Genomic DNA, 221188 nt, shown 5'->3' on the forward strand with positions numbered 1-221188 from the left:
CGGCGGGTCAGCCCGCCGCCACCAGGGCCCATGCGCCAATGGCGAAGCACAGCGCCGCCACGATCAGGATCGCGAGCGTGGCCTTCCGGGACGGTCCGGGGCGCCGCCGCGTCGCTGAGGGAACCCGCGGCCGCTCCGCGGTGTATGGACGAGTAGAAGGAAAGTCACGCGGGGGCGGCGCCGGTGTCGGGGTCGGAGTCGGCGTGGGTGTCGGCGTTGGCGTCGGTGTCGGCGTGTGAGCCGCGTTCGGAGCGGGAGCGGGGGTGGGCGTATGCGGGTGCGGGTGCTGCACCGGCTGTACGGGGTGTGGGGGCTGCTGTTGTGCGTGGTGCGGGTGGCGCACGGGCGGCTGTGGGGCCGGTGGGATCGGGGCCGCCGTCGAGGGGGTCGGTGGGGTCAGTGGGTGGGGTGTCGACGGCCGCTGGACCGGCGGGGGCGGAGTCGCGGGCTGTGCGGTCGGCGGCGGGGGCGTCGGCGTCGGTGGGCCCGCGGGCCGCGGCGGTGGGGTCTGGTGCGGTGGGGTCCGGTTCAGGGGCGTCTGAGCGGGTGGGGGTTCGGGGTGCCGGACTTCGGGGCGCTGGGGCTGGGCTGCGGGGTGCTGGACTTCGGCGGACGGGCCACCGGAGGACGGAGCGCCGGGAGTTCCGGGGGCCTCGGTGTGCGGGGCGCGCGGCTGTTCGTTCCGGGGGAGCGGCGGCGGGAGGGTGAAGCTGCCGGTGTCGGACATGGACGGCCGCGGGGCGGCCGGCTCCTGGGGCGCGGCCGGATCGGCCTTCGCGTGCCGGCGGCGCGGCCGGGTGGGGCCGTCGGGGCCGAATCCGTTGGGCAGCGGCCCGAGTTGGTCGAAGACCTCGATGGCATCGTCGTCCAGGTCGGCCTCGGGCAGCAGGTCGACCGCGGTCGCCAGCGCCTTCCGCGCGCCCGTGGCGGTGCGGAAGCGGTTCTCGGGATCCGGTTGCAGCAGCCCCGCGATCACCTGCCACAGCGGTTCGGGCACCCCGGTGGGCGCGTTCGGCACCCCCTGCTCGAAGAGCTTGACGAGCGCCTCCCCGTCCGGCTTCTGCCCGGTGATCAGATAGAGCGCCACCAGCCCGACGGCGAAGAGGTCGGCCGGGAAGTCGGGGTCGTCGCCCATCATCTGCTCGGGAGCGAAGTAGCCGGGCGTGCCCATTACGTAATTGGCCTCGGTCAGGCGCGGCTCGCCCTTGGTCAGCGCGATGCCGAAGTCGGACAGCCGGACGTGCGGCCGCCCGGTCCCGGTGGATTCCAGCAGGATGTTCGCGGGTTTGATGTCCCGGTGCACCACGCCCTCGGCGTGCACCGCGGCCAGCCCGGAGAGCAACTGGTCGATCAGGGTGCACACATAGCGGGCCGGCAGTGGGCCGTAGTCCCCGATCAGATGGGCGAACGAACCGCCGCCCACCAGGTCCATGGTGAACAGCACCTTGTCGTCGTCGGCCGCCCAGCTGGCCGGTGCCAGCACATGGGGGTGATCGATCCGCAGGGCCTGTTCCCGGACGAAGCGCAGCAGCGTATGGGCGTCGCGTTGCTGGAGCACCTTCGCTGCCACGTACCGTCGGCGGCGGTGGTCCCAGACGCGCCATACCGCGCCCACGCCCCCGCGCCCGATCGGGTCCACCAGCTCGTACCGGCCCGCGAAGATCTCACCCATCGCGCCGTGCCCGCCCCGTCATCGACTCGTCAGCAGTTCAGCCCGTCAGCTCTGGTGCGCCTCGTAGTGGGCGACCGCCTCGGCGGTCCGCCCGGCGCCGTACACACGGAGAAACTCTGCCAGCTCCGGGTGGGCGGGGGCGAGGGAGTCGGCGGCATCGATGATGTCCCCCGCGGCCGCCACGGACCGCAGCAGCGACTGGATCTCGCGCACCACCCGCCGTACGGTCGGGGCGCCCGTGCTCGCCGTGGTCTGGGTGGAGTTGAGGACCGAGCCGCCCGCGGACTTCTTGATCTCCTCCATGCGCTCGGCGGCCTCGGCGGCGCTGACCCTGCCGTCGGCCGCCTGACTGGACAGCTCCTGGAGCGCCTGCACCCGCTGAACCACGGCGGGGTTGCCGATTTTCGCCCGCTGGCCGCTCATGAGCTGCGAGAGCATGGGCGCGGACAGACCGAGGACAGCGGCGAGACGGGCTTGGTTCAGACCGAGATCGTCGATGAGACGGCGAAAGAGCGCCCCCAGCGGCTCCCCGTACCAGCTGCGCTGAAGCTCCCGTGCGCGCGCGGTGGCATCCTGCTGTGTTGCGTCCATCTCGCTCTCCCCTTCGCTTCGCTGCCGCGAATCTTGCGTGGCATCCTACGGAGAGCGCTACGCGCGAGCGATACCCGGTCGGGAATGGTGGTCGGTACCAGGTATCCTGATCGGCGAAGGGGCCTTAGCTCAGTTGGTAGAGCGCCGTCTTTGCATGGCGGATGTCAGGAGTTCGACTCTCCTAGGCTCCACCCCTGATGAGACGCCCTCCAGGTGATCACCCTGGAGGGCGTTTCCATGATCAGAGTCCGCATAGAGTCCACAACCCCAGTGGATCACCTAAATGAAACAGGGTGTAACCCTGGGCTACAGGGGTACGGAAATCGTAAAGTGAGACCCCGAGGGGCGGCCTGCTCCCCATCCAGCGTCGCCGATTCCTGCCTCAGCAGACCCGTGGGCAGTGGACGGGGAGGTTCACGCCACGGGAGAGCGCCCCCGCCGCGAATGTCGGCGGGGGCGCCTGCACGTAAACCTAACCGCCCCGGGGGTGACTCACCCCCGGGGCGGGACGCTTTGGCCAAAGCCTTAGCGTCTAACGGCGCACTGCGGCGGATTCCTGTACGCCGCCACCGCGCCGCTCCTGCGAACCCCGCGCGCCCCGAGAGCCGAGGCGCGGGGCTCAGCCTGCGATTTACCACATGTGGTAAAGACTTCCGCACGTGATCGCCCGAGCGTAAGAAGGTGCCACCGCCCGACGATCTTCCACCATGGATCCAGCAACACCGCTGGGCCGTTGGGCAGCGGCTCCGCACCCTGCGCCTCGACAAGGGGCTCACGCAGATGCAGCTGGGCACGCGGGCCGAGATCGACAACAAGACCATCAGCCGGATCGAGAACGGCAGGTACCCGACGTCGATCGACCAGATCGCCCGCCTGGCCCGCGCCCTCGGTGTCCCCTCTTACAAGCTGTTCCACGACTGTGATCCTTGAGCCTTGCTGATCCATGCAGTGCCCAATTAGATTCCGGCTAGGTCAGCGTCTACCAGCGGGTACCTGTTACGTGCAGTGGAACACCTTCGGAAGATCCATACGAGGGCCTAGTCCGGAAGTTGCCAGCTCACGCCATCCGGCTCGTCCAGCCACAACGTATGAGCGCCGTCCGGGGAGACCGTCAGGCCGTAGCGCTCATGCCCCGGTCGCCCGGCGTCCCGCCAGTGGGTGAGCAGCGGCTCCCGCTCCGCCCACAGATCGCGTGGTCCCCCGTGGTCGAGCCGAGCGGTCATCACCCCGGCCCCGGTCATCGTGATGCGCGCCCACGACGAGCTTTCCGGGTCGAAGAGGCACCGGATCTGCCGGCCCTCGTCATCCACCACAGCAAAGTCGTTGACCTGCGGGTGCAGTAGCGACGTGAGGAACTGCGCTCCGGGCGCGTCCAGGACCGCGGGGAGGATGATCTCCCTGGTCTCGCCGGACCACGTCATCACCGGCTGCACGAGCCGCCCTGCGGTGGTTCCCACCGTCTCGGGGGTCGGCCGGGCGTTCATGAAGGTGGCCAGGCCGCGGAGGAACCGGCCGCCGGCGGAGTGGTCATTGTGGACCACCAGGCGCACGATGCCGCAGCCGATGTTGGCCACGATCACCCCGCCCGGGCGCAGTTGATCCCGCCAGGGCGTCGGGATCCGGCCCACTCCGCACGTCGCCAGCAGCCGATCGTACGGCGCGCGCTCCGGGTAGCCGACCATCCCATCCCCCGCGACGAGGGTGGGCTCGTACCCGGCCGAGCGCAGCCGGGTCCGCGCCGCGGCCACCAGCTCGGGGTCCACGTCGACCGTCACGACATGCCCGGGTCCGAGGCGGTGTGAGAGCAGCGCGGCGTTGTAGCCGGTGCCCGCGCCGATCTCCAGCACGGTGTCCCCGTCCCGCACATCGAGGGCCTCGAGCATCTCGGCCATGAGGGACGGCTGCGTGGAGGAGCTGGTCGCGGTGCCGTCCTGGTCGAACTGGGTCAGGAGGGAGACGTCCTGGTAGGCCGCGGCCAGCCATGCGGGGTCGCCCTGGCTGTACCGGTGCAGGCTGCCCTGTGCCCGGACGGTGAAGTCGGGGACGAAGGCGTGGCGGGGGACGCTGAGGAAGGCGGCGCGCCACGGCTTGGACCGGATACTGCCGGTCCGCACGAGGTGGTCGGCCATGTGCTGGCGCAGTTCGTCAGCGGATGGTGCGTCGGTGATGCTCACGGATGGGCCCTCTCCAGTAGGTCAGCGAGTGCTCGGGTGATGGGCGCTCTCAGGTCGGGGATGAATCCCCACTGTCCGTTCGGGTTGACGTCGATCAGGTACCAGCGCCCTTGTGGGTTAACGAGGAAGTCCAGGGCGGCGTATCGCAGGCCGAACGTGAACGTGAGCATGTGGACGCCTCGGGCGATGCGCTTGGGGATCTCGCACGGCTTGTACGTCAGGCTGTCGTAATCCGCTCGGAAGTCGATGCGGGAGGCGTCTGAGCCTGCGTGGATCTCGGCGGCGAACAACTCGGGCCCAACGGCGGTGAGCCGCACCTCGTATGCCTTGTCCACCCACTCCTGGAACTGGTGCGCGGTACGTCGGACGGACTCATCGATCTCGCCGGGTCGGACCTGCGTGGTCCACAGGGCCTGTGGCCGGTCGCCGTGGTCGCCAGGGTGGGCGGTGCCGAGTGCCTTGTATGCGGCGACTTGGCCGGGCAGCGCGGAGACGAACTCACGGGCCTCGGCCGGGTCGTTGGTGATCAGCGTCCGGGGTATGGAGAGTCCGCTTCGGGCGGCCGCGGCCAGGGCGACGGGCGGGAACGCGGCCAGGGCGTTTCGGTTCGGGTGGTTCACCCACAGGGCGGGCAGCGAGTACAGCAGCCCGCTGAACCCGGCCTTCGCCTCGGCGAGCGCCCAGGCGGCATCCTGCTCGCCCATGTCCGGGTGCAGGTGGAACGTGCCGGGGCGCCGGTAGTACACCGACCGGATGTCGCCAAGGGACACGTCCCGGTGCTGGCCGCGTAAGACGCCCTCCCACAGCGTGTTGTGGAGGCCGATCCCCGCGGCCACCGTCATGGCCTCCGGAAAGTCCCGGGGGTCGAGGCGGCACACGGGAACCGATCGCTCGTTGAGCTCCGCTATGACCAGGTCAGCGGTCGCGTCAGTGGGCCGGGTCAGCACCAGGACGGTCATGATTCAGATCCCTCGGTCGCCGACGTCAGTCCGTGTCATTCTCGGTGTCAGTCGCCAGTTGGCTGTCCTCCCGGGTCTGCGTGGTGGTCGTCATCTGAGACTTCATCGACGGCTCGTTGATGAACGGGGCCCCGGCCGCAGTGACGTTGATCTGCCGCTCGGGGCAGAGGTGCAGGGTCGGCAGGGTGAGCGTCTCGTCGGCGACGGGGACGGCCTTGGACAGCCCGAACGGCCTCGCGGTCTGGGTGCGTTCCATGGTCAGTGTCATGGTGTTCTCCATTCGTATGCGGATCTTCTGTGAGGGGACTCCGGCCCGCGGTCCCGTTTTCGGGGCCGGAGTCCCTGCCCTGCGGTCAGCGGCCGCGCCTGGGCTGCACCGACCGCAGGGTGTCTAGGGGTGGGCCGCTGGCGCCGTCGTCCGGTACGGGGGCCCGGAACACCAGCGACCCACCCGGTCTATGGGGCTGGGGTGCTCACGACGCAAATCCAGACCGCGAGCACCAGCAGCGCGAGCAACAGCAGCGCGGGGACCATGGCGAGCAGCAGGCCCATCCGGGCGGCACGGAAGGCGAGCAGCCCGGCCCGCACTGCGAGGGGCCTTCGGCGGTGCCTCATCCGGTGCCTCCCGGACTCCGCCTCTCGCGGCGGGGTGGGGGCGGCTGCTCGCGCCGCACGTGCTTGCACTGGTCCTGCTGGGCACCCGTCACCGTGGGGTACCGGACGGTGTCGCACCCTGTGCACACCGCCGCCCAAGGGGAGTTTGCGAGGCCCGGATACGGGGCGAGCGGCCGGTACCCGGCATCCCGCAGGATCCGTTCGGCTCTGGCTGCCCGTTCGGCGGGAGTGGCCTTGCGGTGGCCCATCATGCGGCGCCTCCCGACCGGGCCTGCCGCGCGGCCTCCTCGTAGGCGAGGAGCAGCTGCTCCCCGGCCTCGCACCTGGCGCCGGGCGTCTGGCAGGTAGGGCAGCCCGCGGCGTGGTCCAGGGCCGCGCGCCACTCGACCTCGGCGGCTGGGCCCGGTCGCACGGTGGTCTGCTGGCTTCCCTTCATCGGCGCCCCTCGTGCTCGGTCGCGGTCGCGCTGGTGAGGGTCCGCGCGCGGCGCTTGGAATAGAGGGGCGCGTGTGGAGGGCAGGCGTACGTGATCTTGCCGACGTCGCTGCGGCCTTCCTCCGCCTCGACCGGGATGGGCTCGTCGGTGGGCAGCTTGCAGTGGTAGCAGAGTTGGCGGCCCTCGGGCGCGCGCCCGTACTCGGCGCGGTCGGCCTCGGCCAGCGCCCCCCACAACCTCTCCGCGTCCGTCAGGTAGCGGTTGGCCGAGAGCGGCACGCGCCAGTGGGTGCGCAGGCCATCGGTCCAAGAGGCCGGGGGTACGCCGAGGTATGTGATCTCGTCGGCCAGCTCGGCGAGGACGCGGACCTGCCGTAGATGCCAACTCGACGCGGAGCCCACGGGGACGAGCCAGTACAGAGGGCCGTGCTTGTCCTGGATGACGGCGCCGTTCTGGTCACCGAGGGTCTTCAGGGCGCGTTCGCCGACAGTCGGGGCTGCTCGGACGGCGTCCCACCATTTGCCTACCGGTAACGCCTCGACGTCCTCGGTGTTCGGCGGTGTCCACGGCAGGGCTTCGATACTCATGCGTCCCCTTCCCCGTTACGGGTAGTGAGGAGACGAAACCGCGCGTCATGCTGTATCGACCAGCGCTGACCCGCCACGCGCATACGCGTATGCAGCCAGCGCATACGAGTAGCGGGCAAATCGTGAGACCCAGGTACCAACAGGAGTAGGCATGAACTGGTCTTCACAGGCGATTCGGGACGCCGCCCGCCAAGGCGACTACGGGCGGGTCGTCAGCCTGGCCCGCCGCGACGCCAGCGTCTCCCAGAGCCAACTCGGCGACGCCTGCGGGATCAGCCAGTCCGCCGTCTCTCGTCTCGAAGGACGCGGCACAGCCTCATACGACATGACCATCCTGGCGAGAGCCGCCACGCACCTGCACATCCCCCCGCGTCTGGTTGGCCTCGCCGACCACACAGCGGCGCATGTCGCCGAGAATGGACCGCACGACGTGCACCGGCGCAACTTCCTCGCAGGGACCGCGGCGACGATCGCCGCGCCCGCCCTGCCAGCCCGTCATCCCGAACCGACAGACACCGGCCAGGCCGCTACCCTCCGCGTGGCCACCACAGCCTTCCGCCGACTTGACGGCACCACCCCCTCCCGGCAGCTCTCCGAGCCAGTCCTGGCCCACCTGCGGCTCACCCAAGCCATCACCAGCGCGGCCGCGGTCGAGCAGCGAGCCCGCTTGGCCGCCGTAGGCAGCGAAGCAGCCTCCCTCGCCGGTTGGCTAGCCTGGGACATGAACGACATCGGATCGGCCCGCACCTGGTACGGCGCAGCCATCAAGGCCGCGCGTACCTCCGGCGACCGGCTACTCCTCGCCTACCAGCTCGGCAGCCTGGCCGGATTCGAGGCAGACGCAGGGAACGCCCCCCAGGGGCTTGCCCTCGTCCGCAAAGCCCATCGCCAGCTGGGCGACGCAGCACCGGCTATCGCCACCGCGTGGCTCGCCACGGTCGAAGCGCTCGCACACGCGGCCGCAGGGGATCGTCCCGCCGCGGAAACCGCGCTCGACCAGGCCGCCCGGAGCACCGACGCCGTCCAGGACGAACAGGCGCCACCGTGGCCATGGGTGTTCACCTTCACCCACACCAAGGTCGCAGCCGCCCGGCTCACCTGCGGCGCACGGCTCGGCCTCCCCGAGTGGGTGGCCGCCTCCCAGGACGCAGCCGCAGCGGCCCTCACATCGAGCCACGAGAAGCAGCGTGCGCTGCTCATGCTCGACCTGGCCGCCGCTCAACTAGCGACTGGTCGACTGGATGGTGCATTCGCTCTGGCCGGGCGGGCACTTGAGACAGGCGCACGGTATCGGTCAGGTCGGATCATCGAGCGCGCCCGTGGGCTCCGACGGTCCTACACTTCGACGACTCCCCCCAGGGCTGTCCGCGAGTTCGACGACCGCCTACACGGCATCTACCTGTGACCATGAAAGGAGCGGCTATGCGCCTCGGCATCACCGGCCACCGCGGCCTGCCCGCAGAGACTGAGCAGTTGGTCCGCCGGGCCCTTCAAGAGGAAGTCGCGCGCCACGGGCCTGATCTGGTCGGAGTCTCGTGTATCGCTGACGGCCCTGACGCCTGGTTCGCTGAGCTGGTGTTGGAAGCTGGAGGCCGCCTTGAGGTGGTGGTGCCTGCGGAGAAGTACCGCGAGGGCCTCCCGGAGGAGCACCACCAGACCTACGACCGTCTCATCCAGCAGGCCGCCGACATCCACCGCACGGGCATGGTGGAGTCGGACTCCCAGGCGCACATGGCCGGAAGCGAGATCCTGGTGGGCGTAGTGGACGAACTGGTCGCTGTCTGGGACGGGCAGCCAGCCCGCGGGTACGGCGGAACGGCCGATGCCGTGGCCTACGCCGAGCGCACCGGTGTTCGTTCTCGGGTGATCTGGCCGGAGGGTGCTACCCGGGACTGACCGAGAGCGCGGCTTATCATCCAGCGCGTGGACATCCCTGACAGACTCATCGAACTCCAGACGGCGGCCGACGCCGAGCAGGCCAAGCTCAGCGGCCTCGTCGGCGACGAGCACGCTGCCCAGTGGGCGAGCTGGTTCACGGCCGCCGCGACGGTCCAGGCCGCCATCACCGAGCACGCCAAGGAGGCCGGGCTCAACCGCTTCGAATTGGAAGCCGCGGTCAAGAAGTCCGTACGGCACCCCGACGACGGCTGAGCATGACGAAGCGCCCCCTCCCGGCCGCAGCCGAGAGGGGGCATTAACGATCAGCGTGAAGAATCCACGCCCGGAATTAAGGTCAGAGACGCCGCCGATCGGGAGCGAGCGCGGCCGGCGTGCTCGGGCTGTCCGTCGGCTCCGGCTGCGGCGCACCGTCCTTCCTGCACACCAACGCATCCGGGTCCCAGCTCGGGGCCTCCAGGTGGTAATCGGCCGGGCAGGACTGCCCGTCCCGGCCATCGGCTCCGTCCCGGCCGTCCTTCCCGTCCACGCCCGGCGGACCCGCGGGCCCCTGCGAGCCAGCCGGACCAGGCTCACCCTGCGGCCCCTGCTGCCCGGCCGCACCGTCAACTCCGTCCACCCCCGACTTACCGGACGGCCCTGGACTCCCCTGAGCCCCGGCGTCCCCGTCCCGGCCAGCCCTCCCGGGGCTGCCAGCGGGCCCCCGCGGGCCGGGGATCGGCACCGGGACCTCAGCCCGTTCCGGAAGGTTATCCACCGCCCGGGTCGGGTCCGGCGCCACCGGGGTCTTCCCCTCGCTCTTGAGCTGCGTGCGCAGCCGCCGCACGTCCGTCGCCAGCGTCGACACCGCAGTGCCGCGCCGGTCAGCCTCCGCGCGCAGCTGCTCCGCACGCTGCGCCTCATGGTTGATGCGGGCCCAGATGACGAGGACCGCACCCGACAGCGCCACGAGCGCGCACACGAGGAGGACACCTCGCCATCGGCGGGCCAGGACTCGCTGAGTGCGGGTCACGGGGTCCCTCCAAGACGAGCGATCTCGATACGGAGCCGAGTGATCTCGGCCTGATCAGCGGCACGCAGTGCGTGCGCTTCGGCGAGCTGTGTGCGGAGCGCGTCGCGCTCCTCCTGCAAGTCGTTGGTGAGCGAGCTGTAGCCGGTGATTGCGTTCTCACCACGTTTACCGACGAACGCCACCACCGCGCCGATCACCGCAGCCGCTCCAGCGATGAGCGCGCCGAGGGTGGTGGCGTCCAACAGTCCTCCTACACGCCAGGCGCGGCACTCGCGCTGTTCTTGTCACCGAACGCGCGGGCCAACATCCCCTTCACCAGCGACCCAGCAGCAGCGAGGCCGCCCGCGCCGACCGACTCCCAGAACGAGGCGTGGAACATGTCCGCGGGGCCGGCCGCGATGGCGACCCCGGCTGAGGCGACGACGAATGTGGCCAGGACTCTCTCGGCGAGGTCCCGCGCATAGGTCTGGGCGGTCTTGGCGATCGTTGTGACGTGAGCCATGAGGTTCTCCTACTTCTTGATCCGGAGCTTGTCCCCCGGAGTGATCAGAGCGGGGTTGAGGTCGATGAGCTGGGTGAGCGTCAGCTTGTGCGCCGCGGCGATGCCGGACAGGGTGTCCTTCGCCTTCACGGTGTACGTCGTCGGCGCCGGGGTGGTGGGCGGCTTGCTCCCGCTGCCGGGCTTCCCGGCGAGCAGCTTGGCGACCCGGGTCCGGAAGTCGGGCATGGAGAACGTGGGGTCGATCTTTCCGGGCTGCCACTCCTTGTGGCCGATCACCGACCGCTCCGTCCAGCCGTGCGCCCGGCACAGCGCGGCAGCCCAGCGCGCCGCAGCGTCCACCTGCACCTCGGGCCACGGGTCGTGGCTGTCGCCGAGGTTGATCAGCTCGATGCCGTAGAAGCGGGCGTTCCCGTCGGTGTTGGCCTGGTTGTCCGCGGGCAGGGCCTTTTCGGCGATGACCGCCTGCAAGACATCGTTGTCACCCAGCCCGGCATGGTTCGCGCGCCCCCAGCCGACCATGTAGATCTGCCCGTCTTTGGCGCCCACGCTGTGGCACAGCGGGCCGGGCAGGTCGGCGTGGCCGTTGTAGCAGAGGGCCACCGAATCGGCCGTCTGCGCGGCGGTGGAACCGCGGGTGACGGTGTGGTGGATCATCACGCCGTTCATCGGGCCCCACGTGCCGTGACCTTCCCGATTGTGCGTGCGCCACGACTTGTACTCGGTGACCTTGCAGCCCTCTGCGCGCAGGGCCGCGAGGGCTGCGGCGGCGGTCAGTGGTGTGGCCATGGCCGGTTCTCCTTCGTAAGGGTGGTCAGGTGGTCAGGTGGAGTGGATGGCCAGCTTGAACTCGGCGAACACCAGCTCGCACGCCTGGTCAGAGGTGTGGGCGACCATCACGGACAGCGGCACGTCGTGGTACACGAAGATCTCGTGATGCTTGGTGAAGCACTGCATGCCCGGCGACGGGGGCCGGTGGTCGGTCGCTGTGGAGTCCGGCTCGCCGAGGGGGTCGCGGACGAACCGGTCCCGCAGCTCGGTGTAGTCACCCGGCGCCCACTGGATCATGGCTGTCAGCGAGCCCCAGCCGTCCGCCGAGGGCCAGATCAGCCCGGCCCGGTCGTCCGTGCGCCAGTCGGTGACCTCGCTCCCGTCAGGCTGGACCACCTGGTGCATGCCGTGCGCGTCGTACGACTCGGCCGAGCCGTACGGGAACCGCACCACGTGATACCCGCCGACCGGGATGAGCTGCGGGGTGTCGGTGATCAGTGAGCAGACCTGCACAGCCATCTGCGCCTCCCGTGTGCGGGCCGGGGCCGGTCCCCGGAGTGATCGGTCATGTGGTCTCATACGAGCCCCAGATGTTGATCCGGTCGCCGTTCGCCCAGGTGGTGCTGCCGGGCTGGACGCTGGTCGTGCTGGAGCCCTGCGCGGTCTGTGAGGGCATCTCCGCCGAATCCATGAACCCTCCATCCGCGTTGACGCAGATCGCGGTGAGGGTCTGGGTCGAGGCGTTGACGTAGGCGGATGCCTGCCAGCGGGCGGACGCCGAGGTGTCGAAGATCCACGCCTCCAGGGCCTGCCAGGTGTTGCCGTCGCCGGTGTACGCGGGCACCGGCAGACTGAAGCTCCAGTTGGAGTCGGAGACGGACTGGGTGGTCGTCGAGCCCCACTGGAAGCGCATGGTGAAGTTCACCGTCGGCCCCACGATCTGGTACCGGCCGCTGAGGAGACCGTCTCCGAGCGTGGTGGTGCCGGAGTCCGCGGTCCAGCTCGGGGTGTACGGCACCCAGTCACCGACCATCGCATTGAGACGGTCGGCCGTGATGCGCTGGCCGGGCTGCCACAAGGTGAATGCCACGGATCCTCCTACAGGGCGACGATGGCCGGGTTGGCGACGGTGACCGCGGTCCCTGCGGCATGGCTCTTGACGATGCCGTTGACGGCGCGGGTGACGGTGAACGACTGCGGCGCGAGCTGCTCGAAGTCGGCATACGAGGCCACCACCGGCAGGGTGTTGGTGTTGGCCGACGACAGGATGGAGCGGGTGCCGATCGACCCTGCCGCGGTGAGGCTGGTGTCCGTGGCGGTGACGGACCAGTCCGGCTCCGAGTCGCCCTCCTGCCAGATCTTCGCCCGCAGAGTGCTACCGGTGATCTGGAGCCGGAGCCAGAACATGCGGCCCGCGGCATGGGCCAGACCGGTGGTATTGGCGGCCGTCGCCAGCAGCGTCTCCACGCCCGCGACCCGCTTGCGCAGAGTCAACGTCACAGTCTGGTCGGTGTTGCACGCCAGCCTGGCCAGGTAGTTGTTGCTGGCGTCCTGGTACCGGCCCACCAGGTGCAAGAAGTGCGGGCCTCCGGTGGCCAGCTTGTCGGTGCCCATCGCACAGACGATGTCCACATCCGGCAGCGATGACGGCACGGTGGCCCACCGGCTGACGTTGATGCTGCCCTGAGAGACCTGGCCCTGCCCGAACACGGTCCGGATCGCGGTGACGTAGGCGTTGAAGGTGGTCGTTCGCTGCCCGGAGTCCCGCATGGTCCGGGAGGTATCGCCGCCCGGGAAAAAGGATTCCCGCAGGGCAGCGCTCATCTCCAGCTGGACGCCAGCCGAAATGGTCGTCTTGTTGCAGATGTTCGCCGGATCCGAGCCGCTGATCTCCTGGGCCGCCGAGATGACCCGGAACCCAGCGTCCTCAAGCGCGGCCTGCACGCGCGCGCCGGTGGTGGCGTCCAGCCCGCCCAGGGAGGTCTCGGCCAGACCGGCCGTGCCGGTGTAGCCGTGCATGGACAGGCACCGCCGTGAGCCGGTGACGATGCCCTGGGCAATCGGCTCGTCGAAGTTCGTGCTGGTGACGTGGAGGTCCGAGTTCCCGGACGCCTTGATCCCCGCGAACTCGTAGTGCGACATCAGCGACGCGCCCACCGCCCGCGCCACCTCGCCGGTGCCCGGCTCGATCGCGCCGCCGTGGATCGCGATCGAGCACCACGTCGACCCCGTCACTGGCACCGTGCGGCGCTCGTAATCCACGCCTTCGGTCTCGGCCGCGGCCAGGTCGGTGTAGCTCGCGTACAGGTCTGGCACGTCATCCCCCCTTCACGCTGAAGTCGGCCGCACTGCCCCCGGTGACCGTCCACGCCTGCCCGGTGTCCGCTGTGCCCCATCCGCTGGTGACGAGGCGCTGGAAGCGGTCGGATACGGGGCTCGCGATGCTGGTGACGGTCATGACCTCACCGCCGACCTGGATGTCCAGGGGGAACTCGTTGCCGTCGGTGGTCCACACCGGGCCCGCGGTGATGGCCACGGTGAGGGTGGTGTCGTCGGCGTCCACCGCGGCGGCCAGCTCGCTGCCGTCGGTGTCCACCCGGGCGAGCGGGGTGGTGGCCAGGGTCACCGCGAGGTCGTCGATGTACGCCGCGTCCTCCCCGGCCGAGGCGCTGTTGTCCTTGGCGTACCGGAAGGTCACCGTGGACTTCCCGGTGACGTCGAGGCTGGCGCGGGTCCAGGCCACGCTCGCGGTGCCCTGCGCCCGGAGCACCTGAGTGTCGTCCGCGTAGACCAGAAGCCGGTCACCCTCGAACCCGGGGCCAGACGCCTCGCTGCTCACCCGGTACCAGAACGACACCTCGGCGGCGTGCGAGGGCAAAGAGAGCACGGCATCCGACGTCTGGTTGTTGCTGATCGCACCGGAGCGCAGTGACCAGGACCCGCTGTGTGCCTGCTCGCTGGTGCGAGTCCAGGGGAGGGTGCCGCCGCTGGACATGGTGACGTCGTAGGCGCTGTCCTCGAACCCCTCGACGTACGCCGTCTCGGACACCGTCCACGGCCCCGCCGGGGTGCACGTGAAGTCCAGCAGCCACTCGTACTGAGTGATCGTCTCCGTGTACCCCTGCACCAGCAGATTCGCCCCGCCCGGCGGCATCCATGCAGGCAGGTTGGCGATGGTCATGCGGTCCCCGACATCCACCGCCACCGCGTCGTCCACCATCCCCGGCCGCCGCGCCAGGTTCAAGCTCACCCGCGGGTACCGCGCCTCATCCCACGTGCCCAGATGAACGCGCCACCAGGCGATCGGCTCCGCCTGCTCGTCCTGGAACAGGGAGAGCGTCACCGACTCGTCATAGACACCCACCCCATCGGGCGGGGCCAGCACGGACAGCGGGCCCTCCTCGAGGACCGCGCGCGCCGCGCTCCCGTCGGCGCGCTGCACGGTGACATCGTTGCGGGTGGCCTGGTCATCATCCGTGGGCTCCAGCGGCGGTACCAGGTCGTTCGCCGCGTAGTCCAACGCCAGGGCCGGGGGCTGGTTGTACATGCCCGCACGGTCCCGGTAGGCCAGCGCCGATGCCTCACGCTGCTCGAACAAGATCCCGCCGTCGGCGTCCGCCGCGTCCGAGAACAGATCGACCAGCGACTGAGGCCGCTGGGCACCCACCTGTTCCTGCTCACTGGCCAGCCCGTACACCGTGAGCGGGACGCTCTCCTCCCCGGAGAGCCGGACCATGCGCTCCCCGGCGGTCTCCCCGGCCCAGGCGTCCACGGCCCCCACGTAGGCGGTGGTGAGCGTCACCGGCCATGCGGAGATGTGGCCGATGGCCATGCCGTCCAGGTCCGGAGAGTAGCCGCCCGGCGGCGAGGAGACAGCGGTCGGTCGGCCGAGGGTGCCGGTGAAGGTCCCGTCGACGGCCCCGGCTTCGCCGCCGACGTCCGTCCAGATGATCGCCCACGTCACGGTGCTGCCGCTCTGGCTGATGCTGAGCTCGACCCGGATCCACTGCCCGTACAGGTCGCTGCCGGTGAGGAGATCCGTGGAGAAGAGCGTGTTCCCGTCGGCGTCCTTGCCGATGAGGCGTGAGAGGTCGTTGCGCTGCTGGATGTACCACTCGTTGACGGTGCCTGTGGACAGCACCCGCAGGAACGTCCGCATCGTGGTGTTGGCGGTGTCCAGCCGGTATACGTACTGCACGCACCAGCCGGTGATGGCGCTGGACGGGGCCGGGACCCTGCCGTAGATGGACGGCAGCGCGGCCCCGCTGGTGCTGGCCAGTGCCGGCAGCGCGCTGGAACTGGGCAGGGAGTCAGTCTGAGCCCAGGCCAGGCCGGAGACGAGCATCGGCTGCACACCGGCGATCGGGCTGTACGCCTGGACGGCGGTGGCCTGCTCCTCCATCGGCCAGTAGGCCAGCGGTCCGAAGGAGGGGATGCGGCGGCGCAGCGTGGAGGCGAGGGCTTTGGCGCCCTGTCCGAGGCGGCGCAGGATTCCGGCGGCCTGGATGGGCACGTACACGTCCTGGCCGGAGACGTCCCACCGTGCGGGCCAGGCAGAGACTTCGCCGACGAACCGGACGCGGCGGTCGGTGATTTCGGCGCCGCCGACCAGTGTCCACGCGCGCCCGGCGCCATCGGTGAATGACGTGGTGCCTGCTGCCAGGGCGGTGAAGTCCGCGTCGGCGGCCGGGGTGCCGTCGATGCCGTTGCGGACCTGGATCGCGTAGTACCGGCCGATGCCGGGGCTGAGGTTGATTCCGGCGATGTCGCCGATCTCCAGCGGCGCGGTGCTGTTGAAGATGCTCGTGGTGCCGCTGGTGGTCACCGTCTGGGCGCCGAGTTGGGCCCACGGGCCCGCGATGGTGGGGGCGGTGTAGAAGGCCACGGTGTAGCCCCCCTGGCCGTTGTCCACGTCCAGCGTCGCCCGGATGGCCAGGCGCCCGGACGGGGGCACGACGGGCACGATGGTGGAGTGCACGCTGATGCCGCTCGCTCCGGTCCCGGCGGTGGTCCAGGTCAGCTCAACGGTGCCGTCGGGCAGGCGCATGAGCCGCCATGACCGCTGGTCGGCCACCAGGTCCTGCTTGGCGGCCAGCTCCACGAACTGGGCACCTGCCAGGTCGTTCCAGTTGTCCAGGGCCAGGTCGACGCGGATGTCGATGTCGCCGGTGATGTCCAGCGCGGTGGCGTCCGGGGTCGTGGCCTTAGCGCCTGTGACCTTGGGGATCACCAGGCGGCGCGATCCCTGGTGCACGGAGACCCGGATGGGCGTGTTCCTGCCGAGCTGGCCATAGTACGGCGACAGCGGGTTACGGGGGCTGAACCTGCCGTCCCGGTTGTTGAGGGTCATCGTGCACTGGCCCGGGTCCACATCGCCGGCCTCAGCCGAGCGGCCGCGCGTGATGGTGATCGGGTCGCGGATGGCGTAGCCGGTGATGTCCGTCCACGTGCCGCCCACGTTCAGCTCGACGCGCTTATCGAGGATGTCCTGCGGCCACGCCATCTCAGGCCCCCTTCACGCCGAGGACACGCTGAACGTTGCCGCCCTTGACGCGGATCGCGCCGCGCAGCAGCTCCACCAGCAGGTCATCCATCCGGGAGCCGCCCGAGCGGATCTCCAGGACCATGGGTTCCGACTCGCCCGCGGCGCCCGCTGCCGCCGCTGCGGGCCGGGGCGCGCCAGCGGCGGCGAAGTTCTGGCGCGCGGCAGCAGCCGCCGAGCCCCACCACGCAGGCGCGGTGCCCCCGAGCATGCGCCGCGTGTCGGGGTTGGACCGCACCCGGGAGCCGGGCGCCAGGTTCACCAGCTCCGGGCCGTGCTCGCCCACCAGCGTCATACCGGTGCGCGGCCCGCCCTCGGCCGCATGGCCGCCGACCACGCCGCCATGGGCGAACCCGGCGTACCCTCCGAGTGCTGACAGGGCCGCGCGCGCCGCGGCCAGACCGACGGTGCGCACGTATACCGACACGGTCCGGTTGGGCAGCGACCACAGCTGCGACTTGGCCTGGGCGATCTTCTTCTGCAAGTCGGAGATCTGCGCCTTGATCGCGGCCTTGCGGGAGTCGGGGACCTTCTTCAGCTGGGACTTCGCGCTCCGGAGCTTGCCCTCCAGGTCCTTCAGGTCCGCCTTGATCATGGCGGTCTTGTCCGGCGTCTTGAGGATCTGGCTCGCCAGCCGCTTGGCCTCCGCGCGGTTCAGGCCCATCTGCATGGCGTTCTCGATCAGCTTCTGACGGCCCCGCTCGTAGACGGCGCTCACCTGGGTCCAGGACTTGCCCTGTTCACGGGCTGCCGAGGTGGCGGCGTCGGTCTTCGAGGCGAGGTCATTCAGCGCGGTGGCGGCGGCCTGAGCCTTGGGCGAGTTCAGGTCGAGCTCACCGTTGATCATGCGCAAGCTACCGGCGTTCTCCTTGGCCGCCTTGGCCGCCGCGTCGATAGCCGCCTCGAACCCGATCATCCCGCCCAAGCCCTGACGGTTGACCTCGTTCAGTGCCTGGATCGACTGCCGAAGTCCATCGGCGCTCTGCTTCTGCGCGTCCAGCTTCCGCTGGGTCGCCTGCGCCTGCTCGCCGAACAGCCCCATACCCTCGGCGGCGATCTTCTGCGCGAACGCCTGATCCGCGAGCGCCGACTTGTAGTCACCGAGGTTCTTCCGCAGCTCCTTCGTCGACAGCCCTTGGTCCCTCATCGACTTCGCGGCGCGCTGGAACACCTTCTCGGCCAGGTCGGCGTTCCCGCTCTTGACCAGATTGGCCAAGCTCTTGTCCAGCCCGTCGAGCGTGCTCTTCCACTGCTTCACCGGCGTGGAGTCCATGCCGATCAACGAGGTGAGGCCCTGCTGGACCTTCTCCAGATTCGAAGGCCGCTCCATGCCGCGCACAGCTTCGGCCAGCTTGCTCATGTCGGAGCCGAGGACCCTGGCGGCCTCGCCGCTCATCTTCCCGGTCTGCGCGAGCTTCCCGAGGCTGGTGGTCATCCGGTCCACGTTCGGCGGCGCCGACTTGCCGATGCCTGACAGCTTCGCCAGGGCGATCACCAGCACACCGATACCGGTAGCGACCAGCCCCACCTTGGCACCACGGGACAAGGCGCCGAACGCGGCCGTCAACGACGCCATGCGTCCGGTGGCGCCCGCGGCCGCGGTCGTCATCGCCGTGATCGCACCGCTGAACGCGGCGACCGCGCCCTGGACGGCGGCGGCCCCAGCCGCGGCGAGCTTCACCGCCTTGAACGCGAGGGCGAACTGGAGGAGCGTGCCGACTACCTCGGTGGGAAGAGCGTTGACCAGCTTGGCCAGAGCGTTGACGATCCCCAGCAGGCTGACGCCAGTGTCGGCCGCGGATGCGACCACATGCACCAGAGCCTTGGCCAAGTTGGTCAGGGTCTCGGCCACCTGCGGGCCGACCCTCTTGGCGTAGTCCATGAACTCTGCCAGCGGCCCGGCCCCGGCCCCCTCGTTCAGGCGGCGCAGCAGGTGCACCAGGCCGTTGTTGACGTCCCGCAGCGCGCCGGTGGCGAAGTCGCTGAACTGGCGCATGAGCTTGTCGAAGCCAGGGCTGGCGACGCCGCCGGCGGCGATGGTGACGAACCGATCGAGCTCCGCGCTCGCGCCCTTCACTAGGGGCGAGAGCTTGGGGAAGAGCGCGGAGAGCAGCTGCACGGAGTGCGTGACCGGGGCCATGGTGTTGCTCGCCAAGCTGTCCGACCAGCGCTTGTAGTTGTCCTTGAGTACCGAGACCGCCGCCGCGGCCTGCCTCGTGGCCGGCGGCAGCTTCTGCACCTGCTGGAGGTAGGCGTTCTCTGCCTCTGCGGCCTGCGTCGAGGTGGCCCCGTACTTGGCCACCGCCTCCTCGTACTTGCCCTGGGCGTCCGAGGCGGCGCCCATGGCCTTGGCCTGGGGGATGAGCGCGGCGGTGAACGCGCCGACGGCGACACCGGCGGCGCCCATCTGCGCGGCGATCGGCACGGTGGCGGCGGCGATCGGGATGAGCGCGGGTGCGAGGGAGAGGGCGGCGGTCTTGAGCTTGTCGAAGTCGCGGTTGACGGAGGCGATGCCGGGACCGGTCTGGTTGGTGACGTGGACGACGATGTTCACGCTGTCGGCCATGGCTCACCTCCGTCTCCGGTGTCGTCTGGGGTGCCGAGTCGTTCGATGGTCAAGAGGCGCAGCAGGCCGGCGTCCTCGGCGAGCAAGGCGCTCGGGAGGCAGTGGAACTGGCGGCAGAGGCCGAGGATGGTCTCGGCCTCGATCAGCTCGCGAGGCTTTCGGACAGGGCGTCCATCGGAATCGACGCCGCCACCGACGGCTCGCCATCGGGCGAGGTCTGCTCCAAAGGGCCCGAGACTCCGTACAGGGCGGTGGTCCACTCGGTGGCGACGTGGACCATGAAGTCCTTGTCCTGACGCATCACGGCCTCAGGGGTGGCCGGGATCGGCTCACCGGTCTCGGGGTCCTCCAGGTTCCAGGAGATCAGCGAGGCAGCGAACTTGGCGAGCATGTCGCTGATCGCGCTGGTAGTGACCTCGTCGATGCCGATGGCTTCCATGTACTCGCCGAGGGTCATCCCGCGTACGGTGCATTCGAACCCGGCGTACTCTGAGTCGCCTTCGAAACGCAGGGTGATGTTCTTCGGCTTGTGCTGGTATCCCACGGTCATCACGTCCAGGTCGGCACGGTGCCGTCGGCGAGGACGCCGGGGACCGCCCAGGTCAGCTCTCCGGAGTCGGAGCGGGAGAGCGGGTAGTCGGTGAACAGGCACTCGTTGGCGAGGCTCTGGCCGGACACGGTGAGCGACACGGTCCGGGCAACCGAGGTGCTGGTCACGGTCTTGAACACGTCGTGGCTGGCGCTGGCCGCGTCGTTGAAGACCCCGTTGAGGGTGATCGAGAAGTCCGCCAAGAGCAGCAGCCGCTCCATCGCCGACTTGTCGATGCCGGTGACGTCCTGCACCGCCCTCGGCGTGGCGAACTGGAGGTTCGTCACATCGTTCTTGATCGCCTGCGGGGTGCCGCTGGAGTCGTCCACGCTGCACGTGGTCCACCCGAGCCCGCTCTCTTTGGCCATCGCTGGTCATCCCTTCTGCTGCTGGTCGGCCAGCTTCTGCTGGTGCTCACCAAAGTCCTCGACCCAGTCCTGCGGCCGCTGGTGCTGCCGGACCCGGCCGGTCGGGTTTCCTCGCCAGTCGCCATCCCGGACCACGTACAGCTCCGGCCGGGTCCGGTGGTCGGCAAAGCACCGCTGCCCGGACTCGAACCGGAACACCGTCAGCCCGGTCTCCGTGCGCTGCTCGCGGAATGTGCGGCCCGAGCGCTGCCGGATGTACGCCGCCTGCTGCTGGCCCAGCTCGGTGGACTCATCGATAACCGACTCCCAGCCGCGGGCCCACGCCGCGCAACCCACCTGCTCACACACCGCCCGCACGCTGGTGTCCCGCGGCGAGGCGATGCTGTACGTCTGGTACGCCCCAATCGGCAGGGACGGGTCGATCCGGTTGACTGGCCGCTGCATCAGAACTGGACCTCCGTGTCGTTGCGGACCACGCTCACGGCGAAGACCGCGTTGGAGAAGGTGCCGGTCGTGACGATCCGCAGGTACCGCTCGACCGTCTGGGATCCCGAGGTGGCGATGCGCTGGCTGGTGACCCCGGTCGCCGCAGTGAACGCACCGCCGGTCACGTCCGCCCAGGCGTCCGCACCCCCGTCGTCCGAGCTCTGCTGGAGCTTCACGGTCACGCTGGTGCCGGTGACCGCGAAGACGTGCAGGTACGCCTGGAGACCAAAGCTGGTGGAGCCGGTACCGAAGTCGACCGAGGAGCCGCTCGTTCCGGTGGTGTCGGTACGCGGCCCCGCGGTCAGCGAGCGGCCCCACTCGACGCCGAAGCCGTTGGCCTGCGCCTCAACCGCGAACGTGAACTCCCCCGAGTCGCCTCGGGTGCCGTCATAGTTGATCTGCTTCGCCACGATGTTCGCCGACGCCCCGCCCAGCACAGTGCCCCGGAAGTACGAGCAGGCCACATCGCCGGTCGGGAGCGCCGACAGCCGCGGATGCGCCCGGTCGGTGTCCGGATTGAAGTACGCCACATACTGCAACCGGCCATCCCGCAGACCGCCGACCCGCTCCATCGCCGCCTTGTTGATCCCGGTCATATCGAGGGCCGCCGGGCCGCCGCCCACGTTGCCGATGCTGCCGATGTCGCCAGACAGCTCATACCCGGCGATGTACAGGTTGTCCCCGAGCCCCGACTGCTTGCCCACTACGGCACCTCATTCCACAAGTCGTTGACGATCGTGGGCAGCGTGATCGTGACCACCCGCAGGAGCGCCCCGTCCTGCTGGAGGTAACCCGCCCGCGCCTCCAGCCCGATGCCGTGCGTGCCTCGTACGTCGACCTCGCGGACCCGCCCGCCGAGGGTGAAAGAGCCGACGTAGGCGCGCATGAGCGTGTCCAGCGCGGTCACCAAGTTCGGGTCGATCGCGTCGGCGGGCTCCTGCACCATCGGCGTATACAGGCGCACGTTGAAGATCAGCCGTGCCGAGGTTGAGCCGAGCCCGGAGGACCGCACCGGGTCGATGCGGTCCACCCACACCGCAGCCGTCAGCCCGTAGCCTGGGGCGCGCTCCGGTTCGTGGCCGTTGACGGTCTCGAAATGCCCACTGGCCATGGCGTGCGAGGTGACCGCGTCGAGGATGCCGAGGATGTCGAGGGCCATCTCACATCCTCCTGATGTAGCGCTGGAGCAGGCGCTGGGCGATGCCGCCGGCGCGGCGGTCGATCATGGCCTTGACCCTGCGGAACGTCGCGTAACCGCGGAACCTCGTCACCGGGAAGTTGCGGGAGCCGGTGCCTTCCAGCCACGGCCCGTACACCACACCGCCGTCGGTGACCTCATAGGAGTTGCCCGCGCGCTCGACGCGAATGTGCGACTCGTAGTAGCCCGTGGGGTGTTTCAACACGGTCTGCAACCGGGCGCGCACCATGTCCTCTGCCTCGGTCGCGATGCGGTAGCGCAGTTGGTCCGCGTACTCGTTCGCCGCCCGTTGTGCCCGCCCGTCGAACATGGGGCCGTTGGTGTTGACGTTGGTGTTGATCCTGAAGCCGGGCATCGTCACACCGCCCTTGTGCGGGCCTTGCGGCCGTGGGAGGTGTAGATGCTGTCCCGCAGCGCTTCAAGGCTGCGGGTGTCCCGGGACCGCTCGCTGCTGCCCGCTTCGCCGGTGCGCAGCGCCCTGGAGTACGCGGCCTGCTCCAGGGTGAGGGTGTAGATGGCGTCGGCGATGACGAGCTGCCGCACCGGGCCGGGCGGGTCCCAGCGGTACACCGAGGCGCCGCTGGTGTGCGCTGCGGCGGTTGTGCCGAGTGCGCCGCGGGTGACGGTCAGGGTGCGGGCGGCGTAGATGCTGGTCCCGGTGGTGTGCGCGGCCAGCACGCTGCCGTCCCAGGCGCGCTTGACGACGAGCTGGTTGCCCGCGATGTCCTCGACGCGCATGCGCTCGCCGTCGACCAGGATCACCTCGTCCACCGCGAACTGCTCGCCGTCGGCCACCGCCACCGTGGTGTTGGCCGCCGAGGCAGTCAGGTCCCCGACGAGATCCTGGCCGGTGTCGAATTGCGACCGGCCCGTCACCAGCATGCGCTCGCTGTCGCAGCGCAGCACCGAGCCGACACCGAGCAGCGCCGAGGCCGGGCCGTCCACGTCCACGCCGGTCTCGGACGCGTCCAGTGCCTCGACTACCGTGCCCGCCGTGGTCTCGTCGGCGGAGTAGCCCCACAGGCCGGTGACGGTGATATCCCGTTGGGATGTGCTGCCCCCGCCGAACGCGGCATTCGAGTCGAGGTCGATCTCAATGCGCCGGTAGGGCGGCCCCGACCGGTTGGGCTCCAGGAAGAAGTCCGTGTCGGGGATGGCGACGCCGCCGGACGACAGGGAGGTGACCGAGATCAGCTCCGAGTCGTCCAGCCACAGCCGCCACGGACGCGCGCCCTGCTCGTTCGGCCAGTCGAAGAACCTGGTGGCCTGCTCGGGGTAGAACCGGCGGTGGCACAGGCCCTCAACGGCCCGCGAGGCGCCCTCCAGGACACGGCCGATCCGCCCGTTGCTGCGGGCCGTCTCCTTTGCGTCGAGCGCGTCCTTGACGTCCTCACGCGTCGCGTACCAGACACCCACCGCCGGTCACCTCCTCCCGTGGTCTCGTCGTTGTCGTGATGGTCAGTCGTCAGGGCTGTCCGACGTACGTCCCGTCGGGGCGCCACCCGCAGAAGCGGCAGAAGAGCTTCCCGTCCGGCCCTTCGCGGAGCGGTTCGCCGTCTTCCGGGCAGGCGAGCGGCCCCCGCTGCTGCTCGGCTCGTCGCTCTTCGATGGCTTCTCGGAGGATGTCTCGGAGCTGGTACCAGCTGATACGTCCTCACCGCCCTCCGCTGCGTCCGCCTCAGGCTCCTCACCGGCGACGCTCGGCCCGCCATGGCGGGTGATCTTCGGCATGGTGTCCTCCTCGATCTCGACAGGAACGCTCGCCTGAATGCCGAGTGCCTCCGCCGATCCCTGCTCGGCGTGCCGCTCCGACCCGCACTGGGGGCACAGCCGTACCCCCACCGCGAACGCGGTCGTGCAGTCCAGGCAGACCCGCAGACTCACAGCGACGCCGCCAGCGCGGCCGGGGCCCGCTGCGCGAGCAGGTCGCGTCGGAGGTAGAGGACCGCGCCGAGCTGCGCATTGGTGCCCACGTCGGCCACGTCGAGGGACACGTGCGTGTACCCGTCGGACAGCTGGGCCGCGTCCACCTCGATCGCGATGATCTGCTGGTGTTCCGCGGATGTGCCCGCGCCGCCCGGATCGGCGATCGTTGCGGCCGCAGACTGAGTGACCTTCGTCCACTGCTCGGTGCCCGCCAGCGTGGCGGCATCCTTCAGGTAGTAGTGGTCGATGATCGCCAGGTTCGACGTGGTGCCGGACGACGCGGCGGTGTGCTGCTTGAGCGTGAGCGTCGGGTCGTCGCCCGCGGTGCCGGCGCCCTTGAAGACGATGATGGTGAGGCCGCCTGCTCCCTTCAGGGAGACCCGCTTGCCGGTGACGGCCGCGCTGGACAGGTCGACGGGGGCTGCGCCGATGCACACGTCGACGAGGCGCCCCAGAGCTTCCATGGCCATGCTGGTGTTCCTTTCTTTCTGGTGCGCTCAGTCAGGCGGCGAGCTTGACGATCGGGGAGAGGGTGGACCCGCCGTTGGCGGGGGTGATCGCGGACTGGAGCCACGGCCGGCCGTCGACGCGCTCGATGATGCGGAAGGCGACCTCGTCGGTCTCGAAGTACCGCTCCTCGGACTGGCGGGCCTGCATCGCCTGCCGGTCTCCGATCAAGTAGAAGCCGAAGTCGATCAGGCTGATGTCCCCGGCGCCGCCGAGCGCGGGCACCTTCTCGCTGACGACGATGGGCAGCCCCATGAGGGTCATGGGCGGCGCGCCGATGGCCTGACCGCCGGAGAGCCACAGGCCCGGGGAGGCGGCGCCGACGTTCTCGGTCCCGGCGACGTTCTGCTGCACGATCCGCATGCTCAGCAGCTGCGGGAGGACGTTGTTCGAGACGACCCACACGGCGCGCGAGAGGGACTGCGGGAGCATCCGCGCGTACATGTTGATGACGTCCTCGAACTTGACCTGGCTCGAGGTGGTGCGCGTGACGGAGATGGCTGCGTTGCCGTTGAGGACACCGAGGGGCTTGCCGACACCGTCACCGGCCAGGAACGCAATGTCCTCGAAGAAGCTCAGGGCCTCGGGGAACATCTGGTTGATGAACGCCGAGAACGACACGAGGCTGTCCTGCATCAGCTCGGACGGCACCTTCGCGAACCCGGTGAGCTTCCGGGCCTCCAGCACGACGCGCCCGAACCGGGCCTGCGACTCGGTCAGCGTGCCGGACTCTTCCGTCCAGTAGCCGACGATGCCGCCATACACCGAGTTGACGTTGGTGGTGGAGTCGATCGCCGGGAACGGCACCCGCAGCGTCTCCATGGGGATGACGCGCGCCCGCGGCCGGACCACGGACGTCTCCAGAGAGACCCGCAGAAGCTCGGAGCGAAGTGTCTCGGGGATGAGGTAGCCGCCGTCCGAGGGGATGTCCGAGCTGTAGTTCTTCAGCTGCGCCAGCTTGGCGCTCGCCTCCGGGGAGAGGTCGTCGCGGCGGGCGATCGAACGGAACAGCTCCCCGGAGCTGTTGAACAGGCCGTCGACCTTGGCGCCCTCGGCGGCCTTGTTGTACAGGCCGCGCCCCTGAAGGGTCGTGTCCGCCTCGGCGTACGGGTCGGGGGTGGAGGCTCGCAGGTCCGGGCGCTTGATGTCCTCGGCGCCGTTCTCGCGGAGGAAGTCCGCGAAGCCCTTCTGAATGCCCTCGTCGACGAGCTTCTGAAGCTCGGTGCCGTCGCCCTGAGCCTTGTTGGCGTAGGAGTCGATGAACTCGGTCAGGGCCTCCGGGCTGGCGAGGATGTCCTTGCTCTTCGCCTTGTCGGTGAGCATCTCCTTCAGCTCATCCGAGTTGCGCGGGACGGTGATCGTGGGTGCCACGGGTGTGCCTCCTTCAGGCGTCCGTCGCCGCGGGCGACGCTTCGGGCTGGGTCAGTTGGGAGACGAGCGCTGACCAGTCGCCGGCGTCGTCCTGCTCGGTGGTGAGGTGAGCGGTCAGGGCCGCCCAGTCGTCGGCGGGCTCGTCGGCCATGGCCAGCGGTTCGGGCTCTGGCGCGGCCGGAGTGGAAGGCTCGGCGGTGGCCGCGCTCAGCCCGGGCTCGGCGTGGTCCTCCTCGCCTGCACCGCCGTCCTTCAGGTGAGCGCGCAGGTGAGACTCGACCGCGCCCTGCTCCCCCTCAGGAATGTCGGACTGCGGCAGCCGGGACAGCGCGTTGCGCACGCCGTTGAGCACGGCCGCGCCCGGGGCGCCGTCGTCGGAGACCTGGTGGTGCGGCAGCTTGCACGCCGACTTCGGGACCTTCCCGTCCTCGACCTGCTTGCCGTCGTACCAGCCGTACATCTTCTTGGCCGTGGCCACTGGCATCGGGGAGTCGAGCTTCTTCTCCTGCGCTCCGGCGTCCCATGTGCCGTCGGCGGTGTCCGTGTGGTGGGTCGGTGCTGCGGTGTTGGCCACGGCCGGGGCGTCCGGCGCGGGGGCCTCGGCGCGGCCGGTGTAGCGGAAGATCGACAGGTCCCAGGTGGCGGCCATGTTCGGCGCGGGCTCGTTCGGTTCGCCCTCGTCCGGGCGCTGCCGGGTCTCCGCGACCTCGTCCGCGAGACCGGCGGCCACGGCCTCCTTGGCGCTGTACCAGGTCTCGGCGAGCATGCGCTGCCGCCAGTCCTCGACGGTGCCGCCCGCGCGTTCGGCGTAGACCTCGGCGATGTTGTTGGACTGGCGGTCCAGCAGGTCGGCCATCTCGCGCATGTCGGCGGCGTTGCCGATGGCCAGCCCGCTGCCGTCGTGGATCATCATCTGCGAGTGCGGCTGCATGATGACCCGGTCACCAGCCAGTGCGATCACGGAGGCGATCGAGGCTGCGAGGCTGTCGACGTAGGTGGTGACCTGTGCGCGGTGGGAGCGCAGCAGGTTGTGGATGGCGATGCCGTCGAAGATCTCCCCACCCGGGCTGTTCACCCTGAGGGTGATCTCTCCGACATCGAGCCCGCGCAGCTCGGCCATGAAGTCCTCGGCGGTGACGCCGAACCAGCCGATCTCGTCGTAGATGACCACCTCGGCGGCACTGTTGCCGAGGTTCTTGATGCGGTACCAGTCGCGGCCCTGGCGCAGCGATGCGCGGGGGCGAGCTGTGCGGAGCCTGCCGGGCACGTGGCCTCCCTCGATCGCTCTGACAACGTTATCGACAACGTTGTCAGACCTCATTGTGCACTATCCCGGCGCAGCACGACCGTGCCCCGACAACGAACGCCGCCCTTGCAGTTCTGGTAGCCACCCGTCCCGTACGCCGCCCACGCCTCCGACGCACCCTCGAACACCGTGCCGTCGAGGGCCTGGCAGGGCTGACACGCGTTCGTGTCGTGCTTCTCGGAGGCCACCAGCCGCAGGCTCGACGACAGCGCCTGAGCCGCCGACAGCACCGTCAACCTGGCCATGTTGGCCGCCCGGTGCAGCGCCCCGCCGAGGGCGTCCCGAACCGGCCGATCCGGCAACTCCTCCAGGAACGTCCGTACCGCGTCAGCCACCGCACCAGCGGCCACGCCAGGCGTCAGCAGCCGTAGTGCCTCACGCCCGGCGGCCGCCGCCAGCCACGCCCCCAGCAGGACGACGATCGCGGTGCCGACCGGCCCCAAGTCGTCCGGCGGTTCCGGCTGCTCCACCGTCACATCCAGGGCCGCGGCCCCCTCGACTGCCTGCCCGGCCGCCGTGCCGTACATGGCGGTGAGCGCGGCGATCAGCTTGGCGGCCGCGTCCTCCGTGCTCACAGTCAGCTGGCTAAGGGCCTCGGTGTCCCCGTCCTCCACGGCAGCGCGCACTTGCTCCACTAGCTCGTCCCGCTGCGCCTCGGCGATGGGCCCCCACTCGTCGAGCAGCTGCTCCAGCGCCTCGGCCAGCGCGGCCCGTACTGCGTCCGGCTCGTCCTCCTCCGGCTCGTCCCCGGCGGCAGCACGGAGCGCGGCCCGCGGCTGGTGGTGCGGGGCGCGCGGCCGGGCACGGGCGATGTCGAAGAGGGACACGCTGCGCGCCTCCGGGGCCGCGGGCGGCTCGGCCGACGGCGGGGTCTTGGCCGGGTCCGGTGCTGGCGGGGCGGGGACGTCGATACCGAGCAACGGCAGGATCGTGCTCGCCAGCGCGGCCGGAGCTGATGTCACCAGCTTGATGAGCAGCTCACGGTCCGGGTCGGCATCCGGCTGGCCGAAGGGGATCTCAGGCAGCCCGATCGCCTTCAGCGCCTCCGGGCCGTACGCCCCAGCCTCGATCAGGTTGCGGGCCGCCTCGGCCTTCGAGGACAGTTCCTTCGCCTCCAGCTCCCGGTCAGCTGGCACCGGGTCGCAGTAGTCGAACTCCAGGCCCTTCGCGGCCGCGCCGAAGAGCGGCAGCAGGTCATGGTTGAGCGCGGCCTTGATGCGCTCCAGGCGGGGCTTGACGAGGTACCGGGCGAACATGACTTCGCCCGCCTCGGCGTTCGCCCTGTTGACGTCGTCAACGGTGCCAAGCATCCCCTTGGGCATGCCGAACGCCTCGCGGATGATCTCGCGCGAGACTTCGCGGAGCTCGGTGAACTGCATGTCGCGCATGCTGTAGTTGCGGTCGACCCAGTCCATGCCCTGCTCAAGGAGCGCCACGCGGTGGGCGTTGGCGACGCCCTTGTGCTGCTCCATCCACCGGGCGTTGAACTCGTCGAACTCGTCATCCGACAGGCGCTTGTCGACCTTGACGATGCCGTCCGGGCGGGCGCTGTTCAGGAAGAAGTTGCGGTTCCACTCGGCCGAGTAGCGGTTCGCGTCGATGTCGGCCAGCAGCGCCTGGACCGGGCCCATGCCACGGTACGGGTCGAGCGGGTTGGGGGTGCGGAGCTGGATGACATCCTCGCGTCCGAGCTGGACGCGCTCGCCGGACGGGCCGAGATACAGGTAGCCGGTCAGGAACTCCTGCGGGTCCGGCACCGGCTCCATACGGTCCGGGCGCACCGGCCACAGCTCCAGCGGCACAGCGGCGCGCGCGTTGCGGGCGATGACCCACCAGCCTTCCCCGGTGAGGTCGAGGTGCTGCTGGATCGTCTCCACGAACTCGCCGCGCGGCATATACGGGTTGGGCTTGTTCCACAGTTCCAGCGCGGCGTGTGAGGTGACCTCGGTGCGGTCCTCGTCCTTGCCGCTGCGGGCCGTGCGCCACAGCTTCCAGTCGACCTGAGCCACCGCGTTCGATGTCCGGTTGACGATGGCGAACAGCGTGCCCACCGAGCCCATCGCGCGCATCTGCGCCTCGGCGTCCCGCCGGTGCATGAACGGCATGCTGACGTGCCCGCGGGAGACGAACGGCACCGGGGCCTTGTTGAAGATCGTGCCGAGCGGCGACCTCATCGCGTCCTCCCGGTGGGCGAGGTCAGGTACTCCAGGGCGAAGCACGACACCCCGAGCACCACGAGCCCGGCCGGGACGGCGACCATCCACGCCGCGGCAGTGAAGGCGCTGAAGCCGCCGATGGCGAGCACCGCCGTCCGGGCTCGGCCCCAGAGGGGCATCAACTTCTCGATCATCCAAGCCACCTCATCCGTGGGCGTCCGCCGAGATCCCGCTCGGCGACCATGTACCTGAGCGCGTCCATGCCGTGGTCGTTCTCCTTCACCGGCTCCTCCTTGAGCACACCCCCGGGCTTCACCGCCCACACGTAGCCGGTGACCTCCTCTTCCGTGCATGTCGGGCGCTTCGCGTCCTCCAGCTCGCGGTCACGCTCGACCAGGGCGCCGCGGACGAGGAACAGGCGTGGCCGGCCGTCGGCCGCCATCTTCAGCCGGGACTGCACGGACTGGATGCCGTCGCTCACGGTCTTCTTCGCCGGGCTGGTGGACATGCCCAGGTGGCGTTCCAGCGTGGCGCGGTCCTCGGCGTCGTGGTCGCAGATCACCGCGCGGGGCCGGGGCTCCGTCCATTGGCCGTCGTCGTCGGTGACCAGCTTGAGGATGTGCTTCGCGTGGTCCTCGACCAGCCGCCGCGTCCGGTAGATCTCGCGGTAGAGGTAGAGCCTGCCGTCGCCGTCCTCGGCGAACCATTGGGCGCAGAAGGGGTTGGTGAAGCCGAAGTCGATCGTGAGCCACCGGGTCCACTCGGCGGGGATCGTGAACGGGTCGATGACGTGGAGCGTGTCGTCCCAGCCCTCGTAGATCAGGCCCTCGGCCGCCGCCCAAACGCCGTCCCGCAGGCGCAGCCTCCGGACACCGGTCAGCGCATCGAGCTTGGCCATGTAGTCCCGGCCCTTCTCGGTAAGGCTGCCGTCGGCGTTGACGTAGGCCGGGTTGTCGCGGTGGCGGGAGTGGAGCATCACCATGCCGCCTCGGTCCGCGCGCTGCTTGATCCAGTGCGTGGGGTGCGCCGGGTTGCAGGCTGCGATCTGCTGCTGCCACGAGAGCTTGCCGTTCCGTAGGCGGGTACCGAGGGTTTCCCAGTCCGTCTCCGTCAGCTCGGTTGCCTCGTCGATGAAGACCAGGTCGTACTCGGAGCTGAGGACCTTCTCGGGCTTGTCGAGGCCGCCGACGACGATGACGGAGCCGTTGCTGTACCGGTAGCAGGCGGCCTCTCGGGCGCTCCCGCCGTACCAGCGGACGATGCTGCTCGCGATGGCCTCCACTGCCACCTTCTTCTCGAAGGTGACCAGGGTGGTGGAGCCGAGCGAGACGGCTGTCTTACGGGCGATGAGGCAGCGGATGCCGGGGTTGTGGAGCGCGGCGAAGTGGACGCGGTAGAGGCAGGCCAGGCTCTTGCCGGTACCGGCCGGCCCGGCCATGGCAATCTCGGACTGCCGGGAGTGGAAGAGTTCGCGGGCTCCGCCTCGGGGCTCGTAGCGCACGACAGTGGTGGTCACTTGAGCTGCTCCGGGTCGATGCCGACCAGCTCGTAGCGCACGCCGCCAGAGACTTGGGTCTTGGTGGCGGCGTCGAGGCCGAGGAGCTTGGCGCGGCGTTCCTGGATGCGCAGGAGCCGGTCGATGGCTTGGAGCACGGGGCCGTCGTCGAGGAGCGGTGCATCCCCCTGGTAGATGATCTTCCCTTGGGAGACGGTGACGTGTTCCCGCTCCAGTACCTCTATGGCCTTCTCGTAGAGGAAGTCGAGGCGCTCCAGCTCCATGCGCCGGACGTCCTCGGCGGGTTCCTGCACGATCTCCTTGAGCGCTCGCTTCACGGCGTCGTGGACCGAGTGGACGTCCATGCCGAGTTCGGCGGCGATGGTGCGGTAGGTCATGCCGCGGGCGCGGAGGCGGGCGGCTTCGGCGTCGCGGGTGGCGGTTTCGGGCATGCGGATCCAGCGGCCGTCTCCGCCGCGGGACTGGTCTGGTGTCGGCTCGTCCATGGTCGGCACCTCCCGGGCGGGTTGACAACGTTGTCTTATCGTACGGTGCCGCCGCGATGTGGGCTGGGCATGCCGCCGCCCCGCCCCCGGCTTAGGAGGGGACGGGGCGGGGTGCTCCCGAGTAGCTGCGCAGCCCACGCAGTTCGGGTAGGGACGCATTCCACGGTACGCCTGAGGGCTGACATGGGGAGGCCCCCGCCACGACGGGGGACGCGGCGGGGGCCTCGGCGCCGGGCACTACCCAGCGTGAGCCTCCAGTGTGGCAGGCGACGCTACTTCCCGAAGGTGACCCGCTCACTGTCCAGCAGCGCCGTGTGCGTCGCCGCGGTGATGATGAACAGGATGAGAACGAGACCGGCGACCGGATGATCACCGTCGCCGAGGGCCACGACGACCCCGAACACGGCCAGTTCGGCCACGACGTAGACCGCTGGCACCACGGGCTTCACGACGCCCTTGACGGTTGCGGCGACCAGCGGCACGGCGCCCGCGAGGCCGAGGCTCACGATGGGCAGCAGGGTCCACAGGATCTGCGCGGCTCTGCTGTTGAACATCTTCGGGCGGCCCGTGGGCGGCATAGGTGTCGTCAGGTAGGGGCTGGGGCCGGGCTGGTATGGGTTGCTCATGGAATCCCCCCAAGAGTGTGGTGATGGGCATTTCAGCGCATGTGGAGCGGTGTGGGTAGGGGTGTGACGGGTCTGATACGTGGTGTTCGAGCTGTCTGTCACTTCGTCTTCGGCTTGCCGGGGGTGGGCTTCGGCTCGGGCTTGTAGTGCCCGCCGCGCGACGCCTGGTACGTGGTCGCGTACTTGGGGTCCGGCTTCGTCTCGGGCTTCATGGGCATGGTCTTCTTGAGTGCCACGATGGGGCTCCTCGTCTCGTGCTCGGGATGGGGAACCGGGGCGGTCGACGGCTTGGCGGCATGGCGGCCGCCCCGGGGTACGTCGCTACTTGGTGCGGTGGACCTTCATGGAGAGCACCTCCGCGCCGGGCCACCGCTGGCTCACCTGAGCCTCGGCGATGGACTCAGCAACGCCCTCCGACTGGTTTTCAGACAGCGCGGTCGTCAGCTTGTCTCGGGTCCCGTCCGCCTTCTTGACCTTCGTCACGACACACGGGGCGTGGGGGTGATTGCGCCTGAGCATGGGCCCTCTCTCGGGTGGTAGACCGCCGGGTAGACGGCGGTAGATGGCAGGTAGATGAGCGGTAGACGTGCAGGTAGACCAGGGGGTAGACGGTCACGCGGCCCGTTCGGCGGCCTCACCCGGGGAAGGGGTCTCAGCGGGCGTCGGGAGGTCGTCACGGTGCACCCCGTACGCCACCCGGCCGGCCACCTTCACCGACCTCCTGACCGGCACCCCCTGGACCTCCAGACGGGCCCTCAACTCGGCTACCTCCCAGCCCTCCCCGAGCCCCCTCTCCTGGAGGTGGGCGAGGACGGCCGAGAGGTGCACCCCGGGCCGGTCCCCGATGAGGTCAGCGAGGAGCTGCCGGACGGCGTCGGGGTCGACGGCCGACGGGCCTTTCTCGGACTCGTTCGCGGGGGCGTCCTCAGCGTCCTCCGCGTGGGCCGTGCGTCCGGCGTACCAGGCAGCCAGCAGCGCCCCCGGGACGAGGACCCACAGCAGCTTCGGCCACGTCCGCACCAGCCAGGCGAGACCGGCGGCCAGACCAAGGAGCAGCAGCGCCCGCAGCGCTGGCCCGGCCCCCGCCTTCCACCCGGTGAGATCGTGCCGGTAGCTCTTGCGGCACCATGCGGCCAGGGAAGGGCCGACTCGGCGGGCGATCCGCTCGCCCCCGGCGGGCACCCGGGCGACGTGACGACGCCAGCTCACAGCACACCCTGCCCTTCCAGCGCGGCCTTGAGCCCATCTCCCAGGTGGTTGGCGGCGCTGGGGAGGCCACCGAGCATCCCGGCTACGCCCGCGGTCATGCACAGCGTCGCGCCCACGAACGCCCCACCGGCCATGCGGCGCCGGTCCTGCTTGCCCGCGGCTTTCCACGCGGCAGCAACGACCATGGTCAGCAGGAAGACGACGACACCGCCCTCCGGGGTGAGCCGGTCGAAGGTGCCGCGGGACAGGCCGGTGTCCTGAGTGCCGGTGGTGCCGGGGACGGCCTTGTACCCGGCGGTGTTGGCGCTCTGGACGGAGCATCCGGCGAGCCAGCCGAGGAGGCCGCCGGCGCAGACGGTGGAGAAGGCGCCGAGTAGCGCCGATTGGGCAAAGGGCACGAGGTCTTTCAGGTTGCGCCCTCCGCGCCACCAGGGGCGCAGGTTGAAGTACAGCACGGCGAGGCTGATGGCGGCTCCGGCGAGGGAGAGGCGGTTGCTGGTCACGGTCGGACTCCGGTGAGCAGGGTGATGGGGTCGTACCAGCCGAGTGCGCCGGTGCCGCCGATGAGGGCGGTGGCGAGGAGGGTGCGGGCCCACCAGGTGTGGCGGCGGCGGTTGATCAGGACAGCGATGGTGAGCGCGACTCCGGCGAGGGTGTAGGCGCCTCGGATGGAGCCGGTGTCGCGGGCGTCGGAGAGCGTGGCGGCCCAGGCGGTGGCGAGGCTGTGGCCGTAGGCGGGGTAGGGGATGACGGCGGCGGCGAGGCCGATGATGGTCTGTCGGGGCCGGATCCAGGCGGCGAGGCGTTCCCAGATGGAGGGGCCGTCGGGCTCCGGTTCGGGCTCGGGCGCGACCACGATGTGGGTGTGGACGTGGTGGATCTCGATCGCGGCCGGAGGCGGGGCAGCGGGCGGCGGGGGTGGCGGTGTGGGGGTGCGCCAGGGTGGGACGAAGTCGGGCCCGAGCGAGGGCTGCGGGGGCGAGCCCGCGGCGGGCGGCAGTGGAGTGCCGGCGGGGTAGACACGGGCCGGGATGATCGGGTCGGTCATGGCTGTCCTCAGCGGAGTGCGGCCGTCACGACGACGGCGAGGGTGACGGCGGCGCTGGTGCCGATGAGGGCGGCGAGCACTGCGCGGGCGCCGGCGGTGGGCAGGCGGCGGGGCCAGATGGCGACGGCAAGCGCGGCGAGCCCAGCGATGCCCACGAACACGGAGGCGGCGGTCTGCACTCAGTCCTCCCGGGTGAGTTGTTGGAGGTACTGCGCCCGCTTCTGGCCGATGCCGAGTTCGGTCTTGAGGGTGCGGAGGGATGCGGGTTGTCCGAGTGCGCGGGCGGCCTCGACGAGCGGGTCCGTACTCGCGGGTGCGGGTGCACTCGGGTGCGCGCCTGCGCCGGGTGCGGGCTCGTCGGGGTCGGCCTTCTCGCGCTCCTCGGCGGCGCGGCGCTTGATGAAGTCGAAGATGTCCTCCGGCCCGGACTCGGGTACGCGGGCGTGGACTGCACTCCTGGGCTGAGCTGCGGCGGAGACGAGTGCGGGTGCGCGTACCTCGGGGTGCACCTCGGGTGCGGTGGTGATGTCGAGTACGAGCGGGTGTGCGGGTGCGGGTGCACTCGGGGTGCGAGTGCGGACAGGGTTTCCGGCCCGGATGGCGACCCGCGCCATCTGCTCGGAGACGACGACGCCGTGCTCCGTCATGAGGCTGGCGAGTGCGGCCGGGTGCAGCCCGGGGTGCGCCGAGTGCACCCGCTGGATGGCATCGAACGGGTGCAGGTGCACCAGGCTCTGCCGGGCGAGTGCGGTCGGGGTGCGCGGCTGCACCGGGCCGGGCTCGGGCTCCCACAGGGACGGCAGGTCGATGGTGCGGAGCTGGTCGGCGCCGCGGCGAGCGGCGAGCAGGCGCAGCATCTTGTGCCGCTGGTTCGGGTCATCACCAACGTGGGCACGGGCGACAGCGGCGGCCAAGCGGCGCTTCCCCCAGTCACGGAGCCCGGGGCGGGACGCGAGGCGCACAGCGCGGGCAGTGGCCCGGTCCCGGGCGATCTGCTCCGCGGTACGGTCCCGGACCGCCAGGCCGAGGCGGGACAGCAGACGCTCCCTCAGCTCGCGGCCGATGACCGCAGGCAGGCCGCCCGAGAGGGCGCCTGGTCGGACGATGCGCAGTTCCAGGCCCATCGCCAGGTGCCAGAGCAGCGCGGCGAGGACGGGGCCGATCATCGCGCGCACCGTGCCGCCGACCAGCCCGGACTCCGCGTAGGCGGGGATGATCTGCACGCCGGTGATGACCCACACGAGCATGCCGGGCGTACCGGGCGATCCGGCCGTGCTGTCGCTGGCGGTGGTGCGCATGTTGGCGCGGGCCATCAGGCCGCAGGCGAACAGGGCCAGTTCGGCGGCGGCGAACATCGCGGCCCGCTCGCTGATGTCGGCCATGCCAAGCCGGTGCTCGGCGAACCGCCAGCTGGTGTCCGCGCTGTACGCGGTACAGGCGGCGGCCGCGATCGCCGCGACGACCACAGCGGCCGACGGGCGGGCGGCTTGCCGGAGTGAGCGCACCGCGGCCCAGCCCGCGCCGGCCGCCACCACGGCCGCGCTCAAGGCGACGACGGTGGCCAGCCCCGGGTGGGTCGTGGCCCAGCCGGTGAGGGTGGTGATGCTCATGGTGGTGCTCCTGGAGCGGAGAGGAGGCCGGGCTCCGCTGGGGGGTTTACGGAGCCCGGCCGGTATGGGGGTCAGCGGTTGACGAGGTGGACCGTCGTCAGCAGCACGAGAGCGAGGACGACCTGTGCGAGGAGAGCAACGGCGAGGCCCAGCCAGAACTCGCGGGTCAGCGGCTCACGCACTGGGGCCTCCCTGCTGGGCGCGGCGTGCGGCGTCGGCGCGCTGGGACTGGCCGATCGCGTAGTCCTCGGTGCAGTCCTTGACCGTCACGTTGCGGTGCCGGGCCGCCGGGTTGGCGACGATGGGCTGCGCGGGGGCGGGCGTCTCGCGGCGCCAGAGGCCGATCATGCGGTCACTGCCGGGGCGGGCGCGGCGGGGGCGTGGCCCTCGCGGCGGACGGCGAGGCCGAGCGCGGCGGGCGGGGGCGGGGTGATGGCCCCGGTGACGCCGGCCGCGGTGGCGCGCACGGTGATGGCGCCGACCGCGATGGTGCGGCGGGCTCCCTGGGTCGGGGTGGTCTCGCTACCCTTCATGCGGGCTGTCCTTCCTGGTGATGCAGGTGGATGGCTGGCCCCAGCCGGAGGTGAGAGCTCGGCTGGGGCCGTGTTGTTGGAGCACGAGACCGAGAGGCGGCCTCGCAGGACCAAGCTAAACCCCGGGGTTGTAGTGGCGCAACCCCGGGGTTTAAGGTCGTGTCGGCCGCACCGCAGGAAGGAGCGCGGTAGTGGCAGACCAGCCCGAGGAGGTGACACGCCTGGTGGAAGCCATCAAGGCGTTCGAGGCCATCGAGGACGACGCGGCGTGCGCTGCCGCTGTCTCTCAGGCGTTGAAGGACTGGCCTGATCATCAGGTGAAGCTGCGTGAGCTGCGACAGCAGCGCGCGCAGGCGTTGAAGGGCCAGGGAAAGACGTGGGAGGAGATCGGTCGGCTCTGCGGCGGGGTCAGCGCCGCTCGGGCGCAGCAGATCGCGGCCGGGGTGAGCGGAGCGCAGCGCCGGAAGGCGGCCCAGGCGAAACAGGCGGAGGCATCGGATGGATGAGTTGGTGCGGTGGCTCGGCGAGCAGCTCGACGAGGACGCGGCGATCGCGGCCGAAGCGACGCAGGCGGCGACGGGCCGCTGGACGGCTCGCGAAACCGACTGGGGTGGCGGCATGGTCGTCGAGGACGACTGCGGCGCGCTGATCCTGCCGACTACGCACACGCGCGGCGCTACGCAGTACCCGCACATCGCCCGTCATGATCCGGCTCGGGTGCTGCGCGAGATCGACGCCAAGCGGCAGCTGCTCGCCCTCTACCTAGAGCACGAGCGAATGGACCGGGAGACGTTCGAGGCCGAGGGGGAACGCGCACGGTCCCTTGTGTCGCTCCGAGCGGCCTACTTCGACGCGGTGCGGCACCTCGCGGCCGTCTACGCCGACCGGCCCGGCTACCGCGAGGAGTGGCGGCCGTAGCCGCACAGCAGGAAGCCCCACCTCGCCGAGAGAGGTGGGGCTTCTTCGCGCCCGTGACCCCAGCCGCCCGGGGACGGTTGGGTAGCGCATGGACGAGGCGCGCCTATGGGCGCAGATCGAAGCGCCAGAAGAGCGGCGACCGCTGCTCACGATCGGCGAGGCGCGCGCCGTGGTACAACTGCTGCGCCGAGAGGGCTCGGACGCCGCGGACGAGCTGGCCGCCACGCTCGCCCGGCGACTGGCCGCCGAGGAGTAGCCCCGCATGCGCCCGGCCCCGGCCCGGCGGACGCTGGACGCATGGCAGCCCGTACCCCGCACGTCATCGTCCAGCCACCCTCACCCACCGGCGGCCGGACCGTGCGCGTGAACGGCACGATCCTCGGCACGGCGTACGGGCCGTCCGACCTCCGCGAGTTCCTCAGGCGCGCCGGCCTTGAGGACGCGGAGGATCTCGACCTCGCCGCGTCACCGTTGATCGAGTGGCGCGGCGGCGGCCCCGACGTCTGGTGATCAGCCGGTGCTGCCGGTCACCTTGTCGATCTCATCCCGTAGCTCGCCGCGCCCGGCCGCGTTGGCCTGCTGGGTGGCCTTGAGGACGGCGTCGGCGTACTGGCTGTCGTCCAGCTGAGCGCACGCCTTGGGCCGGTCGGCGCCGACGTCGCTGGACGGGTCTTCGGCGGCCTGGTCGACGAGGGCGGTGATGCAGCGGCTGACGATCTGCGCCTTGCTGAGCGGGGCCGCGGTGGGTGCGGCGGTGCTGTGCTTCGGCGTGGTGGGCTCGGCTCCGTCGTCGTTGCTGGAGCAGCCGACGAGCAGCAGGATGCCGGCGGTGATGGCGGCCGCGGTGGTGGTGGTGGTGGTGCGGATGTGCATGTGTCCCCCCATGGTGGTTGATGAGGGGCATCATGCGGGGCGCGGTGGTGGCGTGGGGGCGTTGTGATGGAACGGTGACAGGCGTTGGCGCCCCAAGTCCCGTGGGGCAGCAGGCTGGAGGTGACCGGGGCTATCCCTCGTCGGAGCCCTCTTTGGCGCGCTGTTTCGCTTCGAATTCGCGGCGCCGCTCGTCGTCCCACGCGGCGAGCTCCTCCTCGGTCATCGCGTCCGCCTGCGCCTTGGGAAGGGTCGCGATGACCCGGCAGTCGGTGTCGTAGCCGGAGATCTCGCGGGCGACATACTCGACGTCGGGTTGGTCGGCCGCCAGCGTCGCCTCTGCGGCTGCGCGGGCACGGGCGGCCAGTTGTTCGACTTCGGCTTGGGAGGTGCCTTTCGCGACGGCGATGAAGCTGGTCTCGTCGCCGTCGTGGATCTCATGGATCTCGTGGTCGCTCATGGCTGCCACCGTTCGGTCGAGTCCGGGCTGGGGAGGCTACTCGCCGGGGCCGGTTGGGTGAAGGGTATAGACAGCAAGGCCCGCTCCGTCCACCCTCCGGAGCGGGCCCGATCGCCGTGGTGCGGTCAGGCGGCCGGCGCGCCCGCCAGCTTAAGGACGGGGCCGACGAACGAGCGCACGACGTTCATGGGGATCGGCTCGCCCAGTTCGTCGCGATACGAGGACCAGACGTACTCGCGCGTTTGCTCGGCGAGGGTGACGATGCCGTCGTCGGCGTCGAGCTCGTAGTCGACCACGATGTGGGCGGCGGGGTGCGCGCCCTCGATGTCGAGGAGCTGGCCGTCGGGGGTGCGGACCATGTAGTGAAGGGCCAGGCCGTTGTTCACGGTCGCGGCGATGATGGGCCATCCGGTGGCGTCGTGGAGGGCGATGGCCAGGCCGCCGCAGCAACCGTTCATGAACGCGTGGGTGGCGGTCTTGTCGATGGCGCCGGGGGTGACCTGCCGCACGGCACTGCTCCTTGAGGGTGGCCCGGCCCTGGTGCGGGCCGGGCGGTGGGGTGGGATCAGGCGGCGGGTTCGACGTCGTAGCGGTCGGCCCAGTAGTCGCGGTCCTCGCGGGCCAGCTCGCGGCAGACCAGCTCGTCGACGGTGTTGACCGTGACGCGGATGCCGAGGTCGGCGGCGGTGGGGGTGGCGCGCTCGACGGTGTAGGCGGTGCGGTGGATCGTGTACGCCTGGATGCGGTCGACGCGGAAGGTGCGGGACTCGCCGCTGGTGCGGTCCATGGCCTTGATGATGACGTCGCCCTTGCTGGTGGTGCGGATGTCGTAGATCTCGATGGTGCGGATGGTCTCGGTGCCGTCGGCCTTGGTGTAGGTGATGGTGGCGGGGTGGTGGCGGTCCCATGCGCGGTGGAGGTCGGTGAGGGTGCGGGTGGTGGTCTGGCGGTTGGTGATCCTCATCGTGTCCCCCTGGCTCGAAACCGTGTAGCTACACAGTAGCGCTAACCGTGTGGCTACACAAGCTGTTCGTCGAGGGAATCCGTGTGGGAACATGACCGCATGACCGACGCCACCGACCACACCTTCATCACCCGCTTCCGCATCCCGAAAGTCATGTGGGAGGCATACGGACGCGTCACCCAACGACAAGGCACCGACCGCACCACCGACCTCGTCGCCCACGTCCGAGACACCATCGCCAAGCACGGCGACGCCCAAGACCTCGCCGACCTCGAGATGGCCGAGCAGGAGCTGACTCAACGTCGATCCCGCAAGGGCGGCCGGCCACCACGCCGCGCCGCTGCCGGGGAGTCGGCCGACCCGGGGAGCACCGTATGAACCACGAGCCCGGCGCCACCCCGCCCCGCAAGGTCGAGATCACCGCAGACACCCGCGGCCTCACCAACGCCGTGAACGACGCCAGGGCGACGCTCATGTTCGACACGCACCCCGACCTTCAAGAGCCCGGCCGCGGCGACGCGCAGCCGGAACCGGGGAGCAGCACGTGAGGGAACCCGACTACATCGTCATCCGCCCCGCCACCAACCTGCCGCCCGGCTTCCTCTCACCGCACGAAGATGGCCGCTGGTACGACGCCTCGACCATGCCGGAAATGGTGCTGGGGCCCTTGGCGCCAGGAGAGACGCGAGCCGTCGCCGTCCCGACCGGGCGCTTCGAAGTGCGCGACCACGACGGAGCGGTGGCCGAGGTCTGGGAGGTGCAGCCCCCGGCCTGAGTCGTGTGGCATCCGGTCGCCGCACCATGCCCGCGGCCTGTGGCACGCTGAACAGCGTTGGTGGATGGGCGCCGAGGGGCGTTCCCGGCCGGCCCCTGGCCCGGGAACGCCCCTCCGTCATGCTCAGCCAGCGATGCGCGCGACGTGCTCCAGGATCCGTTGGTACTTCACCTTGGTGCTGTGCCCGTCCCATTGGGCGCGGGGGTCGGTTGGCTCGACTTGTTCGACGTGGGTGAAGAGCAGCGCGTCGCGGGGGTGGATGTGCCAGCTCATTTGCCAGCCGCTGACGAGGAGGTACAGCAGCTGCCATCCGGGCTCGTCGATGTCGGTGGCGGTGGTGATGACGGCGTTGGCGGGGTGGAGCGCCGACAGCCAGGCGAGGAGGTGGGCGCGTTCGCGGTACGCCTGGTCGCGCTCGTCCTCGGCTCGCTTGGCGCGGACGGCCGCGACTTCGGCCCGGTCACGCATGCGGGCCAGGGCAGTCTCGTAGAACTCGGCACGCCCGCGCCACGTCGCGGCATCGGCGGCCGCGTACTGCTCGCGCAGCCCGTTGTCCGTGCCGTCGCCGCACACGCATACGTCAGCGAATCCGGCCGGGCAGTCGGCGCTGTGGCCTGTGGTCCGCTCGTAGCGCAGGGTGCTGTCGCGCACTTCGGCGTCCGGGGCGGTCGCGCCGTCCGCGGCGCCGATGCCGAGGATGTGCACCGGGTCCATGGGCGGGCGGCGCGCGGCCGGGTCGTCCGGGTGGATGGTGCAGTCGCCGCACCTGCCGCCGATGGTGGGCGCGCCGGGGTGGTCGGGGCAGGCGTCCGGGGTTGTCCGGACGCTGTCCGTGCTGGTCGTGGGGTTGTCCGTCTGGGTGTCCACCGTGCTGTCCGGCTCGGTGTCCGGGCTGTCTGTCCGGCTGTCCGGGGTGGTGTCCGGGTGGTCTTCAGCGAGGTGGTGGCGCGCCCAGCGCTGTGCGGACTCCTCGCTGTAGTGGTCGACGCTGAGCCAGCCGGGGCATGGTCCGTTGCCCCAGCAGCGGGCGGCCCATGCTTGGTGGCCGTGGTCGTGGCGGTAGGAGGCGACCTCGATGAAGCCGGGGAGGCGAACGGCTGTGCGCCCATCTGCGGCCCGATCACGGGTCGCTGCACCCTCGGGATTGGTCGAGGGCCTGTGAGGCGCCTGGTGCGTCACGGGGCCGCGCTGGGGTGGCTGTTCGGCGGTGGGGCTGGTGTCGGTCATCGGGTCACCTGGATCTCGGACAGCGGCACGTCGTTGGCGAGCTGGCTGTGCAGCTCGCGGAGCCGGGCCATGGCGCGGTCGTCGCGCTGGTTCAGGGCGCTGCGGGTGGGGCCGGGGATCTTGAACCAGCAGGCGCGGCAGAGGTATTGCCCAGGGCGGCGCGGGCGGCGGCAGGACAGGCACGGTTTGGTGGTGGGCATGGTGGTCTCCGGTGGTCGGGGCCCAGCCGCGTGGACGGCGGCCGGGCTGGGCGGGTCAGCGGGGGAAGAGCGAGGCGAGGAAGTCGGCGATGGCGTCGGCGAGGTCACCGATCCATGAGCGGTCGCGGCGGTGCCGGGAGCGGCGGCGTGCCATCAGGCGCGCTCCCAGCTGACCGTGCCGCGCTCGACGTGCCCGGAGGCGCGGCTGGTGCCGGTGCGCTCGCCGGTCTCCTCGTCGATGTCGGCGAGGTGGTTGGTCCAGAAGGAGACGCGGGCGCGGGCTGCGCCGATGCCGCCGTAGGGGCCTTCGTACTCGGTGCGGGTGGTGCCGTCGCGGTTGGTGAACTGGATGACGGCGCGGTAGACGGTGGCGTCGGCGGCCATGCCGATGGAGCGGGCCATCAGTGGTCGGTCCCCTCGGCCGGGGCGCCCAAGGCGGTCCGGGTGACGTGGTGCACGGCTTCGGCCGCGGTCGCCGTACGGATCGCGTCGGGCAGCTGGTCCAGCCACGCGGTGGCCATCTCGTCGAGGCGGGTGAGCGCGGCCTTCAGGCGGTCGATCTGGCACCAGGGGCAGGCGTGGTGGTCCGGCGAGTCGATCAGCCAAGTCGGGTGCTTCCCGGCCTGGCATCCCTGCTCGGTCAGTCCCTCGTAGGGCTCGTGCTCGGCCCGGACCCGGTCCAGCTCGGCGAGGACGGTACGGGTCGCGTTGTGTCCGGGCAGCCCAGCAGCCACGCGATCGCGGATATCGGCCTCGCGCTCCTGCGACAGCGGGACAGGCGCGGGCTTGTGCCAGCTGAGGGCGTCTCCGCACGTGGCGCAGAGACCCGGTGCGCGGGGCGTGTCAGGCACGAACTCGGCGCACCGTGAGGCCGGGGCGGGGGTGGTGGGTTCGGTCATCATCGGGTGCTCCTTGGTCTGGGATGGTGGGGTGGCGGCCGCCCGCTGGTTCGAGCAGCGGGCGGCCGTCCTGCTGGTGGGGGTCATGCGGTGGGCGGCGGCTGGATGCTGAGCGCGTCGAGGACCGCGTGCAGGACCGTGCCGGGGTCGGCGCCCGGCTCGCCCGCGGCGCCCTCGACCGCGTGCCAGGCGGCGCTGTACTCGTCCGGGGTAAGGACCCGTCGCGGCTGCGGGTACGCCTCGTCGAGGAACTTGCGGATCTCCGCAACATCCCGCGCGCTCAGCTCCTCCTCGATCAGCCGCTTTCCCGAGCCGTTGTACTTCGGTCCAGCGAGGCGGTAGCCGCTGCCGTGTCCGTTCTCGTCGAGGTTGGCGATCTGGAGTTGGAGGCCGTTGGTCCAGCCGTCGCGGTCGACGGCGAGTACGAGGCGGTTGGGCTGGTTGGTCATCGGTTGGCCTTTCGGTCGGTGTGGTGGATGAGGCGGAGCAGCTGCCGGTCCGCGCGGTGCCGGCCGCGGCGGCGGGGCCGGGACCAGATGCCGAGTGGGGCGCCGGCGGCGAGGACGATGAGGGCGGTGAGGAGGAGGCTGGTGGCGAGGGTGAGCACGGCGGTCTCCCGTTGGTTCGGGCTGGGGTTGGGGCCGGGTCAGGCGGCGGCTGGTGGCTCGTGCGCGCGTTCGCCGTCGGAACCGGGTGCGCGCGGCTGGTCGCCGAACGGGTACTGCGGTGGGAGCTGGTCGATGCCGGTTTCGAGTTCGGCGGCGATGTTGAGCCACTCGGCGGCCTGGGTGGTGCCGGAGCGGGCGCCGGCTGCTACGTAGAGGGCTTCGAGGAGGCGGTCGGCGGCGGCGACGTTGGTGAGGTCGATGCGGATCACGCGGTCTCCTGGGTGCGGTAGGTGGCAGCGGCGGTGGCCGCGTCGACCCTGGAGGGGTGCGGCTTGCGGCGGCGGCTGGCGGTGGCGGCGCCGTCCAGGTCGACGACGCGGGAGCGGCAGGGTTCGCCGATCGGGGCGTCGCACCATCCGCACTTGACCGAGAGCGGGTCGGGGCGTCCGGCGGCGACGGCGGCCTCGCGTTCGGCGCGCAGGGGCCGGTAGGGGGCGAGTTGTTCGCGGACGTGGTCGGGCACGTACCGGCCGATGCCTTTCAGGTGGCCAGCGAGGTCCGGGTGGGGGTCGCTGCTGGTGATGGCCCGGTATTCGGTCGGGCCGGTGTGGCCGGAGGCGACGGCGTGGCGGGTGCCCAGCAGCTCGGTGCGGTAGGCGGTGGGGTTGTCAGGGTCGGCGGATGGTGTCGGGTCGGTGTGGCGGTTGAGCCGTTCGCGGACGGTGGCGCGCCATTGGGTGGCGATGTCGGCGGGCAGCAGGGGGTATGGCGAGTTGGCGTAGTGCTGTTGGGCGGCGTGGATGGCGTAGTCGTATGGGACGTCGCGGAGGATTCCGGCCCACATGGCGACTTTGCCGCGGCGTTCGGTGGGGTCGTCGGGGAGGATTCGGGGGTCGGCGTAGCTGATGTTGAGCAGGAGTTCGGGGATCTGTTCGGGGGTCATGCCGTGGTGCCTCCGTTCATGGCTCGGAGTTCGGCGGCGATGGCGTTGAGGTCGTCGCGTGCGGCGCGGCGGGCGGCGGTCTTGGGGTCGACGGGCGGGGCCGTGGCGCCGCCGTCGAGGGAGACGAGGAACGTGCCCTGTTGGACCTCGGGGGTGGGGCGTTCGCGTTCGGCCCACTCCTGCCACCGCGAGCCCCAATTGGTGGCGGCGCGGCGGTCGGCGGCCTGGCGGCGGACGAACTTGCGGGTGACCTCGGCGAGCTGGGCGCCGGTGAGTGCGGGTTGCCCGTTGGTGAGGCGCGCGTTCTGGGCGGCGGCGATGTCGTCTTGGCCGGGCTGCCAGTCGGGCGGGATCAGAGAGAGAGCGGGTTCGTGCGCGCGCTCGTCACTACGGTCACTGTCCTCTCTCTCAGTACCACCCCTATCGGGTCGGGACGGGTCGGGACGGGACGGGGCGCCGTTAGTCGTGTCGTTAGTAACGCCGTTACTCGACCCGTTACTTGAAGGCGCTCCGGCGCCGTCCGGCGGGATTGGCTTGCCGCGCCTGCGCTGCCGGAAAGCCTCTTGACGTGCGGCGTTCTTCGCTCGCTCGGCGAGGACCTGTTCGCGGGAGGGGTTGTAGTCGAGGTAGTCGTGGATGACGTATCCCGGGCCTTGCAAGGGCGGGTGCGTTTCCGAAGTTTGATTCGACTTTGGATCGACTTTGGCGAGCAGATTCGCGTCACACAGGGACGCGAGGAGGCGCGGGGTGCCGTATGAGCGGGCGACGGAGGCGGGCACGAACCCGTCGGTCAGGTGCTGTCCGGCGTATGAGATGAGCCGGACGAACAGGCCCGTCGCGGCGTTGCCCACCTGCATGATCTTGGGGTGGGAGTGCAGCGAGTCATCGATGCGGGACCAGGCCACGGGTTGGTGCTCCTACAGTTCGAAGGTCACGGAAAAGGGCGCGGCGAAGTCGCAGGTCAGGGCGGTCTCTCCTGCCTCTGATCCGTACCCGAATTGTACAATGCGACGGACTGACGCAACGGTCGGACGTGTACCCTGAGCGCATGAGTGAGTCCGACGAGGTGCGCATGGGTGTGTCCGATGCCCGCGCCAACCTGACCGAGGTGATCGCTAAGGTGCGCCTGCTCGGGCAGCGCGTCGTGCTCACGCGGCGTGAAAAGCCGCAGGCCGTGATCGTCTCGGCTGACTACTACGAAGAGGCCGAGCGCGACCGGGCGTACATGAGGACGCTCGCGAAGCTCCCCGACGAGGAGCGACTGGAGCTGCTGAAGCAGGTGGCTCCCTACATCACGAAGTCCTGACCGCGTCAGCACAGAGCCCCCTCCGGCCGGCGCCCCGGCAGCGTGCCCTCAGGGCATTCGTGCTCGACCACATGCGGCCGCGGGCAGTCCCGGCTGTGCACGCTCGGCAGCACCTCCACCAGCCGCATCCCGCCCGCCGTCTCCCGCAGACACCAGGCGAGCCGATCCGGCGTCGTGAGCGCGGCGGCCTCGGCCGCGGTGTGCCGTACGTCGTCCGCGGTGACCGTGTATGGGAGGCCTGCGGTCTGGTGGAGCACGGGGGTGCCGCACCGGTCGCATGACCGGCGCGACGCCCCCAGGTTGGTTGCCCTGCTCACAGGCGCGCTCCGAGCCGCTTGAGGTTGGCGCGCATGTTGGCCAGTGACCTGTTGCCGCTGCTCGGGGTCTTCGGCGCGGTGATGGTCTCGCCGCTGGGTGAGGTGATGCGCCAGTGGTCCCGGCCGCCGAGGCGGACGGTGAAGCCTTGCTTCTTGATGCGCCGTATCAGCTGGTCGGCGTCCTTCTTGCTCACCGGGTGCCCCCTCTGAGAGCGGCTGCGGGCTTCCCGTGGTTCTCGAGCTCGGCGGTGGTCATGAGGTCGTGCGGGATGCGGCCGGTGTTCAGGACGTCGGCGACGTCGCGGGCCAGACGGCGGATGGTGTGGGCGCGGGCGTGGCCGACTTCGGAAAGGGTGCCGTTGGCGGCGGCGTCGGCGCGGGCCTCGGCGCTCGCGGCGATCTGCTCCCACCGCTCGGTGAGGGTGGTGAGGGTGTCGCGGAGTTCGTTGTCGGTGTGGGCCATGGTGGGCTCCTGGGTTGGGGCCCGGGGCGGTGGCGTGAGGTGGACCGCCCCGGGCCGGTCGGCAGGGCGGTTAGGTGGTGCGCTGGTCGATGGCGAGGCGGGTGATCCCGGCGACGTCGGCCAGGAGTGCGCACACCGAGTCGACGTACTGGTTGCCGTCGGAGTGCAGAGCGGCGTTGAACAGCGCGAGAGTCGTTTGCTGGTCGCCGTTGGCGTAGGCGATCAGGAAGCGGACCGCGAACGCCTTGGGCGGGTTCTCGTCGACCGCGCCGGGCTTGAGCGGTTGGATCGCCCACATGCCCTCGTCGGGGGTCTTGGGCGCGCGGTCGCCGTAGATCTTGCGGAGCATGTGAGCCCCGGCTTCGGCGATGGCGCAGCAGACGCCGTACATCTGGTTGTCGTCGGAGCCCTGACCGAGCGTGATCAGGTTGGTGGCGGCCTGGTCGGCTTCTCCGGCGACGGCGTGCGCGATGGCCTCGTAGGTGAGGCGTGCGGCCTGTTCCTGGTCCATCAGGCGGTGTCCTTCCTGGTGGCGACCGCGGCCTGTGCGGCGCGGTACGCGGCGGGGTGGGAGCGGCGCTTGCCGGAGGCGATCGCGCGGGCGTCGAACACCGCGCTGGCCGAGAGCGGCGAGAGGGTGGTCCAGGCGGCGGCCGGCCAGCCCGGCCCGGGCTGCGGCTCCGGACGGCCCGCCATCGCAGCGGGGGTGTGCAGCGGGCAGCGATCGCCGATGAGGTACGGGTGCACCTCGTCCTTGGCCAGGCAGTAGCGGCGGTCGGCGCCGATCCAGTGGCCGCACTCGGGAAGCGCCCGCTCCAGGCGTTCGCGGCCCGTCACGCCATCGCCTTCTTCCGGCCGGTGCCGGTGCCCCGGCCGCGTTTGCGGAGGGCGGTGCGGCGTTGGGCCTCGGTCAGCCCGCCCCAGATGCCGTGCTCGACCCGGCGCTCCAGAGCCCACTCGGCACACAGCTCCATGACCGGGCAGCGGTGGCAGACGGCCAGCGCCTCGTTGGTCTGCACGATGGCGTCGGGGGTGTTGCCGACGGGGAAGAACAGCTCGGGGTCCACTTCGCGGCATGCGGCGTAGCGGAGCCAGGTACCGGCGGCGTGGGCGGTGGGGGTCATCGAGTCACCGCCTGGCCGAAGAGGTCGAGCTGGTCGGCGCTGGAGGCCAGCCGCGGGGACGCCGTGGGCGTAGCCACGTCGGCCTGGTCGCCGCTCTCTTCGCCGAGGTCCCACTCGGCGAGCCACTTCTGGCCCGCCGGGCTGGCCTTCCAGTCGGCGAGCATGGTGCGGCCGAGGTCGGTGAGGACCATGCCGTCGGGCCCGTGAGCCAGCAACCCGCGCATCTCGGCGTCGACAGCGTTGTTCGCGACGCCGTGCACGCGGTAGCGGTCTCTGTTGTACGTGAGTGTCCCGGCCTCGGCGCACAGGAGCCACGGCAGGTGGTACCAGCTGAGCGTGGACGGTGGCTGTTCGTACTTCATCGGGCCACCTCCGCGAGGTTGGGCCAGCGGACCTTGGACAGCCGCGCCCTCTGCTTCTCCGGCAGGCCGAAAAGCGGCTGCCCGTACCAGTCGAGCCCGGCGGCGCGGAGCCACCAGGCGTCGCACTGGTCGCCGCCCGGGTCCTCGAGGAACTCGGCACCAGCCGCGAGGTAAGCGGCCGCAGCCATGCGGGCCTTGTCGGCGCTGCCGTGGTCGCAGGCGAATGCTTTGAGTGTGGCGGGGACGACGAGGGCGTACGGCACGTGCGCGTCGACCAGTTCGGCGCGGACGACGCCGTGGACCATGGCCACGATTCCGGCGCCCTTGCCGTGGCGAGGGAGGTCTTCGATGACAGCGAGCTGCGGGCGCTCCTCCCGGATGGCGGCACGGACGAGATCGCGGATCAGGTTCAGCCGCCGGTCGCCGTCCTTCTGGCGGGTCTTGATGCGGCAGGTGCTGCCGCTTGTGAGGCAGATGCCGGTGGAGGTGAGGGAGAGGTCGAGGCCGATGGTGCGGGGTGCGGGGCCCGCCCCGGCCACGGAGGCCGGGACGGGACGCGCGGGCTCAAGGCCCGGCAGGATCGGGGCGGTCACGACGCGCCGCCCTTCCGCCGCTGCTGGGCACGGCGGACCCGGTGCTGCTCCCGCGAGCGCTCACGCTCGGCAAGCAGGCAGTCCTCGCAGGGCGCCTCACCGCGGTACAGGTGGCGCTTGTAGCCGCCGGTCGTGCCGTGATTGGTGATCGGCTCCAGGGACTTCCCGGCTCCCGTCTGCTTGCGCTTCGCGGCGGTGTTGGCCTGCCGACATGCCTCGTCGATGGGCTCGTGCTTGCGGACGTGCCGCTGGTAGGCGGAGACGGTTCCGCAAGGGGCGAGGGGCCGGTGGCCTCGGCGGCGGGCGGGCTGCGTGAGGCCGATGTCAACCATGAGCTGGTCGAGCTGGGCGTCGGTGAGTTCAGGCATCGCGGCCCTCCTCGGTGGTGGTGCGGGTGAGGTGGGCGTCGCCGCGGTGCTGGGCGGCGTTCGAGCAGCGGAGCGTGCCGCCGGGGGTGGGGATCCACCGCGTGGTCATGTGTCCGCATGCGGTGTCGTGGCAGACGTGCCAGCACGTGCCGTTCGCCACCGGCCGGAAAGGTCCGGAGTGGGCCGGACGGGACGCGCGCCGCACACCGGCCGTACGCGCCAGGCAGAGAGCCCAGATGAACGCGGAGCCAACCAGCGTGCCGAGGAGGATGGTGATCACCGCGTCACCCCCGAGATCTTGTCGTGGCGCCGCTGCTGCCACTGCTCGCCCGCCGCGATGGCCGGGGTGTCGAGGCCGTAAAACTGGTCCAACAGATCGTTCTGGTTGCGGATGAGCCGGGCCTGGCCGTCCATCTCCTTGCGGTACTTCCGGACGGCGGCGCGCATGTTCTCCAGCCGCGTCTTGAGGCGGCGGGTCTCGGCGCCGTCCTGCTTCCCGCAGTTGGCCAGCAGCTCGGTGAGGTGCCGGACGCGGCCGGTCAGCCGCACGTTGGTGGCGTCGGCCTCGCAGAACTGGCGGACGGCGATACCGCGGGCGTTCCGCTCGGTCTTGACAGCGGCCTCGGCCGTCTCGGCGCGTGTGCGCATGCGGTCGAGCTGGGCGCGGAGGTCGGCGTTCTCCTCGCGGAGGCGACGCTTCGAGGTCCGCATCAGCGGTCACCCGCCTCGGTCTCCGGGACCGGGCGCAGCGGCCACGTCCCATCGACCACCGCATTCGCAACGTGCTTCTCCCCGGACTTCACCGGGTCCCGCAGCCGCGCCTGATACGAGGCGGCGTCCTCCCTCGCCCAGACGATCTGGCGGCGGTGCAGCTCCTCGACGGTGATGCCCGCCAGGTCGTTGAACCGCTCGTACGGGCCGCGCCGGTTCCGCAGGTTCAGCACCCAGTCGGGCCTGTCCTGCGGCACGGTGTGGGCGATGACGCCCATCTTGTACGCGGCCCGCGCAGACATCAGCGCGTCGTACTTGGCGCCGTGCGCCTGCTCCTCGTCCCACTTCAGGCCGTAGGTCTCGGCGGTCGTCCGCATCTGGTATGGGCCCTGGGTCTCCGAGACCCGGCGCCGGTACGGGGCGGCATGCCGGTCCAGGGTCATGGTGTCGATGACCCGGAGCGGTTCGCGACAGATCCCTTCGAGGCTGTCGCCGAGGTGACGGCGGCACTCGCGGTCGATCAGGTTGAGGTCGTAGCCGCCGATGTTGTGGCCCACGAGCGGCACCTGCGCGGCGACAACTTCGGCGAGCGCTTTGGCGATCTCGGCGACGCCCTGCTCGGCGGGCATGCCGTGGGCGGCGGCGTACTCGTCCGTGATCTTGTGCTTCTCGATGGCCCCGGGCTCCATCGGCACGCCCGGCGAGAGCAGCCAGGTGCGGGTGTCGGTGGGCAGGCCGCCGCCGACGAGGACGAGGGCGCAGGTGACGATGCGGGCGGTCTCGGGGTCCTTGTCGGAGGATTCGAAGTCGAGGGCGGCCATGCGCTGGGTGTGCCAGGGGATCATGCGCCACCGCCGGTGCGCTCGCGGTACATCCGGCCGCCGATCGAGTCGAGCGTCTCCAACTCGCCCGTCTCGTTCGTGACCTTCGAGTTCAACATGCCGCGCGTACGCAGCTCGTTGCGGATTTGGTTCAGCCGGGACGGGCTCGTCTTCGGGTCGAGCTGCTCGTCCCGGTACTCCTCCGCCGACGGGCCAACGGGCTCCGCGCGCTCGAAGTGGACGGAGTCTGCATCGCGGTCCTCTGTCGGCACGAGCCCGTTGTTGATGAGCAGCGTCCGCAACGCGATCGACTGGGCTTTCGGGGTGGACCGGCCGCCGGAATCCGATGCTTCGCCCGCAGCCTGCGAGTCGAAGTACGAGCCGTCCGGGCCGTAGATCCGAAAGGTGACCAGAGCGGTGCACTCACGCATCCGGCCACCCGAGCTGGTGGAGATGTCCCGGTACTCGGTTTCCACCTTGTGCTGGATCACCAACACGCCGTGCTTGCGGCAGGCCGGGCCGAAGGCGTTCAGCGCGGTCTCAATGCCGCGGAAGTTGAAGTTACCGGCGCGGCCGCCCTTGAACTCCTCGTGCTTGCCGATTGCCCTGACCTCGCCCATCACCCGCGACCACGCCACAGTGGCGCAGGTGGTGGGTTCGGCGTCCTTGCTGAGGTCGCCGAGGTCGGGCTCGGCCAGGTTCGGTGCCTCGCGCACCTCGGTCGCCTCGCCGAGCGGCTCGGCTTCGTCCAGCGTGCGGCCGGCGGCCGCGGCTGCGTTCTCGCGCAGGCCCATGTCAGAAATCCCCCTTGAACTGCTTGGCAATGTCGATGCGTTCGGTCGGATTCGGGGTGACGCACGCGGCGTAGGCGTCGGGCCAGCGCTCGGCGAGCTGCTCCAGGTCGACCTTCGGGGCGGCGTTGCTGGGCTCCAGGGCGTAGGCGCGTTCGCCACCGATGAGGGCCTCTTGCGCGTCGCCGAGGGCGGCCACCATGCGGGCCTTGGCCGCGGCCTTCGCCTTCTTCGCGGCGGACTCGGCGCGCTGGTGGCGGTTGTAGTCGGCGAGCGCGTCGATGGCGTCGTCGTGGCGGTCGATGTCCACCGCCCCGGAGCGGGTGGGGTGCAGGCGGCGGAACAGCTTCACCAGCGCGTCGCCGTTGCCGGTCGGCTCCGGGGGGACCTGCGCCTGCACGTGCTCGTGCCAGAACCGGTCGACGGCGACGGTGACGTCCGCCATGACGTCCTGGTACTGGTCGGCGCGGACGGTGCCCTGGTGGTACTCGTTGCCGCCGATGAGGACGGCGTAGTGCATGTGCTCGTAGCCGTTGACGATGATCTGCCACAGCATCTGGGCGAGGACGTCGTCCGGGGCTCCGGCGTGCCACTGCGCGGACTTGAACGCGCTGCGGGTCTTGACCTCCAGCGCGCACGGGGCCTGCTCGTCCTCGGAGAGCGGGCATTCGGTGACGCGCCGGTCGAGGGTGGTCATCCAGTGCGGGTGGTCGACGTGAGCGACCAGGCCGACGCGGCGGATCACGGACCGGTTCTGCATGGCCCAGCGGCGGGCCACGGGCTCCTCTTGGACGGTGCCCCAGTACGCAGCCTCGCCCGCGTCGTCCACGTCGCGGCCGATCTTGTCGTAGTAGACGGTCAGCGGCGGCTTCAAGTCGACGAGGCCGAGGATGGCGGGTACGTCTGAGCTGCCGATGCCGGAGCGGCGGGCGGTGAGCCAGGCGGCGCGGTCGGCGTCGGCGGGGAGGATGAGGCGGCCGGTGGGTGTGACCCGTCGGCCGGCGGCCGGGGCCGAAGCCCCGGCCTGCACGGTCGTCTCTGTCATGGGCGGTTCCCCCGGGGTGTGAGGAGGCGGGCGATGAGGCCGCGCCTGCGGGGCTGGTGGTCGAGGTAGGCCCGGTCACGGGCGGTGCGCAGCGACGGGGCGCGGCCGGAGCGGTCCGAGCGGGTCCAGTAGCCGCCGTCGCTGAAGGAGTCGCGGCGCTTCATGCGGCCCTCGCCTTCCGGGCCGCGCGCTGGGCCCGGCACCGGTCGGTGTTCGCAGCGACGCATGGCGAGCAGCGGCAGGCGTAGTTCTTGTACGTGGACGCCTTGCCATGGCCCGCCCGGTCCGCTGCGGACGGGTCCTGCCGGACCCGGGCCCGCCATTCGCGAGCGCTGGCCGTGAACGCGGCCGTGCACTCCTTGCACCGGCAGCCCTGGCTGTACCTGGCGGGGATGCCGTGGCCGTATTCGCCGCGCGGGCGGCCTCGGCGCTTGGGCGCGGGCTCGGCCAGGCCGAGGGCTTCGAGGAGCTGACGGCAGTCAGCGGCGTCCCGGGAGTGGTCGGCTACGACGAGCGCGGCCTTGCGGTGCTCGGCGATCATCGGTGGTCACCGCCCGCGTCGTTCACCACGTACGTCCGGCGGCCGCGCTCCTCGCGCACCGTCAGATCGCCGTGCTCGGCCAGACGACGGAGCAGAGCGCGGACGTGGGCGCGGGGCACGCTGCGGGTGTTCAGCCAGCGGTGCGCCTGGCTGACGGTGATGGCCCGGCCCCGACGGCGGATCTCGGCGAGGAGCTCGCGGGCCTCGTCGCCGAGGGGGGTGAGGAGTTCCTCGCCGAGGGCCTGGCGGTGCTCGTCGGTGAGGAAGAGCGCGACCGGGCGGCCATCGTCGGCCGTGCAGGTGATGACGGTGTGGTCGTCCTCGCCGGTCGGGGGCATGACGAGCCGGTCCCAGTGGACGACGAGCGGCGTGGTGTCGGCGGGCTGGGTGATCTCGCCCGCGTCGCCGTCCCGATCGGGACCGCACGGCCCGTCGTGGCCGATGCGGCGGTTGCAGGTGTACGGGTACTTGTCACGGCCCAAGTCGGCGCCGCAGTACCGGTACTCGCCCGCGTGGCGGGTGACCTTCCCGGCCTCGTCGGCCATCCGGTGGAGCAGCTGCACTGCCGCGTCGGCGCCGTCGTACCACGCGGACTCCAACGTGGTGGTGACGTTGGGCGAGCCTTCCCGGGTGAGGCAGTCGGCGGCCTCGGCCGCCTTGCGCAGCACCTCGGCGTCACGAGCAGCACGCGGGGCACGCAGCCTGTCCACCTCGGCCGCCAACGTCCGGCCGATCTCGGCAAGCGTGCTCTCCGCAGCGCTGCTGCCATAGGAAGCCGTGGACCACGTCGGCGCGGGGCGCTCCTGGTACTGGCGCAGGCGGATCAACGCTTCCTGCACGCTCATCGGCTCGCTCATCGCTGACCACCCGCCTCGGCCTGCGACGGCTGGATCAGAACGTCCCGGCCGCACTCCTCATGCGGGGCGCCGTACGTGCAGGTGCCGCCGTCGGGTAGGTCATCGGACCTGAGCGGGACCAGGCCCGCCCAACCGTCACCGTGCTGGCGGCAGAGCAGCACGCCCGGCCGGTCAGTGTTGCGGTAGGCGACGACGCCCTCGTGGTACTGCCTGATGCCCCGCTCGGCGCGGAACTCGGCGATCGCCTTGTCACAGCACACCGGCTCGCCCTCGACGCTGTACTCGTCGAGCCGCTCCTGCGGGTCGGCCGCCTGCTCGCTGGTCAACTCCTCCCAGCCGTAGCGGCAGTGCGAGCACGTGTGAGTCTCGGTGCAGGTGATCGTGACCTCGTCGACCTGCGGGCGCTGCCGCAGCTCGGCCGCGATCTCCTCGCAGCGGCGCCGGTAGTCGCCCTCGACGTCGCGGCTCGCGAGGCTGTCGCTCATGGACAGGAAGCCGAAGCTGCCGAGGCGGCGCGGGAGAACCGCGACCGTGATCGGCTCGGCCACGGCGACGAACTCGGCCAGGTCGTCGAGCCCGGTCAGCCCAAGGTCGGCGGGGCGGCGCGGCTTGAGAGTGACCATGACGCGCCACTCATCGCGATGCGTCTTCTTCACGCGGCAGCACCACCCTCGGCGGCACGCTGCGCAGGCACCGACGCCACCGGAGCGACCTCACGCAGCCGATCCGCCAGCCGCGCCACCTCGCCCCCATACAGCGGCAGCTCGTAGCCCAGGTCAGCCGACAGCCGCTCGACCAACAGGGACTCCGGCTCGTGCCCGTCGTACGCGGTCGCGGCCCCGCGCTCGTCGGCGATCTCCAGCAGAGTGGCCAACAGGTCGGGGTCGTCGGCGATCGAGGTGATCACGCGGGTCAGGTAGTGCTCGACGTCCAGCACGGCCCCGCCGGGGATGCGGTGGACGTACAGGCGGTACGGGCCGGTGACGGCCGGGCGGCGGAAGAGGCGCGCGAGCGCGCGGCGGATCCGGATCATCGGTGATCTCCAGGAAGAGCGGCCGAAGAGAGAGCGGCGCGAAGCTCCGCGCACGGGTCGGCGGGTGTGTCAGGGGCCGGGGTCGTGGCGGCGTTGACCGCCCAGCACACGGCCAGAGCGCCCAAATAGGCGGCGGTGAAGAGGAACAGGAACATCACGACCGCTCACCACCCGAGAGCGGCAGCGACCGGCGCAACTTCGCGGCCGCCGCCATCGCCGCCGACGTCACCACAGCCGGACCGTCCTGGTCCGTCAGCAGCACCGGCACCGGAACGTCGTCCACGACCGGGATCACCTGCGTCGGCGCGGCGTCCTCCAACCGCTCCGGAACCGCGGCCACAGGGATGTCAGAGGTGCCGACCAAGTACGCGGCGTCGTCCTCACCCACGGACCGCAGCCAGTTGGCCACGTCATCGATGGCCGACATCCGCGATTCGGCGGCGTGCTGCTCCAGCTCGGCGACCCGCTGCTTCAGCGCAGCCGTGTCGAACGTGTACGCACGCTCGACCTCATCCACCCGAGCCCGGAGCCGCTCGCACTCCGAAGGTGCACCAGCCTCACCGTGGCCCTGGAGCCCGTGCTCGGCCAGCTCCTCCAACGTGGCCATCACGAACTGCGGGCAGCCCGTCACACCCTCCGGCGCGTACAGACCCCGGCCGCCGCGCGTCACCGCACGACGCGTCCACGCGGTCCCGTCGTTAGTCGTCACCGTCAGCGGGTCACGAGTCGTCGGCGCGTTCACGCGATCACCGCCCACGCGGACGGCACCGGCGCGTCGCCCAGCTGGTGACGCTGCTCCGCCAACTGCCCCGGGAGGAACCGCGCCCCGCACAGGCCCACCGTCGCCGTGGCCTCCACCACGATCGGCACGTCGCGCCAGGTTGTCGTCAGCCGGTGCACCCGCCGCACCAGCCCGGCCGACTCGAACTCGGCACCGGGCGAGGTGTCCGGCCGGATAGATCCGCCGAACACGTCGGCGTACGCCCGCAGCACCTCGAACGGGTGGTCATCGGCGAACAACGCGCCCTTGAGCACGCCGTGGGTGCGCGGGACCGTCCATTCGACGGGCGGGAGTTCCGGGTGCTCGGAGAGGAGCTGCCCCAGCGCGGTGGCCGGAGCGATCTGCGGGCTAGGCTTCTTGCTCATGCCCGCTCCTTTCTCTGGTTGTGAGTGGGCTGGGGTCGTCCCGGGGCTGGCGTTTCGGGGCGGCCCCTTTTGTGCGTTTGGTCAGGCGGTCTGGGCGCCCTGCTCGACCTCGTCCATCCACCGCTCGACGGCGGCGAGGTCGAAGCGGAGAGCACGCCCGCCGGGGGTCCGGCGCTTCGGGCACCCCGCCTTGAGCCACTGGTCGACCGTCCAGTGCGAGACGCCGAAGTACGCCTGTAGCTCGCGCTTCTTGAGCAGCGGCCGAATGCCGGCGGGCAGCTCAGCCGCGCGGGCCGCCAGGTCAGTGCTGGCCATCGGATGTTGACCTTTCTTCAGTAACAGTTACAGGTTCGGGCACGCTGAAGAACTCGAAGAGGTTCTGGAGCGGCTCCCCGAGTGCAACCGCAATCAGCCAGGCCGTGCGGAGCCTGCACCGCTCTCGCTCGCTGAGGCCGGTTCCAGTCAATCGGCCGATGATCGCGGCGCTTACGCCGCGGCCGTCGGGGTCGACGCGTCTGGTGATCTCGGCGAGGGCGGGGCCAGAGAGTGCGGCGCGCTTCATGGCGTCGCGGATCTGCTGGCCGCCGTCTCTGCGGTGCAGGTTGGACATGTACGGGCCCCCGTGCGGTGGTAGCTGGGGCGGCGCCGGAAAGCGTCGCTGATGCAGTTTTACAGTTACAGTTACAGCCAGGTCAAGCCAGGCGCGCACAGTTTCTTTGAGGGTGGCGTGAATCGAATGCGCGTTCTATCTTGGGTTGGCCAGGGGAGTGGTATCGGCCATGCCTTCTACTTTTACTTGCAGAAAGTAGAAGGCGACCGGCACTCTTGCCCTGTGACCGCCAGCCATCACGCGCCCGACGAAGACCTCTCGCAGCTGATCGTCTGGATCAAAGACCAGACCGGCGACAGCGAGAGCGCCATCGCGCGCAGAATCGGCGTCTCCCCAGCCGCAGTGAACCAGTGGGTCCACCGCAAGCGCGGCGCCGGGCGCGGCCCGCGGCCCGGGAATCTCCGCAAGCTCGCCACCGAGTACGGCATCCCGGAGGTTCGCGTCTTCGAGGCCGCTGGTCGAACGGTGCCGGGCGAGCTGGCGCCGGATCGGAAGCAGCGGATCATGAATGATCTAGAGACACTCACGGCGGAGCAGCAGCGGATGATTGAGATGCAGATCCGCGCCGTGGCGGAGGGCAACCGTTCAGCGGACTCGTAGGTCTGAGCTTGAATGCCCTCCTCACCCTGTGTGATTGAGTTGTGAACTTTCTGTGTGCCAAGTGCTGGAGCCAGACGCAAAACGGGAGTAGCGTCACCTCACGCGCACCGTTGCCCTCCCCCTTCGGTAGCAGCGAGTAATCCTGTTCGGCATGCATGGGGGGCGCCATATGTGCGTAGCGGTCCAGCGGTGTTCTACACGCGTTACAGAGCCTTGGGACCGGACCCGGGTCACGATCAACATCCCGGCATCGCTCCCGGCCGATACCGCAACCCGCTTCGTGAGGCTTGTCCTTACCGAACTCGGCGTCAAACAGCCCGAGTCGGGTGCAGTCTGCTGGTGCGGGGAGGCGGTGCACGTCGCGCAGCCAGAGACCCCCGCTCAGCGACACACGAGTGAGGTGATCGTGCGTGGCGCGTAGAGCCACCAACAACCCGAGGCAGATGCGTAGCAAGACCTGCGGATGCAAGCTCTGCCTGGCCGAGTACCCGCCCGAGCAGCACGGCGAGCGACGCCAGCGGCGGGACTGCATCGGCTCCTGGCAGGCCCGCTACCGGGACTCGGCCGGGAAGCAGAAGGCCCGCAACTTCACGAAGAAGGGGGACGCGGACGCCTTCCTGGACGCCGTCAAGACGGCCGTCCGCACCCGCACCTACCACGATCCGGCGCGCGGGAAGATCACGCTGTCGAAGTGGTGGGAGCTGTGGTGGTCGGCGCAGTCGAAGAAGGGGCGGCCCACCACCAGGAACCGGAAGCTCAGCCTGTGGGGCCATCACATCGAGCCGAAGTGGGGCGGGCACAAGCTGATCGACCTGGAGTTCATGGAGCTCCAGACGTGGCTGTCCGAGGAGGTGAAGGGGCACGCCACGCAAGTCAAGGTGCTGCAACTGCTGCGCCGTCTGCTGGCCGACGCGGTGCGAGACGGGAAGCGCATCCCGTTCAATCCGGCGGCCGAGCTGGAGGTGACGGCGGAGGCCCCGGCGAAGCACCCGGACGACCTGCGGCCGCCGACGGAGGAGCAGTACGCGCTGATCCGTGAACAGTTGCCTCCCTACTACCGGCAGTTCGCCGACTTCGCGCAGGAGACGGGGATGCGGTTCGGGGAGTGGTCCGCGCTGCGCCGGTGTCACTACGACCGGGAGGGTCGCACTGTCAAAGTGAAGGAGGTGGTCATTGACGATCATGGCCGCCTCCGGAGGCAGGCCGCGCCCAAGACGAGCGCGGGGTTCCGGACCGTGCCGCTCACTGATAAGGCCGTCGAGGCGGTCGAGGTGATGATCCAGCGGTGGGACCAGGCGACCACCGAATCCCCGATCGGCGACGGTACCGACATGCACCCGGAAGAGATCATCTTCCGGGGGCCGAGCGGGGGAGTGCTGAACCGGAACAACTTCCGGCGGTACTGGATCCCCGCCATCCAGGACGCTGGCCTGGCCAGGAAGGTGAAGAACGAGGACACCGGCCGGTGGGAGTGGTGGCCGCGGGTGCACGACTACCGGCACGCGCTCGCCTCACGCCTGCACGCCGCCGGCGTCCCGGAGAAGGACGTGCAGCTGATCCTCGGGCAGAAGCGCGGGGGCCGGGTCACGTGGAACTACACCCACGGCAGTGAGGACTCGGTGGAGACGGTGCGGGCTGCGCTGGAGGGGAAGCCCCAGCGGGGGCTCCGTGCGGTCTCGTGAGGGGCGCCAGGGTGGTGGGGAATCCACATGGGATCCACAAACCCCGCTGCATTCCCCTGCGTTCCCCTGGCCTCTTGTCCGTTTCGTTCCCGGGAGGGTGCCTGACCAGGGCTGCAACTGCCTGGTGATGCCTGGTCGTTCCTGCGTTCGAGTGCACGCGATTTTGCATGGCGGATGTCAGGAGTTCGACTCTCCTAGGCTCCACCTCCATCACCAGCCAGGACGCCGAACCGGTGTCCTGGCTGATCCGTTTTCGCCCCTGATATCGGTGTTGCCACTCTTGTCATTGCCCGGCGCAACACCCGCGGGATGCTCCAGGGTGTTTTCCATAACTCGGGCAGATCGCCCGGGAGTCGTCTGATCGGCGCGGTGCGCCGTACAGGGGGACACGATGAGTGTGCTGCATCCACTGGGCGAGAACCTGCCCGAGGAGTGCCGGGCGTTCGCTGTGGAGCTGAGGAAGCTGTTCCTGGGGCTCGAGGTCTCGGTGCGCAGATACGCGGTGCGGCGGCACCGGGATCCGAGCACCATCTCGCGGTTTCTGAACGGCACCCGCATCCCGCCGTGGGAGTTCGTCTTCGATCTGTTCACCGATCTCGCCGAGCGGCGGGGCGTCGCCCCCACCCCGGCCGCCATAGAGCTGGTGCGGGAGCTGCACCGGGCCGCGGTCCGCACCAGCCGCTCCCCCGGGCATGCCATGGAGATCCTTCAGATCCAGCTGGCCGACGCCGACCGGGACGCGCGGGTCTCCATGGCGCACCAGGATGTGCTGGGTGAGGCGCTGCTGGACCTCAAGCACCGCATCGCCGATCTCGAGGTGCGGCTGAACCAGGCCGAGGCGGCATGGGCGACGGAGCGCGCCCGGGCGGACGCGCTGGAGCGGGACATCCCGGACCGGGAGGAGCTGATCAAGGAGCGGGATCTGCTTCAGCAGGAGGTGCGGCGGCTCACCGAGGAACTGGACGAGGTGCGGCTGCGGGGGCGGCTGGCGGAGGAGCGCTGTCTGGTCCTGGAGCGGCAGCTGGCCATGGTGGAGTCCCAGCGCCCGGCCGCGGTGCCACAGCAGGAGGAGGAGCCCATGGGACGGGAGGGGCCCGCGCCCCAGCGGGCCATGGGGCCGCGGCCGAAGATCCTTGTGGTGGACGACCAGCAGAACAATCTGCTGGCCATGGAGGCCGTGCTGGCCACGCTCGACCAGGAGCTGGTGACCGCGACCTCCGGGCAGGAGGCCCTCAAGGCGCTGCTCGACCACGACGACTTCGCGGTGATCCTGCTGGATGTGCAGATGCCCGAGATGGATGGCTATGAGACGGCGGCCCATATCAAGCGGCGCCCCCGTAACCGCGACATCCCGATCATCTTCCTCACCGCGATGGGCTCCGATCCCGAGCACTCCTCGCGGGGCTATGCGGCCGGTGCGGTGGACTACATGGCCAAGCCGTTCGACCCCTGGGCACTGCGGGCCAAGGTCTCGGTCTTCACCGAGATCTTCCTGGAGCGGCGGCAGCGCCGCTCCCAGGGGGAGGACCCGGCGGACTGAGCCGGAGCGGCCCCGGAGGGGGCGTCCCGGAGAAGGAGCCGCGTCGGAGAGAGAGCTGCCCCGGAGAAGAGGACGAGGGGCGGGAGGTCAGGAGATCCCCCGCCCCTCGTGGAGGGCTTGCGCCGGGCGCCGTGAGCGGCGCCGTCAGCGTTCGTCGTCCCTGCGGGCCTCGGCCTCGGCCTGCTTGGCCTGCACCTCGGGGTCGAGGGCGTCCTGGTCGCTGCCGTCCACCGCCGAGAGCCGCTCGCGGTCGCCCACCTCGGTCGCCGCCGGGGGCTCGACCAGCCAGTCGGGGTTGGCCTGCTTGTCCCACCACTTCCACGCGGCGTAGACGCCCGCGCCGACCAGTCCGATGAAAGTCGCCCGCTTGGCGAAGAGGGCGGCCCGGGCCCGGCGGCGGTGCTTCCGGGCGAGCTTCTCGATCTCCGCGGCCGTCACATGGGTGCGCAGCGCCGCGATGGCCGCCGCCGTGCGGACGGTCGCCTCCTCGCGGGCCGGTCCTGCGGCGGCGCGCACCCCGGCCATCGCCTGCCCCATCCGCGGTGCGGTGTAGTCGGCGGCGTGGCGTGCCGCCTTACGGGTCCGCTTGGCGGCTCGTGTGGCGGCCTGGTCCACCTTCGGCGGCAGGGTGCCGCGGGCCTGGTCGAGCCGTGGCGCGATATGGGCGTGGTACTGAGCACCGGCCGTGCACCGGGCCTGGTGCGCCGCGGTCGAGACCTTCGGCGCCAGCCGGACGCGGGCCTCGTGCGCGTAGCGCGTCGCGGTGTCCTTGGCCGTGCCGGCATAGGGCGCCACCGCCTCCGCGGCGTGCAGGACGCTGCCCTTGGCTGTGCCGGTCGCGGCTCGCACGCTGTCAATGCGGGTCACGGGATCCTCCTCCTCGGTGGCGTGGTCAAGCTCCGGGGTTCAGAGTCGTGCGTTCTCGTTGCGCGCTCTATTTGCCCAGTTTCGTGTTTCCATCCAAAGAAAGATCATGCCTGTTTGTGGAGATCATGCCCCTTCTATCCATGGCCAGCATGTGTGATCGGGCATCTGGGTCATAGGGAGGATTCTCGGGGAAACCGCGCGGATCGGCGCGCCGGGTGCCGCCGCAGCGGCTACTCGTCCACCTTGCGTCCGTGCGAGGATCAGGAGACGTAAGTGAAAACGATGGAAGGTTGATCGTGGCCGAGCAGCTATACGCCACCCTGAAGACGAACAACGGCGACATCGTGGTCCGGCTGCTGCCGAATCACGCGCCCAAGACGGTCAAGAACTTTGTCGAACTGGCCGAAGGCAGTCGCGAGTGGACTCACCCAGCCACTGGCAAGAAGGCCAAGGAGAAGCTCTACGACGGCACCGTCTTCCACCGGGTGATCAGTGGCTTCATGATCCAGGGCGGTGACCCGCTGGGCAACGGGACCGGTGGTCCCGGCTATGAGTTCGGCGACGAGTTCCACCCGGACCTGGCCTTCAACAAGCCGTACCTGCTGGCGATGGCCAACGCCGGCCCGGGCACCAACGGCTCGCAGTTCTTCATCACGGTCTCCCCGACCGCGTGGCTGACCGGTAAGCACACCATCTTCGGCGAGGTCGTCGACGAGGGCAGCAAGAAGGTCGTCGACGCGATCGCGGGCACCGCTACCAACCCGCGCACCGACCGTCCGCTCCAGGACGTCGTCATCGAGTCGGTCGTGGTGGAGACGCGCGAGGGCTGAACCCGTACGGGGGCTGAACCCGTACGGGGAACTTTCATGCCCCGCTTGTCCGTGTGAACAAGTGTCCGTGTGAACAAGCGGGGCGGGGGAACGCCCGATCAGAAGTGGACAAGGGGCGAGGGGACACCATGGAGGACCAGGCGGTCTGTTGCTACCGGCACCCTCAGCGGGAGACCGGCATCAGCTGCACCCGCTGTGAGCGCCCGATCTGCCCCGAGTGCATGATCAGCGCGTCTGTGGGGTTCCAGTGCCCCGAGTGCGTGAGCGGACGGTCGCCCGTCGGGTCCGGGGCCTCGGCCGCCGGCCCGCCGCCGCGCGCCGCCCAGCCGCGCACCCTGGCCGGCGGCACGATGGCCTCGGACCCCCGGCTGATCACCAAGATCCTGGTGGCCATCAACATCGCGGTATGGCTCGCCGCGCTGTCCGCGGGCGACCGGCTGGTGAACGATCTCGACCTGGTCGGCCGGGCCTACGACCCCGGCACGGTGCAGATCGTCGGCGTCGCCGAGGGCCAGTGGTGGCGGTTGGTGACCTCGGTCTTCCTCCACCAGCAGCTGATGCACATCGCCTTCAACATGCTCTCGCTGTGGTGGATCGGCGGCCCGCTGGAGGCCGCGCTCGGCCGTGTCCGCTTCATCGTGCTCTACATGCTGTCGGGGCTGGGCGGCAGCGCGCTGTCGTATCTCCTGGCCGCCCAGAACCAGCCGTCGCTGGGCGCCTCCGGCGCGATCTTCGGCCTGCTGGGCGCCACCGCCGTGCTGATGCGTCGGCTGAACTACGACATGCGGCCGGTCATCGCGCTGCTGGCGCTGAATCTGCTCTTCACCTTCACCTGGTCCGGCATCGCCTGGCAGGCCCATGTCGGCGGCCTGGTCGCGGGCACGGTGGTGGCGTACGGGATGGTGCACGCGCCCCGGGAGAAGCGGGCGCTGGTGCAGCGGGGGACCTGTGTCCTGGTGCTGCTCGCGATCGTTGCGATGGTGTGGATACGGACGGTGCAGCTCACCGGCTGAAGCCGTCGATTGGAGCTCAGGCTGGAGCTCATGAGCGGTCGGCCATGGGCCACCTGGGACGAGCTGCACCCGGTCGGTTGTCCACAGCGCGTGGCGGATCTTACGCAACCTGTGGAGAACTTGCGTACGCCCCCCGACTGACCTGCGTTTTCGCAGGAAGGCGGGGGTACGAACGATCGAACAGGTGCCCGGAACCGGTCACACCGGCGTCAACACGGCAGAGGTTATCCACAGATCTTCTGAGTTTTCCCCGGCTGTGGATAACTCTGTGGACAACCTGGGGACGGGCGTGGGAACCGCCGGGTCACTTCCACTGGGTGGAGACGACGAACCCCGCGGCGATGAAGCCGAAGCCGACCACGATGTTCCAGTTGCCCAGCGATTCGACCGGCATGTCCCCCGTGGTCACGTAGAAGATGACGATCCACGCGAGGCCGATCAGGAACATGGCCAGCATCAGCGGCGCCACCCACCGGCGGCCGCTGTTCAGACTGATGCTGGCTGCCTGCTTCGCCGGCGGCGGCGTGAAGTCGTCCTTCTTGCGGATCCGTGACTTCGGCACGAGGAACTCTCCTGTCGATGCGCTGCGTGACCGCGCGGGGATGTGTACGGACGGCGCCGGGGCGGGACAGCGACGGGGACCACGTCCCTCCCCCACACGTCCGTTAGCGTAGTCCTTCCGCGGCGTCGTAAGGAGTAAGGGTACGTTGAGCAATTCCGCTGACTCCCCCACCCCGGCGTCCCGCCGCCCCCGGTTCCGCCCCGTACGGCTGCTGACCGGAGCGGTCTTCGCACTGGCCGGGGTGATCTTCTGGACCAGTTTCAACACGGCCCAGGGCACCAATCTCCGCAGTGATGAATCGATGCTGCGGCTCTCCGACCTCATCCAGGAGCGCAGCCGTAAGAACGGCACCCTGGACGACAGCACCGCCAAAATACGCTCCGAGGTCGACGCCCTCGCCCGCCGGGACAACGGCAGCACCCAGGCCGAGCGCCGCAAGCTGGCCGAGCTGGAGGAGACCGCCGGCACCAAGAAGCTCACCGGCCCCGGGCTCACCGTCACCCTCACCGACGCCCCGCCGAACGCCACCCCGCAGATCCCCGGCGTCCCGGATCCCCAGCCCAACGATCTCGTCATCCACCAGCAGGACCTCCAGGCCGTGGTCAACGCGCTGTGGCAGGGCGGCGCCGAGGGGATCAAGGTCATGGACCAGCGGCTGATCTCCACCAGCGCGGTGCGCTGCGTCGGCAACACCCTGATCCTCCAGGGCCAGGTCTACTCGCCGCCCTACAAGGTCACCGCCGTGGGTGACCGGGACAAGCTGGGTGCCGCCCTCGCCGCCTCACCCGCGATCCAGAACTACCGCAGCTATGTCGACGCGTACGGCCTCGGCTGGAAAGTCGACCAGCACGACACGGTGACTCTTCCCGGCTACTCCGGCACAGTGGATCTGCACCAGGCACAGCCCATCGGATAGCACCGGCGGACCGGCGCGCGGCACCGGGTCAGCGGGGCGGACAGTGGGGAGCCGATGAGAACGCGGCTGATCGTCAGGACGCTCAGTGAGATCTGCGTCACCGTCGGGGCTCTGATCATCCTTTTGGTGGTCTACGTCCTGTACTGGACCTCCGTACGGGCCGACCGCGCCATGGACGGCGAGATCGACCACCTCCAGGACCGCTGGGCCACCGGCACGGTCAGCGCGGGCGCCGAGCCCGCGTCGAAGCCCCGCCGCTACGAGCCGGGTGCCTCCTTCTCGATCATGTACATCCCGCGGTTCGGCGCCGACTGGGCCAAGCCCGTCCTGGAGGGCACCGCCACCGACACCCTGAAGAAGGGGCTCGGCCACTACTCCCGCACCGCCCGCCTCGGCGCCCTCGGCAACTTCGCCGTCGCCGGGCACCGCCGCACCTACGGCGACCCCTTCAAGGACTTCCCCGAGCTGCGCCCCGGTGACGCGGTGGTGCTGACCGACGGCACCACCTGGTTCACCTACCGCGTCGACCGGCGGCCCTACCGCACCCTGCCGACCGACACCGGGGTGATCGATCCGGTGCCGCGCGCGTCCGGCTTCCGGCGCCCCGGCCGCTATCTCACGCTGACGACCTGCGAGCCGGAATGGGGCCACAGCCACCGGCTGATCGCCTGGGCACACCTCGACGCGACCCAATCCGTAGCCCAAGGCAAGCCCAAGGCTTTGTACAGCTGACCCTCCGGCCCCACCCCTCGCCCCTTACTCTGGTGCTGCAATCGACTTCGTCATCGGTGAGTAGGGATGGCATGTACGGCTGGATCTGGCGGCATCTGCCGGGTAACGCATGGGTGCGGGCGCTGATTTCGCTCGTGCTGGTGCTGGCGATCGTCTTCGTGCTCTTCCAGTACGTCTTCCCCTGGGCGGAGCCCCTGCTGCCGTTCAACGACGTGACGGTCGACCAGGGAATGGCGGGTCCGCGATGAGCGCGCGCATCCTGGTCGTCGACAACTACGACAGCTTCGTCTTCAACCTCGTCCAGTACCTCTACCAGCTCGGCGCCGAGTGCGAGGTGGTGCGGAACGACGAGGTCTCCCTCGGCCACGCCCAGGACGGCTTCGACGGGGTCCTGCTGTCGCCCGGACCCGGCACCCCGGAGGAGGCAGGAGTCTGCGTCGACATGGTGCGGCACTGCGCGGACACCGGCGTACCGGTGTTCGGCGTCTGCCTCGGGATGCAGTCCATGGCCGTCGCGTACGGCGGAGTCGTCGGACGGGCTCCGGAGCTGCTGCACGGCAAGACCTCGCTGGTGACCCATGAGGGAGCCGGCGTCTTCAGCGGGCTGCCCACCCCCTTCACCGCCACTCGCTACCACTCGCTGGCCGTGGAACGGGGGACGGTGCCCCCCGAGCTGGAGATCACGGCCTGGACGGAAACCGGTATCGCCATGGGTCTGCGCCACAGTGAACTACGGGTCGAGGGCGTCCAGTTCCACCCCGAGTCGGTCCTCACCGAATGGGGCCACCGGATGCTCGCCAACTGGCTGGTGGAGTGCGGGGACACGGATGCCGTGGGGCGGTCCGCGGGGCTCGCCCCGGTGGTCGGGGCGGTCGGCGGTAAGGCCGGCGAGTGACCGGACCGCGCCCCGAGCGCGAGGGCGCCGCCCAGGGCGCCCGGGAGCCCGCCCCGTACGCGCCGTACGGGTCTCATGAGCGGTACGCCGCCCCTGGTGCGCATGGCGCCCATGGGGACCCGGACGCGTTCCAGACGGCGGCTGCGGAGGGCCTGCGGGACCCGCTGACCGACCCGCTGCCGGACTCCGCCCCGGCCGGGCCCACGGGGCACGCCGTGGGCACCGCGTCGCTCTCCGTGCCGCCGCCCACCGGCCGCAGACGGCGCGCCCGCCCGGCCGCCGCGGGACCGGAGGAGGCCGCTGAGGCTGCCGCGTCGGCCACGGGGCGTCGCCGCGCTCGCACGGTCCCCTCGGGCGAGGAGGCGGCTGAGGCTGCCGGGCCGCCCACGGGGCGTCGCCGCGCTCGTACGGCCCCCGCGGGGTCGGAGGAGGCCGCTGAGGCTGCCGGGCCGCCCACCGGGCGCCGCCGCGCCCGTACGGCCCCCACGGGGCCCTCAGGGGCCGCATACGCCGCTCAGCCGCCCACCCGCGCCCCGGGGCCGCCCCCACGCTCCGGCGAGACGTCCCCACGGTCCCCACAGTCCCCACGATCCGCCGAGGCGTCTCCACGCTCCGGCGAGGCCTCCGCACGCGCCCCGGAGGCCGCCGAGACGGCCGTCCTGCCCCAGGTCCCGCCCCGGGGCGACGACGAGACGGTCGCCCTGCGCGCAGTGGAGGCACCGCCCGCCGACCAGACCATGTTGCTGCGCAAGGTCGACGCGGACCGGCACGGCGATCCCGAGCCCGCGCCCACGTCCGGCGGCCGGGCCGCCCGCCGTAAGGCCGCCCAGGGGGCCGGGAAGCGCGCCGGAAAGCATGGCTCCCGCGCCGCCCGGCGCGGCACGGCGGAAGCGGACGCCACACGGGCCGCGGAGGGCGCGGGGAGCGCCGGGGACGCACGGCCCCGCACCCGTATGGAGGCCAGGCGCGCCGCGCGGGCGCGCAAGGACAGCCCCGGGGTGGTGGCGAGCCGGGTGGTCGGCGAGCTGTTCATCACGCTCGGCGTGGTGATGCTGCTCTTCGTCACCTACCAGTTGTGGTGGACGAACATCCTTGCCCATCAGCAGGCCAACGGCGCCGCGAACAACCTTCAGAAGAAGTGGGACGAGAGCGGTGACGAGCGGGACCCGGGCACCTTCTCCCCCGGACAGGGGTTCGCGATCATCTACATCCCCAAACTGGATGTGAAGGCCCCGATCGCGGAGGGCATCGACAAGCACAAGGTCCTCGACCGCGGCATGGTCGGCCACTACGGCAAGAGCCCGCTGAAGACCGCCATGCCGTGGGACAAGAAGGGCAACTTCGCGCTCGCCGGGCACCGCAACACCCATGGCGAGCCGTTCCGCTACATCAACCGCCTCAAGCCCGGTGACGAGATCGTTGTCGAGACGCAGAGCCGGTACTACACCTATGCGATGAGCAGCATCCTGCCGCAGACGTCGCCGTCCAACACGGGCGTCATCAAGCCGGTGCCGCCTGGCTCCGGCTTCACCGAACCGGGGCGGTACATCACGCTGACCACCTGCACCCCGGAGTTCACCAGCACCTATCGGATGATCGTCTGGGGCAAGATGGTCGACGAGCGGCCGCGTAGCAAGGGAAAGCCGGACGCGCTGGTCGAATGAGCGGGAACAGCCGGGTAACCAGAAAAAAGGGGTACGACGCGGTGGCACGCACCGACCACGAGGAGCGGCGGGACCGGCACCCCGGCCCGTCCGCAACGCCCAGCCGCCGTCCCGGCCGTGGACGGGTGGCCGCGGCCATCGCCGTCTTCGGCGAACTGCTGATCACCGCGGGGATCATCCTCGCCCTGTTCGTCGTCTACTCCCTGTGGTGGACCAACGTCCTGGCCGACCGCGAGGCGAAGAAGCAGGGCGACCGGGTGCGCAAGCACTGGGCGCAGCAGGGGCCGGGCAAGCTGGACACCAAGAGCGGCATCGGCTTCCTGCATGTGCCGTCCATGCACAACGGCGAGGTGCTGGTCAAGAAGGGCACCGCCACCGAGACCCTCAACGACGGCGTGGCCGGCTACTACACCAAGCCGGTCAAGTCCGCGATGCCGTGGGCCAAGAAGGGCAACTTCAGCCTGGCCGCGCACCGGGACGGGCACGGCGCGAAGTTCCACAACATCGACAAGGTCCATGAGGGCGACCCGGTGGTCTTCGAGACCCGCGACACCTGGTACGTCTACAAGGTCTACGCGACGCTGCCGGAGACCTCGAAGTACAACGTGGACGTGCTGGACGCGGTCCCGAAGGAGTCGGGCCGGAAGCGGCCGGGCCGCTACATCACGCTCTCGACCTGCACCCCCGTCTACACCTCCCGCCACCGCTACATCGTGTGGGGCGAGCTGGAGCGCACCGAGAAGGTCGACGCGGACCGCACGCCGCCCAAGGAACTGCGCTAGCGCTCGCCCCCCGAGGAACTGCGGCGCACGCCCCCGAGGAACTGCGCCCGGCACCCGGCCCCCTGGAAGCCCCGAGCACGGAGAAGCCCCCGGCACCCTGAGTAGGTGCCGGGGGCTTCCCGTGTCACGGTGCCCGGAGGCCGGCTAGAAGCCGTTCTGGCCGCCGAAGATGCCTCCGCCGTTGTCACCGCCGCCGCCGTTGCCGCCCTGGCCGGCGACCGTGATGAGGTTCACGGACTGGCCCTTGGGCACCTGGGTGCCCGCGCCGGGCTGGCTGGCCACCACGGAGGCGTTGTCGTCCTGCGGACCGGCGATGTTGCCCACGTTGAGGCCCAGGTCCTGGAGCGCCTTCTTGGCGTCCTTGAGCTTCTGGCCGCCGAGGTTGGGCACCTGCACGTTCTCGTCTTGTGCCGGCTCCTTGGCGACGGTCAGCGTGACCGTTGAACCGGGCAGGACCTCCTGGCCGCCCTTGGGCGTCTGGTCGGTGACCGTACCGGCCTCGACGTCGCCGTTCTCGACCTCCTGGGTCTGGACCTTGAGGCCCTTGCCCTGGAGGGACTTCGTGGCGTCCTCGACCTTCTGCGTGGTCACGTCCGGGACGACGACCTTCTGCTGGGCCTCGGCGACGGTCAGGGTGATCGTGGCGCCCTTCGCGACCTTCTTGCCGCCCTTCGGGTCCTGGTCGATCACCTTGCCGGCGGTCTGGTCCGACTGCTCGGTCTTCTGCTCGACGTTGAAGCCCTTGGCCTCGAGCTGTTGCTTGGCCGATTCGTACTGCACGTTCAGGACGTCGGGAACCTCGATCCTGGCCGCGGGCTTGGGGCCCTTGGACATGGTCAGCTCGACCGTGCCGTACCGCTTGACCTCGTCGCCGCCCTTGGGGGTCTGCTCACAGACGGTGTTCTTGTCCGCGTTCTCGCAGAACTTGGAGCCGACGTTCTTGACCTTGAAGTCGCCGTTCTCCCCTTGGCTCTTGGCGTCCGCGAGCGTCTTGCCGACGAGATTGGGGACCGGGACCATGTCGTCGTTCTTACCGCCGGCGAACAGCGACTTCCCGATGAAGATCGCACCGACCAGCACCAGTATCCCGGCGATGATCAGCAGGATCGTGGAGAGGTTGCTCTTCTTGCCGGGGCCCCCGCGCCCCCGGCCGCGGTCCGGCCGCTCGTCGTAGCCGAAGCCGCCGTCGTCCTCGCGCATCGGCGGAAGCATCGAGGTCTGCGCCCCGGCGCCGGAGTTCTGCGGCCGCAGCATCGCGGTGGGCTGGTCGTCGGAGCCGTAGCCGACCGCGCCCAGGGCGGCGGTGGCGGCGACCGGCTGGCCCTCCAGGGCCGCCTCGATGTCGGCGCGCATCTCATCGGCCGACTGGTAGCGGTAGTCGGGGTCCTTGACCAGCGCCCGCAGGACGATGGCGTCCATCTCCGGGGTGATCTCGGGGTCGTACGTGCTCGGCGGCTGTGGTTCCTCCCGCACGTGCTGATAGGCGACGGCCACCGGGGAGTCGCCCACGAACGGCGGCCTTACGGTCAGCAGCTCGTAGAGCAGACAGCCGGTGGAGTACAGGTCGCTGCGCGCGTCGACGGTCTCGCCCTTGGCCTGCTCGGGGGAGAGGTACTGGGCGGTGCCGATGACGGCGGCCGTCTGCGTCATGGTCATACCGGCATCGCCCATGGCCCGGGCGATGCCGAAGTCCATTACCTTGACCTGGCCGTCCCGCGTGAGCATGACGTTGGCCGGCTTGATGTCCCGGTGGACGATGTTGTTGCGGTGCGAGTACTCGAGGGCCTGGAGGATGCCGGTGGTCATCTCCAGTGAGCGCTCGGGGAGCAGCTTTCTACCCGAGTGGAGGAGCTCACGCAGCGTGGAACCGTCGACGTACTCCATCACGATGTACGGGATCGAGACGCCGTCGACGTAGTCCTCGCCGGTGTCGTAGACCGCGACGATCGCGGGATGGTTGAGCGAGGCGGCCGACTGGGCCTCTCGGCGGAACCGGGCCTGGAAGGACGGATCGCGAGCGAGGTCCGCCCGGAGCGTCTTCACAGCGACAGTACGGCCGAGGCGGGTGTCGTGCGCGAGGTAGACCTCCGCCATGCCACCGCGGCCGAGCACTGAGCCCAGCTCATACCGGCCGCCGAGGCGACGCGGCTCTTCCATAGCTACTCCAGCCCTCTTCCGTGGTTCCCGGCCGCACCTGTGGGCCGGCGAAGTGCTGCTCGCGCATACCGTACCCGGCACGTCTTACGGGACCCGGCCTCAGTTGCTATCTGATACCGGACCGGTACGGCGACGTGCGGGATTGGTATCGGGACGTGACGGGGGTCACTTGTCGCGCTCGGTTTCCAGTACGGCCTGCATCACGCTCTTGGCGATCGGCGCCGCCAGCTTGCCACCGGCGATGTCGCCGCGGAGGGTGTCGGACCCTTCGATGACGACCGCGACCGCGACCGGCGATCCGTCGTCCCCCTTGGCGTAGGAGATGAACCACGCATAGGGGTTCTTGCTGTTGGCGACGCCGTGCTGCGCGGTGCCGGTCTTGCCACCGACGGTGACGCCCGGGATCTGGGCGCTGGTGCCGGTGCCCTCCTTGACCACGGTCTCCATCATGCTCTGGAGCTTCTGGGCGTTGTCCGAGCTGAGCGGCTGGCTCATCTGCTCCGGGTCGGTCTGCTCGATGGTGTTGAGGTTGGGGGCGCGCAGCGAGTCGACCATGTACGGCTTCATCAGCTTGCCGTCGTTGGCGACCGCGGCGGCGACCATCGCCATCTGGAGCGGGGTGGCCCGGTTGTCGAACTGGCCGATGGCCGACATCGCGTTGCCCGGCCGGTCCATGTCCTCGGGGTAGACGCTGGAGTACGCGCGGACGGGGGTGTCGACCGTCTTGTTGAAGCCGAACTTCTCCGCCTCCTTCCGCATCTCCTCCTTGCCGAGGTCGTCACCGAGCTTGCCGAAGACCGTGTTGCAGGAGTAGCGGAGTGCCTGCCGCAGCGAGGCGTTCTTGCAGGGGATGTTCCCCTCGTTGGGCAGGGGCTGGGTGGACAGCGGGAGCTTCCAGGGGTCCGGCGAGTTGGTCGGCGCGTCGATGTCGGTGTACTTGCCGTTCTCCAGCGCGGCCGCGGCGGTGACGACCTTGAAGGTCGAGCCGGGCGGGTAGGTCTGACGGAGCGCCCGGTTGAGCATCGGGTCGTCCTTGGACTTCTTCGGCTGGAGCCCGATCCACGCCTCCTTGTCCTTGGAGGTCGCGCCCGCGATCTTCGACGGGTCGTAGCTCGGGGTGGAGGCGAGGGCGAGGATCTTGCCGGTGCGGGGGTCGAGCGCGGCGACGGCGCCCTTCTTCTCACCCAGGCCCTTGAACGCGGCCTCCTGGGCCTTGCGGTTCAGAGTGGTGATGACGTCGCCGCCCTTCTGCTTCTTGCCGGTGATCATGTCGATCGTCCGGTTGAAGAAGAGGCGGTCGTCGTTGCCCGTGAGGATGCCGTCCTCGATCTTCTCGATCTGGTTGGCGTCGTACGCCTGCGAGGCGTAGCCCGTCACGGGCGCCCACATGGGGCCGTCCTTGTAGGTGCGCTTGTACTTGAAGTCGATGCCGTTGGTCTCGGCGGATCCGGTGATCGGCTGGCCGTCGACGATGATGTTGCCGCGCGGCTGGCTGTAACGGGCGATCAGAACCCGGTGGTTTCCGTCGCGGTTCTTCAGCTCGTCGGCTTGGACGTACTGGATCCAGTTGTCCCGCACCAGCAGGGCGAGGACGAGGAGTCCGCAGAAGATCGCGATTCGGCGCAGGGGCTTGTTCACGGTCGGACCACCTGGGTCATCTCGGCGTCAGTGGTGGGGGCGGGCGCCGGCGCCGGGCGGCGCGCGGTGTCGCTGACCTTGATCAGAATGGCGACGAGCGCCCAGTTGGCGATGACGGACGAACCACCCTGCGCGATGAACGGCATGGTCATACCGGTCAGCGGGATGAGGCCCATCACACCGCCCGCGACGACGAAGACCTGGATGGCGAAGGCCGCGGACAGGCCGATGGCCAGCAGCTTGCCGAACGGGTCACGGGCGGCGAGGGCGGTGCGCACACCGCGCTCCACGATCAGGCCGTAGAGCAGCAGGAGCCCCATGGTCCCCGCGAGTCCGAGCTCCTCGCCGACCGTGGCCAGGATGAAGTCGGAGTTGGCGGCGAAGCCGATGAGGTCGGAGTTGCCCTGGCCGAGTCCGGTGCCGAAGACGCCACCGGAGCCGAAGGCCATGAGCGCCTGGGCGATCTGGTCACTGCCTCCGTTCTTGGCCACCTCGAAGGGCTGGAGCCAGGCGTCCACACGCGACTGGACGTGCGGCTCGAAGGTGGCGACGCCGACCGCGCCGGCCGCGGACATCAGCAGGCCGAAGACGATCCAGCTGGTGCGCTCGGTGGCGACGTACAGCATCACGACGAAGAGGCCGAAGAACAGCAGCGAGGTGCCCAGGTCGGTCTCGAAGACCAGGATGAGGATGCTCATCCCCCAGACCACCAGGATCGGGCCGAGGTCGCGGCCGCGCGGCAGGTACAGCCCCATGAAGCGGCGGCTGGCCAAGGCGAGCGCGTCCCGCTTGACCATCAGATAGCCGGAGAAGAACACGGCGATGATGATCTTGGCGAACTCACCGGGCTGGATGGAGAAGCTGCCGAGGGTGATCCAGATGCGGGCGCCGAAACGCGCCGGGAAGAACATCGGAAGGATCAGCAGGATCAGCGCCACCACCATGGAGATGTAGGTGTAGCGCTGGAGGATGCGGTGGTCCTTGAGCAGGATCAGGACGCCGACGAAGAGGGCGACGCCCAGTGCCGAGTAGATCAGCTGGTTGGGGGCCGAGGGCGAGAAGGCCATCCCGGCGTCCTTCGCCCGCTGGGCCAGCCGCCTGGACTGGTCCAGCCGCCAGATCAGCACCAGACCCAGCCCGTTGAGGAGCGTGGCGATCGGCAGCAGCAGCGGGTCCGCGTACGGCGCGAACTTCCGGACCACCAGATGGCCGACGGCGGCCAGCAGACCGAGCCCGAGGCCGTAGCTGAGCATGCCGGACGGCATCTCGTCGCTGAGCGCCAGACCCGCGTTGGCGTAGGCGAAGACCGGAATGATCACCGCGAAGACGAGCATGGCCAGCTCGGTGTTCCGCCTGCTCGGCGGCCCGGCCGTACTGATCGTCGTCGTATTGGTCGTACTACTGCTCATGGGTGGACGGCCCCTTACGGCTTCACTGCTGGGTGCTGCTGCACTGCGGGACCAACTTCTTCTCCTCCTCCGAGAGGGTGGGGCCGGGCTTCGGAGTGGGAGACGTCGTCGGCGTGGGCTTGGACGTGGCCTTGGCGGCGTTCGTTCCGAGCTGGTTCTCGGTCTTCCCGGTCCCGGGCTTGCCGCTGCTGTTCTGGGACGGGTCGGCGCTGCTGGATCCGCCGCCACTGGGCGCCTTGTCGCCCTTGCCCTTGTCGCCGCCGGTGAGGTCCTTCTGGCTCTCCTCGGCCTTCTCCTGGGCATCGGCCTTCTTGCAGGCGCTGGCGAGGGTGGCGAGATCCTTGGTCTTGTCCTGGGCCTGGCCCAGCCCGCTGACCGTGATGGTGTCCTCCACACGGCCGCGCTGGTCGGCCGGGAGGTACTTGAGTTCGATCTCGCGGTGGTCCTCATGGACCTTGTTGAGCTTGATCCAGGCCAGATCCTGGCTGATGCCCTGGTAGATCGCGACATGGTCGCCGTTGGAGCCCACGTAGTACTGCGTCTGGGTCCAGCGATAGCCGCCGTAGAGGCCGCCACCGATCACGGCGAGGCCGAGCACGATGAAGAGCGACCGCTTGGCCCATGTCTTGCGGCCGCTCTTCTTGGTGAAGTCGCCGTCGGCGTAGTCGCCGTAACTGCCCTGCGGCATACCGCCGATGGCCGGAGCGCCGCTGCCGGGCGGTCCGAAGCCGCCGTGCGCGTCGCCCTGCTGCGGCGGTACGGACCGGCCGAGCTCGGCGGCCCGGCCCGCGGGGGTGTGCGCGGCGCCGCCGTCCCCGAGCGGGACCTGGTTCTCGGCGACCGCGCCCACGATCACGGGGGTGTCGTTGAGCTGGGCGGCGAGGGTGTCGGCGCCGTCGACGTCCAGGACGTCGGCGACGATGCAGGTGATGTTGTCGGGGCCGCCGCCGCGCAGCGCGAGCTGGATCAGGTCCTGCACGGTCTCGTGCGGGCCCTGGTAGTTGGCGAGGGTGTCCTCGAGGGTCTGGTGGCTCACGACGCCGGAAAGGCCGTCGGAGCAGATCAGATAGCGGTCACCGGCCCGGACCTCGCGGATGGACAGATCGGGCTCGACGTGGTCGCCGCTGCCCAGCGCGCGCATCAGCAGGGAGCGCTGCGGGTGGGTGCCCGCCTCCTCCTCGGTGATCCGGCCCTCGTCGACCAGGCGCTGCACCCAGGTGTGGTCCTGGGTGATCTGGGTGAGCACCCCGTCGCGCAGCAGATACGCGCGCGAGTCGCCGACATGCACCAGACCGAGCCGCTGGCCGGTCCACAGCAGGGCGGTCAGCGTGGTGCCCATGCCCTCCAGCTGCGGGTCCTCCTCGACCATGACGCGCAGCTGATCATTGGCCCGCTGCACGGCGGTGCCGAGGGAGGTCAGGATGTCCGAGCCCGGGACGTCGTCGTCGAGCTGGACGAGGGTGGAGATCACCTCGGAGCTGGCGACCTCGCCGGCGGCCTGGCCACCCATGCCGTCGGCGATCGCGAGCAGCCGGGGACCGGCGTAGCCGGAGTCCTCGTTGCCCTCCCGGATCATGCCCTTGTGCGATCCGGCCGCGAAACGCAGTGACAGACTCATGCGCACCTCGCCCGTCGGCTCCGGGTACAGCCCCTTGCCAACCACGCTGCCCACCCTCCGGTCGTCATGGTCCTACTACTTCCGCAGCTCGATGACGGTCTTGCCGATACGGATCGGCGCACCCAGCGGAATCGGTGTCGGTGTGGTGAGTCGGGTCCGGTCGAGATAGGTGCCGTTGGTGGACCCGAGATCCTCGACGATCCACTGGCCGTCACGGTCCGGGTAGATCCTGGCATGCCGGCTGGAGGCGTAGTCGTCGTCCAGCACGATTGTTGAATCGTGCGCACGGCCGAGGGTGATGGTCTGGCCCTGTAGGGCGACCGTGGTGCCGGTGAGCGTGCCCTCGGAGACCACCAGCTTGGTGGGGGCACCGCGGCCGCGGCGGCCCCCGGACTGCTGGCGCTGCGGCGGCGGCGCGCTCTGCTGCCGCTGCTGCTGTGCTTGCGGCCGGTCGGGGGCGCCGCGCCGCGCCGAACCGCGCTGGGTCACGCGGGTCCCGAACAGGTCGCTGCGGATGACCTGGACGGCCACGATGACGAACAGCCACAGTACGGCGAGGAAACCCAACCGCATGACCGTGAGGGTCAGCTCTGACATTGCCCCCGCTTCACCCTTCGGCTTGCCGGTAAACGATGGTGGTGCTGCCCACGACGATCCGCGAGCCGTCGCGGAGCGTAGCGCGCGTGGTGTGCTGTCCGTCCACCACGATGCCGTTCGTCGACCCGAGATCCTGGATGGTCGGTGGGGTTCCGACCCGGATCTCGCAGTGTCTGCGGGAGACACCGGGATCGTCGATCCGCACGTCAGCGTCGGTGGAGCGGCCCAGGACGAGCGTGGGCCGGGAGATCTGGTGGCGGGTGCCGTTGATCTCGATCCAGCGGCGGGTCTGACCCTGCGGCTGGGCTCCGACGCCGGCCGCCGCTCCGCCGCCGCGGGGCGCCGGACGGGCGCCGGGGGGCGCGGACGGCATCGGCGGGGCACCGGCGGGCTGGGCGGGGTAGCCGTAACCGCCGGGGCGCTGCTGCGGGGCCGCTCCGGCACCGGCGCGGCCCGGCGCCTGCTCCGGGCTCTGGGACTCGCTGGAGGCCAGGGTCCGGCTGCGCACCCGGTACAGGCCGGTGTCGAGGTCCTCGGCCTTCTCCAGATGCACCTTGATGGCGCCCATGAAGGTGTATCGCTGCTGCTTGGCGTAGTCGCGGACCATACCGGCCAGCTCGTCGCCGAGCTGTCCGGAATACGGGCTGAGCCGCTCGTAGTCGGGCGCGCTCAGCTCGACGATGAAGTCGTTGGGGACGACCGTCCGGTCGCGGTTCCAGATCGTGGCGTTGTTGTCGCACTCGCGCTGGAGCGCCCCGGCGATCTCGACCGGCTGGACCTCGGACTTGAACACCTTGGCGAAGGTGCCGTTCACGAGGCCCTCGAGACGCTGCTCGAAGCGTTTCAGTACTCCCACCGGGCACCTCCTTCCTCAGTCGTGCTCTGCGTCGTCCTGGTACTGCTTACTGATCGTATCCACGCGTCGGGAAATCGGGTGGTTCCCCTTCCTGGCCCTGTGGAGCAGTGTCACCTCTCACAGGGATCGTAGAGGTGCCCTGACGACAGTGTCCCGCAACCGTGACGCTCTACGGACGGGTGGGGGCGAGGGCCTCGGTAACGGGTGTGATTGCACCCCGAGGGCCGTGCTAGTGTTCTGGATGTCGGAAGGCGCTCCACACGAACCGGACGGATCAAGAAGATCGGGCCGGGGAGCGGGAGAGCGGCCGGACGGCAGCACCCATGCGCGGGTGGCGGAATAGGCAGACGCGCTGGATTCAGGTTCCAGTGCCCGAAAGGGCGTGGGGGTTCAACTCCCCCCTCGCGCACCAGTCGGAGCGGGTCCCTCAGGAGTGACGAAAGTCGCTCGGAGGGGCCCGCTTCGCGTTTGTGTCAGGGGTCTTCCGGGCTGTCCGGGAAAGCGGCAGGGGCCTCCCGGGGAAGAGGAGGCCCCTGCGGCCTGACGTCCGGCGGGACCTGACGTCCGGTGGGACCGGATCGGTCGGGTCCGGCGGATCGGTCGGGTCCGGCGGGTCGGTCGGGTCGGTCGGATCAGGCGGCGGCGAAGCGCGTGGCGAGCTCCTTGGCCTTGGCCGCGGCGTCCTCATGGGCCTTCGCCTTGGAGGCGTCAGAGAGCTCGACCAGGTCGGCCATGGCCGGATTGCTGCGGGCCAACGTGAGTTCCGGCACAACGAAGGTGACATCGAGGCCGAGGCCGTCGCCCAGGGCCTTCCCGAGGTAGTTCGTCACGAACTCGAAGCTCTCCCGCGGGGTGCCCGGACCGTAACCGCCGCCGCGGCTGGCGACGACGATCGTCGGGGTGCCCGAGGTGGTGGTCTCCTCGGCGCCCGAGGTGCGGCCCATGATGATCACGTGGTCCAGCCACGCCTTGAGGGTGGAGGGAATCGTGAAGTTGTACATGGGGGCGCCGATCAGGACCACATCGGCCTGCTCGAGCTCGCCGGCGAGGGTCTCCCGCAGGGCGAAGGCGGTGTGCTGCTCGGGGGAGCGCTGGTCGGGAGCGGCGAAACCGGCGGCGGCCGCGAGGCCGTCCAGGTGCGGTAGCGGCTCGGCGGCCAGGTCGCGGTAGATCACCGTGCCGTTCGGGTGCTGGGCTTCCCATTCCTTGCGGAAGGTGGCCGTGACCGAGCGGGAAGCGGAGGCTTCGCCGGGGAAGACGGAGGTGTCGATGTGCAGAAGAGTCGGCATGGATGCCTCCAATGACAAGGCTCGGGAAGGAGCCAGTAATACCTACGTACCTACAGAAGGCACAGTAGCTTACTTTTTCGTAGTCCCGAACCAGAACGCAGTAGTCTGTATTCCATGGCGAAGGATCGTGGGGACCACAACGAGCAGGCCTGCAAGCAGGTCGACGGCGAGATGACGCGGTTCTTCGAGCTGTTCGGCAAGCGATGGACGGGGCTGATCGTGGCCGTGCTGACGGAGCAGGGGGCGTACTTCGCCGACCTGCGGCGGGCCATTCCGGGGATCAGCGAGCGGATGCTGTCGGACCGGCTCACCGAGCTCACCACGGCGGGCCTGGTGGTGCGGGAGGTCGACGCCGGGCCGCCGCTGCGGGTGGCCTACCGGCTGACGGACGCGGGGAACGCGCTGGAGCCCGCGCTGAAGGAGCTGTCGCGGTGGGCGGAGAACCACCTGCCCTCGGGCGGCGAGGACTGCCCGAAGCAGTTCCGGGGCTGAGCCGGATCACGTTCTGATCCGGGGCCTGGCTTCCGATTCGGGGCCCGGCTTCTGGGCAGGGGTTCGCCTTCCGGTCTCGGGTCCCGGCTTCGGTTTCGGGGGTCGGCTTCCGGTTTGGGGGCCCGGCTTCCGGTCTCGGGCTGTGCGCTTCTGATCTGGGGTTTCGCCATGATCGTCAAGGTTTTCCACAGGCTCTGACGGGGTGGGGCGACAGGGGGTACGGTCGGCTCAGTCGATTCAGTCGATGTCGTGTGCGAGAAGGGCGGGGGCGCGATGACGGACGACCGGAGCGTTGAGGGCGACGGAAGCGGCGAGGGCGGCCGAGCCGGAGCGAGCGGCCGGGGTGACGGCGGCGGCGAGCGGGGGCCGAGCGGCGGGGAGGGAGCGGGCCGGGCGGCCCGGCGGCTGCCGCCGGTTCCGGGCTTCGCCGTGTGGCGCGGTGAGGGCCCCTCTCCCCGGCAGCGGGGCAAGGCGCTGCGCAAGAGCGTGCCGCGCTCGGCGCATGCCGAGCCGCCGGGGGACACCGGGCGGCCGGATCCGGTCGCGGCGGTCGAGCGGTCCAACGCCGGTCGGCTGCCGGAGCTCACCCCGATCCGGGTCGGGCGGATGGCAGCGAACCCCTTCTCCTTTCTGCGCGGGGCCGCCGGGCTGATGGCGCACGACCTCGCGACCACGCCGGTGACCGGTATCGGGGCCCAGCTGTGTGGCGATGCCCACGCCGCCAACTTCGGGATCTACGGGGACGCGCGCGGTGGCCTGATCATCGATCTCAACGACTTCGACGAGACCGTCCACGGTCCGTGGGAGTGGGATGTGAAGCGGCTCGCGGTATCGCTGGTGCTGGCGGGCCGGGAGGCGGGCGCCGACGAGGACACCTGCCGGGCGGCCGCCCAGGACGCGGTGGGCGCCTATCGGCGCACGGTGCGACTGCTGGCCAAGCTCCCGGCGACGGAGGCGTGGAACGCGATCGCGGACGAGGAGCTGGTCTCCCACACGGACGCCAAGGACCTGGTGGGCACGCTGGAGCGGATCTCCGAGAAGGCCCGGCGGAACACCAGCGCGCGGTACGCCGCCCGGTCCACCGAGCCCGTGCCGGGCGAGGAGGGCTCATCCGGCCGGCCGGAAGCCAGGCGGTTTGTGGACGCGCCGCCGGTGCTGCGGAGGGTGCCGGACGAGGAGGCGGCGGCGGTGGCCTCCTCGCTCACCGGGTATCTGGGCACGCTGCCGGAGGACCGGCTGCCGCTGCTCTCGCGGTACGAGGTGCACGATGTGGCGTTCCGGGTCGTCGGCACGGGCAGCGTGGGCACCCGCTCCTATGTGGTGCTGCTGCTCGACCACCGGGGCGAGCCGCTGGTGCTCCAGGTGAAGGAGGCGCGCCCCTCCGCGCTGCTGCCGCATCTGGCGAAGGCCGGCTTCGAGGTGCCGGATGTCACACACGAGGGACGGCGGGTGGTGCTCGGCCAGAAGCGGATGCAGGTGGTCAGCGACATCCTGCTGGGGTGGACCACGGTGCGGGGGCGGCATTACCAGGTGCGGCAGTTCCGCAATCGCAAGGGAAGCGTGGACCCGGCGGCCCTGGCCGCGGACCAGATGGACGACTACGGGCGGATGACCGGGGCCCTGCTGGCCCGGGCGCACACCCACAGCGCGGACCCCCGGATGCTGGCCGGTTACTGCGGCAAGGGGGAGGAGCTGGACGAAGCGGTGGCCGCCTTCGCGGTGGCGTACGCGGATCGCACGGAAGCGGATCACTCCGCGCTGGTCAGGGCGGTGCGCAATGGACGGATAGCGGCCGAGATGGGGGTGTGAGGCGCGGGCGGGGGTGTGACCTCCGTCGCGGATCACCGCCGGACGTAGTCTGAGCGGGTGACGAATCCGGAAGCGCAGCAGCAGGCACGGCAGTCGATGTCGGACGCGGAGCCCCAGGCGGAGTCGCACGACCGGTCGCAGGAGGAGACTCAGGCCGCCGAGCGGCTGGAGCGAGCGGTGCGCGCGGCCGAGCAGGCGCTGATCGAGTTCGAGATAGCGGTGGAGACCTTCCGGGTGGAGGTGGAGAACTTCTCCAGGCTGCACCACCAGCGGCTCGGGCCGATGTACTCGCGCCTCGACGAGCTGGACGCGCTGATCGCCGAGGCGCTCGCGGCCCGTACCGGCGATCCGGAAGACCTCCGCAAGGCCCGTGAGGCGCGGGGGCTGGTGCAGCCGATGCCGGGTGTGGAGGAGCTGTTCCACGGCTGGATCGATTCGGATGGGCTCTCGCCGGAGGCGGCGGCGATGCTCACCGAGCGGCCCGTGCAGCCGCCGCCGCGGGTGCGGCCGAGCGAGGAGGCCCGCCGGATCTACCGGGAGCTGGCCCGTAAGGCCCATCCCGATCTGGCCGAGGAGGAGGCCGAGCGGGAGCGGCGCGGTGCCTTCATCGTGCGGGTCAACGCGGCGTACGCGGCCGGGGACGAGGAGGCGCTGCGGGCGCTGGCCGAGGAGTGGGAGGCCGGTCCGCCGCCGCCGGAGCGGCGGGCGAGCCGCAGCGAGGAGTTGTACGCCCGGCTGGAGTGGCTGGCCGAGCGCAAGGAGATGCTGGCCGCGGTCGCCGCGGAGCTGGAGTCGAGCGCGATCGGCGCGATGATCAAGATGGCGCCCGAGGACCCCGATGGGCTGCTGGACGAGATCGCCGAGCAGCTGTTGGCCCAGGTCTCGGAGAAGGAGGCCCGGCTCGCGGAGCTGGTGCGGTAGTAGGTTTGCCGCGGTTGCCAATGTCGTGTGAGAGGTGTGTCCGATGCATTTTGCCCAGCTTCCTCGGGTGGAGGCGGCGGCGGTACCGGCCGATGGCCTTCTGCTGGACGTCCGGGAGGACGACGAGTGGGCGGCCGGGCATGTCGAGGGCGCGCTGCACATCCCGATGGGCCAGGTCGTGGCGCGGTTCGACGAACTGACCGCGGCGGTTGGCGAGGGACACCGGGTGCATGTGATGTGCCGGGTCGGCGGCCGCTCCGCGCAGGTGACGCAGTATCTGGTCGCGCAGGGGCTGGACGCGGTGAACGTGGACGGCGGGATGCTCGCCTGGGACGCGGCGGGCCGGCCGATGGTGAGCGGCCCCGACGGCACCGCCGAAGGGGCCTTTGTGCTCTAGAAGTTCCCCTACTGATCTTCCCCGCTGACCTTCTTCGCCGGCCTTCCCCGTTGGCCTTCTCCGCCGATCGGCGGGGCGCGCCGGTCAGGCGAGGGGTGGGCGTCGGCCGAGTGGCGGGCGATCAGCCGAGGGGGTGGGCGGCGAGGAGCTCGCCCAGTGCCTCCTCATGGGCGGCGGCGGATCCCAGCGAGAGCTCGAGCTGCTTGCCCCAGGCGTGATAGCGGTGCAGGGGGTAGTCGGTGACCGCGCCGAAGCCGCCGTGCAGATGCTGGGCGGTCTGGACGACGCGGCGCATGCCCTCGGCGGCCCAGATCTTGGCCACGGCGACGTCTCCCGCGATGGGCAGCGCTCCGCTCACCGTGGGCCGCTCCTCGTCCAGGGACAGCCGCCAGGCCGCCTGCCACAGTGTGGCCTCCATGGCCCGCAGATCGATATAGCGGTCGGCGGTCTGCACGGCGACCGCCTGGAAGGTGGCGAGCGGGAAGCCGAACTGCTCGCGATCGCTCACATATGAGCTGGTGAGGTCCAGCACCGCCGACCCGAGGCCCAGCGCGAGGGCGCAGGTGCCGGTGGTGAGGAGATCGCGCAGCCATTCCCAGGCGCCGTCGGCGGTCAGCACCTCGCGGTCGGCGAGCCGCGCCCCGTCCAGCCTGACCTCGGCCTGCCGCTCACCGCTGGTGGAGATCTGCTCCTCGAGGGCGATGCCCTCATGGTCGCGGGGGACCAGGGCGAGGACCGTACCGCCCTCCCCGGTGTGGGCCGGGATCAGTACGCGATCCGCGCCATGGGCCCAGGGGACCGCGGTCTGGACGCCGTCCAGCACCCAGCCCTCGCCGTTCCGCCGTGCCTGGACGGCGAGTTCGGCCGGGCCATGGCCGGTGCGGCCGCTGGAGGCCGCGGTGAGGACCAGCTCACCGCGGGCGGCCCGGGGCAGCACCTCGGCACACAGCTCGTCCCCGCCGTAGCGCTGCACGGCCAGCGCGGCGGCGCTGGACTCCAGCAGCGGCACCCGGGCCAGCACCCTGCCGGATTCCCGCAGCACCAGGCAGAGGGCGAGCGGGTCCAGGCCCGAGCCGCCGTGCCGGGGGTCGAGGGTCAGGCCCAGCAGATCGCCCTCGGCGAGCTTCCGCCACAGCGCGCGGTCGAAGTCGTCGGCGACGGCGCCCGCGGTCAGCGCGGGGCTGGGCACACTGTCCGGCGTGACGGAGGAGAAGACGGCCTTCGCCGCCTCGACGGCCGCCTGCTGCTCCTCGGTGAAGGTGAAGTCCACTGTCCGTACCTCCCGCGCCGCGGCTATATCTGACGGCCCGTCAAGATAGAACAGGTTCTACGAGAAGGGAACGCCGGTGCCGCGCCGGGGCCGGTCAGCGGTCGAAGTCCAGCTCCACCCGCTCGCCCACCGGGTGGGACTGACAGGCCAGCACATAGCCCGCCTCCAGCTCGTCCGGCTCCAGCGCGAAGTTCCGGTCCATCCGCACCTCGCCGGAGACCAGGAAGGCCCGGCAGGTGCCGCAGACCCCGCCCTTGCACGCGTACGGCGCGTCGGACCGATTGCGCAGCACCGTCTCCAGCAGCGGCTCCCCGTCCTGGACCGGCCAGGTGCCCGAGCGGCCGTCCAGGGTCGCCGTGACCGAGCTGTGCGAGGCGCCCGGGGCCGCGCCCGGTATGGGGACGCCCTCGGCGGGGGCGGCGTCCACATGGAAGATCTCCTGGTGGACCCGGCCGCGGGGGACCCCGAGGCCGCGCAGCGCCCGCTCGGCGGCGCGCACCAGACCGTGGGGCCCGCACAGGAACCAGCCGTCCACCGAGGCGACCGGCAGCAGCGCCGGCAGCAGTCCGGTCAGCCGCTCCTCGTCGAGCCGCCCGGACACCAGCCCGGCCTGCTGCTCCTCCCGGGAGAGCGCGCACACCAGCTGGAACCGGTCGGGCCAGCGGTCCTTGAGGTCGGCGACCTCCTCCAGGAACATCGTCGAGGCCGCGGTGCGGTCGCTGCGGACCAGACAGAAACGTGCCTCGGGCTGTCGGCCGAGCAGTGTGGCGGCGATGGACAGCACGGGGGTGATACCGCTGCCGCCGACGACCGCTGCGAAGTGACCGGGGCGGGGCTCCAGGACGAAACGGCCGGCCGGGGCCATCACCTCCATGACCTCGCCGACCGCCAGCTCCTTGAGGGCATAGGTCGAGAACTCACCGCCCTCGACCAGCCGCACCCCGATCCGCAGGAACTCCGGACCCGTCGCGCCCGGGGCCGGAGTGCAGATCGAGTACGTCCGGCGGATCTCCGCGCCCTCGGCGAACCTGCGCACTGCTATGTGCTGCCCCGCCGCGAAGCGGAACGTCTCCCGCAGCGCGGGCGGCACCAGGAGGGTGACCGCCACCGCGTCATCGGTGAGCCGGTCGACCGCGGCCACCCGCAGCGGGTGGAACGCGCCGTGGCGGGGCGTGACCCGCTTCACCGCCTCCGCGGCCATCACAACTCCTTGAAGTGGTCGAACGGTTCGCCGCAGGCCGCGCAGCGGCGCAGCGCCTTGCAGGCGGTGGAGGAGAAGCGGCTGAGCAGCTCGGTCTCGGTCGAGCCGCAGTGCGGACAGCGCACCGCCAGGGCCACCGGAACCGGACCGCCCGCCGTCGCGTCGAGCGGCGCGGGTGGCGCTATGCCGGACTCCGCCAGCTTGCGGCGGCCCTCGGCGCTGATCGCGTCCGTCGTCCAGGGCGGGGAGAGGACCGTGCGCACGGCGACCTCGGGGACGCCATGGTCATGGAGCACCCGCTCGATATCGGTGGCCATTGACTCCAGCGCCGGGCAGCCGGTGTAGGTGGGGGTCAGCTCGACCTCGACCCGGCCCGGACCCAGCAGCCGCAGCCCCCGCATCACCCCCAGCTCGGCCAGGGACACCATCGGCAGCTCCGGGTCCGGTACGGATCCGGCCAGCCGAAGCAGCTCCTCCTCCAGCGGGGTGAGGCCGGTGCCGGACGCGGGGGGAGTGGGCGCGGCGGGGGGCGTGGGCGTCACCATGTCGCCCCCGGGTGGCTGCGGTGCAGATGCTGCATCTCGGCGAGCATCCGGCCGAACGGCTCGCTGTGGATGCCCTGGCGCCCCGCACCGGCCGCCCAGCCGTCGCGCCGCGGCCCCTCGGGCACCGTCAGGGTGGCGCGCTCCAGGACCGAGGTGATCCGGGTCAGCCAGGTGTCGTGCAGGGTGTGCCACTCCACCTCGCACCCCTCGACCGGCTCGAAGAGCTCACCGGTGAACCGCCAGAGCGCGTCCAGCCCGCGCCGCATCCGCTCATGGCTCTCCTCCGTGCCGTCCCCGAGCCGCAGGGTCCAGTGCTCGGCGTGGTCGCGGTGGTAGGCCACCTCCTTGACCGCCTTGGCGGCGAGCGGGGCGAAGGGGCCGGAGCCACGCGCCAGCCGCTCGTACAGCAGCTCCTGGTAGGTGGAGAAGTAGAGCTGGCGGGCGATGGTCCGGGCGAAGTCCCCGTTGGGCTGCTCGACCAGCTGGACGTTGCGGAACGCCCGCTCCTCGCGCAGATACGCCAGTTCGTCCTCGTCGCCGGCGAGGGAGAGCAGCACCCGGGCCTGGCCGAGCAGGTCGAGTGCGATATTGGCGAGCGCGACCTCCTCCTCCAGCACGGGCGCCTGCCCGGCCCACTCCCCCAGCCGGTGGGAGAGCACCAGCGCGTCGTCGCCCAGGGCGAGGGCCGCGTTCATAGGTGCCGCACCCCATCCGGGATCGCGTAGAAGGTGGGGTGGCGGTAGGGCTTGTCGGCGGCCGGCTCGAAGAACGGATCCCGCTCATCCGGGGAGGAGGCGGTGATCTCGGCGGACGGCACCACCCAGATCGAGACGCCCTCGGAGCGGCGGGTGTACAGATCCCGTGCGTTCCGCAGAGCCATTTCCGCGTCCGGGGCGTGGAGGGATCCGGCGTGGGTGTGCGACAGTCCGCGCCTGCTGCGGACGAACACCTCCCACAGCGGCCACTCGGCGCTCGGGCCGCCGCTCATGCCTGTGCCTCCTCGTGCTTCGCCGCGTACGCCGCGGCCGCCTCGCGCACCCAGGCGCCTTCCTCATGGGCCCGGCGCCGCTGGGTGATCCGCTGGTCGTTGCACGGCCCGTTTCCCCGCAGCACCTCGCGGAACTCGTCCCAGTCGATCGGGCCGAAGTCGTAGTGCCCGCGTTCCTCGCTCCACCGCAGCTCGGGGTCGGGGAGGCTGAGGCCGAGGGATTCTGCCTGGGGGACGCAGATGTCGACGAAGCGCTGGCGCAGCTCGTCATTGGAGTGGCGCTTGATCTTCCAGGCCATGGACTGCGCGGAGTGGGCCGAGGCGTCGTCCGGCGGGCCGAACATCATCAGCGACGGCCACCACCAGCGGTCCACCGCGTCCTGCGCCATGGCGTGCTGGGCCTCGGTGCCCCGGCTCAGGGCCAGCAGCAGCTCGTACCCCTGGCGCTGGTGGAAGGACTCCTCCTTGCAGATGCGGACCATCGCCCGCGCGTAGGGCCCGTAGGAGCAGCGGCACAGCGGGACCTGGTTGGTGATCGCGGCGCCGTCCACCAGCCAGCCGATGGCGCCGACGTCGGCCCAGGTCAGCGTGGGGTAGTTGAAGATCGAGGAGTACTTCTGGCGGCCGCTGTGGAGCTTGTCCAGCAGCTCGTCCCGGCTGGTGCCCAGGGTCTCCGCCGCGCTGTAGAGATACAGGCCGTGGCCCGCCTCGTCCTGGACCTTGGCCATCAGGATCGCCTTGCGCCGCAGCGAGGGGGCGCGGGTGATCCAGTTCGCCTCCGGCTGCATGCCGATGATCTCGGAGTGGGCGTGCTGGGCCATCTGCCGCACCAGCGTGGCCCGGTACTCATCGGGCATCCAGTCACGCGGCTCGATGCGCTCGTCCGCGGCCAGGGCGGCGTCGAACACCGCCTCGTACGCTCCCGCGTCCGCCGCCATCGTCGTCATGCGAAGCCCCTCCGCCATTCGTCTCCGCCGACCGGCCAGCCGACCGACCGATCGTTCGGTTCAATGGTGTGCTGAGGAACGTAGGGTGTCAACCCTGTGGATAACGCTGAGGACGCTGTGCCGAGTGGTTCCGCATCGGTACGGTGCCGGGGGCGTGGGGGCCACGGGGGCGCGCGGTCGACCGGCGTGCGCGAAGACCTGGACCATCGGGAGCGGGGCGGGGTATGGCGGACACGGAGCCGGAACCGGCGGAACGGGAGCCGACGGGACCGGAGCCGGGGGAATCGGAACCGGCGGACCCGGAGCAGGCGGCACCGGCGCCGGATGGCGGCGCGGAGGAACCGCTCACCGCGCTCTCCCTGCCCGCACAGCTGATCATCGCGGTGGCCATCGCCGTCGCCGCCGTCGCCGCCGCGATCCATCTCTCGGCGGCCTTCCTGAACGTCTCACCGCCCAACACCCTCACCAAGCGGCACGGCGCGGCGATAGACGACTACGTCTATCCGGAGTTCGAACGGGTCTGGAAGCTCTTCGCCCCCAACCCGCTCCAGCAGAACATCGCCGTCCAGGCCCGCGCCGAGATCCGCACCCCCGACGGCGGCACCGCGACCACCGGCTGGCGCGACCTCTCCGCCCAGGACGGCGCGGCCATCCACCACAACCCGCTGCCCAGCCACACCCAGCAGAACGAACTGCGCCGCGGCTGGGAGTTCTACGTCGGCTCGCACGATGTGCGGGAGCGGCCGCAGGGGATGCGCGGCAGCCTCTCCGAGCAGTACATCCGCCGGATCGTGATGCTCCGCCTCGGCCGCGAGGAGGACGGCGGCACCGTGGAGCGAATACAGGTGCGCTCCGCGACCACTCCGGTGGCCCCGCCGCCCTGGAGCGACGAGAAGATCGACACCAAGACGGTCTACCGCACGCTGCCGTGGTGGACCGTGACCTCCGATGACCTCCCGGAGGCGAAGCGCCGGTGACCCCCTCCGCCCGCCTCCAGACCGCCGTGGCGCGTGGCTACACGCGCGTCACCGCGTCCGCGCTCGGCCCCCGGCAGAGCGCCGTCGTGCGCATCGGCTTCTCCTTCACCTGGCTGCTCTTCCTGGTGCGCGAATGGCCCCACCGCCGGGAGCTGTACGGGCCGGACGGCCCGTGGAACTGGGAGATGGCCGCGCGGCTGATCGACGGCAACCGTGCCTTCACCGCGCTCATGTGGTCCGACAGCACGGTGTGGTTCGAGATCGTCTACGCCCTCGCCATCGTCTCCAGCGCGCTGCTGCTGGTGGGCTGGCGCACCCGCACCATGTCCGTACTGTTCATGATCGGGGTGCTGTCGTTGCAGAACCGCAGCATCTTCGTGGGGGACGGCGGCGACAACCTCATCCATCTGATGTCGATGTATCTGGTGCTGACCCGGTGCGGTCAGGTGTGGTCCCTGGACGCGCGCCGGGCGGCCCGGCGCGCGGACCGCGAATGGCCGCCGCGCGACACCACCGGAATCGTGCTGTGGGCCGTCACCGGGACCGCCCTGCTCTGGGCGCAGCTGTTCACCGGGGCCCGGCTCTCCCTGACCGCCGACGGCCCGCTGCCGGGGCTGGGCTGGGGCACCGTCCTGTGGGGGCTGTGGCTCGTCCAGGCCGGATGGTGGTTCGTCAGGCGTTACGCGCCGGGGGAGCCGCGCACCGTCCTGGACGCGCTCGCCAATGTGGCGCACAACGGCGCCCTGCTGGTGATCATGGCCGAGGTGTGTCTGCTGTACGCCTCGGCCGGCTGGTACAAGATCCAGGGTTCGCGCTGGCAGGACGGCACCGCCCTCTACTACCCGCTGCATCTGGACTACTTCTCGCCCTGGCCCTGGCTGGCCGACATCGTGGCGTCCAGCGGCACCCTGGTGATGGTGCTGACCTACGGCACGGTCATCGTCCAGGTGGCTTTCCCGTTCACCCTGCTCAACCGGCGGGCCAAGAACGCGATGCTCGTCCTGCTGATGATGGAGCACCTCGGCATCGCCGTGCTGCTGGGGCTGCCCTTCTTCTCCCTCGCCGTGATCGCCGCGGACTCGGTCTTCCTGCCGACGAACGTCCTGCGCTGGGCCGAGACGCGGCTGGGCCGGGCCCGGGGCCGGCTGGCGGCGCGCGCCGTGTGGCTGCCGGGGCAGCGAGCGCGGGGGAGCGACGAGGAGTCCCCGGCCGGCACCCTCGTACGCTGAGGGGATGATCGATGAGGAGTCCGCGCGGGCCGTACGGCACTGGCGCGCGACGGCCCCCGACACCGTGCTGCTGGACGGCTTCCACGCGCTGAAGCACGCGCTGCGCTTCGGCGCGTCGGTGCGTGCCGCGGTCACCAGTGACAAGGCGGCCGCCGTGGAACTCGCCGAGGACCTGGCCGACGACCTCACCGAGGCGATCGCGGACCTTCTGGTGGAGGTCGATGCCGGGACCCTGCGCGATCTGGTGCCGAGGGTGCATCCCACACGGGTCGCCGCCCTGGCGGTCCGGCGCGGCCGCCAGGCGAATCTCGACGAGCTGTCCCGGCGGCCCCGGCAGGCCCCGGTGGTCGTCCTGGACAACCCCCGCAACCTGGGGAACGTCGGGGCCGTGGTCCGGCTCGCCGCCGGGTTCGGGGCCACGGGCGTGGTCACCACCGGCGATATCGACCCCTGGCATCCGAACGCCGTGCGCTCGGGCGCCGGGCTTCACTTCGCCACCGCGGTCGAGCGGCTGCCGGGCGACGCGCTTCCGGAGGGGCCGCTGTACGCCCTGGATCCGGAGGGGGCGGACATCCGGTCCCTGACCATCCCCGATGATGCGCTGCTCGCCTTCGGCTCCGAGCGGCACGGGATCTCGCCGGAGCTGCGGAAGCGGGCCACGAGGCTGGTGGCCCTCCCCATGCGGCCACAGGTGTCCAGCTACAACCTGGCCACCAGCGTGGCCATGGCCCTCTTCCACTGGGGCGGCCCCGCCTAGGCCACGTCCGGGCGGGGCATGCGGGAGCACGCCCCGCCCACTGGGCCCGCTACTCCGCCGGGCGGCGGACCTCGACCATCCGGAAGCGGCCGGCCACGAACGCCCCGTCGCACAGCGCGGCGTTGGCCGACGGGTTGCCGCCCGTGCCGTGGAAGTCCGAGAAGGCCGCGGTCTGGTTCACATACACCCCGCCGGTCAGATTGAGCGACAGCTGGGCGCACTCCTCCAGACACGCCTCCTCGATCAGCCGCTCCGCCTCCGGCGAGGTGGTGTACGCCCCGACCGTCATCGCGCCCTTGTCCCGGGTGGTCCGGCGCAGCAGCGCGACCGCGTCCTCGGTGGAGGCGACGGCGACGGCGAAGGAGACCGGGCCGAAGCACTCGGCCAGATAGGGCGCGTCCGCGTCCGCCGCCTCCCAGAACTTCCGCGCGCCGTCCGCCTTGACCATCAGCGGTGTGCGGACCGTGGCGCCCGGGAAGTCGGGGTGGGTCACCGTGCGGGAGGCCAGGGCGACCGCGCCCAGACCGGGGGCGGCCTCCAGCCGCTCCTGGACCCGCGGGCCCACGATCGCGCCGAGCAGCGCGCTCGCCCGTGCGTCGTCGCCCAGCAGCCCGTCCACCGCCGCCGCCAGGTCGGCCACCACCTCGTCATAGGTCTTGGGACCGGCGTCGGTGGCGATGCCGTCGCGGGGGATCAGCAGATTCTGCGGGGTGGTGCACATCTGGCCGCTGTAGAGGGACAGGGAGAAGGCCAGATTGGCGAGCATGCCCTGGTAGTCGTCGGTGGAGTCGATCACCACCGTGTTGACCCCCGCCTTCTCCGTGAAGACCTGGGCCTGGCGGGCGTGGGTCTCCAGCCACTCGCCGAAGGCGGTGGACCCCGTGTAGTCGATGACGCGGATCTCGGGGCGGATGGCGAGGACCTTGGCGATTCCCTCGTCCGGCCGCTCGGCGGCCAGCGCCACCAGATCGGGGCTGAACCCCGCCTCCTTCAGCACCTCGCGCGCCACCTGGACGGTCAGCGCCAGCGGCAGCACGGCCTGCGGGTGCGGCTTGACCAGCACCGGATTGCCGGTGGCGAGCGAGGCGAAGAGCCCCGGATAGCCGTTCCACGTCGGGAAGGTGTTGCAGCCGATCAGCAGCGCGACACCGCGCGGCACGGCCTTGAACGTCTTGCGCAGGCGCAGCGGGTCGCGCTTGCCCTGCGGCTTGGACCAGTCGGCGGCGGCCGGAGTGCGGGTCTGCTCGGCGAACGCGTACGCCACCGCCTCCAGGCCGCGGTCCTGGGCATGGGGGCCACCGGCCTGGAACGCCATCATGTACGCCTGTCCGCTGGTGTGCATGACGGCCTGGGCGAACTCATGCGACCGGGCGCCGATCCGGGCCAGGATCTCCAGGCACACCATGGCCCGCGTCTCGGGACCGGCATCCCGCCAGGCGGGCATCCCCGCCCGCATCGCCGGGAGGAGCACCTCGATGTCCGGATGCGGATACTCCATGCCCATCTCCGCTCCGAACGGAGAGACCTCGGAGCCCGCCCAGCCGTCGGTGCCCGGCTGCTCCAGCTCGAAGCGCTTGCCGCGCAGCGCCTCGAACGCCGCCTGGCCCTCGGCGACGCTCAGGCTCGGGCGCCCGCCCTGGCCCTCGCCGCCGTAGGCCTTCGGGTGCTCGGGGTGCGGGGACCAATAGGCGCGGGTACGGATCGCCTCCAGGGCCTGGTCGAGGGTGGGGCGGTGCTCTTGCGTCAACTGCGCGGTGGTGAGTGCGGCGGTCACGACTGACCAACTCCTCGTCGAGCTGGGGCTGGGCTGGAATGGGCGACAGGGTTAGAGTAACCGAACGATCGGTCGGGACAAGAGGGCCTGGCGTACCTGTGGACAACTTCGTCGAAAAGGATCTGCGGCATGACTGCGATCGACGGTGGGATCGACCGCGCCGGCCTCGTCGCCGTCGTCGGCACCGGCACGATGGGCCAGGGGATCGCCCAGGTGGCGCTGGCCGCGGGCCATCCGGTACGGCTCTACGACGCCGCGCCCGGCCGGGCCTCCCGGGCCGCCGACGCCATCGCGGACCGGCTCGGCCGGCTGGTCGCCAGGGAGCGCCTCACCGCCCCCGACCGCGACGCCGCGCTCGGCCGGCTCACCCCCGTCGCCGACCTCGCGGACCTGGCCGAGGCGGAGCTGGTGGTCGAGGCGATCCTGGAGGAACTCGACGCCAAACAGCAGCTGTTCACCGCGCTGGAGTCGGTGGTCTCCGACGGCTGTCTGCTCGCCACCAACACCTCATCCCTCTCCGTCACCGCGGTCGCGGGCGCCCTGCGCCGCCCCGGACGCCTCCTCGGTCTGCACTTCTTCAATCCGGCCCCGCTGATGCCGCTGGTGGAGGTGGTGCGCGGCGCCGCCACGGACGAGACCGCCGCCGACCGTGCCCACGCCACCGTCGCGGCCTGGGGGAAGACCCCGGTGCGCTGCGCCGACACCCCCGGGTTCATCGTCAACCGGATCGCCCGCCCCTTCTACGCCGAGGCGTTCCGGGCGTACGAGGAGCGCGTGGCCGACCCCGCCACCCTGGACGCCGTGCTGCGCGAGTCCGGCGGCTTCAGGATGGGCCCCTTCGAGCTCACCGACCTGATCGGCCAGGACGTGAACGAGGCCGTCACCCGATCCGTGTGGGAAGCGCTGTTCCACGATCCGAAATTCACCCCGTCACTCGCCCAGCGGCAGCTCGTCGCCTCCGGGCGGCACGGGCGCAAGACGGGTCACGGCTGGTACGACCACGCCGAGGGCGTCGGGCGGCCCGCCCCGCACACCGCCGAGCCGTGCGAGCCGCCCGGCAAGGTCGCCCTCCACGGCGACCTGGGGCCCGCGCAAGGGCTGGTCGGCCTCCTCGAGGAGGCGGGCATCCCGGTGACCCGCGAGCCCGTCGGGGCTCATCTCGCACTGCCCGACGGCACCCGCCTGTCCCTGGCCGACGGCACGACCGCCACCGGCGACCCCTTCGCCGCGTCGGTCCGCTTCGACCTGGCGCTGGACTACCGGACCGCCACCCGGGTCGCCCTGGCGGCGTCCACGGCCGCCCCCGAGGAGTCCCTGCGGTCCGCGATCGGCCTGTTCCAGGCGCTCGGTAAGGAGGTCAGCGTGGTCCAGGACGTCCCCGGCATGGTCGTGGCCCGCACGGTCGCGATGCTCGTGGACTTCGCCGAGGACGCCGTCGCCCGCGGCGTGGCGAGCCCCGAGGACATCGACACCGCCATGCTGACCGGCGTCAACTACCCGCGCGGACCGCTGGCCTGGGGGCGCGCGCTCGGCGCCCGCTGGGTGCGCGACACCCTGCGCAACCTCCACCACGCCTGTCCGACCGGCCGCTACGCCCCTTCCCAGGCGCTGATCCGGCGTGCGGCCGCCAATGAGAGGCTGCTCTAATCATGACCATGGCCAAGCGCGACACCTACACGCCCGAATCGCTGCTCGCGGTCGCCGTGGAGGTGTTCAACGAGCGCGGCTACGACGGCACTTCCATGGAGCACCTGTCCCGGGCCGCCGGGATCTCCAAGTCCTCCATCTACCACCATGTGAAGGGCAAGGAGGAACTGCTCAGGCTGGCCATAAGCCGTGCCCTGGACGGGCTGTTCGGCATCCTCCAGGAGCCCGCCGCACGCGAGGGACGGGCGATCGGGCGGCTGGAGCACGTGGCCCGGCGCACCGCCGAGGTGCTGATGGAGGAGCTGCCTTACGTCACGCTGCTGCTGCGCGTCCGGGGCAACACGGACACCGAGCGGTGGGCCATGGAGCGGCGCCGGGAGTTCGACCACCAGGTGGCCGAGCTGCTCAAGCGGGCGGCGGCCGACGGAGACCTGCGGTCCGACGTGGACGCCCGGCTGGCGACCCGGCTGCTCTTCGGCATGATCAACTCCATTGTGGAGTGGTACCGGCCGGGCCGCGGCGGGGCCGCCACCTCCCATGAGGTGGCCGAGGCCGTGATCCGTACGGCCTTCGCGGGGCTACGCACCCAGGCCTGACGCGCGACGCACGCGGGGCGGTATGCCCGCGCCGGGGCCTGGCCGCCACACCCGTGCCCGGTCCTGGCACGCCACACCCGCGTTCGGCCCCGGCATGCCACACCCGCGCCCGGTCCCGGCCCCGCTACGGCTCCGAGTCCAGGTCCGTCTCCTCGAAGACCAGCAGCGTCCGGGTGCTCAGCACCTCCGGTATGGCCTGGATCCGGGTGAGGACCAGCTCGCGCAGTGAGCGGTTGTCCTCGGTGTGCACCAGCAGCAGCACATCGAAGTCCCCGCTGACCAGGGCGATGTGGGTGGCCCCGGGGAGCTGCCTGAGCTCTTCGCGCACGGTGCGCCAGGAGTTCTGGACGATCTTCAGTGTGATGTACGCGGACGCGCCCTGCCCGGCCCGCTCCTGGTCCACCCGGGCGCTGAAGCCGCGGATCACTCCGTCGTCGATCAGGCGGTTGATCCGGGCGTAGGCATTGGCGCGGGAGACGTGCACCTGCTCGGCCACGGAGCGTATGGAGGCGCGTCCGTCCATTTGGAGCAGACGCAGGATGTCGCGGTCGATGTCGTCCAGCGGGCGCGCCTGGGGTTTGCCGTCCGGATTGGCCATCTGTTCGCCCGACATATCGTCCTGCCTCCCCTTCATGGACGTCCTGTCTTCATCTCAGGGGCAGCAGAACCGTTTGTCCACAGGCTCGGGTCGCCTGTAGCCAAAATGCGTCAACGACCGAACAATCGGTAGGGGAGGGCGATGCCGCCCGGCACGCCCCGCCCTCCCGCCGTACGCCACGCCCAGGAGGTCGCACCATGACGGTCCTTGAGCAGCCCGGTGCCTACCGGCCCACTCCCCCGCCCGGCTGGCAGCCCCGCGTCGACGCCGCGCCGCTGCTGCCCGACGCGGAGCCGTACCGCCTGCTGGGCACCGCCGCTGCCGCCGACATCTCCCCCGATCTGCTGACCCGGCTCCACCGCGAGCTGGTGCGCGGCCGCCGGTACAACACACAGGCCACCGCCCTCACCCGGCAGGGCCGGCTGGCCGTCTACCCCTCCTCCACCGGGCAGGAGGCCTGCCAGGTCGCGGCCGGACTGGTGCTGGAGGACCGCGACTGGCTCTTCCCCAGCTACCGCGACACCCTGGCCGCCGTCGTCCGCGGGCTCGACCCTGTCGACGCCCTGACCCTGCTGCGCGGCGACTGGCACTCCGGTTACGACCCCCACACCCACCGCGTCGCCCCGCTGTGCACCCCGCTGGCCACCCAGCTGCCGCACGCCGTCGGCCTCGCCCACGCCGCCCGCCTCAAGGGCGACGATGTGGTGGCCCTGGCCCTGGTCGGCGACGGCGGCACCAGCGAGGGCGACTTCCACGAGGCCCTCAACTTCGCGGCCGTATGGCACGCCCCGGTCGTCTTCCTCGTCCAGAACAACGGCTTCGCGATCTCCGTCCCGCTCGCCAAGCAGACCGCCGCGCCCTCCCTCGCCCACAAGGCGGTGGGATACGGGATGCCCGGCCGTCTCGTCGACGGCAATGACGCGGCCGCCGTCCACGAGGTCCTGGCGGAGGCGGTGCGCCGGGCCCGCGGCGGAGGCGGCCCCACCCTGGTGGAGGCGGTCACCTACCGCATCGAGGCGCACACCAACGCCGACGACGCCACCCGCTACCGCCCCGACTCCGAAGTCGAGGCATGGCGCGCCCACGACCCGATAGCGCTCCTGGAGGAGGCCATGCGGGACCGCCATCTGCTGGACGACGAGGGGGTCCGGGCCGCGCGGGAGTCCGCGGAGCGGCTCGCCGCCGATCTGCGGGCGCGGATGCACCAGGATCCGGTCCTGGACCCCATGGCGCTCTTCGAGCACGTCTACGCCGACCGGACCAGCCAGCTGCGCGAGCAGGCGGCCCAGCTGCGCGCCGAGCTCGACGCCGAGGCCGCGGACACCGGGGAGGGGGAGTGATGACCACCGCCATCAGGGCCGACACCACCCGTAAGCCCGCCACCATGGCCCAGGCCCTCGGCCGCGCGCTGCGCGACGCGATGGCCGCCGACCCGTCCGTCCATGTCCTCGGCGAGGACGTGGGCACCCTGGGCGGCGTCTTCCGGATCACCGACGGGCTCACCGAGGAGTTCGGCGAGGACCGCTGCACGGATACGCCGCTCGCCGAGGCGGGCATCCTCGGCACCGCCGTGGGCATGGCGATGTACGGGCTGCGGCCGGTGGTCGAGATGCAGTTCGACGCCTTCGCCTACCCGTCCTTCGAGCAGCTCATCAGCCATGTCTCGCGGATGCGCAACCGCACCCGGGGCGCGATGCCGATGCCCATCACCGTCCGGGTGCCCTACGGGGGCGGCATCGGCGGCGTCGAGCACCACAGCGACTCCTCCGAGATCTACTACATGGCCACCCCCGGCCTCCAAGTCGTCGCCCCCGCGACCGTCGCCGACGCCTACGGGCTGCTGCGCGCCGCCATCGCCTCCGACGACCCCGTGATCTTCCTGGAGCCCAAGCGGCTGTACTGGTCCAAGGCCGACTGGTCGGCCGACGCCCCCGAGCAGGTGCCGCCCATCGGGCGCGCGGTGGTGCGCGGGCCCGGCAGCGGCGGCCGGCGCAGCGCCACCTTGATCTCCTACGGCCCCTCCGTGCCGGTGTGCCTCGAAGCCGCCGAGGCGGCCCGGGCCGAGGGCTGGGACCTGGAGGTCGTCGATCTGCGCTCGCTCGTCCCCTTCGACGACGAGACGGTGTGCGCCTCCGTGCGCCGCACCGGCCGCGCGGTCGTCGTCCATGAGTCCACGGGCTTCGGCGGGCCCGGCGGGGAGATCGCCGCCCGGGTCACCGAGCGCTGCTTCCACCATCTGGAGGCGCCCGTGCTGCGGGTCGCCGGATTCGACATCCCCTACCCGCCGCCCATGCTGGAGCGGCACCATCTGCCCGGGGTGGACCGGGTGCTGGACGCCGTCGCCCGGCTCCAGTGGGAGTCGGAGTGGACCGAGGGGAGCGCGGTCTGATGGCTGTCGTAAGGGAGTTCACCCTGCCCGATCTGGGCGAGGGGCTGACCGGCGCCGAGATCGTGCGCTGGCTGGTCCAGGTCGGCGATGTGGTCGCGGTCGACCAGCCGGTGGTCGAGGTCGAGACGGCCAAGGCGATGGTGGATGTGCCGTGCCCCTACGGCGGTGTGGTGACGGCCCGTTACGGCGAGGAGGGCGCGGAGGTGCCGGTCGGGGCGCCGCTGATCACGGTCGCCGTGCCCGAGGGCTCGGACGACGGATCCGGTCCGCCGGTGGCCGCGAGCGCGATCGACGGCGCGTCGGGGAATGTGCTGGTCGGCTATGGCACGGCCGGTCCCGCCGCGCGGCGCCGCCGCGTTCGGGCTTCCCCGGGGTCGCTGCGCGAGATGCCCACGGCCCCCGGCGGACCGCTGCCGGACACGGCGGCGGCCCCTGCGGCGCCCGTAGGCGATGCGGTGGTGGCCTCCGCCGGGCCTGTACGTGAGACGGCGGCGGCCTCCGCCGGGCCGGTGGGCGGGACGACGGCGGCCTCCGCCGGGCCCGTTCCGGTGATCTCGCCCCTGGTGCGGCGGCTGGCGCGGGAGCACGATGTCGATCTGCGGCAGCTCAGGGGCTCGGGCCCCGAGGGGCTGATTCTGCGGGCGGACGTCGAGCGGGCGGCCGCGGGCACGGCGCCCGCGCCTGCGGAGCCCGCACCCGTAACCCCTGCCGCGCCCGCGCCCGCCGCGCCCGCCGCGCCCGCCGCGCCCGCCGCGCCCGCCGCGCACGCGCCCGTCTCCGCGGGCCCCGCCCCGGAGGGGGAGCGGGTTCCGCTGCGAGGGGTGCGGGGCGCCGTGGCCGACAAGCTCGCGCGCAGCCGGCGCGAGATCCCCGACGCGACCTGCTGGGTGGACGCCGACGCGACCGAACTGCTCGCCGCCCGCGCGGCGATGAACGCCGCGGGCGAGGGCAAGGTCTCCGTGCTCGCCCTCCTGGCCCGTATCTGCACGGCGGCCCTCGCGCGCTTCCCCGAGCTCAACGCCACGGTTGACATGGCCGGCCGGGAGATCATCCGGCTCTCCGACGTCCACCTCGGCTTCGCGGCGCAGACGGACCGGGGTCTGGTGGTCCCGGTGGTGCGCGACGCCCATACGCGGACCATAGAGGGGCTCTCCGAGGAGATCGCCCGGCTGACCGAGGCCGCGCGTACCGGGACCCTCGCCCCCGCGCAGCTCACCGGCGGGACCTTCACCCTGAACAACTACGGGGTGTTCGGGGTCGACGGCTCGACGCCGATCATCAACCACCCCGAGGCGGCGATGCTCGGGGTCGGGCGGATCTCCCCGAAGCCATGGGTGCACCAGGGTGAGCTGGCGGTGCGCCAGGTGGTGCAGCTGTCGTTCACCTTCGACCACCGGGTGTGCGACGGGGGCACCGCCGGCGGATTCCTGCGGTTCGTGGCCGATTGCGTGGAGCAGCCCATGGTGTTGTTGCGACGGCTGTAGCGGATGCCCGGCGGCGCCATACTCATGGGGTGACTCCAGGTGCGTATGACGCAGTGATCCTGGCCGGGGGCGCCGCTCGGCGGCTCGGTGGGGTGGACAAGCCCGCGCTTCGGGTGGGCGGGCGAGCCCTGCTCGACCGGGTGCTGGACGCATGCCGCGGCGCCGGGCGGACCGTCGTCGTCGGCCCGCGCAGGCCCACGGCGCGGCCGGTGCGGTGGGCCCGGGAGGAGCCCCCCGGCGGCGGCCCGGTAGCGGCCGTCGAGGCGGGCATCCGGCAGACGGCGGCTCCGGTCGTCCTCGTCCTCTCCGCCGATCTGCCCTTCCTCACCCACGAGACCGTCGAGACCCTCCTCACCGGTCTCCAGGGCGCCGAAGGGGCCGTGCTCATCGACCCCGACGGCCGTGAGCAGCCCCTTGTCGCCGCCTACCGCGCCGAGCCGCTGCGCCGCGAGATCGCCCTCCTCGCCACCGAACACGGCGGCCTCGGCGGGCTGCCCCTCCGCCTCCTCGTCTCCGAGCTGGCCCTGGCCCGCCTCCGGCACCCCACCGCGTCGTTCGACTGCGACACCTGGGAAGACATCACCACGGCTCGAGCGCGCATCAGGGAGCATGGACACGTGTTGGACGAATGGATTGCCGCAGTCAAGGCCGAACTCGGGATCGACCTGGATGTCGACACCGCGGCCCTACTGGACCTGGCCCGTGACGCCGCACATGGCGTCGCCCGGCCCGCCGCCCCCCTGACCACCTTTCTCGTCGGCTACGCCGCGGCCCAGAAGGGCGGCGGCCCCGAGGCGCTGGCCGCCGCCACGGAGAAGGCCGCGGCGCTGGCGGCGCGTTGGGCCGAGGAGCAGTGACACCTCGCCACCCCCGGGACGGGGACCCGCTCGACCGAGAGGTCGACGAGGCGCTGGCGCTGGCCAATGAATCGCCGCCGCAGGGCCCGGAGCCGCCCGGAACGGAGTCGGAGGAGGACTGGGCCGACGCCGCCCTCAGCCTGGCCAATGACCGCCCGGCCCAGCCCACCCGGGAGCGATGCCCCGGCGGCCCCGGCGACACCGACGGCGGCGTCCGCGAGCCCGTCGACACCGACACCGACGACGCCGACGACACCCACGGCATGGGCGCGGGCGACCACGACGGCATCGCCGACACCGGCGACACCGGCGGCCCGACCCGGACCGACTGGGTCGAGACCGCGCTCGACCTGGCCCGGGAAGCGGCGGAAGACCCTGCGCCGGCCCTGGATGCCCAGGGTCACGTACGCCGAAGGCCCGAGGTGTATTCGAGGAGCCGATCTTCGGGTAGTCCGATGTCGGAGGGCACTGGCGCCAAAGGCACGCGGTCCAGGGCCCCCGCCCATCAGGCCCCCGCCCCGCACCCGAAACGCAACCCCGGCGCACCGACGCCCCACCCGCACCCCTCCATGAACGCATCGCACCGCAGCCCCACCTCCTGGCCCGACGCCCGCGCCATCGCCGCCCGCGCCGCCGTCAAGGAGGCCGCCCACGCCGCCCCGGTGATGCGGCCGCTGTCCGATGCGCTCGGCCAGGTCCTGGCCGCACCGCTCGCCGCGCTCACCGATCTCCCGCCCTTCGACACCTCCGCGATGGACGGCTGGGCGCTCTCGGGCCCCGGCCCCTGGCGGCTGCCAACCGGCTCGGAGGACCAGGACCACCAGGGCATCCTGGCCGGACACGGCGAGACGGCCCCCCTCCCCGACGGCCACGCGGTCCGCATCGCCACCGGCGCCCGCATCCCGCCCGGCGCCACCGCCGTACTGCGCAGCGAGTACGGCACCGACGCGGGCGACGGCTGGCTCCACGCGTCCCCCGCCCACCCCGTCGTCCTCGGCCAGGACATCCGCACCCGCGGTCAGGAGTGCCGCAGCGGCGATCAGCTGCTCCCCGCCGGAACCCTGGTCACCCCCGCCGTCCTGGGCCTGGCCGCCGCGGCCGGGTACGACGAGCTGCCGACGGTGCGCAGGCCGCGCGTCGAGGTGCTGGTGCTCGGCGATGAGCTGCTGACCGAGGGGCTGCCGCACGACGGCCGGATCCGGGACGCGCTGGGGCCGATGGTCGGGCCGTGGCTGCGGGCGCTGGGCGCCGAGGTCTTGGGCACCCGGCGGCTGGCCGACGAGGCGGACGCGGTGTACGCGGCGGTGGCCGAGTCGTCCGCCGACGTCGTAGTGACGACCGGGGGCACGGCCGCGGGCCCCGTGGACCATGTCCACCCCACCCTGCGCCGCCTGGGCGCCGAACTGCTGGTGGACGGGGTGGCGGTGCGCCCCGGCCACCCAATGCTGCTGGCCCGTCTCGCCCGCGCAAACCGCGAGAACTCCGCAAACCGCGAGGACCCCGCAAGCCGCGAAAGCCCCGGAAACCGCGAGAACTCCGGAAACCGCGCAACCCACGGAAACCCCGAAAGCGACGAGACGCCTAAAAACGCCGAAAGCCTCGAACGCCTCGAAAGCTCCCAACGCCCATCCCGCCACGCCCGGCATCTGGTGGGGCTCCCGGGCAATCCGCTCGCCGCGGTCTCCGGTCTGCTGACCCTCGCCGAGCCCCTGCTGCGGACGCTGACCGGCCGCCCGGCCCCCGACCCCGGCCCAGCCCCCCTGGCCGAGGCCGTGCAGGGGCATCCGCGGGACACCCGGCTGGTCCCCGTGACCTTCCGGCAGGACGCGGCGGTGCCGCTGCGCTTCAACGGCCCGGCGATGCTGCGCGGCATCGCGGTGGCCGACGGCCTCGCCGTGATCCCGCCCGGCGGGGCGAAGCGCGGCACCGAGGTCGACGTACTGGATCTCCCGTGGTCGGCGAGCGCGACAGGGCAACCGAGCCACGCGGACCAAGCGCGCCAGCGCACCGACCGAGCGACCGACGGCGAGCCCATATCCCCCCAGGAGGGCCCGGCGTGAAGCTGCCCAGCCATGACGCGGCCGCCCGCACCCCCGGGGACGGCGGCCACCGCGTCCATCTGCCCCACTTCCCCGCGGGCCCGCTGCGCCAGGTCGCCCGTCGGCTGCTGCTGGCGCTGCTGGTGCTGGTGCTGACGGTGGCCATCGTGTACGTCGACCGCGCGGGTTACCACGACAACGCCGATGAGCAGGTCGACTTCCTCGACTCCGTCTACTACTCGACCGTCACGCTGTCCACGACCGGGTACGGCGACATCGTGCCGTACAGCGACAGCGCGAGGCTCAGTAACATCCTGCTGGTCACGCCGTTGCGCGTGCTCTTTCTGATCATCCTGGTCGGCACCACCCTGGAAGTCCTGGCCGAACGCACCCGCGAGCAGTACCGCCTGAACCGCTGGAGGTCAGCGTTGCGCGATCACACCGTCGTAGTGGGCTTCGGTACGAAGGGGCGGTCCGCGGTGGAGACCCTTTGCGCGACGGGGCTGCCCAAGAACCGGGTGGTCGTCGTCGACCCCAACCACAAGGTGATCGAGGCGGCCAACGCGGAGGGGTTCGCGGGGGTGGTCGGCGACGCGACCCGCAGCGATGTGCTGTTGCGGGCGGAGGCGCAGCGCGCCCGCCAGTTCGTGATCGCCACCCAGCGCGATGACACGGCCGTCCTAGTGACGCTGACGGCCCGGCAGCTCAACCGGGGCGCCAACATCGTGGCGGCGGTGCGCGAGGAGGAGAACGCGCCGCTGCTGCGCCAGTCCGGGGCCGACGCGGTGATCACCAGCGCCAGCGCGGCGGGCCGCCTGCTGGGCATGAGCGTGCAGAGTCCGACGGCCGGTGCGGTGATCGAGGATCTGATCCAGCAGGGCACGGGCCTGGACCTGGTGGAGCGCACGGTGGTGAAGGCCGAGGTGGGCAAGTCGGTGCGGGACACGGAGGATCTCGTGGTGTCCGTGCTGCGCGGCCATCGCCTCCTCGCGTACGACGACCCCGACGCCAGTCCGTTGCAGGCGGCCGACCGCTTGATCACGATCGTTCGCGCGCCGATGGTCCAGGAGTAGCCTCGCGGCCATGCATGCGATCACGATTCCCGAACCCGGTGGCCCCGAAGCCCTGGTATGGGCGGAGGTCCCCGATCCCGTGCCCGGTGAGGGCGAGGTCCTGGTCGACGTGGCGGCCGCCGGAGTCAACCGCGCGGATGTGCTCCAGCGCCAGGGCCACTACCCGCCGCCGCCCGGAGCCTCGCCCTACGCCGGTCTGGAGTGCTCGGGCCGGATCTCGGCGCTCGGCCCCGGCGTCACCGGCTGGGCGGTGGGCGACGAGGTGTGCGCCCTGCTCGCGGGCGGTGGATACGCCGAGAAGGTGGCGGTTCCCTCGGGGCAGCTGCTGCCCCTCCCCGAGGGCGTGGACCTGGTCACGGCCGCGGCGCTGCCCGAAGTGACCGCCACCGTATGGTCCAACGTCTTCATGATCTCCCATCTCCGGCCGGGCGAGACGCTGTTGGTGCACGGTGGATCGAGCGGCATCGGCACCATGGCGATCCAGCTCGCGAAGGCGGTCGGGGCGCGGGTCGCGGTGACTGCGGGCGGCCCGGAGAAGCTGGCCGCCTGCCAGGAGCTGGGCGCCGACATCCTGATCGACTACCGCGAGCAGGACTTCGTCGAGGAGATCCGCCGGGCCACCGACGGCGTGGGCGCGGACGTCATCCTGGACATCGTCGGCGCGAAGTACCTCGCTCGGAATCTGGAGACCCTCGCCCTCAACGGACGGCTGGCCATCATCGGGCTCCAGGGCGGGGTGAAGGCCGAGCTGAACCTGGCCACCCTGCTGTCCAAGAGCGCCGCCGTGACGGCCACCGGGCTGCGGGGCCGCTCACTGGCGCAGAAGTCAGCGATCATCGCGGCGGTACGGGAGCATGTCTGGCCGCTGATCGGCGGCGGCCGGATCCGCCCGATCGTCGACAGCACCATCCCGATGCGGGACGCCCCGGAGGCCCACCGGCTGATGGAGTCCAGCACGCATGTGGGCAAGATCCTCCTGACGACCTGAGCGCCACGGGTCCGTACGGCGGCGCCGCCGCGATCCCTACGGCGCCGCCACGGCCCTTACGGCGCTGTCGCGGTCCTTACGGTCGTAATCGGAGTCCGTACGGCGGCGTTCAGGATGCCCGGTCCCTACCCTCATGTGACGCTGATCCCGTTACGCGACGGTTCGGCACGGGAGGGTGACCACCGTGAACCCTGCGACGCTTCGCACACTCCCCGCGGCGGCCCTGCTGGCGAGCACCGCCCTGGCCGCGGCCCCCGCCGCGTCCGCCACTCCCGCCGCGCCCGCCCCCGCCCCCGCCGACGACGGCGGCGGGCTGGCGGGCACCCGCGCGGGCGAGGGCCGTGCGCACCCCGGCCGCACCGGGACACCGCCCCCCACGTCGCCGGACGGGGACCCCTCAGCCGACACCGGGGACGACGAGGGCACCGGGCGGTTCTCGGTAGTGCCCGAGTGGACGCCGTCCTCCCTCCCCGTCCCGCAGCGGCCGGACCGGCACCAGGCGCGCGAATCGCTCCCGTCCGGACAGCCTTACGGTGCTCAGCGGACCGCCGCCGAGCCCAGCGGGCGGGCGATGCGGGTGCTGCCGCTTGGCGCCGGGCTCGCACTCACCGGTCTCGGGCTCGGCCTGGCGTTCTTCGGTCTGCGGCTGCGCCGCCGCTGATCACCGCCTCTGAGCACCGCCGCTGATCCGATGGCCGCCGCTGACGGCCTTCGCCGGTGATCGCCACGGAATCCTCGACCCTCGCCCGCCGCACCGGGTGCCGGTGCGGAACAATAGGGGTATGAACCAGCCGATGAACGAACGAGCGCAGGAGAGCCCGCACGTCCTGGTCGTCGGTCCGGACGGCATGGCACTCGGCGGCGTAGCCCCTGCTTCTGGCGAGGGCGGTGGTGACGACGAGTCGCGCGAGGTTCCCGTGACGGACATGGTCGAACAGCCGGCGAAGGTCATGCGGATCGGCAGCATGATCAAGCAGCTTCTGGAGGAGGTCCGCGCCGCACCTCTCGACGAGGCCAGCCGGGTTCGGCTCAAGGAGATCCACTCCAGCTCGGTGAAGGAGCTGGAGGACGGGCTGGCGCCCGAGCTGATCGGGGAGCTGGAGCGGCTGTCGCTGCCGTTCACGGACGAGGCGGTGCCCACCGAGGCGGAACTGCGCATCGCCCAGGCTCAGTTGGTCGGCTGGCTGGAGGGGCTGTTCCACGGCATCCAGACCACCCTGTTCGCCCAGCAGATGGCGGCGCGCGCCCAGCTGGAGCAGATGCGCAGGGCGCTGCCGCCGGGGATCGGCGGGGGCGAGGAGGACGAGGCCATGCCCAAGCCGGGCGGCGCCCGCTCGGGGCCGTACCTCTGAGCCGCTGAGCCGCTGAGCCGCTGAGCGGCCCTCCGAGTCACATACCGGACACAACGACCGGAACTGGAAACAACGAAACGACGCCGCGGGCCTCACCTTCCGATGAGGCCCGCGGCGTCGTCGTGCCGGAAGCGGAGCGAGCGGGAGCCGCTCCTACTCCGGGTTGCCGGTGGAGACGGTCAGCTCGATGGTGTCCGTCTTCGGGTTGTACGGCTCGTAGTTCCGGTACGTGTAATTGAGGACGGTGCCCTTGCCCCACAGATTCTCGTCCTGGGGCACCACGCGGTACTTCCAGCCCGCCGCGCGGATGCACTTCTTCACCGAGTCGATGTAGAGGTTCTGGAAGTCGGGCACCGAGTACGTGCCCTTCTCGTCGGTGTCCTCGTACGCGTCGGTGCACTTCTTCGGGTCGATGGTCTTGGTCTTGTCGCCCATGCGGAAGCCCGCGGCGGTGTCGGAGGCCGACGGCGACGCCTTACCGCCACCACCACCGCCCCCCTTGCTCTTGTTCTTGGAGCCCCCGCCGTCACCGCTGAGCGCGATGACCAGGATCACGGCGATGACCGCGATGGCCGCGACGACGGCCGAGCCTATGATCACGCCCTTGTTGCCCCTGCCGCCCCCGCTCCCCGACGGCGTCGAGGGCGAGATGCTGTACGGCGGCGGGGTGCTGGGGCCCTGGTACGAGGGCGTCGGGGTCTGATAGCCCCCCTGCCCCAGCGGTGTCGTGGACGGCGCCTGGCCGGCCGGGGGCGGCGGGGTGGACGGGCCGAAGGCGCCGAACTGCCCGGGGGTGTGCTGCGGCTGGTACGGCGTCTGGACGCTGCCCGGGCCGGGCGCGGGCGTCTGCTGGTCGATCGGCGGGAAGACCGCCGAGCCGACACCGGAGCCGCTGCGGGCCGGGGGACCGCCGCTGATGATGATCGGGGAGGCGCCGGTCTGCCCGGTACGGGCGACTCGTGCGCATTCGTCGCGCATGGCCTCGGCGGTCGGGAAGCGCTCGTTCGGGTTCTTCTTCAGGGCCCGGGCGACCAGCGCGTCCACCGCCGGGGGGATGGACTGGTTGATCGAGGAGGGCGCGACCGGCTCCTCCTGGACATGCGCGTAGGCGATGGCCAGCGGCGAATCCGCGTCGAAGGGCAGCCGGCCGGTCAGCAGCTCGAAGAGCATGATGCCGACCGAGTACAGGTCGCTGCGGGCGTCCACGCCGCGGCCCAGCGCCTGCTCGGGAGAGAGGTACTGCGGGGTGCCGACGACCATGCCGGTCTGGGTCATGGAGGTGACCCCGGACTGCATGGCGCGGGCGATGCCGAAGTCCATGACTTTGACCACATTACGCTTGGTCATCATCACATTACCCGGCTTGATGTCGCGGTGGACCAGCCCCATCTCATGGCTGATCTCCAGCGCCGCCAGCACATCGCTGGTGATCTTCAGTGCCTTTTCGGTCGGCATCGCGCCGTATTGCCGGACATCGACGTCCAGAACCGAGCGCAGCGGCTGCCCCTCGACGTACTCCATGACGATGTACGGCATCAGTGAGCCGTCCATGGTGTCCTCGCCGGTGTCGAAGACCGAGACGATATTGGTGTGCGTGAGCTTCGCCACCGCCTGGGCCTCGCGGCGGAACCGCTCGCGGAAGGACTGCTCGCGTCCCAGCTCGGTGTGGAGCGTCTTGATCGCGACCTGGCGGTCCAGCACGGTGTCATAGGCCAGGTGAACGGAGGCCATGCCGCCCTCGCCCAGCAGGTCACGCAATTGATAGCGGCCGTTCGCCAGTGAGTGGCCTTGATACCTGCCCGATGCGCCGTACTGGCTCATTTCGTACTTCCCCCTAGGCGCACTCACTACTCTGACGCGCACGTTTCGACGCATTGATCTTGATGTTCTGGATATCGTGGCCAAGTCTGCCCCAGGCCACGGACACGTCAAGCCGCGTTGCCCGTTCCGTGACCGGATGCGCAAGAACCCGTCACGCGATTTGCATCGCTTCACCGTCAACAGGTTTGATGGCCGGTCCATCACCAACCGATACACGGCGCGAAGGCTGTAGCGTGCCTAGCGGGAACCGTACCGCCCGTGGGCGGGGCGATCTCGACCCGACCCCCACCGAGAACGAGACGGCGAGGACCGATGGCACAGACCCAGGGCGCCCAGGGGCCCTCCGAAGCTGACGCCAGCGGGTCCGGAATGCCGGATACGCCCGAGGTGTGGGGCAATGGGGGACTTGTCGGCGATGGTCGATATCGCCTTACCAGTCGACTCGGCCGCGGCGGTATGGCGGAGGTGTTCGCCGCCGAGGACCTCCGGCTCGGCCGTACGGTCGCGGTGAAGCTGCTCCGCGCCGATCTGGCCGAGGACCCGGTGTCCAAGGCCCGCTTCACCCGCGAGGCACAGTCCGTGGCCGGGCTGAACCACCACGCCGTGGTGGCGGTCTACGACTCCGGCGAGGACACGGTCGGCCAGAACACCGTGCCGTACATCGTCATGGAGCTGGTCGAGGGCCGGACCATCCGCGATCTGCTGCTCAACGCCGAGGCCCCGCCGCCGGACCAGGCGCTGATCATCGTCTCCGGGGTGCTGGAGGCGCTCGCCTACAGCCATCAGCACGGCATCGTGCACCGTGACATCAAGCCCGCCAACGTGATCATCACCCACAGCGGCGCGGTCAAGGTCATGGACTTCGGCATCGCCCGCGCCCTGCACGGCGCGCAGTCCACGATGACCCAGACCGGCATGGTCATGGGCACACCGCAGTACCTCTCGCCGGAGCAGGCCCTCGGCAAGGCCGTGGACCACCGCTCCGACCTCTACGCCACCGGCTGCCTGCTCTACGAGCTGCTGGCGCTCCGCCCGCCGTTCACCGGGGAGACCCCGCTGTCGGTGGTGTACCAGCACGTCCAGGACACCCCGGTGCCCCCGTCGGAGACCTCCGGCACCGTGCCGCCGGAGCTGGACGGCCTGGTCATGCGCTCCCTCGCCAAGGACCCGGACGACCGGTTCCAGAGCGCCGAGGAGATGCGCGGACTGGTCCAGTACGCGCTCCAGATGCTCCACGAGGCCGGCGGCCACACCGGCATGTGGAACACCGGCCCGGTCACCCAGCACCTGGGCGCCGCCACCCCCGCCATGGGCATGCCCGGCGTCGGGGCCACCACCGCGCTGCCGCACCCGGGCCACGGCGAGACCTCCCAGCAGCCGATCGTCACCGGCCCCGGCGGCGGTGGCGGCGGCTACCACGGCGGTTCCGGCCGCCGTAAGGGCCGCGGCAGGATGTGGCTGATCGCGGTGCTCGCGGTGATCGCGGTCGCGACGGGGGTCGCCTTCGCCCTCCAGATGGGCGACAAGGACGGCGGGAAGCAGCCGGGCAAGCACCAGACGTCGGTCACCCAGGAGAAGACGGAGAAGCCGACCGACAAGCCGAGCGACGAGACGGGCGACGAGACGGTCCCGAGCGACGACGGGAACACCTCCGGGGACACGGGCAGCGACTACACCCCGACCGCGAACCCGACGCCGACGTACGAGGACAACCCCACGGGGGAGCCGACGGACCCGGAGACCGACCCGGGCACCGGGGAGCCGACCGGCGAGGAGACCACCCCGGGTGGCGGCGAGCCGAGCACTGCGCCGACGGACCCGGAGACGGACCCGGGCACCACCGAGCCCACCGGTGGCACGGCGGGCGCCACGGACGGCGGCGCCAACGGCACGCCCTGACGGCCGGGGGCCTCTGATGGACGGGGCCCCTGATGGACGGGGCCCCTGATGGCCAGGGGTGCCCCGCGGCGCCCCCGTCATTCGCGGAGGGCGTCGTGGTCGCCCGCAGAAGGCGCCCCCCGGTCACCCACAGAGGGCGTCCCCGTCACCCGCAGAAGGCGTCGCGGACCGCGTCGTACTCCCGGGTCCACCACACCACCAGCGCGGCGGCCGCCGGGAACTGGGGATCGGCGCGCCGGTCCCCGCGCTGGTAGCGCCAGCGCAGCATCCAGAAGTCGTTGAGCCGCTCCCACCACACCCGGTGCACGGCCGCGGCCATCTCCGAGGTCCCGGCCCCCGCCGCGCAGCGGTACGCCCGTGCGTAGGACCGCACCTTGGTGAGCTCCAGAGTGCCGTCGGGCCGTACGAAGAAGATCGCGGCGGCCCGGACCGCCTCCTCGGCGCGCGGCTGCACCCCGAGCCGGTCCCAGTCGACGATGGCGGCCGGTTCCGTGTCGCGGTAGAGCAGGTTCAGCGGGTGGAAGTCGCCGTGCACCCAGCCGGCGACGGGGACGGCGTCCGCCTCGGGGCGGCGGTGGGCGTGCCGCTCCACCAGCGTCCGCCGCTCGACCAGCCGATGCTCGGCGAGCTCGTCGAAGGTGTCGCGGTTCCGGCGCCCCCGGATCAGCGTGAGCAGCTCGTCGATGACGGCGAAGGTGTCCTCGGGGTCGGCGGCGGCCTCCACGGGCGGTCTGCGGTCGCCGGTACGGGCCCGCATGACGCGCTCCAGACAGGTGTGGACGAGCCCGAGCAGCCCGCCAAGACGCCAGCACTGCGGGGCGGTCAGCTCACCGCCGTCGCGGTGCCGCCCGTCGATCCAGGGGTGTAACGCGTAGCAGCGGCCGCCGATGACGGCGACCGTACGGCCGTCGGCGTCGGGGACCGGCGGGGCGACGGGCACCCCGAGCGCCTCCAGCCGCTGGGTGACGCGGTGCTGGCGGGCGATGGCGGTGCGGTCGCCGTCGAGGTGGTGTTTGAGGAAGAACCGGCCGCGGGTGGTGGCGAGGCGGTAGCCCCGGTTGAGCAGCCCCTGGGTGAGCGGTTCGCAGGAGACGGCCTCACCGGCGGTGTCATAGCGGCGGAGCAGGGCGCTCAGGGTTTCCCCGTCGGGAGCGGCCTCGGCGGAGCATACATGTGAGCGCGGCACCTGCCAGATGTTAGATCACCGGGGATCGTCGCCAGGACGCGCGGAGACGGGCACGGCGCCCTGGGGCACGGTGGGTTGACCGGGGCGGGGCGGGGCGGCTTGGCGCCTGCGGCGGGCTGTTCCCCTCCCCGCCCCTTCCCGAAACTGGGGCTCCGCCCCAGACCCCAGACCCCGGACCGGGGCTCCGCCCCAGGCCCCGGATCGGGGCTCTGCCCCAGGCCCCGGACGCCGGGCTTCGCCCCAGACGCCGGGCCTGGGGCTGCGCCGTGCCTCCGGCAGAGGGCAGCGCTTTCGGCAGGGGGCGGCGCCTGCGGGGCTGCGCCGCACCTCTGCCCGTGGGGGGGGCAGCGCTCCGGGGCCGCGCTGCGCCTCTGCCCGTGGGGGCAGTGAGGCCCGAAAGCACTGCCACCGCCAGCGCTAGCGCTTCTGCGTCGCCTGCATCCGGGCGACGTACGCCGCCGCCTGCGAGCGGCGCTCCATGCCCAGCTTGGAGAGCAGGCTGGAGACATAGTTCTTGATCGTCTTCTCGGCGAGGTGCAGCCGCTCGCCGATCGCCCGATTGGTCAGCCCTTCCCCGATCAGCAGCAGGATCCGGCGCTCCTGCTCGGTGAGGGCGGCCAGCTGGTCGTTCGGTTGGGCGGCGGTCTGGCCGCGCAGCCGCTCCAGCACCCGGGCGGTGGCCACCGGGTCGAGCAGCGACCGGCCCGCGGCCACGTCCCGGACGGCGGCGAGCAGTTCGTCGCCGCGGATGTCCTTCAGGACATAGCCGGAGGCGCCAGCGATGATGGCGTCGAAGAGCGCCTCGTCGTCGGCGAAGGAGGTGAGCATCATGCAGCGGACGCTCTCGTGGCGGGCGCGGATCTCCCGGCAGACCTCGACCCCGCTGCGGTCGGGCAGCCGGATGTCCAGGACCGCGACGTCCGGGCGGGCGGCCGGGATGCGCGCCAGGGCGTCGGCCGCGGTGCCCGCCTCGCCGACCACCTCCATGTCCGGCGCGCCCGCGAGCAGGTCTCGTACGCCGCGTCGGACGACTTCATGGTCGTCGACCAGGAAAATCCGTATTTTTCCTTCTTCGCGCACGGATCCAGTCTCACACACGAAGTCTTCCCGCGTCGTTGTCCAGCGGGATACCGTGCGCTTGTCCGGCGGCCTGCGGGGCTGTGACCAGTGGAAGTTTCCCCACCCGCGCGATTTACTTGGAAATCCAAGCAAAATTGCAGGTCAGGTGGGGTTTCGCAGACATGCGACGCACTGGGTAACGTGCCTTGTGCAGGGCCAGCCGCCGGGAACCTGTCACGCCCGGTCATGCTCCGGCGCACCCACCCCGTGCGCCGCGGCGGAACGGGCGAGCCGCAACTGGCCGCCGGCGGATCCCGGGGGCCGGACAGACGGAGGAGCACACGTGACCGTGGAGAGCACTGCCGCGCGCAAGCCGCGCCGCAGCGGAGCCAAGCGCAGCACCACCGCGCGGGACACCAAGAAGCAGCCTGCGGGCCAGACCGAACTCGTACAGCTGCTGACCCCCGAGGGCGAGCGTGTCGAGCACCCCGAGTACGCCATCGACCCCACCCCGGAGGAGCTGCGCGGTCTGTACCGGGACATGGTGCTGACACGGCGGTTCGACGCCGAGGCCACCACCCTCCAGCGCCAGGGTGAACTGGGCCTGTGGGCCTCGCTGCTCGGCCAGGAGGCGGCGCAGATCGGCTCCGGCCGGGCGCTGAACGACGCCGACTACGTCTTCCCCACCTACCGCGAGCACGGTGTGGCGTGGTGCCGGGGCGTCGACCCGACCAATCTGCTGGGGATGTTCCGTGGGGTGAACCACGGCGGCTGGGACCCGAACAGCAACAACTTCCACCTGTACACCATCGTGATCGGCTCGCAGACGCTGCACGCGACCGGCTACGCGATGGGCGTGGCCAAGGACGGCGCGGACGCCGCGGTCCTGGCCTACTTCGGCGACGGCGCCTCCAGCCAGGGCGATGTCGCCGAGTCGTTCACCTTCTCCGCGGTCTACAACGCCCCGGTCGTCTTCTTCTGCCAGAACAACCAGTGGGCCATCTCCGAGCCCACCGAGAAGCAGACCCGGGTGCCGCTCTACCAGCGCGCCCAGGGCTTCGGCTTCCCCGGGGTGCGGGTGGACGGCAATGACGTACTCGCCTGTCTTGCCGTCACCAAGGCCGCGCTGGAGCGGGCGCGCACCGGGCAGGGCCCGATGCTCATCGAGGCGTTCACCTACCGCATGGGCGCCCACACCACCTCCGACGACCCCACGCGCTACCGCTCGCCCGAGGAGCGGGAGCTGTGGGAGACCAAGGACCCGATCCTGCGGCTGCGCACCCTGCTGACCCGCGAGGGCCTGGCCGACGACGCGTACTTCGCCGACCTCGAGCGGGAGAGCGACGCGCTGGCCAAGCGGGTCAGGGACGCCGTACGGGCCATGCCCGACCCCGAGGACATGGCGATGTTCGAGCACATCTACGCCGACGGGCACGCCCTCGTCGACGAGGAGCGGGCGCAGTTCGCCGAGTACCAGGCTTCGTTCGTCACCGCTGAGGAAGGCATCTGACATGGCCGCCGAGAAGATGTCGCTCTCCAAGGCGATCAACGCGTCCCTGCGGACGGCCCTCGAGACCGACCCCAAGGTCCTGATCATGGGCGAGGACGTCGGCAAGCTGGGGGGCGTCTTCCGCGTCACCGACGGGCTCCAGAAGGACTTCGGCGAGGACCGGGTCATCGACACCCCGCTCGCCGAGTCCGGCATCGTGGGCACCGCGATCGGACTCGCCCTGCGCGGCTACCGCCCGGTGGTGGAGATCCAGTTCGACGGTTTCGTCTTTCCCGCCTACGACCAGATCGTCACCCAGCTCGCCAAGATGCACGCACGCTCGCTCGGCAAGGTGAAGCTGCCGGTCGTCGTCCGCATTCCGTACGGCGGCGGCATCGGCGCGGTGGAGCACCACAGCGAGTCGCCGGAGGCGCTGTTCGCGCATGTGGCGGGCCTGAAGGTGGTCTCGCCCGCCAACGCCTCCGACGCCTACTGGATGCTCCAGCAGGCCATCGACAGCGATGACCCGGTGATCTACTTCGAGCCCAAACGCCGTTACCACGACAAATCCGAGGTCGACACCGCCGCGATCCCCGGTCCGCTGCACGCCGCCCGGGTGGTGCGGCCGGGGGCGGACCTGACGCTCGCGGCCTACGGCCCGATGGTGAAGGTCGCCCTGGACGCCGCCGCGGCCGCCGCCGAGGAGGGCAAGTCGATCGAGGTCCTGGACCTGCGGTCGATGTCGCCGATCGACTTCGACTCGGTCCAGCGTTCCGTGGAGCGGACGGGGCGGCTGGTCGTCGTGCACGAGGCACCGGTATTCCTGGGTACCGGGTCGGAGATCGCCGCGCGCATCACCGAGAGGTGCTTCTATCACCTCCAGGCCCCGGTGCTGCGGGTCGGTGGCTTCCACTCGCCGTACCCGCCGTCACGGCTCGAGGACGAGTACCTTCCGGGGCTGGACCGGGTGCTCGACGCCGTAGACCGCGCGTTGGCGTACTGAAGGGCTTGAGGAGATCGTGACGATGACCGCAGTCGAACAGCGCTTCCGTGAGTTCAAGATGCCCGATGTGGGCGAGGGGCTGACCGAGGCCGAGATCCTCAAGTGGTTCGTGGCGCCGGGCGACACCGTGACCGACGGTCAGGTGGTGTGCGAGGTCGAGACCGCCAAGGCCGCCGTCGAGCTGCCCATCCCGTTCGACGGCGTGGTGCACGAGGTGCGCTTCGACGAGGGCGCCACCGTGGACGTGGGCACGCCGATCATCTCGGTGGACACCGACCCCGGAGCGGGGGAGGCGGCGCCCCAGGCCGCTCCCGCGGCCGGGGCCCCCGCCGCCGAGAAGCCGGCCGCCGCGGCCGAGCCCGAGGAGAAGGAGGGCCGCCAGGCCAATCTGGTCGGCTACGGGGCGGCGCCCGCCTCCACCAAGCGCCGTCCGCGCAAGCCGCTGCCGGGCGTGCAGCGGTCCGCGCCCGCCCCCTCCGCCGGGGCGCCCGCGCCCCAGGAGCCCGCGCCCGCGCCTTCGCCCTCGCGCCCCGAGGCCGCGCCCGCCCCCGCGCCCGCCCCCACCCCCGCGCCCTCGCCCGAGCTGAACGGCAGCGGCCGGACCGCCCGGCCGCTGGCCAAGCCGCCGGTCCGCAAGCTGGCCAAGGATCTGGGCATCGACCTGGAGACGGTCACCCCGAGCGGGGCGGACGGGATCATCACCCGCGAGGACGTCCACGCGGCCGCCGAGGCCGTCCAGGCGGCCCGGGAGGCGCCCGTGGCGGCCCCGTCCGCGGCCACCACGGCCGCCGTCCAGGGCCGGGAGCGCCGGGTGCCCGTGAAGGGCGTACGGAAGGCCACCGCGCAGGCCATGGTCCACAGCGCCTTCACCGCCCCGCATGTGACCGAGTTCGTGACGGTCGACGTGACCCGCACGATGAAGCTCGTGACCGAGCTCAAGCAGGACCCGGAGCTGTCCGGGCTGCGGGTCAACCCGCTGCTGCTGGTCGCCAAGGCCCTGCTGGTGGCCATCCGGCGCAACCCGGACATCAACGCCACCTGGGACGACGACAACCAGGAGATCGTCTACAAGGACTACGTCAATCTGGGCATCGCGGCGGCGACACCGCGCGGGCTGATCGTCCCCAACATCAAGGACGCCGACGCCAAGACCCTGCCCGAACTGGCGTCCGCCCTGGGTGAGCTGGTCACCACCGCCCGTGAGGGCAAGACCACCCCGGCGGCGATGTCCGGCGGCACGATCACCATCACCAACGTCGGCGTCTTCGGCATCGACGCGGGCACCCCGATCATCAACCCCGGGGAGTCCGCGATCCTCGCCTTCGGCGCGGTCAAGCTCCAGCCGTGGGTCCACAAGGGCGAGGTCAAGCCGCGCCAGGTGACCACGCTGGCGCTCTCCTTCGACCACCGGCTGGTCGACGGCGAGCTGGGCTCCAAGGTGCTCGCGGACGTCGCGGCCGTCCTGGAGCGCCCCAAGCGCCTGATCACCTGGGCTTGATCACCTGGGCCTGATCACCTGGGCCCGATCAACTGGGTCTGATCACCTTCTGAAACCCATCCCCCGTCCGCATCGCGGACGGGGGATGAGTCCGCATGCATCTTGTATCTATGATGTGCGCATCATGAGTCCCGCCGATACGGCCACCAAGCCGCCCCCCGCCGCCGAACGCGTCTACCACCACGTCAAACAAGCCGTCCTCGACCGCCGCTACGAGGGCGGCACACTGCTGAGCGAGGGCGAACTCGCGGAGGCCGTCGGGGTCTCCCGCACCCCCGTCCGGGAGGCGCTGCTGCGCCTGGAGGCCGAGGGGCTGCTCAAGCTCTATCCGAAGAAGGGCGCCCTGGTGCTGCCGGTCTCCTCCCAGGAGATCGCGGACGTGGTCGAGACCCGGCTGCTGGTGGAGCAGCACGCGGTCGCCAAGGTCGTCCCGGCAGGTGGACAGCTGCTGGCCCGGCTCGAGGAGCTGCTGGAGGAGCAGCGGGTGCACGCCGCGGCCGGGGACCTGGCCGCCTTCGCCGCCGCCGACCGCTGCTTCCACGCGGCGATCGTCCGGGCGGCGGGAAACGCCATCCTGGCGCAGCTGTACGACCAGCTGAGGGACCGCCAGCTGCGGATGGGCGTGGCCACCATGCACGCCGAGCCCGACCGCATCGCCAAGAACATCACCGAGCACACGGAGATACTCCAGGCCCTGCGCGCCGGGGACGCCGGTTTCGCGTCCGGTCTTGTGCAGCGCCACATCAGCTGGGTGAACAACCTCGCCCGGGGTGAGGCGCGATGACCTCGGCCCAGTTGCCCGGTGATCCACCCGGCGGACGCCGTGCCGTCGCCGTATGGGGCCTGGGCGTCGCCGTCTACTTCGTCGCCATCACCTATCGCACCAGCCTCGGTGTCGCCGGTATCGACGCCGCCGAGCGCTTCCACATCAACGCCTCGGCGCTGTCGACCTTCTCCATCCTCCAGGTGCTGGTCTACGCCGGGATGCAGATACCGGTCGGGCTCATGGTCGACCGTCTCGGCACCCGTAAGGTGCTCATGCTCGGCGTGGTGCTCTTCACCCTGGGGCAGTTCGGCTTCGCGCTCTCCCACTCGTACCCGATGGCGCTGGGCTCCCGGGCGCTGCTCGGCTGCGGTGACGCGATGACCTTCATCAGCGTGCTGCGGCTCGGCTCGCGCTGGTTCCCGGCCCGCCGGGGGCCGATGATCGCCCAGGTCGCCGCGCTCTTCGGGATGGCGGGCAACCTGGTCTCCACGCTGGTGATCGCCCGCGCGCTGCACGGCGCGGGCTGGACCACGACCTTCGCGGGCAGCGCGCTCGGCGGGGTGGCCGTCCTCGTCCTGGTGCTGTTCTTCCTCAAGGACCACCCGAAGGGCTTCGAGCCCGCGCCCGCCTCGCACATGGGCGCCGACTACGTCCGCCGGCAGATCGCGGACGCCTGGCGCGAACCCGGCACCCGGCTGGGCATGTGGGTGCACTTCACCACCCAGTTCCCGGCGATGGTGTTCCTGCTGCTGTGGGGGATGCCGTTCCTGGTCGAGGCCGAGGGGCTGTCCCGGGCGACCGCGGGTCAGCTGCTGACCCTGGTGGTGCTGTCCAACATGGCGGTCGGCCTGGTCTACGGGCAGGTCATCGCCCGGCACCACGCCGCCCGCGCCCCGCTGGCCCTCGGCACGGCCGGTGCCACCGCGCTGCTGTGGGGCACCGTGCTGCTCTGGCCGTCCGCCCACGCGCCCATGTGGCTGCTGATCGTCCTGTGTGCGGTGCTCGGTGCCTGCGGCCCCGCGTCGATGATCGGCTTCGACTTCGCCCGGCCCGCCAATCCGCCCGAGCGGATCGGCACCGCCTCGGGAATCGTCAACATGGGCGGTTTCACGGCCTCGATGACCACTCTGCTGGCCGTCGGCGTCCTGCTGGACCTGACCGGCGAGAACTTCCGGATCGCGTTCGCCTCGGTGTTCGTGCTCCAGGCCCTCGGCGTCGCCCAGATCCTGCGGCTGCGCGGGCGGGCGCACCGCCGGGAGCGCGAGCGCGTGGTCGCGAGCCGCGTCGAGGCGGTGCACGTACCGGCGTGACGCCGTGGCACTCCGGCCCCTGGAGGAGCGGCGTGGACGCCGTGGCCCTCCGTCCCCCGGAGCGCTACGGCGCCGCTACGGCGTGACCGCGAAGTTCTGGAGGATCGCGTCCGCCAGCTGCTGGTCGCCCTCGATCTTCAGCCGCTCCGCGACCGCCTCGGGCCGCACCCGCCCACAGGCCAGCCGGACGTAGGTCTCCCAGTCCAGGGTGAGGGTCACCGTCGGCCCCAGCGAGACGCTGCCGTCGATGGTGCCCCGGCCGTCCGCGTCGATCCGGACCGTCCGCATGAACTCCATCGGGCCGTGCACATCGAAGACGACGGCCGACTGGGGCGCCGCGCCCGCGTCCTTGGCGACCACCTTCGGCAGCGCCGACAGCAGCAGATCACGGGTGATCGTGGCGCCCGGCGAGTCGAGGTTGCCCGGCTTGCTCAGGGCCCGGCGCAGATCCTGTTCGTGCACCCAGAGGTCGAAGGCCCGCCGCGTCAGGGCCTCCCCCAGCGCCACCTCGGTGCCGCCGGGCCAGCGCACCATGGCGTCCGGCTCGCGCTTCTCGTTCCGCAGCTGGCGGCCCCGCCGGATGACCGTGTACTCCAGCTCCGAGGTCATCTCGGGCGCGGTGTGGCAGCGCCGCACGTCGACCTGGACCTCCATGTACCGCGACAGCTCGTTGGTGACGTGGTAGAGGTCGCGCGGCAGGGTGTGGATGGGGCGGGGATCGCCGAGCATCTCGCATTCGAGGCCGATCACATGCGAAACGACGTCCCGCACCGACCATCCCGGGCACTCGGTGGCGCGGTTCCACTCGCTCTCCGCTAGCGGGTTGACCAACTCCGTTATCGCGTCGATGGAGTGGGTCCAGGCGTCGATGGAGGTCTGAAGGCTGGGATGGACGGTCACGGGACCCCTCGGGCGGTTGGTGCGCGGGCTGGGTGCTGGTGTGTGCGTTCAAGTTACGCTGCCCACGAGCGCACGGGCAGTGCTTTCCGGTCTGATCGTAGGCCCGGATCGGCGGCTCGCGGCCTGCCCGCGATGGTAGTGTGCGCCCGCCCCGGCCTTATCTCCGGACGTACCCGTACGCAGCGGTGCAAAGCCTCCGGGGGGCGGGGGAATGGCACGACCGGGGCTGCTGTTTCATGGGGATATGGCTTCACGTGCACGCGTCCGCGCCCCCGAGCTGATCGGCCGGGGCGGCTGGCTCAACACCGGCGGTACCGACCTCACCCTCACCGACCTGCGAGGACGCATCGTCATCCTCGACTTCTGGACGTTCTGCTGTGTGAACTGCCTGCATGTCCTGGACGAGTTGCGCGAGCTGGAGGAGAAGCACCGCGACACCGTGGTGATCGTCGGGGTGCACTCGCCGAAGTTCGTCCACGAGGCCGAGCACCAGGCGGTCGTGGACGCGGTCGAGCGCTACGAGGTGCACCACCCGGTCCTCGACGACCCCGAGCTGGCCACCTGGAAGCAGTACGCGGTCCGGGCCTGGCCCACCCTCGTCGTCATCGACCCCGAGGGCTATGTGGTCGCCCAGCACGCGGGCGAGGGCCACGCCCACGCCCTGGAGACCCTCGTGGGGCAGCTGGAGGCGGAACACGCCGCCAAGGGCACCCTGCGGCGCGGCGACGGCCCGTACGTGCCCCCGGAGCCGGTCCCCACCGAGCTGCGCTTCCCCGGTAAGGCGCTGCTGCTGCCCGGCGGCACCTTCCTCGTCTCGGACACCACCCGCCATCAGCTGGTGGAGCTCGCGGCGGACGGCGAGAGCGTGGTGCGGCGGATCGGCGCGGGCGAGCGCGGCCTTACCGATGGCACGAGCGGGCGGGCGCGCTTCAGCGAGCCCCAGGGGCTCGCCCTGCTCCCCGACGGCACCGTGGCCGTCGCCGACACCGTGAACCACGCGCTGCGCCGCTTCGACCCGGCCACCGGCGAGGTCACCACGCTCGCCGGGACCGGACGCCAGTGGTGGCAGGGGTCGCCCACCGAGGGGCCCGCCCGCGAGATCGACCTGTCCTCCCCCTGGGACGTGGCCTGGTTCGCCGGCCGGCTGTGGATCGCCATGGCGGGCGTCCACCAGCTGTGGACGTACGACCCGGAGGCCGGGACCGTACGGGCCGCCGCCGGGACCACCAACGAGGGCCTGGTCGACGGCCCCGCCGAGGAGGCGTGGTTCGCCCAGCCCTCCGGGCTCGCCGCGGCCGGGGACCGGCTGTGGATCGCGGACTCCGAGACCTCCGCGGTGCGCTGCGTCGAACGCGACGGTAAGGGCTTCACGGTTCGTACGGCCGTCGGCACCGGGCTCTTCGACTTCGGCCACCGGGACGGCGCCGCCGCTTCCGCGCTGCTCCAGCATCCGCTGGGCGTCACCGCGCTGCCCGACGGCTCGGTGGCGATCTCGGACACCTACAACCACGCGCTGCGCCGCTTCGACCCGGCCACCGGCGAGGTCTCCACGCTCGCCACGGATCTGCGCGAGCCCTCCGGCGCGGTCCTGGCCGACGGGGACATCGTCGTGGTGGAGTCCGCCCGGCACCGGCTGACCCGGCTGCGGCTGCCGGAGGAGGCCGTAAGGGTTGAGGCGGTGGCCCATCGCACCCAGCGCGCCGCGACCGACATCGCCCCGGGGACGCTCCGTCTCGACGTGGTCTTCCAGGCGCCCGAGGGGCAGAAGCTGGACACCCGCTACGGCCCCTCCACCCGGCTGCTGGTCAGCTCCACCCCGCCGGAGCTGCTGGCCGGGGGCGACGGAGCGGGGACCGACCTGAGCCGTGAGCTCGTCCTTACGGAGGGCGTGACCGAGGGCGTGCTGCACGTCTCGGCGATGGCCGCCTCCTGCGACGACGACCCTGCGAACGAGTACCCGGCCTGCCATGTGCACCAGCAGGACTGGGGCGTTCCGGTGCGGATCACCGAGGGCGGCGCGGACCGGCTGCCGCTGGTGCTCGCCGGGATGGACGACTGAGACCTGATGGGCTGACACCGCCCGGCCGAGTTCCTGACCCGGGGTCAGCCACGGTCAGTCGGGGCAGTTGGGCAGCGTGGAGTACTGCACCTGGTCCTGGCGGATCCGGATGCCCGGCACCCACATCCGCTTGCCGTCCTTGGTGACGCGGAACCACATGCTGCTGTGCCCGCCCGCTTCGTCGGTCACCGTGACGCCGTTGGCGATGCGGCAGTCGGCGCGCAGCACATCGCCGTGCCAGGCCCGGCCCGTGATGTTCGACGGGCGGTAGGCCTGGTACGGGTCCCCGGCCAGGCCCAGGGAGCACTCGCGGACGCGCTTGTGCTGGCAGGTCTTCTCGGCGTTGTAGACGGTGATCCGGGCGTTGCCCAGGGGCGAGGAGCCCGCCGCGCCGCCCGGGGACGAGTCGCCGTCGGACGACCGTAAGGCGATCACGCCGGCCGTGGCCCCGCCGATGACGGCGACCGTGCCCACCGCCGCGAGCGCGAGCCGCAGCCGGCGCCGGGACGGCCGGTCCTCCGGGGAGCCCGCCCGGTTTTCCGGAGACCCCGCCCGGTCCGCCGGGGACCCCGCCCGGACCGCCTCCGGGGTCGGTGAAGGAGCGCCGGACGCCATCGGCCCGTCGGCGGCCTGAACAGCGGCCTGAGTGGCGGCCTGAGCGGCGGCCTCGGCCTCGGTGGCCCGGTGCAGCAGGGTCACCAGCTCGGGCAGCCGGTCCTCGGCGGTGAAGGAGAGCTTGCCCCACTGGATCAGGAGCCGCTCGTCGGGCAGGCTCTGGCCGCGCAGATAGCGGGAGAGGGAGGACCGGCTCGCGGGCAGCCGCCCCTCCAGTTCCTTGAGACTGAGTCCCAGTTCGCCGTGCATCCGGCGCAGTGCGGTCACGAACTCCCGTACCGGGCCGGAGAGTTCCTCGGGAAGCGGGGCGAGTGGCTTTCGTCGTGGGTTCTCTGGGCGATTCGGATGCGCTGGCACGTACACCATTGCAGCACGTGGATCATGAACATGCCGAGCGACACGTCCACACCCCCGAGGTGGACGTGCCGCTCGGCACCGGAACCGGGTCGCCGGACGCGTCAGTCCGTGAACTTCAGCGGCCGGTAGGGCTTGTACTCGCTGCCCGGCTCCAGGCCATAGCGACGGGTCGCGTGATCCGTCCCGAAGTCGCCGCGCTGCTCGTAGGAGGTGTACGAGGTGTGGGCGGCGTCGTTCCACTTCTCGAACATCACGACGTGCCGGGTGTTGTTGTCCCCCGAGGCGTCGATCAGCAGGTCACCGGGCCGGAGGTCGTTGACGGCGATCGGCTTGGTGATGCTGGAGCCGGTGAGGCCCACGGTGTTGGTGCCGGGCGCCTGGAGGCCCAGCGCCATGGAGACATAGCCCGAGCAGTCCTGGCGGTAGCCGTCCTTCCAGACCTTGGCCTGGCTGTAGGGCACCCGGCCGCCGTCGTTGGCGGTCAGCCAGGTGGCGGCCCGCTGGAGCGCCTCGGCGCGGCTGCCGCCGGGCTGCGGCGGGCGCGGCGGCTCACCGCCGCCGTTCTGCACCGGGACGCCGGGGAGCGAGTCCTGCGGGATGTCCACCGCGACGACGGTCACGAAGCCGTTGACCGGCCCGGTGATATGAGCCATATAGGTCGAACAGGCCCCGTCCTCGCAGACCTTCTTCCCCGTGTTGACCTGGAAGTCGGCGGTGATGCGGTCCTGCCCCGGGGCGTCCTTGTTGAGCATGCCCACGGACGGGGAGCCGGTGTCGGCGGTCTGGTGGACCACCCAGCGCGTGCCCCAGGTGGGGAAGTCGGCGGTGGCCGCGGCCTTGGTGCCGAACTCGCCCGTGGTGGTCTTCAGCTTGAGCGCGGCGCCCCCGCCTTGGTCCGAGCCCTTGGCCGAGGTGTCGCGGCTCGTCGCGCCCTTCTCGGCTACCTTCCCCGCCTTCTCCGCCTTGTTGGTGTCATGGCCCGCGGTGCCGTCCCCGCCCGAGCAGCCCACGAGCCCGGTGGCGCCGATGCCCGCCGCGGCGATCGCGGGGAGCACCTTGCGCAGGAGGGTCCGGCGGTTGCGGCCGATGGAGTGCGTCATGTCTGGATTCCCCCTAGGTGAGCGTGCCGACGGGATGTCCGCACCGCTCGGTCCAGGCCGCGGCGGCCGTCCGCCGCGGCGACGGGAACCACTCTGGGCCGCGTGGCGGGGTATTCCGGGGGCCGAGCCGTCCTTTGGGACGTCCCATCCGGGCCCACCCCTGACGACCTGCCAAAACGCCCAGGGAGATGGCCAGGTGCGGGACGGGGGAGGCCGTGCCGTGGGACATGACGAGACGGCCCCCGCCGGAGCGGGGGCCGTCCGGGGCAGGTAGCCGGGGGGAGGCGGCTACCTGTCCGGCTGGGTGGCTCGGAGTCGAGCGGTCACCGGAGCGGAAGGGCGGTGGCGGTCACCGTATGGGGACCATCACCGGATGGGGCGGTCACCGTATGGGGGCGGTCACCGGATGGCGCGGTCACCAGAGCAGGGCGTCGGAGGCGTCGCTCTGCCAGTAGCCGACCTCCGTCCCGCGGCCGACCTCCACCGAGTCACCGGGGAGGTCGACGGAGCGGCGGGCGTCCTCGCCGTGGAGGGAGACGGTCAGCGCGGCGGCCTCACGGTCGTCGGCCGGGTCGTCCGCCGCGGAGGTGGTCAGGCCCGCGTAGCCGCTCTCGCCGGGGGCCAGCGTGACGACCGTCTGGGGCCGGGTGTCCGCGGCCTCCGGCACGGCCGGGCTCGCGTCGTCGAACCGCACCGAGGGGAAGCCGGTGAGACGACAGGTCCCGCCGGACTGGTTGGTGATCTCCAGCAGGAGTTGGTTGGCCGGGCGGGGGACGGAGGTGACGCTCACCGACATCGTGTCGAGGCGGCAGGCCCCGGCCTCGCCCTCGGCGCCGCTGTCGGCCCGCAGACCGCCCTGGGCCCCGGCGTCGGCCCCGCCGCCCGCTGCCATGTTCCGCGGGGCCCGCTGGGCGCCGTCCTGGAGGCCGTCCTCATGGGCGGCGGGGACCGCCGGGGCGATGCTGTCCGCCCCTCCGGCCGTCCGCACGCCGGACGCGTCGGCGGTGCCGCAGGCCACGAGGGTGATGCCCGCGGCGACGACCGTCAGTCCGGCAGCGACCGAGCGCAGGGTGCCGGCGCGGTGGGCGAGGCGAGCGGTGGTGAGCGGCATGGCGGGTCTCCCCTCAGCGGGCGTTAGGGCGTTTTCCGGTACGGCTCAAGCCTGTCCGGACCGGCTGCCGTTCGGCTGGTGAACGGCTGCCGCCCGCTAACGCCTCGCTAACGCCCCGCTGTTCGCCCTTGTCAGGGCCTGTGCCGCCGTCGGCCACCGCGGCGCGGGAGGAGGCGAAGGCCTCCTCGGACGCGGCGGTCGCGGGGCCACGTCCGCCGGGGCGGTCGGCCGCCCCCTCCAGGGGCGACAGCGGCGGCGGTACCAGCCCACCCACCGCCGGGAGGCGCCCCTGCGCGAGCCGGGCGCTCCCTTCGACGACGGCCCCAGGCCCCCTGTGACGACGGCCCCTAGGCCCTCTGTGACGGCCCGCCAGGGGAGCCGCCAGGGGATCCCCCAGGAGAGCCACCGGCAGCTCCGCCGGAAGCCTCGCCCGGGGGCTCGCGGTCGCTGCCGTCGCCCTGGGCGAAGAGCTTCACCAGATCGCTCATCACGTAGCGGTTGGTGGCCTCCTCGTCCAGCAGGTGCATCTCCGCCAGCCGCTCCAGGGAGTCCTGGATCAGCTCGGGGTCCGCGCCCGACAGCGCGGCCGCCTCTGCGGTGTTGACCTCCCGCGCGAAACCGGCGCCCAGGGCCCGCAGCAGCTGTGCGTCGTCCGCCGAGAGCCGGGCCACCGAGTTGCGCAGCGCGGCGGCCACTCCGGTGTCCTCCGCCGACAGCAGCGCGAGCCGACGGCGCTCGTCGCGCAGCGCGGTGGCCAGCCGGGCCAGCCGCCAGCGGGGCCGGGCCATCAGCTGGGCGGAGGCGGCGCGCAGCGCCAGTGGCAGCCCGTCGCACAGGGCCACCAGCTCCCGCGCGGCCTCCGGGTCCTCGGCGACCCGGGCGGGCCCCAGCAGCGCGCCCAGCAGGCCCACCCCGTCCTCGGGGCCGAGGGCGTGCAGCCGTACCGGTCGGGCGGCGTCGGTGGCGATCAGCCCGTCCAGCCTGCTGCGGCTGGTGACCAGCGTGGCGCAGTGGGGGCCGCCGGGCAGCAGCGGGCGCACCTGGGCGGAGCTGCCCGCGTTGTCCAGCACCACCAGCAGCCTGCGGCGGGCGGCCAGCGAGCGGTACAGCGCGGACGCGGCCTCGGGCGAGGTGGGGATCTGCTCGGCCGGGGTGCCGAGGGCCAGCAGGAACTCGCGCAGCACCTCGGCGGGCACCACCGCCTCGCCGCCGCTGAAGCCGCGCAGATCCGCGAAGAGCCGTCCGTCGGGGAAGGCGGCGGCGCGGGCATGGCCCCAGTGGACCGCCAGACCGGTCTTGCCGACCCCGGCGGGCCCGGTGAGCAGTGCGATGCCGCCCGCCTGCGGGTAGTCGCCGGAGCCGCCCGCGGCGCCGCCCTGGGCCGGTTCCGCGGTGCCCAGGGTCAGCCGGGTCAGCTCGGCCAGCTCCGCGCCCCGGCCGTGGAAGCCCGCCGGGGGCCGGGGGAGCAGCTCGGGCACGGGCGCGGGGGCCGAGGCGGCCCCCGACAGCGGCTGCTGCGGGGTGGCCTGGGCTGCGCCCGGCTGCCCCGCGCCGCCCGGCTGCTGCCCGGCGGCCTCGGTGCCGCCCCGCGGTCCGTCCGCCGTGGGGGCCGCCCGCAGGATCTCCTGGTACGCGGCGCTCAGCCGCTGGCCCGGATCGACCCCCAGGTCGTCGTCGAGCAACTGCCGGGTGCGGTGGAACCAGGCGATCGCGTCGGACTGCCGCCCGGAGCGGTACAGCGCCAGCATCAGGGCGGCGATCAGCCCCTCGCGCAGCGGGTTGGCGACGGCGGCGGGGTGCAGGGCGCGCACCGCCTGCTCATGCTCGCCCAGCCCCTCGTGCGCCCGCGCCAGGGCCTCCACGGCGCTCAGCCGCCGCTCCTCCAGGGCGTGCGCGGCCGCCGCGAACGGCGGGCTGGCCACGGTCCCGGTGAGCGCCGGGCCGCGCCACAGGCCGAGCGCCTGCCGGAGCAGCTGGACGGCCTCGCCGGGGGCGGACTCCGGGCTGGCCTGGGCGGTCAGCTGGTCGAAGCGCTGGGTGTCGATCAGGGATTCGGGGATGCGCAGCAGATAGGCGGAGCTGTGGGTGGCCAGCTCGACACCGTTGTCCTCGGCGCCGCCCTCGGCCAGGGCCGCGCGGAGCCGGGAGACATGGCCCTGGATGACGGTCCGGGCGTGGGCGGGCGGCTCGTCCTCCCACAGACTGGATATCAACTGCTCCACGGAGACCGTCGCGTTGGGCCGCAGCAGCAGCATCGCCAGCACGCTGCGCCGTTTGGCGGGCCCCAGCGGAAGCTCGACGGGTGCTGCTTGCGGGCCCGCGGTGACGGTTACCGGGCCCAGCAGGGAGAAGTCCAACTCAAGCCCCCAGAAAGGCGTGCAGTGCCTTGGCCAGCAGCTGCGGGTCCTGTGCCCCGCACAGCTCCCGGGCCGAGTGCATGGAAAGGATCGCGATGCCGATGTCGACGGTTGCGATACCGTGCCGGGCCGCGGTGATCGGCCCGATCGTGGTGCCGCACGGCATCGAGTTGTGGGAGACGAAGCTCTGCCAGGGGACGCCGGCGCGCTCGCAGGCGGCGGCGAAGACGGCTCTCCCGGCGCCGTCGGTGGCATATCTCTGGTTGACGTTCACCTTCAGGATCGGGCCGCCGTTGGGCCGCGGGTGGTGGCCCGGCTCATGGCGCTCGGCGTAGTTGGGGTGAACGGCGTGGCCGGTGTCGGAGGACAGGCAGACGGTGCCCGCGAAGGCCCGCGCCCGCTCCTCGTACCCCCCGCCGCGGGCGAAGACCGAGCGCTCCAGCACCGTGCCGAGCAGCGGGCCGTCGGCGCCGGTGTCGGACTGGCTGCCGTTCTCCTCGTGGTCGAAGGCGGCCAGTACGGGGATGTACGGCGGCTCCTGGTGGGCGGCGGCGATGAGCGCGGCCGTACCGGCGTGCACGGAGACAAGGTTGTCCATCCGGGGCCCGGCGACCAGCTCGCGGTCCCGGCCGAGGTAGGCGGGCGGCTCGACGCTGTGGGTCATCAGGTCCCAGCCGGCGATCTCCTCGGCCGCGACCCCGGTCTCCTCGGCGACGAAGCGGATCAGGTCGCCCTCCTCGACGCCGCCGAGCCCCCAGACGGGCGTCATATGGCGCTGCTTGTCGAGCTTGAGGCCCTCGGTGTTGACCGATCTGTCGAGGTGCACGGCGAGCTGGGGGACGCGCATCAGCGGCCGGTCGACGGTGACGAGATGGTGGGAGCCGTCCCTGAGGGTGATCCGGCCGGAGAGCCCGAGGTCGCGGTCGAGCCAGGTGTTGAGCAGCGCCCCGCCGTAGATCTCGACGGCGATCTGCCGCCAGCCGTGCGCACCGGTGTCGGGAACGGGCTTCACGCGCAAATTGGGAGAGTCGGTGTGAGCGCCCACAATCCGGTACGGAGTGGCGGCCTCCGCCCCCTCGGGGACGTACCAGGCGATGATCGCCCCACCGCGCAGCACGAACCGTCCACCGGCCGCCCCGTCCCAGGGCGCGATCTCCTCGATCCGGCGGAACCCGGCCTTCTCCAGCCGCTCTGCGACGCTCGCCACGGCGTGGTACGGCGAAGGGCTGGCGCGGAGGAAGGACATCAGGTCATCGGTGTGGCCGCGGTCGATGCCGGGTTGTGCGCTCATGTGCTCAGCATAGATTCGCCGGGGGTCGGCTCGCCCTGCTACGGGAGCGGCGGCCATCCGTGGGGCCACGTTGATCCAATCTGATGAAAGCTCGTCAGCTAAGGCGAGAAGTCGGGCGAACCGGTCGATATTCCTCGTGATCAAGCAACGTCGCACTGAGTCGTAACTCGAGGGGATACCGGATGCGCGTTCTTCGACACCTGCTTGTCGTCCTGGGGTCGCTGCTGCTGCTGTGTGCCGGCGGTCCGGCCATGGCCAAGCCCGTTACGGACCTCACCGCGGGACTGGCCCCCGTGGCCTCCCCGGAGCCGGCGGCGGCGCCCTCACCCGGCCCCCGGCCGGGAGGCGGCGGGGACGGCGAGGGCAAGGGTCACCCTCCCTGTCCCAGCACGAACCGCATCGGGGGGACCAACACCGCACCGAATCCTCCGCTCGACCGCTACTACAAGGGCGACTGGCGGCTCGGACCCGCCCAGCTCCCCCGCTACGGCGCGATCGGGCGCATGCTCGAAGGCTATGAACGACTCGACCACTTCCCCACCGCCTCCTCGTTCCTCAACTGTTATTGGAATGAGCAGACGAACGGCTGGTGGTTCCCGTACCCCGACGGCTGGGTCCTGCTCAACGGTTCGCCCCTGCACACCACGGTCCAGCTGAAGGTCGGCCAGAAGGTCGACTTGTTCGGGAGCGGTTTCGGCCACTTCCTGGCCCCGGCGGGCACACCCTACGCGGAGCGCGCGCTGCCGCCCAGCAACCTCAACACCCTCGACCCGGCGTATCCGCACGGCTATCACCTCTACGAGGTCACCGAACCCTTCCTGGTCGAGGGCGGTCCCATCCGGCCCTGGTTCGGCCAACCCGGTTTCGGACTCCAGTATCTGACCGGACCTTCGATCCCCCAACTCGTCGCGGCCGGTAATCTCCGCCCGCTCAACTGAGGGCGGATCCTGGACCGGTGGACAGAACGGAACTCGTCCGGACCCTCCGCGACGAGCAGGTGCCCGACGCGCTGTACGACATCCCGGGAGTGCAGGACATCCCGGTGCAGCCGGACGCGTACTACTACCTGCGGCCCGCGCCGGACGGTGGCTGGGAGACCGGCCTGCGGGAACGGTCCCTGGACCGGGACACCAGCCGGTTCGCCACCGAGGACGAGGCGTGCCGGGATCTGCTGGAGAAACTGCGGGCCCGCCCGCGCCCGCCGGAGGGCGGGGGCGAGTCGATCGACGAGCTCCTCGCACAGGGCGAGGAGCTCAGGCGATGGGCCCGCGAGGAGGTCGAACGGGCGCTGCGGGAGCGACCGCCCGGCGACGACGAGCGATGACGACTTGACCGCGCACAGGCCAGGAGGCCGACCGCCCCGCTGGAGGATGGGACGGCCGACCCCCTGGCCTGTATGTGAGGAGCCCTTACGGAGGGTTCCGGAGGGCCACGCTGCGGGGCCGCATAGCGACGCTTTCCCCTCCCCGCCCCTTCCCGTTACCAGGGGCTGCGCCCCTGGACCCCGGGGTCTGGGGCGGAGCCCCAGTTGTGGGAAGGGGCGGGGAGGGGAGCAGCCCGCCGCAGGCGGCAGGACCCGTCGGGCCCCTAGAACGCGGCCTCGTCCAGGTCCATCAGACCCTTGTCGACCGACTCGGCCAGCGAGCGCTGCACCGAGACGCCCGGCAGCACCTCATGGGCGAAGAACTTCGCGACGGCGATCTTGCCCTCGTAGAAGGACCGGTCCTTGGTGGAGGCCGTACCCAGCTTCTCGGCGGCCACGGCCGCGCCCTTGAGCAGCAGATAGCCGATGATCACGTCACCGGAGGCCAGCAGCAGCCGGGTCGAGTTGAGGCCGACCTTGTAGATCGAGCTGACGTCCTGCTCGGTGGCGGCCAGGTCGGTGAGCATCGCGCCGACGATCGCCTCCAGGTCCACCGCGGCCTGGGCGAGCTGGTCGCGGGCGGCCTCCAGGTCCTCGCCCCCGGCGGCCTCGGCCAGGAACTTCTTGATCTCCTCCGAGACGACGGTCAGCGCCTGGCCCTGGTCCCGGACGATCTTGCGGAAGAAGTAGTCCTGGCCCTGGATGGCGGTGGTGCCCTCGTACAGGGTGTCGATCTTGGCGTCCCGGATGTACTGCTCCAGCGGGTACTCCTGGAGGTAGCCGGAGCCGCCGATGGTCTGGAGGGACTGCGCCAGCTGCTCGTACGCCTTCTCCGAGCCGTAGCCCTTGACGATGGGCAGCAGCAGGTCGTTGAGGCGGTTCGCGGCGGAGGTGTCCTCGCCCGCCGCCTCCTTGATCAGGATCTCGTCCTGGACCGAGGCGGTGTAGAGCACCAGCGCGCGCAGGCCCTCCGCGTACGCCTTCTGCGTCATCAGCGAGCGGCGCACGTCCGGGTGGTGGGTGATGGTCACCCGCGGGGCGGTCTTGTCGGTGAAGGCCGCCAGGTCCGGGCCCTGCACCCGCTCCTTGGCGTACTCAAGCGCGTTGAGGTAGCCGGTGGAGAGGGTGGCCATGGCCTTGGTGCCGACCATCATCCGGGCGAACTCGATGATCTTGAACATCTGGCGGATGCCGTCGTGCTTCTCGCCCAGCAGCCAGCCCTTGGCCGGGCCGTCGGCGCCGAAGGTCAGCTCGCAGGTGTTGGAGACCCGCAGACCCATCTTGTGCTCGACGTTGGTGGCGTACACACCGTTGCGCTCGCCGAGCTCACCGGTCTCCCAGTCGAAGTCGTACTTGGGGACGATGAACAGCGACAGACCCTTGGTGCCGGGCCCCGCGCCCTCGCGGCGGGCCAGCACGAAGTGGATGATGTTGTCCGAGAGGTCGTGCTCACCGGAGGTGATGAACCGCTTCACACCCTCGATGTGCCAGCTGCCGTCCTCCTGCTGGATCGCCTTGGTGCGGCCCGCGCCGACGTCGGAACCGGCGTCCGGCTCGGTCAGCACCATGGTGGAGCCCCACTGCTTGTCCACCATCAGCTGGGCGATCTTCAGCTGCTCCTCGGTGCCCTCGTCGTGGAGCACCCCCGCGAAGGACGGGCCGGAGGCGTACATCCAGATCGGGGCGTTCGAGCCGAGGATGGTCTCGGCCGAGCCCCACAGCAGCGAGCGGGGGCAGGCGGTGCCGCCGAGCGACTCCGGGACGCCCAGCCGCCACCACTCGGCCTCCATGTAGGCCCGGTAGCTCTTCTTGAACGACTCGGGAAGCGGCGCCGTGTGGGTCTTGGGGTCGTAGACGGGCGGGTTCCGGTCGGAGTCGGCGTAGCTTTCGGCCAGCTCGTGCTCGGAGAGCCGGGATATCTCGGCGAGCACGCTCTTGGCGGTGTCGACGTCCATCTCCGCGAACGGGCCGGTGCCGTACACCGTGTCGCGCCCGAGCACCTCGAAGAGGTTGAACTCGATGTCGCGGAGATTCGACTTGTAGTGCCCCATGGCGACGGCTCCGTAAGGATCGGGAGGCCAGGACCTCTGCGTTGACGCGTATCAGATCAGCTGATGCCATGATGCTACCCGTGGGTAATAAAGGGCAACCCTCAACCGGGTAACTGTGACTCAGTACGCTTCTGCGCATGTACGGCTACGACCAGAACGCGAGCGCAGGGCAGGGCTACGCCGCCCCGCCACCTCCGCCGCAACAGCAGCCGCATGCGTCACATCACGCGGCGGGTGCGGGGTACGGCCAGCAGCCGCTCTACCCGGAACCCTCCCCGCCGTCGCTCGCCGACGCGGTGCGGGCCTTCACCACCGGATCGATGTCGGCCGAGGACTTCCAGCAGATCTTCGCCGGGTCGAAGGTCTACTGCCCGCGCGGTGACAACCCCGGCTTCCTGGCGCTGCACAACACCCAGCAGCCGGTGATCCCCATGTTCACCTCGCTCAAGGAGCTGCGGAGGTACGCGGGCAAGGAGTCCAAGTACTTCGTGATCACCGGCGCCGAGGTGATCGACCTGCTGCCCACCGGCTATGGCTTCGTCCTCGACATGGAGGGCGAGCACCGGATCGTCTTCGACGCGAAGGCGGTGGAGCAGATGGTGGACTTCGCCATGCGCCGTATGTACGGCTAGATCCGCATACGTCCGAAAAGCACCGTTCGCCGCGTAAGGCGCTCGGGTGGAAATAAAGGCGCCCTTGCGGGTCGTTCACCGTTCAATTAAGTTGAATGGTGAACGACCGAGGAGGCCGTCATGCCCGCAGTGACCGTAGAGAATCCGCTGACCCTGCCGCGCGTCGCGGCACCCGCCGAGGCACGACCGCGCCCCGTGCTCGCCGTCACGACCGCTCCCAGCGGTTTCGAGGGCGAGGGCTTCCCGGTGCGCCGGGCCTTCGCGGGCATCGACTACAAGCACCTCGACCCGTTCATCATGATGGACCAGATGGGCGAGGTGGAGTACGCGCCGGGCGAGCCCAAAGGTTACCCCAGTTGGGGCACTACTCCCGAAAACCGCTTCTGACCTGGGAAAACGTGAAGCCCCGGGGCATCCGCTGAGGGTTGCCGCCGGGGCTTCGGTGTGTCCGTCAGTACGGGCCATAGAGGGGCGTCGTGTAACCCACCCAGGGCGATTGCTCCGGCACGGGGAAGCCGCGCCACGCCTTCGGGACGTCTGGAATCGCTAGAGCTTGCATGCCTGCAGGTCGACGGATCTTTTCCGCTGCATAACCCTGCTTCGGGGTCATTATAGCGATTTTTTCGGTATATCCATCCTTTTTCGCACGATATACAGGATTTTGCCAAAGGGTTCGTGTAGACTTTCCTTGGTGTATCCAACGGCGTCAGCCGGGCAGGATAGGTGAAGTAGGCCCACCCGCGAGCGGGTGTTCCTTCTTCACTGTCCCTTATTCGCACCTGGCGGTGCTCAACGGGAATCCTGCTCTGCGAGGCTGGCCGGCTACCGCCGGCGTAACAGATGAGGGCAAGCGGATGGCTGATGAAACCAAGCCAACCAGGAAGGGCAGCCCACCTATCAAGGTGTACTGCCTTCCAGACGAACGAAGAGCGATTGAGGAAAAGGCGGCGGCGGCCGGCATGAGCCTGTCGGCCTACCTGCTGGCCGTCGGCCAGGGCTACAAAATCACGGGCGTCGTGGACTATGAGCACGTCCGCGAGCTGGCCCGCATCAATGGCGACCTGGGCCGCCTGGGCGGCCTGCTGAAACTCTGGCTCACCGACGACCCGCGCACGGCGCGGTTCGGTGATGCCACGATCCTCGCCCTGCTGGCGAAGATCGAAGAGAAGCAGGACGAGCTTGGCAAGGTCATGATGGGCGTGGTCCGCCCGAGGGCAGAGCCATGACTTTTTTAGCCGCTAAAACGGCCGGGGGGTGCGCGTGATTGCCAAGCACGTCCCCATGCGCTCCATCAAGAAGAGCGACTTCGCGGAGCTGGTGAAGTACATCACCGACGAGCAAGGCAAGACCGATCCCCGGGGACCTGCAGGTCGACTCTAGCTAGCTGGCCAGGGCCCGATACGTCGCGGTGAGTTCAGGCTTTTTCATATCTCATTGCCCCCGGACGAGCGTCTGCTCCGCCATTCGCCGTCCGCCGTGCCAATCGGATCAGCCGTCCAAATGCGGGATTTTCGTTAGTCGGAGGCCAAACGGCATTGAGCGTCAGCATATCATCAGCGAGCTGAAGAAAGACAATCCCCGATCCGCTCCACGTGTTGCCCCAGCAATCAGCGCGACCTTGCCCCTCCAACGTCATCTCGTTCTCCGCTCATGAGCTCAGCCAATCGACTGGCGAGCGGCATCGCATTCTTCGCATCCCGCCTCTGGCGGATGCAGGAAGATCAACGGATCTCGGCCCAGTTGACCCAGGGCTGTCGCCACAATGTCGCGGGAGCGGATCAACCGAGCAAAGGCATGACCGACTGGACCTTCCTTCTGAAGGCTCTTCTCCTTGAGCCACCTGTCCGCCAAGGCAAAGCGCTCACAGCAGTGGTCATTCTCGAGATAATCGACGCGTACCAACTTGCCATCCTGAAGAATGGTGCAGTGTCTCGGCACCCCATAGGGAACCTTTGCCATCAACTCGGCAAGATGCAGCGTCGTGTTGGCATCGTGTCCCACGCCGAGGAGAAGTACCTGCCCATCGAGTTCATGGACACGGGCGACCGGGCTTGCAGGCGAGTGAGGTGGCAGGGGCAATGGATCAGAGATGATCTGCTCTGCCTGTGGCCCCGCTGCCGCAAAGGCAAATGGATGGGCGCTGCGCTTTACATTTGGCAGGCGCCAGAATGTGTCAGAGACAACTCCAAGGTCCGGTGTAACGGGCGACGTGGCAGGATCGAACGGCTCGTCGTCCAGACCTGACCACGAGGGCATGACGAGCGTCCCTCCCGGACCCAGCGCAGCACGCAGGGCCTCGATCAGTCCAAGTGGCCCATCTTCGAGGGGCCGGACGCTACGGAAGGAGCTGTGGACCAGCAGCACACCGCCGGGGGTAACCCCAAGGTTGAGAAGCTGACCGATGAGCTCGGCTTTTCGCCATTCGTATTGCACGACATTGCACTCCACCGCTGATGACATCAGTCGATCATAGCACGATCAACGGCACTGTTGCAAATAGTCGGTGGTGATAAACTTATCATCCCCTTTTGCTGATGGAGCTGCACATGAACCAAAAGGATCTAGGTGAAGATCCTTTTTGATAATCTCATGACCAAAATCCCTTAACGTGAGTTTTCGTTCCACTGAGCGTCAGACCCCGTAGAAAAGATCAAAGGATCTTCTTGAGATCCTTTTTTTCTGCGCGTAATCTGCTGCTTGCAAACAAAAAAACCACCGCTACCAGCGGTGGTTTGTTTGCCGGATCAAGAGCTACCAACTCTTTTTCCGAAGGTAACTGGCTTCAGCAGAGCGCAGATACCAAATACTGTTCTTCTAGTGTAGCCGTAGTTAGGCCACCACTTCAAGAACTCTGTAGCACCGCCTACATACCTCGCTCTGCTAATCCTGTTACCAGTGGCTGCTGCCAGTGGCGATAAGTCGTGTCTTACCGGGTTGGACTCAAGACGATAGTTACCGGATAAGGCGCAGCGGTCGGGCTGAACGGGGGGTTCGTGCACACAGCCCAGCTTGGAGCGAACGACCTACACCGAACTGAGATACCTACAGCGTGAGCTATGAGAAAGCGCCACGCTTCCCGAAGGGAGAAAGGCGGACAGGTATCCGGTAAGCGGCAGGGTCGGAACAGGAGAGCGCACGAGGGAGCTTCCAGGGGGAAACGCCTGGTATCTTTATAGTCCTGTCGGGTTTCGCCACCTCTGACTTGAGCGTCGATTTTTGTGATGCTCGTCAGGGGGGCGGAGCCTATGGAAAAACGCCAGCAACGCGGCCTTTTTACGGTTCCTGGCCTTTTGCTGGCCTTTTGCTCACATGTTCTTTCCTGCGTTATCCCCTGATTCTGTGGATAACCGTATTACCGCCTTTGAGTGAGCTGATACCGCTCGCCGCAGCCGAACGACCGAGCGCAGCGAGTCAGTGAGCGAGGAAGCGGAAGAGCGCCCAATACGCAAACCGCCTCTCCCCGCGCGTTGGCCGATTCATTAATGCAGCTGGCACGACAGGTTTCCCGACTGGAAAGCGGGCAGTGAGCGCAACGCAATTAATGTGAGTTAGCTCACTCATTAGGCACCCCAGGCTTTACACTTTATGCTTCCGGCTCGTATGTTGTGTGGAATTGTGAGCGGATAACAATTTCACACAGGAAACAGCTATGACATGATTACGAATTCGAGCTCGGTACCAGCCCGACCCGAGCACGCGCCGGCACGCCTGGTCGATGTCGGACCGGAGTTCGAGGTACGCGGCTTGCAGGTCCAGGAAGGGGACGTCCATGCGAGTGTCCGTTCGAGTGGCGGCTTGCGCCCGATGCTAGTCGCGGTTGATCGGCGATCGCAGGTGCACGCGGTCGATCTTGACGGCTGGCGAGAGGTGCGGGGAGGATCTGACCGACGCGGTCCACACGTGGCACCGCGATGCTGTTGTGGGCACAATCGTGCCGGTTGGTAGGATCCTCTAGAAATGTACTCGCATGCCTCACCGGAGGTAAATCAATGCGCTCATCTCATTGTCCGGCCGGCGCGACGTGGCCGTTAGGGACCAGACCCCGCGCCGTAATGGTGCTGATCGCACTGGCCACCGCCATTGCCCTGGCCCTGCTGAGCGTCTCTGCCCCGCCGACGGCCGCTGCCGTGCCGTTGTCCCAGGACAAGACCGCGGCCGCCGCCGAGCTGCTGTCGCAGGGTAGACCCGCGACCGCCTCGTCCACCGAGAACACGTCCACCCCCGCGTCCGCGGCGGTGGACGGCAACACCGGGACCCGCTGGTCAAGCGTGTTCAGCGACCCCCAGTGGCTACGCGTCGACCTGGGCGCCACCGCCACCATCAGCCGAATCGTCCTGCGCTGGGAGGCCGGATACGCCCGAGCGTTCCAGATCCAGACCTCGGACAACGGCACCGCCTGGACCACCATTCACTCGACCGTCACCGGCACCGGTGGCATGCAGACCCTCGACGTCACCGGAAGTGGCCGGTACGTCCGCGTCTATGGCATGCAGCGCGGCACCCCCTATGGCTACTCGCTGTGGGAGTTCCAGGTGTACGGGTCCAGTGGTGGCACCTCCCCCGGGGACGGGATCCCGGACCCGACGACCGCTTCGCTGGAGGCCGCAAGCGGGCCGCTGGCCACTGCCGCCTACACCGTTCCCAGCCCGAGCGGATATGGATCCGGCACCGTCACCTACCCGACAGCCACCGGGTCATACCCGGGCGTCGTGCTGATGCCGGGCTATCAGGGCACCCAGCAGAACCTGCAATGGCTCGCACCCCGCCTCGCCTCCTGGGGCTTCGTCGTGATCAACGTCGGCACCAACACGCTCACCGACGATCCCGAATCGCGCGGGCGCCAGATCAGCGCCGCCGGCACCCAGTTGCTCGCGCTCGGCAACACCACCGGCAACCCGGTCTCCGGCAAGCTCAACGGCACACTCGGCGCGGCCGGTCACTCGATGGGGGGCGGCGGTGTCATGGCGGCCCTCCGCGACGACTCCCGCTTCAAGGCGGGCGTGCCCACGGCCCCGTTCCATATGAGCCCGAACTTCTCCGGAGTAACCGAGCCCACCTTCTTCCTCACCTGTCAAAGCGATGTCGCCGCCCCCGGCAACAGGTACGCGCTGCCCTGGTACAACTCCATGGCCCAGGCCGAGAAGCTCTACATCGAGGTTCCCGGCGACCACCTCTGCCCGATGACCGGATCCGGCAACAAGGCCAAGCAGGGCAAGTGGATCGTGTCGTTCCTCAGCCGCTGGCTGCGCGCTGACACCCGTTTCAGCCCGTTCCTGTGCGATGCCGTGCGTGACTCCGACAAGAACAACACGTCCCTGGTCACGCGCTGGATGGACACCTGCCCGTTCTGACTAGAGTCGACCTGCAGCCCAAGCTTGGCACTGGCCGTCGTTTTACAACGTCGTGACTGGGAAAACCCTGGCGTTACCCAACTTAATCGCCTTGCAGCACATCCCCCTTTCGCCAGCTGGCGTAATAGCGAAGAGGCCCGCACCGATCGCCCTTCCCAACAGTTGCGCAGCCTGAATGGCGAATGGCGCCTGATGCGGTATTTTCTCCTTACGCATCTGTGCGGTATTTCACACCGCATAAATTCCCCAATGTCAAGCACTTCCGGAATCGGGAGCGCGGCCGATGCAAAGTGCCGATAAACATAACGATCTTTGTAGAAACCATCGGCGCAGCTATTTACCCGCAGGACATATCCACGCCCTCCTACATCGAAGCTGAAAGCACGAGATTCTTCGCCCTCCGAGAGCTGCATCAGGTCGGAGACGCTGTCGAACTTTTCGATCAGAAACTTCTCGACAGACGTAGATCAGGCTTCCCGGGTGTCTCGCTACGCCGCTACGTCTTCCGTGCCGTCCTGGGCGTCGTCTTCGTCGTCGTCGGTCGGCGGCTTCGCCCACGTGATCGAAGCGCGCTTCTCGATGGGCGTTCCCTGCCCCCTGCCCGTAGTCGACTTCGTGACAACGATCTTGTCTACGAAGAGCCCGACGAACACGCGCTTGTCGTCTACTGACGCGCGCCCCCACCACGACTTAGGGCCGGTCGGGTCAGCGTCGGCGTCTTCGGGGAACCATTGGTCAAGGGGAAGCTTCGGGGCTTCGGCGGCTTCAAGTTCGGCAAGCCGCTCTTCCGCCCCTTGCTGCCGGAGCGTCAGCGCTGCCTGTTGCTTCCGGAAGTGCTTCCTGCCAACGGGTCCGTCGTACGCGCCTGCCGCGCGGTCTTCGTACAGCTCTTCAAGGGCGTTCAGGGCGTCGGCGCGCTCCGCAACAAGGTTCGCCCGTTCGCCGCTCTTCTCAGGCGCCTCAGTGAGCTTGCCGAAGCGTCGGGCGGCTTCCCACAGAAGCGCCAACGTCTCTTCGTCGCCTTCGGCGTGCCTGATCTTGTTGAAGATGCGTTCCGCAACGAACTTGTCGAGTGCCGCCATGCTGACGTTGCACGTGCCTTCGTGCTGCCCAGGTGCGGACGGGTCGACCACCTTCCGGCGACGGCAGCGGTAAGAGTCCTTGATCGATTCTTCCCCGCGCTTCGAAGTCATGACGGCGCCACACTCGCAGTACAGCTTGTCCATGGCGGACAGAATGGCTTGCCCCCGGGAAAGCCCCTTGCCGCGCCCCCTGCCGTCCAACCACGCCTGAAGCTCATACCACTCAGCGGGCTCGATGATCGGTCCGCAATCAAGCTCGACCGGCCGGAGCGTGATCGGGTCGCGCTGAATGCGGTAACCCTCAATCTTCGTGGTCGGCGTGCCGTCCGGCTTCTTCTTGTAGATCACCTCAGCGGCGAAGCCCGCAATACGCGGGTCCCGAAGGATTCGCATAACGGTTGCCGGGTCCCAGGCGCTTGAAGCGGTCTTCTTCCCAATCGTCTCGCCCCGGGTCGGCACGGCGTCAGCGTCCATGCGCTTACAAAGCCCCGTGATGCTGCCCGGGTGAATGGCGGCTTGACTGCCCGGCTTGAAGGGAAGGTGTTTGTGCGTCTTGATCTCACGCCACCACCACCGGATTACGTCGGGCTCGAACTCGAAGGGTCCGGTAAGGGGAGTGGTCGAGTGCGCAAGCTTGTTGATGACGACATTGACCATTCGGCCGTTGCGCGTGATCTCCTTCGTCTCCGAAACAAGCTCGAAGCCGTAAGGCGCCTTCCCGCCGACGTACCCGCCCAATTCGCGCTGAAGGTTCTTCGTGTCGAGAATCTTCGCCGACTTCAGCGAAGATTCTTTGTGCGACGCGTCGAGCCGCATAATCAGGTGAATCAGGTCCATGACGTTTCCCTGCCGGAAGACGCCTTCCTGAGTGGAAACAATCGTCACGCCCAGGGCGAGCAATTCCGAGACAATCGGAATCGCGTCCATGACCTTCAGGCGCGAGAAGCGCGACACGTCATAGACAATGATCATGTTGAGCCGCCCGGCGCGGCATTCGTTCAGGATGCGTTCGAACTCCGGGCGCTCCGCCGTCCCGAACGCCGACGTGCCCGGCGCTTCGCTGAAATGCCCGACGAACCTGAACCGGCCCCCGTCGCGCTCGACTTCGCGCTGAAGGTCGGCCGCCTTGTCTTCGTTGGCGCTACGCTGTGTCGCTGGGCTTGCTGCGCTCGAATTTTCGCGCTCGCGCGACTGACGGTCGTAAGCACCCGCGTACGTGTCCACCCCGGTCACAACCCCTTGTGTCATGTCGGCGACCCTACGCCCCCAACTGAGAGAACTCAGGGGCACCCCCTGGCACCCGCACCGCGGCTTCGAGACCGTCACCTACATCATCGACGGGATCTTCGACCACCAGGACTCCAACGGTGGTGGCGGCACGATCACCAACGGTGACACCCAGTGGATGACGGCCGGGGCCGGTCTGCTCCACATCGAGGCGCCGCCGGAGCAGCTGGTCATGTCCGGCGGCCTCTTCCACGGCCTTCAGCTGTGGGTGAACCTGCCGAAGAAGGACAAGATGATGTCGCCGCGCTACCAGGACATCCGCGGTGGCCAGGTCCGGCTGCTCACCTCCCCCGACGGCGGCGCGCTGCTGCGGGTCATAGCCGGTGAGCTGGACGGTCACGAGGGTCCCGGCATCACACACACGCCGATCACGATGATCCACGCGACGCTGGCGCCGGGTGCGGAGATCACCCTGCCGTGGCGCGAGGACTTCAACGGCCTCGCGTATGTGCTCGCGGGCCGCGGTGCTGTCGGCGCCGAGCGGCGTCCGGTCCACCTGGGCCAGACGGCCGTCTTCGGAGCCGGTTCCGCGCTGACCGTCCGCGCGGACGAGAAGCAGGACTCCCACACACCGGACCTGGAGGTCGTGCTCCTCGGCGGTCAGCCCATCCGCGAGCCGATGGCGCATTACGGTCCCTTTGTGATGAACACCCGCGCGGAGCTCCAGCAGGCCTTCGAGGACTTCCAGAAGGGCCGGCTCGGCACGATTCCGGCGGTGCACGGGATGTCCGAGGGCGGAATGTAGGACTCGCCGGGACGAGACGCGAACGAGCCCCGTCCGGATGGGGACGGGGCTCGTCGGCGCTTACGGGCGGATCACCCGTCTTTCAGCGTTGTCTCAGTGTTGCCCGGCGCGACGCTTCCGGGTCGCGAACGCGGCTGCCGCGCCCGCACCGGCCAGCAGGGCACTGAGGGAGATGATCTTCAGCAGGCCGGACGTACCCGTGTTGGCCAGCGAGCCACCGCCTCCACTGGTCCCCGAGCCTCCGCTGGTTCCCGAGCCTCCGCTGGTCCCGGAGCCCCCGCCTGTCCCCGAGCCTCCGCCAGACTGGGGGCCTGGCTCGTTGGGCGGCTCAGAGGTGGGCGGCTCCGACGACGGAGTGGGCGTCGGCGTGGGAGTCGGCGGTTTCTGCTTGGGGATGTACACGCCGGCGTCGATCGTGTGATCGACCTCTCCTGGCTTGTCCGGCGCCGTGACAGGTGCGCGTCCGTCGCACAGCCGCCCGGTCGTCGGCGGGGTCACATTCGAGTCATGTGCCCGGTTGCCACCGGCCCGCGGGAGCGTGAACCGCAGCTTGGTGGCCGACGGCTCAGTCGGCACCTCGCTGGTGTCCGCGGTACACACATCGAACTGCACCGTGTACTTCGCGCCCGGCTTGAGCTCATAGTCGGCGCCGACCCCACCGAAGTAGTACTCGCCGGCGGCATCGGTCTTGGTCGTGGCGACCTGCTTGCCGTCGGAGTCCAGCAGGTTGATCGTCGCGTCCGGCAGCGGCACTTCGTTGCGACCCTCGGGATCCTGGATCCCATTGTGGTCGCCGTCGAACCACACCCGGTTGCCGATCTGGATCGGTGCGTTAGCCGCCTCATAGGCGATATCGCCGAGCCCACCGGCCTTACCGAACCCGCTCTGTTCCTGACTGACGAACTGGTACGCGTTGTGGGTCGGATCGTTGCCCGGGCCCTGACCGGTCGTGACGTTGTGGTAACCGGTCCCGGAGGTCGCGACGTTGACGACCGGGTCGAACTCCGTGCTGACGACCCACTGCTGCCGCGGAATGTAGGCCACCGAGCCCAGCGCGGTCTCCGCGTGAACCCCGTTGCCGAAGTAGTCGCCCGGGAAGTACTCGACGACACTTGGGTCCTGGGTGCCACCGGTGGCGGGGGTGGCGTGGTTGGGGCAGCTTCCGGTGCCTTCCCACTCGTATCCACCGGTGGGAGTGGCACAGGCCATGTTGATGTCGCCGCCGGCCATGCCGTTTTCGGGGTCGTCGTTGTCCGGCCTCGGGTCCAGTCCACCCCAGCTCACGACGTCCATGAACCGGTCGCGGAAACCGAGGACCATCGAACCGTCGCGGGTGAAGGCGAGGGAGGCGAGCTCCGGCTGCGGATCGATGAAGACGTTGCCCACCTTCCGCTCGTCCCACGTGGCCAGGGAGGTGTTCCACGGGTTCCAGTGGGTGGCCTGGACGACGTCGTTGGAACCGAAAACGGAGCCGCGCTTGGCGGTGAGCGGCTGGGTCAGCACGGTGTCGAACTGATCGCCGTCGTAGGTGTAGACGACGGCCTTCAGGTCCTCGCGCTTCTGTGTGCTCTCCGCGCTGCACACACCACCGACGTAGAGCTTGCTGTCGTGGACCTGAAGACCGAACGGCCGCCAGTCACCGGGGCTCGCGCAGCCCGGGTCCGGGATGCGCACCGACGCTTCGGGTGCGGACGCGGTGGTCCCGGTCGCGTCAAAGCTGACCAGGCGCCGGGTCCGCAGATTCACCGCGTACAGCGTCGAGCCGTCCTCCGACAGGGCCAGGCCGCCGATGCTCTCCTTGCCCGGCACATCGGTGAACCCGGCGTCCTTGATCATCTTGCTGGCGTCGTGGGGCGTCACCGTGGCGCCCGGCACCTTCGCGAACAGGGTCGGCGCGCTCCCGCCGTCGGTCGGCGTGGTGTAGATCGCGTCACCGCCGCCCGGCCCGTACGGGGTGTACCGCCGGGCGAACGCGCCCTGGAAGATCCGCTTCCGGTCCTTGTCGTAGGCCAGCGCGAACGTCGTGCCCACCTGGTCCTGCGTGTTGAGCGTGGTCGGGCACGCCGTATCGCCAGGACACGTACCTCTTTCGTCCGTCCCGAACGCCACCAATGCCCGTTTGTCTTGTGCGTCGGCGGTGTTCTGGATCGGTACGAAATACCGTGTGTCCGGCAGCGTGTAGTCGGCCGGGTTCCAGACGCCGGTAATCACCGAGTCGTCCTTGCCGTCCGACACGTCCACGAACGTCGTGAAGCTGTCGAAGTGGTTTTCCTTCGTGGAGGCCGGTGCCGCCTGAAGATACTTGTTGTACGGCGCCGGGATGGTGACGTCGACGCGGTACTGGCCGCCGGTCAGTTCGGTCGACTTCGAGACCACCACCTTTCCGGTGGCATCCGTGGTGCCGGTGACCCGATGGCCGGCGGGGTCCGACACCTTGACCTTCATGCCCCGCTGCGGCACGTCCATGGTCGTGTTGATCACGCCGGTGCCGAAGAAATCCCGCAGGACCTGCACCGTCAGGGTGCCGTCGCCAGTTGAGGCGGTGGCCGTCCCGACCGTCGCGCCCATGGTGCTGCCCAACAGTACGAAGGCGCAGAGGCCCACTCGTGCCAGTGGGCCCGTACGCTTCCCGGCTGTCCGGCGTAACCTTCCACGTACTCTTCGCACAGCCATCACTCTCCCCTCGTGATGTGAACCGACCACCCGTTTCCAGTCGTGCATCCGCTTCCCGGCCCCGGGTGACACGTCGGTCATGAAAAGGGCCCACCGCTGTTTCGGTGGGCCCGGTCGTTCTTGGTCGTCCTGGCGGATGTAGCGAATTCAGGGACTCGGGAGTGCCATTCCCAGACAAGTCGCACTCGTCCTCGCTTCCCACGCGGAAACAGCACAAGAGTCTGAATTGTCATCCTGAACCGCTCCATCAGCAGCGATACTGTAGCGGGTGTACGCCAAGATCGGGGGGAGAGTAGGGAATGAATAAGCGGAACGTGTTAGCAATGCGCCGTGTACGGAGTCTGAAAATCAGACACGTTCTCTCGCGGCGCGCGGCGGGTCGGCGCCGATGGCCGCGGGCACGCTGGGTGGCAGCCGCCATCGGCGGTGTGGCCGTCGCGGTGGCCACGTTCCTGATCGTCGACAGCGACTCCGCCCCCACCGGTCCAAAGGAATTGACCTCGGATCAGGCGAGCCGTCTGGCGGTCACGCGGTTCCTCAACTACCAGGCGGGCGGGCGCGCCATGACGATCAACGTGCCGGGCACCGCTGGTGAGCTGACCATCACCGGATCCATCGACTACCGCCGCAAGATCGGTTACGGCGCGGTGCACGGCACCGGGCGCGATACGTCCAGCGACGGGCTGATCCAGTGGACGGCCACCACCGTGTCCGTCCACCCGATGGCGAACGCCCCGGCGAAGGCGCCGGCACGGCCGCCGGAGTCGGGCTGGTCCAGTCGTCCGCTGCTGAAGTACGGCAGTTCTCTGGACAGTTCGCTGGCCATCGCGCTGAAGCTGGGCAGCGACCGTCCGGACAACGCCGAACTACTGCCGCAGAACGGTGCCGCCTGGGTTGGACAGGACCGGTTGGACGGCCATCGGGTGGACATCATGACCGGGCCGAGCGCCCGTGCCACGCCCGGTACGGCGGGGGCGACGACGGGTGCCGTGCGCTACTGGATCGGCTCGGACGGCACCATGTACCGGGTTCGCGTCGGTGTGGCCTCCGCGTCGCGGCCGGTGGTCATCGACTTCGACACCCACAAGTACGTTCCGGTCCGGCCGGTGCCCGGAGTCACCCCGAAGCGGTAGCCGGCCCTCAGGACGTCCCCACCCGCGCCCCCGCGGCGAGCAGTGACGCCGACGGCAGCCGGAAGCCCGCCGTGTCCGGCAGTGCCGGAACCGCCGGAACGGCGGTGGCGCCCGTGGTGGTGGCCTTCGGGAACTGCGGCTGCCGCTTGGGCGCCGCCACATCGGTGAACGGGATCCCGCCGGGTGCCGTCGGCTTCGCCCATGTGCCGGACGGCGAGGACGACCGGGCGGGGCGAGGGCAGGACGCGGTTGTCGCGAGCCGGGCGGGCACCGTCTTCCGCAGGTCATTGCCGCGCAGGCAGTTGCCCCGTCCCTTCGTGGCGGTGGGGAACGTCCAGCCGACGTCAACGCCGTTGGCGGCGAAGGTGTTGTCCAGGATCTGGTTGCCGTCCGGCCGTATGTCAGCGGTTGCGGTGATCACCACCCCGGCGTTGCTGTTACCGGCGATTCGGTTGCGGACGAACTGGTTCTCGGTGCCGCCGTCGACGCCGATGCCGATGCCCCACCCGCCGTCGGCCTGTTCGGGGGTGGCCGCCTGCTGGTTGGCCGCGATCAGGTTGCCCGCGACGACGGCGTCCTTCTGCGGGAGCAACTTCTCCTGGTGGTCGGAGTTGGTGGTGAGTCCGACCCGGTTGCCGACCAGGCGGTTACCGACCACGTACATGTCGCCACTGGCGTTGGTGCCTTCGTAACCGACCGCGTTGAGTTCGGCGATGTTGTCCCGCACCACGATGCGACAGGGCTTGCACTGTCCGACGTAGATCCCCGAGTCGGCCGAGCCCGAGGTGTACGAGTGCTCGATGACACCGTTCTGCGCGGAGAACGCGTAGATGCCGTACAGCCCGTTGCGGGTCGCGGTGACGTGGGAGACCAGGAACGACTTCAGGAGGGTGACGGGCTCGTCGCCGGTGTCGTAGCCGCCGGACTGCCCCGGCGCTCCGGCGGCCGCCTTCGCCGAGCCGGTGACCAGGACCCCGTTCTGCGTGTTGTTCTCCACGGTCAGGTTCTCGACGGCCACCCCGGGGGCGGCGACGACGATGCCGTTCGGCTGCCGTAACCGCCCGTCGATGACGACCTTGTCCCGGGACGCGCCGCGAAGGGTGATGCGAGCCTTCGATATCTTCACCGACTCGTGGTACGTGCCCGGCGCGACCAGCACGAGATCGCCGGGCCGGGCCAGGGACACCGCGGCCGAGATCGTCGGGGCGTCGGCCGGCACGTTGATCGTCACATGCGCGCCGGACGGTCGTCGGCCCTGGTCCGACCCGTCATCGCCGCCGCCGCAGCCGGCCAGTACGGGTACCAGTGTTCCGAGCACCGCGGCCATCAGGCGAAGACGGAGACGAGGCATGGCCTCATCCTGGCACGGACGCCGATGAAGTCGCGGGCGCCGATGCGGATATGGCACAGTTCACACTGTGCGCCCAGCCGACTCCCGCCCGTCACGCCGCGCGTTCCTCGGTGCCACCGGCACCGTGACCGCCGTCGGCCTCTCCGCCGGGTGCCAATCGAGTTCCGCCCCGCCGGACCGGGACGATGCCCCCGAGCCGACCCCGCCGGTATCACCAACCGGCCGGTACCAGGCGGGCATCACCCTTCCGCAACCGGCCCAGCGGAACCTGCTGGCCGTGGTGGCCGACCTCGTTGACGTCGATGCCGCGGCCGTCCGTCCGCTGCTGGCCGAACTCGGCGAGGCCATCCGCACCCTCACCGCGGGGACCGACGCACGGCTGATGGGCCTGGAGCCGGGCGATCTGACCGTGACGGTCGGGGTGGGCCCCCGGCTGGTGCGCGAGGTCGATCCCGACCTGCCCGGCGCGAAGGACCTCCCACGGTTCTCCCGTGAACGGATCGCCTCCCGGGCGCGCGGGGGCGACCTGCTGATACAGATCTGCGCCGACGACGCCTTGGTGATACCGGTCGTGGCCGCCGCGCTTCTGGAGCGGGCCGGTGACCGGATACGGGAACGCTGGCGGCAGTCCGGAGTCCGCGGTGCGAACGTGCCGGTGGATCGGGGCCTTGCCGCGCCACGGAACCTCTTCGGTTTCGTCGACGGCATCGTGGGCCCCCACACGAAGGCCGAACAACGACGCCACCTGTGGTTGGCAGGACCGGCTCATGTCGCCGACGGCACCCTCGCCGTACTGCGGCGCATGGAACTCGACCTGCCGAGGTTCGCCAAGCTGTCCGTCGCCGAACAGGAAGCGGTCTTCGGCCGGCGCCGGGCCACTGGTGTGCCCCTCTCCGGTGGCACCATCGCCTCGGGCCCGGACCTCGGCGCCAAGACGCCGGACGGGCGCTACCTCGTCCCGGTGGACGCCCATGCCCGCAGGGCACACTCCACCGCGGTCGGCGTCGGCCTCATGCTCCGTCGCTCCTACAGCATCGACGGACCCGCCCCCGGCCTGCTCTTCATGAGCTTCCAGAACGACATACGGACCTTCACCAACACCCTCACCCGGATGGACAATTCCGACGCCCTGCTGGAATTCACGACCACGACCGCCAGCGCGAGCTTCCTGATACTTCCCGGCTTCGACGAACAACACCCGCTCGGTTCCCGGCTCTTCCACTGATCAGCCCGGCCGCCCCGGCACCATCCCGGCCGAGGGCTACGAGGTGTCCGGCGGATCGTGACGCCTGCGTCGGGCTGCTCCCCTCCCCGCCCCTTCCCGATACCAGGAGCTTCGCCCCTGGACCCCGGGGTCTGGGGCGGAGCCCCAGTTTCGGGAAGGGGCGGGGAGGGGACAGCATCGATATGCGGCTCCGCCGCGTGGTCCGCCGGACGCCCCTAGGCCCCGTCAGGCTGGGACGAGGCCCCGGCCTCCGGCCCTGCCTCGTGCAGTTCGTACCAGATGCATTTGCCGTCGCCGCGCGGGTCCACCCCCCAGTTGTCGGCCAGCAGTTCCATCAGCAGCAGGCCGCGCCCGGAGGAGGCCAGTTCGCCCGGGCGGCGGCGGTGCGGCAGCTCGTCGCTGCTGTCGGCGACGTCCAGCCGCAGCCGCCGGGTCCCGGGCCGCCCGCTGACCTCGGCCACCAGCAGGGCGTCCCCGTCGGTGTGCAGCAGCACATTGGTGACCATCTCGGAGAGCATCAGCACCGCCGACTCCACCTGGTCCGGGTCCGCCCAGTCGTGCAGCATGTCGCGCAGCTGCCGGCGGGCGCCCGCTATCCGCTCCGGTTCGGCCTGCGCCACCGTGACCGCCGTACGCCGCACCGGCGCCGAACCGGGCCCGACCAGGCACACCTCCGCCTCCCGGCGGATCAGCAGCAGCGCTATGTCGTCCTCGCGCCGGTCCGCGAGCGGACCGGTGGTGTGGTGGGAGGGCGGCCCGTGCACCGCCTGCACCAGGGAGTCGGCCAGGATCTCGAGGTCGTCCGAGTCGAGCCCGCCGGAGCCGGCGTCCGGGGCGGCGGGCCGCTCGAAGACCTCCCGGATCCGGCCCCAGCCGCTCTCCAGATCGTGCCCGCCGGTCTCGATCAGCCCGTCGGTGCACATCAGCAGCGTCTCGCCGGGCTCCAGCACCACCCGGGTGGTCGGATAGTCGGTGTCCGGGTCGATGCCCAGCGGCAGCCCGCCCGCGGTGGGCCGGAGCATCATCGTCCCGTCGGCCAGCCGGACCGCCGGGTCGGGGTGGCCCGCGCGGGCGATGTCCAGGGTGCCCGCCACCGGGTCCACCTCCATATAGAGACAGGTGGCGAACCTCGGGTCGTAGCGGCCGTCCGGGCCCTCGGGTTCGGCGAGACCGGCCAGGAAGCGGGAGGCGCGGGAGAGCACCGCGTCGGGGTGGTGGCCCTCGGAGGCGTACGCCCGGACCGCGATCCTCAGCTGCCCCATGATCCCGGCGGCGCGCACATCGTGGCCCTGCACATCGCCGATCACCAGCGCGGTACGCCCCGAGGGCAGCCCGATCACGTCGTACCAGTCGCCGCCGACCTGGAGCCCGCCGCCGGTCGGCACATAGCGCGCGGCCACCGTCAGCCCCGGGATGTCGGGCTTGCTGGCGGGCAGCATCGAGCGCTGGAGCCCGTCCGCCAGCTCCCGCTCGGTCTCCTGGAGCGCGGTGCGGGACAGCGCCTGGGCCAGCATCCGGGCGATCGTGGTCAGCACCGAGCGCTCATCGGGCGAGAACGACACCGGATGGGCGAATCCGGCCATCCATGCGCCGATGGTGCGGCCCGCGACGATCAGCGGCAGAAACGCCCAGGACCGGCGGGCGCGGGAGCGGCCCGGCGACCACCCGGCCGGGAACCGGCCGCGGTACTCCTCCGGTGTGGGCAGATAGACCGCCCGGCCGGTGCGCACCACCTCCGCCGCCGGATGGTCGGTGCTCAGCGCGATGTCGTGAAGGGGACGGTCGGTGCCCGCCCGCGGCCCGTGGTGGCCGATCACCGAGATCCGCTCGCCCTCGACGCCGAAGACCGCGAGCCCGTCCGGGGAGAAGCCCGGCATCGACAGCCCCGCCGCCACCCGCAGCACCTCGGCGGTGGACATCGCCTCCGCCAGTGCCCGCCCCGCGTCCAGCAGGAACGCCTCGCGGTTGCGGCGCCAGTCGCCGGTGATCGGCGGGCCGCCTGCCGAGGTGCCCGGCAGCGGGTCGGGGACCTCCTGGAGGGTGCCGAGCAGGTAGTAGCCGTCGTCGCTGCCGCCCCGCGCTATCGGCCGGGAGCGGGTGCGCACGGTCCGCAGTACGGTGCCCTTCTCGTCCACGATGCGCAGCCGGGCCTCGGCCAGGGTGCCCTCGGCCACCGCGAGCTGGACTATCGCCTTGACCTCGAGCCAGTCCGCGGGGTGGAAGCAGGCGCGGGCGGCGGCCTCGGGGAGGGTGACGGCCTCGGCGGGAAGGCCGACCAGCCGGGCGGCCTCCGCGTCATAGGTGACGGCGCCCGAGACACTGTCCCAGCGCCATAGGCCGGTCGCTATGGCGGCCAGCAGGTCCTCGGTGCGCATTGCGCTACCTTATGGGGATTTGCCAACCGCTTACCAGTGAGGGTCGTGGCGCCGGTAGGCTTGGCCGGAAGCTTCCCTAGGGTACGTACGCCTCCCGATCGACACGACTTGGATGAATGATGCATCGGTACCGGTCCCACACGTGTGGTCAGCTCCGCGCCGCTGACGTCGGCACCGACGTCCGGCTCTCCGGATGGCTCCACAATCGACGGAACCTGGGCGGCATCCTCTTCATCGATCTCCGCGACCACTATGGCCTGGTCCAGCTGGTGGTGCGCCCCGACACCCCCGCCAACGAGGCACTGAGCTCCATCAGCAAGGAGACCGTCGTCCGGGTGGACGGCCGGGTCATCGAGCGCGGCGCGGACAACGTCAACCCCGAGCTGCCGACCGGCGAGATCGAGGTCGAGGTCGCCGACGTCGAGGTGCTCGGCGCCGCCGACCCGCTGCCCTTCACCGTCTTCCCCGAGGACGGGGTCGGCGAGGAGCGGCGGCTGGAGTACCGCTTCCTGGACCTGCGCCGCGAGCGCATGCACCGCAACATCATGCTGCGCTCCGCCGTCATCTCCGCCATCCGGCAGAAGATGACCGCGCAGGGCTTCAACGAGCTGGCGACCCCGATCCTGTCCGCCACCTCCCCCGAGGGCGCCCGGGACTTCCTGGTCCCGTCCCGGCTGCACGCGGGCAAGTTCTACGCGCTGCCGCAGGCCCCGCAGCAGTTCAAGCAGCTGCTGATGATCGCGGGCTTCGACCGCTACTTCCAGATCGCGCCCTGCTTCCGCGACGAGGACGCCCGCGCCGACCGCTCGCCTGGCGAGTTCTACCAGCTCGACGTCGAGATGAGCTTCGTCGAGCAGGAGGACGTCTTCGGCGTCATCGAGAAGGTCATGACCGAGCTCTTCGAGGAGTTCGGCGACGGCCGCCATGTGACCTCGCCCTTCCCCAGGATCCCGTTCCGCGAGGCCATGCTGAAGTACGGCTCGGACAAGCCGGATCTGCGGGCCCAGCTGGAGCTGCGGGACGTCAGCCACATCTTCGAGGGCTCCGGCTTCAAGGCGTTCGCGGACAAGCACGTGCGCGCGCTGGCCGTGCCGGATACCGCCGAGCAGCCCCGGAAGTTCTTCGACCAGCTCGGTGAGTTCGCCTCTCAGCAGGGCGCCAAGGGGCTGGCCTGGGTGCGGCTCGGCGAGGACTCCAAGCTGACCGGCCCGATCGCGAAGTTCCTCACCGAGGAGGACGTCGAGAAGCTGATCGCCGAGGTCGGGGGCAAGCCCGGCACGTCGATCTTCTTCGGCGCGGGTGACTTCGACGAGGTCTCCAAGATCATGGGCGCGGTGCGGGTCGAGGCCGCCAAGCGGGCCGGCCACTTCGAAGAGAACGTCTTCCGCTTCTGCTGGATCGTGGACTTCCCGATGTTCGAGCGGAACGAGGACACCGGGCAGATCGAGTTCTCCCACAACCCCTTCTCCATGCCGCAGGGCGGTCTGGAGGCCCTGGAGACCAAGGACCCGCTGGACATCCTCGCGTGGCAGTACGACATCGTGTGCAACGGTGTGGAGCTGTCCTCCGGTGCCATCCGGAACCACGAGCCGGAAGTCATGTACAAGGCGTTCGAGATCGCGGGCTACTCCCGGGAAGAGGTCGAGCGCGAATTCGGCGGCATGCTGCGCGCGTTCCACTTCGGCGCCCCGCCGCACGGCGGTATCGCCCCCGGCGTGGACCGCATCGTGATGCTGCTGGCCGATGAGCCCAACATCCGCGAGACCATCGCCTTCCCGCTCAACGGCAACGCCCAGGATCTGCTGATGGGCGCGCCCAGCGAGGTGGACGACGCCCGGCTGCGCGAGCTGCACCTGTCGCTGCGCAAGCCGCCGCAGGTCAAGCAGGCTGAGAAGGCGGCCGAGAAGACGGGCGAGAAGGCCGAGAAGCCCGCCGAGTAGGCGGGGGCCGGACGAGAGTCACCGGGCGGGGGCGTGCCGAACGGCGCGCCCCCGCCCTGCGTGTGAGTGGCCGTGGGTGGCCGAATGCCGCTCTTCGCACAGCCATTCACAGCCGGTACCCATGGGGCTGCCAGGTTGCCTCCCTACTGTCCCGGCCCATGACCGAACAGCAGAGCAGCAACGGCCTCGAGCCGCAGCCCCAGCGGGACATGACGAGGCGGCGGGTCGTGGTGGCGGGTGGTGCGGCGGTCGCGGCGGCGGGCCTGGGAGCGGCCGTCGCCACCACCGCCTCGGCGGGCGAGACCTCCGCGTCCGCCTCCGCCGCCACCCCCTCGGCCGCCACGTCCTCCACGTCCTCCCCGTCCGGCGAGGTCTGTTACCGGCTCACCTCGGAGACCACCGAGGGGCCGTACTACATCGACGCCGACAAGATCAGAAAGGACATCACCGAGGGCAAGGAGGGCATCCCGATGACCCTCCGCCTCAAAGTGATCGACTCCGACAGCTGCGAACCCGTGGCCAAGGCGGCCGTCGACATCTGGCACTGCGACGCGCTGGGGCTCTACTCGGGTTACGAGAGCTCCAGCAGCGGTGGCGGCGGCACTCCGCCCACCGGGACCCCGCCCACCGACGCCCCGACGGGCGCGCCGACCGGTGCCCCGCCCGGTGGCGGCCACCAGGAGCCGACCGACGACAAGCGGTATCTGCGCGGCACCCAGCTGACCGACCGGCACGGCTTCGTCGAGTTCAGCACGGTCTTCCCCGGCTGGTACCGGGGCCGCTGCGTGCATATCCACACCAAGGTGCACATCGGCGGCAAGCTCACGGACGACGGCTACGAGGGCGGCCACACCTGCCACACCGGTCAGCTCTTCTTCGCCGAGGAGGCTGTGCTCGACTCGGCGAAGGTGGCCCCGTACAACACCAGCACCACCGAGCGCACCACCCTCGACGAGGACGGGATCTACCCCGGCAACGGCGCGCAGGGCGGGCTGCTGCGCCTGAAGTACCGCAAGGGGAAGATCGAGAAGGGCGTCGTCGGCAGCCTCACGCTGGGGGTCGACCCCGACGCGACCCACGACGGCACGGACCTCTGACGGCCTGGGGTCGTCTGAAACCCTGGGGTCACAGCTTCCGGTCCACGCCGCACGGTGTGCCCCGGTCCGCGCGGGCGGCCCGGTGCACGGCGCGCAGCAGCCGCTTCGGCGTGGTCCGGTGCTGCCATAGGACGGCTTGGACGCCGTACTCCATCACCGCCATCAGCTCCGTCTCCCGGAGCTCGCCCGCGATCAGCACCACCCGCTGCCGACCGCCCCGCACCAGACGGCGCAGCTCCGCCCCGGCGCGGTCGTCGAGGCGCTCGGCGAGCATGACGGCGACGGCGCCGCGGGGTTCGTCGCCGAGCGGGTGTGGCCGGTCGACCAGCTCGACGCTGGGCTGATGCTTCAGATGACGCACGACCCCGGCCCGGCTGAGCGGGTCGGGGCCGTGGACCGTCACCGTGACACGCGCGTCCGGCACTGTGTTCCTCGATTTCCCGGTGGCTATGGACTCCACAGGGTCTTCGAGGGGGCTAAACGAACGGTTGCCGCGCGATCAACACGTGCGTGAGGGGACGCGTGAGGGGGCCGCACGGTGCCGTTCGGGGCTGCGCCTACGGGGCGCCTGGGCGTCCGGCAGGATCTTTCCCCTACCCGCCCCTTCCCGAACCAGGGGCTTCGCCCCTGGACCCCGGAGCCCCGCCACGCGGCGGAGCCGCATATCGATGCTTCGGGAAGGGGCGGGAGGCCCTGGCTACGCGGCGCCGTTCCCGTTCTGCTCATCGCCGCCGAAGCGCTGCCGGAAGGCGTCCAGGTCCTCCTCGGTGATCTTCGCGAAGAGCACCGGGGGAACCGTGAAGGCCGTGCCCGCCGGGATCGACGCCAGCGCCTTCGCCTCCTCCTGGCCGACCCAGGTCGCGGTGTCCTCGCCCAGCGCGAACGTCGACCGCATGGCCCGCGCCGAGGCCGGGATGAACGGCTCGGAGACGATCGCGTAGAGGTGGATGAGGTTCATCGCCGTACGGAGGGTGAGGGCCGCGGCCTCCTGGTCGGTCTTGATCTCCAGCCAGGGGGCCTTCTCCTCCAGGTAGGAGTTGCCCGCGCTCCACAGGGCACGCAGCGCCGCCGCGGCCTTGCGGAACTGGAGCGCGTCCATGTGCTCCTCGTACTCCGCCAGCAGCCGCGCGATCTCCTCGCCCAGGCGCTCCTCCGCCTCCCCGGCGGCCTTCCCGGCCGGAACCTCGTCGCCGAACCGCTTGCGGGAGAAGGACAGCACGCGGTTGACGAAGTTGCCGAGGGTGTCGGCCAGGTCCTTGTTGACGGTGGCGGTGAAGTGCTCCCAGGTGAAGGAGGTGTCGTCGGACTCCGGGGCGTTCGCCATCAGGAAGTAGCGCCAGTAGTCGGCGGGCAGCACCTCGAGCGCGGCGTCGGTGAACACCCCGCGCTTGGCGGAGGTGGAGAACTTCCCGCCGTAGTACGTCAGCCAGTTGAACGCCTTGACGTAGTCGACCTTCTTCCAGACGTCCCGGGTGCCGAGGAGGGTGGCCGGGAACATCACCGTGTGGAACGGGACGTTGTCCTTGGCCATGAACTCCGTGTAGCGGACCGTCCGGTCCACGTCGTACCACCACGACTTCCAGTCGCGGTTCGCCGGGTCGAGGTCCGCCCACTCCTTCGTGGCTCCGATGTACTCGATCGGGGCGTCGAACCAGACGTAGAAGACCTTGCCCTCGGCCGCCAGCTCCGGCCAGGTGTCGGCCGGCACCGGCACGCCCCAGTCCAGGTCACGGGTGATCGCCCGGTCCTGAAGCCCCTCGTTCAGCCACTTGCGGGCGATCGAGGAGGACAGCGTCGGCCAGTCCTTGCCGTGCTCGTCGACCCAGGCGGCGACCTCCTCCGCCAGCTTGGACTGGAGGAGGAAGAGGTGCTTGGTCTCCCGGACCTCCAGATCGCGGCTGCCGCTGATCGCGGAGCGGGCGTCGATCAGATCGGTCGGGTCGAGCACCCGGGTGCAGTTCTCGCACTGGTCGCCGCGGGCGCGGTCGTAGCCGCAGTGCGGGCAGGTGCCCTCGATGTAGCGGTCGGGGAGGAAACGGCCGTCGGCGTTGGAGTACACCTGGCGGATCGAGCGCTCCTCGATGAAGCCGTTCGCCTTGAGCTCCCGTGCGATCGTCTGGGTGATCTGCACGTTCTGCGCGGAGGAGCTGCGGCCGAAGTAGTCGAAGGCGAGCCCGAAGCCGTCGTAGATCGCCTTCTGTGCCTCATGCTGCTGGGCGCAGAACTCGTCGACCGGCAGCCCGGCCTCCTTGGCGGCCAGCTCGGCGGGGGTGCCGTGCTCATCGGTGGCGCAGATGTAGAGGACGTCATGGCCGCGCTGGCGCATATAGCGGGAGTAGACGTCGGCCGGGAGCATGGACCCCACCATGTTGCCCAGGTGCTTGATCCCGTTGATGTAGGGAAGGGCGCTGGTGATGAGGTGTCGAGCCATTGCAGGCTGCTCCCGAGTCGATACGGTAAGTGACTTTTCGCTCTGTTGAGCCGCCAATATCGTATCGGAGCGACGGGGGCCACCCGCGCGGCGATTTTCCGCGGCGGATGGCCCCCGAGTGGTGCCCAGTCGGATGCGGTCGCTGGTCAGCCCTGCTCGCGGGCGGCCAGCCAGCCCGGGAATTTCTTCAGCAGCTCCCGGTACAGCTCGGCGTCGGCGACCGTACGGGGGTCGAGCCCGGCGTGGAAGAAGCCGGTGTTGTCGACGGCCCGCTTCTCCGGGACGGCCAGGGCGGGCGAGGTGTCCAGCTTCCGCAGGAAGTCGAACCCCTTCGCCTCCGGGTCCCCGAACGCCAGGAACTGCCAGAACAGCGGCAGCCCCGCCGCCTCGCACAGCGCCTTCTCGGCGGCGGTCTTGGTGGTGGGCGCGCCGTCCGTCTGGAAGATCACGAACGCGGGGTCGGTGGTGCCGGACGCCTTGTAGTGCTCGATGACGGCGTTGACGGCCGTGTGGTAGTTCGTCCGCCCCATGTGCCCGAGCGAGCCGTGCAGCTCCTCGATCCGGCCGGTGTGCCGGTCCAGCTCGAGGTCGGCGGTGCCGTCGATATCGGTGGAGAAGAACACGACGGGCACGGTGCCGCTGGTGTCGAGCTGCGCGGACAGGGCGAGCGCCTGCTCGGCGAGGTGCGACACGGTGCCGTCCTTGAAGTACCCCCGCATCGACCCGGACCGGTCCAGCACGAGGTAGACGACCGCCCGCTGCCCACCCAGCCCGCTCTCCTGAAGGGCTTCCCCGGCCGCCCCGTACGCCCCGACCAGCCCAGGCGCCCGCGACGTGAGGTCGGCGAGGGAAATGGCGGCGGCGGGCGCTTCGGCCTTGGCGGCGGTGGCGGGTGCGTCGGCCTCCGCCTCGGCGGGCGCGGCCGCCACGGGGGCGGCTTCGGGCTCGGGCTCGGCGTCGGCTTCGATCGTGGGCTCGGCCTCGGGCTCGGCCTCCGCCTTGGCGGGTTCCTCATCGGTCTTGGCCGCAGGGGCGGCCTCACTGATGGCCTCTGCTGCCGCCCCGGCTTCGGCCTTGGGCTCGGTGTCGGCGCTTGCCTCCGCCGCCGGAGCCGCCGTGGCATCGCCGTCGACCGAGGGCTCGGGGGCGCTCGCGGCTGCGGGCGTGGCCTCCGCCGTGGCCTCCGGTTCGGCTTCCGTCTCGGCCTCGGCCTCTGCCTTGGCGGACTTGTCATCGCTCTTGGCGGCGGGCGCGGCCTCGTCGGCAGCCTCTGCCGCTGCCTCACCATCGGGCGCGGCGGTCTCTGCTGCCGCCTCGGCCGTGGCGGCGGCTTCCGGCTCCGCCTTGGCGGTCTCCGGCGCGGGGTCCTCCGCAACCTCGGTCTGGGGCGTGGTGTCGGCCTCCGCCACCGCCTTGACGGTCTCCGGTGCGGGGTCGGCTGCGGGCTCAGGCTCGGCCTGCGCCGCGGCCGACGCCTCGGCAGGCTCCTCGCCGGACTCAGCCTTCGGCTCGGCGTCGGCGCTCGTCTCCGTCTTGTCCTCGGCGTGAGCCGCCGGTTCGGGGGTCGGCTCGGCTTCGACGTCGGCCGCGGGGGCGGTGGCGTTGTCACCGGCTGCGGCCGCAGCCTCCGCCTTGGCGGCGGGCTTGGGCTCGTTCGCCTCCGCCTCCGCCTCCGCCTCCGACTTCGGCGCGGTGGCGGGCGCTTCCTTCTCGTCGGTCGCTGCCGCTGCCGCAGCCGGAGTCTCTTCGGTGCCCGTCGGCGTGTCCTCGTGCGCGGGGGACTTCAGGATCTCGTCGAGGGACTTCAGCGGGGCGGACAGGGCCGGGTCGTGCCCGGATTCGTCGTCCCGGGAGTCCGGGGCCGGGGCCGAGGCCGGGGCCTTGGTGTCCGTGTCCGTGTCCGCGTCCGTGTCCGTGTTCGCGTCCGCTGTCGGCTCGGGCTCCGGATCAGCCTTCGGCTCCGGATCAGCCTTCGGCTCAGGCTTAGGCGCAGGCTCCGGCGCGGGCGCAGGCTCGGGCTTGTCCTCGGCCGTCTGGTCCACCGTCGACTCCGCCGACTTCGGCTGAGGGTCCGGGACAACCGCCGCCTCCGGCGCAGCAGAAGATTCGTCCACCCCCGTGGTTCGGGAGCGGCCGAAAACTTTGCGCAGTAGGTCCCGTATGCCCATGGGAGATACCTCTCACGTGTCGAGTGCGGTGCATGGCGGTGCATGTCCGTGGTGCCGAAAGGCTAGCGGGCCCTTCGGCGGCCCTCTTCCGCCGATTCCGCTCGCGCTTCGTTCACCTCTGGTTCAGGCGTTCGTCGCCGCCATGCGGTTCTACGCCCATAGCTTCGCCGCCAAAGGATCCCGACGTCATGTCGGCCCGGACCGCGTCGGAGTACTGCCCGTGCGGGGCCCGGCGAAGCCCATACGTGAACACCCTTACGGAGGGGAAGACGTGCGCAACCTCCTGCCGCTCATCAGCTCGCACCCGGGCGGTCGTTCCGCACTGACGTGCCGGTACCGCTGTGGCGACGCCTGCCTTCACGAGACGCCGAACACCAGCGACAACGCCTATGTGGGCGATGTCATCACCGGTGCCGCCTCGCGCCGTGCCCTGCTGCGGGCCGGTGCCGTGGTGACCGTGGCGGCCGCGACCGGTGCGGTGGCGGTGGAGCGGGCGCCGCGGGCGTCCGCCGCGACGGGCGGCGGCGCCGCCGCGGAGCACGAGGCCGCCGCGAAGAGCAAGGCCGCCCGCGGCCTCCGCTTCGCGCCGGTCGACCCCAACACCGAGGACACCGTGGTCGTCGCCGAGGGCCACGACCAGAACGTGGTGATCCGCTGGGGCGACCCGATCCTGCGCGGCGCGCCCGCGTTCGACCCGGACCAGCAGAGCGCCAAGGCCCAGGCAGCCCAGTTCGGTTACAACAACGACTACATGGCGGTCCTGGACGTCCCCGGCGAGCGCGACCACCAGCTGCTCGTGGTCAACCACGAGTACACCGACGAGGTGCTGATGTTCTCGGGTTACGACCCGGAGAACCCTACCCGAGAGCAGGCCGAGATCGGCTGGGCCGCGCACGGCCTGTCCGTGGTCGTGACGGCCGAGGAGCGCGGTCTCGGCCGGCTCACCGCGCTGTCCCGTCACCGCCTCAACCGCCGTATCACCGCGACCACTCCGTTCGAGGTCACCGGCCCGGCGGCGGGCAGCGAGCTGCTGCGCACCTCCGCCGACCCGACCGGCAAGCGGATCCTCGGCACGCTGAACAACTGCGGCGGCGGCATCACGCCGTGGGGCACGGTGCTCTCCGGTGAGGAGAACTTCAACCAGTACTTCGCCAACGGCGGTTCGGTCACCGACCCGGCCACCGCGGCCCGCCTGAAGCGGTACGGCATCACCGGCGCCGCCTCCGAGCGCAAGTGGGAACGGTTCGACGACCGTTTCGACGCGGCCAAGGAGCCGAACGAGTCCAACCGCTTCGGCTGGGTGATCGAGATCGACCCGTTCGACCCCGAGTCCACTCCGCGCAAGCTCACCGCGCTGGGTCGCTTCAAGCACGAGGCCGCCGAGCCCCGGCTGACCACCGACGGCCGTCCGGTCCTCTACATGGGCGACGACGAGAAGTTCGACTACTTCTACAAGTTCGTCTCCGCCAAGCGGATGATGAAGGGCAACAGCCGCACCGCCCGCGAGCACAACCGCACGCTGCTGGACGAGGGCACGCTGTACGTCGCCAAGTTCACCGGGGACAGCCCGTCCGCCGAGATCGACGGCTCCGGAAAGCTGCCGAAGGACGGCGAGTTCGACGGCGCCGGTGAGTGGATCCCGCTGGCCTGCGGCGACCGTTCCTTCGTGGAGGGCATGACCGCCGAGGAGGTCTACGTCTTCACCCGCATCGCCGCCGACAAGGCGGGCGCTACGAAGATGGACCGCCCCGAGGACGTCGAGCCCAGCCCGCGCACCGGCCGGGTCTACATCGCGCTGACCAACAACACCGACCGCGGCAAGGAGGGCAAGGCCCCCGCCGACGAGGCGAACCCGCGCAACGGCAACAAGCACGGCCAGATCCTGGAGCTGACCGAGCGCTGGAACAACGCGGGCTCCACCCGCTTCAACTGGCGGCTGTTCCTGGTCTGCGGCGACCCCGAGGACCCGAGCACCTACTTCGGCGGCTTCCCGAAGGACCAGGTCAGCCCGATCTCCTGCCCGGACAACATCACCTTCGACGCGTACGGCAACCTGTGGATCTCCACCGACGGCAATGCGCTCGGCAACCACGACGGGCTGTTCGGCGTGGCCACGGCGGGCAGCCGCCGCGGTGAGGTCAAGCAGTTCCTGACCGTGCCGAACGGCGCCGAGACCTGCGGTCCGATCGTGCAGGACCGGCGGGTGCTGGTGGCCGTGCAGCACCCGGGCGAGATCGACGGCGCGAGCGTGGAGAAGCCCGCGTCCACCTGGCCCGACGGCCCGGGCAAGCTGACCCGGCCGTCCGTGATCAGCGTCTGGCGGCGCGACGGCGGCGACATAGGCGCCTGAGACCGCGGGGCGGTCAGCCCTCGGCCTCCGCGAGCCGCTTCAGCCGCTCGCGGGGGCCGCGCAGCGAACGGCCCCTGGTGTCCGTACGGGCCCAGGGGTCGTCCGCGAGCCGTTCGCCGACCGTCCGCAGCGTCCAGCGGTCGGCCCTCAGCTCCGGGTCGTCCAGCTCCCGCGCGTCGATGGGCGTGGCCACCGGGGCTCCGGGCCGGGCGCGCACCCCGTACGGGCTGACGGCGGTCTGGGCGTAGGCGTTGCGCTGGGTGTCCAGGTAGAGCCGACCGCGCCGCTTGGCCTTGCGCGGCTCGGTGGTGAGCCGGTCGGGGTGCCGGGCGGCCAGCAGATCGGCGGCGTCGCGGGCGAAGGCCCGCACGGTGTCGAAGTCGGCGCGGCGGTCCAGCGGGACGATGACATGCAGTCCGCGCGAGCCGGTGGTCATCAGCAGCCCCGGCAGCCCGAGCTCGCCGAGCAGCCCGCAGCAGCGGCGGGCCGTCCAGCGCACCTCCTCGAAGCCGGACTCGCCCGGCGACGGCGGATCGAGGTCGAAGACCAGCCGGTCGGGGTGGTCGGGCCGGTCGGCCCGGGAGAGCCAGCGGTGCGGGGTGACGCACGCCTGGTCGGCGAGGTAGAGGAGGGTCGCGGTGTCGTCGCAGACCACATGGGTGACCTCACCGCCCTCCTTGGGGAGCACGGCGCGGCGCACCCAGTCTGGAAAGTAGTCGGGCGCGTTCTTCTGCATCAGCGGCTTGCCGCCGATTCCGTCCGGATGGCGCTCCATCATCAAAGGGCGGCCGCGCAACTGCGGAATGACGCGCCGGGAGACCGACCGGTAGTACTCGACGAGGTCCCACTTCGTGATCCCGTCGTCGGGGAACAGCTCCTTTTCCGGTCGGCTGACTCGTATGGTGTGGCCCCCGGTCCTGACGTTCCGCGCATCGGTCCGCTTCTCGCTCATATCGGACTCGGGTAACCACATGGATCGCTGACTAAACTCTGGAGTCAGGAAAACGGGAGAAGTTGAAAACCGGGGGAAATCATGGTCAGACCAGGTTCGCTCGGCCCGCCGACGACGGATCGGCGCGGCCGCTGGGCGCAGAGCCCGCTCGCGCTGATGGACACCACGATGGACCAGTTGCGCACCCTGATCATGGTCCATGAGGCCGGTACGGCGCTGGGCGCGGCACGGATTCTGGGCCGCGAACAGTCCAGTGTGCAAAAGCAGATCGACACCATGAACCGGAACTTTCGCGAGCTTTGCGGCGAACCCCTCATACTCAAGCAGGGGCGCGGCAAGGACGTGCTGTTCACCGGCACCGGAGAAGCCCTGGTCGAATTGGCGCGCGGAACTCTCGGCGACTGGCTGGACGGCATCCATGAGTCACGGCGCCGCCTGGGAAAAACGCTGATGGTGGGCACCACCCGATTTACCCTCAGCTATCTGGCGGGCGCCGGGGAGCGGGTGGCCGAGGACTTCCGGCAGCGCGGTATCGAGCTCAAGGTCGGCCATGTGCGCACCCGGGACGTGCTGGCCAAGCTGCGCGCCAAGGACGTGGACCTGGTGTGCGGCTCCGTGGTGACCCGGCCCGAGGGCGACGATGAGCTCGCCGCCTTCGATGTGATGGAGTGGCGGCGCAGCGGGGTCTCGCTGCTGACCAACCTCTCCGAGGCCGAGCTGCCCGGCCCCACCGCCCCGACCAGTGCGCTGCGCACCCTGCCGCTGGTGGTCTCGGCGAGCGGGCTGATGGCCGGGGTGCTGCACACCTGGTTCGGCGGCGACTACCGCGGCAAGCTGCGCATCGCCGCCGAGATCGACACCGTCAACTACGGCTTCGAGCTGCTGCGCTCCGGGCTGCTGCGCGGCTGCATGCTGGTCACCAAGGGGGTCGCGGACGCGGCGGGCGATCCGAGGGTGGTCTACGGACGCGGGCTGCGCGCCGTCGAGCTGGTCAATGACACCGGGCCCCGGCTGGAGGTGCTGCTGGGCGCGTTCACCCGGCGCGGGGAGCGCGCGTCGTATGACCCGTCCCACCCGCTCAATCTGCTCTGGGACGCGCTCGCGCAGGAGAACGCGCGCTGGCAGCGGGAGCAGCGCTGGCCCACGGCGGGTCTTGAGCCCGATCCATTCGAGCTGGCCAACTCCTACGACCCGAGCGAGAGCTGAGGCTCCGATCAGCCTTGGAGCCTCCTGTCAGCCTTGGAGCCTCCACTCAGCCTTGGAGCCTCCACTCAGCCTTGGAGGCCCGGTCAGCCTTTGAGTCCCCGGTCAGCCCTTGAGCCCGCGGCCGACCCTCAGCTCTGTGGTCCGTACAGGTCCAGTTCCACCAGCAGCGCCCGGTGGTCGGTGTGCGGCAGATCCAGGAAGCGGGCCGTGCGCGGCCTCAAGCCCCGGCTGACCAGGACGTGGTCGATCTGCGCCCCCAGGAACGGGGTCGTGGCGCTCGGCCAGCTGGGTGTGCGGGACTCCCCGGTGGCCCGTGCGCCGTCCCGCAGCCCGGTGTCCAGGAGGGCCCGGAGGGCGGCGTGGTCCTGGGTGGCGTTGAAGTCGCCCGCGATCAGCGTGGGTTCCCCGCCCCGCCCGTCCGCGTAGGCCCGCAGCCGCCCCAGCTCGGTGCGCCAGAGGTCCAGTTGCCCCGGCATCGGCGGCATGGGATGGGCGACCTGCATCCGCAGCCGCTGCCCCGCGACCCGGACGACCGCGCCCGGCATCCGCAGCGTGCCGCGCACCCCCTCCGTCCGGGTCAGCGGATGGCGGCTGAGGATCGCCGAGCCCGCGGCGGCGCTGTCGCCGAGGGCGACGCTCCGGTACGGATAGGCCCCGCGGACGGCGGCCGAGTCCAGCGCCTCGGCGCACCGCGTATCGCACTCCTGCACCGCGACCAGGTCCGGCCGCTCCCGGCGCAGCGCGCTCAGCAGCCCCTCCCTGGCCTGGCCGAATTCGAGGTTCGCGGTCATCACCCGCAGTCGGGCGAGGACCGGTCCGCGCGGCTCGGGCGGGGAGCCGCCGTCGTACGGCTGGATGAACCACCCGGTGGCCGCCGCTGCCGCCAGTGCCCAGCCGCACCCCAGCGGCCAGCGCGCGGCCGTGCTCAGCAGCAGCCCGAGCGCCGCCGGGACCAGCAGCCAGGGCAGGAAGGCCAGCAGCTGCGGTATGGGGGTGATCCCGTCGGTGTCCGCGGCCCGGCACAGCACCACCACGCTGACCACGGCCAGGGGCGGCACCGCGCACCAGGCGGCCCACCGCCGGGCCCGTCCGCCGGGAAGCCGCAGCAGCCGGGCGACGGCGCGCGGCAGCCGGGCGACGGTGCCCCGGGCGCCGCGCGGTGCCGGTGGGCGGCCGGGGCCCGCGGCTTGGTCCTCCGCGACTGTCGTCTCCACGCTGGGCCTCTCGATCGGGGCGGGGGCGCACATTCTCCTATGAACGGAAGGTCTAGACCTTGACGTGTTCATGAGCTAACTTCCCGGACACCACAGGAGTTCATGTCGGCATCCGTTGTTCACACATACGAACTCACCCGTCAGGAGAGCCGCCCCCATGCGCACCAGAGCCCTGTATCTCGCCCTCGCCACAGCGCTGGCCGCGCTGTTCGCGGGCATCCTCAGCGGCCCGGCCACGGCCGGGCAGACCGCGCGGTCCACCGCGCCCAAGGCCGCTACCGAAGCGGCGCCCAAGGCCACGGCCAAGGCCGCCTTCACCCACCCCGGCGTCCTCGTCAGCCGCGCCCAGCTCGACTTCGTCCGCTCCAAGGTCAACGCCGGCGCCCAGCCCTGGAAGGGCGCGTACGACGCGATGCTGGCGAGCCCGTACGCCTCGCTGTCGCGCACCCCCAAGCCCCGCGCGGTCGTCGAATGCGGTCCGTACTCCGACCCCAACATCGGCTGCACCGATGAGCGCCAGGACGCGCTCGCCGCCTACTCGCTCTCGCTGGCCTGGTACATCACCCGCGACAGCCGCTACGCCGAGAAGGCGATCCAGATCATGGACGCCTGGTCGGCCACCATCAAGGACCACACCAACAGCAACGCCCCGCTCCAGACCGGCTGGGCCGGATCCTCCTGGCCCCGGGCGGCCGAGATCATCCGCTACAGCTACGACGGCTGGCCCGCCGCCTCGATCGACCGCTTCAAGACCATGCTGCGCACCGTCTACCTGCCGAAGGTCATCGGCGGCTCGAACTCCAACGGCAACTGGGAGCTGGTGATGGTGGAGGCCGCCACCGGCATCTCCGTCTTCCTGGACGACCGGACCAGCTACGACAAGGCGATCGCGAAGTACCGCGGCCGCGTCCCGGCGTATGTCTACCTGGAGTCCGACGGCTCCCTGCCCAAGACCGCGCCGGGCAGCGGCCTTGACACCCGCGACAAGATCATCAAGTACTGGCAGGGCCAGTCGACCTTCGTCACCGGGCTCACCCAGGAGACCTGCCGCGACTTCACCCACACGGGATACGGCATCGCCTCCATCGCGCACGTCGCCGAGACCAGCCGCATCCAGGGCCAGGACCTCTACCCCGAGGTGGGCGAGCGGCTGCGGCAGGCGCTGGGCTTCCAGTCGAAGTACGAGCTGGGCGAGGCCCCGCCGTCCTGGCTGTGCGGCGGCAGCGTCAAGCGCGGCCTCGGCCCGATCACCGAGGTCGGCTACAACGCCCTGCACAACCGGCTCGGCATCGCGATGGCCAACACCCAGAAGCTCACCGAGCGGCAGCGCCCGGCGGGCACGAACAGCCTCTTCCTGGGCTGGGAGACCCTGACCCACGCAGACAACCCGTCCTGAGCCCCACCTGACCCCGACCCGCCCCCGGGCCGCCCCGGGGCCCGGGGGGTGTCCGGCGGATCACTCCCCGCCCCGCCCCTTCCCGATACCAAGGGCTGCGCTCCTGGACCCCGGGGTCTGGGGGTCGGCCCGGGAGGGTCCGGCGCGATCTGGTAGCTGCGCCCCTGGCCCCCGGGGGCTGGGGCGGAGCCCCAGTTACGGGAAGGGGCGGGGACGGGAACAGCCCTCCGTACGTCGGCCGCGCCCGGGGGCTGGGGTGGAGCCCCAGTTACGGGAAGGGGCGGGGAGGGGAACAGCCCTCCGTACGTCGGCCGCGCCCGGGGGCTGGGGCGGAGCTCCAGTTGTGGGGAGGGGCGGGGTTGGGAACGGCCCGCCGCAGGCGTCAAGGTCCGGCCGCCGCCCCCGAGGCCCCCGCTCACCCACTCCGCAGCGCCAGCACCGCCTCGACCGTATCCGCCTGCTCCGCCGGTTTGTCCTCCCGATAGCGCAGCACCCGCGCAAACCGCAGCGTGACGCCCGCCGGATAGCGGGACGAGCGCTGGAGCCCGTCGAAGGCCACCTCCACCACCAGCTCCGGCCGCACCCGCACCACCCAGCCGTCGTCACTGACCGCGATCCCCAGCAGCGCCTCCGTCTGCCACTCCAGCATCACGTCGGTCAGCCCCTTGAACGTCTTGCCCAGCATCACATACGTGCCGTCCGGCGCCCGCGCGCCCAGATGGAGGTTGGACAGCTTCCCGGTGCGGCGGCCGTGCCCCCACTCCGCCGCGAGCACCACCAGGTCCAGCGTGTGCACCGGCTTGACCTTCAGCCAGGACGCCCCGCGCCGGCCCGCGCCGTACGGCGCCTCCAACCCCTTGACCAGCACCCCCTCATGCCCCCGGGCCAGCACGTCCGCCGCGAACTCACCGGCCGCCCGCCGGGTTTCCGGATCCGCCGGGTCGTCGGCCACCAGCCGCCGCACCCGCCGGGGCCCGGGGGCGATCCGGGCCAGCTCGGCATGGCGCTCACGGGTCGGGAGGTCGAGCAGATCGCGGTCGTCAACGACGAGCAGATCGAAGAAGACGGGGGAGAGCGGCAGCGCGGCCGACGCCCCGGCCACATCGAGCCGCGAGCCGACGCGGCCGGAGGTCTCCTGGAACGGCCGGGGCCGTCCCTCCGCGTCCAGCAGGATCACCTCGCCATCGAGGATCGCCCGGTCCACCGCGAGCTCCCGCGCCGCCGTGACCACCTCCGGCAGCCGATCGGTGATCTCGTCGAGGGTGCGGGTGTAGATCCGTACTTCCTCGCCGTCCCGGTGCACCTGCACCCGGATCCCGTCCAGCTTCTCCTCGACCGCGCACGCCCCCAGCCGGTCCATGGCCTCGTCGAGGTCCTTGGCGCTCTGCGCGAGCATCGGCAGCACGGGCCGCCCCACCTCGAGCCGGAAGTCGGCCAGCGCCTCGGGGCCGCGTGCCAGCAGCGCTTCGGCCACCGCGCCCAGCGACCCGCCGAGCATCACCGCCCGCCGCACCTCGGCGGCCGGTGCGCCGACCGCCTCGGCGAGCCCCTCCACGGCCAGCCCCTCCAGTGCCCCCTGCCGCAGCTCCCCGCCGATCAGACCGAGCAGAAAGCCCTGCTCCTCCTTGGTCGCGGCGGACAGCAGCTCGCCCACCAGCCGTTTGCGGGTCGCCGCCGCACCGGTGCCGGCGACCGCCGCCACCCGGCTCAGGGCCTCGTCCACATCGAGTACCGCGAGCGTCGGCTCGGCGGCGGGTTCCCGCCGGTGGCGCAGGGTGGACCAGCCCACTCCGGTGCGGCGCTGGGGCAGCTTGCCCGCGAGGTAGGTGATCACCACGGCCGCCTCGGCCGGTTCCGTACGCCGGAACAGCCGGGCCAGTGCGGCGATCTTCTCCGAGCGGGCGGAGGTGGCCGCGACCTGGCGGGAGGTCAGCGCGACATCAGCCAGCAGCATGGCTCCAGCCTGCCCCGCGCCCTGCCGGGAAGCCAGGCATCACGTCCCTCAGGCGGTGCGTCCCGCCTCGGGCCCTCCCGCCTCGGGCCCTCCCGTCCCGGGCCGTCCCATCTCGGGCCCTCCTGCCCCGGGCCGTCCCATCTCGGGCCGTCCCATCTCGGAGCGTCCCGCGCCACCACGGCTCGGCCCGGCGCACAGCGCCCAGATCACCAGGGCGTCGACGATGAGCAGCACCGTGGCCCAGACCGGGTAGTACGGCAGCCACAGGAAGTTGGCGATGAGCGCGAGACCGGCCAGCACCACGCCCGTGACACGGGCCCACATGGCACCGGTGAACACCGCGAACCCGGCGACCACCACGGCGATCCCGAGGGCCAGGTGGACCCAGCCCCATCCGGAGAGGTCGAACTGGAAGATATAGCTCTGCGTGACCAGGAAGACCCGGTCGGTCCGGATGGCCGAGATGCCCTGGAGCAGGTTCATCAGACCACCGAAGATCATCATGACACCCGCGAAGACGAGCCATCCGCTCACCGCCCGGTGCATATGGCCCGGGGCGGCCCCTGTCTGAACTCCACCGGCGTGACTGGCCATGTCGGGCTCCTTCGTCCGGTGCGATCGGCGCCGCCACGACACCGATTCGCGGCAATAAGGGTGAATTACCCTTTTCTCAGATTTGCATAGACCCCCGTCCTCGGCACGTCGCCCGCCAATGGGCGCACCGCGGATTCGCCATGGATGCGGAAAGTCGCGCATGGTGCGCGGAAGGTGACGGACGCCCGGTCACCGGAAGTGGAGATTCGCCTTCCAAGAATTCCCGGTGTAGATGTATGTGTATGGCCCGGTATATGGGTCGATCGTGGGCTGCCCGCATGTTCCCCGGTCGGCGCCCACGGAGTCGGCGGCGGGAACGCCCGGAGGTGGCGGGCCGGCGCTTTCGATCCTGGCTGAACGTTCGCAGCGTCGCCGGGCAGGTCTTCATCCTCCAACTCGTGATCGTGCTGCTGCTCGGCGCCGCGGCCACCATCGCCCTGGTGCTCCAGGTGCGGCACGACGCCACCGACGAGGCCCGCGGCCGGTCCGTCGCGGTCGCCGAGTCGTTCGCCAACTCCCCCGGTATCGTCCAGGCCCTGCACAGCCCCAACCCCACCAAGGTGCTCCAGCCGAAGGCCGAGGCCGCCCGGAAGAGATCCGGGCTCGACTTCGTCGTGGTCACGAACGACAAGGGCATCCGGTACACACACCCCAAGCTCAACCGGATCGGCAAGCACTACGTCGGCAACATCGAGCCGGCGCTGCACGGGCACACCACCGTCGACACCGGCCCCGGCACCCTGGGCGAGGCGATGGACGCCGTGGCACCCATCTTCGACAGCCACCACAAGGTGGTCGGCTTGGTCGGCGCGGGGATCACGATCAAGAAGGTGAGCGGGCTCGCCAACCGCCAGCTGCCGCTCCTCGTCGGCGCCGTCTCCGCGTCACTCGTCCTCGCCACCGGCGGCACCGCGCTGGTGAGCAGGCGACTGCGGCGGCAGACCCGTGGCCTGGACCCGATCGAGATGACGCGGATGTACGAGCACCATGACGCGGTGCTGCACTCGGTGCGCGAGGGCGTGCTGATCCTCGGCGACGAGGGGCGGCTGGTGCTGGCCAACGACGAGGCGTCCCGGCTGCTGGACCTGCCGCCGCGGCCGGAGGGGCGGCTCGTCGACGATCTGGGCCTGGAGCCCCATGTCGCCGACGTCCTGGCCTCCGGGCGCGATGTCACCGACGAGGTGCTGGTGGCCGGCGACCGGCTGCTGGCCATCAACAACCGGCTGACCGACCGCGACGGCGGCCCGCCCGGCAGCGTCGCCACCCTGCGCGACTCCACCGAGCTGCGCGCCCTCTCCGGCCGTGCCGAAGTGGCCCAGAAGCGGCTCAAGCTGCTATACGACGCGAGTGTGGAGATCGGCACCACGCTCGATGTGAGCCGTACCGCCGAGGAGCTGGCGCAGGTGGCGGTGGACCGCTTCGCCGACTTCGTCACGGTCGACCTGGCGGAGACCGTGGCGCGCGGCGAGGAGCCGCTGGCGATCGGCGGTGTCGAGATGCGCCGCGAGGCGGTCCACGGCATCCGGCCCAACCACCCCTTCTACCCGGTCGGCAAGGTGTTCTCGTTCGTTCCGTCCTCGCCCCAGGCGTTCGGGCTGAGCGGGGGCGAGCCGGTCGTGGAGTCCGATCTCTCCGAAGCCACCGGCTGGCAGGCCCAGGACCCCGAGCAGACCGCCAAGGTCATCGAGTACGGGGTCCGGTCGCTGGTCACCGTGCCGCTGCGGGCCCGGGGCGTGCTGCTGGGCGTGGTCAACTTCTGGCGGATGAAGCAGCGCGAGCCCTTCGAGCAGGAAGAGGTGTCCCTCGCCGAAGAGCTCGCCTCGCACGCCGCGGTCTGCATCGACAACGCCCGTCGCTACACCCGCGAGCACACCATGGCGGTGACCCTCCAGCACAGCCTGCTGCCCCGCGCCCTGCCCAGCCAGAGCGCCCTGGACGTGGCCTTCCGCTATCTGCCGGCCGAGTCGGGGGTCGGGGGTGACTGGTTTGACGTCATTCCGCTGCCGGGGGCGCGGGTGGCGCTGGTGGTGGGGGATGTGGTGGGTCACGGCTTGCACGCGGCGGCGACGATGGGGCGGTTGCGGACGGCGGTGCACAACTTTTCCACGCTCGACCTTCCGCCCGATGAGATCCTCTCCCACCTGGACGATCTGATCGCCCGGATTGACCAGGACGAGGGTCCTGGTGGGCCGGACGGCGACGGCAGCGCCGGCGGGGGCGGCAGTGAGGGCATCACGGGGGCCACGTGTCTGTACGCGATCTACGATCCGGTGACGCGGCGTTGCACGATGGCGCGGGCCGGTCATCCGCCGCCCGCGCTGGTGCGTCCGGACGGCTCGGTGGAGTTCCTGGACCTGCCCGCGGGGCCGCCGCTGGGCCTGGGCGGGCTGCCGTTCGAGACCGCCGAGGTCGAGCTGGCCCAGGGCAGCCATCTCGTCCTCTATACGGACGGGCTCATCGAGGACCGCCGCCGGGAGATCGACACCGGTCTGGAGATGCTGCGCCGCGCCCTGTCCCACCCCGCCCGGACCCCCGACGAGATCTGTACCGAGGTGCTGGACGCGCTGCTGCCCAGCAACCCGAGCGATGACATCGCCCTGATCGCCGCCCGGACCCGGGTCGTGGGCGCCGACCGCGTGGCCTCCTGGGAGGTGCCGTCCGACCCCGCGGCGGTGTCCGGGGTGCGCGCCGAGGTCATGCGGAAGCTGGCGGAGTGGGGGCTGGACGAGGCCGCGTTCACCGCCGAGCTGGTGCTCAGCGAGCTCATCACCAACGCCATCCGGCACGCCACCGGCCCGATCCGGGTACAGGTCCTCCGCGACCGCGCGCTGATCTGCGAGGTCTCCGACACCAGCAGCACCTCCCCGCATCTGCGGTACGCGGCGACGACGGACGAGGGCGGCCGGGGGCTGTTCCTGGTCGCGCAGTTCGCGGAGCGCTGGGGCACCCGCTACACCTCGGACGGCAAGGTCATCTGGGCCGAGCTGGCGATTCCGTAGCGTCGCCGGGCGGGCCGACGGCGGCGGCGCAGGCGGTGGCGCAAATGGCTGCGTCAATGGCACCGTCATATGCGTCCGGAACATGACGCTTCACAGCGCGCCGATTTGACGGGCCGTCATGATCCATGTGTTGAGAGGGCCCGGTCAAACCGACGTGACTCTACTAACATGTGGCGCCCACGGCTTGATGTCCGCGTGGTCCAGCCAAAATCCCTCAACGCGCCCATGAGGACCTGATAGATGTCAGCACACATATCCAGCCATCCGTACAAAGGGCCCTCGGTGACGCGCGGGGCCCTGACCGTCCCCCTGCTGGCAGCCGTCGTCGCCGCCGGAGCGGGACTGTGGGTGACCACCGCGGTGCCATCCGCCCAGCGCGTCTTCGTCGCCGTCTTCTGCGGGGCCGCCGCCGTGCTGCTCGGGGTGGCGCTCGCCGTCGCCGCCAACCGCTCGCGGACCATCGACCGTCTCCAGGAGCGGGTCACCTCGCTGGAGACCGCGGCCGCCGCGCGGGAGATCGAGGCCACCCGGCTCGCCGAGGAAACGATTCCCTCCGCGGTACGGCAACTGCGCGAGGGGGGCTCGGTGGAAACCGTGGTCACCCGCATGGAGCGCCCCACCAGCCGGGCCCACCAGTATCTGCTGCGGACCCTGCTGCGCGAGATCGGCGACGGTGAGCGGATGCGCGCCTCCGCGATGGCCGCGTGCGCCAACGCCGCGGGCCGCGTCCAGGCGCTGGCCACCAGCATGCTGGCCGACCTCCGGGAGATGGAGAACCGCCACGACGAGGCCGTCCTCGGCGATCTGCTGAAGCTGGACCACACCACCGCCCAGGCGGGCCGGATCGCGGACAGTATCGCGGTGCTGACCGGTGCCCGCTCCGGGCGCCGCTGGACCAAGCCGATCGTCATGGAGTCGGTGCTGCGCGGCGCGATCGGCCGGATCAGCGCCTTCCAGCGGGTACGGGTCCACTCGACCAGCAACGCCGCGGTGGCCGGTTACGCGGCCGAGGGCGTCATGCACGCCCTCGCCGAACTGATGGACAACGCCGCCAGCTTCTCGCCTCCCACCGAGGAGGTGCACGTGTACGTCGAGGAGACGCACGCGGGCGTCGTGATCACCGTCGAGGACGGTGGCCTGGTGATGGGCCCGGCCGCCCTGGACCGCGCCCAGAAGGCCGTCTCCTCCGAGAGCCTGGACCTGATGACCCTGTCCGGCACCCGGCTGGGCCTCGCGGTCGTCGGCTGTCTGGCCCGCAAGCACGGGCTCACCGTCTCCTTCCGGCCGTCCGCGCGCGGCGGCACCGGTGTCGTCGTCCTGATCCCGCAGCAGCTGGTCACGCACATCAACCAGGACGCCGTCGTCCTCGACACGCCGGGCACCGTCCGCACCGGGGTCCCCCGGCAGACAGCCGCCACGCCGACCGCCACGAGCGCGTCCACCGCCACGGTCGCGCCCGCCCCGACCGCGTCGGCCCCGACCGCGTCCGCTCCGGCCGCCGCGCCGTACGCGTCGCCGGAGACCGCCCCGGTGTCCCCGTCCCCCGCACCGTCGTCCGCGCCGGAGCCCTCCGCGCAGCCCTCGCGGGTCAATGGACTGCCCAAGCGGCGCCGTGGCGAGACGCTGGCCGCCGCCACCCGCGCGGCCGCCCAGGCGGCCGACGAGACGGAACCCAAGCCCAAGGCCAGCCGTCCACGACCCGAGGAAGCCGGAGCCCGCTTCGGCGCCTTCCGCCAGGCGGCTCGCGGTACGTCCGCCGCCGGTACCCCGTGTGACACCGAGCCTTCGGTATCCGCAGATCACACCGAGTCCACCGAGTCCGCCGAGCCTGCCGAGAACGACAAGCCGTGACAGAAGGAACGCCGATGAACACCACCGACCGCAGCTTGGACTGGCTGTTGGAGAACCTGCTGGAGAAGACCCCGGGCTCGCGCCACGCCCTGGTGCTGTCACGGGACGGCCTCAAGCTGTGCCTCTCCTCCGGGTTGTCCGTGGACCAGGCCGATCAGCTGGCGGCCATCGCGTCGGGCATCCAGAGCCTCGCCCATGGCGCGTCCATCGAGTTCGGCGACGGAAGCGGCGGCGTACGGCAGTCGATGACGGAGTTCCACGGGGGAATTCTGTTCATCGTCGAGGCCGGCGAAGGCGCCCATCTCGCCGTGGTGGCCCATGACGATGCCGATGTCGGCATCATCGGCCACAACATGAACGAGCTGGTCGAGCAGATCGGCGACCATCTCCGGGCCGCTCCCCGGGTGGAAGCGGGCGGCAGCGGCGGCGGGGCGAAGGCATGATCCGAGGTCCGCTGGACAAGGAGGGCCCGGACCGGCTGTACACCGTCACCGGCGGCCGCAGCCGGGCCGACGAGAGCCGGTTCGACATGGTCACGCTGATCGTCAGCGAAAGCGATCCCACCCCCGGGATGCAGTCCGAGCACGTCAAGATCCTGCGGATGTGCCGCCGCCCCCTGTCGGTCGTGGAGATCTCCTCGTATCTGGAACTGCCCGTCAGCGTGGTCAAGATCCTGCTGTGCGATCTGCTGGACACCGGCCGGATCACCGCGCGCCATCCGCATGCGGCCCGCCCCGGCGGCCGGCTGCCCGGGCCCGAAACCCTGAAGAAGGTGCTCGTTGCACTCCAGAATCTCTGAGACCACCGTGAGCACCGCGCTCCCCGGCGGCGCCGGACACGCCCCGCTGCGGGAGAGCGCGAGCGACGGTCTGAAGATCGTGATCGTCGGCGGGTTCGGCGTCGGCAAGACGACGATGGTGCAGTCCGTCAGCGAGATCCGCCCGCTCAGCACCGAGGAGACGATGACGCAGGCGGGCATCGGCATCGACGACGCCTCGTTCGTGCGCCACAAGACCACCACCACGGTGGCCTTCGACTTCGGCCGGATCAGCCTGGACGAGCAGATGGTGCTCTATCTGTTCGGTGCCCCGGGCCAGGAGCGGTTCTGGTTCCTGTGGGACCGGCTGTTCTCCGGGACGCTGGGCGCGGTCGTCCTGGTGGACACCAACCGGCTCTCCGACTCCTGGTACGCGCTGGACCGGCTGGAGCACCACGGCACTCCGTTCATCGTGGCCCGCAACAACTTCGCCGAGCCGCAGCACACGCTGGAGGAGGTGCGGGAGGCCCTAGACCTCCCGCCCGAGGTGCCGATGATCGAATGCGACGCCCGAAAGCGCGACTCCAGCAAGGCCGTACTGGTCGCGCTCGCCCGCTACCTCTACTCCCTGTCCACCAACGGCTCCGCCGGGGAGACCACCGCGTGACCACCCCTGACCCCACGTCCCCGCTGGACGCCCCGCCCGGGGCGGCGCCCGAGCCCGTCTTCCCATCGGCCCCCGCACCGCCCGACGGGGTGGTGCCCCCCGGGTCGGTGCCGCTGGACTACGGGCGGTTCCGGGACGAACCGATGGAGCTCTACCGCGAGCTGCTCCGGGACCACGGCCCGGTCGTGCCCGTCCTGCTGGACGGCAAGATCCCCGTCTGGACGGTGCTCGGCTACCGCGAGGTGGTCCGGGTCACCACCGACCCCAACCTCTTCGCCCGTGACTCCCGCCGCTGGCACTCCTGGCATCTGGTGCCGCCCGACTGGGAGTTGACGACCTTCGTCGGCTACCGCCCCACCATGCTCTTCAGCGAGGGCGCCGATCACCAGCGGCGGTCCGAGGCCATCTGCGACGGTCTCGCGTCGGTGGACCAGTTCGAGCTGCGCGCACAGTGCGAGCGCGTCGCCGACCAGCTGATCGACACCTTCGCGGGCAGCGGCCGGGCCGATCTGGTGGCCGAGTACGCCAGCCAGATCCCGCTGCGGGTGGTGACCCGGCTCTACGGCCTGGACGACACCGAAGCCGCCGCCATCCAGAACGATTCGCTCCACCTCACCGGCAACGACGCCCCCATCGCGCTGCAAAAGATGCAGACCCGGATGGAGGCGCTGATCAAGCGCGTCCGGGAGAACCCCGACCAGGTCAACGTCGCCGCCCATCTGGTGTCCCACCCCGCCGGGCTCACCGACGACGAGATCATCAACGACCTGCTCGGCTCCATCTACGCCGTCCAGCAGCCCACCAGCGACCTGATCGGCAACGCCCTCCGGCTGATGCTGACGGACGAACGGTTCGCCATCACCCTCTCCGGCGGCCGCCGCAGCGTCGGCCAGGCGCTCAACGAGGTGCTGTGGGAGGACACCCCGGTCCCGTTCTGGATCGGCCGCTGGGCCGCCGATGACACCATGCTCGGCGGCCGCCGCATCAGGAAGGGCGACTGCCTGATGCTCGGCCTCGCCGCGGCCAACGCCGACCCCGACGTCCGCCCGGACTTCCACGCCGGCGCCGGCGGCAACCAGGCCCATATGGCCTTCAGCCACGGCAAACACGGCTGCCCCCCGGCCGCCCGCGAAATCGCCGAGGTCATCGCCACCGCCGCCATCGAGGTCCTCCTCGACCGCCTCCCGGACGTCACCCTCTCCGTCCCCGCGGACGAGCTCGAATGGCACGTCACCCTGATGATGCGCGGCGTGGCCGCCCTCCCCGCCGAATTCACCCCGGCCCACCCGCGCTGACCGCCCCCCGGTCCCCCGGAAACGCACCGCGCACCGCCGGGGGACGTACGGGGTACCGGTTCCCTCCATACGGTCCGCGCGAGGGCGTAGCGTGGAAGCCACATCCGCCTGATACCTGATGGTGAGTGGGGGACCAGTGCCATGGGCTGTGAGGACGAGCAGGGGCTCGGGGAGCGGATCGCTCGGTTCCGGGTCCGGCGCAAGCTCACCCAGGAGCGGCTCGCCGAACGGGCGGAGCTGTCCGTGGACGTGGTGCGCAAGCTGGAACAGGGGCAGCGGCAGACGGCGCGGCTCTCGACGATCAACGCCCTCGCCCGCGCGCTCGATGTGGAACCGTCCGTACTGATCGGTCAGCCGACCACCTTCGAGGCCCGCCAGGAGGGCGACTCGCCGTCCGTGCTCGCGCTGCGGCAGGCCGTCTCCCCGCTGACCGAACTCCTCGGTGAGGACACCGACCCCGAGGCCCCGCCCACCGTCGGGGCGCTGCGCGCCGCGTTACGGTCCACCGAACGCATCCGGCGCGAGGGGCGGATGGCCGAGATCGGCGTCCTGCTGCCCCAGCTCATCCGGGATGCCAGGACGGCGGCACATGCCCACAGCGGCGCTGACGCCGCCGCGGCCCATGCGGTGCTTGCCGAGGCGTATCAGGTGGCGGCCACCACGCTGGCCGCACTGGGCAAGGAGGACGCCGGGTTCACGGCGCTGGAGCGCTCCATGGAGGCCGCCCGGCGGTCGGACGATCCGCACCTCGAGACCATGGGCGTCTCCACGTTGTCGTGGATCCTGACCAAGCAGGGGCGGCTTGAGGACGCCGAACGTGTCGCTCTGACCGCCGCCGAGCGGATCGAGCCCGGATTCCGGTCCCGGCCCATCGAACTGTCCCTGTGGGGAATCCTTCTGCTGCGTGCGGCGACCGCGGCCGTGCGACGCGGCAAGCACGACGCCGTGGACGAACTGCTCAACATGGCGACGGCCGCCGCCTCCCGCATCGGAGAGGACCGCCTCGACTACGCCACACCGTTCGGCCCGACCAATGTCGGTGTCGCCAAGGTCAACTTCCTGGTGGAGATGGAGCGCGGCGCGAAGGCGTTGACCGCGGCCCGTGCCGTTCCCGAACTCCACCGGCTTCCGCCGACATGGCGCGCCCGGTTCCATGTCGACCGCGCCCTGGCCTGCGTCGACCTCGGCAAGGACGACAGCGCCGTCCGCGCCCTCCTGGCCGCGGAGGGCGACGCCCCTGAGTGGATGCGCTACCACGGAACGGCCCGGCGGGTGGTGGCCGAACTACGCGGCCGCGAGCGCCGCCGCACCTCCCCCGTGACCGAACTGGCCGACCGGCTCAACCTGGAGGGGTAGGACGAGTCGTCCCACCCGCGCGTCAAAGTGGTACGTACGGTCACTGTCCGGTCGCTCACAGCGGTCATAGCGTGCGCTCACGTTCACGAACCGCGAGGTCCGCCATGATTGTGACCACCACCCGCCCCTCCGGGCACCCCGGCTACACCGAGACCCTGCCGTGCACGGCCCCAATCGCCGCCACGGCTCGTCGCCTCGTCCGTACGGCGCTGGCGGTCTGGGGCATAGAGCACTGCGCCGACGCCGCCACCCTCATCGCCTCCGAACTGGTGGCCAACGCGGTGGACCACACCGACTGCCGCGTCATCCGCGTCACCGTCACCCGCCCCGCGCCCGACGTGGTCCGCATCGCCGTGACGGACAAGTGCCGCACACTGCCCGCGCCGCGCACCGCCGGGCCCGACGACGAGCGGGGACGGGGTCTGGCCGTTGTGGAGGCGTGCGCCTGGCGATGGGGGGCCGATCGGCTGCCCTGGGGGAAGCGGGTGTGCTGGAGCTTGTCAGCTCCAATGCACACAGTGCTTTGCCGAGTCGGGGCCGATGGGCACGCGCGGCATGATGACGGTCGGCGATTGGCGACGGGTGATCAGCGACGCGGCGGCACTGGGCGCGCGCGAGGTACAGCTCATCGGAGGTGAGCCGACCACGCATCCGGCATGGGCCGAATTGGTCGACCATGCGCTGAACCTCGGCCTTCACATCGAGGTCTACAGCGACTTGTTCCACATCAAGCCCGGTTGGTGGCGCCTGCTCGCCCGCGAGGGCGTGAAACTGGCCACCAGCTACTACAGCGACCGCGCAGCGGAACACGACGCCATCACGACCCGACCGGGCAGCTACGAACGCACCCGGGCGAACATCGCCGAGGCCGTACGGCGCGGTATCCCGCTGCGTGTCGGCATCGTGTCCGTCCTGTCGGGGCAGCGGGTGAGCGAGGCACGTCGGGAACTGGAAGCGCTCGGCGTGACGGCGATCCGCGCGGACCGCATGCGGCGCCTCGGCCGTGCCTCGCCGTCCGAGGCCGGGGCGGACACGGCGGAGCTGTGTGGGCGGTGCGGGCACGGACAGGCGGCCGTCCTGCCCTCAGGTGAGGTGACCCCGTGTGTGATGGCGCGATGGCTGACCACCGGCAACGTCCGGGAACGGGGCTTAGCCGCGATCCTGGGCGGCGAGGCATGGGCCGAGGCGCTGAGCGCGATTCCGGCCCGCGCCGGGCGAGGTCCGTGTGACCCTGACTGCAAGCCCGCGTCGGACGGCGGCGACTGCTCGCCTGCCGAGCAGGAAGCATGCGACCCGAAGTACGGCGAATGAGGAGGCTCATGGACTGGAAGCCCCACGCCGAACGTCTCGCGGCCGAGGCGACCCCGCCCGTCTCGCGGTGGCGGGACGTGGTGGCCGCCACCCCCCGGCACGTCTTCGTGCCCCGGTGGTGGGAACCGGCGGGCGGCGGCACGTGGGCGTTGCGCGACGGGCCGGCGGACGAGGCGGCGTGGCTGCGCGCGGCCTACTCCGACACGTCGCTGGTGACCCGCGTCGGCCCGCTGCACGCCGACCGGGCAGGCCCCGACGACCGGCCGCGCGGCGTGCCCACATCGTCGAGCACCATGCCCGGCCTGGTGGTGCGCATGCTGCGCCACGGGCTGTTGTACGACGGCGCCGACCTCGGCCTCATCGGTACGGGTACCGGGACCAGTACCGCCCTCGCGGCTCGGCGCCTCGGGGACAAGCACGTCACGGCCATGGACGTGGACCCGTACCTGACCGAGACGGCGACCGATCGGCTTGCCTCTTTGGGTATGTCCCCCCAGGTGGTCACCTGTGATGTCACGGGGCCGCTCCCGGGGGACTTCGACCGCATCGTGTCCATGGTGGCGCTGCACAACCTCGTCGGCGTGACGGCCGCGCTGCGCCCCGGCGGGCGTCTGGTCACCACGCTTGCCCATATGAACGTGATCGTCACGGCCGACAAGGACGCGGACGGCGGCGCGCGCGGGGTTGTCGAGTGGGACCGGGCCGGATTCATGAGCACCCGCACCGGGGCCGACTACCCGCCAGGGACGGCAGAGTTGTTCGCGGCTGTACGGGACCGCGAAGGCGAGCAGGTGACCGAGGGCCGCTATCCGGTGCTCAATGTCGCAGAGGCGTGGGACGTGCGCGCCATGCTCGAACTCGCCGCGCCCGGCGTCGAGACCCACTACCAGGAGCGCGGCGAGCGGCGCACGGCATGGCTCGTGCACGCAGACGGTTCATGGGCGCGCGCTTCGGCGACGTGGATCGACCCGCCCACCGTTCACCAAGGCGGCCCGCGGCGCCTGTGGACGGTGCTCGAACGCATCCGGCACCGGCTGAACGCCGAGGGCAGTCTGCCGATCTACGGCAGCCGCGTCCACATCACGCCTGACGGGGTGTGTCACTTCACGCGCAAGTGGTCGGCCTCCTACGGCTGACCTCACCCGACCGCCCCGCCCTGAAGACCAGAAGAAAGAAGAGGAGCGTGCTGGACCTTCCTTCCCCTCGTGAGGAAGGTCCGGCAAACTCTGCGCCGTACTGGCCTAATGCGCTGTAGCGCGCATTAGGTAACGGGTGTCACACTAGCGAGGGGTGTGTACGCCGTGCAACGGGTTACCGAGCGTTCGGCGCCCGGATGTCGTGAAGATCTGGTGCTCACGAAGGGTGGAGGAGCCGTAGAGTCGGCGCGTCATGACTGAGCGACCACCACATGGGTCGGCTCGCCCCGGGGGGCGTACGGCCCGGACTCGGGCCGCCGTGTTGGCGGCCGCGTACGAGGAGCTCGACCGCGACTCGTTCGCCGAGCTCACCCTCGATCGGCTCGCGCGGCGGTCGGGGGTGCATGTGTCGACCATCCGGCGGCGCTGGCGCACGGTGGAGGGGGTGGTCGTCGATCTGCTGGCCGAGCGGAGTTCGACGCTGCCCACCCCGGACACCGGTGACTTCCACCGGGACCTGAGGGAACTCACCCAGGCCATCGCGGACTTCAACAACGCCCTGCGCAACCGCAATGTCATGCAGGGGCTGCTCGCGGCCGCCGCGCATGACCTCCGGGTCGAGGAGATCGTCCGTAACGCGTTCGTGCGGCGGACCGAGGAGGTGACCCTGATCGTGCGGAACGCGGTGGAGCGGGGGGAGATCCCCGAGGAGACCGACCCGTGGGAGGTCATCGCCTCGCTGGGGGCGCCGCTTTACTACCGGGTGCTCATCCTGCGCGGGTCCATCGACGACCGGCTGGTGCACACCACCGTCGAGGCGACGTATCAGGCGGCCCGGTCCGGGGTGTTCGCGCGGAAGGGGTGATGGCGCCCCGCGGGGCGAGGGGCGCCATCGGTGGGCGGTGTCAGGAGGACGCGCCGCGTGCCTTGAGCATGTCGGCCATCAGCTGGATCTCCGACTGCTGGCCCTGGACCATCGTCCGGGCCAGATGCTTCTCGGTCGAGTCCTTGACCAGTTCGACCGCCCCCTTCGCCATCTCGACGCCGCCCTTGTGATGGGCGGTCATCAGCTTCAGGTAGAGCACCTCGGCCGCCTTGCCCTTGGCCTTGCGCAACTCGTCGAGCTGGCTGTTGGTGGCCATGCCCGGCATGAGCGAGCCGTCGTGCGGCTTGTACGTGGAGCCCATGCCCTTCATCGAGCCGTGGTCCATGCCCTCCATGCCGTCGGACGACGCGTGCTTCATCCACGTCATCGGCGGGTCCTCGGACGTCTTGTCCAGCCCCCACATGTCCAGCCAGCCCTGGAGCATCCCGGCCTGGGTGGCCTGGGTGCTGGCGATGTCGAACGCCAGCCGCCGCACCTCGTCGTCGTCGGTGCGGTCGCGCACGATGAACGACATCTCCACCGCCTGCTGATGGTGGACGGACATGTCGCGGGCGAAACCGGCCTCGGCCGAGGTGTCCTTCGGCGTCCCCGTGTCGGTCGAGCCCTCCGAGCGGTCGCTCGTCAGCCACAGCACCGCCACCGCCACCAGCGTCAGCAGGGCGAGGGCGGCGGCGATCCCCGCCACCAGCGGCTGGCGGGAGGCGCGGCCGACGGCGGTCCCGTCGCTCACGAAGTCTTCCCGTTGGTGCAGTAGGCGCCGGGCTCGGGCGTCTGCTTGCCCTGGACGAACTTCTTGAAGAAGTCGGCCACCCGCGGGTCGGACGCCTTCTGGACGTCGAGCTGATTGCCCCAGGCGTTGAGGACGATCGGCGCGTCCTGCTCCTGGTAGGGGCTCATCAACGAGTACGGGGTCTTCTTGACCCGCGCCGAGAGTGCGGCGACGTCCTCCTTCGACGCCTTGTCGGTGTACGTCACCCACACCGCGCCGTGCTCCAGCGAGTGCACCGCGTTCTCCTTGGTCAGCGGCTTGGTGTAGACATCGCCGTTGCAGTTCTGCCAGACCTGGTTGTGGTTTCCGCCGACCGGCGGCGACATCGCGTACTTCACCGAGCCCTGGACATGCGTCCGGCCCAGGTTCTTCCAGGTCTTCATGCCCTTGAACTCGCCGGTCTTCACGACCGACGAGACCACCTTGGCCTCCTTCTTCTCCTTCTTGTCGCTCGCGTCGACGAGGAAGTAGCCCCCGACGGCCAGTCCGGCGACGATCACCGTGACCGAGGTGATGGTGATGATCCGGTACCGGCGCTCGCGCGCCTTCTCGGCGCGGCGCAACTCCTCTATCTTCGCGCGGCGGTCGGCCGCCGCGCCCTTCGTCTTCGATCCCTTGGAGCCCATGGCTGTCCTCAACCTCGCAGTTCGCGCAGTTCGCGCTGTTCGCACGCTGGATGGGTGGAGCGGTGCATCGCGGTGACCGGCGTCGGCCTAGGTCCGAAGTACTTGGAGCTGGTGGAGGCCGAGGGCGCGGACGGGATGGTCCGGCGGCGCCCGGGCGGAGTCCGGGGCCCGGCGGCCGTCGGGCGGCGGAACCTCGGCGAGGGAGGGCGGGGGTACGGGCGTGGGCACCAGGGCCTGGACGACTCCCCGGGGGCCCGCGACACAGTTGTCGCTTCCGGTGCCCGAGCCGGAGGTGTCGAACGGGCGGTGCCCGGGAGCCGGATACGCGACCGGCTCCTCGTGCGGCTGGGCCGACGCGGTCTCCGCCAGGCGGTGCGGGCGGCACCCCGTCGACAGGGCGCCGTGGCCGGCGGCGGGATGGACGCACGAGGGCGCCACCCATATCGCGGCGGCGAGCAGCAGCACGGCACGGCAGAGGACGGAAGGCACGGTGCCGCGCACCGGGTCCCTCCGTATGTGGCCTATGTGGCCCCTCCGTATGCGGGCCTCTCCTCCGCGCTGCCCTCTGCCCATCGCGCCAGATCGTAACCACTGCGACTGTCGCGGCTGAATGGGTCCATGGCGGAACGCGGCAAACGCCTGGTGGCGGCCGGGTGCCAGCGGCTGGTGGCGGCCCGGTGTCAGCGCCTGGCGGCGGCCCGGAGCGGCTGGTGGCGGCCGGGTGTCAGCCGCGCCGCCACCCCCGGCGTGAGGACACGTCCCCGATCAGTAGACGCCCTCGATCACGACCTCGTCGTCGAACATCGCCACCGGCCCCACATCCGCCACCGAGTCCCCGACCGCGCCCTCCGGCGGCGGGACGCGGATCGCCAGATCGCGCTCGAGGTTGTTCGGCAGCAGGGCGGACTTGCTGACGTGGTTCATCACCACCTGGCCGCGCTCGCCGTACGGCACCGGACGCCCGCTCGCCGGGTCCACCACCGAGAAGGTGACGAACGGCGTACGCGGATCGAAGACACACGGCTCGTCCGGGCCGAGCCCCAGCCGCTCGGTGGCACCGCCCAGGATCATGGTGTTGCCGTAGGTGCCGTAGAGCTCACAGCCGGGGAAGACCTCGGTGCGCAGCAGATCGCGGGTGTCGGCGTCCATATGGGCGCCGCCCCACATGATGCCCTTGACCTTCTCCCCGATCAGCTCGATGAGGTCGTCGTGCCGGGCCAGCCGCTCCAGCAGCGGCGGGGTGGTCATCAGCACCCCGATGTCCTGGGTGCGCAGGACGTACGCCGCCTGCTCCACCAGGTGGTTCACATAGGCGTCGGTCTCCTCGGCCTTCCCGGCGGAGATCAGCTTCTTCACCCACCGCGGATCCATGTCGACGCGGAACATCAGCCCACCGTGCCGGGCGGCCGTGCCCGCGACCATCTCGCCGACCATATGGGGGCCGCTGGGCGCGATGGCGAGCCAGTCCACCCCGCGCGGGATGCCGAGCCCGTCGAGGTCGGCGCTCAGCCCGTGGGTGAGGCGGTCCAGCCAGTCGCGCAGACACACGATCCGCTTGGGCGCGCCGGTGGTGCCGCCGCTTTCGAAGACGCCGACGATCCGGGCGTCGGGGTCGTAGCCCTGGGGGATCAGATCGCGCACCGGCACGTCGCGCAACTGGCCGGTGACGTTGGGGAAGAGCGCGAGATCGGCGACGCCCTTGACGTCCCGCCGCGGGTCGAAGTCCAGCGTCTCCGCCTTCCGCAGCCAGAACGGGGAGCCGGTGTCCGGGCCGAAGTGCCACTCCATGGCGGCGCGGATGTACTCATCGGGGTCGGGGCGCTCGTCGTAGGGGATGTCGAGCACCGAAAGGGAAGCGGTCGGCACGGGATGCTCCTCGCGGATGGCGGCGGGGGACTCATGGGGTCAGCCGCGGATGACGGCCTTCGTACGCATCAGGAACTCGCCGAGATACGCGTCGTGCGGGATGCCCGGCGCGATCCAGTGGGTGGGATGGTCGCCGATGTAGAGGTTCTTGATGGACGGCTCGGCGAGCAGCCCGTCCAGCAGCGCCTCGTCCCCGGTGATCGCCGTGACCACCAGGCTGTCCCGGAGCGCGGCGACGCCCGCCTCCCGCGTCCAGGGGGCCACCCAGACGCAGGGGAACGACAGCTCCACGCCCAGCCGCGGGTCCCGCGGATCGTCGAGCTGGAAGACGGCGGGGCGGAGGGTGGCGCTGCCGTCGCCGAGGTCGTCCACCACGCCGTCGCCGCCCAGCCACGCGCGGGCGCCCGCGGCCTTGCCGAGCAGCAGGCGCTCGAAGCCGCGCGCGACCTCGAGCGGATGGACCGGCAGCACCGCCTTCTCGTCCTGCGGAGGCAAGCTGGGCAGCGCGGCGAGCCGTTCCGCCAGCGCCTCGGCGACCGGCGCCGGGTCGCCCTCGACGAGGACGGCGGTGGCGTTGACGCACGCGGTGCCGCCGTGGCGGGCGATGGAGTCGACGACGACATCGAGGTGGTCGCGCCACTCCCGGTCGGCGGTGATGAGGATCTTGGAGCGGCCGGGCCCGTTGGGCAGCGCGGCCGGATCGGTGGCGTAGCGGTCGATGACCTCCTGCCCGCCGTAGACCATGGAGAGGTCCGCGCCGTGCAGGATCTCGCCCGCCGCGTCGTGGTCGGTGGGCAGCAGCACCACCTGATCCGTCCCGAACCCCGCCTCGCGCAGGGCGCTGACCAGCCGGTACGGGGTGAGCGGCTCACGCCGGGAGGGGCGTACGGCCACCCGGTAGCCCAGCGCCAGCGCCTCCAGCCACAGGGCGTGCACGGCGGGGTGGTTACCGGCGGCGTGCACCGCGAAGACATCGCCGCGCCGGATCCACACCGCGGTGCCGCCGCGGGCGTACGGATCGCGCCAATCGCCCACCGCCCCCACCGGGCGGGCCGCCTGGACGCTGCGGTACGCCTCGGTGGCGCTGAGCCGTATCGCCTCCACGGCGATCCGCACATTGGCGAGCGGGGTGCCCGACATCCGGCACACCGCGCCCTCGTACGCCCCGTACGTCATCCCGGCCACGGTGCCGGTGGCGAACAGCTCCCCCGCCCGCTTCAGCGCGGCCAGCCGCTCCTCCAGGGGCGGGGTGCCGGCGGCGCGCAGGGCGGCCAGCGCCCGGGTGACGAACAGCCGGGGCACCAGGGACAGTTCGGCCATCGGCGTGCCGGTGACATCTTGGACGGTGAGGCGGTGGCGGGAGCGGTAGGGCCCCTTGGGCCCCAGCGCGTCCAGGGAATCCAGGGAATCCAGGGAATCCAGGGCGTCCAGGGCATCCGGGTCGGTGGCGGGCTGGGACACGCTGGCTCCTTCGCGGGCGCGGAACACACCGGCTCCTGGGCGGGCGCGGCGGGAAAAGGGTGAACCAGACCAATCCCACGGCGCGGACGGGACGGAGTCAATTGGCCCAAAGGCCATGCCCGCGCCCTTGACACGGGCCGCGCGCACGGCGGGGCACGTACCATGCCGGGCCGGAGGTGGTACGGACATGGCAGGCACGGGCAGCGGTCGCGTCCTGGTGACGGACGACGACGCGGCCATCCGGCGGTCCCTGGAGCGCGGGCTGCGGCTCAACGGGTTCGCCGTGACCCTCGCGGACGGCGGCCACGCCGCGCTGGCCGCGTTGCGCGACGGGGCGCCCGATGTGGTGGTCCTGGACATCTCCATGCCGGACCTCAGCGGGATCGAGGTGTGCCGCAGCCTGCGCGCGGACGGCAATGACGTGCCCGTCCTGATGCTCTCGGCGCTCGACGAGGTGGCCGACCGGGTGGCCGGGCTCCAGGCCGGGGGCGACGACTACCTCGTCAAGCCCTTCGCGCTCCAGGAGCTGGTGCTGCGGCTGCACGCCCTGCTGCGCCGCCGTCCGCCCGCCGCCACCGACCGGGTGCGGGCCGGTGCGCTGGAGATGGTGCCGGAGGCCCGGGAGGCGTGGCTGGACGGGGTGGAGCTGCGGCTCACCCGGCGCGAGTTCGAGCTGCTGGACGTGTTCGCCCGCAACGCCGGGATCGTGCTCACCCGCGATCAGCTGCTGGATCGCGTCTGGGGCTATGACTTCGACGTCCGTACGGACGCCGTGGACACCTTTGTCAGCTATCTGCGCCGCAAACTGGAGGCGGGCGGCCGGCCGCGGATGCTGCACACGGTGCGCGGTGTGGGGTTCGTCCTGCGCCCCGCCGAAGCGCGGTAACTCCGGTCCACAGAGTTTCCACAAAGACGGTTCCTAGGTTTTTCCCCAGCCCGGGACGGCCCGGCCCCTCCCCGGCCGTCCGGCTCCAAGGGAAGGAACAGCACCATGCACCGTGGAAAGAGCGCCCTCGTGGCGTGCGCGGCCACCGCCGCCCTGCTCGGTCCGGTGGGCATCGCGGCGGCGGACGGCAGCGCCCCGGCGGACGGCAGCGCCCCGGCCTCGGCGCCGGCCGCCTCCCCGAGGGCGAAGGCGCCGAAGGGTGCGGGGGACGGCTCCCGGGGGCTGTGCGAGCGCGCCAAGAGGATCGACAAGCGGCTGGACCGCGCGCTGAAGCGGCTGAAGGGCCCGGCGACCGTCCGCGGGTCCGTGGCCCGGCTGACGAAGCGGGTGGAGCGGGCGGAGAAGGCGGACCACACCGAGGTCCAGACGTTCCTCAACCACAAGCTCACCTTCCGCAGGTCCCTCGTACCGACACTCGAGCAGCGGCAGAAGGACCTGTCGAAGGTCCAGAAGTGGTGCGCCGCGCGCGGCGAGGGATCCGGCGGCGGTTCCGGCGGTGGTTCCAGCAGTGACAAGGAATCGGCCAAGTGAAGCGCGGCCCCTGGGCCGTGGCGGCCACGGCGCTGCTCTGCGCCGCGCTGGTCACCGGCTGCGGCGGCAAGGACGGCTCGGGCGGCTCGGACGACGCGAACGGCTCATCGGGCGCGTCCGCCCCGTCGGCCACCGCACCGGCTCCGTCCGCCTCCGAGCTGGATGAGCTGAACAAGCTGGTGGACGACGCGGAGTCGGCGGCGAACAGGGCGGACTCCGACGCGGCGAACGACAACTGAGCCGACGGGTCCCGGCGCGCGGCCCCGCGCCGGGACCCGTCCTTCAAACGATCGTGACCGGGGCGATCAGACCCGCGGTGGATCCGGCCGGTACGGGGCCGGCCTCGGCGCTGACCAGATCGCCGTCCTCCAGTACCCCGGAGCCGCTGACGTCCACATGGACCCGCAGCCCGTAGTTGTCGCCGGGGACGAGCTCACCGGGGACGGTGACGCTGAACGGGACATGGCCGCCCGGGCTCAGCGGCACATCGGTGAGGACCTGCGCGGCCACGATCGACTCGGGGGTGTCGGAGCGCGACACGTTGCGCACCTCCACCACCACCCGCGCCGCCCGCCCGGCGGGGGCGTCGGGGGGCAGGGTCACGATGCCGCTGAGGACACTGCTCATTCCGAGATGGATTCCCCCGGGGGCGGAGGTCTTGTTCCGCCATCCGGGTGGTGCGCAGTGGTGCGGGGTGGTTGTGGAGGGCGCGCCGTCAGCTCGCGCAGGGGCGGCCGTTCAGGGTGAAGGAGCCGGGCGGGCGGTTGCCGTCGCTCCAGGAGCCGAGGAAGCCCACGGAGAGGGAGTCACCGGCCTTGACCCGCTTGTTGTAGTCGGCCGGGGTGGTGGTCACCTTCGAGCCATGCTGGGTGAACTCTCCGTTCCACATCTGCGTCACCCGCTGGGAGTCGCGGAAGGTCCAGGTGACCCGCCAGTCATTGAGGGATTCGCGGGAGGTGAGGGTGACGGCGGCCTGGAAGCCGTCGGGCCATTCGTTGACCAGCTGGAAACGGGCCGTGCAGTCGGCGTCGTCGCCGGGCTTCCGGTCGTCGGAGGGCGGTTCGCCGCCATGGCCGGACGCGGAGCCGGGGCCGGAGTCGCCCTTGTCGGACGAGGAGGACGGGCCGGGGGAGCGCCCGGGCTTCTTCTGGTGCCCCTTGCCCGAGCCCTTCCCGTCCTGCCCGCCCTCGCTCTTCGAGGGGCTGGGGGAGGCCGGGGCGCCGGGGTTGTACGGCGAGGAGGTGGCGGGGGCCAGGCTGCCGGGGGTCACCTCGGGGCCCGTGGAACCGCCGGTCCGGTTGTCGGAGTCGGCGGCGGTTCTGGTCATCGCGACCAGTGCGGCGAGTGCGACGACGGCGATCACCGCGAGGATGACGGTCGTACGGGCTCGGCGTAACCGGCGGCGGGCGGCGTGGCTCCGGACGACCCGGTGCCCCCCGGAACGAGCCCCGCTCGCCCCATCGGCCCCGCCCGCGCCGGCTCTGCCCTCCACACCACCGGCCCGTCTGCTCCGCCGCGCCCCGACCACGTCCAGGACCCGGTCGCGCAGCCGCTCCCACAGCGGTGCGCGGACCGCGTGCGCGGTGGGAGCGGCGGCGCGGGCGCTCGGCTTGGCGCCCGGGGCCCGCTCGGCGAGCGCGCGGCGCCGCTTGAGGTAGAGGTGCGCGCCCCAGCCGATGACCCCGCCCGCCAGCGCGCCGGGCAGCCCGGCGCCGTCCACATACATGCAGGTGGCGGCGTCCCGGCAGGTCCGGCAACGGGCGAGGTGCTGCCACAGGTCGGCGGGCGAGGGCGAGTCGGGCGCCCGGGTGGCGGCGTCCAGCAGCTTGGCGTAGCTGCGGCACTCCTCGTTGGTGAGGGTGTCCACATGGGCGCGCTGACACCGTTCGCGGAAGGCCGCGCGGACCCGGGCGATCTCCTCGGTGGCGTACTCCGGGTCGTACCCCAGCTGCCGGGCCACCGCCTCCGTGGACCGTGCCTCCACCTCGACCAGCCACAGCAGCTCCCCGTCCGCCTCCGGCAGGTCCCGCAGCGCGCGCAGGGCGAGCGGCTGGTCGCGGGGCGGTGCGGCGAACCGGGCGGCGAGGTCGGAGGCCAGCCAGGTCCGCAACTCCGGGTTGAGCCGGTCCCCGTGCCGGTGGGCGTCCCACTCGGCGGCGGTCTTCCGTACGGCGGTCAGAAAGAGCGGAAGCCACGGGAGGCGCTTGCCGAAGCCCCGGGTGCGGCGGTTGCGGGTCTCCCGGATGCCCCGCCGGAACGCCTCGGTGGCGAGCCGCATCCCGTCTTCCGGGGTGGTGGTGCACAGCTCCGCGTAATCGGCGACCGCGTCCCAGTACGCGCCCAGCAACGCCGTGGCGGAGGCCGCGCCATCGACATCCTCGCCGGGCGCCTCGGCGACCCCGTGGCGCGTCGGGGAGCCGTCCCCGGGCGATTCCCTGGGAGATGAGTGGTCGGGCATGGAGGCAATTCCTCACTCACGAACAGCGGCGCCCCCGCCGGGGGCAACCCTCTCACAAACGGGCCGCGGGGTGGTCAGCCAACAGCACAGCGATGCCTCGGAGTTGGGGATTCCCCTTACGGGGCGGGCCGAGCCTTTCACGCCGGTGACCTGGCTGACAAGAGACGAAGAGCAGTCCCCGTTTCGGAAGATGAGCCACCTGACAAGCCGTGGGACCGGGCCGAAGCAACGTGAATAGTAGTCACGTTCACCACTCCTGGCGACAGAATGGGCCACACCCGCAAAAGGTATAGACCGCACAGTTCGCGCTGTGAACTCCTGTGCGCTTTCGGTGACTTCCGGGAGTCGCGGACTGTGCCAATCGGCGCATGACCTCCCGAAACGCGTGGTTCGGGCGCTAAGGTTCAGTTCGCTCACGCAACATGTGCGGAGCGTGACGCATAGCGATGCGGAGGCCGCTCGGGGGGTCCGAGGCGGCTGTCTTCTGGGGGGACCAACCATGCGGGAGATGATCAAGGGCGGCAATGTCGGCCTGGCCGCTCTGAGCGAGGACACGGGTTCCGTGATCCTCAGCCTGAACTGGAGCTCGGCGACCGGAGACGGGGACGCCGACGTCTCGGTGCTGCTGCTGAACGGTGATGGCAAAGTCCGCAGCGACGCGGACTTCTACTTCTACAACAACCCGGCCGCCGCCGATGGCAGTGTGCAGCTGCTGGGCAAGACGCCGACCGCCGAAGGGAGCGAGGACCGCATCAGCCTCGATCTGACGGCGGCACCCGCGGACGTCGAGCGGATCGTCGTGGCGGCCAGCCGGTACGGCGGGGCGAGGTTCGGCGATCTCGGCGACCTGCGGGTGACCCTCGCGGACCGGGGCGGCGAGACCCTGCTGGGGTTCTCGATCGAGGACGCCGATGTGGAGAGCGCGTTCATCTTCGGCGAGCTCTACCGCCGGGGCGAGGAGTGGAAGTTCCGGGCCGTCGGGCAGGGGTACGAGTCCGGACTGGCCGGTCTGGCCACGGACTTCGGCATCGACATCGACGATGACGCGGCCGACGAGGAGACGGCCGACGAGGCGACGGCCGACGAGGTGCCGGTTGACGAGGCGACCGCCGACAAGGTGGCGGACGCCGCGCCGGAGGCGGCGGAGCAGGCGCCCGCGCCCGGGGCCGAGGGCCCGCCCGGCATCCCCGCGCGGACGGCGGCGCCCACGGCCGGGGTGACCGGCGAGGAGTCCGCACCGGCTACGGCCCGCCGCCCTCGTACGGCGAAGAAGAAGGTCACGCTTCCCAAGGTCGCCAGGAAGTCGCTGGCGGAGAACGAGTCGTGGCGGGCGGCTCGGCTCTTCCCGGTTTCCTCGCTCCGATACGACCGGGAACGGGAAACGCGCGCCACGTCCGTCCTGCTGTCGGTGATGACGCAGGTGCCCGAGTTCGGGCGTCGGCTCACCGCGGCCTTCGGCGCCCCCGCCGGCCGTATGGAGACCTTCACCGAGGTCTCCCTGCCGCACGGAGGCAACGCCCCCAAGCGCCCCGACGGCGTGATCCGCGTGGAACGGGCCGGGAAACTCTGGACGGCCCTGGTGGAGACGAAGACCAACGGCAATACGCTCAAGTCCGAGCAGGTCCAGGACTACATGGACATCGCCGCCCGGCGGGGCTACGAGGCCGTGATCACGCTGTCCAACGACGTCGCTCTCGAAGGCAGCCCACTGGTCGACGTCAAGGTCGACGGACGCCGTAAGCACAAGGTGGCGCTGTGGCATCTGTCCTGGGCCGAGGTGGCCCACCACGCCCAGACGCTGATCCGCCACGAGGGTGTCGGCAACACCGCGCACGCCTGGCTCCTCCAGGAACTGCTCCACTACCTCCAGCACGAGAACTCCGGCTGCCACGGCTTCCAGAACATGGGCCCGGCCTGGGTGCCGGTGCGCAACGGCATCGACAACGAGACCCTGTGCCAGGGGGACCAGCGCGCCACCGACGTGGTCGAGAGCTGGGACCGGCTCATCCGCCAGGTCTGTCTGCGGCTGGGCGGTGAACTCGGGCAGAAGGTCCTGCCCGTCCAGCGCGCCAGGCGGGGAACCGACCAGGGTTCCCGTCGTGCGGCCATGGCCGACCGGCTCTGCGAGGAGGGCCGTCTCTACGCCGAGCTGCGCATCGAGGGCGCCTCCGGGATCCTCGCGATCGTCGCCGATCTGCGCACCGGCAAGCTGCGCACCTCCATCGAGATTCCGGCCCCCGACCAGGGCTACCCCCTCAGCTGGGCCAAGCGCCTGGTCCGACAGCTCGCCGAGGCTCCGGCCGACCTCCATGTGGAGACCCTTGTCGAGGGGCAGGGCGGCGGCCCGCGCGGCACCCTCGAGCGGCTCCGCCCCGAACCGGCCGACATGCTCCCCAAGGGCGGCGCCCGGATCACCGGGTTCCGGCTGTCCCTCTTCAAGGGCATGGGCAGCGCCCGAGGCAATGCCGAGTCCGGCTTCATCCGCAGTGTCGACGACGCCGTGGACCGCTTCCACTCCGGTGTCGTCGCCCACCTGGGGAGCCGCACGGCCCGGCGGCCGTAGGGATAACGGCCCGTAGGGGGTAACGGCCCGTAGGAGATAACGGCCGTAGGGGACAGGGGTTAAGAAGGCGGATCGGGCCACTGTGCGGTGTGACATTGCACTGCTATCGTCAAGAGGAAATCCGGTGGTCTGGTCCCCTCCCCCAGGAGGTTCCGCATGCCCGATCTCTCCGCGCCCTGGCATGGCGTTCATGTCGCCACGGCGCTTCCGTTCCAGGACGATGACGAACTGTCGGTCGACTACGAGGGTTACGCCGCCCATGTGCGGTTTCTCGCCGAGCACGGCTGTGACGGGGTCTGCCCCAACGGGTCGTTGGGGGAGTACCAGACCCTGACGGACGAGGAGCGGGCGCGGGTGGTGCGGGTGGCGGTGGAGGCGGCGCCCGAGGGGTTCGGGGTGATGCCGGGGGTGGCGGCGTACGGGGCGCTGGAGAGCCGGCGGTGGGCGGAGCAGGCAGGGGAGGCCGGGGCGCGGGCGGTGCTGGCGCTGCCGCCGAACAGCTACCGCGCCGACCGGGGGGCCGTGGTCGGCCACTACCGCGAGGTGGCGCGCGCCGGGCTGCCGGTGGTGGCGTACAACAACCCCCATGACACCAAGGTCGACCTCACCCCGGAGCTCCTGGCCGAGCTGCATGGGGAGGGGTTGATCGTGGCGGTCAAGGAGTTCAGCGGGGATGTGCGGCGGGCGTACGAGATCGCCGAGCGCGCCCCCGGCCTTGACCTGCTGATCGGCGCCGATGACGTCCTGCTGGAGCTGGGGCTCGCCGGGGCCGTGGGGTGGATCGCCGGGTATCCGAACGCGATTCCCGACGCCACCGTGGAGCTGTACCGGCTCGCCACCTCGGGCGTCGGCGCGGACCTGGAGAAGGCGCTGCCGCTGTACCGCGCGCTGCATCCGCTGCTGCGCTGGGACTCCAGGACCGAGTTCGTCCAGGCCATCAAGGCATCCATGGACCTCGCCGGGCTGCGCGGCGGATCCTGCCGCCCGCCGCGTTCGCGGCTGGCCGGGGAGGTGGCGGCGCGCGTCGTCAGGGAGACCGAGACGGTGCTCGCGCTGGGGTACCGGTGAGGGCCGCGTCGGTGGGGGTCGCGGTATCGAGGGGGCGTTCGTGAGGTCGCGGCGGGTGTTGCACACCGTGGAGTCCCACACCGAGGGCATGCCCACCCGGGTGGTCACCGGCGGGGTGGGGACGCTCCCCGGCGCGACCATGGCCGAGCGCCGGCAGTGGTTCATCGAGCACCGCGACGATCTGCGCACCCTGCTGATGTACGAGCCGCGCGGCCACTCCGCGATGAGCGGGGCCATCCTCCAGCCGCCGACCCGGCCGGACGCGGATCACGGTGTGCTCTTCATCGAGGTGTCCGGGGTGCTGCCCATGTGCGGCCACGGCACCATCGGCGTGGCCACCGTGCTGGTCGAGACCGGGATGGTCGAGGTGCGGGAGCCGGTCACCACCATCCGCCTGGACACCCCGGCGGGCCTGGTGGTCGCGGAGGTCGCCGTGCGCGACGGGGCAGCCACCTCGGTGACGATCCGGAACGTGGCGGCGTTCTGCCAGGCCACCGACCGTACGGTGCGGGTGCCCGGCTTCGGCGAGGTGCGCTACGACATCGCGTTCGGCGGCAACTTCTACGCCATCGTGGAGCTGGACGCCCTCGGGCTGCCCTTCGAGCGGGCGGCGGGGCAGGAGCTGCTGACCGCCGGGCTGAAGATCATGGACGCGGTGAACGCGCAGGACCCGCCGCACCACCCCGAGCGGCCGGACATCACCGGCTGCCGCCATGTCTACCTCCAGGCCCCGGGTTCGACGGCGCGCCACTCCCGCCACGCGATGGCCATCCACCCGGGCTGGTTCGACCGCTCCCCCTGCGGGACCGGCACCTCCGCGCGGATGGCGCAGCTGTACGCACGCGGTGAGCTGGGGCTCGGCGAGGAGTTCGTCAACGAGTCGTTCATCGGGACGCGGTTCGTCGGGCGGCTGCTGGAGGAGACCACGGTGGCGGGGCTGCCCGCCGTCGTGCCCTCGATCACGGGGCGGGCGTGGGTCACCGGCACCGCGCAGTTCCATCTCGACCCCGAGGATCCGTTCCCGGCCGGGTTCCTGGTGTAGAGAGGGGAGATCGATGGTGGTTGAGACATGACCGGGTCCGCTCCCCGTGGCCGCGGCTCCAGCCTCGAGCCGCTCGGCAAGCGCGAAAGCCTGCGCGACCGGGTCAGAAACGCCCTGCGGGCGGGGATCATCTCCGGTGAACTCGCCCCCGGCGCCGTCTACTCGGCGCCCGCCCTCGGCGCCCGTTTCGACGTCTCCCCCACACCCGTCCGCGAGGCGATGCTCGACCTGGTGAAGGAGGGGCTGGTGGTCTCGGTGCCCAACAAGGGGTTCCGGGTCACCGAGGTCTCCGAGCAGGATCTGGACGACCTGGCCTCCATCCGGCTGCTCATCGAGCCGCCCACCGTACGGGAGGCCGTCCCCCGTATCCCGCCCGGGGAGTTGCCCGCGCTGCGGGGGCTGGCCCAGGCGATCGTGGACGCGGCCGAACGCGGCGACCTCATCGGCTATATCGAGGCCGACCGGGTCTTCCACCTCACCCTGCTCGGCTACGCCGGTAACCGGCGGCTGGTGGACGTGGTCTCCGAACTCCGCTCCCAGACCCGGCTGCTGGGGCTCATCCCGCTGCTGGAGGGCGGGCGGCTCGGCCAGTCGGCGGCCGAACACCACGCTCTTCTCGACCTCGTGGAGGCGGGGGACGCGCGCGGCGCCGAGGCCATGACGCATCGCCATATCGGCCATGTGCGCGGGCTGTGGGCGGGTGGCCCATGACTCGGGACGGGTGGGAATCGGCCTCCCAGGACTTGCCGAAGACCGCCGACCTCGTCGTCATCGGCGCCGGAGTCGTGGGCGCGGCCGCCGCCTGGTTCGCCACCCTCGCCGGGCTGCGGGTCGTGGTGGTCGACCGGGGTGCTATCGCGGGCGGCACCTCGGGCGCGGGCGAGGGAAACGTCCTGGTGTCGGACAAGGAGCCGGGCCCGGAGCTGGAGCTCGCGCGGTACTCGCGGCAGGTGTGGGGCGAGGACCTGGCCCCGTACGGCGAGTGGTGGGAGTTCGAGCGGAAGGGCGGGCTGGTGGTCGCCTCCACCCCCGCCGCCCTGGGCGCGCTGCGAACGCTGGCCGAGCGGCAGCGGGCCCATGGGGTCGTCGTACGGGAGGTGTCCGGGGCCGAACTCCACGCCCTCGAACCGCGGCTGACCCGCGAGGCCGCCGGGGGCGCGCTGTATCCGCAGGACGCCCAGGTGCAGCCCATGCTGGCGGCGGCCCACCTGCTGCGGCTCGCGCGGGGGCGCGGGGCGGTGGTGCGGACGGGGACGGAGGCGGTGGGGTTCCTCCGGCGTACGGGTTCCCCGGTCACCTCGGGCGGAGGGGACGCGGGCGCCCCGGTCACCCCGGTGGGAGGCTCCCCGGTCACCCCGGGAGGCGGCGCGGGTGCCCCGGTCACCGGCGTACGGACACCCCACGGCACCGTCAGCGCCCCCGCCGTCCTGAACGCGGCGGGCACCTGGGCCGGTGCGGTGGCGGTGCTCGCGGGCGTCGAGCTGCCGGTGCTGCCGCGCCGGGGCTTCGTCCTCGTCACCGAACCACTGCCGCCCGCGACCGTACGGCACAAGGTCTACGCGGCCGACTACGTGGACGCCGTGGCCAGTTCGGACGCGGAGCTCCAGGTGTCGCCGGTCGTGGAGGGCACGGGCGGCGGCACGGTACTGATCGGTTCCACCCGGGAGCGGGTCGGCTTCGACCGGCGGCCGTCCCCCGCCGCCGTACGGGCGCTGGCCCGGGGCGCGATCGGGCTGTTCCCGATGCTGGCGTCGGTGCGGGCGATGCGCGTGTACGCGGGCTTCCGGCCGTACTGCCCCGACCATCTGCCGGTCATCGGCCCCGACCCGCGCGCCCCCGGGCTGTGGCACGCCTGCGGCCACGAGGGCGCGGGGATCGGTCTGGCGGCGGGGACGGGGAAGCTGATCGCGCAGGCGCTGACGGGGGAGGCGACGGATCTGGACCTGACGCCGTTCGCCCCGGAACGGTTCGAGGAGGGCGGTGCGGATGAGCCACGCGGGGAGTGAGGAGCGCACGGGGTTGTCGGCGTACCGGCTGACCTTCGACGGCACGACGGTCACCGCGTTGCCCGGCCAGAGCGTGGGCGCGGCGCTGGTGGCCGCCGGGATCGTGGCCTGGCGGACCACGCGGCGCGAGGGCGGACCGCGCGGGCTGTTCTGCGGGATCGGGGTCTGCTTCGACTGCCTGATCACCGTGGACGGGCGCCCAGGACAGCGGGCGTGTCTGGTCCCGGCACGGGACGGGATGCGGCTGTCGGCGGAGGGCGATGGCGATGGCGGCGGTGATCGCGACGGCGGCGGTGATCGTGATGGCGATCGCGATGGCGACGGTGATGGCCGCGATGGCGACGGTGATGGCCGCGATGGCGATGGTGGTGGCAGCTATGGCGACTGATCGGCCGACGTACGACGTAGCCGTCGTGGGCGCGGGTCCCGCCGGGCTCGCCGCCGCCGTCGGGGCCGCCGAGGCGGGCCTGGACGTGGTGCTCATCGACGCCGGGCGCCTGCCCGGCGGCCAGTACTGGCGCCACGACGAGCGCTCAACGCCCCCTCGCCACCACCACGGGCGGCTCTTCGCCCGCCTCCGCGCCCGGCTGGACCACCAGCGCCACCTCGGCCGTCTCCACTACCTCCCCGGCCACCAGGTCTGGCTGATCGACCGCGCCCGCCCGGACAGCGGACCGTTCACCCTGCGCCTGAACGGTCCGTACGACACGGCCCCCGTCGAGCGGGACCGGGTGCGGGCCGGTGCGCTGGTGCTCTGTTGCGGCGCGTACGACCGCCAACTGCCGCTCCCCGGCTGGGAGCTGCCCGGGGTCATGGCGGCCGGAGGCGTCCAGGCGCTGCTGAAGGGGCATCGGGTGGCGGCGGGGCGCCGGGCGGTGGTCGCGGGCACGGGCCCGTTCCTGCTGCCGGTGGCGACGGGCCTGGCGCGGGCGGGGGTGCGGGTCCTCGCCGTGTGCGAGGCCAACCCGGCGCACGGCTGGCTGCGCCACCTGGACGGGGCGGTACGGGCGCCCGCCAAGTCCGCCGAGGCGGTGCGGTACGCGGCGCTGATGGCCCGCCACCGCATCCCGTACCGGACCCGGGCCGCGGTGACCGAGATCCTGGGCGAGGACCGGGTGCGCGGGGTGCGGCTCGACGGCGGCGAGGTGATCGAGGCCGATCTGGTGGCGCTGGGCTGGGGGTTCACCCCCGCCCTCGAACTGCCCCTGATGGTCGGCGCCGCCACCCGGCGCGACCTCGACGGCTCCCTCGTCGCCGTGGTCGACGCCCGGCAGCGCACCACCGTCCCGGGCGTCCTGGCGGCGGGGGAGACCACGGGCGTGGGCGGCGCCGCGCCGGCCGTCGCCGAGGGACGGCTGGCCGCCCTGTCGCTGGCGGCGGCCCACGGGCTGCCGGTGGATACGCGCGCCGTACGGCGGCTGAGCGCCGCGGTCCGCCACGGCCGGGCCTTCGCCGCCGCGCTGCACCGCACCTACCCCGTGCCCGAGGGGTGGACCGACCGGCTGACCGAACGCACGGTGGTCTGCCGCTGCGAGGAGGTCACCTACGGGGAGCTGTGCCGCGCCCGTACCGAACTCGGCGCCGAGGACCCCCGCACCATGAAGCTCCTGGCCCGCCCGGGGATGGGCTGGTGCCAGGGCCGGATCTGCGGTTTCGCGGTCGCCGCCGTCACGGCGTCGCTGACCGGCCGCCCGGCCACGGCGGAGGATCTGCGGCCGCTCTCGGCACGGCCGTTCGCGGCGCCGGTGACGCTGGGGGAGCTGGCGGAGCTGGACGAGCCGGCGGACGACGCGGACGAGGAGCCCTAGCGCCCGCGAACGCTGCCCCTTGCTGCTTGTGCAGATGCCAGCCTCCGTACCCAAATCGTTGGACGGATACCACCTGATCGGCATGTACCAGCTCGCAGATGCGGCGCTACCATCGGCGGATGCATACGTACCGGATCGGTGAGGCCGCGGCCCTGATGGGGGTCAGCGTCGACACCCTGCGGCGCTGGGTCGACAGCGGACGGCTGACCGCCGAACGGGATGAGCAGGGGCGCCGGATCATCCCGGGCCCGGCGCTCGCCGCGTTCGCCCGCGAGGTCGCCAGCGGCACGGACCGCGACCACCCCGGCTCGTCGGCCCGCAACCGCTTCTCGGGGATCGTCACCGAGGTGATCCTCGGCGATGTGTCCGCGCAGGTGGAGATCCAGGCGGGCCCGTTCCGCGTGGTGTCCATGATCAGCCGGGAGTCGGCGGAGGAGCTGAAGCTGGAGCCGGGCGTTCCGGCCGTCGCCGTGATCAAGTCGACCAACGTGGTCGTGGAAACGCCGTGAACACGCGCGCCGAGGTCGGCACAGTCACAGGCGGCGGCACAGGCAGCAGTCGCAGAGAGGGAAAGACAGACCCCATGACGACCCGTTCCCTATCTCGTTCCCGTTCCCGTTGGACGCTCCGTGCGGTGGGCGGTTTCGCGCTCGCCGCCGTGGCGCTCACCGCCTGCTCCTCCGGTGACTCCGACGACTCCGGTGACTCCGGTGACTCCTCCAAGAAGTCCGGCTCCGGTTCCTCCTCCGAGAAACTGTCCGGCACGGTGACCGTGTTCGCGGCGGCCTCGCTGAAGGAGAGCTTCACCGCGCTGGGCAAGACCTTCGAGAAGGAGCACCCCGGCACCAAGGTCTCCTTCAACTTCGGCGGCAGCGACGCCCTCGCGGCCAGCATCACCTCGGGCGCGCCCGCCGATGTCTTCGCCGCCGCGAGCCCGAAGACCATGAAGACCGTCACCGACGCCAAGGACGCGAAGGGCACCCCGGCCACCTTCGTCCGCAACCAGCTCGAGATCGCGACCCTCCCGGGCAACCCGAAGAAGATCAAGACGCTCAAGGACCTCACCCGCTCCGGGCTGAAGGTCGCGCTGTGCGCCAAGGAGGTGCCGTGCGGCTCGGCGGCCCAGAAGGCGCTGACCGCGGCCGAGCTCAAGCTCACGCCGGTCTCGTACGAGCAGGACGTCAAGGGCGCGCTGACCAAGGTGCAGTTGAAGGAGGTCGACGCCTCCGTCGTCTACAAGACCGATGTGAAGGCGGCGGGCGGCAAGGTCGCGGGCGTGGAGTTCCCCGAGTCGAAGCAGGCCATCAACGACTATCCGATCGCCCTGCTGAAGAACGCCCCCAACGCGGAGGCGGCCACGGCCTTCATCGACCTGGTGAAGTCCGCCCAGGGCCAGAAGGTGCTCGGCCAGGCCGGTTTCCTCAAGCCGTGACGGAGCGGAACACAGGGGCGGGGCCGAAGGCAGGGGCGGAGCCAGAGGGGGCAACCGGCCTCACGGAGGTTCTGAGCGGCAGCAAAAGGCGAAGCCCCGGCACCCCGCGCCTCCCCCGCCGCCGCGCGGGCGTCCCGCTGCCGCTCCTGCTCCCCGCCCTCGTGGGCCTGGTCTTCCTGGTGCTCCCGCTGGTCGCGCTGCTGGTCCGCGCGCCCTGGCGGAGCCTGCCCGACCAGCTGACCAGCGTCGCGGTGTGGCAGGCGCTCCGTCTCTCGCTGATCACCGCGACCGCCGCCACCGCCGTGGCGCTGGTCCTGGGCGTACCCCTGGCCTGGCTGCTGGCCCGCGCCCGCTTCCCCGGCCGCCGGCTGCTGCGTGCCCTGGTGACCCTGCCGCTGGTGCTGCCTCCGGTGGTGGGCGGTGTGGCGCTGCTGCTCGCGCTGGGCCGTAACGGAATCGTGGGCCGCTGGCTGGACTCGGCGTTCGGTGTGACGCTGCCGTTCACCACGGCGGGGGTGGTGGTCGCGGAGGCGTTCGTGGCGATGCCGTTCCTCGTGATCAGCGTCGAGGGCACGCTGCGGGCCGCCGATCCGCGCTACGAGGAGGCCGCCACCACGCTCGGCGCCTCGCGCTTCACCGCGTTCCGGCGCGTCACCCTGCCGATGGTGGCGCCCGGTGTGGCGGCCGGGGCGGTGCTGGCGTGGGCGCGGGCGCTGGGCGAGTTCGGCGCCACGATCACCTTCGCGGGCAACTTCCCCGGCCGTACGCAGACGATGCCGCTGTCGGTCTATCTCGCGCTCCAGAACGATCCGGCCGCCGCGATCGCGCTCAGTCTCGTCCTCCTCGCCGTCTCCATCGCGGTCCTCGCCGGGTTGCGCGACCGCTGGATGGCCGCCTCATGACCAACACGGACACCACCTCCCCCACCGAGGAGGCCGCGCCGCACACCGACGGCCTCGACGCCCGGCTCGTCGTCGACCGGGGCGGCTTCCGGCTCGACCTGCGGCTGACCGCCGCGCCCGGCGAGGTGGTCGCCCTGCTCGGGCCGAACGGCGCGGGTAAGACGACCGCGCTGCGCGCCCTGGCCGGGCTCACCCCGCTCACCGAGGGGGCGCTGCGGCTGGACGGCCGGACCCTGGAGGAGCCGTCGCGTCGGCTGCGGACGCCGCCCGAGGACCGCCCGGTCGGCGTCGTCTTCCAGGACTACCTGCTCTTCCCGCACCTCACCGCGCTGGACAACGTGGCGTTCGGCCCGCGCTGCCACGGGGTGCCCAAGGCGGAGGCCCGCGCGCAGGCGGCCGACTGGCTGGACCGGATGGGCCTGACCGACCGCGCGGGCGCCAAACCCCGCGCCCTGTCCGGCGGCCAGGCCCAGCGCGTCGCCCTCGCCCGCGCCCTGGCCACCCGCCCCCGGCTGCTGCTCCTGGACGAGCCGTTGGCCGCGCTGGACGCCCGCACCCGCCTCGACGTGCGCGCCGGACTCCGCCGCCACCTGGCCGACTTCGAGGCGGTGGCCGTCCTGGTCACCCATGACCCGCTGGACGCGATGGTGCTGGCCGACCGGCTCGTGGTCGTGGAGGACGGCCGCATCGTCCAGGAGGGCGCCCCGGCGGACATCTCCCGCCGCCCCCGCACCGACTACATCGCCAGCCTCGTCGGCCTCAACCTCTACCAGGGCCGCGCCGACGGCCACACCGTGACGCTCGACGGCGGCACCACCACCATCACCACCACCGAGGACCTCACCGGCCCGGTCTTCGTCGCCTTCCCACCCGCCGCGGTCACTCTCCACCGCGACCGCCCCGACTCCAGCGCGCGCAACCTGTGGCGGCTGGAGGTGGCCGGTATGGAGTCCCACGGCGACCAGATCCGCGTCGACCTCACCGGCGAACTCCCCCTCCTGGCCGACCTCACGACGGCGGCGGTAGCCGAACTGTCCCTCCACCCGGGCGGCACTGTCTGGGCCACCCTGAAGGCAACACAAACCCACGCGTACCCGGCGTAAAGCGGGTCCCGGCAGGCCCCGGCCCGCCCTACACGCAGAGCGGCCGACACACCCACAACTCGACCTCCCGCGTCCTGCTGCCACAGCTCCACGCGACCGTCCCCAGCAACTGATCCGCCATCAGCCGCCGCCCGCACAGCGCACAGTCCCAGCCCTCCAACTGGGGCCCGGTCAGCGTGTCCGGATCCGGCATCTCGATGCCGTGCACTGCCGCGAGCGGCTGCTGCGCGCCCGGACGACCGCCGGTCACCGTCCCTCCTCCCCGGTGCTGATCCCGAGCTCGGCGACGACGGCCCGAACCAGCGCCTCGCGAAGCCGATTGGCGTCGGTGAGACACCGCCCCGGCCCGAGCGGAACGCGCCAGTGCACGTACGGCCCGCTGGTCCGGTCAATGGGCGGAACACCGAGGTACGAGGTCTGAAGGCGGCCCGTGCCGAGCGTCTGCACCTGCCGGATGCGCGGCCAGTGCTGTGCGGCCCCCGGACGGATGAGCCAGTACATGAGGTTGTAGTCGGCGATGACGGCACCGGTCGCCCCACCGAGCAGGGCCAGGACCCGCTCCCCAAGCGCCTCGGGCGCCCGCACGGCGTCCCAATACGGGCCGACCTGGACCATCCGCACGTCGGCGCCGCTCGGTGGCGCCCATGGTTCGTACTTGAGAGAGTCGGCTGCCATAGCTGGTGCTGTCCCATCTGCCTGGTCGGTGTGGACAGGTAGATGGTTCTCCGCTGCAAGGGCGGCAAGTGACCCGGAGAGGGTCAGTCAGGGTCACTCACCCGCGTGACACCACGCTGCGAAGTTGCTCAAGCTCTCGGCATCTCCGCGTCGCAGGCGGCGGAGCGTTGCGGCGTCCTCTCGCACCCACGGGTGATCACGGGTGTGCTGCGGAGCGATGTGGCGCGCGGCCTTCAGCGACTCGAAAGCATCGCGGGCCAGGCCCGACCACAATTGCGCACGGGCCACCTCGATGTAGAACGCGCTGCGGCGCTCGGCGCTGTGCCTCGATAGATGCTCTCAGGCACGGCGTCCCCCAGGCGCCGGGCCTCCGCAAGGTGCTTGTCCGCCGGTTTCACGAGACCGGCGCGTCCGGCGATGACAGCAGCGCGCATGTGCAGGGCGCCTCGGGCTGCCGTCGCCGCGTCATCCTCACTCGTGGGTGCGCGATCCAACGCGGCTTCCAGCGCGCGTAACCCAGGGGCGAACGCGCGGGCGGCGAAAAAGGTCTCGGTACGAACGTATGCAACGGTGGCGTCCAGCAGCGGGTCTTCGGTGTGCGGCGCTGCCCAGCGCATCAGGTCGACCAGACGGGCGGACAGGTCCAGAGCACCGTACTTGTACGCCACAGCGTCAGCGGTGCGGAGCGCAGCGACGAGCAGGCCCGCGGTCTCGGGCTTCTCTTCAGCCGAAGCGAGGTGGAAGGCGCGCATCAGCTCGCCGATGAGCGAGGGTAAGTGGTGGGCGATCCGGACGTACTGGGAGGCCAGACGCCAGGTCACTGCCTCGTCCACTGCTGCGCGCAGCTCGCTGAGTTGCCGCACCGGCCCGTCGTCCGGCATTTCGTACGCCGCGATGACGGCCGAAAGGGACGGCATCGCTGCGTGCACGCGGGCGTCGGCCCGGTCTCGGCTTCCCAGCAAGAGGGATGGATCGACACCGAGAGCAGCCGCGAGGGCCTCCACCACGTTGTCGCTGGCGTCCCGTGCGTTGCGTTCGATCTTTCGCAGGGTGCCGATGTGCACGCCTGCGGCGTCTGCCAGCTCTTGCTGCGTCATACGAGCGATGCGGCGCTGATAGGCCACACGCTTGCCGAGATGGGTGGGCGTACCAGTGCTCCGTTCGGCGCGTCCACTCCGAACGGTAGCGAGTGGCCTTGCGACAGCGGGGTCGGTTGCGTCATCCGGCGACGAGCCGTACCAGATCGTCCAGCGAGTCGATCCGCCAGTCGGCAGCGGCCGCCTCGGCGGTGCCGGACCACAGATGGCCCCACGGCCCGCGGCGCAGATGCGCGACGCGCAGTCCCGCCGCCTTTGCCGGGCGGATGTCGTTCGCGGGGTGGTCCCCCACGTACACCGTCTCGTCGGGCGGGGTGCCGGTGAGGTCCAGGACACGGGCGAAGAAGCGGGGGTCGGGCTTGGCCACGCCCCATCGCCCGAGGTGGCGATCTCGTCAACCGGGAGGTCGAGCTCGCGTAGCAACTGGCCGACGTGCGCGGTCTGGTTACCCGCGATGACGACGCGGAGCCCCTCCGCACGGAGGGCCGCGAGGGCTGGACGCACATCCGGGTAGAGATCGGCTTCGTCCAGTCGTTCACCCGCCCCCGCGGCATCCATCGCGGCTCGCTCGGCCGCGATGTCGATGTCCGGCCGAATGAGCCGCAGGGCTTCGGCGTTGTCGCGGCCCTGAGCGACGACCGCGCCGACGAGCGCGGAGAGGGTATGCCGGGGGACGTCCAGCCAGTCCGCGCACGCGGCCCATCCGCGGTCATCCCGGATCAAGGTCTCGCCCACATCGAAGACCACTGCGCGAAGCATGCGGGCAGCGTAAAACACGGTGAAACGATGGCACCCTCTAGCATCCGCACTCTGCTGACCACATGACAAGGAAGGCCACGCCCCGATGACGACGATCGCTGTGACCGGGCACATGGACCTCACCGATGCGTCGGTGCCGCTGGTCCGCGGCGAGCTGGACAAACTGTTGGCCGGCTACGACCCCGCCGACCTGGTCGGTGTGTCATGCATCGCGAAGGGCAGCGACAGCGTGTTCGCCGAGGCGGTCCTGAAGGCCGGTGGCCGCCTGGTCGTGGTGATTCCGTCGCGGGACTACCGGCAGGCGAAGGTCAAGCCGGACCACGCCGCGACCTTCGACCGTCTGGTGGAGGCCGCGGCCGAGGTGCTGGTGATGCCGCATGAGACGGCGAACCGACAGGCGTACGAGGCGGCGAACGCCGTGTTGCTGGAGCGGGCCGATCGGCTGGTGGCGGTGTGGGACGGGCGGCCGCCCTCCGGCAAGGGCGGTGGTACGGCGGACGTGGTGGGTCAAGCGCGCGGGGCGGGCGTACCCGTCGACGTCGTCTGGCCGGCCGGGGTTTCGCGCCGGGTGTGACGCGCGTACCCGGCCTGAGCCGGGCCCGGTTGGGGCATGCTGGGGCACATGAGGCAGGGGGAGCCCGGGGAGGGCGAGGGGTATTCGGGGCGGGCCGCGAGGCGGCGGGTCATCGTCGGCTCCGTGGTGAGCTGTGTGGCCATCGCGGTGGCCGTCACCCATGTGCTGGCGCCGGATCTGAAGATAGACAGCGTCACCGTGGCGCTCCTGGTCGTCGCCGTCGTGCCCTGGTTGCGCGATCTGCTCGACAGCATCGAGCTGCCGGGTGGGTTCCGGCTGGAGTACGCGAAGGAGGTCGAGCGGCGCATCGAGGCGGCCGAGCGGATCGCCGATGCCGCTCTCGTGGGGAGCGGCGACGACGGACCCGAGGCCGACGGCGCCACGGCGCTGAGGGATGTGCGCCGGCTGGCCGCCGAATACCTCGAGGTGCGTGGGTCCATGGCCAGTGGATCCGCCCGTACGCAGCGCATGAACGGCATCTTCGCCCGGCTGGTGCGCGCCACCCAGCGGCTCGCCGACCCCGACCTGGACGGCTGGCTCAGCTCCCCGGACGGCGGTCTGCGCCTGGCCGCGTACGCGCGGCTGTACGCGGTGCCGGACGCGGACGCGCTGACCGCCCTCACGGACGCCGTCACGAAGGAGCCGCTCGCCTTCAGCCAGTACTGGGGCATCCACGCGCTCGACAAGGTCGTGGACGCCGTCGGGGTCGAGGACGTGCCGCCGGGGGTCGTCCGGCGCCTGGAGGACTGCCGACCGCGCGGCAGCGACCGGGTGGCCCTGCTGCGGCGGCTGATCGCCAAGCTGCACGGCCTCCAGTAGTGGTTTCGCGGTACTGCGGGGCCACGTCGGCCGTCCCGCGCCATCGGTCTGCCCGATGTGGTGGCTGGTGGCTGGTGGTGCCGCGGTGTGCACCCCCTTGTGGCATCACATGATGCCGGGGTGGCGCCGTCTGGTGCTAGGTGGTGCCACCGCAGTGCCGCCCAGCGCCATCACGTGCCCCAGAAGCGCATGAGTGCTCATGGCGCCACCATGGCTCAGGTCGATCCCTCCTCGTTTTCGCAGGTCAGGTGGATGCGGTCAGGCCCGCCCGCCGCAAGGTGCCATCCAGGGTTGCGTATGGCGCCATGGTGGTGCCATGATGACGTCATGGACCTCACCCCGTATGTCGACACCCTCCGCAGCGAACTCGCGGTGGCCGCCGAGGCCGGCGGCGACGAGGCGCGCGAGCTGGCCGACCGGCTCACCGCTCCGCTGGAGTCGGCGGCCCGGCTGACCATGCTCAATGTGCTCTCCGCCGCGATGGACGAGATCACCCGGGAGCTCGCCCCAGGCTCGGTCGACGTACGGCTGCGCGGGCTCGATCCCGACTTCGTGGTGACGCTGCCGCCCCGCGACGACGCCCCCTTCGAGGCCGCGCCCGCCGAATCGCTCGCGCCCCCGGCCCCCGTGGACGGCGACGAGGGCGGCACCGCCCGGGTCAATCTGCGACTGCCGGCCCAGCTCAAGGCACGCGCCGAGGAGGCCGCGTCCCGCGAGGGCCTGTCGGTCAACGCCTGGCTGGTGCGCGCCGTGTCGGCCGCGGTCGACGGCGGTACGCAGCCCCGTACGCCACAGCCACAGAAGACCCGCACCTCCGGACAGAGCTTCACGGGCTGGGTGCGCTAGCCGCGCCCCCGCCCGCACCACTTCACTCACATCACGTCCCACCAGCGGGGACGTCCCAAGGACTCAAGAGGACGGTACAGCCATGCCTTCTTTCGACACTCCCGAACCGATCACGGTCACCGCCCACGTGGGCGCCGGCTCGCTCCGGTTCACCGCGAGCGACCGCGCGGACACCGCCGTCGAGGTGCGGCCCGGCAGCCCCAAGCGGGACAAGGACGTACGGGCCGCCGAGCAGACCGAGGTCTCCTACGCGAACGGGGTACTGACCATCAGGACGAAGGAGCGGCGCTTCATCGGCCCCTCCGGCGTCGTCGACGTGACGGTCGACCTGCCCGTGGGCTCGGACATCGACGTCACCGGCTCCTGGACCCACGTGGCGAGCGAGGGCCGCCTCGGCAAGGCCCGGATCAAGACCTCGGGCGGGGACGTCCGCCTCGACGCGACCGGGCCGATCCAACTGACCGTCTCGCACGGCTCGATCGCCGTCGACCGGGTCGAGGGCGCCGCCGAGATCACCACCAGCTCCGGCAGCGTGCGCGTCGGTACCGTCGACGGCCCCGCCACCCTGAAGAACTCGCACGGCACCACGACCATCGCCGCCGCCCTCGGCGAGCTGCGTGCCAGTGGGGCCCACGGCGATATCGACATCCTGCGCGCCGAAGCCTCGGTCACCGCCACCACCGCCCACGGCTCTCTGCGCGCCACCGAAGTCGCCTCCGGTGACGTCCAGTTGGAGACGTCCTACGGCACCATCGACATCGGCATCCGCGAGGGCACCGCCGCCTGGCTCGATGTCAGCGCCGAGCGCGGACAGGTGCGCAACGCCCTCGCCGACGCCGCGCCCCCGGCGCAGACCGAGAAGACCGTCAAGGTCCGCGCCCGGACCCGCTGGGGCGACATCGACATCCGCCGCGCCAAGGCCTGAGCACCCGCAAGCCCCCGCCCCCTTCACCTCCTACCACCTCACACTCCGAGCCGGAGGGCTCCATGCGCGTATCTGTCATGCCCACATCCAACAGCGCGGCCGCCCCCGCCGTCTCCACCGCCGATCTGCGTAAGTCGTACGGCGACAAGACCGTCCTCGACGGCATCGATCTGCGCATCCCGGCCGGGTCCGTGTTCGCACTCCTCGGACCGAACGGCGCCGGCAAGACCACCACCGTGAAGATCCTGTCCACCCTCATCGCCGCCGACGGCGGGCAGGCCCAGGTCGCGGGCCACGACGTCGCCACATCACCGGACGGAGTACGCGCCGCGATCGGCGTCACGGGGCAGTTCGCCGCGCTCGACGACCTGCTCACCGCCGAGGAGAACCTTCTCCTCATGGCCGACCTGTTGCGCTTCGGCAAGCGCGAGGGCAGGAAGCGGGCCACGCGACTGCTCGAGCGGTTCGACATCGCCGACGTCGCGAAGAACCGCGCCGCGACCTTCTCCGGCGGCATGCGGCGCAGGCTCGACCTCGCCATGACGCTGGTCGGCGACCCCCAAGTGATCTTCCTGGACGAGCCGACGACCGGGCTCGACCCGCGCAGCCGCCGCACCATGTGGGACACCGTGCGCTCGCTGGTCGCGGGCGGCACCACCGTCTTCCTCACCACCCAATACCTCGAAGAGGCCGACCAGTTGGCCGACCGGATCGCCGTGCTCGACGGCGGCCGGATCGTCGCCGAGGGCACCGCCGACGAACTCAAGGCGCAGATCCCCGGCAGCCATGTGCGGCTGCGGTTCACCGAGCCCGCCGAGTACGAGCGCGCGGCCGCCGCCTTCCCCGGAGCGGCCCGTGACGACGAGGGCCTCGCCCTGCGCGTGGCGGGCGACGCCGGTATGGAGGCGCTGCGAGCCCTGTTCGACCGGCTCGACGCGGCCGGAGTCCGGGCCGCCGACTTCTCCGTGCACACCCCCGACCTCGACGACGTGTTCCTCGCCCTGACCGGCGACGGCACCGCCACCACTCCGCTTCACGTCAAGGAGACCCAGCGATGAGCACCCTCAGCTACGCCGTGCACGACTCGATGACGATGCTGCGGCGCAACCTCAAGCACGCCCTGCGCTATCCCGCCGTGTCCCTGGGCCCGGCCATGATGCCGATCCTGATGCTGCTGCTCTTCGTGTACGCCTTCGGGGACTCGATCGGCGTCGGCATGGGCGGCGGCCGGGACGCGTACCTGGAGTATCTGACGCCCGGCGTCATCATCATGGGTGTGGCCGCGGGCGCCATGTCGACCTCGATCGCGGTCTGCCAGGACATGACCGAGGGCATCATCAACCGCTTCCGAACCATGAACATCACACGCTCGTCGTTTATGACGGGCCATGTCATCGGCAGCGTCATCACGACGGTGGTGAGCCTGACCCTGGTGGTGGGCGTGGCGCTCGCGCTCGGCTTCCGCCCGGAGGCGAACCCCCTGGAGTGGCTGGCGGCTGCCGGGCTGATGGCGGCCATCGCGTTCGCGGTGGCCTGGTTGTCGGCGGCGCTCGGCCTGATCTCCAAGACGGTCGAGTCGGCGAGCAACAAACCGCTGCTCATCCAGTTCCTGCCGTTCCTGGGCTCGGCGTTCGTACCGGCCGACTCAATGGCCCCGGGCCTGCGCTGGTTCGCCGAGAACCAGCCGTTCACGCCGATGACCGAGACGCTGCGCGGCCTGCTCACCGGTTCGCAGATCGGCAACAGCGGCTGGATCTCGCTCGCCTGGTGCGCCGGTATCACCCTCGTCGGCTACATCTGGTCGCGCTCGCTGTTCAACAGCACCACCAAGCGCTGAAAGCCCCCTTCTCGATCTCGTACCCGCGCCACGGCGGAGGGCCCGATACACACAGGGCCCTCCGCCGTGGCGCGGCGGCGAGTTCGTCGTCACTCGTCCGTGATGACCACCTTCCCGAAGTGCCCCCGCCCCGCGAAGTACCGGTACGCGGCGGGTGCCTCGGTGAAGGGGAAGGCGCGGTCGACGACGGGGCGCAGGCGGTGGTGCTCGATCGCGCGGTTCATCTGCTCGAACATCTCGCGGCTGCCCACGAACATCCCTTGCAGTGTGACGCCCTTGAGCAGTACGGAGGACGGGTCGGCCCCGCCGTCCCGGGACAGTACGCCGATGAGGCTGATCCGCCCGCCGACGCGTACGGCCTCCAGTGACTGCGGCAGGGTGCCCACGCCGCCCACCTCCACGACGTGGTCGACACCGCCGCCGGTGGCCTCGGCCACCACGCGGCCCCAGTCGGGGGTGCGGGCGTAGTTGACGCCGTCGGTGGCGCCGAGCATGCGCAGTCGCTCCAGCTTGGTGTCGTCGCTGGAGGTGGCGAGCACCCTCGCCCCGCCGAGCGCGGCGAACTGGAGGGCGAACAGGGACACTCCGCCGCTGCCCAGGGTCAGCACCGTCTGGCCGGGGGTGAGTCCGCCGGTGACCGCCACCGCGTGCCAGGCGGTCACGGCGGCACACGGCAGCGTCGCGGTCTCGGCGAAGTCGAGATGCGCGGGGGCGGCGACCAGGGCCTCCTGGTCGAAGAGGACGTACTCCGCGAGCACCCCGTCCGTCGGGCCGCCCAGCGCGCCCGCCGTCTTCCGCGCGGCGGGCGGCCCGGAGAGCCAGCCGGGCATGAAGATCCCGGCGACCCGGTCGCCCTCCCGCCACCGGGTGACCTCGGAACCGGCGTCCACCACCTCGCCCGCGCCGTCGGACAGCGGTACGGCATCGGGCTTCAGGGCGCGTCCGTACGTGTTCGACGCGATCATCAGATCCCGGTAGTTGAGCGACCAGGCCCGCATCCGGACCAGCACCTCGCGGGGCCCGGGGGCGGGCACCTCGCGCTCGTCCAGCCGGAGGGCGTCCACGCCGGTGAGGCGCGGCAGGTGGTAGTAGCGCGTCTTCATGACACCGTTCCTCTTCTCGCGCGGTTTCTCACGCCGTTTCTCGGGCCGTTTCTCACGCGGTCCGCGGGATCGGGACGGCCTGGCCGCTGACCCGCGACCGGGGGTCGTCGGGCGTGATGTCGAGCAGGAGGTCGCTGGGGCGGCCCATGTCCTCGCCCTGGCGGATACGGATCCTGGTCCGGCCGTCGACCAGGCCGAGTACCCGCAGATAGCCGCCGAAGGCGGCGGCCGCGGCGCCGGTGGCCGGGTCCTCGACCACTCCGCCGACGGGGAATGGATCGCGGGCGTGGAAGGCCACGTTCTCGGTAGCGCCGTCCGCCGTCTCGCGCCACACCAGATGCACCGTCGTCCAGCCGCGGCGCCGCATCACCGCGTCCAGCGCGTCGAAGTCGTAGTCGAGGTCCGCCAGCCGCTCGCGGGTGGCGGCGGCGAGGACGAGGTGGTCGTTGCCCGCGAAGGCGACATGCGGGGGCAGGGCCGGGTCCAGGTCGTCCACGGACCAGCCCAGCGCCGCCAGCGTCGGCTCGATCTCCGTGGCCGGGTCGGCGGGGCGCGAGCGCGTGGGAACGCTGGTGAGCGTGGCGCGGGGCGGGCCGTCGCCGTCGCCGTCGGCCGTGGTCTCGACGCGGATCTCGCCCGAGGCCGTGTCGAAGACCAGCTCACCGGGGCCGTCGCGCTCGGCGAGAGCCACGGCCGTGGCGATCGTGGCGTGTCCGCAGAACGCGACCTCGGCGAGCGGGCTGAAGTACCGCAGCCGGTAGCGGCGCGCGGTCTCGTCCCGTTCGGTGATGAACGCGGTCTCCGAGTAGCCGACCCGCGCGGCGATGGCGGTCATGGCCGCGTCGTCGTCCGCGACGGCCGCGGCGTCGAGGACCACACCGGCGGGATTGCCGCCGTCGGGGTGGGTGGTGAAGGCGGAGTAGTGCAGAACGTCGATGTCTGGGGTGGGCGTGGTGGGCGTCGTGGATGTCGTGGATCTCGTGGCCCCGGTGGACCTGGTGGCGGCCGCCGTGGGTTCCGTGTGTGCGGTCATGCCGTCCACGGTTCCACCGCGCCCAGTATCGCGTCCAACGATTCCTTTCGCTGGAGTTGATCGAGAAACCCAATGAGGGCAGGTCGGAGGCCACCTCACCTATCCTGACCTCGTGGACACACGACTCCTGAAGACGTTCGCGGCCCTGGCGAGAACCGGCAGCTTCACCGCGGCCGCCACCGAGCTCCATCTCGCCCAGTCCACCGTCACCGTCCAGATACGCACCCTGGAACGGGAGCTGGGCACCCGCCTCTTCGACCGGCTGCCCGCAGGCGCCCTGCCGACCAGCGCCGGACGCCGATTGCTGACGGAGGCCGAGGAGGTCCTGGACGCCGAGGCCCGGCTGCGCGCGGTGGCGGCGGCCGGGAACGGCGACGGCACGGAGGGCGTGGTGGAGGGCCCGGTCGCCCTCGGTGCGGGCGAGTCCCTGTGCGCCTCGCACCTCCCCCGCGTGATCGCCTCCCTGCGCCGCAGCCACCCCGGTATCGACCTCCACCTCCACCCCGCGGGCAGCGCGGCGGCCGTCGAGGGGCTGCGTACGGGACGGCTCGACCTCGTGCTGCTCCTCGAACAGGACGTGACCGACGCCGACCTGGTGGCCCGCCCCATCGCCCGCGAACCCCTCGTCTACGTCGCCGCCCCCGGCCACCCGCTGGCCGGACGCGAGGCGGGCTGGGACGAACTGGCCGGGGAGAGCTTCTTCGTCCACGAGCAGGGCTGCTCCTACAGCGACCACCTCGTCCGCAGCCTCCTCGCCCTCCCCGGCCCGGCACCGCGCCTCACCCGCTTCGGCAGCATCGAGGCCGCCCGCGCCTGCGTCGCCGCGGGCCTCGGCCTGACGCTGCTCCCCCGCGCCACGGTGGAACGGCAGCTCGCCGAGGGCCAGCTCGCCGAGGTCCACGGCCCGGCGATCCCCCCGGTGCCCGTCCAGCTCACCCGCCACCGCCGCCGCTGGACCAGCCCGGCGGCGCGGGCGGTGGCGGACGAGCTGACGCGGCTGCTCGCGGTGTGAGCCGTACGTCAGATGTGAGCCGTACGTCAGACCAGCGTGACGCCGTCGTGGGCGCGGACCGCCGGTGGGGTGGCGGTGTCGAGGGCGTCCAGGACGCGCACGGCGTACGCCTCGTCGGCGAGATCGGGGACCTCGGCGCGGGTGGCCCAGCGCCAGGCACGGGTGCGGGGGCCGGTGGCGGGGGTGCCGTCGAGGGCCTCGCAGCGGAAGACGAGCGAGACGGTGAGGCCGTCCATGTCCTTGTAGACCCCGGTGAGCGCGGCCGGGAGCGCGATCTTGACGCCCGTCTCCTCGAGGATCTCGCGCTGTAGGGCGTCGGGGATGGCGGCGTCGGGGTCGAGCGCACCGCCCGGCGGCTCCCAGGTGCTGCCGTCGCGCCGCTTGATCAGCAGCGCTCGGCCGCGCTCGTCCACGATGACTCCGGCGACGCTGACGCGGTGCGGGCGGTCAGTGGTCACGTTCCTCGGCCCTCTCGGCTGGCTGGGGTTTCTCACGGTAGCAACGCAGGGACGGGGGCGGGGGCGGAGCCCCGGTTGTGGGAAGGGGCGGGGAGGGGAGAGCAGCCCGCCGCAGGCGTACGCGTACCGCCGGCCGCCCCCTAACGAATCTCGACCGCGCCGTCGTCCGCCCCTCTCCGCCGCTTCGGCTCGTCGCGCCGCTTCGGCTCGTCCTCCGCCCCCGGGGCACCCATGTTGCGCCGTACCGCGTCCAGGATGGTCAGCCCCTGGCCGACCAGGCCCGCCGCGATCTCGCCCAGCCCGTCCGCCCCGTTGAGGACGTTGACGTTCGCCCCGGAGAGCCCGGAGGCGGCCTCCTTGACGATCTGCGGCAGTTGGTCGATCAGCATGCGGTCGAGCGCGACCCGGCCGTGTGAGGCCGCCGCCTCGGCCTGGATCTTCATCCGCTCCGCCTCGGCCAGCGCCACCACCCGGATCCGCTCCGCCTCCGCCTCCGCCGGTTTCACGATCTCGGCCACCAGCTGCTGTTGCCGCAGATCGGCCGCCCGCTGGGCCAACTCCGTGCGCGCGGAGAGCACTTCCTGCTGGGCGTGCGCCTCCGCCAGCGGTCCGGCCTGGGCGGCTTGCGCCTGGGCGCGGTCCACCTCGGCGTTGTACTGGGCCTGTACCACCGCCGTCTGCCGCGCGTACTCGGCCTGGTTGCGCGCCGCCTCCTGCTCCGCCTCGGCCGACGCCTGGCTGGCCTGCGCCTGGGCGATCTGGGCCTGCCGCTGGATGGCGGCCTTGTGCGGGGCGGACATCGCGTCGATATAACCGGTGTCGCCGTCGTCGATCGACTGGATCTGCAATGAGTCCACGATCAGACCGATCTTCGCCATCTCCGCCTTGGAGGTGTCCAGCACCTCGGTGGCCAGCTTCTGCCGCTCGGTGATGAGCTCCTCGACCGTCATCGAGCCGATGATGGCCCGCAGATGACCCGCGAAGATCCGCCCCGTCAGCACCGCCATCTGCTCCTGGTCGGAAAGGAACCGCTGGCCCGCGTTGACGATGGACTCGGTGTCATTGCCCACCTTGAACGCGATCACCGCGCGCACGGTCAGCGTGATGCCCTGCCGGCTGACGCACTTCTCCGCGACCTCGGCCTCACACATCGCCAGCGTCAGGAAGCGGACCTTGCGGAAGACCGGAAGCACGAACTTGCCGTGCCCGGTCACCACGCGAAACGGCGCACCCCCATGTCCACGCCTGCCACCCGAGATCAACATCGCCTGGTCGGGTGCGGGTACGCGGTAACCGAACATCCTTCGTCTCCTCAACCGGCGCCGCCGGCCCCGCCGGACGACGCGTTCAATGGATCGGTCCACTCGATGACGTCGACCTGGCGGGAGCCGCGGAAGTCGATCACGAGGACGGACGCGCCTTGCGGCAGCGGGTCGGAGGACCAGGCGAGGAACGTCTCCGAGCCGCCCCTGACGCGCACCAGGACCTCGCCGGGACCACTGGCACCACGGGTGCCGAGAAGCAGCACCCCGATGCGACCGATCACAGGATCATCCGGTGTCATGCGGCAGCCGCCCCCCGTCGTTCCGCTGCTGAAATCCGACGTTAGACCGTTTTCCCGGCGCCGGATACGGTTGTGCGCAGCGCGGATCGGGCGAACCGCCACCCGCGTGGGCGGCCGCTACGAGGTGGCGTCCTTGGCGCCGGTGTCCTTGGCGTCCGTGCCCTTGGCGTCCGTGCCCTTGGCTTCGGTGTCCTTGGCTTCGGTGTCCTTGGCTTCGTCGGCTTTGGCTTTGTCGGCCTTGGCGTCGCTGCCGGTGTCCGCCTCGGCCTCGCCGCCCTCCGAGTCCTCGAAGTACGCGTCCAGCACCGCGTCCAGCTCCGCCGTCCATTCCTTGAGGAGCTTGCGGGCCGGTGCCTCGACATCGGCGGTGTACCAGCGCCGGTTGGTCGTATAGACGGTGATCCCGAAGCGCTTGCCGAACCGTGGGGTGTCGACCTCCACCGCGCCGATCTCGTCCCACCCGAACTCGGCCTTCTCGCCGTCGAGTTCGAACGTGACCCCGCGTCGCCCGGCCCGTATCGCACCGCGCCGGTCGGACACCTCGAAGACGGCCCCGCCGTCCTCGTCTTCGTCCGCGTCCTCGGCCTCTTCGTCGCCGTCCGCTTCCCCGTCGGACGCGACGACGTCCTTCGACGCGTCCGCTTCGCCGCCGGACTCCGCCTCGGCCTCGACGCCCTCTTCCTCGTCGAGCTCCGGCTCGTCCTCGGCGGTGCCTTCCTCCGGCGGTCGCTCCGCCGCTGCCTTGTCCGGGGCGTCCTCCTCCTCATCGGCAGGGCGCGGGGACGTCAGGCCGGGGATGTACCCCGGATCCGTCCCGGCGGTGTGCATGGGCGGGATGATCGGTCCAGTGCTCTGCTCCACGGCCGGAAGTATTGCCGATAAACCTGTGCCGACGACAGGCAACCCCGGGGCCAATCGAGCCGACACACGAAAGCCGCAGGTTAGGCGGAGCCGATTTCGGCACGGACCGTAGCGGTCCTCCGGCGGATGCGCTCCTTTACCGTACCTTTACTATGGGTGTGGGGACACTTGACCTACTAGCGCCCTCCCAGCCCTCTCCCAGCGACGTAAGGAGCACCGGACCCGCAATGGGCGAACCTCCCAGTACCACCCGTGCCACCCCCCGCCCGCCCCTCACCAGAGCACCCCTCATAGGGCAGACGGGACTGGCACGGTGACCGAGATCCTGCTGCTTCTCCTCGCGCTGGCCCTCACCCTCGCCTGCGCCCTCTTCGTGGCCGCCGAGTTCTCCCTCACCACCGTCGAACGCGGCGCCCTGGAGCGCGCCGCCGAAGCCGGTGAGCGCGGGGCCGACAGCGCGCTCACGGCCGTGCGGCGGCTGACGTTCCAGCTCTCCGGGGCCCAGCTGGGCATCACCGTCACCTCCCTGGTGATCGGCATGCTCGCCGAGCCCTCCCTGGCCGCCCTCCTCGAAACCCCGCTCACCGCGACCGGCCTGCCCGAGGGCGCGGCGTCGACGACCGCCGTGGTGCTGGGCGTGGCCGTCTCCACGGTGGTGCTGATGGTCGCCGGGGAGCTGGTGCCCAAGAACTGGGCCATCTCCCGGCCCCTGCACGTGGCCAAGGCGGTCGCCTCCCCGCAGCGCGCCTTCACCGCCGCCTTCGCCCCGCTGATCCACCACCTCAACGACACGGCCAACCGCCTGGTGCGCCGCATGGGCCTGGAGCCCGCCGAGGAGCTGGCCTCCGCCCGTACGCCGGACGAGCTGGTCGCGCTGGCCCGCCACTCGGCCGCCGAGGGCGCGCTGGAGCAGGACGCGGCCGAGCTGTTCGTCCGCACGCTCCACCTGGGCGAGCTGACCGCCGAGAACGTGATGACCCCGCGCGTGGACGTCCAGGCGCTGGAGGCCCACGCCACCGCCGCCGACGCGGCCAACCTCACCCTGGCCACCGGGCGGTCCCGCTTCCCCGTCTACCGCGACACCCTGGACGAGGTGGTCGGCACCGTGCACATCCGCGACGTCCTCGCCCTGGACGCCGCCCGCCGCGCCACCACCCCCGTCACCGACCTGGCCACGCCCCCGCTCCTGGTCCCGGACAGCCTCCCGGTGGACCGGCTGCTGGACCGGCTGCGCCGCGCGCACACCATGGCCGTCGTCATCGACGAGTACGGGGGCACCGCGGGCATCGCCACCCTGGAGGACATCGTCGAGGAGATCGTCGGCGACGTACGCGACGAACACGACGCCGACGAGACCCCCGGCCTGGTGCCCCTCGGCCCCGGCGCCTGGGAGGCGGACGGCGGCGTACGGCTGGACGAGCTCACCGGCATCGGCCTGACCGCCCCCGAGGGCCCGTACGAAACCGTGGCGGGCCTGCTGGCCACCGCCCTGGGGCGCATCCCGGCGGCCGGGGACACCCTCGAGACGGACGACGGCTGGCGGCTCACGGTCCTGAAGGTGGACCACCACCGCGCCGACCGCGTACGGATCACGGAGGCCGCCGAGGCCGCCTGCACCACCCAGTCCCCCGGGGCCGCCTACACCACCCAGTCCCCCGAGGCCGCCCGATGACCGTCGTCCAACTCACCATCGGCGCCCTCACCCTCCTCACCAACGCCTTCTTCGTCGGCGCCGAATTCGCCCTGATCTCCGTGCGCCGCAGCCAGATCGAACCGCGCGCGCAGGCGGGGGAGAAGCGGGCGCGCGGTGTGCTGTGGGCGCTGGAGCACCTGTCCGCGCTGATGGCCACCGCACAGCTCGGCATCACCATCTCCTCCCTCGTCCTGGGCGCGGTCGCCGAACCGGCCATCGCCCATCTGCTGGAGCCCGGCTTCGACGCCGTTCACGTCCCGCACGCCCTGGTGCACCCGATCGCGTTCGTCATCGCGCTCACGGCGGCCACGTATCTCCACATGCTCATCGGCGAGATGGTCCCCAAGAACATCGCCCTCGCCGCGCCCGAGCGCACCGCGCTCCTCCTCGGCCCACCGCTGGTGGCCCTCACCCGCCTCCTGCGCCCCGTCGTCTTCGGCGTCAACGCGTTCGCCAACGCGCTGCTGCGGCTGCTGAAGGTCGAGCCGAAGGACGAGGTCGAGTCGGTCTTCACCGACGATGAACTCATCCGGCTGGTACGGGACTCCAGCGACGCCGGGCTGCTCGACAAGTCCGGCGGCCAGCGGCTGCGCGACGCCCTGGAACTGGGCACCCGGCGGGTCGGCGACATCCTCGTCCCCCTCGACGAGATGGTCACCGTCGACCACCGCGTCACCCCCGCCCAACTGGAACGCACGGCGGCCGCCTCCGGCTGCTCCCGCCTCCCGGTCACCGGACCCGGCGGCGCCATCCTGGGCTATCTGCACATCAAGGACACCCTCGGCATCGCCGACCGGGACCGCCCCTTCCCCCGCACCGCCGTCCACACCGTCCCGCGCGTGCGCGCCGACACCCCGCTGGACGACACCCTCACCACCATGCGCGGCACCGGCGCCCACCTGGCCGCCGTGACGGCCGACACCGGCGCGGTCCTGGGCTTCGTCACGATGACGGACGTACTGGACGAACTCGTGGGCCCGGCCACCCCCGCGTAGCCGGGGGTGTCACCCCGCGCCGCTCAGGACGACGGCCGGACCGAGGGGTGAACCGAGGGGTGAACGGACGGCCGGTCCGGCCGTACGGAGAACGCCGTGTCCCCGGCCATCGCCACGATCGCGTCCTTGACGAGCACCACCCGCGGCTCCGCGTCCTGCGCCGCCGTCCCGGGGTCGTTCAGAGCGGCCGTGCGCCACGCCTCCTTGCCGTCGTCCACGGACAGCGCCAGCAGACGGCCGAAGCGGTTGGCGAAGTACAGCTGCCCGTACCGCCGGGACAGCACCGGCTCGGACAGGCTCTCCGTTTCCGTGGCCCGCTGCCACAGCTCCCGGCCGCTGTCCGCCGCCACCGCGGTGACCGTTCCATTGGGACGGACGAAGTAGACGGTGCCGTGCAGCAGGGTCGGCCTGCCGAGTACGGGACGCCGCAGCGGGATCCGCGTGGTCTCGCCGGTGCGCGGATCCACCCGCACCATGGCGTTGTACGGGCGCTCGTACCCCGAGTCGTAGACCTCCTTCGCGGTCTGCGGGATCAGGAACAGCGGTTTGCCCTGGACCGCGCCGAGGGTCAGTGCCTTACGCGGGAGGGTGGTGAGGTGCCGCTGCCCGCCGTCGGGGGGCTCGAGCCGCAGCAGGTCGTACGGGCCCTCGGCGGCCAGGCCGTCGGAGCTGGTGGGTGCGCACAGGGCGTACGGTGTGCCGCCCAGCGTCGTCGGCTCGCAGAACTTCCCCTCGGGCGCCGGCGACTGCCACAGCCGCGCCCCCGACGGCCCGTAGGCGACGAGCTCCCGGGCGTCCGGTGACAGCGTCAGCACCCCGCCGCGGAACATGCGCACCGAGGCGGAGTCGCTGATGCTCCGCTCCCACCGCTGCTTCTTGGTGGCGGCGTCCAGGGCCACCACGAACCGCTCGCCGTCCCCCTCCGACTCCCGGTAGGTGTAGACGATTCCGTCCCGCACCCCGATGGGCCGCGCCAGCTGGGGGCGGGTGCCCCACCGCCACTCGACGCGGCCGGTGGCGGCGTCGACCCTGGCGACCGTGAATCCGTTGCCCCCGCAGTACAGGGCCCGGCCGTCCTCGGGGGCGCATCCGGGCTCGTCGTAGACGAGGGGCGGCCCCTCGGTGCTGACCCGCAGTTCCGTCCGCCACGGCTGCCAGCCCTTGGGGAGCGAGGCGGGCTGCTGGGAGTGCGCGGCGTCGGCGGTGGCGGACGTGTCGCCCGACGAGTCCGTCATGTTCGGGGCGAAGACCGCCGCGGCGACGGTCAGCCCGGTGACGGCCAGGGCCACCCCGGCGGTGGTGACGACGAGCCGCCGCCGGGCGCCCCGCCTCGGTACGGTCGGCCGGGAGGCGGGCGGCTGGGGATCGTGGGTGGGGGCGGGGGTCGGGGCCGAAGCCGGGGCCGGGGAGACGGGAGGAGGGGAAACGGCGGGCGCTGCGGAACTGTCGGCAGCCGAAGGGGAAGCCGAAGGGGAAGCCGAAGGGGAAGCCGAAGGGGAAGGGGAAGCCGAAGCCGCCGGGAAGTCCGACAGCTCGCGCAGCATCCGATGCAGCTCGTCCAGCTCCGGCCGGGCCTCCGGCTCCTTGGCCAGACAACGCTCGGCGATGGGCCGCAGCGGTTCCGGGACCCCCTCCAGCGTCGGATGTTCGTACATCACCTGGTAGCCCGACAGATAGGGGCTGTCCGACTCGAACGGGCTGCTGCCCCGCGCCGCGTACACCAGCAGCGAGCCCAGCGAGAAGACGTCCGACGCCCCCGTGACGCCCCGAGGGCTGCGCAGCTGCTCCGGCGACATGAACGGCGGGGTGCCGAGCACCCGCCCGATGGTGACGGTGAGCGTCTGGCTGTCGACGGCGCGGGAGATGCCGAAGTCGATGACGCGCGGACCGTCCTCGGCCATCAGGATGTTGGCGGGTTTGAGGTCCCGGTGCACCACCCCGGCCCGGTGGATGTCGCGCAGCGCCTCGACCAGCCCGAGGCCGAGCGTCCGCAGCTCCCGCCCGCTCAAGGGGCCGTTCCTCCGTACGACCCCGGAGAGGGTCTGCCCCGGTACGTACAGGGTGGCCATCCACGGCCGGTCGGCCTCCGGATCGGCGTCCACGACGGGGGCGGTGAACGCCCCGCTCACCCGGCGCGCCGCCGCGACCTCCTGCCGGAAGCGGGTGCGGAACTCCTCGTCCTGTGCGTACTGCTCATGGACCAGCTTGATCGCGACCTGCCGCCCCGAGGCCGCACGCCCGAGATAGACGACTCCCATGCCGCCCGCCCCGAGCCGGTCGAGCAGGGCGTAGCCGCCTATGGATTCCGGATCCCCGGTGGCCAGCGGCATCGCCGATCCCCTCTCCCGCGCCTCTCCCGCGCTGTCTTTCTCGCGTCTCGAACGGCCCTACCGAAGACCTACATTAGGTCGGCGGCAGCCCCGGCGGACCATGCGGTCCAGGACGTGGCGGAACGGTGATGTGCGGCACGGCGCCGCCCGAGGGCGAACGGCCGTTGTGGACAGGGAAGTTCCATTAGCGGCGCGTTAGCGGAACGGTGTCGGGACGGCAGTGATACGGCAGCGGACCACGGAAAGCTCATGGCCATACCGAGGGCCGGTGCGGAACACCGGCCGGACCGCCGACCCATTGGGGGAGCCCGCCATGAACGTCACCGCTTACCGCCGCGGCCGTACCGTCCGTACGATCGCCGCCTCCATCGTTGCCGCTGCCGCCCTGAGCCTGACCGCGGCGTGCGGCGGGGGCGGGGACGGAGGCTCCGACAACGCGGGCAAGGCGAACTCGTCGGCCACGGCCCCCGCGTCCGCCACGGACGAGCAGGGCGCGGGCAAGGGTGACGCCGACAAGGGGAACCAGGCAGGCAAGGAGAACCAGGCAGGCAAGGGGAACCAGGCCGACAAGGGGAACCAGGCCGGACAGGGGAGCCAGAGCGGCAAGGAGGGCGGTGCCGCGGGCGTCAAGGACGCGAAGTCGCAGTCCCAGAAGTCCGGGGGCGGCTCCGAGGCCGAGCCGGTCGGCGACTGCGACATCAACAAGACGGCCATCACCGTCCAGCACGTCAAGAGCCCCGTCAACCACATGCTGCTCAAGGCGACCAACAAGGCCGGCGTGGACTGCAAGCTGGTCGGCTACCCGGGCCTGAAGTTCGGCGCCGAGGCGCAGGCCGCCACCCCGGTGAACGAGGACAGCAAGCCGCAGGCCGTGGTCATGCTCGCCCCGGGCGAGAGCGCCTACGCGGGCATCACCACCTCCGCGGCGGACGGCTCGGGCTACGAGGGCGGCGAGGTCGACTCGCTCGAGGTCTTCATCGACGGCAGCGAGGACCCCAAGCCGGTCGAACTGCCCGGTGGCTCGGTCTACATCGACAGCGCGGCGAAGGTCACGTACTGGCAGACGGACGCGCAGACCGCCTTGAGCTGGTAAGGCGCGCAAGCAAAAGCACCCCTGTGCCGTGTTAATCACATACCTGAACCCTGTCTTGCATAGAAGACAGTTGCCCCTGGAGGATGAACCGGCGCCGCCGACGTGGCGCACAGGGCACAGGCACAGGGGTGGGGAACGGATGGGCATCGGCTCCGCGGCGCTGCTGGTGTCGGCCGGTGTGGCCTCCGGGCTCGCCGGTTCGATCGCGGGGCTGGCCTCGCTGTTCAGCTATCCGGCGCTGCTGGCGGTAGGACTGCCGCCGGTGGCCGCGAACGTGACCAACACGGTGGCGCTGTTCTCCAACACCGTCGGCACCGCGGCCGGATCCCGCACCGAACTCCGCGGCCAGCGCGACCGCCTCCTCCGGCTCGCCGCCATCGCGGCACTGGGCGGCGCGGTCGGGGCCGCGCTGCTGCTGGGCACCCCGTCCTCCGCCTTCGAGGCCGTCGTACCGTGGCTGATCGCCCTCGGCTCGGTACTGATCCTGGTCCGCGACCCGCTCCGCCGGCTCATGGCCTCCCGCTCACACCCCCTGGCCCACACCGCCCGCCCCACGCTCCCACTGGCGTGCGCGGTCCTGCTGGTCGGCCTCTACGGCGGCTACTTCGGCGCGGCCTCGGGCGTCCTGATGCTGGCAGTGCTCTCCCTGACGGCCACGGAACCCCTCCCGGTCACCAACGCCGTCAAGAACATCGCCACCGGCGCGGCCAACGTAACGGCGGCGGTCGCCTACGTAGCCATCGCCCCCGTCAACTGGCCCGCCGCCATCACCCTCGGCCTGGGCGCCCTCCTGGGCAGCTGGCTGGGCCCCCTGGCCGTCCGCCGCCTCCCCGAAACCCCCCTCCGAATCGCCATAGCCCTGGCCGGCCTCGGCCTGGCCATCTCCCTCTGGCACTGACCCCGCCACCGGCCCCCTGGCCGCCGTACCGCTGCCGTCCGACGATCGCGGGCCTATTCTGTGCCGGTGAACAACCAGTCGCTCGAAGGCACTGTTGTCCGCCTCATCCCGTTGTCCGATGACCACGCCGAGGCCCTTTTCCCCTCCGCGTCCGACCCCGAGGTCTGGCGGTGGATGCCGCGGCCGCGTCCCGAGAGCGTGGACCAACTGCGCGGCATGCTCAGCGGGATGATCGCCGACCCGACACGGCGCTGCTTCGCGGTGCAACGGCGCGCCGATGGCACGGTGATCGGTTCAACCAGCATGTACGACCTCGACCTCGTCGAGAGCCGCACCGAGATCGGCGCGACGTGGTTCGACCGCTCCTGCTGGGGCGGCCCCTACAACGCCGAATCCAAGCTGCTCCTGTTCGGCCATGCCTTCGACGACCTGGGGCTCGCGCGGCTGGCTCTGCGCACGGACAACCTCAACGTGCGCTCCCAGCGCGCCCTGGCCCGCCTCGGCCTGGTCCACGAGGGGACGCTGCGCAGCCATATGCGGCGCCCGGACGGCAGCCGTCGTGACTCGCTGTACTACAGCCTCCTCGCGGACGAATGGCCCGCGGTGCGGGACGTCCTGCTCGCCCGAGTCGCGGCGAGGCGCGCGGCCTGAAGCGCGGCCCGTCGCCATGGGGCGGGAGCGCATTACCTCGGACGTAATCGCGCCAAGCCCCTGCCATCGCCAGCATGGTGATCGCTCCCCGCAAGGTTTCCGATCGGAGGGATCACCATGTCCTTGGCCGCGCCCATGACCACCCGCGCTCTGGTGGAGGAACTGCTGCGCCGCATCGGTGAGGGCGACCCCGAGCGGATCGCCCAGCTGTACGCCGAGCGCAGTGACTGGAAGCTGGACTGGCCGGAGGGCGAGCACGGCCGCGCGGCCACCCCGTGGATTCGGCATCGGTCCAGCCGCGCGGATGTGGCCGACCACTTCAGGGAGTTGGCCCGGCACCACGTGCCCGGGGAGGCGGCCACCGAGATCGAGCGGATCCTCGTCGACGGCGACGACGCGGTCGTGCTGGGCGAGATCCGCCAGACCGCCCGGTCCACCGGGCGCGCCTACCGTGCGCGGTTCGCCCTGCATCTCACGCTCGAGGACGGCCTTGTCACCCGGCACCACGTCTACGAGGACAGCCTCGCCGTCGCCCAGGCATTCGACGTGCCGCAGGCATGATGCCGGGCCATTGGGCGATCAGCCTGCGAGCAGGGGCTCCGCCCGGGACAGGGTGTCCAGGATGTTCGCCTCCGTGATCGCCATCCGCGCCTCGTCCGGTGTCAGCCAGCGCAGCGGCGCGTCCGGGTTCTCCGGGCGTACCGCCTCGGGAACGCTGGTGGCCAGCACGAAGCGCACGTCGGCGTGCTCATGCGCCGGCTCCCGGCTGTTCGCGGGGACCGGGACGATCACCAGATGCCGTATCTCCGCGTCCGGCCACGGGGTCAGATCGGGCAGCCCGGTCTCCTCCCGCCCCTCCCGCAGCGCGATGGCGAGCGGGTCGTACTCACCCGGGTCGCCATGCCCGCCGACCAGCAGCCACGACTGGTGGCGCTGGTGCCAGCGCAGCAGCACACGGCCGCTGTCGGGGTGCACGATCAGGGCGGAGGCGGTGATATGGAGGGGACTCGTCCGGTCCCAGGGCGCGCCCGCCTCGATGACGCCGCGCACCCGCTCGACGTCGGCGCATTCCGCGGTGGTCTTCGGCCGGTAGCCCGTAAGGACATTGAGGACTGAGTGATCGGCTGTGGCCATGCGCGGATCCTAACGACGCGAGCCCGCCCACGGCGCGGGGTTTTCCAGGGCCCAAGTCGGAGACCTGGGCCGGCGTAGCGGGTCGTACCCGCCTGTCCGAGCCGAGGGCAACGGCCATGCGGTGGTCTCGCAGGCCGGGGCGGTCCTGCTGGTGGAGACGGTCCGCAAGAGCGGCGTGGATGCTGCGTTGTCGGCGGCGCTCGCGCCGTGGTGCAAGCCGCGGGCGGTGCACGACCCAGGCGAGATCCTGCTGGATCTTGCGCTCGCGACCGCCCTGGGCGGGGACTGTCTGGCCGATGTCGCGATGCTGCGGGCCGAATCGGCCCTCTTCGGGCCGGTGGCCTCCGACCCGTCCGTCTCCCGCTTGGTCGACACGCTCGCCGCAGTGGGCTCTCAGGCGCTGGCCGCCATCCGCACCGCACGGGCCGAAGTACCCAACGACCTCCGGCAGGTGGCCGGGCCGGACGCTCCGCACGCCGACGGGCAGGTGATCGTGGACATCGACGGCGTGCTGGTGCCGGCCCAGCTGCCGAAGAAGTTCCGGTGCGGTCGGCGCACTCTGATCCGCACCGACTCCGCCGGCGCGGTACCCACACGTTCCTCGACTGGCTCACCGTGCGCGGTCGGTGGCTGTCGTACTCGGTCGGCATGACCATCACCGAGCAGACCCATCAGGCGGTGCTGAAGATCCCCGCCTCGGCGTGGACGCCGGCCGTCGAACCAGGCGCTCAGGTCCGTGATGGTGCCCGGGTCGCCGAACTCGCCGGAGATGTACTGGACGGCTGGCCGCACGGCATGCGGCTGATTGTCCGCAAGGAACGCCCGCATCCCGGCGCCCCGTTGCGCTTCACCGATGCCGACGGCATGCGCCTGACGGCGTTCGCCCCACCAACACCCAGGACGCCGCGATCGCGGCGCGGGAACGGCGGCACCGCCAGCGGGCCCGTGCCGAGGACCGCATGCGCGCCGCCCGCGCCACCGGCCTTACCAACCTGCCTCTCCACGACACCGCGCAGAACCAGGTCTGGCTGGACGATCTCCAGCCAGACCTGGCTGGAGATCGTCCAGATCGTCCTCGACCTGCTGGACTGGATGCCGATGCTGGCCCTGACCGGCCCCGCCCGGCTGTGGGAACCCAGGCGCCTGAGGTTGCGGCTGTTCTCCACCGCCGCCCAACTCGTCACCATCGGCCGGCGCCGCATCCTCCGCCTCGCGAAGCACTGGCCCTGGACCGACGTGATCACCGAAGCCCGGCAACGGCTCGCGGCCCTGCCGAACCCTGGCTGACTTTTCCACTCCTACGAGCAGCACACCCGACCGGAGCCGTGGAACCCGGCTCCCACCTGACGCGACAGCCGGGCCACAGACCTGCCCGTGATCAGCCCGGACGACCGAAACGGCTCGCCAAAGAATCCGCC

The 221188-nt window shown here is 71.0% G+C and carries 232 protein-coding genes, 2 tRNA genes and 6 pseudogenes; 104 read left to right on the forward strand and 136 right to left on the reverse strand.

Features of this window, described 5'->3' with window-relative positions:
• Positions 1–7: 7 nt before the first annotated feature.
• Together ACJX2R_RS26685 and ACJX2R_RS26690 are read right to left on the reverse strand one after the other, a co-directional pair.
• Positions 8–1672, reverse strand: coding sequence for a serine/threonine-protein kinase (locus ACJX2R_RS26685; protein WP_413102195.1), 1665 nt, complete (start codon positions 1670–1672; stop codon positions 8–10).
• Between the two features lie 45 nt (positions 1673–1717).
• Positions 1718–2263, reverse strand: a complete 546-nt coding sequence (locus ACJX2R_RS26690) for a helix-turn-helix domain-containing protein (RefSeq protein ID WP_020869955.1) — start codon at positions 2261–2263, stop codon at positions 1718–1720.
• Between the two features lie 118 nt (positions 2264–2381).
• Here ACJX2R_RS26690 and ACJX2R_RS26695 point away from each other — a divergent pair.
• Positions 2382–2454, forward strand: a tRNA-Ala gene (locus tag ACJX2R_RS26695).
• Positions 2455–2944: 490 nt separating this feature from the next.
• Positions 2945–3193 carry a helix-turn-helix domain-containing protein gene (locus tag ACJX2R_RS26700; protein WP_413102196.1) on the forward strand — a complete coding sequence of 83 codons (249 nt, stop codon included), beginning with the start codon at positions 2945–2947 and terminating at the stop codon, positions 3191–3193.
• A 107-nt stretch (positions 3194–3300) separates the two neighbouring features.
• On the opposite strand, the gene ACJX2R_RS26705 is transcribed toward ACJX2R_RS26700, so the two are convergent.
• The 6 genes from ACJX2R_RS26705 to ACJX2R_RS26730 form a co-directional block, all read right to left on the reverse strand.
• On the reverse strand, positions 3301–4437 hold the full coding sequence (locus ACJX2R_RS26705; protein ID WP_413102197.1) for a methyltransferase domain-containing protein: 1137 nt from the start codon (positions 4435–4437) through the stop codon (positions 3301–3303).
• Positions 4434–5396 (reverse strand): ATP-grasp ribosomal peptide maturase, encoded by a 963-nt coding sequence (gene tgmB / locus ACJX2R_RS26710; RefSeq protein ID WP_413102198.1) that lies wholly within the window; start codon positions 5394–5396, stop codon positions 4434–4436. Before tgmB ends, ACJX2R_RS26705 begins: the two co-directional genes overlap by 4 nt.
• A 25-nt stretch (positions 5397–5421) precedes the next feature.
• Positions 5422–5664: a putative ATP-grasp-modified RiPP gene (tgmA, locus tag ACJX2R_RS26715; RefSeq protein WP_413102199.1), complete on the reverse strand. Its 243-nt coding sequence runs from the start codon at positions 5662–5664 to the stop codon at positions 5422–5424.
• Positions 5665–5852: 188 nt separating this feature from the next.
• Positions 5853–6011 carry a hypothetical protein gene (locus ACJX2R_RS26720; protein WP_413102200.1) on the reverse strand — a complete coding sequence of 53 codons (159 nt, stop codon included), beginning with the start codon at positions 6009–6011 and terminating at the stop codon, positions 5853–5855.
• 247 nt (positions 6012–6258) lie between these two features.
• Entirely contained in the window at positions 6259–6447 is a 189-nt protein-coding gene (locus tag ACJX2R_RS26725) for a hypothetical protein (RefSeq protein ID WP_413102201.1), read from the reverse strand.
• On the reverse strand, positions 6444–7034 hold the full coding sequence (locus ACJX2R_RS26730; protein WP_413102202.1) for a hypothetical protein: 591 nt from the start codon (positions 7032–7034) through the stop codon (positions 6444–6446). Before ACJX2R_RS26730 ends, ACJX2R_RS26725 begins: the two co-directional genes overlap by 4 nt.
• Positions 7035–7185: 151 nt before the next feature.
• Here ACJX2R_RS26730 and ACJX2R_RS26735 point away from each other — a divergent pair, with 151 nt between their 5' ends.
• The 3 genes from ACJX2R_RS26735 to ACJX2R_RS26745 are packed head-to-tail and all read left to right on the forward strand — an operon-like array spanning position 7186 to position 9185.
• Positions 7186–8439 (forward strand): helix-turn-helix domain-containing protein, encoded by a 1254-nt coding sequence (locus ACJX2R_RS26735; protein ID WP_413102203.1) that lies wholly within the window; start codon positions 7186–7188, stop codon positions 8437–8439.
• 17 nt (positions 8440–8456) lie between these two features.
• The gene (locus ACJX2R_RS26740; protein ID WP_413102204.1) at positions 8457–8930 is read left to right on the forward strand and encodes a hypothetical protein; all 474 of its coding nucleotides are present in this window, start codon (positions 8457–8459) and stop codon (positions 8928–8930) included.
• 27 nt (positions 8931–8957) lie between these two features.
• Positions 8958–9185, forward strand: a complete 228-nt coding sequence (locus tag ACJX2R_RS26745; protein ID WP_413102205.1) for a hypothetical protein — start codon at positions 8958–8960, stop codon at positions 9183–9185.
• A gap of 82 nt (positions 9186–9267) precedes the next feature.
• Here the strand turns inward: ACJX2R_RS26745 and ACJX2R_RS26750 are convergent, their stop codons facing one another.
• From ACJX2R_RS26750 to ACJX2R_RS26910, 33 genes are all read right to left on the reverse strand, one after another.
• On the reverse strand, positions 9268–9942 hold the full coding sequence (locus ACJX2R_RS26750) for a collagen-like protein (RefSeq protein ID WP_413102206.1): 675 nt from the start codon (positions 9940–9942) through the stop codon (positions 9268–9270).
• Positions 9939–10184 (reverse strand): hypothetical protein, encoded by a 246-nt coding sequence (locus ACJX2R_RS26755; RefSeq protein WP_413102207.1) that lies wholly within the window; start codon positions 10182–10184, stop codon positions 9939–9941. The genes ACJX2R_RS26750 and ACJX2R_RS26755 overlap by 4 nt, the downstream gene beginning before the upstream one ends.
• An 8-nt stretch (positions 10185–10192) precedes the next feature.
• Entirely contained in the window at positions 10193–10444 is a 252-nt protein-coding gene (locus ACJX2R_RS26760) for a hypothetical protein (protein WP_413102208.1), read from the reverse strand.
• A 9-nt stretch (positions 10445–10453) separates the two neighbouring features.
• On the reverse strand, positions 10454–11230 hold the full coding sequence (locus tag ACJX2R_RS26765) for an N-acetylmuramoyl-L-alanine amidase (RefSeq protein ID WP_413102209.1): 777 nt from the start codon (positions 11228–11230) through the stop codon (positions 10454–10456).
• 33 nt (positions 11231–11263) lie between these two features.
• On the reverse strand, positions 11264–11731 hold the full coding sequence (locus ACJX2R_RS26770) for a hypothetical protein (RefSeq protein ID WP_413102210.1): 468 nt from the start codon (positions 11729–11731) through the stop codon (positions 11264–11266).
• Positions 11732–11777: 46 nt separating this feature from the next.
• Positions 11778–12302: a hypothetical protein gene (locus ACJX2R_RS26775; RefSeq protein ID WP_413102211.1), complete on the reverse strand. Its 525-nt coding sequence runs from the start codon at positions 12300–12302 to the stop codon at positions 11778–11780.
• A gap of 8 nt (positions 12303–12310) precedes the next feature.
• Positions 12311–13528, reverse strand: coding sequence for a poly-gamma-glutamate hydrolase family protein (locus ACJX2R_RS26780; RefSeq protein WP_413102212.1), 1218 nt, complete (start codon positions 13526–13528; stop codon positions 12311–12313).
• A 1-nt stretch (position 13529) separates the two neighbouring features.
• Complete coding sequence (locus ACJX2R_RS26785; RefSeq protein WP_413102213.1) at positions 13530–16715, reverse strand: hypothetical protein; 3186 nt, start codon at positions 16713–16715, stop codon at positions 13530–13532.
• Between the two features lies 1 nt (position 16716).
• The gene (locus ACJX2R_RS26790; RefSeq protein ID WP_413102214.1) at positions 16717–19320 is read right to left on the reverse strand and encodes a hypothetical protein; all 2604 of its coding nucleotides are present in this window, start codon (positions 19318–19320) and stop codon (positions 16717–16719) included.
• A gap of 142 nt (positions 19321–19462) precedes the next feature.
• Complete coding sequence (locus ACJX2R_RS26795; protein ID WP_413102215.1) at positions 19463–19870, reverse strand: hypothetical protein; 408 nt, start codon at positions 19868–19870, stop codon at positions 19463–19465.
• Entirely contained in the window at positions 19870–20277 is a 408-nt protein-coding gene (locus tag ACJX2R_RS26800) for a hypothetical protein (RefSeq protein WP_413102216.1), read from the reverse strand. The genes ACJX2R_RS26795 and ACJX2R_RS26800 overlap by 1 nt, the downstream gene beginning before the upstream one ends.
• 6 nt (positions 20278–20283) lie before the next feature.
• The gene (locus ACJX2R_RS26805; RefSeq protein ID WP_413102217.1) at positions 20284–20721 is read right to left on the reverse strand and encodes a hypothetical protein; all 438 of its coding nucleotides are present in this window, start codon (positions 20719–20721) and stop codon (positions 20284–20286) included.
• Positions 20721–21467, reverse strand: coding sequence for a hypothetical protein (locus ACJX2R_RS26810; protein ID WP_413102218.1), 747 nt, complete (start codon positions 21465–21467; stop codon positions 20721–20723). The genes ACJX2R_RS26805 and ACJX2R_RS26810 overlap by 1 nt, the downstream gene beginning before the upstream one ends.
• Positions 21467–21922, reverse strand: a complete 456-nt coding sequence (locus ACJX2R_RS26815) for a hypothetical protein (RefSeq protein WP_413102219.1) — start codon at positions 21920–21922, stop codon at positions 21467–21469. The genes ACJX2R_RS26810 and ACJX2R_RS26815 overlap by 1 nt, the downstream gene beginning before the upstream one ends.
• 1 nt (position 21923) lies before the next feature.
• On the reverse strand, positions 21924–22316 hold the full coding sequence (locus tag ACJX2R_RS26820) for a hypothetical protein (RefSeq protein ID WP_413102220.1): 393 nt from the start codon (positions 22314–22316) through the stop codon (positions 21924–21926).
• Positions 22317–22318: 2 nt separating this feature from the next.
• Positions 22319–23377: a hypothetical protein gene (locus tag ACJX2R_RS26825; RefSeq protein WP_413102221.1), complete on the reverse strand. Its 1059-nt coding sequence runs from the start codon at positions 23375–23377 to the stop codon at positions 22319–22321.
• A gap of 464 nt (positions 23378–23841) precedes the next feature.
• On the reverse strand, positions 23842–24357 hold the full coding sequence (locus ACJX2R_RS26830; RefSeq protein ID WP_413102222.1) for a hypothetical protein: 516 nt from the start codon (positions 24355–24357) through the stop codon (positions 23842–23844).
• 31 nt (positions 24358–24388) lie between these two features.
• On the reverse strand, positions 24389–25765 hold the full coding sequence (locus tag ACJX2R_RS26835) for a phage major capsid protein (protein WP_413102223.1): 1377 nt from the start codon (positions 25763–25765) through the stop codon (positions 24389–24391).
• 13 nt (positions 25766–25778) lie between these two features.
• Complete coding sequence (locus tag ACJX2R_RS26840; RefSeq protein WP_413102224.1) at positions 25779–27032, reverse strand: head maturation protease, ClpP-related; 1254 nt, start codon at positions 27030–27032, stop codon at positions 25779–25781.
• A 50-nt stretch (positions 27033–27082) separates the two neighbouring features.
• Positions 27083–29245, reverse strand: coding sequence for a phage portal protein (locus tag ACJX2R_RS26845; RefSeq protein WP_413102225.1), 2163 nt, complete (start codon positions 29243–29245; stop codon positions 27083–27085).
• On the reverse strand, positions 29242–29421 hold the full coding sequence (locus ACJX2R_RS26850; protein ID WP_413102226.1) for a hypothetical protein: 180 nt from the start codon (positions 29419–29421) through the stop codon (positions 29242–29244). Before ACJX2R_RS26850 ends, ACJX2R_RS26845 begins: the two co-directional genes overlap by 4 nt.
• Positions 29418–30743 carry a phage terminase large subunit gene (locus ACJX2R_RS26855; RefSeq protein ID WP_413102227.1) on the reverse strand — a complete coding sequence of 442 codons (1326 nt, stop codon included), beginning with the start codon at positions 30741–30743 and terminating at the stop codon, positions 29418–29420. Before ACJX2R_RS26855 ends, ACJX2R_RS26850 begins: the two co-directional genes overlap by 4 nt.
• On the reverse strand, positions 30740–31228 hold the full coding sequence (locus ACJX2R_RS26860; RefSeq protein WP_413102228.1) for a helix-turn-helix domain-containing protein: 489 nt from the start codon (positions 31226–31228) through the stop codon (positions 30740–30742). Before ACJX2R_RS26860 ends, ACJX2R_RS26855 begins: the two co-directional genes overlap by 4 nt.
• A 272-nt stretch (positions 31229–31500) precedes the next feature.
• On the reverse strand, positions 31501–31854 hold the full coding sequence (locus tag ACJX2R_RS26865; RefSeq protein ID WP_413102229.1) for a hypothetical protein: 354 nt from the start codon (positions 31852–31854) through the stop codon (positions 31501–31503).
• A 98-nt stretch (positions 31855–31952) separates the two neighbouring features.
• Positions 31953–32090 (reverse strand): hypothetical protein, encoded by a 138-nt coding sequence (locus tag ACJX2R_RS26870; RefSeq protein ID WP_413102230.1) that lies wholly within the window; start codon positions 32088–32090, stop codon positions 31953–31955.
• Positions 32091–32175: 85 nt separating this feature from the next.
• Positions 32176–32373 (reverse strand): hypothetical protein, encoded by a 198-nt coding sequence (locus tag ACJX2R_RS26875; RefSeq protein ID WP_413102231.1) that lies wholly within the window; start codon positions 32371–32373, stop codon positions 32176–32178.
• 93 nt (positions 32374–32466) lie between these two features.
• Positions 32467–33063 (reverse strand): hypothetical protein, encoded by a 597-nt coding sequence (locus ACJX2R_RS26880; protein ID WP_413102232.1) that lies wholly within the window; start codon positions 33061–33063, stop codon positions 32467–32469.
• A complete protein-coding gene (locus ACJX2R_RS26885) occupies positions 33060–33566 on the reverse strand; it encodes a hypothetical protein (RefSeq protein WP_413102233.1) in 507 nt (168 codons plus the stop codon). The genes ACJX2R_RS26880 and ACJX2R_RS26885 overlap by 4 nt, the downstream gene beginning before the upstream one ends.
• Positions 33563–34111, reverse strand: a complete 549-nt coding sequence (locus tag ACJX2R_RS26890; RefSeq protein ID WP_413102234.1) for a hypothetical protein — start codon at positions 34109–34111, stop codon at positions 33563–33565. The genes ACJX2R_RS26885 and ACJX2R_RS26890 overlap by 4 nt, the downstream gene beginning before the upstream one ends.
• An 8-nt stretch (positions 34112–34119) precedes the next feature.
• A complete protein-coding gene (locus ACJX2R_RS26895; RefSeq protein ID WP_413102235.1) occupies positions 34120–34290 on the reverse strand; it encodes a hypothetical protein in 171 nt (56 codons plus the stop codon).
• Positions 34291–35721, reverse strand: coding sequence for a hypothetical protein (locus tag ACJX2R_RS26900; RefSeq protein ID WP_413102236.1), 1431 nt, complete (start codon positions 35719–35721; stop codon positions 34291–34293).
• Positions 35722–35895: 174 nt separating this feature from the next.
• Positions 35896–36069 (reverse strand): hypothetical protein, encoded by a 174-nt coding sequence (locus ACJX2R_RS26905; protein ID WP_413102237.1) that lies wholly within the window; start codon positions 36067–36069, stop codon positions 35896–35898.
• Positions 36066–36254 carry a hypothetical protein gene (locus ACJX2R_RS26910; RefSeq protein WP_413102238.1) on the reverse strand — a complete coding sequence of 63 codons (189 nt, stop codon included), beginning with the start codon at positions 36252–36254 and terminating at the stop codon, positions 36066–36068. Before ACJX2R_RS26910 ends, ACJX2R_RS26905 begins: the two co-directional genes overlap by 4 nt.
• A gap of 191 nt (positions 36255–36445) precedes the next feature.
• Between ACJX2R_RS26910 and ACJX2R_RS26915 the strand changes: the two genes are divergently transcribed.
• The 4 genes from ACJX2R_RS26915 (at position 36446) to ACJX2R_RS26930 (ending at position 37682) form a co-directional block, all read left to right on the forward strand.
• The gene (locus tag ACJX2R_RS26915) at positions 36446–36760 is read left to right on the forward strand and encodes a hypothetical protein (protein ID WP_413102239.1); all 315 of its coding nucleotides are present in this window, start codon (positions 36446–36448) and stop codon (positions 36758–36760) included.
• Positions 36753–37172, forward strand: coding sequence for a DUF6221 family protein (locus ACJX2R_RS26920; RefSeq protein ID WP_413102240.1), 420 nt, complete (start codon positions 36753–36755; stop codon positions 37170–37172). The genes ACJX2R_RS26915 and ACJX2R_RS26920 overlap by 8 nt, the downstream gene beginning before the upstream one ends.
• A gap of 88 nt (positions 37173–37260) precedes the next feature.
• Complete coding sequence (locus ACJX2R_RS26925; RefSeq protein WP_413102241.1) at positions 37261–37428, forward strand: hypothetical protein; 168 nt, start codon at positions 37261–37263, stop codon at positions 37426–37428.
• A 41-nt stretch (positions 37429–37469) separates the two neighbouring features.
• Positions 37470–37682, forward strand: coding sequence for a hypothetical protein (locus tag ACJX2R_RS26930; protein ID WP_413102242.1), 213 nt, complete (start codon positions 37470–37472; stop codon positions 37680–37682).
• On the opposite strand, the gene ACJX2R_RS26935 is transcribed toward ACJX2R_RS26930, so the two are convergent.
• The 4 genes from ACJX2R_RS26935 to ACJX2R_RS26950 form a co-directional block, all read right to left on the reverse strand.
• Positions 37683–38045 carry a hypothetical protein gene (locus tag ACJX2R_RS26935; protein ID WP_413102243.1) on the reverse strand — a complete coding sequence of 121 codons (363 nt, stop codon included), beginning with the start codon at positions 38043–38045 and terminating at the stop codon, positions 37683–37685.
• A 130-nt stretch (positions 38046–38175) separates the two neighbouring features.
• Positions 38176–38502, reverse strand: coding sequence for a hypothetical protein (locus ACJX2R_RS26940; protein ID WP_413102244.1), 327 nt, complete (start codon positions 38500–38502; stop codon positions 38176–38178).
• A 125-nt stretch (positions 38503–38627) separates the two neighbouring features.
• Positions 38628–39011: a hypothetical protein gene (locus tag ACJX2R_RS26945; RefSeq protein WP_413102245.1), complete on the reverse strand. Its 384-nt coding sequence runs from the start codon at positions 39009–39011 to the stop codon at positions 38628–38630.
• 56 nt (positions 39012–39067) lie between these two features.
• Complete coding sequence (locus ACJX2R_RS26950; protein WP_413102246.1) at positions 39068–39466, reverse strand: WYL domain-containing protein; 399 nt, start codon at positions 39464–39466, stop codon at positions 39068–39070.
• A gap of 99 nt (positions 39467–39565) precedes the next feature.
• Here ACJX2R_RS26950 and ACJX2R_RS26955 point away from each other — a divergent pair, with 99 nt between their 5' ends.
• Genes ACJX2R_RS26955 through ACJX2R_RS26965 form a run of 3 tightly spaced genes read left to right on the forward strand, consistent with a single transcriptional unit; the run spans position 39566 to position 40241 of the window.
• Complete coding sequence (locus ACJX2R_RS26955; RefSeq protein WP_413102247.1) at positions 39566–39844, forward strand: hypothetical protein; 279 nt, start codon at positions 39566–39568, stop codon at positions 39842–39844.
• Complete coding sequence (locus ACJX2R_RS26960; RefSeq protein ID WP_413102248.1) at positions 39841–40014, forward strand: hypothetical protein; 174 nt, start codon at positions 39841–39843, stop codon at positions 40012–40014. The genes ACJX2R_RS26955 and ACJX2R_RS26960 overlap by 4 nt, the downstream gene beginning before the upstream one ends.
• Positions 40011–40241: a hypothetical protein gene (locus ACJX2R_RS26965; protein WP_413102249.1), complete on the forward strand. Its 231-nt coding sequence runs from the start codon at positions 40011–40013 to the stop codon at positions 40239–40241. Before ACJX2R_RS26960 ends, ACJX2R_RS26965 begins: the two co-directional genes overlap by 4 nt.
• Positions 40242–40364: 123 nt before the next feature.
• On the opposite strand, the gene ACJX2R_RS26970 is transcribed toward ACJX2R_RS26965, so the two are convergent.
• The 9 genes from ACJX2R_RS26970 to ACJX2R_RS27010 all read right to left on the reverse strand — a co-directional run bounded on the left by ACJX2R_RS26970 (position 40365) and on the right by ACJX2R_RS27010 (position 45023).
• Positions 40365–41468, reverse strand: a complete 1104-nt coding sequence (locus ACJX2R_RS26970) for a hypothetical protein (RefSeq protein WP_413102250.1) — start codon at positions 41466–41468, stop codon at positions 40365–40367.
• Positions 41465–41668: a hypothetical protein gene (locus ACJX2R_RS26975; protein ID WP_413102251.1), complete on the reverse strand. Its 204-nt coding sequence runs from the start codon at positions 41666–41668 to the stop codon at positions 41465–41467. The genes ACJX2R_RS26970 and ACJX2R_RS26975 overlap by 4 nt, the downstream gene beginning before the upstream one ends.
• Positions 41669–41821: 153 nt before the next feature.
• A complete protein-coding gene (locus tag ACJX2R_RS26980) occupies positions 41822–42070 on the reverse strand; it encodes a hypothetical protein (RefSeq protein ID WP_413102252.1) in 249 nt (82 codons plus the stop codon).
• Positions 42070–42570, reverse strand: coding sequence for a hypothetical protein (locus ACJX2R_RS26985; RefSeq protein ID WP_413102253.1), 501 nt, complete (start codon positions 42568–42570; stop codon positions 42070–42072). Before ACJX2R_RS26985 ends, ACJX2R_RS26980 begins: the two co-directional genes overlap by 1 nt.
• A gap of 80 nt (positions 42571–42650) precedes the next feature.
• Complete coding sequence (locus tag ACJX2R_RS26990) at positions 42651–43016, reverse strand: hypothetical protein (protein ID WP_413102254.1); 366 nt, start codon at positions 43014–43016, stop codon at positions 42651–42653.
• Positions 43013–43174 (reverse strand): hypothetical protein, encoded by a 162-nt coding sequence (locus ACJX2R_RS26995; RefSeq protein ID WP_413102255.1) that lies wholly within the window; start codon positions 43172–43174, stop codon positions 43013–43015. Before ACJX2R_RS26995 ends, ACJX2R_RS26990 begins: the two co-directional genes overlap by 4 nt.
• Before the next feature lie 39 nt (positions 43175–43213).
• On the reverse strand, positions 43214–43444 hold the full coding sequence (locus ACJX2R_RS27000) for a hypothetical protein (protein ID WP_413102256.1): 231 nt from the start codon (positions 43442–43444) through the stop codon (positions 43214–43216).
• Positions 43441–44118 (reverse strand): hypothetical protein, encoded by a 678-nt coding sequence (locus tag ACJX2R_RS27005; RefSeq protein ID WP_413102257.1) that lies wholly within the window; start codon positions 44116–44118, stop codon positions 43441–43443. Before ACJX2R_RS27005 ends, ACJX2R_RS27000 begins: the two co-directional genes overlap by 4 nt.
• The gene (locus tag ACJX2R_RS27010; RefSeq protein WP_413102258.1) at positions 44115–45023 is read right to left on the reverse strand and encodes a hypothetical protein; all 909 of its coding nucleotides are present in this window, start codon (positions 45021–45023) and stop codon (positions 44115–44117) included. Before ACJX2R_RS27010 ends, ACJX2R_RS27005 begins: the two co-directional genes overlap by 4 nt.
• Before the next feature lie 143 nt (positions 45024–45166).
• Between ACJX2R_RS27010 and ACJX2R_RS27015 the strand changes: the two genes are divergently transcribed.
• Positions 45167–45424: a type II toxin-antitoxin system Phd/YefM family antitoxin gene (locus ACJX2R_RS27015; RefSeq protein WP_413102259.1), complete on the forward strand. Its 258-nt coding sequence runs from the start codon at positions 45167–45169 to the stop codon at positions 45422–45424.
• 5 nt (positions 45425–45429) lie between these two features.
• Here the strand turns inward: ACJX2R_RS27015 and ACJX2R_RS27020 are convergent, their stop codons facing one another.
• From ACJX2R_RS27020 to ACJX2R_RS27130, 23 genes are all read right to left on the reverse strand, one after another.
• Positions 45430–45741, reverse strand: coding sequence for a hypothetical protein (locus ACJX2R_RS27020; RefSeq protein ID WP_413102260.1), 312 nt, complete (start codon positions 45739–45741; stop codon positions 45430–45432).
• Entirely contained in the window at positions 45738–45935 is a 198-nt protein-coding gene (locus tag ACJX2R_RS27025; protein ID WP_413102261.1) for a hypothetical protein, read from the reverse strand. The genes ACJX2R_RS27020 and ACJX2R_RS27025 overlap by 4 nt, the downstream gene beginning before the upstream one ends.
• Entirely contained in the window at positions 45932–46204 is a 273-nt protein-coding gene (locus tag ACJX2R_RS27030) for a hypothetical protein (RefSeq protein WP_413102262.1), read from the reverse strand. Before ACJX2R_RS27030 ends, ACJX2R_RS27025 begins: the two co-directional genes overlap by 4 nt.
• 70 nt (positions 46205–46274) lie before the next feature.
• Entirely contained in the window at positions 46275–46715 is a 441-nt protein-coding gene (locus ACJX2R_RS27035; RefSeq protein ID WP_413102263.1) for a hypothetical protein, read from the reverse strand.
• Positions 46715–47041: a hypothetical protein gene (locus tag ACJX2R_RS27040; protein WP_413102264.1), complete on the reverse strand. Its 327-nt coding sequence runs from the start codon at positions 47039–47041 to the stop codon at positions 46715–46717. Before ACJX2R_RS27040 ends, ACJX2R_RS27035 begins: the two co-directional genes overlap by 1 nt.
• Positions 47038–47328 (reverse strand): WhiB family transcriptional regulator, encoded by a 291-nt coding sequence (locus ACJX2R_RS27045; RefSeq protein ID WP_413102265.1) that lies wholly within the window; start codon positions 47326–47328, stop codon positions 47038–47040. The genes ACJX2R_RS27040 and ACJX2R_RS27045 overlap by 4 nt, the downstream gene beginning before the upstream one ends.
• Positions 47325–47690, reverse strand: coding sequence for a hypothetical protein (locus ACJX2R_RS27050; RefSeq protein WP_413102266.1), 366 nt, complete (start codon positions 47688–47690; stop codon positions 47325–47327). Before ACJX2R_RS27050 ends, ACJX2R_RS27045 begins: the two co-directional genes overlap by 4 nt.
• Positions 47687–48283 (reverse strand): hypothetical protein, encoded by a 597-nt coding sequence (locus ACJX2R_RS27055; protein ID WP_413102267.1) that lies wholly within the window; start codon positions 48281–48283, stop codon positions 47687–47689. Before ACJX2R_RS27055 ends, ACJX2R_RS27050 begins: the two co-directional genes overlap by 4 nt.
• Positions 48280–48651, reverse strand: coding sequence for a hypothetical protein (locus ACJX2R_RS27060; RefSeq protein WP_413102268.1), 372 nt, complete (start codon positions 48649–48651; stop codon positions 48280–48282). Before ACJX2R_RS27060 ends, ACJX2R_RS27055 begins: the two co-directional genes overlap by 4 nt.
• On the reverse strand, positions 48644–48931 hold the full coding sequence (locus tag ACJX2R_RS27065; RefSeq protein ID WP_413102269.1) for a hypothetical protein: 288 nt from the start codon (positions 48929–48931) through the stop codon (positions 48644–48646). The genes ACJX2R_RS27060 and ACJX2R_RS27065 overlap by 8 nt, the downstream gene beginning before the upstream one ends.
• On the reverse strand, positions 48928–49362 hold the full coding sequence (locus ACJX2R_RS27070; RefSeq protein ID WP_413102270.1) for a hypothetical protein: 435 nt from the start codon (positions 49360–49362) through the stop codon (positions 48928–48930). Before ACJX2R_RS27070 ends, ACJX2R_RS27065 begins: the two co-directional genes overlap by 4 nt.
• Positions 49362–50207: an exonuclease domain-containing protein gene (locus ACJX2R_RS27075; protein ID WP_413102271.1), complete on the reverse strand. Its 846-nt coding sequence runs from the start codon at positions 50205–50207 to the stop codon at positions 49362–49364. The genes ACJX2R_RS27070 and ACJX2R_RS27075 overlap by 1 nt, the downstream gene beginning before the upstream one ends.
• Entirely contained in the window at positions 50204–50977 is a 774-nt protein-coding gene (locus tag ACJX2R_RS27080; protein WP_413102272.1) for an ERF family protein, read from the reverse strand. Before ACJX2R_RS27080 ends, ACJX2R_RS27075 begins: the two co-directional genes overlap by 4 nt.
• Before the next feature lies 1 nt (position 50978).
• The gene (locus tag ACJX2R_RS27085) at positions 50979–52019 is read right to left on the reverse strand and encodes a YqaJ viral recombinase family protein (protein WP_413102273.1); all 1041 of its coding nucleotides are present in this window, start codon (positions 52017–52019) and stop codon (positions 50979–50981) included.
• Positions 52016–52183: a hypothetical protein gene (locus tag ACJX2R_RS27090; RefSeq protein ID WP_413102274.1), complete on the reverse strand. Its 168-nt coding sequence runs from the start codon at positions 52181–52183 to the stop codon at positions 52016–52018. Before ACJX2R_RS27090 ends, ACJX2R_RS27085 begins: the two co-directional genes overlap by 4 nt.
• Complete coding sequence (locus tag ACJX2R_RS27095; protein WP_413102275.1) at positions 52180–52560, reverse strand: hypothetical protein; 381 nt, start codon at positions 52558–52560, stop codon at positions 52180–52182. The genes ACJX2R_RS27090 and ACJX2R_RS27095 overlap by 4 nt, the downstream gene beginning before the upstream one ends.
• Positions 52557–53405 carry a hypothetical protein gene (locus ACJX2R_RS27100; RefSeq protein ID WP_413102276.1) on the reverse strand — a complete coding sequence of 283 codons (849 nt, stop codon included), beginning with the start codon at positions 53403–53405 and terminating at the stop codon, positions 52557–52559. Before ACJX2R_RS27100 ends, ACJX2R_RS27095 begins: the two co-directional genes overlap by 4 nt.
• Before the next feature lie 8 nt (positions 53406–53413).
• Positions 53414–54073: a hypothetical protein gene (locus ACJX2R_RS27105; protein WP_413102277.1), complete on the reverse strand. Its 660-nt coding sequence runs from the start codon at positions 54071–54073 to the stop codon at positions 53414–53416.
• Complete coding sequence (locus ACJX2R_RS27110; protein WP_413102278.1) at positions 54070–54450, reverse strand: hypothetical protein; 381 nt, start codon at positions 54448–54450, stop codon at positions 54070–54072. The genes ACJX2R_RS27105 and ACJX2R_RS27110 overlap by 4 nt, the downstream gene beginning before the upstream one ends.
• A gap of 154 nt (positions 54451–54604) precedes the next feature.
• Positions 54605–55192: a hypothetical protein gene (locus ACJX2R_RS27115; protein WP_413102279.1), complete on the reverse strand. Its 588-nt coding sequence runs from the start codon at positions 55190–55192 to the stop codon at positions 54605–54607.
• Entirely contained in the window at positions 55189–55596 is a 408-nt protein-coding gene (locus tag ACJX2R_RS27120) for a hypothetical protein (RefSeq protein ID WP_413102280.1), read from the reverse strand. Before ACJX2R_RS27120 ends, ACJX2R_RS27115 begins: the two co-directional genes overlap by 4 nt.
• An 81-nt stretch (positions 55597–55677) precedes the next feature.
• A complete protein-coding gene (locus ACJX2R_RS27125) occupies positions 55678–55911 on the reverse strand; it encodes a helix-turn-helix transcriptional regulator (RefSeq protein WP_413102281.1) in 234 nt (77 codons plus the stop codon).
• A complete protein-coding gene (locus ACJX2R_RS27130; protein ID WP_413102282.1) occupies positions 55898–56206 on the reverse strand; it encodes an XRE family transcriptional regulator in 309 nt (102 codons plus the stop codon). The genes ACJX2R_RS27125 and ACJX2R_RS27130 overlap by 14 nt, the downstream gene beginning before the upstream one ends.
• A gap of 222 nt (positions 56207–56428) precedes the next feature.
• Here ACJX2R_RS27130 and ACJX2R_RS27135 point away from each other — a divergent pair, with 222 nt between their 5' ends.
• The 3 genes from ACJX2R_RS27135 (at position 56429) to ACJX2R_RS27145 (ending at position 60028) form a co-directional block, all read left to right on the forward strand.
• Complete coding sequence (locus ACJX2R_RS27135; RefSeq protein ID WP_413102283.1) at positions 56429–56806, forward strand: hypothetical protein; 378 nt, start codon at positions 56429–56431, stop codon at positions 56804–56806.
• A 443-nt stretch (positions 56807–57249) separates the two neighbouring features.
• Complete coding sequence (locus ACJX2R_RS27140; protein ID WP_413102284.1) at positions 57250–58488, forward strand: tyrosine-type recombinase/integrase; 1239 nt, start codon at positions 57250–57252, stop codon at positions 58486–58488.
• Positions 58489–58879: 391 nt separating this feature from the next.
• Complete coding sequence (locus ACJX2R_RS27145; RefSeq protein WP_413102285.1) at positions 58880–60028, forward strand: response regulator; 1149 nt, start codon at positions 58880–58882, stop codon at positions 60026–60028.
• Positions 60029–60172: 144 nt separating this feature from the next.
• Here the strand turns inward: ACJX2R_RS27145 and ACJX2R_RS27150 are convergent, their stop codons facing one another.
• Complete coding sequence (locus tag ACJX2R_RS27150) at positions 60173–60895, reverse strand: DUF5324 family protein (RefSeq protein ID WP_413102286.1); 723 nt, start codon at positions 60893–60895, stop codon at positions 60173–60175.
• Between the two features lie 296 nt (positions 60896–61191).
• Here ACJX2R_RS27150 and ACJX2R_RS27155 point away from each other — a divergent pair, with 296 nt between their 5' ends.
• Together ACJX2R_RS27155 and ACJX2R_RS27160 are read left to right on the forward strand one after the other, a co-directional pair.
• Positions 61192–61725 carry a peptidylprolyl isomerase gene (locus ACJX2R_RS27155; RefSeq protein WP_121825279.1) on the forward strand — a complete coding sequence of 178 codons (534 nt, stop codon included), beginning with the start codon at positions 61192–61194 and terminating at the stop codon, positions 61723–61725.
• A 128-nt stretch (positions 61726–61853) separates the two neighbouring features.
• The gene (locus ACJX2R_RS27160) at positions 61854–62738 is read left to right on the forward strand and encodes a rhomboid family intramembrane serine protease (RefSeq protein ID WP_262701983.1); all 885 of its coding nucleotides are present in this window, start codon (positions 61854–61856) and stop codon (positions 62736–62738) included.
• A gap of 304 nt (positions 62739–63042) precedes the next feature.
• On the opposite strand, the gene crgA is transcribed toward ACJX2R_RS27160, so the two are convergent.
• A complete protein-coding gene (crgA, locus tag ACJX2R_RS27165) occupies positions 63043–63300 on the reverse strand; it encodes a cell division protein CrgA (RefSeq protein WP_020869949.1) in 258 nt (85 codons plus the stop codon).
• 145 nt (positions 63301–63445) lie between these two features.
• Here crgA and ACJX2R_RS27170 point away from each other — a divergent pair, with 145 nt between their 5' ends.
• The 6 genes from ACJX2R_RS27170 (at position 63446) to ACJX2R_RS27195 (ending at position 68289) form a co-directional block, all read left to right on the forward strand.
• The gene (locus ACJX2R_RS27170; protein ID WP_413102287.1) at positions 63446–64216 is read left to right on the forward strand and encodes a DUF881 domain-containing protein; all 771 of its coding nucleotides are present in this window, start codon (positions 63446–63448) and stop codon (positions 64214–64216) included.
• Positions 64217–64270: 54 nt separating this feature from the next.
• On the forward strand, positions 64271–64948 hold the full coding sequence (locus ACJX2R_RS27175; protein WP_413102288.1) for a class E sortase: 678 nt from the start codon (positions 64271–64273) through the stop codon (positions 64946–64948).
• 71 nt (positions 64949–65019) lie between these two features.
• On the forward strand, positions 65020–65196 hold the full coding sequence (locus ACJX2R_RS27180) for a hypothetical protein (protein ID WP_020869946.1): 177 nt from the start codon (positions 65020–65022) through the stop codon (positions 65194–65196).
• A complete protein-coding gene (locus tag ACJX2R_RS27185) occupies positions 65193–65843 on the forward strand; it encodes an aminodeoxychorismate/anthranilate synthase component II (RefSeq protein WP_413102289.1) in 651 nt (216 codons plus the stop codon). Before ACJX2R_RS27180 ends, ACJX2R_RS27185 begins: the two co-directional genes overlap by 4 nt.
• On the forward strand, positions 65840–67507 hold the full coding sequence (locus tag ACJX2R_RS27190; RefSeq protein WP_413102290.1) for a class E sortase: 1668 nt from the start codon (positions 65840–65842) through the stop codon (positions 67505–67507). The genes ACJX2R_RS27185 and ACJX2R_RS27190 overlap by 4 nt, the downstream gene beginning before the upstream one ends.
• Entirely contained in the window at positions 67504–68289 is a 786-nt protein-coding gene (locus tag ACJX2R_RS27195; RefSeq protein WP_413102291.1) for a class E sortase, read from the forward strand. The genes ACJX2R_RS27190 and ACJX2R_RS27195 overlap by 4 nt, the downstream gene beginning before the upstream one ends.
• Before the next feature lie 144 nt (positions 68290–68433).
• Here ACJX2R_RS27195 and pknB read toward each other — a convergent pair whose 3' ends face one another.
• The 6 genes from pknB to ACJX2R_RS27225 all read right to left on the reverse strand — a co-directional run bounded on the left by pknB (position 68434) and on the right by ACJX2R_RS27225 (position 76564).
• The gene (gene pknB, locus ACJX2R_RS27200) at positions 68434–70446 is read right to left on the reverse strand and encodes a Stk1 family PASTA domain-containing Ser/Thr kinase (RefSeq protein ID WP_413102292.1); all 2013 of its coding nucleotides are present in this window, start codon (positions 70444–70446) and stop codon (positions 68434–68436) included.
• 165 nt (positions 70447–70611) lie between these two features.
• Complete coding sequence (locus tag ACJX2R_RS27205; RefSeq protein WP_413102293.1) at positions 70612–72084, reverse strand: peptidoglycan D,D-transpeptidase FtsI family protein; 1473 nt, start codon at positions 72082–72084, stop codon at positions 70612–70614.
• The gene (locus tag ACJX2R_RS27210; protein WP_121824529.1) at positions 72081–73493 is read right to left on the reverse strand and encodes an FtsW/RodA/SpoVE family cell cycle protein; all 1413 of its coding nucleotides are present in this window, start codon (positions 73491–73493) and stop codon (positions 72081–72083) included. The genes ACJX2R_RS27205 and ACJX2R_RS27210 overlap by 4 nt, the downstream gene beginning before the upstream one ends.
• A gap of 22 nt (positions 73494–73515) precedes the next feature.
• On the reverse strand, positions 73516–75111 hold the full coding sequence (locus ACJX2R_RS27215) for a PP2C family protein-serine/threonine phosphatase (protein ID WP_262702112.1): 1596 nt from the start codon (positions 75109–75111) through the stop codon (positions 73516–73518).
• 75 nt (positions 75112–75186) lie between these two features.
• The gene (locus tag ACJX2R_RS27220; protein WP_262701976.1) at positions 75187–75708 is read right to left on the reverse strand and encodes an FHA domain-containing protein; all 522 of its coding nucleotides are present in this window, start codon (positions 75706–75708) and stop codon (positions 75187–75189) included.
• Positions 75709–75718: 10 nt separating this feature from the next.
• Entirely contained in the window at positions 75719–76564 is an 846-nt protein-coding gene (locus ACJX2R_RS27225) for an FhaA domain-containing protein (RefSeq protein ID WP_262701975.1), read from the reverse strand.
• 325 nt (positions 76565–76889) lie between these two features.
• Between ACJX2R_RS27225 and ACJX2R_RS27230 the strand changes: the two genes are divergently transcribed.
• Positions 76890–76976, forward strand: a tRNA-Leu gene (locus tag ACJX2R_RS27230).
• A 220-nt stretch (positions 76977–77196) separates the two neighbouring features.
• Here the strand turns inward: ACJX2R_RS27230 and ACJX2R_RS27235 are convergent.
• On the reverse strand, positions 77197–77853 hold the full coding sequence (locus ACJX2R_RS27235; RefSeq protein ID WP_413102294.1) for an FMN-dependent NADH-azoreductase: 657 nt from the start codon (positions 77851–77853) through the stop codon (positions 77197–77199).
• A 114-nt stretch (positions 77854–77967) separates the two neighbouring features.
• On the opposite strand from ACJX2R_RS27235, the gene ACJX2R_RS27240 reads away from it, so the two are divergent.
• The 4 genes from ACJX2R_RS27240 to ACJX2R_RS27255 all read left to right on the forward strand — a co-directional run bounded on the left by ACJX2R_RS27240 (position 77968) and on the right by ACJX2R_RS27255 (position 81472).
• Complete coding sequence (locus ACJX2R_RS27240; RefSeq protein WP_262701973.1) at positions 77968–78345, forward strand: winged helix-turn-helix transcriptional regulator; 378 nt, start codon at positions 77968–77970, stop codon at positions 78343–78345.
• Between the two features lie 273 nt (positions 78346–78618).
• On the forward strand, positions 78619–80154 hold the full coding sequence (locus tag ACJX2R_RS27245; protein ID WP_413102295.1) for a DUF2252 domain-containing protein: 1536 nt from the start codon (positions 78619–78621) through the stop codon (positions 80152–80154).
• Between the two features lie 96 nt (positions 80155–80250).
• Positions 80251–81075 carry a hypothetical protein gene (locus ACJX2R_RS27250; RefSeq protein WP_262702111.1) on the forward strand — a complete coding sequence of 275 codons (825 nt, stop codon included), beginning with the start codon at positions 80251–80253 and terminating at the stop codon, positions 81073–81075.
• Between the two features lie 43 nt (positions 81076–81118).
• Complete coding sequence (locus tag ACJX2R_RS27255; protein ID WP_413102296.1) at positions 81119–81472, forward strand: rhodanese-like domain-containing protein; 354 nt, start codon at positions 81119–81121, stop codon at positions 81470–81472.
• 121 nt (positions 81473–81593) lie between these two features.
• Here the strand turns inward: ACJX2R_RS27255 and ACJX2R_RS27260 are convergent, their stop codons facing one another.
• The 6 genes from ACJX2R_RS27260 to paaA form a co-directional block, all read right to left on the reverse strand.
• Complete coding sequence (locus ACJX2R_RS27260; RefSeq protein WP_413102297.1) at positions 81594–82742, reverse strand: acyl-CoA dehydrogenase family protein; 1149 nt, start codon at positions 82740–82742, stop codon at positions 81594–81596.
• A gap of 94 nt (positions 82743–82836) precedes the next feature.
• Positions 82837–83943, reverse strand: a complete 1107-nt coding sequence (locus tag ACJX2R_RS27265; protein WP_413102298.1) for a 2Fe-2S iron-sulfur cluster-binding protein — start codon at positions 83941–83943, stop codon at positions 82837–82839.
• Positions 83943–84488, reverse strand: coding sequence for a 1,2-phenylacetyl-CoA epoxidase subunit PaaD (gene paaD / locus ACJX2R_RS27270; protein WP_262701968.1), 546 nt, complete (start codon positions 84486–84488; stop codon positions 83943–83945). The genes ACJX2R_RS27265 and paaD overlap by 1 nt, the downstream gene beginning before the upstream one ends.
• Complete coding sequence (gene paaC, locus ACJX2R_RS27275) at positions 84482–85183, reverse strand: 1,2-phenylacetyl-CoA epoxidase subunit PaaC (protein WP_413102299.1); 702 nt, start codon at positions 85181–85183, stop codon at positions 84482–84484. The genes paaD and paaC overlap by 7 nt, the downstream gene beginning before the upstream one ends.
• A complete protein-coding gene (gene paaB / locus ACJX2R_RS27280) occupies positions 85180–85476 on the reverse strand; it encodes a 1,2-phenylacetyl-CoA epoxidase subunit PaaB (RefSeq protein WP_413102300.1) in 297 nt (98 codons plus the stop codon). Before paaB ends, paaC begins: the two co-directional genes overlap by 4 nt.
• On the reverse strand, positions 85473–86423 hold the full coding sequence (gene paaA / locus ACJX2R_RS27285) for a 1,2-phenylacetyl-CoA epoxidase subunit PaaA (protein ID WP_413102301.1): 951 nt from the start codon (positions 86421–86423) through the stop codon (positions 85473–85475). The genes paaB and paaA overlap by 4 nt, the downstream gene beginning before the upstream one ends.
• 224 nt (positions 86424–86647) lie before the next feature.
• Here paaA and ACJX2R_RS27290 point away from each other — a divergent pair, with 224 nt between their 5' ends.
• From ACJX2R_RS27290 to ACJX2R_RS27300, 3 genes are read left to right on the forward strand one after another with little or no spacing between them, the layout of a single operon-like run.
• Positions 86648–87400 (forward strand): DUF5819 family protein, encoded by a 753-nt coding sequence (locus ACJX2R_RS27290; protein WP_413102302.1) that lies wholly within the window; start codon positions 86648–86650, stop codon positions 87398–87400.
• On the forward strand, positions 87397–88629 hold the full coding sequence (locus tag ACJX2R_RS27295; RefSeq protein WP_413102303.1) for an HTTM domain-containing protein: 1233 nt from the start codon (positions 87397–87399) through the stop codon (positions 88627–88629). The genes ACJX2R_RS27290 and ACJX2R_RS27295 overlap by 4 nt, the downstream gene beginning before the upstream one ends.
• Positions 88630–88633: 4 nt before the next feature.
• The gene (locus ACJX2R_RS27300) at positions 88634–89386 is read left to right on the forward strand and encodes a TrmH family RNA methyltransferase (RefSeq protein ID WP_413102304.1); all 753 of its coding nucleotides are present in this window, start codon (positions 88634–88636) and stop codon (positions 89384–89386) included.
• 49 nt (positions 89387–89435) lie between these two features.
• Here the strand turns inward: ACJX2R_RS27300 and paaN are convergent, their stop codons facing one another.
• Positions 89436–91160, reverse strand: coding sequence for a phenylacetic acid degradation protein PaaN (paaN, locus tag ACJX2R_RS27305; RefSeq protein ID WP_413102305.1), 1725 nt, complete (start codon positions 91158–91160; stop codon positions 89436–89438).
• 129 nt (positions 91161–91289) lie between these two features.
• On the opposite strand from paaN, the gene ACJX2R_RS27310 reads away from it, so the two are divergent.
• Together ACJX2R_RS27310 and ACJX2R_RS27315 are read left to right on the forward strand one after the other, a co-directional pair.
• Positions 91290–92807 (forward strand): 3-hydroxyacyl-CoA dehydrogenase, encoded by a 1518-nt coding sequence (locus ACJX2R_RS27310; protein ID WP_413102306.1) that lies wholly within the window; start codon positions 91290–91292, stop codon positions 92805–92807.
• A gap of 2 nt (positions 92808–92809) precedes the next feature.
• Positions 92810–93403 (forward strand): TetR/AcrR family transcriptional regulator, encoded by a 594-nt coding sequence (locus tag ACJX2R_RS27315; protein ID WP_413102307.1) that lies wholly within the window; start codon positions 92810–92812, stop codon positions 93401–93403.
• A 124-nt stretch (positions 93404–93527) separates the two neighbouring features.
• Here the strand turns inward: ACJX2R_RS27315 and ACJX2R_RS27320 are convergent, their stop codons facing one another.
• Positions 93528–94016 (reverse strand): Lrp/AsnC family transcriptional regulator, encoded by a 489-nt coding sequence (locus ACJX2R_RS27320; RefSeq protein ID WP_262701959.1) that lies wholly within the window; start codon positions 94014–94016, stop codon positions 93528–93530.
• Positions 94017–94198: 182 nt separating this feature from the next.
• On the opposite strand from ACJX2R_RS27320, the gene pdhA (ACJX2R_RS27325) reads away from it, so the two are divergent.
• From pdhA (ACJX2R_RS27325) to ACJX2R_RS27365, 9 genes are all read left to right on the forward strand, one after another.
• Positions 94199–95341 carry a pyruvate dehydrogenase (acetyl-transferring) E1 component subunit alpha gene (gene pdhA / locus ACJX2R_RS27325; RefSeq protein WP_413102308.1) on the forward strand — a complete coding sequence of 381 codons (1143 nt, stop codon included), beginning with the start codon at positions 94199–94201 and terminating at the stop codon, positions 95339–95341.
• Complete coding sequence (locus tag ACJX2R_RS27330; RefSeq protein WP_413102309.1) at positions 95341–96390, forward strand: alpha-ketoacid dehydrogenase subunit beta; 1050 nt, start codon at positions 95341–95343, stop codon at positions 96388–96390. The genes pdhA (ACJX2R_RS27325) and ACJX2R_RS27330 overlap by 1 nt, the downstream gene beginning before the upstream one ends.
• Positions 96390–97874, forward strand: coding sequence for a dihydrolipoamide acetyltransferase family protein (locus tag ACJX2R_RS27335; RefSeq protein WP_413102310.1), 1485 nt, complete (start codon positions 96390–96392; stop codon positions 97872–97874). The genes ACJX2R_RS27330 and ACJX2R_RS27335 overlap by 1 nt, the downstream gene beginning before the upstream one ends.
• A 29-nt stretch (positions 97875–97903) precedes the next feature.
• Positions 97904–98731: an NTP transferase domain-containing protein gene (locus ACJX2R_RS27340; RefSeq protein WP_413102311.1), complete on the forward strand. Its 828-nt coding sequence runs from the start codon at positions 97904–97906 to the stop codon at positions 98729–98731.
• Positions 98732–99186: 455 nt separating this feature from the next.
• Positions 99187–100791, forward strand: a complete 1605-nt coding sequence (locus tag ACJX2R_RS27345; protein ID WP_413105952.1) for a molybdopterin molybdotransferase MoeA — start codon at positions 99187–99189, stop codon at positions 100789–100791.
• Entirely contained in the window at positions 100788–101843 is a 1056-nt protein-coding gene (locus ACJX2R_RS27350) for a potassium channel family protein (protein WP_413102312.1), read from the forward strand. The genes ACJX2R_RS27345 and ACJX2R_RS27350 overlap by 4 nt, the downstream gene beginning before the upstream one ends.
• 10 nt (positions 101844–101853) lie before the next feature.
• A complete protein-coding gene (locus tag ACJX2R_RS27355) occupies positions 101854–102831 on the forward strand; it encodes an NAD(P)H-quinone oxidoreductase (RefSeq protein WP_413102313.1) in 978 nt (325 codons plus the stop codon).
• Positions 102832–103015: 184 nt separating this feature from the next.
• Positions 103016–103492 carry a hypothetical protein gene (locus ACJX2R_RS27360; protein ID WP_413102314.1) on the forward strand — a complete coding sequence of 159 codons (477 nt, stop codon included), beginning with the start codon at positions 103016–103018 and terminating at the stop codon, positions 103490–103492.
• 121 nt (positions 103493–103613) lie between these two features.
• Entirely contained in the window at positions 103614–104183 is a 570-nt protein-coding gene (locus ACJX2R_RS27365; RefSeq protein WP_262701951.1) for a bacterial proteasome activator family protein, read from the forward strand.
• Positions 104184–104336: 153 nt separating this feature from the next.
• Here ACJX2R_RS27365 and ACJX2R_RS27370 read toward each other — a convergent pair whose 3' ends face one another.
• Positions 104337–106004: a protein kinase domain-containing protein gene (locus tag ACJX2R_RS27370; RefSeq protein ID WP_413102315.1), complete on the reverse strand. Its 1668-nt coding sequence runs from the start codon at positions 106002–106004 to the stop codon at positions 104337–104339.
• Between the two features lie 312 nt (positions 106005–106316).
• Between ACJX2R_RS27370 and ACJX2R_RS27375 the strand changes: the two genes are divergently transcribed.
• Positions 106317–107903, forward strand: a complete 1587-nt coding sequence (locus ACJX2R_RS27375) for a protein kinase domain-containing protein (RefSeq protein WP_413102316.1) — start codon at positions 106317–106319, stop codon at positions 107901–107903.
• Between the two features lie 145 nt (positions 107904–108048).
• Here ACJX2R_RS27375 and ACJX2R_RS27380 read toward each other — a convergent pair whose 3' ends face one another.
• Complete coding sequence (locus ACJX2R_RS27380) at positions 108049–109089, reverse strand: phosphotransferase (protein ID WP_413102317.1); 1041 nt, start codon at positions 109087–109089, stop codon at positions 108049–108051.
• 417 nt (positions 109090–109506) lie between these two features.
• The gene (locus ACJX2R_RS27385) at positions 109507–110169 is read right to left on the reverse strand and encodes a response regulator (protein ID WP_413102318.1); all 663 of its coding nucleotides are present in this window, start codon (positions 110167–110169) and stop codon (positions 109507–109509) included.
• A gap of 322 nt (positions 110170–110491) precedes the next feature.
• On the opposite strand from ACJX2R_RS27385, the gene pdhA (ACJX2R_RS27390) reads away from it, so the two are divergent.
• The 5 genes from pdhA (ACJX2R_RS27390) to ACJX2R_RS27410 all read left to right on the forward strand — a co-directional run bounded on the left by pdhA (ACJX2R_RS27390) (position 110492) and on the right by ACJX2R_RS27410 (position 116214).
• Positions 110492–111658 carry a pyruvate dehydrogenase (acetyl-transferring) E1 component subunit alpha gene (pdhA, locus tag ACJX2R_RS27390; RefSeq protein ID WP_262701945.1) on the forward strand — a complete coding sequence of 389 codons (1167 nt, stop codon included), beginning with the start codon at positions 110492–110494 and terminating at the stop codon, positions 111656–111658.
• 1 nt (position 111659) lies between these two features.
• Positions 111660–112640, forward strand: coding sequence for an alpha-ketoacid dehydrogenase subunit beta (locus ACJX2R_RS27395; RefSeq protein ID WP_262701944.1), 981 nt, complete (start codon positions 111660–111662; stop codon positions 112638–112640).
• Between the two features lie 22 nt (positions 112641–112662).
• Positions 112663–114138 carry a dihydrolipoamide acetyltransferase family protein gene (locus ACJX2R_RS27400; protein WP_413102319.1) on the forward strand — a complete coding sequence of 492 codons (1476 nt, stop codon included), beginning with the start codon at positions 112663–112665 and terminating at the stop codon, positions 114136–114138.
• A gap of 124 nt (positions 114139–114262) precedes the next feature.
• The gene (locus tag ACJX2R_RS27405; protein WP_262701942.1) at positions 114263–114922 is read left to right on the forward strand and encodes a GntR family transcriptional regulator; all 660 of its coding nucleotides are present in this window, start codon (positions 114263–114265) and stop codon (positions 114920–114922) included.
• Complete coding sequence (locus ACJX2R_RS27410; RefSeq protein WP_262701941.1) at positions 114919–116214, forward strand: MFS transporter; 1296 nt, start codon at positions 114919–114921, stop codon at positions 116212–116214. The genes ACJX2R_RS27405 and ACJX2R_RS27410 overlap by 4 nt, the downstream gene beginning before the upstream one ends.
• Before the next feature lie 75 nt (positions 116215–116289).
• Here the strand turns inward: ACJX2R_RS27410 and ACJX2R_RS27415 are convergent, their stop codons facing one another.
• Positions 116290–117114 carry a maleylpyruvate isomerase family mycothiol-dependent enzyme gene (locus ACJX2R_RS27415; RefSeq protein ID WP_413102320.1) on the reverse strand — a complete coding sequence of 275 codons (825 nt, stop codon included), beginning with the start codon at positions 117112–117114 and terminating at the stop codon, positions 116290–116292.
• A gap of 244 nt (positions 117115–117358) precedes the next feature.
• On the opposite strand from ACJX2R_RS27415, the gene ACJX2R_RS27420 reads away from it, so the two are divergent.
• Complete coding sequence (locus ACJX2R_RS27420) at positions 117359–119173, forward strand: NHL domain-containing thioredoxin family protein (RefSeq protein WP_413102321.1); 1815 nt, start codon at positions 117359–117361, stop codon at positions 119171–119173.
• 54 nt (positions 119174–119227) lie between these two features.
• Here the strand turns inward: ACJX2R_RS27420 and ACJX2R_RS27425 are convergent, their stop codons facing one another.
• The 5 genes from ACJX2R_RS27425 to ACJX2R_RS27445 all read right to left on the reverse strand — a co-directional run bounded on the left by ACJX2R_RS27425 (position 119228) and on the right by ACJX2R_RS27445 (position 126004).
• The gene (locus ACJX2R_RS27425; protein WP_413102322.1) at positions 119228–120055 is read right to left on the reverse strand and encodes a helix-turn-helix domain-containing protein; all 828 of its coding nucleotides are present in this window, start codon (positions 120053–120055) and stop codon (positions 119228–119230) included.
• A 191-nt stretch (positions 120056–120246) separates the two neighbouring features.
• On the reverse strand, positions 120247–121245 hold the full coding sequence (locus ACJX2R_RS27430; RefSeq protein ID WP_413102323.1) for a hypothetical protein: 999 nt from the start codon (positions 121243–121245) through the stop codon (positions 120247–120249).
• 415 nt (positions 121246–121660) lie between these two features.
• On the reverse strand, positions 121661–122356 hold the full coding sequence (locus ACJX2R_RS27435) for a DUF4232 domain-containing protein (RefSeq protein WP_413102324.1): 696 nt from the start codon (positions 122354–122356) through the stop codon (positions 121661–121663).
• Positions 122357–122703: 347 nt separating this feature from the next.
• A complete protein-coding gene (locus ACJX2R_RS27440; protein WP_413102325.1) occupies positions 122704–124713 on the reverse strand; it encodes a BTAD domain-containing putative transcriptional regulator in 2010 nt (669 codons plus the stop codon).
• Position 124714: 1 nt separating this feature from the next.
• Positions 124715–126004: a M18 family aminopeptidase gene (locus tag ACJX2R_RS27445; protein ID WP_413102326.1), complete on the reverse strand. Its 1290-nt coding sequence runs from the start codon at positions 126002–126004 to the stop codon at positions 124715–124717.
• Between the two features lie 182 nt (positions 126005–126186).
• Here ACJX2R_RS27445 and ACJX2R_RS27450 point away from each other — a divergent pair, with 182 nt between their 5' ends.
• A complete protein-coding gene (locus ACJX2R_RS27450; protein WP_262701933.1) occupies positions 126187–126942 on the forward strand; it encodes a TNT domain-containing protein in 756 nt (251 codons plus the stop codon).
• Between the two features lie 17 nt (positions 126943–126959).
• Positions 126960–127328, forward strand: coding sequence for a hypothetical protein (locus ACJX2R_RS27455; protein ID WP_413102327.1), 369 nt, complete (start codon positions 126960–126962; stop codon positions 127326–127328).
• A 263-nt stretch (positions 127329–127591) separates the two neighbouring features.
• On the opposite strand, the gene ACJX2R_RS27460 is transcribed toward ACJX2R_RS27455, so the two are convergent.
• Entirely contained in the window at positions 127592–129418 is a 1827-nt protein-coding gene (locus ACJX2R_RS27460) for an acyl-CoA dehydrogenase (RefSeq protein ID WP_413102328.1), read from the reverse strand.
• 137 nt (positions 129419–129555) lie between these two features.
• On the opposite strand from ACJX2R_RS27460, the gene ACJX2R_RS27465 reads away from it, so the two are divergent.
• From ACJX2R_RS27465 to traJ, 3 genes and pseudogenes are all read left to right on the forward strand, one after another.
• Complete coding sequence (locus tag ACJX2R_RS27465) at positions 129556–130050, forward strand: SseB family protein (RefSeq protein ID WP_020869891.1); 495 nt, start codon at positions 129556–129558, stop codon at positions 130048–130050.
• Positions 130051–130170: 120 nt separating this feature from the next.
• Positions 130171–130404, forward strand: a pseudogene (locus ACJX2R_RS27470) (pirin family protein); the annotation flags it as partial.
• 500 nt (positions 130405–130904) lie between these two features.
• Entirely contained in the window at positions 130905–131276 is a 372-nt protein-coding gene (gene traJ / locus ACJX2R_RS27475; protein WP_008832110.1) for a conjugal transfer transcriptional regulator TraJ, read from the forward strand.
• Between the two features lie 430 nt (positions 131277–131706).
• On the opposite strand, the gene aac(3)-IVa is transcribed toward traJ, so the two are convergent.
• On the reverse strand, positions 131707–132483 hold the full coding sequence (gene aac(3)-IVa / locus ACJX2R_RS27480) for an aminoglycoside N-acetyltransferase AAC(3)-IVa (protein WP_001199192.1): 777 nt from the start codon (positions 132481–132483) through the stop codon (positions 131707–131709).
• Between the two features lie 1619 nt (positions 132484–134102).
• Here aac(3)-IVa and ACJX2R_RS27485 point away from each other — a divergent pair.
• The gene (locus tag ACJX2R_RS27485; RefSeq protein WP_413102329.1) at positions 134103–135401 is read left to right on the forward strand and encodes a discoidin domain-containing protein; all 1299 of its coding nucleotides are present in this window, start codon (positions 134103–134105) and stop codon (positions 135399–135401) included.
• 239 nt (positions 135402–135640) lie between these two features.
• Here the strand turns inward: ACJX2R_RS27485 and ACJX2R_RS27490 are convergent.
• Positions 135641–135847 (reverse strand): annotated as a pseudogene (locus tag ACJX2R_RS27490) (hypothetical protein); the annotation flags it as partial.
• 42 nt (positions 135848–135889) lie between these two features.
• Complete coding sequence (locus ACJX2R_RS27495; protein WP_015973862.1) at positions 135890–137707, reverse strand: recombinase family protein; 1818 nt, start codon at positions 137705–137707, stop codon at positions 135890–135892.
• Positions 137708–137729: 22 nt separating this feature from the next.
• Here ACJX2R_RS27495 and ACJX2R_RS27500 point away from each other — a divergent pair, with 22 nt between their 5' ends.
• Positions 137730–138515 (forward strand): pirin family protein, encoded by a 786-nt coding sequence (locus ACJX2R_RS27500; RefSeq protein ID WP_413102330.1) that lies wholly within the window; start codon positions 137730–137732, stop codon positions 138513–138515.
• 93 nt (positions 138516–138608) lie between these two features.
• Here the strand turns inward: ACJX2R_RS27500 and ACJX2R_RS27505 are convergent, their stop codons facing one another.
• A complete protein-coding gene (locus ACJX2R_RS27505; RefSeq protein ID WP_413105953.1) occupies positions 138609–141083 on the reverse strand; it encodes an SdrD B-like domain-containing protein in 2475 nt (824 codons plus the stop codon).
• A 512-nt stretch (positions 141084–141595) separates the two neighbouring features.
• Here ACJX2R_RS27505 and ACJX2R_RS27510 point away from each other — a divergent pair.
• Positions 141596–142321: a hypothetical protein gene (locus tag ACJX2R_RS27510; protein ID WP_413102331.1), complete on the forward strand. Its 726-nt coding sequence runs from the start codon at positions 141596–141598 to the stop codon at positions 142319–142321.
• A gap of 7 nt (positions 142322–142328) precedes the next feature.
• Here the strand turns inward: ACJX2R_RS27510 and ACJX2R_RS27515 are convergent, their stop codons facing one another.
• Positions 142329–143672 carry a nitrous oxide reductase family maturation protein NosD gene (locus ACJX2R_RS27515; protein WP_413102332.1) on the reverse strand — a complete coding sequence of 448 codons (1344 nt, stop codon included), beginning with the start codon at positions 143670–143672 and terminating at the stop codon, positions 142329–142331.
• Between the two features lie 67 nt (positions 143673–143739).
• On the opposite strand from ACJX2R_RS27515, the gene ACJX2R_RS27520 reads away from it, so the two are divergent.
• Positions 143740–144897, forward strand: a complete 1158-nt coding sequence (locus ACJX2R_RS27520; protein WP_413102333.1) for a Dyp-type peroxidase — start codon at positions 143740–143742, stop codon at positions 144895–144897.
• 215 nt (positions 144898–145112) lie between these two features.
• Here ACJX2R_RS27520 and ACJX2R_RS27525 read toward each other — a convergent pair whose 3' ends face one another.
• Positions 145113–147272 (reverse strand): SpoIIE family protein phosphatase, encoded by a 2160-nt coding sequence (locus ACJX2R_RS27525; RefSeq protein WP_413102334.1) that lies wholly within the window; start codon positions 147270–147272, stop codon positions 145113–145115.
• A gap of 119 nt (positions 147273–147391) precedes the next feature.
• Between ACJX2R_RS27525 and aspS the strand changes: the two genes are divergently transcribed.
• Both aspS and ACJX2R_RS27535 read left to right on the forward strand, forming a co-directional pair.
• Positions 147392–149212, forward strand: coding sequence for an aspartate--tRNA ligase (aspS, locus tag ACJX2R_RS27530; protein ID WP_262702109.1), 1821 nt, complete (start codon positions 147392–147394; stop codon positions 149210–149212).
• A 158-nt stretch (positions 149213–149370) separates the two neighbouring features.
• Positions 149371–150309 carry an intradiol ring-cleavage dioxygenase gene (locus ACJX2R_RS27535; RefSeq protein ID WP_413102335.1) on the forward strand — a complete coding sequence of 313 codons (939 nt, stop codon included), beginning with the start codon at positions 149371–149373 and terminating at the stop codon, positions 150307–150309.
• Between the two features lie 28 nt (positions 150310–150337).
• Here ACJX2R_RS27535 and ACJX2R_RS27540 read toward each other — a convergent pair whose 3' ends face one another.
• The 3 genes from ACJX2R_RS27540 to ACJX2R_RS27550 form a co-directional block, all read right to left on the reverse strand.
• Complete coding sequence (locus tag ACJX2R_RS27540) at positions 150338–150733, reverse strand: DNA-binding response regulator (protein ID WP_413102336.1); 396 nt, start codon at positions 150731–150733, stop codon at positions 150338–150340.
• 273 nt (positions 150734–151006) lie between these two features.
• Positions 151007–152740: a methionine--tRNA ligase gene (gene metG, locus ACJX2R_RS27545; protein ID WP_413102337.1), complete on the reverse strand. Its 1734-nt coding sequence runs from the start codon at positions 152738–152740 to the stop codon at positions 151007–151009.
• Positions 152741–152886: 146 nt separating this feature from the next.
• Complete coding sequence (locus ACJX2R_RS27550; RefSeq protein WP_413102338.1) at positions 152887–154782, reverse strand: VWA domain-containing protein; 1896 nt, start codon at positions 154780–154782, stop codon at positions 152887–152889.
• A 397-nt stretch (positions 154783–155179) separates the two neighbouring features.
• Between ACJX2R_RS27550 and ACJX2R_RS27555 the strand changes: the two genes are divergently transcribed.
• Positions 155180–157258 carry a PhoX family protein gene (locus tag ACJX2R_RS27555; protein WP_413102339.1) on the forward strand — a complete coding sequence of 693 codons (2079 nt, stop codon included), beginning with the start codon at positions 155180–155182 and terminating at the stop codon, positions 157256–157258.
• 13 nt (positions 157259–157271) lie between these two features.
• On the opposite strand, the gene ligD is transcribed toward ACJX2R_RS27555, so the two are convergent.
• Complete coding sequence (ligD, locus tag ACJX2R_RS27560; RefSeq protein WP_413102340.1) at positions 157272–158210, reverse strand: non-homologous end-joining DNA ligase; 939 nt, start codon at positions 158208–158210, stop codon at positions 157272–157274.
• Positions 158211–158378: 168 nt separating this feature from the next.
• Between ligD and ACJX2R_RS27565 the strand changes: the two genes are divergently transcribed.
• Positions 158379–159416, forward strand: coding sequence for a LysR family transcriptional regulator (locus tag ACJX2R_RS27565; RefSeq protein WP_413105954.1), 1038 nt, complete (start codon positions 158379–158381; stop codon positions 159414–159416).
• A 128-nt stretch (positions 159417–159544) separates the two neighbouring features.
• Here ACJX2R_RS27565 and ACJX2R_RS27570 read toward each other — a convergent pair whose 3' ends face one another.
• Positions 159545–160630 carry an endonuclease/exonuclease/phosphatase family protein gene (locus ACJX2R_RS27570; RefSeq protein WP_413102341.1) on the reverse strand — a complete coding sequence of 362 codons (1086 nt, stop codon included), beginning with the start codon at positions 160628–160630 and terminating at the stop codon, positions 159545–159547.
• 157 nt (positions 160631–160787) lie between these two features.
• Here ACJX2R_RS27570 and ACJX2R_RS27575 point away from each other — a divergent pair, with 157 nt between their 5' ends.
• Positions 160788–162026: an alginate lyase family protein gene (locus tag ACJX2R_RS27575; protein ID WP_413102342.1), complete on the forward strand. Its 1239-nt coding sequence runs from the start codon at positions 160788–160790 to the stop codon at positions 162024–162026.
• 415 nt (positions 162027–162441) lie between these two features.
• Here ACJX2R_RS27575 and ACJX2R_RS27580 read toward each other — a convergent pair whose 3' ends face one another.
• Both ACJX2R_RS27580 and ACJX2R_RS27585 read right to left on the reverse strand, forming a co-directional pair.
• Positions 162442–163980, reverse strand: coding sequence for an ATP-dependent DNA ligase (locus ACJX2R_RS27580; RefSeq protein WP_413102343.1), 1539 nt, complete (start codon positions 163978–163980; stop codon positions 162442–162444).
• A 177-nt stretch (positions 163981–164157) separates the two neighbouring features.
• Positions 164158–164574 (reverse strand): annotated as a pseudogene (locus ACJX2R_RS27585) (hypothetical protein); the annotation flags it as partial.
• A 144-nt stretch (positions 164575–164718) separates the two neighbouring features.
• Between ACJX2R_RS27585 and ACJX2R_RS27590 the strand changes: the two are divergent.
• The 12 genes from ACJX2R_RS27590 to ACJX2R_RS27645 all read left to right on the forward strand — a co-directional run bounded on the left by ACJX2R_RS27590 (position 164719) and on the right by ACJX2R_RS27645 (position 176811).
• Positions 164719–164931: a hypothetical protein gene (locus ACJX2R_RS27590; RefSeq protein ID WP_413102344.1), complete on the forward strand. Its 213-nt coding sequence runs from the start codon at positions 164719–164721 to the stop codon at positions 164929–164931.
• Positions 164853–167573, forward strand: a complete 2721-nt coding sequence (locus ACJX2R_RS27595; RefSeq protein ID WP_413102345.1) for a SpoIIE family protein phosphatase — start codon at positions 164853–164855, stop codon at positions 167571–167573. Before ACJX2R_RS27590 ends, ACJX2R_RS27595 begins: the two co-directional genes overlap by 79 nt.
• Before the next feature lie 240 nt (positions 167574–167813).
• The gene (locus tag ACJX2R_RS27600) at positions 167814–169424 is read left to right on the forward strand and encodes a sensor histidine kinase (RefSeq protein WP_413102346.1); all 1611 of its coding nucleotides are present in this window, start codon (positions 167814–167816) and stop codon (positions 169422–169424) included.
• Positions 169425–169438: 14 nt separating this feature from the next.
• Positions 169439–169867, forward strand: a complete 429-nt coding sequence (locus ACJX2R_RS27605; protein ID WP_020869870.1) for a roadblock/LC7 domain-containing protein — start codon at positions 169439–169441, stop codon at positions 169865–169867.
• Positions 169864–170223 (forward strand): DUF742 domain-containing protein, encoded by a 360-nt coding sequence (locus ACJX2R_RS27610; protein ID WP_020869869.1) that lies wholly within the window; start codon positions 169864–169866, stop codon positions 170221–170223. The genes ACJX2R_RS27605 and ACJX2R_RS27610 overlap by 4 nt, the downstream gene beginning before the upstream one ends.
• Positions 170204–170848 carry a GTP-binding protein gene (locus ACJX2R_RS27615; RefSeq protein ID WP_413102347.1) on the forward strand — a complete coding sequence of 215 codons (645 nt, stop codon included), beginning with the start codon at positions 170204–170206 and terminating at the stop codon, positions 170846–170848. The genes ACJX2R_RS27610 and ACJX2R_RS27615 overlap by 20 nt, the downstream gene beginning before the upstream one ends.
• Positions 170845–172143, forward strand: a complete 1299-nt coding sequence (locus ACJX2R_RS27620; RefSeq protein WP_413102348.1) for a cytochrome P450 — start codon at positions 170845–170847, stop codon at positions 172141–172143. Before ACJX2R_RS27615 ends, ACJX2R_RS27620 begins: the two co-directional genes overlap by 4 nt.
• Positions 172144–172284: 141 nt before the next feature.
• Positions 172285–173499, forward strand: a complete 1215-nt coding sequence (locus ACJX2R_RS27625; protein WP_413102349.1) for a helix-turn-helix domain-containing protein — start codon at positions 172285–172287, stop codon at positions 173497–173499.
• A gap of 104 nt (positions 173500–173603) precedes the next feature.
• Complete coding sequence (locus tag ACJX2R_RS27630; protein WP_413102350.1) at positions 173604–174137, forward strand: ATP-binding protein; 534 nt, start codon at positions 173604–173606, stop codon at positions 174135–174137.
• On the forward strand, positions 174040–174810 hold the full coding sequence (locus tag ACJX2R_RS27635; protein WP_413102351.1) for a radical SAM protein: 771 nt from the start codon (positions 174040–174042) through the stop codon (positions 174808–174810). Before ACJX2R_RS27630 ends, ACJX2R_RS27635 begins: the two co-directional genes overlap by 98 nt.
• A gap of 8 nt (positions 174811–174818) precedes the next feature.
• Positions 174819–175946, forward strand: coding sequence for a methyltransferase domain-containing protein (locus ACJX2R_RS27640; RefSeq protein ID WP_413102352.1), 1128 nt, complete (start codon positions 174819–174821; stop codon positions 175944–175946).
• 253 nt (positions 175947–176199) lie between these two features.
• Positions 176200–176811, forward strand: coding sequence for a TetR-like C-terminal domain-containing protein (locus tag ACJX2R_RS27645; protein WP_413102353.1), 612 nt, complete (start codon positions 176200–176202; stop codon positions 176809–176811).
• A gap of 40 nt (positions 176812–176851) precedes the next feature.
• Here the strand turns inward: ACJX2R_RS27645 and ACJX2R_RS27650 are convergent, their stop codons facing one another.
• From ACJX2R_RS27650 to ACJX2R_RS27670, 5 genes are all read right to left on the reverse strand, one after another.
• Positions 176852–177562: a DUF305 domain-containing protein gene (locus ACJX2R_RS27650; protein ID WP_413102354.1), complete on the reverse strand. Its 711-nt coding sequence runs from the start codon at positions 177560–177562 to the stop codon at positions 176852–176854.
• Complete coding sequence (locus tag ACJX2R_RS27655) at positions 177559–178227, reverse strand: DUF3105 domain-containing protein (protein ID WP_262705279.1); 669 nt, start codon at positions 178225–178227, stop codon at positions 177559–177561. The genes ACJX2R_RS27650 and ACJX2R_RS27655 overlap by 4 nt, the downstream gene beginning before the upstream one ends.
• An 87-nt stretch (positions 178228–178314) precedes the next feature.
• On the reverse strand, positions 178315–178728 hold the full coding sequence (locus ACJX2R_RS27660) for a hypothetical protein (protein ID WP_413102355.1): 414 nt from the start codon (positions 178726–178728) through the stop codon (positions 178315–178317).
• 264 nt (positions 178729–178992) lie between these two features.
• Positions 178993–180093, reverse strand: a complete 1101-nt coding sequence (locus tag ACJX2R_RS27665; protein WP_413102356.1) for an AMP-binding protein — start codon at positions 180091–180093, stop codon at positions 178993–178995.
• Positions 180094–180132: 39 nt separating this feature from the next.
• Entirely contained in the window at positions 180133–181497 is a 1365-nt protein-coding gene (locus ACJX2R_RS27670) for an aldehyde dehydrogenase family protein (RefSeq protein WP_413105955.1), read from the reverse strand.
• 244 nt (positions 181498–181741) lie between these two features.
• On the opposite strand from ACJX2R_RS27670, the gene ACJX2R_RS27675 reads away from it, so the two are divergent.
• The 3 genes from ACJX2R_RS27675 (at position 181742) to ACJX2R_RS27685 (ending at position 183270) form a co-directional block, all read left to right on the forward strand.
• On the forward strand, positions 181742–182440 hold the full coding sequence (locus tag ACJX2R_RS27675) for a response regulator transcription factor (protein ID WP_413102357.1): 699 nt from the start codon (positions 181742–181744) through the stop codon (positions 182438–182440).
• Between the two features lie 105 nt (positions 182441–182545).
• Entirely contained in the window at positions 182546–183031 is a 486-nt protein-coding gene (locus tag ACJX2R_RS27680; protein ID WP_413102358.1) for a hypothetical protein, read from the forward strand.
• Positions 183028–183270, forward strand: coding sequence for a hypothetical protein (locus tag ACJX2R_RS27685; protein WP_413102359.1), 243 nt, complete (start codon positions 183028–183030; stop codon positions 183268–183270). The genes ACJX2R_RS27680 and ACJX2R_RS27685 overlap by 4 nt, the downstream gene beginning before the upstream one ends.
• A 43-nt stretch (positions 183271–183313) precedes the next feature.
• Here ACJX2R_RS27685 and ACJX2R_RS27690 read toward each other — a convergent pair whose 3' ends face one another.
• Both ACJX2R_RS27690 and ACJX2R_RS27695 read right to left on the reverse strand, forming a co-directional pair.
• Positions 183314–183658, reverse strand: a complete 345-nt coding sequence (locus ACJX2R_RS27690) for a hypothetical protein (RefSeq protein ID WP_262705273.1) — start codon at positions 183656–183658, stop codon at positions 183314–183316.
• A gap of 88 nt (positions 183659–183746) precedes the next feature.
• Positions 183747–185489, reverse strand: coding sequence for a cellulose binding domain-containing protein (locus ACJX2R_RS27695; RefSeq protein WP_413102360.1), 1743 nt, complete (start codon positions 185487–185489; stop codon positions 183747–183749).
• A gap of 508 nt (positions 185490–185997) precedes the next feature.
• Here ACJX2R_RS27695 and ACJX2R_RS27700 point away from each other — a divergent pair.
• From ACJX2R_RS27700 to ACJX2R_RS27750, 11 genes and pseudogenes are all read left to right on the forward strand, one after another.
• On the forward strand, positions 185998–188052 hold the full coding sequence (locus ACJX2R_RS27700) for a TerD family protein (protein WP_413105956.1): 2055 nt from the start codon (positions 185998–186000) through the stop codon (positions 188050–188052).
• Positions 188053–188208: 156 nt separating this feature from the next.
• On the forward strand, positions 188209–189120 hold the full coding sequence (locus tag ACJX2R_RS27705) for a dihydrodipicolinate synthase family protein (RefSeq protein ID WP_413102361.1): 912 nt from the start codon (positions 188209–188211) through the stop codon (positions 189118–189120).
• Positions 189121–189160: 40 nt separating this feature from the next.
• Complete coding sequence (locus ACJX2R_RS27710; RefSeq protein WP_413102362.1) at positions 189161–190162, forward strand: proline racemase family protein; 1002 nt, start codon at positions 189161–189163, stop codon at positions 190160–190162.
• Positions 190163–190189: 27 nt separating this feature from the next.
• Positions 190190–190873, forward strand: coding sequence for a GntR family transcriptional regulator (locus tag ACJX2R_RS27715; protein WP_413102363.1), 684 nt, complete (start codon positions 190190–190192; stop codon positions 190871–190873).
• Positions 190870–192168, forward strand: coding sequence for an NAD(P)/FAD-dependent oxidoreductase (locus tag ACJX2R_RS27720; protein ID WP_413102364.1), 1299 nt, complete (start codon positions 190870–190872; stop codon positions 192166–192168). The genes ACJX2R_RS27715 and ACJX2R_RS27720 overlap by 4 nt, the downstream gene beginning before the upstream one ends.
• Positions 192149–192439, forward strand: a pseudogene (locus tag ACJX2R_RS27725) ((2Fe-2S)-binding protein); the annotation flags it as partial. The gene ACJX2R_RS27720 and the pseudogene ACJX2R_RS27725, both read left to right, overlap by 20 nt.
• Entirely contained in the window at positions 192435–193976 is a 1542-nt protein-coding gene (locus ACJX2R_RS27730) for an NAD(P)/FAD-dependent oxidoreductase (protein WP_413102365.1), read from the forward strand. The pseudogene ACJX2R_RS27725 and the gene ACJX2R_RS27730, both read left to right, overlap by 5 nt.
• Positions 193977–194095: 119 nt before the next feature.
• Positions 194096–194485, forward strand: coding sequence for a TOBE domain-containing protein (locus ACJX2R_RS27735; protein ID WP_166484036.1), 390 nt, complete (start codon positions 194096–194098; stop codon positions 194483–194485).
• Between the two features lie 74 nt (positions 194486–194559).
• Complete coding sequence (modA, locus tag ACJX2R_RS27740) at positions 194560–195408, forward strand: molybdate ABC transporter substrate-binding protein (RefSeq protein ID WP_413102366.1); 849 nt, start codon at positions 194560–194562, stop codon at positions 195406–195408.
• Between the two features lie 71 nt (positions 195409–195479).
• On the forward strand, positions 195480–196310 hold the full coding sequence (locus tag ACJX2R_RS27745) for an ABC transporter permease (RefSeq protein ID WP_413105957.1): 831 nt from the start codon (positions 195480–195482) through the stop codon (positions 196308–196310).
• Positions 196307–197413, forward strand: a complete 1107-nt coding sequence (locus ACJX2R_RS27750) for an ABC transporter ATP-binding protein (protein WP_413102367.1) — start codon at positions 196307–196309, stop codon at positions 197411–197413. The genes ACJX2R_RS27745 and ACJX2R_RS27750 overlap by 4 nt, the downstream gene beginning before the upstream one ends.
• 28 nt (positions 197414–197441) lie before the next feature.
• Here ACJX2R_RS27750 and ACJX2R_RS27755 read toward each other — a convergent pair whose 3' ends face one another.
• From ACJX2R_RS27755 to ACJX2R_RS27770, 4 genes and pseudogenes are all read right to left on the reverse strand, one after another.
• Positions 197442–197663, reverse strand: a complete 222-nt coding sequence (locus ACJX2R_RS27755) for a hypothetical protein (RefSeq protein WP_413102368.1) — start codon at positions 197661–197663, stop codon at positions 197442–197444.
• Entirely contained in the window at positions 197660–198088 is a 429-nt protein-coding gene (locus ACJX2R_RS27760; protein ID WP_413102369.1) for a hypothetical protein, read from the reverse strand. The genes ACJX2R_RS27755 and ACJX2R_RS27760 overlap by 4 nt, the downstream gene beginning before the upstream one ends.
• A 233-nt stretch (positions 198089–198321) precedes the next feature.
• The gene (locus tag ACJX2R_RS27765) at positions 198322–199185 is read right to left on the reverse strand and encodes a helix-turn-helix domain-containing protein (protein ID WP_413102370.1); all 864 of its coding nucleotides are present in this window, start codon (positions 199183–199185) and stop codon (positions 198322–198324) included.
• Between the two features lie 121 nt (positions 199186–199306).
• Positions 199307–199944: pseudogene (locus tag ACJX2R_RS27770) on the reverse strand (HAD family hydrolase).
• Between the two features lie 85 nt (positions 199945–200029).
• Between ACJX2R_RS27770 and ACJX2R_RS27775 the strand changes: the two are divergent.
• The 6 genes from ACJX2R_RS27775 to ACJX2R_RS27800 all read left to right on the forward strand — a co-directional run bounded on the left by ACJX2R_RS27775 (position 200030) and on the right by ACJX2R_RS27800 (position 204945).
• The gene (locus ACJX2R_RS27775; RefSeq protein WP_413102371.1) at positions 200030–200518 is read left to right on the forward strand and encodes a hypothetical protein; all 489 of its coding nucleotides are present in this window, start codon (positions 200030–200032) and stop codon (positions 200516–200518) included.
• A gap of 48 nt (positions 200519–200566) precedes the next feature.
• Positions 200567–201337, forward strand: coding sequence for a hypothetical protein (locus ACJX2R_RS27780; RefSeq protein WP_413102372.1), 771 nt, complete (start codon positions 200567–200569; stop codon positions 201335–201337).
• Between the two features lie 327 nt (positions 201338–201664).
• Positions 201665–202183, forward strand: coding sequence for a toxin-antitoxin system HicB family antitoxin (locus ACJX2R_RS27785; protein ID WP_262705255.1), 519 nt, complete (start codon positions 201665–201667; stop codon positions 202181–202183).
• An 82-nt stretch (positions 202184–202265) separates the two neighbouring features.
• On the forward strand, positions 202266–203108 hold the full coding sequence (locus ACJX2R_RS27790; protein ID WP_413102373.1) for a DUF4097 family beta strand repeat-containing protein: 843 nt from the start codon (positions 202266–202268) through the stop codon (positions 203106–203108).
• 77 nt (positions 203109–203185) lie between these two features.
• The gene (locus ACJX2R_RS27795; protein ID WP_413105958.1) at positions 203186–204166 is read left to right on the forward strand and encodes an ATP-binding cassette domain-containing protein; all 981 of its coding nucleotides are present in this window, start codon (positions 203186–203188) and stop codon (positions 204164–204166) included.
• Positions 204163–204945, forward strand: coding sequence for an ABC transporter permease (locus tag ACJX2R_RS27800; RefSeq protein WP_413102374.1), 783 nt, complete (start codon positions 204163–204165; stop codon positions 204943–204945). The genes ACJX2R_RS27795 and ACJX2R_RS27800 overlap by 4 nt, the downstream gene beginning before the upstream one ends.
• Positions 204946–205034: 89 nt before the next feature.
• Here ACJX2R_RS27800 and ACJX2R_RS27805 read toward each other — a convergent pair whose 3' ends face one another.
• Entirely contained in the window at positions 205035–206048 is a 1014-nt protein-coding gene (locus ACJX2R_RS27805) for a zinc-dependent alcohol dehydrogenase family protein (RefSeq protein WP_413102375.1), read from the reverse strand.
• A 52-nt stretch (positions 206049–206100) separates the two neighbouring features.
• Positions 206101–207081, reverse strand: a complete 981-nt coding sequence (locus ACJX2R_RS27810; protein WP_413102376.1) for a PhzF family phenazine biosynthesis isomerase — start codon at positions 207079–207081, stop codon at positions 206101–206103.
• 112 nt (positions 207082–207193) lie between these two features.
• Here ACJX2R_RS27810 and ACJX2R_RS27815 point away from each other — a divergent pair, with 112 nt between their 5' ends.
• Positions 207194–208093, forward strand: a complete 900-nt coding sequence (locus ACJX2R_RS27815; protein ID WP_413102377.1) for a LysR family transcriptional regulator — start codon at positions 207194–207196, stop codon at positions 208091–208093.
• A 26-nt stretch (positions 208094–208119) separates the two neighbouring features.
• On the opposite strand, the gene ACJX2R_RS27820 is transcribed toward ACJX2R_RS27815, so the two are convergent.
• From ACJX2R_RS27820 to ACJX2R_RS27835, 4 genes are all read right to left on the reverse strand, one after another.
• On the reverse strand, positions 208120–208551 hold the full coding sequence (locus ACJX2R_RS27820) for an NUDIX hydrolase (RefSeq protein WP_413102378.1): 432 nt from the start codon (positions 208549–208551) through the stop codon (positions 208120–208122).
• 140 nt (positions 208552–208691) lie between these two features.
• Positions 208692–209852: an SPFH domain-containing protein gene (locus ACJX2R_RS27825; RefSeq protein WP_413102379.1), complete on the reverse strand. Its 1161-nt coding sequence runs from the start codon at positions 209850–209852 to the stop codon at positions 208692–208694.
• An 11-nt stretch (positions 209853–209863) separates the two neighbouring features.
• Positions 209864–210115 (reverse strand): hypothetical protein, encoded by a 252-nt coding sequence (locus ACJX2R_RS27830; protein ID WP_262705246.1) that lies wholly within the window; start codon positions 210113–210115, stop codon positions 209864–209866.
• A gap of 117 nt (positions 210116–210232) precedes the next feature.
• On the reverse strand, positions 210233–210976 hold the full coding sequence (locus tag ACJX2R_RS27835) for a hypothetical protein (RefSeq protein WP_413102380.1): 744 nt from the start codon (positions 210974–210976) through the stop codon (positions 210233–210235).
• Between the two features lie 313 nt (positions 210977–211289).
• On the opposite strand from ACJX2R_RS27835, the gene ACJX2R_RS27840 reads away from it, so the two are divergent.
• Both ACJX2R_RS27840 and ACJX2R_RS27845 read left to right on the forward strand, forming a co-directional pair.
• The gene (locus ACJX2R_RS27840) at positions 211290–212648 is read left to right on the forward strand and encodes a hemolysin family protein (RefSeq protein ID WP_413102381.1); all 1359 of its coding nucleotides are present in this window, start codon (positions 211290–211292) and stop codon (positions 212646–212648) included.
• On the forward strand, positions 212645–213664 hold the full coding sequence (locus ACJX2R_RS27845) for a hemolysin family protein (RefSeq protein ID WP_413102382.1): 1020 nt from the start codon (positions 212645–212647) through the stop codon (positions 213662–213664). Before ACJX2R_RS27840 ends, ACJX2R_RS27845 begins: the two co-directional genes overlap by 4 nt.
• Before the next feature lie 23 nt (positions 213665–213687).
• Here ACJX2R_RS27845 and ACJX2R_RS27850 read toward each other — a convergent pair whose 3' ends face one another.
• Positions 213688–215994: a protein kinase domain-containing protein gene (locus ACJX2R_RS27850; protein ID WP_413102383.1), complete on the reverse strand. Its 2307-nt coding sequence runs from the start codon at positions 215992–215994 to the stop codon at positions 213688–213690.
• 313 nt (positions 215995–216307) lie between these two features.
• Here ACJX2R_RS27850 and ACJX2R_RS27855 point away from each other — a divergent pair, with 313 nt between their 5' ends.
• The 4 genes from ACJX2R_RS27855 (at position 216308) to ACJX2R_RS27870 (ending at position 219197) form a co-directional block, all read left to right on the forward strand.
• Positions 216308–217087: a DUF4232 domain-containing protein gene (locus ACJX2R_RS27855; RefSeq protein WP_413102384.1), complete on the forward strand. Its 780-nt coding sequence runs from the start codon at positions 216308–216310 to the stop codon at positions 217085–217087.
• Between the two features lie 139 nt (positions 217088–217226).
• Positions 217227–217985 (forward strand): sulfite exporter TauE/SafE family protein, encoded by a 759-nt coding sequence (locus tag ACJX2R_RS27860; protein WP_413102385.1) that lies wholly within the window; start codon positions 217227–217229, stop codon positions 217983–217985.
• 66 nt (positions 217986–218051) lie between these two features.
• Positions 218052–218636 carry a GNAT family N-acetyltransferase gene (locus ACJX2R_RS27865; RefSeq protein ID WP_413102386.1) on the forward strand — a complete coding sequence of 195 codons (585 nt, stop codon included), beginning with the start codon at positions 218052–218054 and terminating at the stop codon, positions 218634–218636.
• A gap of 117 nt (positions 218637–218753) precedes the next feature.
• On the forward strand, positions 218754–219197 hold the full coding sequence (locus tag ACJX2R_RS27870) for a nuclear transport factor 2 family protein (protein ID WP_413102387.1): 444 nt from the start codon (positions 218754–218756) through the stop codon (positions 219195–219197).
• A gap of 18 nt (positions 219198–219215) precedes the next feature.
• On the opposite strand, the gene ACJX2R_RS27875 is transcribed toward ACJX2R_RS27870, so the two are convergent.
• Positions 219216–219770 carry an NUDIX hydrolase gene (locus ACJX2R_RS27875; RefSeq protein ID WP_413102388.1) on the reverse strand — a complete coding sequence of 185 codons (555 nt, stop codon included), beginning with the start codon at positions 219768–219770 and terminating at the stop codon, positions 219216–219218.
• Between the two features lie 64 nt (positions 219771–219834).
• On the opposite strand from ACJX2R_RS27875, the pseudogene ACJX2R_RS27880 reads away from it, so the two are divergent.
• A pseudogene (locus ACJX2R_RS27880) lies at positions 219835–221057 on the forward strand (transposase).
• Positions 221058–221188 lie beyond the last annotated feature (131 nt).

Origin of the sequence: Streptomyces sp. Inha503 (assembly GCF_047215865.1) — a bacterium.
Classification (GTDB): domain Bacteria; phylum Actinomycetota; class Actinomycetes; order Streptomycetales; family Streptomycetaceae; genus Streptomyces; species Streptomyces lycopersici.

Excerpts from the sequence above, each read along its gene's own strand:
- ACJX2R_RS26685 (WP_413102195.1), bottom strand. The coding sequence starts at position 1,672 with ATGGGTGAGATCTTCGCGGGCCGGTACGAGCTGGTGGACCCGATCGGG.
- ACJX2R_RS26690 (WP_020869955.1), bottom strand. The coding sequence starts at position 2,263 with ATGGACGCAACACAGCAGGATGCCACCGCGCGCGCACGGGAGCTTCAG.
- tgmB (WP_413102198.1), bottom strand. The coding sequence starts at position 5,396 with ATGACCGTCCTGGTGCTGACCCGGCCCACTGACGCGACCGCTGACCTG.
- tgmA (WP_413102199.1), bottom strand. The coding sequence starts at position 5,664 with ATGACACTGACCATGGAACGCACCCAGACCGCGAGGCCGTTCGGGCTG.
- ACJX2R_RS26720 (WP_413102200.1), bottom strand. The coding sequence starts at position 6,011 with ATGAGGCACCGCCGAAGGCCCCTCGCAGTGCGGGCCGGGCTGCTCGCC.
- ACJX2R_RS26725 (WP_413102201.1), bottom strand. The coding sequence starts at position 6,447 with ATGAAGGGAAGCCAGCAGACCACCGTGCGACCGGGCCCAGCCGCCGAG.
- ACJX2R_RS26730 (WP_413102202.1), bottom strand. The coding sequence starts at position 7,034 with ATGAGTATCGAAGCCCTGCCGTGGACACCGCCGAACACCGAGGACGTC.
- ACJX2R_RS26735 (WP_413102203.1), top strand. The coding sequence starts at position 7,186 with ATGAACTGGTCTTCACAGGCGATTCGGGACGCCGCCCGCCAAGGCGAC.
- ACJX2R_RS26740 (WP_413102204.1), top strand. The coding sequence starts at position 8,457 with ATGCGCCTCGGCATCACCGGCCACCGCGGCCTGCCCGCAGAGACTGAG.
- ACJX2R_RS26760 (WP_413102208.1), bottom strand. The coding sequence starts at position 10,444 with ATGGCTCACGTCACAACGATCGCCAAGACCGCCCAGACCTATGCGCGG.
- ACJX2R_RS26765 (WP_413102209.1), bottom strand. The coding sequence starts at position 11,230 with ATGGCCACACCACTGACCGCCGCCGCAGCCCTCGCGGCCCTGCGCGCA.
- ACJX2R_RS26770 (WP_413102210.1), bottom strand. The coding sequence starts at position 11,731 with ATGGCTGTGCAGGTCTGCTCACTGATCACCGACACCCCGCAGCTCATC.
- ACJX2R_RS26785 (WP_413102213.1), bottom strand. The coding sequence starts at position 16,715 with ATGGCGTGGCCGCAGGACATCCTCGATAAGCGCGTCGAGCTGAACGTG.
- ACJX2R_RS26790 (WP_413102214.1), bottom strand. The coding sequence starts at position 19,320 with ATGGCCGACAGCGTGAACATCGTCGTCCACGTCACCAACCAGACCGGT.
- ACJX2R_RS26795 (WP_413102215.1), bottom strand. The coding sequence starts at position 19,870 with ATGACCGTGGGATACCAGCACAAGCCGAAGAACATCACCCTGCGTTTC.
- ACJX2R_RS26800 (WP_413102216.1), bottom strand. The coding sequence starts at position 20,277 with ATGGCCAAAGAGAGCGGGCTCGGGTGGACCACGTGCAGCGTGGACGAC.
- ACJX2R_RS26805 (WP_413102217.1), bottom strand. The coding sequence starts at position 20,721 with ATGCAGCGGCCAGTCAACCGGATCGACCCGTCCCTGCCGATTGGGGCG.
- ACJX2R_RS26815 (WP_413102219.1), bottom strand. The coding sequence starts at position 21,922 with ATGGCCCTCGACATCCTCGGCATCCTCGACGCGGTCACCTCGCACGCC.
- ACJX2R_RS26820 (WP_413102220.1), bottom strand. The coding sequence starts at position 22,316 with ATGCCCGGCTTCAGGATCAACACCAACGTCAACACCAACGGCCCCATG.
- ACJX2R_RS26830 (WP_413102222.1), bottom strand. The coding sequence starts at position 24,357 with ATGGCCATGGAAGCTCTGGGGCGCCTCGTCGACGTGTGCATCGGCGCA.
- ACJX2R_RS26845 (WP_413102225.1), bottom strand. The coding sequence starts at position 29,245 with ATGAGGTCGCCGCTCGGCACGATCTTCAACAAGGCCCCGGTGCCGTTC.
- ACJX2R_RS26850 (WP_413102226.1), bottom strand. The coding sequence starts at position 29,421 with ATGATCGAGAAGTTGATGCCCCTCTGGGGCCGAGCCCGGACGGCGGTG.
- ACJX2R_RS26860 (WP_413102228.1), bottom strand. The coding sequence starts at position 31,228 with ATGGACGAGCCGACACCAGACCAGTCCCGCGGCGGAGACGGCCGCTGG.
- ACJX2R_RS26865 (WP_413102229.1), bottom strand. The coding sequence starts at position 31,854 with ATGAGCAACCCATACCAGCCCGGCCCCAGCCCCTACCTGACGACACCT.
- ACJX2R_RS26875 (WP_413102231.1), bottom strand. The coding sequence starts at position 32,373 with ATGCTCAGGCGCAATCACCCCCACGCCCCGTGTGTCGTGACGAAGGTC.
- ACJX2R_RS26890 (WP_413102234.1), bottom strand. The coding sequence starts at position 34,111 with ATGACCGACCCGATCATCCCGGCCCGTGTCTACCCCGCCGGCACTCCA.
- ACJX2R_RS26900 (WP_413102236.1), bottom strand. The coding sequence starts at position 35,721 with ATGAGCATCACCACCCTCACCGGCTGGGCCACGACCCACCCGGGGCTG.
- ACJX2R_RS26905 (WP_413102237.1), bottom strand. The coding sequence starts at position 36,069 with ATGATCGGCCTCTGGCGCCGCGAGACGCCCGCCCCCGCGCAGCCCATC.
- ACJX2R_RS26910 (WP_413102238.1), bottom strand. The coding sequence starts at position 36,254 with ATGAAGGGTAGCGAGACCACCCCGACCCAGGGAGCCCGCCGCACCATC.
- ACJX2R_RS26920 (WP_413102240.1), top strand. The coding sequence starts at position 36,753 with ATGGATGAGTTGGTGCGGTGGCTCGGCGAGCAGCTCGACGAGGACGCG.
- ACJX2R_RS26925 (WP_413102241.1), top strand. The coding sequence starts at position 37,261 with ATGGACGAGGCGCGCCTATGGGCGCAGATCGAAGCGCCAGAAGAGCGG.
- ACJX2R_RS26930 (WP_413102242.1), top strand. The coding sequence starts at position 37,470 with ATGGCAGCCCGTACCCCGCACGTCATCGTCCAGCCACCCTCACCCACC.
- ACJX2R_RS26935 (WP_413102243.1), bottom strand. The coding sequence starts at position 38,045 with ATGCACATCCGCACCACCACCACCACCACCGCGGCCGCCATCACCGCC.
- ACJX2R_RS26940 (WP_413102244.1), bottom strand. The coding sequence starts at position 38,502 with ATGAGCGACCACGAGATCCATGAGATCCACGACGGCGACGAGACCAGC.
- ACJX2R_RS26950 (WP_413102246.1), bottom strand. The coding sequence starts at position 39,466 with ATGAGGATCACCAACCGCCAGACCACCACCCGCACCCTCACCGACCTC.
- ACJX2R_RS26955 (WP_413102247.1), top strand. The coding sequence starts at position 39,566 with ATGACCGACGCCACCGACCACACCTTCATCACCCGCTTCCGCATCCCG.
- ACJX2R_RS26960 (WP_413102248.1), top strand. The coding sequence starts at position 39,841 with ATGAACCACGAGCCCGGCGCCACCCCGCCCCGCAAGGTCGAGATCACC.
- ACJX2R_RS26970 (WP_413102250.1), bottom strand. The coding sequence starts at position 41,468 with ATGACCGACACCAGCCCCACCGCCGAACAGCCACCCCAGCGCGGCCCC.
- ACJX2R_RS26975 (WP_413102251.1), bottom strand. The coding sequence starts at position 41,668 with ATGCCCACCACCAAACCGTGCCTGTCCTGCCGCCGCCCGCGCCGCCCT.
- ACJX2R_RS26980 (WP_413102252.1), bottom strand. The coding sequence starts at position 42,070 with ATGGCCCGCTCCATCGGCATGGCCGCCGACGCCACCGTCTACCGCGCC.
- ACJX2R_RS26985 (WP_413102253.1), bottom strand. The coding sequence starts at position 42,570 with ATGATGACCGAACCCACCACCCCCGCCCCGGCCTCACGGTGCGCCGAG.
- ACJX2R_RS26990 (WP_413102254.1), bottom strand. The coding sequence starts at position 43,016 with ATGACCAACCAGCCCAACCGCCTCGTACTCGCCGTCGACCGCGACGGC.
- ACJX2R_RS27005 (WP_413102257.1), bottom strand. The coding sequence starts at position 44,118 with ATGACCCCCGAACAGATCCCCGAACTCCTGCTCAACATCAGCTACGCC.
- ACJX2R_RS27015 (WP_413102259.1), top strand. The coding sequence starts at position 45,167 with ATGAGTGAGTCCGACGAGGTGCGCATGGGTGTGTCCGATGCCCGCGCC.
- ACJX2R_RS27030 (WP_413102262.1), bottom strand. The coding sequence starts at position 46,204 with ATGGCCCACACCGACAACGAACTCCGCGACACCCTCACCACCCTCACC.
- ACJX2R_RS27035 (WP_413102263.1), bottom strand. The coding sequence starts at position 46,715 with ATGGACCAGGAACAGGCCGCACGCCTCACCTACGAGGCCATCGCGCAC.
- ACJX2R_RS27045 (WP_413102265.1), bottom strand. The coding sequence starts at position 47,328 with ATGACCCCCACCGCCCACGCCGCCGGTACCTGGCTCCGCTACGCCGCA.
- ACJX2R_RS27050 (WP_413102266.1), bottom strand. The coding sequence starts at position 47,690 with ATGAAGTACGAACAGCCACCGTCCACGCTCAGCTGGTACCACCTGCCG.
- ACJX2R_RS27060 (WP_413102268.1), bottom strand. The coding sequence starts at position 48,651 with ATGCCTGAACTCACCGACGCCCAGCTCGACCAGCTCATGGTTGACATC.
- ACJX2R_RS27070 (WP_413102270.1), bottom strand. The coding sequence starts at position 49,362 with ATGCGGACCTCGAAGCGTCGCCTCCGCGAGGAGAACGCCGACCTCCGC.
- ACJX2R_RS27075 (WP_413102271.1), bottom strand. The coding sequence starts at position 50,207 with ATGATCCCCTGGCACACCCAGCGCATGGCCGCCCTCGACTTCGAATCC.
- ACJX2R_RS27080 (WP_413102272.1), bottom strand. The coding sequence starts at position 50,977 with ATGGGCCTGCGCGAGAACGCAGCCGCGGCCGCCGGCCGCACGCTGGAC.
- ACJX2R_RS27085 (WP_413102273.1), bottom strand. The coding sequence starts at position 52,019 with ATGACAGAGACGACCGTGCAGGCCGGGGCTTCGGCCCCGGCCGCCGGC.
- ACJX2R_RS27090 (WP_413102274.1), bottom strand. The coding sequence starts at position 52,183 with ATGAAGCGCCGCGACTCCTTCAGCGACGGCGGCTACTGGACCCGCTCG.
- ACJX2R_RS27095 (WP_413102275.1), bottom strand. The coding sequence starts at position 52,560 with ATGATCGCCGAGCACCGCAAGGCCGCGCTCGTCGTAGCCGACCACTCC.
- ACJX2R_RS27100 (WP_413102276.1), bottom strand. The coding sequence starts at position 53,405 with ATGAGCGTGCAGGAAGCGTTGATCCGCCTGCGCCAGTACCAGGAGCGC.
- ACJX2R_RS27110 (WP_413102278.1), bottom strand. The coding sequence starts at position 54,450 with ATGATCCGGATCCGCCGCGCGCTCGCGCGCCTCTTCCGCCGCCCGGCC.
- ACJX2R_RS27120 (WP_413102280.1), bottom strand. The coding sequence starts at position 55,596 with ATGAGCAAGAAGCCTAGCCCGCAGATCGCTCCGGCCACCGCGCTGGGG.
- ACJX2R_RS27125 (WP_413102281.1), bottom strand. The coding sequence starts at position 55,911 with ATGGCCAGCACTGACCTGGCGGCCCGCGCGGCTGAGCTGCCCGCCGGC.
- ACJX2R_RS27130 (WP_413102282.1), bottom strand. The coding sequence starts at position 56,206 with ATGTCCAACCTGCACCGCAGAGACGGCGGCCAGCAGATCCGCGACGCC.
- ACJX2R_RS27140 (WP_413102284.1), top strand. The coding sequence starts at position 57,250 with ATGCGTAGCAAGACCTGCGGATGCAAGCTCTGCCTGGCCGAGTACCCG.
- ACJX2R_RS27145 (WP_413102285.1), top strand. The coding sequence starts at position 58,880 with ATGAGTGTGCTGCATCCACTGGGCGAGAACCTGCCCGAGGAGTGCCGG.
- ACJX2R_RS27160 (WP_262701983.1), top strand. The coding sequence starts at position 61,854 with ATGGAGGACCAGGCGGTCTGTTGCTACCGGCACCCTCAGCGGGAGACC.
- ACJX2R_RS27175 (WP_413102288.1), top strand. The coding sequence starts at position 64,271 with ATGAGAACGCGGCTGATCGTCAGGACGCTCAGTGAGATCTGCGTCACC.
- ACJX2R_RS27180 (WP_020869946.1), top strand. The coding sequence starts at position 65,020 with ATGTACGGCTGGATCTGGCGGCATCTGCCGGGTAACGCATGGGTGCGG.
- ACJX2R_RS27185 (WP_413102289.1), top strand. The coding sequence starts at position 65,193 with ATGAGCGCGCGCATCCTGGTCGTCGACAACTACGACAGCTTCGTCTTC.
- ACJX2R_RS27195 (WP_413102291.1), top strand. The coding sequence starts at position 67,504 with ATGAGCGGGAACAGCCGGGTAACCAGAAAAAAGGGGTACGACGCGGTG.
- pknB (WP_413102292.1), bottom strand. The coding sequence starts at position 70,446 with ATGGAAGAGCCGCGTCGCCTCGGCGGCCGGTATGAGCTGGGCTCAGTG.
- ACJX2R_RS27210 (WP_121824529.1), bottom strand. The coding sequence starts at position 73,493 with ATGAGCAGTAGTACGACCAATACGACGACGATCAGTACGGCCGGGCCG.
- ACJX2R_RS27215 (WP_262702112.1), bottom strand. The coding sequence starts at position 75,111 with ATGAGTCTGTCACTGCGTTTCGCGGCCGGATCGCACAAGGGCATGATC.
- ACJX2R_RS27220 (WP_262701976.1), bottom strand. The coding sequence starts at position 75,708 with ATGTCAGAGCTGACCCTCACGGTCATGCGGTTGGGTTTCCTCGCCGTA.
- ACJX2R_RS27235 (WP_413102294.1), bottom strand. The coding sequence starts at position 77,853 with ATGCCGACTCTTCTGCACATCGACACCTCCGTCTTCCCCGGCGAAGCC.
- ACJX2R_RS27240 (WP_262701973.1), top strand. The coding sequence starts at position 77,968 with ATGGCGAAGGATCGTGGGGACCACAACGAGCAGGCCTGCAAGCAGGTC.
- ACJX2R_RS27245 (WP_413102295.1), top strand. The coding sequence starts at position 78,619 with ATGACGGACGACCGGAGCGTTGAGGGCGACGGAAGCGGCGAGGGCGGC.
- ACJX2R_RS27250 (WP_262702111.1), top strand. The coding sequence starts at position 80,251 with ATGTCGGACGCGGAGCCCCAGGCGGAGTCGCACGACCGGTCGCAGGAG.
- ACJX2R_RS27255 (WP_413102296.1), top strand. The coding sequence starts at position 81,119 with ATGCATTTTGCCCAGCTTCCTCGGGTGGAGGCGGCGGCGGTACCGGCC.
- ACJX2R_RS27265 (WP_413102298.1), bottom strand. The coding sequence starts at position 83,943 with ATGGCCGCGGAGGCGGTGAAGCGGGTCACGCCCCGCCACGGCGCGTTC.
- paaD (WP_262701968.1), bottom strand. The coding sequence starts at position 84,488 with ATGGTGACGCCCACGCCCCCCGCCGCGCCCACTCCCCCCGCGTCCGGC.
- paaC (WP_413102299.1), bottom strand. The coding sequence starts at position 85,183 with ATGAACGCGGCCCTCGCCCTGGGCGACGACGCGCTGGTGCTCTCCCAC.
- paaB (WP_413102300.1), bottom strand. The coding sequence starts at position 85,476 with ATGAGCGGCGGCCCGAGCGCCGAGTGGCCGCTGTGGGAGGTGTTCGTC.
- paaA (WP_413102301.1), bottom strand. The coding sequence starts at position 86,423 with ATGACGACGATGGCGGCGGACGCGGGAGCGTACGAGGCGGTGTTCGAC.
- ACJX2R_RS27290 (WP_413102302.1), top strand. The coding sequence starts at position 86,648 with ATGGCGGACACGGAGCCGGAACCGGCGGAACGGGAGCCGACGGGACCG.
- ACJX2R_RS27300 (WP_413102304.1), top strand. The coding sequence starts at position 88,634 with ATGATCGATGAGGAGTCCGCGCGGGCCGTACGGCACTGGCGCGCGACG.
- ACJX2R_RS27310 (WP_413102306.1), top strand. The coding sequence starts at position 91,290 with ATGACTGCGATCGACGGTGGGATCGACCGCGCCGGCCTCGTCGCCGTC.
- ACJX2R_RS27315 (WP_413102307.1), top strand. The coding sequence starts at position 92,810 with ATGACCATGGCCAAGCGCGACACCTACACGCCCGAATCGCTGCTCGCG.
- ACJX2R_RS27320 (WP_262701959.1), bottom strand. The coding sequence starts at position 94,016 with ATGTCGGGCGAACAGATGGCCAATCCGGACGGCAAACCCCAGGCGCGC.
- pdhA (WP_413102308.1), top strand. The coding sequence starts at position 94,199 with ATGACGGTCCTTGAGCAGCCCGGTGCCTACCGGCCCACTCCCCCGCCC.
- ACJX2R_RS27330 (WP_413102309.1), top strand. The coding sequence starts at position 95,341 with ATGACCACCGCCATCAGGGCCGACACCACCCGTAAGCCCGCCACCATG.
- ACJX2R_RS27335 (WP_413102310.1), top strand. The coding sequence starts at position 96,390 with ATGGCTGTCGTAAGGGAGTTCACCCTGCCCGATCTGGGCGAGGGGCTG.
- ACJX2R_RS27345 (WP_413105952.1), top strand. The coding sequence starts at position 99,187 with ATGTCGGAGGGCACTGGCGCCAAAGGCACGCGGTCCAGGGCCCCCGCC.
- ACJX2R_RS27355 (WP_413102313.1), top strand. The coding sequence starts at position 101,854 with ATGCATGCGATCACGATTCCCGAACCCGGTGGCCCCGAAGCCCTGGTA.
- ACJX2R_RS27365 (WP_262701951.1), top strand. The coding sequence starts at position 103,614 with ATGAACCAGCCGATGAACGAACGAGCGCAGGAGAGCCCGCACGTCCTG.
- ACJX2R_RS27370 (WP_413102315.1), bottom strand. The coding sequence starts at position 106,004 with ATGAGCCAGTACGGCGCATCGGGCAGGTATCAAGGCCACTCACTGGCG.
- ACJX2R_RS27375 (WP_413102316.1), top strand. The coding sequence starts at position 106,317 with ATGGCACAGACCCAGGGCGCCCAGGGGCCCTCCGAAGCTGACGCCAGC.
- ACJX2R_RS27395 (WP_262701944.1), top strand. The coding sequence starts at position 111,660 with ATGGCCGCCGAGAAGATGTCGCTCTCCAAGGCGATCAACGCGTCCCTG.
- ACJX2R_RS27400 (WP_413102319.1), top strand. The coding sequence starts at position 112,663 with ATGACCGCAGTCGAACAGCGCTTCCGTGAGTTCAAGATGCCCGATGTG.
- ACJX2R_RS27405 (WP_262701942.1), top strand. The coding sequence starts at position 114,263 with ATGAGTCCCGCCGATACGGCCACCAAGCCGCCCCCCGCCGCCGAACGC.
- ACJX2R_RS27410 (WP_262701941.1), top strand. The coding sequence starts at position 114,919 with ATGACCTCGGCCCAGTTGCCCGGTGATCCACCCGGCGGACGCCGTGCC.
- ACJX2R_RS27420 (WP_413102321.1), top strand. The coding sequence starts at position 117,359 with ATGGCTTCACGTGCACGCGTCCGCGCCCCCGAGCTGATCGGCCGGGGC.
- ACJX2R_RS27430 (WP_413102323.1), bottom strand. The coding sequence starts at position 121,245 with ATGACGCACTCCATCGGCCGCAACCGCCGGACCCTCCTGCGCAAGGTG.
- ACJX2R_RS27435 (WP_413102324.1), bottom strand. The coding sequence starts at position 122,356 with ATGCCGCTCACCACCGCTCGCCTCGCCCACCGCGCCGGCACCCTGCGC.
- ACJX2R_RS27445 (WP_413102326.1), bottom strand. The coding sequence starts at position 126,004 with ATGAGCGCACAACCCGGCATCGACCGCGGCCACACCGATGACCTGATG.
- ACJX2R_RS27450 (WP_262701933.1), top strand. The coding sequence starts at position 126,187 with ATGCGCGTTCTTCGACACCTGCTTGTCGTCCTGGGGTCGCTGCTGCTG.
- ACJX2R_RS27460 (WP_413102328.1), bottom strand. The coding sequence starts at position 129,418 with ATGGGGCACTACAAGTCGAATCTCCGCGACATCGAGTTCAACCTCTTC.
- ACJX2R_RS27465 (WP_020869891.1), top strand. The coding sequence starts at position 129,556 with ATGTACGGCTACGACCAGAACGCGAGCGCAGGGCAGGGCTACGCCGCC.
- traJ (WP_008832110.1), top strand. The coding sequence starts at position 130,905 with ATGGCTGATGAAACCAAGCCAACCAGGAAGGGCAGCCCACCTATCAAG.
- ACJX2R_RS27485 (WP_413102329.1), top strand. The coding sequence starts at position 134,103 with ATGGTGCTGATCGCACTGGCCACCGCCATTGCCCTGGCCCTGCTGAGC.
- ACJX2R_RS27500 (WP_413102330.1), top strand. The coding sequence starts at position 137,730 with ATGTCGGCGACCCTACGCCCCCAACTGAGAGAACTCAGGGGCACCCCC.
- ACJX2R_RS27505 (WP_413105953.1), bottom strand. The coding sequence starts at position 141,083 with ATGGGCGCGACGGTCGGGACGGCCACCGCCTCAACTGGCGACGGCACC.
- ACJX2R_RS27515 (WP_413102332.1), bottom strand. The coding sequence starts at position 143,672 with ATGCCTCGTCTCCGTCTTCGCCTGATGGCCGCGGTGCTCGGAACACTG.
- ACJX2R_RS27525 (WP_413102334.1), bottom strand. The coding sequence starts at position 147,272 with ATGCGCACCGAGGACCTGCTGGCCGCCATAGCGACCGGCCTATGGCGC.
- aspS (WP_262702109.1), top strand. The coding sequence starts at position 147,392 with ATGCATCGGTACCGGTCCCACACGTGTGGTCAGCTCCGCGCCGCTGAC.
- ACJX2R_RS27535 (WP_413102335.1), top strand. The coding sequence starts at position 149,371 with ATGACCGAACAGCAGAGCAGCAACGGCCTCGAGCCGCAGCCCCAGCGG.
- metG (WP_413102337.1), bottom strand. The coding sequence starts at position 152,740 with ATGGCTCGACACCTCATCACCAGCGCCCTTCCCTACATCAACGGGATC.
- ligD (WP_413102340.1), bottom strand. The coding sequence starts at position 158,210 with ATGAGCGAGAAGCGGACCGATGCGCGGAACGTCAGGACCGGGGGCCAC.
- ACJX2R_RS27565 (WP_413105954.1), top strand. The coding sequence starts at position 158,379 with ATGGACCAGTTGCGCACCCTGATCATGGTCCATGAGGCCGGTACGGCG.
- ACJX2R_RS27575 (WP_413102342.1), top strand. The coding sequence starts at position 160,788 with ATGCGCACCAGAGCCCTGTATCTCGCCCTCGCCACAGCGCTGGCCGCG.
- ACJX2R_RS27580 (WP_413102343.1), bottom strand. The coding sequence starts at position 163,980 with ATGCTGCTGGCTGATGTCGCGCTGACCTCCCGCCAGGTCGCGGCCACC.
- ACJX2R_RS27590 (WP_413102344.1), top strand. The coding sequence starts at position 164,719 with ATGCGGAAAGTCGCGCATGGTGCGCGGAAGGTGACGGACGCCCGGTCA.
- ACJX2R_RS27595 (WP_413102345.1), top strand. The coding sequence starts at position 164,853 with ATGTTCCCCGGTCGGCGCCCACGGAGTCGGCGGCGGGAACGCCCGGAG.
- ACJX2R_RS27600 (WP_413102346.1), top strand. The coding sequence starts at position 167,814 with ATGTCAGCACACATATCCAGCCATCCGTACAAAGGGCCCTCGGTGACG.
- ACJX2R_RS27605 (WP_020869870.1), top strand. The coding sequence starts at position 169,439 with ATGAACACCACCGACCGCAGCTTGGACTGGCTGTTGGAGAACCTGCTG.
- ACJX2R_RS27610 (WP_020869869.1), top strand. The coding sequence starts at position 169,864 with ATGATCCGAGGTCCGCTGGACAAGGAGGGCCCGGACCGGCTGTACACC.
- ACJX2R_RS27625 (WP_413102349.1), top strand. The coding sequence starts at position 172,285 with ATGGGCTGTGAGGACGAGCAGGGGCTCGGGGAGCGGATCGCTCGGTTC.
- ACJX2R_RS27630 (WP_413102350.1), top strand. The coding sequence starts at position 173,604 with ATGATTGTGACCACCACCCGCCCCTCCGGGCACCCCGGCTACACCGAG.
- ACJX2R_RS27635 (WP_413102351.1), top strand. The coding sequence starts at position 174,040 with ATGGGCACGCGCGGCATGATGACGGTCGGCGATTGGCGACGGGTGATC.
- ACJX2R_RS27640 (WP_413102352.1), top strand. The coding sequence starts at position 174,819 with ATGGACTGGAAGCCCCACGCCGAACGTCTCGCGGCCGAGGCGACCCCG.
- ACJX2R_RS27645 (WP_413102353.1), top strand. The coding sequence starts at position 176,200 with ATGACTGAGCGACCACCACATGGGTCGGCTCGCCCCGGGGGGCGTACG.
- ACJX2R_RS27655 (WP_262705279.1), bottom strand. The coding sequence starts at position 178,227 with ATGGGCTCCAAGGGATCGAAGACGAAGGGCGCGGCGGCCGACCGCCGC.
- ACJX2R_RS27675 (WP_413102357.1), top strand. The coding sequence starts at position 181,742 with ATGGCAGGCACGGGCAGCGGTCGCGTCCTGGTGACGGACGACGACGCG.
- ACJX2R_RS27680 (WP_413102358.1), top strand. The coding sequence starts at position 182,546 with ATGCACCGTGGAAAGAGCGCCCTCGTGGCGTGCGCGGCCACCGCCGCC.
- ACJX2R_RS27690 (WP_262705273.1), bottom strand. The coding sequence starts at position 183,658 with ATGAGCAGTGTCCTCAGCGGCATCGTGACCCTGCCCCCCGACGCCCCC.
- ACJX2R_RS27695 (WP_413102360.1), bottom strand. The coding sequence starts at position 185,489 with ATGCCCGACCACTCATCTCCCAGGGAATCGCCCGGGGACGGCTCCCCG.
- ACJX2R_RS27700 (WP_413105956.1), top strand. The coding sequence starts at position 185,998 with ATGATCAAGGGCGGCAATGTCGGCCTGGCCGCTCTGAGCGAGGACACG.
- ACJX2R_RS27705 (WP_413102361.1), top strand. The coding sequence starts at position 188,209 with ATGCCCGATCTCTCCGCGCCCTGGCATGGCGTTCATGTCGCCACGGCG.
- ACJX2R_RS27715 (WP_413102363.1), top strand. The coding sequence starts at position 190,190 with ATGACCGGGTCCGCTCCCCGTGGCCGCGGCTCCAGCCTCGAGCCGCTC.
- ACJX2R_RS27720 (WP_413102364.1), top strand. The coding sequence starts at position 190,870 with ATGACTCGGGACGGGTGGGAATCGGCCTCCCAGGACTTGCCGAAGACC.
- ACJX2R_RS27730 (WP_413102365.1), top strand. The coding sequence starts at position 192,435 with ATGGCGGCGGTGATCGCGACGGCGGCGGTGATCGTGATGGCGATCGCG.
- ACJX2R_RS27735 (WP_166484036.1), top strand. The coding sequence starts at position 194,096 with ATGCATACGTACCGGATCGGTGAGGCCGCGGCCCTGATGGGGGTCAGC.
- modA (WP_413102366.1), top strand. The coding sequence starts at position 194,560 with ATGACGACCCGTTCCCTATCTCGTTCCCGTTCCCGTTGGACGCTCCGT.
- ACJX2R_RS27750 (WP_413102367.1), top strand. The coding sequence starts at position 196,307 with ATGACCAACACGGACACCACCTCCCCCACCGAGGAGGCCGCGCCGCAC.
- ACJX2R_RS27760 (WP_413102369.1), bottom strand. The coding sequence starts at position 198,088 with ATGGCAGCCGACTCTCTCAAGTACGAACCATGGGCGCCACCGAGCGGC.
- ACJX2R_RS27765 (WP_413102370.1), bottom strand. The coding sequence starts at position 199,185 with ATGACGCAGCAAGAGCTGGCAGACGCCGCAGGCGTGCACATCGGCACC.
- ACJX2R_RS27775 (WP_413102371.1), top strand. The coding sequence starts at position 200,030 with ATGACGACGATCGCTGTGACCGGGCACATGGACCTCACCGATGCGTCG.
- ACJX2R_RS27780 (WP_413102372.1), top strand. The coding sequence starts at position 200,567 with ATGAGGCAGGGGGAGCCCGGGGAGGGCGAGGGGTATTCGGGGCGGGCC.
- ACJX2R_RS27785 (WP_262705255.1), top strand. The coding sequence starts at position 201,665 with ATGGACCTCACCCCGTATGTCGACACCCTCCGCAGCGAACTCGCGGTG.
- ACJX2R_RS27790 (WP_413102373.1), top strand. The coding sequence starts at position 202,266 with ATGCCTTCTTTCGACACTCCCGAACCGATCACGGTCACCGCCCACGTG.
- ACJX2R_RS27795 (WP_413105958.1), top strand. The coding sequence starts at position 203,186 with ATGCCCACATCCAACAGCGCGGCCGCCCCCGCCGTCTCCACCGCCGAT.
- ACJX2R_RS27800 (WP_413102374.1), top strand. The coding sequence starts at position 204,163 with ATGAGCACCCTCAGCTACGCCGTGCACGACTCGATGACGATGCTGCGG.
- ACJX2R_RS27805 (WP_413102375.1), bottom strand. The coding sequence starts at position 206,048 with ATGAAGACGCGCTACTACCACCTGCCGCGCCTCACCGGCGTGGACGCC.
- ACJX2R_RS27810 (WP_413102376.1), bottom strand. The coding sequence starts at position 207,081 with ATGACCGCACACACGGAACCCACGGCGGCCGCCACCAGGTCCACCGGG.
- ACJX2R_RS27825 (WP_413102379.1), bottom strand. The coding sequence starts at position 209,852 with ATGTTCGGTTACCGCGTACCCGCACCCGACCAGGCGATGTTGATCTCG.
- ACJX2R_RS27830 (WP_262705246.1), bottom strand. The coding sequence starts at position 210,115 with ATGACACCGGATGATCCTGTGATCGGTCGCATCGGGGTGCTGCTTCTC.
- ACJX2R_RS27845 (WP_413102382.1), top strand. The coding sequence starts at position 212,645 with ATGACCGTCGTCCAACTCACCATCGGCGCCCTCACCCTCCTCACCAAC.
- ACJX2R_RS27850 (WP_413102383.1), bottom strand. The coding sequence starts at position 215,994 with ATGCCGCTGGCCACCGGGGATCCGGAATCCATAGGCGGCTACGCCCTG.
- ACJX2R_RS27855 (WP_413102384.1), top strand. The coding sequence starts at position 216,308 with ATGAACGTCACCGCTTACCGCCGCGGCCGTACCGTCCGTACGATCGCC.
- ACJX2R_RS27860 (WP_413102385.1), top strand. The coding sequence starts at position 217,227 with ATGGGCATCGGCTCCGCGGCGCTGCTGGTGTCGGCCGGTGTGGCCTCC.
- ACJX2R_RS27870 (WP_413102387.1), top strand. The coding sequence starts at position 218,754 with ATGTCCTTGGCCGCGCCCATGACCACCCGCGCTCTGGTGGAGGAACTG.
- ACJX2R_RS27875 (WP_413102388.1), bottom strand. The coding sequence starts at position 219,770 with ATGGCCACAGCCGATCACTCAGTCCTCAATGTCCTTACGGGCTACCGG.